This window comes from Streptomyces gobiensis (assembly GCF_021216675.1).
GTDB classification, from domain to species: domain Bacteria; phylum Actinomycetota; class Actinomycetes; order Streptomycetales; family Streptomycetaceae; genus Streptomyces; species Streptomyces gobiensis.
Window position 1 is genome coordinate 4,650,665 of the sequence record NZ_CP086120.1, and the last position, 230,686, is coordinate 4,881,350.

The 230,686-nt window shown below is 68.6% G+C and carries 203 protein-coding genes and 6 pseudogenes (1 of these 209 only partly in view); 127 read left to right on the top strand and 82 right to left on the bottom strand.

All coding sequences use genetic code 11. The features are described 5' to 3' along the window. Positions 1-341 precede the first annotated feature (341 nt). Both test1122_RS21635 and test1122_RS21640 read right to left on the bottom strand, forming a co-directional pair. Positions 342-1,622, bottom strand: a complete 1,281-nt coding sequence (locus test1122_RS21635; RefSeq protein ID WP_232270821.1) for a sensor histidine kinase — start codon at positions 1,620-1,622, stop codon at positions 342-344. A gap of 7 nt (positions 1,623-1,629) precedes the next feature. Then, the gene (locus tag test1122_RS21640; protein ID WP_232270822.1) at positions 1,630-2,283 is read right to left on the bottom strand and encodes a response regulator transcription factor; all 654 of its coding nucleotides are present in this window, start codon (positions 2,281-2,283) and stop codon (positions 1,630-1,632) included. 280 nt (positions 2,284-2,563) lie between these two features. Here test1122_RS21640 and test1122_RS21645 point away from each other — a divergent pair, with 280 nt between their 5' ends. Further along, positions 2,564-2,734 carry a hypothetical protein gene (locus test1122_RS21645; protein WP_232270823.1) on the top strand — a complete coding sequence of 57 codons (171 nt, stop codon included), beginning with the start codon at positions 2,564-2,566 and terminating at the stop codon, positions 2,732-2,734. Between the two features lie 292 nt (positions 2,735-3,026). Here the strand turns inward: test1122_RS21645 and test1122_RS21650 are convergent, their stop codons facing one another. Beyond that, entirely contained in the window at positions 3,027-3,983 is a 957-nt protein-coding gene (locus test1122_RS21650) for an IS481 family transposase (protein ID WP_232268212.1), read from the bottom strand. A 142-nt stretch (positions 3,984-4,125) separates the two neighbouring features. Between test1122_RS21650 and test1122_RS21655 the strand changes: the two genes are divergently transcribed. Next, positions 4,126-4,970 (top strand): IS5 family transposase gene (locus test1122_RS21655; protein ID WP_422396910.1). Its coding sequence is split into 2 segments (ribosomal slippage): positions 4,126-4,456 and positions 4,456-4,970, totalling 846 coding nucleotides; the frame shifts between segments, so codons are not numbered across the junction. A gap of 15 nt (positions 4,971-4,985) precedes the next feature. Here the strand turns inward: test1122_RS21655 and test1122_RS21660 are convergent. Both test1122_RS21660 and test1122_RS21665 read right to left on the bottom strand, forming a co-directional pair. Continuing rightward, the gene (locus test1122_RS21660) at positions 4,986-5,786 is read right to left on the bottom strand and encodes an inositol monophosphatase family protein (RefSeq protein WP_232270824.1); all 801 of its coding nucleotides are present in this window, start codon (positions 5,784-5,786) and stop codon (positions 4,986-4,988) included. Between the two features lie 16 nt (positions 5,787-5,802). Further along, complete coding sequence (locus tag test1122_RS21665; protein ID WP_232270825.1) at positions 5,803-6,936, bottom strand: ferrochelatase; 1,134 nt, start codon at positions 6,934-6,936, stop codon at positions 5,803-5,805. Positions 6,937-7,033: 97 nt separating this feature from the next. On the opposite strand from test1122_RS21665, the gene test1122_RS21670 reads away from it, so the two are divergent. Beyond that, positions 7,034-8,359 carry a D-arabinono-1,4-lactone oxidase gene (locus test1122_RS21670; protein ID WP_232270826.1) on the top strand — a complete coding sequence of 442 codons (1,326 nt, stop codon included), beginning with the start codon at positions 7,034-7,036 and terminating at the stop codon, positions 8,357-8,359. Between the two features lie 31 nt (positions 8,360-8,390). On the opposite strand, the gene test1122_RS21675 is transcribed toward test1122_RS21670, so the two are convergent. Next, a complete protein-coding gene (locus test1122_RS21675; protein WP_232270827.1) occupies positions 8,391-9,200 on the bottom strand; it encodes a hypothetical protein in 810 nt (269 codons plus the stop codon). Positions 9,201-9,617: 417 nt separating this feature from the next. Here test1122_RS21675 and sepH point away from each other — a divergent pair, with 417 nt between their 5' ends. Then, complete coding sequence (gene sepH, locus test1122_RS21680; protein ID WP_232270828.1) at positions 9,618-10,691, top strand: septation protein SepH; 1,074 nt, start codon at positions 9,618-9,620, stop codon at positions 10,689-10,691. A 38-nt stretch (positions 10,692-10,729) separates the two neighbouring features. Here sepH and test1122_RS21685 read toward each other — a convergent pair whose 3' ends face one another. Beyond that, positions 10,730-11,560, bottom strand: coding sequence for a sulfurtransferase (locus test1122_RS21685; RefSeq protein WP_232270829.1), 831 nt, complete (start codon positions 11,558-11,560; stop codon positions 10,730-10,732). A 163-nt stretch (positions 11,561-11,723) separates the two neighbouring features. Between test1122_RS21685 and test1122_RS21690 the strand changes: the two genes are divergently transcribed. The 5 genes from test1122_RS21690 (at position 11,724) to test1122_RS21710 (ending at position 17,540) form a co-directional block, all read left to right on the top strand. Next, positions 11,724-12,530, top strand: coding sequence for a VOC family protein (locus tag test1122_RS21690; protein WP_232270830.1), 807 nt, complete (start codon positions 11,724-11,726; stop codon positions 12,528-12,530). Between the two features lie 569 nt (positions 12,531-13,099). Beyond that, on the top strand, positions 13,100-15,658 hold the full coding sequence (locus test1122_RS21695) for a sensor histidine kinase (protein WP_232270831.1): 2,559 nt from the start codon (positions 13,100-13,102) through the stop codon (positions 15,656-15,658). A gap of 29 nt (positions 15,659-15,687) precedes the next feature. Further along, the gene (locus tag test1122_RS21700) at positions 15,688-16,371 is read left to right on the top strand and encodes a response regulator (protein WP_232270832.1); all 684 of its coding nucleotides are present in this window, start codon (positions 15,688-15,690) and stop codon (positions 16,369-16,371) included. Positions 16,372-16,409: 38 nt separating this feature from the next. Beyond that, positions 16,410-16,808: an OB-fold nucleic acid binding domain-containing protein gene (locus test1122_RS21705; RefSeq protein ID WP_232270833.1), complete on the top strand. Its 399-nt coding sequence runs from the start codon at positions 16,410-16,412 to the stop codon at positions 16,806-16,808. A gap of 3 nt (positions 16,809-16,811) precedes the next feature. Beyond that, complete coding sequence (locus test1122_RS21710) at positions 16,812-17,540, top strand: DUF3159 domain-containing protein (protein ID WP_422397029.1); 729 nt, start codon at positions 16,812-16,814, stop codon at positions 17,538-17,540. Between the two features lie 266 nt (positions 17,541-17,806). Here the strand turns inward: test1122_RS21710 and test1122_RS21715 are convergent, their stop codons facing one another. Both test1122_RS21715 and test1122_RS21720 read right to left on the bottom strand, forming a co-directional pair. Continuing rightward, positions 17,807-18,478: a potassium channel family protein gene (locus test1122_RS21715; protein ID WP_232270834.1), complete on the bottom strand. Its 672-nt coding sequence runs from the start codon at positions 18,476-18,478 to the stop codon at positions 17,807-17,809. Then, a complete protein-coding gene (locus tag test1122_RS21720; RefSeq protein ID WP_232270835.1) occupies positions 18,475-19,146 on the bottom strand; it encodes a potassium channel family protein in 672 nt (223 codons plus the stop codon). Before test1122_RS21720 ends, test1122_RS21715 begins: the two co-directional genes overlap by 4 nt. 113 nt (positions 19,147-19,259) lie before the next feature. Here test1122_RS21720 and test1122_RS21725 point away from each other — a divergent pair, with 113 nt between their 5' ends. Continuing rightward, positions 19,260-20,588: a class I SAM-dependent RNA methyltransferase gene (locus test1122_RS21725; protein WP_232270836.1), complete on the top strand. Its 1,329-nt coding sequence runs from the start codon at positions 19,260-19,262 to the stop codon at positions 20,586-20,588. Between the two features lie 570 nt (positions 20,589-21,158). On the opposite strand, the gene test1122_RS21730 is transcribed toward test1122_RS21725, so the two are convergent. The 4 genes from test1122_RS21730 to test1122_RS21745 form a co-directional block, all read right to left on the bottom strand. Continuing rightward, on the bottom strand, positions 21,159-21,743 hold the full coding sequence (locus test1122_RS21730) for a hypothetical protein (RefSeq protein ID WP_232270837.1): 585 nt from the start codon (positions 21,741-21,743) through the stop codon (positions 21,159-21,161). 187 nt (positions 21,744-21,930) lie between these two features. Then, positions 21,931-22,200 (bottom strand): hypothetical protein, encoded by a 270-nt coding sequence (locus test1122_RS21735; protein ID WP_232270838.1) that lies wholly within the window; start codon positions 22,198-22,200, stop codon positions 21,931-21,933. A gap of 132 nt (positions 22,201-22,332) precedes the next feature. Continuing rightward, on the bottom strand, positions 22,333-22,560 hold the full coding sequence (locus test1122_RS21740; RefSeq protein ID WP_232270839.1) for a hypothetical protein: 228 nt from the start codon (positions 22,558-22,560) through the stop codon (positions 22,333-22,335). 5 nt (positions 22,561-22,565) lie between these two features. Beyond that, positions 22,566-23,126 (bottom strand): DUF5994 family protein, encoded by a 561-nt coding sequence (locus tag test1122_RS21745; protein WP_232270840.1) that lies wholly within the window; start codon positions 23,124-23,126, stop codon positions 22,566-22,568. Between the two features lie 281 nt (positions 23,127-23,407). Here test1122_RS21745 and test1122_RS26935 point away from each other — a divergent pair. From test1122_RS26935 to test1122_RS21780, 7 genes and pseudogenes are all read left to right on the top strand, one after another. Next, positions 23,408-23,533: pseudogene (locus tag test1122_RS26935) on the top strand (DUF5994 family protein); the annotation flags it as partial. A gap of 501 nt (positions 23,534-24,034) precedes the next feature. Beyond that, positions 24,035-24,478, top strand: coding sequence for a MarR family winged helix-turn-helix transcriptional regulator (locus tag test1122_RS21755; RefSeq protein ID WP_232270841.1), 444 nt, complete (start codon positions 24,035-24,037; stop codon positions 24,476-24,478). 431 nt (positions 24,479-24,909) lie between these two features. Next, positions 24,910-25,470 carry a quercetin 2,3-dioxygenase gene (locus test1122_RS21760; protein ID WP_232270842.1) on the top strand — a complete coding sequence of 187 codons (561 nt, stop codon included), beginning with the start codon at positions 24,910-24,912 and terminating at the stop codon, positions 25,468-25,470. A 270-nt stretch (positions 25,471-25,740) separates the two neighbouring features. Next, on the top strand, positions 25,741-26,172 hold the full coding sequence (locus tag test1122_RS21765; RefSeq protein WP_232270843.1) for a cell division protein SepF: 432 nt from the start codon (positions 25,741-25,743) through the stop codon (positions 26,170-26,172). A 57-nt stretch (positions 26,173-26,229) separates the two neighbouring features. Beyond that, positions 26,230-27,411 carry an AAA family ATPase gene (locus tag test1122_RS21770; RefSeq protein ID WP_232270844.1) on the top strand — a complete coding sequence of 394 codons (1,182 nt, stop codon included), beginning with the start codon at positions 26,230-26,232 and terminating at the stop codon, positions 27,409-27,411. Further along, entirely contained in the window at positions 27,408-27,752 is a 345-nt protein-coding gene (locus test1122_RS21775) for a nucleotide pyrophosphohydrolase (protein WP_232270845.1), read from the top strand. The genes test1122_RS21770 and test1122_RS21775 overlap by 4 nt, the downstream gene beginning before the upstream one ends. Positions 27,753-27,862: 110 nt before the next feature. Beyond that, positions 27,863-28,306: a DUF6099 family protein gene (locus test1122_RS21780; RefSeq protein WP_232270846.1), complete on the top strand. Its 444-nt coding sequence runs from the start codon at positions 27,863-27,865 to the stop codon at positions 28,304-28,306. Here the strand turns inward: test1122_RS21780 and test1122_RS21785 are convergent. After that, positions 28,296-28,526, bottom strand: coding sequence for a hypothetical protein (locus tag test1122_RS21785; RefSeq protein ID WP_232270847.1), 231 nt, complete (start codon positions 28,524-28,526; stop codon positions 28,296-28,298). The two genes, test1122_RS21780 and test1122_RS21785, sit on opposite strands and share 11 nt — an antisense overlap. Before the next feature lie 71 nt (positions 28,527-28,597). Continuing rightward, a complete protein-coding gene (locus test1122_RS21790) occupies positions 28,598-29,410 on the bottom strand; it encodes an esterase/lipase family protein (protein ID WP_232270848.1) in 813 nt (270 codons plus the stop codon). A gap of 186 nt (positions 29,411-29,596) precedes the next feature. On the opposite strand from test1122_RS21790, the gene test1122_RS21795 reads away from it, so the two are divergent. From test1122_RS21795 to test1122_RS21820, 6 genes and pseudogenes are all read left to right on the top strand, one after another. Further along, positions 29,597-30,520: an LLM class F420-dependent oxidoreductase gene (locus test1122_RS21795; protein WP_232270849.1), complete on the top strand. Its 924-nt coding sequence runs from the start codon at positions 29,597-29,599 to the stop codon at positions 30,518-30,520. After that, the gene (gene mmuM, locus test1122_RS21800) at positions 30,517-31,416 is read left to right on the top strand and encodes a homocysteine S-methyltransferase (protein ID WP_232270850.1); all 900 of its coding nucleotides are present in this window, start codon (positions 30,517-30,519) and stop codon (positions 31,414-31,416) included. Before test1122_RS21795 ends, mmuM begins: the two co-directional genes overlap by 4 nt. A 33-nt stretch (positions 31,417-31,449) precedes the next feature. Next, positions 31,450-31,527 (top strand): annotated as a pseudogene (locus test1122_RS26870) (hypothetical protein); the annotation flags it as partial. Between the two features lie 235 nt (positions 31,528-31,762). Then, complete coding sequence (locus tag test1122_RS21810; RefSeq protein ID WP_232270852.1) at positions 31,763-32,215, top strand: hypothetical protein; 453 nt, start codon at positions 31,763-31,765, stop codon at positions 32,213-32,215. A gap of 42 nt (positions 32,216-32,257) precedes the next feature. Then, positions 32,258-32,548: a hypothetical protein gene (locus test1122_RS21815; protein WP_232270853.1), complete on the top strand. Its 291-nt coding sequence runs from the start codon at positions 32,258-32,260 to the stop codon at positions 32,546-32,548. Then, positions 32,545-32,838 (top strand): hypothetical protein, encoded by a 294-nt coding sequence (locus test1122_RS21820; protein ID WP_232270854.1) that lies wholly within the window; start codon positions 32,545-32,547, stop codon positions 32,836-32,838. Before test1122_RS21815 ends, test1122_RS21820 begins: the two co-directional genes overlap by 4 nt. Positions 32,839-33,070: 232 nt before the next feature. On the opposite strand, the gene test1122_RS21825 is transcribed toward test1122_RS21820, so the two are convergent. Continuing rightward, positions 33,071-34,642 (bottom strand): SMI1/KNR4 family protein, encoded by a 1,572-nt coding sequence (locus tag test1122_RS21825; RefSeq protein WP_232270855.1) that lies wholly within the window; start codon positions 34,640-34,642, stop codon positions 33,071-33,073. A gap of 237 nt (positions 34,643-34,879) precedes the next feature. Here test1122_RS21825 and test1122_RS21830 point away from each other — a divergent pair. The 10 genes and pseudogenes from test1122_RS21830 to test1122_RS21875 form a co-directional block, all read left to right on the top strand. Continuing rightward, positions 34,880-35,071, top strand: a pseudogene (locus test1122_RS21830) (homocysteine S-methyltransferase family protein); the annotation flags it as partial. A 33-nt stretch (positions 35,072-35,104) separates the two neighbouring features. Beyond that, complete coding sequence (locus test1122_RS21835; RefSeq protein WP_232270856.1) at positions 35,105-36,619, top strand: 3' terminal RNA ribose 2'-O-methyltransferase Hen1; 1,515 nt, start codon at positions 35,105-35,107, stop codon at positions 36,617-36,619. Beyond that, a complete protein-coding gene (locus tag test1122_RS21840) occupies positions 36,616-39,174 on the top strand; it encodes a polynucleotide kinase-phosphatase (protein WP_232270857.1) in 2,559 nt (852 codons plus the stop codon). The genes test1122_RS21835 and test1122_RS21840 overlap by 4 nt, the downstream gene beginning before the upstream one ends. Before the next feature lie 28 nt (positions 39,175-39,202). Beyond that, positions 39,203-39,370, top strand: coding sequence for a hypothetical protein (locus test1122_RS21845; RefSeq protein WP_232270858.1), 168 nt, complete (start codon positions 39,203-39,205; stop codon positions 39,368-39,370). A gap of 56 nt (positions 39,371-39,426) precedes the next feature. Further along, positions 39,427-40,650 (top strand): arginine deiminase, encoded by a 1,224-nt coding sequence (locus test1122_RS21850; protein WP_232270859.1) that lies wholly within the window; start codon positions 39,427-39,429, stop codon positions 40,648-40,650. A gap of 63 nt (positions 40,651-40,713) precedes the next feature. Beyond that, positions 40,714-41,715: an ornithine carbamoyltransferase gene (gene argF, locus test1122_RS21855; protein ID WP_232270860.1), complete on the top strand. Its 1,002-nt coding sequence runs from the start codon at positions 40,714-40,716 to the stop codon at positions 41,713-41,715. Positions 41,716-41,786: 71 nt separating this feature from the next. Further along, positions 41,787-42,962 (top strand): chromate efflux transporter, encoded by a 1,176-nt coding sequence (gene chrA / locus test1122_RS21860; RefSeq protein WP_232270861.1) that lies wholly within the window; start codon positions 41,787-41,789, stop codon positions 42,960-42,962. Between the two features lie 283 nt (positions 42,963-43,245). Further along, positions 43,246-44,073 carry an enoyl-CoA hydratase family protein gene (locus test1122_RS21865; RefSeq protein WP_232270862.1) on the top strand — a complete coding sequence of 276 codons (828 nt, stop codon included), beginning with the start codon at positions 43,246-43,248 and terminating at the stop codon, positions 44,071-44,073. Positions 44,074-44,075: 2 nt separating this feature from the next. Continuing rightward, positions 44,076-46,340, top strand: a complete 2,265-nt coding sequence (locus test1122_RS21870; RefSeq protein ID WP_232272028.1) for a bifunctional salicylyl-CoA 5-hydroxylase/oxidoreductase — start codon at positions 44,076-44,078, stop codon at positions 46,338-46,340. Positions 46,341-46,572: 232 nt separating this feature from the next. Beyond that, positions 46,573-46,998 (top strand): YchJ family protein, encoded by a 426-nt coding sequence (locus test1122_RS21875; protein WP_232270863.1) that lies wholly within the window; start codon positions 46,573-46,575, stop codon positions 46,996-46,998. An 11-nt stretch (positions 46,999-47,009) separates the two neighbouring features. Here test1122_RS21875 and test1122_RS21880 read toward each other — a convergent pair whose 3' ends face one another. The 3 genes from test1122_RS21880 to test1122_RS21890 are packed head-to-tail and all read right to left on the bottom strand — an operon-like array spanning position 47,010 to position 49,793. Next, positions 47,010-47,297 (bottom strand): DUF3099 domain-containing protein, encoded by a 288-nt coding sequence (locus tag test1122_RS21880; protein WP_232270864.1) that lies wholly within the window; start codon positions 47,295-47,297, stop codon positions 47,010-47,012. A 17-nt stretch (positions 47,298-47,314) separates the two neighbouring features. Then, the gene (locus test1122_RS21885; RefSeq protein WP_232270865.1) at positions 47,315-48,160 is read right to left on the bottom strand and encodes a PaaX family transcriptional regulator; all 846 of its coding nucleotides are present in this window, start codon (positions 48,158-48,160) and stop codon (positions 47,315-47,317) included. 4 nt (positions 48,161-48,164) lie between these two features. Further along, complete coding sequence (locus test1122_RS21890) at positions 48,165-49,793, bottom strand: AMP-binding protein (protein ID WP_232270866.1); 1,629 nt, start codon at positions 49,791-49,793, stop codon at positions 48,165-48,167. A gap of 94 nt (positions 49,794-49,887) precedes the next feature. Between test1122_RS21890 and test1122_RS21895 the strand changes: the two genes are divergently transcribed. From test1122_RS21895 to test1122_RS21905, 3 genes are all read left to right on the top strand, one after another. After that, positions 49,888-50,997 (top strand): acyl-CoA dehydrogenase family protein, encoded by a 1,110-nt coding sequence (locus tag test1122_RS21895; RefSeq protein ID WP_232270867.1) that lies wholly within the window; start codon positions 49,888-49,890, stop codon positions 50,995-50,997. Next, the gene (locus test1122_RS21900; RefSeq protein ID WP_232270868.1) at positions 50,994-51,392 is read left to right on the top strand and encodes a RidA family protein; all 399 of its coding nucleotides are present in this window, start codon (positions 50,994-50,996) and stop codon (positions 51,390-51,392) included. Before test1122_RS21895 ends, test1122_RS21900 begins: the two co-directional genes overlap by 4 nt. 482 nt (positions 51,393-51,874) lie before the next feature. Then, a complete protein-coding gene (locus test1122_RS21905) occupies positions 51,875-52,123 on the top strand; it encodes a DUF5999 family protein (RefSeq protein WP_232270869.1) in 249 nt (82 codons plus the stop codon). Positions 52,124-52,197: 74 nt separating this feature from the next. Here test1122_RS21905 and test1122_RS21910 read toward each other — a convergent pair whose 3' ends face one another. Continuing rightward, entirely contained in the window at positions 52,198-53,727 is a 1,530-nt protein-coding gene (locus test1122_RS21910) for a helix-turn-helix domain-containing protein (RefSeq protein ID WP_232270870.1), read from the bottom strand. Between the two features lie 278 nt (positions 53,728-54,005). On the opposite strand from test1122_RS21910, the gene test1122_RS21915 reads away from it, so the two are divergent. After that, positions 54,006-54,839, top strand: a complete 834-nt coding sequence (locus test1122_RS21915; RefSeq protein ID WP_232270871.1) for a metallophosphoesterase family protein — start codon at positions 54,006-54,008, stop codon at positions 54,837-54,839. Between the two features lie 48 nt (positions 54,840-54,887). Here test1122_RS21915 and test1122_RS21920 read toward each other — a convergent pair whose 3' ends face one another. The 4 genes from test1122_RS21920 to test1122_RS21935 form a co-directional block, all read right to left on the bottom strand. Beyond that, positions 54,888-56,147, bottom strand: coding sequence for a sugar ABC transporter permease (locus test1122_RS21920; RefSeq protein WP_232270872.1), 1,260 nt, complete (start codon positions 56,145-56,147; stop codon positions 54,888-54,890). Then, positions 56,144-56,947, bottom strand: a complete 804-nt coding sequence (locus tag test1122_RS21925; protein WP_232270873.1) for an ATP-binding cassette domain-containing protein — start codon at positions 56,945-56,947, stop codon at positions 56,144-56,146. The genes test1122_RS21920 and test1122_RS21925 overlap by 4 nt, the downstream gene beginning before the upstream one ends. A 33-nt stretch (positions 56,948-56,980) precedes the next feature. Further along, positions 56,981-58,087, bottom strand: coding sequence for a substrate-binding domain-containing protein (locus test1122_RS21930; protein ID WP_232270874.1), 1,107 nt, complete (start codon positions 58,085-58,087; stop codon positions 56,981-56,983). A gap of 159 nt (positions 58,088-58,246) precedes the next feature. Then, positions 58,247-60,688, bottom strand: a complete 2,442-nt coding sequence (locus tag test1122_RS21935) for a SpoIIE family protein phosphatase (RefSeq protein WP_422397034.1) — start codon at positions 60,686-60,688, stop codon at positions 58,247-58,249. A 467-nt stretch (positions 60,689-61,155) separates the two neighbouring features. On the opposite strand from test1122_RS21935, the gene acnA reads away from it, so the two are divergent. The 5 genes from acnA (at position 61,156) to test1122_RS21960 (ending at position 68,526) form a co-directional block, all read left to right on the top strand. Beyond that, on the top strand, positions 61,156-63,897 hold the full coding sequence (acnA, locus tag test1122_RS21940) for an aconitate hydratase AcnA (RefSeq protein ID WP_232270875.1): 2,742 nt from the start codon (positions 61,156-61,158) through the stop codon (positions 63,895-63,897). Positions 63,898-64,205: 308 nt separating this feature from the next. Beyond that, entirely contained in the window at positions 64,206-65,624 is a 1,419-nt protein-coding gene (gene ngcE / locus test1122_RS21945) for an N-acetylglucosamine/diacetylchitobiose ABC transporter substrate-binding protein (protein WP_232270876.1), read from the top strand. Positions 65,625-65,662: 38 nt separating this feature from the next. Next, entirely contained in the window at positions 65,663-66,736 is a 1,074-nt protein-coding gene (locus tag test1122_RS21950; RefSeq protein ID WP_232270877.1) for a carbohydrate ABC transporter permease, read from the top strand. A gap of 22 nt (positions 66,737-66,758) precedes the next feature. Then, positions 66,759-67,685 carry a carbohydrate ABC transporter permease gene (locus test1122_RS21955; protein ID WP_232270878.1) on the top strand — a complete coding sequence of 309 codons (927 nt, stop codon included), beginning with the start codon at positions 66,759-66,761 and terminating at the stop codon, positions 67,683-67,685. Between the two features lie 94 nt (positions 67,686-67,779). Continuing rightward, positions 67,780-68,526: a TetR/AcrR family transcriptional regulator gene (locus tag test1122_RS21960; protein ID WP_232270879.1), complete on the top strand. Its 747-nt coding sequence runs from the start codon at positions 67,780-67,782 to the stop codon at positions 68,524-68,526. Here the strand turns inward: test1122_RS21960 and test1122_RS21965 are convergent. From test1122_RS21965 to test1122_RS22025, 13 genes are read right to left on the bottom strand one after another with little or no spacing between them, the layout of a single operon-like run. Beyond that, positions 68,496-69,236 carry an ABC transporter ATP-binding protein gene (locus test1122_RS21965; RefSeq protein ID WP_232270880.1) on the bottom strand — a complete coding sequence of 247 codons (741 nt, stop codon included), beginning with the start codon at positions 69,234-69,236 and terminating at the stop codon, positions 68,496-68,498. The two genes, test1122_RS21960 and test1122_RS21965, sit on opposite strands and share 31 nt — an antisense overlap. Next, on the bottom strand, positions 69,206-71,023 hold the full coding sequence (locus test1122_RS21970) for a branched-chain amino acid ABC transporter ATP-binding protein/permease (RefSeq protein WP_232270881.1): 1,818 nt from the start codon (positions 71,021-71,023) through the stop codon (positions 69,206-69,208). The genes test1122_RS21965 and test1122_RS21970 overlap by 31 nt, the downstream gene beginning before the upstream one ends. Continuing rightward, positions 71,016-71,894, bottom strand: coding sequence for a branched-chain amino acid ABC transporter permease (locus test1122_RS21975; protein WP_232270882.1), 879 nt, complete (start codon positions 71,892-71,894; stop codon positions 71,016-71,018). Before test1122_RS21975 ends, test1122_RS21970 begins: the two co-directional genes overlap by 8 nt. Continuing rightward, a complete protein-coding gene (locus test1122_RS21980) occupies positions 71,891-73,144 on the bottom strand; it encodes an ABC transporter substrate-binding protein (protein ID WP_232270883.1) in 1,254 nt (417 codons plus the stop codon). Before test1122_RS21980 ends, test1122_RS21975 begins: the two co-directional genes overlap by 4 nt. A 36-nt stretch (positions 73,145-73,180) precedes the next feature. After that, the gene (locus tag test1122_RS21985) at positions 73,181-73,945 is read right to left on the bottom strand and encodes an SDR family NAD(P)-dependent oxidoreductase (protein ID WP_232270884.1); all 765 of its coding nucleotides are present in this window, start codon (positions 73,943-73,945) and stop codon (positions 73,181-73,183) included. 57 nt (positions 73,946-74,002) lie between these two features. Further along, positions 74,003-74,896, bottom strand: a complete 894-nt coding sequence (locus test1122_RS21990; protein ID WP_232270885.1) for an esterase/lipase family protein — start codon at positions 74,894-74,896, stop codon at positions 74,003-74,005. 33 nt (positions 74,897-74,929) lie between these two features. Continuing rightward, positions 74,930-75,721: an enoyl-CoA hydratase/isomerase family protein gene (locus tag test1122_RS21995; protein ID WP_232270886.1), complete on the bottom strand. Its 792-nt coding sequence runs from the start codon at positions 75,719-75,721 to the stop codon at positions 74,930-74,932. Between the two features lie 13 nt (positions 75,722-75,734). Beyond that, on the bottom strand, positions 75,735-77,459 hold the full coding sequence (locus test1122_RS22000; RefSeq protein WP_232270887.1) for a CocE/NonD family hydrolase: 1,725 nt from the start codon (positions 77,457-77,459) through the stop codon (positions 75,735-75,737). After that, positions 77,456-79,057: an AMP-binding protein gene (locus tag test1122_RS22005; protein WP_232270888.1), complete on the bottom strand. Its 1,602-nt coding sequence runs from the start codon at positions 79,055-79,057 to the stop codon at positions 77,456-77,458. The genes test1122_RS22000 and test1122_RS22005 overlap by 4 nt, the downstream gene beginning before the upstream one ends. Continuing rightward, positions 79,054-79,788: an SDR family NAD(P)-dependent oxidoreductase gene (locus tag test1122_RS22010; RefSeq protein WP_232270889.1), complete on the bottom strand. Its 735-nt coding sequence runs from the start codon at positions 79,786-79,788 to the stop codon at positions 79,054-79,056. Before test1122_RS22010 ends, test1122_RS22005 begins: the two co-directional genes overlap by 4 nt. Further along, complete coding sequence (locus test1122_RS22015) at positions 79,785-80,885, bottom strand: hydroxymethylglutaryl-CoA synthase (protein WP_232270890.1); 1,101 nt, start codon at positions 80,883-80,885, stop codon at positions 79,785-79,787. Before test1122_RS22015 ends, test1122_RS22010 begins: the two co-directional genes overlap by 4 nt. Continuing rightward, on the bottom strand, positions 80,882-81,337 hold the full coding sequence (locus test1122_RS22020) for a Zn-ribbon domain-containing OB-fold protein (protein WP_232270891.1): 456 nt from the start codon (positions 81,335-81,337) through the stop codon (positions 80,882-80,884). The genes test1122_RS22015 and test1122_RS22020 overlap by 4 nt, the downstream gene beginning before the upstream one ends. Before the next feature lie 28 nt (positions 81,338-81,365). Continuing rightward, the gene (locus test1122_RS22025) at positions 81,366-82,553 is read right to left on the bottom strand and encodes a thiolase family protein (RefSeq protein ID WP_232270892.1); all 1,188 of its coding nucleotides are present in this window, start codon (positions 82,551-82,553) and stop codon (positions 81,366-81,368) included. Positions 82,554-82,806: 253 nt separating this feature from the next. On the opposite strand from test1122_RS22025, the gene test1122_RS22030 reads away from it, so the two are divergent. From test1122_RS22030 to test1122_RS22045, 4 genes are read left to right on the top strand one after another with little or no spacing between them, the layout of a single operon-like run. Beyond that, on the top strand, positions 82,807-84,099 hold the full coding sequence (locus test1122_RS22030) for a beta-ketoacyl-[acyl-carrier-protein] synthase family protein (protein ID WP_232270893.1): 1,293 nt from the start codon (positions 82,807-82,809) through the stop codon (positions 84,097-84,099). Then, positions 84,096-85,811, top strand: a complete 1,716-nt coding sequence (locus test1122_RS22035; RefSeq protein WP_232270894.1) for a CoA-transferase — start codon at positions 84,096-84,098, stop codon at positions 85,809-85,811. The genes test1122_RS22030 and test1122_RS22035 overlap by 4 nt, the downstream gene beginning before the upstream one ends. Then, a complete protein-coding gene (locus tag test1122_RS22040; protein WP_232270895.1) occupies positions 85,808-86,857 on the top strand; it encodes a 3-oxoacyl-ACP synthase III family protein in 1,050 nt (349 codons plus the stop codon). The genes test1122_RS22035 and test1122_RS22040 overlap by 4 nt, the downstream gene beginning before the upstream one ends. Positions 86,858-86,863: 6 nt before the next feature. Beyond that, positions 86,864-87,655, top strand: coding sequence for an SDR family NAD(P)-dependent oxidoreductase (locus test1122_RS22045; RefSeq protein WP_232270896.1), 792 nt, complete (start codon positions 86,864-86,866; stop codon positions 87,653-87,655). A gap of 178 nt (positions 87,656-87,833) precedes the next feature. On the opposite strand, the gene test1122_RS22050 is transcribed toward test1122_RS22045, so the two are convergent. Next, positions 87,834-88,679 (bottom strand): alpha/beta fold hydrolase, encoded by an 846-nt coding sequence (locus tag test1122_RS22050; RefSeq protein ID WP_232270897.1) that lies wholly within the window; start codon positions 88,677-88,679, stop codon positions 87,834-87,836. 212 nt (positions 88,680-88,891) lie between these two features. On the opposite strand from test1122_RS22050, the gene test1122_RS22055 reads away from it, so the two are divergent. The 13 genes from test1122_RS22055 (at position 88,892) to test1122_RS22115 (ending at position 103,304) form a co-directional block, all read left to right on the top strand. Further along, complete coding sequence (locus test1122_RS22055; RefSeq protein ID WP_232270898.1) at positions 88,892-90,580, top strand: CocE/NonD family hydrolase; 1,689 nt, start codon at positions 88,892-88,894, stop codon at positions 90,578-90,580. 11 nt (positions 90,581-90,591) lie between these two features. Further along, on the top strand, positions 90,592-92,220 hold the full coding sequence (locus test1122_RS22060) for an AMP-binding protein (protein ID WP_232270899.1): 1,629 nt from the start codon (positions 90,592-90,594) through the stop codon (positions 92,218-92,220). Between the two features lie 14 nt (positions 92,221-92,234). After that, positions 92,235-93,032, top strand: coding sequence for an enoyl-CoA hydratase/isomerase family protein (locus tag test1122_RS22065; protein ID WP_232270900.1), 798 nt, complete (start codon positions 92,235-92,237; stop codon positions 93,030-93,032). Between the two features lie 6 nt (positions 93,033-93,038). Continuing rightward, complete coding sequence (locus test1122_RS22070) at positions 93,039-94,067, top strand: ketoacyl-ACP synthase III (protein WP_232270901.1); 1,029 nt, start codon at positions 93,039-93,041, stop codon at positions 94,065-94,067. Positions 94,068-94,136: 69 nt separating this feature from the next. Continuing rightward, positions 94,137-94,961, top strand: a complete 825-nt coding sequence (locus test1122_RS22075) for an SDR family NAD(P)-dependent oxidoreductase (RefSeq protein WP_232270902.1) — start codon at positions 94,137-94,139, stop codon at positions 94,959-94,961. A gap of 31 nt (positions 94,962-94,992) precedes the next feature. Further along, entirely contained in the window at positions 94,993-96,369 is a 1,377-nt protein-coding gene (locus test1122_RS22080) for a beta-ketoacyl-[acyl-carrier-protein] synthase family protein (protein WP_232270903.1), read from the top strand. Beyond that, positions 96,366-97,685 (top strand): beta-ketoacyl synthase N-terminal-like domain-containing protein, encoded by a 1,320-nt coding sequence (locus tag test1122_RS22085; protein ID WP_232270904.1) that lies wholly within the window; start codon positions 96,366-96,368, stop codon positions 97,683-97,685. Before test1122_RS22080 ends, test1122_RS22085 begins: the two co-directional genes overlap by 4 nt. After that, positions 97,685-99,151: an SDR family oxidoreductase gene (locus test1122_RS22090; RefSeq protein ID WP_232270905.1), complete on the top strand. Its 1,467-nt coding sequence runs from the start codon at positions 97,685-97,687 to the stop codon at positions 99,149-99,151. The genes test1122_RS22085 and test1122_RS22090 overlap by 1 nt, the downstream gene beginning before the upstream one ends. Further along, on the top strand, positions 99,148-99,927 hold the full coding sequence (locus test1122_RS22095) for an SDR family oxidoreductase (protein ID WP_232270906.1): 780 nt from the start codon (positions 99,148-99,150) through the stop codon (positions 99,925-99,927). The genes test1122_RS22090 and test1122_RS22095 overlap by 4 nt, the downstream gene beginning before the upstream one ends. After that, entirely contained in the window at positions 99,928-101,058 is a 1,131-nt protein-coding gene (locus test1122_RS22100) for a CaiB/BaiF CoA transferase family protein (RefSeq protein WP_232270907.1), read from the top strand. Then, positions 101,051-101,539: a GbsR/MarR family transcriptional regulator gene (locus tag test1122_RS22105; RefSeq protein ID WP_232270908.1), complete on the top strand. Its 489-nt coding sequence runs from the start codon at positions 101,051-101,053 to the stop codon at positions 101,537-101,539. The genes test1122_RS22100 and test1122_RS22105 overlap by 8 nt, the downstream gene beginning before the upstream one ends. A gap of 5 nt (positions 101,540-101,544) precedes the next feature. Continuing rightward, positions 101,545-102,507 carry an ABC transporter ATP-binding protein gene (locus tag test1122_RS22110; RefSeq protein ID WP_232270909.1) on the top strand — a complete coding sequence of 321 codons (963 nt, stop codon included), beginning with the start codon at positions 101,545-101,547 and terminating at the stop codon, positions 102,505-102,507. After that, positions 102,504-103,304, top strand: a complete 801-nt coding sequence (locus test1122_RS22115; RefSeq protein ID WP_232270910.1) for an ABC transporter permease — start codon at positions 102,504-102,506, stop codon at positions 103,302-103,304. Before test1122_RS22110 ends, test1122_RS22115 begins: the two co-directional genes overlap by 4 nt. Positions 103,305-103,376: 72 nt before the next feature. Here the strand turns inward: test1122_RS22115 and test1122_RS22120 are convergent, their stop codons facing one another. After that, entirely contained in the window at positions 103,377-103,988 is a 612-nt protein-coding gene (locus tag test1122_RS22120; RefSeq protein WP_232270911.1) for a response regulator, read from the bottom strand. A 616-nt stretch (positions 103,989-104,604) separates the two neighbouring features. Here test1122_RS22120 and test1122_RS22125 point away from each other — a divergent pair. The 6 genes from test1122_RS22125 (at position 104,605) to test1122_RS22150 (ending at position 113,829) form a co-directional block, all read left to right on the top strand. Then, a complete protein-coding gene (locus test1122_RS22125; RefSeq protein ID WP_232270912.1) occupies positions 104,605-105,801 on the top strand; it encodes an ROK family transcriptional regulator in 1,197 nt (398 codons plus the stop codon). A 151-nt stretch (positions 105,802-105,952) separates the two neighbouring features. Then, positions 105,953-107,059, top strand: coding sequence for a substrate-binding domain-containing protein (locus test1122_RS22130; RefSeq protein ID WP_232270913.1), 1,107 nt, complete (start codon positions 105,953-105,955; stop codon positions 107,057-107,059). Positions 107,060-107,218: 159 nt separating this feature from the next. Continuing rightward, complete coding sequence (locus tag test1122_RS22135; protein ID WP_232270914.1) at positions 107,219-107,998, top strand: ATP-binding cassette domain-containing protein; 780 nt, start codon at positions 107,219-107,221, stop codon at positions 107,996-107,998. Next, entirely contained in the window at positions 107,995-109,299 is a 1,305-nt protein-coding gene (locus test1122_RS22140) for a sugar ABC transporter permease (RefSeq protein WP_232270915.1), read from the top strand. Before test1122_RS22135 ends, test1122_RS22140 begins: the two co-directional genes overlap by 4 nt. A gap of 935 nt (positions 109,300-110,234) precedes the next feature. Next, entirely contained in the window at positions 110,235-112,166 is a 1,932-nt protein-coding gene (dxs, locus tag test1122_RS22145) for a 1-deoxy-D-xylulose-5-phosphate synthase (protein ID WP_232270916.1), read from the top strand. A 64-nt stretch (positions 112,167-112,230) separates the two neighbouring features. Further along, complete coding sequence (locus test1122_RS22150) at positions 112,231-113,829, top strand: ArnT family glycosyltransferase (protein WP_232270917.1); 1,599 nt, start codon at positions 112,231-112,233, stop codon at positions 113,827-113,829. A gap of 24 nt (positions 113,830-113,853) precedes the next feature. Here test1122_RS22150 and test1122_RS22155 read toward each other — a convergent pair whose 3' ends face one another. From test1122_RS22155 to test1122_RS22175, 5 genes are all read right to left on the bottom strand, one after another. Further along, entirely contained in the window at positions 113,854-114,234 is a 381-nt protein-coding gene (locus test1122_RS22155) for a PIN domain-containing protein (RefSeq protein WP_232270918.1), read from the bottom strand. Positions 114,235-114,238: 4 nt separating this feature from the next. Next, positions 114,239-115,282: a UDP-glucose 4-epimerase GalE gene (galE, locus tag test1122_RS22160; protein ID WP_232270919.1), complete on the bottom strand. Its 1,044-nt coding sequence runs from the start codon at positions 115,280-115,282 to the stop codon at positions 114,239-114,241. A gap of 100 nt (positions 115,283-115,382) precedes the next feature. Beyond that, on the bottom strand, positions 115,383-117,512 hold the full coding sequence (locus test1122_RS22165) for a 3-hydroxyacyl-CoA dehydrogenase NAD-binding domain-containing protein (RefSeq protein WP_232270920.1): 2,130 nt from the start codon (positions 117,510-117,512) through the stop codon (positions 115,383-115,385). Next, positions 117,509-118,729 (bottom strand): thiolase family protein, encoded by a 1,221-nt coding sequence (locus tag test1122_RS22170; RefSeq protein WP_232270921.1) that lies wholly within the window; start codon positions 118,727-118,729, stop codon positions 117,509-117,511. Before test1122_RS22170 ends, test1122_RS22165 begins: the two co-directional genes overlap by 4 nt. Before the next feature lie 611 nt (positions 118,730-119,340). Continuing rightward, positions 119,341-119,628 (bottom strand): winged helix-turn-helix domain-containing protein, encoded by a 288-nt coding sequence (locus test1122_RS22175; protein ID WP_232270922.1) that lies wholly within the window; start codon positions 119,626-119,628, stop codon positions 119,341-119,343. A 165-nt stretch (positions 119,629-119,793) separates the two neighbouring features. Here test1122_RS22175 and test1122_RS22180 point away from each other — a divergent pair, with 165 nt between their 5' ends. Next, the gene (locus test1122_RS22180) at positions 119,794-120,186 is read left to right on the top strand and encodes a hypothetical protein (RefSeq protein WP_232270923.1); all 393 of its coding nucleotides are present in this window, start codon (positions 119,794-119,796) and stop codon (positions 120,184-120,186) included. A 658-nt stretch (positions 120,187-120,844) separates the two neighbouring features. On the opposite strand, the gene test1122_RS22185 is transcribed toward test1122_RS22180, so the two are convergent. From test1122_RS22185 to test1122_RS22200, 4 genes are all read right to left on the bottom strand, one after another. Further along, complete coding sequence (locus test1122_RS22185) at positions 120,845-121,216, bottom strand: hypothetical protein (RefSeq protein ID WP_232270924.1); 372 nt, start codon at positions 121,214-121,216, stop codon at positions 120,845-120,847. 342 nt (positions 121,217-121,558) lie between these two features. Then, positions 121,559-122,830 (bottom strand): ribonuclease D, encoded by a 1,272-nt coding sequence (locus test1122_RS22190; protein WP_232270925.1) that lies wholly within the window; start codon positions 122,828-122,830, stop codon positions 121,559-121,561. A gap of 85 nt (positions 122,831-122,915) precedes the next feature. Next, complete coding sequence (locus test1122_RS22195; protein WP_232270926.1) at positions 122,916-123,578, bottom strand: response regulator transcription factor; 663 nt, start codon at positions 123,576-123,578, stop codon at positions 122,916-122,918. A gap of 187 nt (positions 123,579-123,765) precedes the next feature. Next, positions 123,766-124,407: a DUF3000 domain-containing protein gene (locus tag test1122_RS22200; protein WP_232270927.1), complete on the bottom strand. Its 642-nt coding sequence runs from the start codon at positions 124,405-124,407 to the stop codon at positions 123,766-123,768. Between the two features lie 70 nt (positions 124,408-124,477). On the opposite strand from test1122_RS22200, the gene hemE reads away from it, so the two are divergent. The 3 genes from hemE to hemQ are packed head-to-tail and all read left to right on the top strand — an operon-like array spanning position 124,478 to position 127,673. After that, positions 124,478-125,551: a uroporphyrinogen decarboxylase gene (hemE, locus tag test1122_RS22205; protein ID WP_232270928.1), complete on the top strand. Its 1,074-nt coding sequence runs from the start codon at positions 124,478-124,480 to the stop codon at positions 125,549-125,551. Positions 125,552-125,560: 9 nt separating this feature from the next. Beyond that, on the top strand, positions 125,561-126,952 hold the full coding sequence (gene hemG / locus test1122_RS22210) for a protoporphyrinogen oxidase (RefSeq protein ID WP_232270929.1): 1,392 nt from the start codon (positions 125,561-125,563) through the stop codon (positions 126,950-126,952). Positions 126,953-126,956: 4 nt separating this feature from the next. Beyond that, a complete protein-coding gene (hemQ, locus tag test1122_RS22215) occupies positions 126,957-127,673 on the top strand; it encodes a hydrogen peroxide-dependent heme synthase (protein ID WP_232270930.1) in 717 nt (238 codons plus the stop codon). A gap of 435 nt (positions 127,674-128,108) precedes the next feature. On the opposite strand, the gene test1122_RS22220 is transcribed toward hemQ, so the two are convergent. Next, positions 128,109-129,767 (bottom strand): alpha/beta hydrolase, encoded by a 1,659-nt coding sequence (locus test1122_RS22220; RefSeq protein ID WP_232270931.1) that lies wholly within the window; start codon positions 129,765-129,767, stop codon positions 128,109-128,111. Positions 129,768-129,959: 192 nt separating this feature from the next. Here test1122_RS22220 and test1122_RS22225 point away from each other — a divergent pair, with 192 nt between their 5' ends. Then, on the top strand, positions 129,960-131,594 hold the full coding sequence (locus test1122_RS22225) for a BCCT family transporter (protein WP_232270932.1): 1,635 nt from the start codon (positions 129,960-129,962) through the stop codon (positions 131,592-131,594). Between the two features lie 19 nt (positions 131,595-131,613). Here test1122_RS22225 and test1122_RS22230 read toward each other — a convergent pair whose 3' ends face one another. Both test1122_RS22230 and zapE read right to left on the bottom strand, forming a co-directional pair. Next, the gene (locus tag test1122_RS22230) at positions 131,614-132,474 is read right to left on the bottom strand and encodes a polysaccharide deacetylase family protein (protein WP_232272030.1); all 861 of its coding nucleotides are present in this window, start codon (positions 132,472-132,474) and stop codon (positions 131,614-131,616) included. 57 nt (positions 132,475-132,531) lie between these two features. Next, a complete protein-coding gene (zapE, locus tag test1122_RS22235; RefSeq protein WP_232270933.1) occupies positions 132,532-133,629 on the bottom strand; it encodes a cell division protein ZapE in 1,098 nt (365 codons plus the stop codon). Between the two features lie 566 nt (positions 133,630-134,195). Between zapE and test1122_RS22240 the strand changes: the two genes are divergently transcribed. Then, complete coding sequence (locus tag test1122_RS22240; RefSeq protein ID WP_232270934.1) at positions 134,196-134,960, top strand: pyrimidine reductase family protein; 765 nt, start codon at positions 134,196-134,198, stop codon at positions 134,958-134,960. A gap of 130 nt (positions 134,961-135,090) precedes the next feature. After that, a complete protein-coding gene (locus test1122_RS22245) occupies positions 135,091-135,564 on the top strand; it encodes an indole-3-glycerol phosphate synthase (protein WP_232270935.1) in 474 nt (157 codons plus the stop codon). On the opposite strand, the gene test1122_RS22250 is transcribed toward test1122_RS22245, so the two are convergent. Beyond that, entirely contained in the window at positions 135,533-136,252 is a 720-nt protein-coding gene (locus test1122_RS22250; RefSeq protein WP_232270936.1) for an ABC transporter ATP-binding protein, read from the bottom strand. The two genes, test1122_RS22245 and test1122_RS22250, sit on opposite strands and share 32 nt — an antisense overlap. Next, positions 136,249-137,328, bottom strand: coding sequence for an ABC transporter permease (locus test1122_RS22255; RefSeq protein WP_232270937.1), 1,080 nt, complete (start codon positions 137,326-137,328; stop codon positions 136,249-136,251). The genes test1122_RS22250 and test1122_RS22255 overlap by 4 nt, the downstream gene beginning before the upstream one ends. A 192-nt stretch (positions 137,329-137,520) precedes the next feature. On the opposite strand from test1122_RS22255, the gene test1122_RS22260 reads away from it, so the two are divergent. From test1122_RS22260 to test1122_RS22370, 23 genes are all read left to right on the top strand, one after another. Next, a complete protein-coding gene (locus tag test1122_RS22260) occupies positions 137,521-138,699 on the top strand; it encodes a sensor histidine kinase (RefSeq protein ID WP_232270938.1) in 1,179 nt (392 codons plus the stop codon). Then, the gene (locus test1122_RS22265) at positions 138,696-139,325 is read left to right on the top strand and encodes a response regulator (protein WP_232270939.1); all 630 of its coding nucleotides are present in this window, start codon (positions 138,696-138,698) and stop codon (positions 139,323-139,325) included. The genes test1122_RS22260 and test1122_RS22265 overlap by 4 nt, the downstream gene beginning before the upstream one ends. A gap of 116 nt (positions 139,326-139,441) precedes the next feature. Continuing rightward, positions 139,442-140,803, top strand: a complete 1,362-nt coding sequence (murC, locus tag test1122_RS22270; RefSeq protein WP_232272031.1) for a UDP-N-acetylmuramate--L-alanine ligase — start codon at positions 139,442-139,444, stop codon at positions 140,801-140,803. 21 nt (positions 140,804-140,824) lie between these two features. Next, the gene (gene msrB, locus test1122_RS22275) at positions 140,825-141,232 is read left to right on the top strand and encodes a peptide-methionine (R)-S-oxide reductase MsrB (protein WP_232270940.1); all 408 of its coding nucleotides are present in this window, start codon (positions 140,825-140,827) and stop codon (positions 141,230-141,232) included. Between the two features lie 755 nt (positions 141,233-141,987). Next, positions 141,988-142,779, top strand: a complete 792-nt coding sequence (locus tag test1122_RS22280; RefSeq protein ID WP_232270941.1) for a helix-turn-helix transcriptional regulator — start codon at positions 141,988-141,990, stop codon at positions 142,777-142,779. A gap of 184 nt (positions 142,780-142,963) precedes the next feature. Next, the gene (locus tag test1122_RS22285) at positions 142,964-143,857 is read left to right on the top strand and encodes a LuxR family transcriptional regulator (RefSeq protein WP_232270942.1); all 894 of its coding nucleotides are present in this window, start codon (positions 142,964-142,966) and stop codon (positions 143,855-143,857) included. Positions 143,858-143,914: 57 nt separating this feature from the next. Then, entirely contained in the window at positions 143,915-144,868 is a 954-nt protein-coding gene (locus test1122_RS22290) for an FAD-dependent oxidoreductase (protein ID WP_232270943.1), read from the top strand. A gap of 147 nt (positions 144,869-145,015) precedes the next feature. Continuing rightward, positions 145,016-146,533, top strand: coding sequence for a flavin-containing monooxygenase (locus test1122_RS22295; protein ID WP_232270944.1), 1,518 nt, complete (start codon positions 145,016-145,018; stop codon positions 146,531-146,533). Between the two features lie 15 nt (positions 146,534-146,548). After that, positions 146,549-148,150 (top strand): MFS transporter, encoded by a 1,602-nt coding sequence (locus test1122_RS22300; protein ID WP_232270945.1) that lies wholly within the window; start codon positions 146,549-146,551, stop codon positions 148,148-148,150. A gap of 61 nt (positions 148,151-148,211) precedes the next feature. Beyond that, on the top strand, positions 148,212-148,631 hold the full coding sequence (locus test1122_RS22305) for a DUF3995 domain-containing protein (RefSeq protein ID WP_232270946.1): 420 nt from the start codon (positions 148,212-148,214) through the stop codon (positions 148,629-148,631). 304 nt (positions 148,632-148,935) lie between these two features. Beyond that, positions 148,936-149,190 carry an acyl carrier protein gene (locus test1122_RS22310; RefSeq protein ID WP_232270947.1) on the top strand — a complete coding sequence of 85 codons (255 nt, stop codon included), beginning with the start codon at positions 148,936-148,938 and terminating at the stop codon, positions 149,188-149,190. Positions 149,191-149,282: 92 nt separating this feature from the next. Continuing rightward, positions 149,283-150,575, top strand: coding sequence for a beta-ketoacyl-[acyl-carrier-protein] synthase family protein (locus tag test1122_RS22315; protein ID WP_232270948.1), 1,293 nt, complete (start codon positions 149,283-149,285; stop codon positions 150,573-150,575). Next, positions 150,572-151,711 carry a beta-ketoacyl-[acyl-carrier-protein] synthase family protein gene (locus test1122_RS22320; RefSeq protein WP_277879871.1) on the top strand — a complete coding sequence of 380 codons (1,140 nt, stop codon included), beginning with the start codon at positions 150,572-150,574 and terminating at the stop codon, positions 151,709-151,711. The genes test1122_RS22315 and test1122_RS22320 overlap by 4 nt, the downstream gene beginning before the upstream one ends. After that, complete coding sequence (locus test1122_RS22325; protein WP_232270949.1) at positions 151,708-152,700, top strand: beta-ketoacyl synthase N-terminal-like domain-containing protein; 993 nt, start codon at positions 151,708-151,710, stop codon at positions 152,698-152,700. The genes test1122_RS22320 and test1122_RS22325 overlap by 4 nt, the downstream gene beginning before the upstream one ends. Next, a complete protein-coding gene (locus test1122_RS22330) occupies positions 152,697-153,533 on the top strand; it encodes an alpha/beta fold hydrolase (RefSeq protein ID WP_232270950.1) in 837 nt (278 codons plus the stop codon). Before test1122_RS22325 ends, test1122_RS22330 begins: the two co-directional genes overlap by 4 nt. Further along, positions 153,530-154,522 (top strand): acyl-CoA thioesterase, encoded by a 993-nt coding sequence (locus test1122_RS22335; protein ID WP_232270951.1) that lies wholly within the window; start codon positions 153,530-153,532, stop codon positions 154,520-154,522. The genes test1122_RS22330 and test1122_RS22335 overlap by 4 nt, the downstream gene beginning before the upstream one ends. After that, the gene (locus test1122_RS22340) at positions 154,519-155,610 is read left to right on the top strand and encodes a beta-ketoacyl synthase N-terminal-like domain-containing protein (protein WP_232270952.1); all 1,092 of its coding nucleotides are present in this window, start codon (positions 154,519-154,521) and stop codon (positions 155,608-155,610) included. The genes test1122_RS22335 and test1122_RS22340 overlap by 4 nt, the downstream gene beginning before the upstream one ends. Continuing rightward, positions 155,607-156,086 carry a 3-hydroxyacyl-ACP dehydratase FabZ family protein gene (locus test1122_RS22345; RefSeq protein WP_232270953.1) on the top strand — a complete coding sequence of 160 codons (480 nt, stop codon included), beginning with the start codon at positions 155,607-155,609 and terminating at the stop codon, positions 156,084-156,086. Before test1122_RS22340 ends, test1122_RS22345 begins: the two co-directional genes overlap by 4 nt. A gap of 34 nt (positions 156,087-156,120) precedes the next feature. Beyond that, positions 156,121-156,867, top strand: a complete 747-nt coding sequence (gene fabG, locus test1122_RS22350; protein ID WP_232270954.1) for a 3-oxoacyl-[acyl-carrier-protein] reductase — start codon at positions 156,121-156,123, stop codon at positions 156,865-156,867. 161 nt (positions 156,868-157,028) lie between these two features. Next, on the top strand, positions 157,029-157,766 hold the full coding sequence (locus test1122_RS22355) for a 2-hydroxychromene-2-carboxylate isomerase (protein ID WP_232270955.1): 738 nt from the start codon (positions 157,029-157,031) through the stop codon (positions 157,764-157,766). Between the two features lie 38 nt (positions 157,767-157,804). Further along, on the top strand, positions 157,805-158,062 hold the full coding sequence (locus test1122_RS22360; protein ID WP_232270956.1) for an acyl carrier protein: 258 nt from the start codon (positions 157,805-157,807) through the stop codon (positions 158,060-158,062). A 66-nt stretch (positions 158,063-158,128) separates the two neighbouring features. Next, complete coding sequence (locus tag test1122_RS22365) at positions 158,129-159,316, top strand: beta-ketoacyl-[acyl-carrier-protein] synthase family protein (RefSeq protein WP_232270957.1); 1,188 nt, start codon at positions 158,129-158,131, stop codon at positions 159,314-159,316. A gap of 2 nt (positions 159,317-159,318) precedes the next feature. Beyond that, positions 159,319-160,266 carry a beta-ketoacyl synthase N-terminal-like domain-containing protein gene (locus test1122_RS22370; RefSeq protein WP_232270958.1) on the top strand — a complete coding sequence of 316 codons (948 nt, stop codon included), beginning with the start codon at positions 159,319-159,321 and terminating at the stop codon, positions 160,264-160,266. Positions 160,267-160,332: 66 nt separating this feature from the next. On the opposite strand, the gene test1122_RS22375 is transcribed toward test1122_RS22370, so the two are convergent. Then, on the bottom strand, positions 160,333-161,622 hold the full coding sequence (locus test1122_RS22375; RefSeq protein WP_232270959.1) for an aminotransferase class I/II-fold pyridoxal phosphate-dependent enzyme: 1,290 nt from the start codon (positions 161,620-161,622) through the stop codon (positions 160,333-160,335). 289 nt (positions 161,623-161,911) lie between these two features. Between test1122_RS22375 and test1122_RS22380 the strand changes: the two genes are divergently transcribed. From test1122_RS22380 to test1122_RS22435, 12 genes are all read left to right on the top strand, one after another. Continuing rightward, positions 161,912-163,144: a beta-ketoacyl-[acyl-carrier-protein] synthase family protein gene (locus test1122_RS22380; RefSeq protein WP_232270960.1), complete on the top strand. Its 1,233-nt coding sequence runs from the start codon at positions 161,912-161,914 to the stop codon at positions 163,142-163,144. Continuing rightward, positions 163,141-164,322 carry a beta-ketoacyl synthase N-terminal-like domain-containing protein gene (locus tag test1122_RS22385; RefSeq protein ID WP_232270961.1) on the top strand — a complete coding sequence of 394 codons (1,182 nt, stop codon included), beginning with the start codon at positions 163,141-163,143 and terminating at the stop codon, positions 164,320-164,322. The genes test1122_RS22380 and test1122_RS22385 overlap by 4 nt, the downstream gene beginning before the upstream one ends. Positions 164,323-164,333: 11 nt before the next feature. Then, the gene (locus tag test1122_RS22390; RefSeq protein WP_232270962.1) at positions 164,334-164,588 is read left to right on the top strand and encodes an acyl carrier protein; all 255 of its coding nucleotides are present in this window, start codon (positions 164,334-164,336) and stop codon (positions 164,586-164,588) included. Beyond that, complete coding sequence (locus test1122_RS22395; protein ID WP_232270963.1) at positions 164,588-165,001, top strand: 3-hydroxyacyl-ACP dehydratase FabZ family protein; 414 nt, start codon at positions 164,588-164,590, stop codon at positions 164,999-165,001. The genes test1122_RS22390 and test1122_RS22395 overlap by 1 nt, the downstream gene beginning before the upstream one ends. Beyond that, positions 165,001-165,498 (top strand): 3-hydroxyacyl-ACP dehydratase FabZ family protein, encoded by a 498-nt coding sequence (locus test1122_RS22400; RefSeq protein ID WP_232270964.1) that lies wholly within the window; start codon positions 165,001-165,003, stop codon positions 165,496-165,498. Before test1122_RS22395 ends, test1122_RS22400 begins: the two co-directional genes overlap by 1 nt. After that, the gene (locus test1122_RS22405; RefSeq protein ID WP_232270965.1) at positions 165,495-167,189 is read left to right on the top strand and encodes a phytoene desaturase family protein; all 1,695 of its coding nucleotides are present in this window, start codon (positions 165,495-165,497) and stop codon (positions 167,187-167,189) included. The genes test1122_RS22400 and test1122_RS22405 overlap by 4 nt, the downstream gene beginning before the upstream one ends. A 91-nt stretch (positions 167,190-167,280) precedes the next feature. Continuing rightward, positions 167,281-168,702, top strand: a complete 1,422-nt coding sequence (locus test1122_RS22410; protein ID WP_232270966.1) for an FAD-dependent oxidoreductase — start codon at positions 167,281-167,283, stop codon at positions 168,700-168,702. Between the two features lies 1 nt (position 168,703). Next, positions 168,704-170,443, top strand: coding sequence for an acetyl-CoA carboxylase carboxyltransferase subunit alpha (locus test1122_RS22415; protein ID WP_232270967.1), 1,740 nt, complete (start codon positions 168,704-168,706; stop codon positions 170,441-170,443). Between the two features lie 4 nt (positions 170,444-170,447). Next, a complete protein-coding gene (locus test1122_RS22420) occupies positions 170,448-170,930 on the top strand; it encodes an acetyl-CoA carboxylase biotin carboxyl carrier protein (protein WP_232270968.1) in 483 nt (160 codons plus the stop codon). Between the two features lie 12 nt (positions 170,931-170,942). Further along, a complete protein-coding gene (locus tag test1122_RS22425; protein ID WP_232270969.1) occupies positions 170,943-172,316 on the top strand; it encodes an acetyl-CoA carboxylase biotin carboxylase subunit in 1,374 nt (457 codons plus the stop codon). Between the two features lie 293 nt (positions 172,317-172,609). After that, positions 172,610-172,966, top strand: coding sequence for a hypothetical protein (locus test1122_RS22430; protein WP_232270970.1), 357 nt, complete (start codon positions 172,610-172,612; stop codon positions 172,964-172,966). Between the two features lie 40 nt (positions 172,967-173,006). Next, complete coding sequence (locus test1122_RS22435) at positions 173,007-173,552, top strand: DUF1707 and FHA domain-containing protein (protein ID WP_232270971.1); 546 nt, start codon at positions 173,007-173,009, stop codon at positions 173,550-173,552. 24 nt (positions 173,553-173,576) lie between these two features. On the opposite strand, the gene treY is transcribed toward test1122_RS22435, so the two are convergent. Further along, positions 173,577-175,904, bottom strand: coding sequence for a malto-oligosyltrehalose synthase (gene treY, locus test1122_RS22440; protein WP_232270972.1), 2,328 nt, complete (start codon positions 175,902-175,904; stop codon positions 173,577-173,579). A 65-nt stretch (positions 175,905-175,969) separates the two neighbouring features. Beyond that, the gene (locus test1122_RS22445; RefSeq protein WP_232270973.1) at positions 175,970-176,947 is read right to left on the bottom strand and encodes a helix-turn-helix domain-containing protein; all 978 of its coding nucleotides are present in this window, start codon (positions 176,945-176,947) and stop codon (positions 175,970-175,972) included. 83 nt (positions 176,948-177,030) lie between these two features. Here test1122_RS22445 and test1122_RS22450 point away from each other — a divergent pair, with 83 nt between their 5' ends. Both test1122_RS22450 and treZ read left to right on the top strand, forming a co-directional pair. Continuing rightward, positions 177,031-177,270, top strand: a complete 240-nt coding sequence (locus test1122_RS22450) for a hypothetical protein (protein ID WP_232270974.1) — start codon at positions 177,031-177,033, stop codon at positions 177,268-177,270. A gap of 384 nt (positions 177,271-177,654) precedes the next feature. Then, positions 177,655-179,433: a malto-oligosyltrehalose trehalohydrolase gene (gene treZ / locus test1122_RS22455; RefSeq protein ID WP_232270975.1), complete on the top strand. Its 1,779-nt coding sequence runs from the start codon at positions 177,655-177,657 to the stop codon at positions 179,431-179,433. On the opposite strand, the gene glgX is transcribed toward treZ, so the two are convergent. Then, complete coding sequence (glgX, locus tag test1122_RS22460; RefSeq protein ID WP_232270976.1) at positions 179,393-181,507, bottom strand: glycogen debranching protein GlgX; 2,115 nt, start codon at positions 181,505-181,507, stop codon at positions 179,393-179,395. The genes treZ and glgX overlap by 41 nt on opposite strands. A gap of 208 nt (positions 181,508-181,715) precedes the next feature. Here glgX and test1122_RS22465 point away from each other — a divergent pair, with 208 nt between their 5' ends. The 9 genes and pseudogenes from test1122_RS22465 to test1122_RS22505 all read left to right on the top strand — a co-directional run bounded on the left by test1122_RS22465 (position 181,716) and on the right by test1122_RS22505 (position 194,361). Then, positions 181,716-182,963, top strand: a complete 1,248-nt coding sequence (locus tag test1122_RS22465) for an SAV2148 family HEPN domain-containing protein (RefSeq protein ID WP_232270977.1) — start codon at positions 181,716-181,718, stop codon at positions 182,961-182,963. Between the two features lie 179 nt (positions 182,964-183,142). Further along, positions 183,143-184,672, top strand: coding sequence for a bifunctional cytidylyltransferase/SDR family oxidoreductase (locus tag test1122_RS22470; protein ID WP_232270978.1), 1,530 nt, complete (start codon positions 183,143-183,145; stop codon positions 184,670-184,672). Further along, a complete protein-coding gene (locus test1122_RS22475) occupies positions 184,669-186,693 on the top strand; it encodes a hypothetical protein (RefSeq protein ID WP_232270979.1) in 2,025 nt (674 codons plus the stop codon). The genes test1122_RS22470 and test1122_RS22475 overlap by 4 nt, the downstream gene beginning before the upstream one ends. A gap of 99 nt (positions 186,694-186,792) precedes the next feature. Continuing rightward, complete coding sequence (locus test1122_RS22480) at positions 186,793-189,486, top strand: CDP-glycerol glycerophosphotransferase family protein (RefSeq protein WP_232270980.1); 2,694 nt, start codon at positions 186,793-186,795, stop codon at positions 189,484-189,486. 100 nt (positions 189,487-189,586) lie between these two features. Further along, positions 189,587-190,711, top strand: coding sequence for an acyltransferase family protein (locus test1122_RS22485; RefSeq protein ID WP_232270981.1), 1,125 nt, complete (start codon positions 189,587-189,589; stop codon positions 190,709-190,711). A gap of 268 nt (positions 190,712-190,979) precedes the next feature. Next, positions 190,980-191,732: a S1 family peptidase gene (locus test1122_RS22490; protein WP_232270982.1), complete on the top strand. Its 753-nt coding sequence runs from the start codon at positions 190,980-190,982 to the stop codon at positions 191,730-191,732. Between the two features lie 94 nt (positions 191,733-191,826). Then, positions 191,827-193,032: a phospholipase D-like domain-containing protein gene (locus tag test1122_RS22495; RefSeq protein WP_232270983.1), complete on the top strand. Its 1,206-nt coding sequence runs from the start codon at positions 191,827-191,829 to the stop codon at positions 193,030-193,032. Positions 193,033-193,070: 38 nt separating this feature from the next. After that, positions 193,071-193,308 (top strand): annotated as a pseudogene (locus test1122_RS22500) (IS5/IS1182 family transposase); the annotation flags it as partial. Positions 193,309-193,812: 504 nt separating this feature from the next. After that, positions 193,813-194,361 carry a poly-gamma-glutamate hydrolase family protein gene (locus test1122_RS22505; RefSeq protein ID WP_232270984.1) on the top strand — a complete coding sequence of 183 codons (549 nt, stop codon included), beginning with the start codon at positions 193,813-193,815 and terminating at the stop codon, positions 194,359-194,361. A 41-nt stretch (positions 194,362-194,402) separates the two neighbouring features. On the opposite strand, the gene test1122_RS22510 is transcribed toward test1122_RS22505, so the two are convergent. From test1122_RS22510 to test1122_RS22520, 3 genes are all read right to left on the bottom strand, one after another. Beyond that, positions 194,403-194,606 carry a DUF397 domain-containing protein gene (locus test1122_RS22510; protein ID WP_232270985.1) on the bottom strand — a complete coding sequence of 68 codons (204 nt, stop codon included), beginning with the start codon at positions 194,604-194,606 and terminating at the stop codon, positions 194,403-194,405. An 85-nt stretch (positions 194,607-194,691) separates the two neighbouring features. Then, on the bottom strand, positions 194,692-195,081 hold the full coding sequence (locus test1122_RS22515) for a Scr1 family TA system antitoxin-like transcriptional regulator (RefSeq protein WP_338423561.1): 390 nt from the start codon (positions 195,079-195,081) through the stop codon (positions 194,692-194,694). Between the two features lie 75 nt (positions 195,082-195,156). Then, a complete protein-coding gene (locus test1122_RS22520; protein ID WP_232270987.1) occupies positions 195,157-195,381 on the bottom strand; it encodes a hypothetical protein in 225 nt (74 codons plus the stop codon). Positions 195,382-196,071: 690 nt separating this feature from the next. Between test1122_RS22520 and test1122_RS22525 the strand changes: the two genes are divergently transcribed. The 4 genes from test1122_RS22525 (at position 196,072) to test1122_RS22540 (ending at position 208,775) form a co-directional block, all read left to right on the top strand. Next, positions 196,072-197,538, top strand: coding sequence for an FG-GAP repeat protein (locus test1122_RS22525; RefSeq protein ID WP_232270988.1), 1,467 nt, complete (start codon positions 196,072-196,074; stop codon positions 197,536-197,538). Positions 197,539-197,570: 32 nt separating this feature from the next. After that, positions 197,571-201,146, top strand: coding sequence for a LamG domain-containing protein (locus tag test1122_RS22530; protein ID WP_232270989.1), 3,576 nt, complete (start codon positions 197,571-197,573; stop codon positions 201,144-201,146). A gap of 175 nt (positions 201,147-201,321) precedes the next feature. Further along, positions 201,322-208,143 carry an RHS repeat-associated core domain-containing protein gene (locus test1122_RS22535; protein WP_232270990.1) on the top strand — a complete coding sequence of 2,274 codons (6,822 nt, stop codon included), beginning with the start codon at positions 201,322-201,324 and terminating at the stop codon, positions 208,141-208,143. Continuing rightward, positions 208,143-208,775, top strand: a complete 633-nt coding sequence (locus test1122_RS22540) for a hypothetical protein (protein WP_232270991.1) — start codon at positions 208,143-208,145, stop codon at positions 208,773-208,775. Before test1122_RS22535 ends, test1122_RS22540 begins: the two co-directional genes overlap by 1 nt. A 132-nt stretch (positions 208,776-208,907) precedes the next feature. Here the strand turns inward: test1122_RS22540 and test1122_RS22545 are convergent. The 7 genes and pseudogenes from test1122_RS22545 to test1122_RS22565 form a co-directional block, all read right to left on the bottom strand. Then, positions 208,908-210,133 (bottom strand): annotated as a pseudogene (locus tag test1122_RS22545) (IS30 family transposase). A 97-nt stretch (positions 210,134-210,230) separates the two neighbouring features. Beyond that, positions 210,231-210,419 (bottom strand): hypothetical protein, encoded by a 189-nt coding sequence (locus tag test1122_RS22550; protein ID WP_232270992.1) that lies wholly within the window; start codon positions 210,417-210,419, stop codon positions 210,231-210,233. An 8-nt stretch (positions 210,420-210,427) separates the two neighbouring features. After that, a pseudogene (locus test1122_RS22555) lies at positions 210,428-210,616 on the bottom strand (ISAzo13-like element transposase-related protein); the annotation flags it as partial. A 68-nt stretch (positions 210,617-210,684) separates the two neighbouring features. Continuing rightward, a complete protein-coding gene (locus test1122_RS26875) occupies positions 210,685-210,888 on the bottom strand; it encodes a molybdopterin-dependent oxidoreductase (RefSeq protein WP_422397041.1) in 204 nt (67 codons plus the stop codon). Between the two features lie 82 nt (positions 210,889-210,970). Beyond that, the gene (locus tag test1122_RS26880; protein WP_422397042.1) at positions 210,971-211,216 is read right to left on the bottom strand and encodes a molybdopterin-dependent oxidoreductase; all 246 of its coding nucleotides are present in this window, start codon (positions 211,214-211,216) and stop codon (positions 210,971-210,973) included. Next, positions 211,216-211,395 (bottom strand): hypothetical protein, encoded by a 180-nt coding sequence (locus test1122_RS26885; protein ID WP_422397043.1) that lies wholly within the window; start codon positions 211,393-211,395, stop codon positions 211,216-211,218. Before test1122_RS26885 ends, test1122_RS26880 begins: the two co-directional genes overlap by 1 nt. A 250-nt stretch (positions 211,396-211,645) precedes the next feature. Further along, positions 211,646-211,978, bottom strand: a complete 333-nt coding sequence (locus test1122_RS22565) for a putative quinol monooxygenase (protein ID WP_232270993.1) — start codon at positions 211,976-211,978, stop codon at positions 211,646-211,648. A 211-nt stretch (positions 211,979-212,189) separates the two neighbouring features. On the opposite strand from test1122_RS22565, the gene test1122_RS22570 reads away from it, so the two are divergent. Further along, complete coding sequence (locus test1122_RS22570; protein WP_232270994.1) at positions 212,190-212,726, top strand: DUF1697 domain-containing protein; 537 nt, start codon at positions 212,190-212,192, stop codon at positions 212,724-212,726. 195 nt (positions 212,727-212,921) lie between these two features. Continuing rightward, positions 212,922-214,151 carry a S8 family peptidase gene (locus test1122_RS22575; RefSeq protein WP_232270995.1) on the top strand — a complete coding sequence of 410 codons (1,230 nt, stop codon included), beginning with the start codon at positions 212,922-212,924 and terminating at the stop codon, positions 214,149-214,151. Positions 214,152-214,229: 78 nt separating this feature from the next. Here test1122_RS22575 and test1122_RS22580 read toward each other — a convergent pair whose 3' ends face one another. After that, the gene (locus tag test1122_RS22580) at positions 214,230-215,414 is read right to left on the bottom strand and encodes a DUF418 domain-containing protein (RefSeq protein WP_232270996.1); all 1,185 of its coding nucleotides are present in this window, start codon (positions 215,412-215,414) and stop codon (positions 214,230-214,232) included. A gap of 152 nt (positions 215,415-215,566) precedes the next feature. Between test1122_RS22580 and test1122_RS22585 the strand changes: the two genes are divergently transcribed. Beyond that, positions 215,567-216,073 carry a GNAT family N-acetyltransferase gene (locus tag test1122_RS22585; RefSeq protein WP_232270997.1) on the top strand — a complete coding sequence of 169 codons (507 nt, stop codon included), beginning with the start codon at positions 215,567-215,569 and terminating at the stop codon, positions 216,071-216,073. A 33-nt stretch (positions 216,074-216,106) separates the two neighbouring features. On the opposite strand, the gene test1122_RS22590 is transcribed toward test1122_RS22585, so the two are convergent. Both test1122_RS22590 and test1122_RS22595 read right to left on the bottom strand, forming a co-directional pair. Beyond that, the gene (locus test1122_RS22590; protein ID WP_232270998.1) at positions 216,107-217,105 is read right to left on the bottom strand and encodes an NAD-dependent epimerase/dehydratase family protein; all 999 of its coding nucleotides are present in this window, start codon (positions 217,103-217,105) and stop codon (positions 216,107-216,109) included. 151 nt (positions 217,106-217,256) lie between these two features. After that, entirely contained in the window at positions 217,257-217,670 is a 414-nt protein-coding gene (locus test1122_RS22595) for an ATP-binding protein (RefSeq protein ID WP_232270999.1), read from the bottom strand. Between the two features lie 332 nt (positions 217,671-218,002). On the opposite strand from test1122_RS22595, the gene test1122_RS22600 reads away from it, so the two are divergent. After that, entirely contained in the window at positions 218,003-219,457 is a 1,455-nt protein-coding gene (locus test1122_RS22600; RefSeq protein WP_232271000.1) for an NsdA family TPR-like regulatory protein, read from the top strand. A gap of 490 nt (positions 219,458-219,947) precedes the next feature. Here the strand turns inward: test1122_RS22600 and test1122_RS22605 are convergent, their stop codons facing one another. From test1122_RS22605 to test1122_RS22660, 12 genes are all read right to left on the bottom strand, one after another. Then, entirely contained in the window at positions 219,948-220,703 is a 756-nt protein-coding gene (locus tag test1122_RS22605; RefSeq protein ID WP_232271001.1) for a sirohydrochlorin chelatase, read from the bottom strand. Positions 220,704-220,718: 15 nt separating this feature from the next. Next, positions 220,719-221,600: an ABC transporter permease gene (locus test1122_RS22610; RefSeq protein ID WP_232271002.1), complete on the bottom strand. Its 882-nt coding sequence runs from the start codon at positions 221,598-221,600 to the stop codon at positions 220,719-220,721. Continuing rightward, positions 221,587-222,402, bottom strand: coding sequence for an ABC transporter ATP-binding protein (locus test1122_RS22615; protein ID WP_422397044.1), 816 nt, complete (start codon positions 222,400-222,402; stop codon positions 221,587-221,589). Before test1122_RS22615 ends, test1122_RS22610 begins: the two co-directional genes overlap by 14 nt. A 202-nt stretch (positions 222,403-222,604) precedes the next feature. After that, a complete protein-coding gene (locus test1122_RS22625) occupies positions 222,605-223,948 on the bottom strand; it encodes a sulfate adenylyltransferase subunit 1 (RefSeq protein ID WP_232271004.1) in 1,344 nt (447 codons plus the stop codon). Further along, positions 223,948-224,859, bottom strand: a complete 912-nt coding sequence (gene cysD / locus test1122_RS22630; RefSeq protein ID WP_232271005.1) for a sulfate adenylyltransferase subunit CysD — start codon at positions 224,857-224,859, stop codon at positions 223,948-223,950. The genes test1122_RS22625 and cysD overlap by 1 nt, the downstream gene beginning before the upstream one ends. Further along, positions 224,856-225,401 carry an adenylyl-sulfate kinase gene (cysC, locus tag test1122_RS22635; RefSeq protein ID WP_232271006.1) on the bottom strand — a complete coding sequence of 182 codons (546 nt, stop codon included), beginning with the start codon at positions 225,399-225,401 and terminating at the stop codon, positions 224,856-224,858. The genes cysD and cysC overlap by 4 nt, the downstream gene beginning before the upstream one ends. 32 nt (positions 225,402-225,433) lie before the next feature. Beyond that, on the bottom strand, positions 225,434-226,144 hold the full coding sequence (locus test1122_RS22640) for a phosphoadenylyl-sulfate reductase (RefSeq protein ID WP_232271007.1): 711 nt from the start codon (positions 226,142-226,144) through the stop codon (positions 225,434-225,436). Then, on the bottom strand, positions 226,141-226,323 hold the full coding sequence (locus test1122_RS22645) for a hypothetical protein (protein ID WP_232271008.1): 183 nt from the start codon (positions 226,321-226,323) through the stop codon (positions 226,141-226,143). Before test1122_RS22645 ends, test1122_RS22640 begins: the two co-directional genes overlap by 4 nt. Then, positions 226,320-228,017: a nitrite/sulfite reductase gene (locus test1122_RS22650; protein ID WP_232271009.1), complete on the bottom strand. Its 1,698-nt coding sequence runs from the start codon at positions 228,015-228,017 to the stop codon at positions 226,320-226,322. The genes test1122_RS22645 and test1122_RS22650 overlap by 4 nt, the downstream gene beginning before the upstream one ends. Before the next feature lie 144 nt (positions 228,018-228,161). Further along, positions 228,162-228,245, bottom strand: a complete 84-nt coding sequence (locus tag test1122_RS26715; protein WP_315877410.1) for a putative leader peptide — start codon at positions 228,243-228,245, stop codon at positions 228,162-228,164. 109 nt (positions 228,246-228,354) lie between these two features. Next, positions 228,355-228,930 carry a GNAT family N-acetyltransferase gene (locus tag test1122_RS22655; RefSeq protein ID WP_232271010.1) on the bottom strand — a complete coding sequence of 192 codons (576 nt, stop codon included), beginning with the start codon at positions 228,928-228,930 and terminating at the stop codon, positions 228,355-228,357. 76 nt (positions 228,931-229,006) lie between these two features. Continuing rightward, positions 229,007-229,792 (bottom strand): GntR family transcriptional regulator, encoded by a 786-nt coding sequence (locus tag test1122_RS22660; RefSeq protein ID WP_232271011.1) that lies wholly within the window; start codon positions 229,790-229,792, stop codon positions 229,007-229,009. A 128-nt stretch (positions 229,793-229,920) separates the two neighbouring features. Here test1122_RS22660 and test1122_RS22665 point away from each other — a divergent pair, with 128 nt between their 5' ends. Continuing rightward, on the top strand, positions 229,921-230,686 hold the 5' portion of the coding sequence (locus test1122_RS22665) for a (2Fe-2S)-binding protein (protein WP_232271012.1). The gene runs 95 nt beyond the window's last position; only the first 766 of its 861 coding nucleotides appear in the window; its start codon is at positions 229,921-229,923; the stop codon falls past the right edge of the window.

The window sequence follows — 230,686 nt, forward strand, 5'->3', positions numbered from 1 at the left end:
ATTTTGCCTCACATCAAGGTCTGTTACTCAATCGACACCCAACCGCACCCCTGAAGAGGTGATCGGCCGGGCTGCTGAACGGGCCAGATATGGCCCGAAGGTCGCGCTTCGCGCACGCCACCTCAGGTACTTCCCGCGATCATGACCTGCGGAAACCTGGATTTTTGGGTGATTTCCACCGAGTCTGCGATCACGGACAGTAAATGGCCAAAGAATTCGTGTGTGCGATCGATCACAATTGGCTACGGCGGGCGTCGAACCGCAACAATTCCACCCATAGCGAACCTCCTGGCTTTCGAGGATGCACTATCTCAGACGCCGACGGGAGTCGCATCACGGGCTCAGACCGGCAGCGCGACGCGCATCACCAGACCGCCCTCCTCGCGGGGCTCCGCGGTGATGGTCCCACCGTGTGCGCGCGCCACCGACCGCGCGATCGACAGCCCGAGACCGACACCCTTGTCGCTGCCGGTGCGCTCGGTGCGCAGTCGGCGGAAGGGCTCGAAAAGATTGTCGATCTCATACGCGGGCACCTGCGGCCCGGTGTTCTCGACGGTCAGCACCGCCTCCCCGGGCCGCGCGACGGTACTCACCGAGACCCAGCCTCCCTCGCGGAGGTTGTAGCGCACGGCGTTCTGTACGAGATTGAGGGCGACCCGCTCGAGCAGCACACCATTGCCCTGCACATAGGCGGGCTGCCGCACTCCGCGCAGCTCGACGCCCTTCTCCTCGGCCTCCGTGCGGCTCTGCTCCACCGCCCGGCCGGCCACCTCGGCGAGATCCACGGGCTTGCGGTCGATGATCTCGTTCTCACTGCGGGCGAGCAGCAGCAGGCCCTCCACCAGCTGCTCGCTGCGCTCGTTCGTGGCCAGCAGCGTCTTGCCGAGCTGCTGGACGTCGGGCGAGGCGGCCGGATCGGAGAGCTGGACCTCCAGCAGGGTGCGGTTGATCGCGAGTGGGGTGCGGAGCTCGTGTGAGGCATTGGCGACAAAGCGCTGCTGGGCGGTGAATGCCCTGTCCAGCCGGTCCAGCATCTCGTCGAAGGTGTCGGACAGCTCCTTGAGCTCGTCGTCCGGCCCGTCCAGCTCGATCCGGCGGTGCAGATCGGAGCCCGCGACCTGACGGGCCGTACGGGTGATACGGCCCAGCGGAGAGAGCACCCGGCCCGACATCACATAGCCGATGGCGAAGGCGGCGACCGCCAGACCCAGCAGCGCCAGCAGGGAGTGCTTCAGCAGGGACTCCAGGGCCACCCTGCGCTGATGCTGCAGACAGGCGTCCAGTGCCCGGTTGAGATCATCGCTCGTGCCGATGGTGGGAAGCTGGCAGGTCTCGCTGCTGACCTGCAGATCCAGACCGGTGATCCGGATTGGCAGCTTGCTGCCCTCCTGCAGCGCCTGCGCGGCGAGCAGATAGATGATCGTCAACAGCAGCATCCCGGCGACCAGGAACATCCCGCCGTAGAGCACGGTGAGCCTGATCCGGATGGTGGGCCGCAGCCAGAGATACGAGCGTGGGGGCTCCGGTGGGCCCCAGGTGGGCTTGGGCGGGGCACTGGGCGGTGGTGGTGGTCCGGTGCCGGTGCCGGTGCCGGACGGGGGCGGGGATGTGGGGGCAGTCATGGCGGACTCAGATCCGGTAGCCGGAGCCGGGCACGGTGACGATCACTGGAGGCTCGCCCAGCTTGCGGCGCAGCGTCATCACCGTCACCCGTACGACGTTGGTGAAGGGGTCGGTGTTCTCGTCCCAGGCCTTCTCCAGCAGCTGTTCGGCGGAGACGACGGTGCCTTCACTGCGCAGCAGCACCTCGAGGACGGCGAACTCCTTGGGCGCGAGCTGGATCTGCTGACCGTTCCGGAAAACCTCGCGGCGGTTGGGGTCGAGCTTGATCCCGGCGCGCTCCAGCACAGGCGGCAGCGCGACCGTGGTACGGCGCCCCAGGGCACGTACGCGGGCGGTCAGCTCGCTGAAGGCGAAGGGCTTGGGCAGATAGTCGTCCGCGCCGAGCTCCAGCCCTTCGACACGGTCGCTCACATCGCCCGAGGCGGTGAGCATCAGTACCCGGGTGGGCAGCTCCAGCTCGATGATCTTGCGGCAGACATCATCGCCGTGAACCAGGGGCAGATCGCGGTCGAGGACGACCACGTCGTAGTCATTGAGATCGACGCGCTCCAGGGCCGCGGCTCCGTCGTAGACGACATCGACCGCCATGGCCTCCCGGCGCAGCCCGGTGGCCACGGCATCAGCGAGCAGTTGCTCGTCCTCGACGACGAGTACGCGCACAGCGCTGTCCTTCCCTCGAATGCTGGTCGATTCGCTCTCCATCGTGCCCCGAAGTCTCATAAACCGGCTGTAAGGGTTCTGCGGCCCCGAGGATTCACACATTTTTCGTAGTGCTTGAGGTTTCTTTGAGGAATGGCGGGGGGAGGACCCCTGCACACCCTCGATCACGCCCTGTAGGCGGCATGCCACGACTAGCTGCTGACCACATCGGGGACCACGCCGTGATCGGTCCACCCCCGGCACACCCCCGTGCCACCGACCTACCACGAGGGGGCGCACCATGGACGCGTTCACCGCAGGCATTCTGCAGCGTATAAAGAGCACCGAGACCGACCTGCACCGCGCTCGTGAATCGGGCGACGACTTCCTCGCCGAGGTCGAGCAGGCCGAGCTGGAGGATCTGCGCCGTCTGGCAGCTGAGCACGGTGTGGAGGTCGGCGCCACGCGCTGATTCCCGACCCACCAACGAGGGCGCCCCCGGACCCAGGGGGCGCCCTCCCGCGTTGTGGGCACTCGGGCCGCCCGAGGGGCGGCACGGGTGGGCACAACACCGGCCCACGCAGCCGCACCGGCCAACCCCCGGGCCCCGGGGCAGAGCCCCGGTTTCCGGGAAGGGGCGGGACAGGGGAAACCCCACCCACAGCACCCCGCCCCGCCCCGGGGCGAAGCCCCGGCCGCGCGGCGGAGCCGCATGCCGGTACAAGCCGGGAAGGGCCGGACAGGGGCAACGCCCCTGCGGCGGCCTAGGTGTATTGACCCGCAGGGTTGTTGACGCGGCTGATGGGTGGCTGGCCTGCCAGTGCGGTGTGGCAGCGATGGTAGTTGTAGGTGTGCAGGAAGCCTTCGAGGCTCGCTGTTCGATCGGCGTTGCTGGTGTAGGGCCGTAGGTAGGCCCACTCGTCGAGCAGGGTGCGGTTGAAGCGTTCGACCTTGCCGTTGGTCTGTGGCCGGTAGGCGCGGGTGAGCTTGCCGACTGCGCCGAGGTCGGTCAGGGCCTGCTTCCACAGGCTGCTCTTGCGGTAGGACCAGGCGTTGTCGGTAAGGACCCGTTCGATGCGGCGGATGCCCATCCCGGCGAAATGGGCGGCGGCTCGCCGGAGGAACTCTGCGCAGGTAGCGGCTTTCTCGTCGGTGTGGACCTCGCTGTAGGCCAGGCGGGTGTGGTCGTCGACGGCGGAGTGGATGTAGTCGTAGCCGGCGCCGGTCTTGGTCAGTCGGCTGTCTTTACGGCCGTGGATCCGCCAGCCGCCGCCGTCGGGGATCCGGCCGAGTTTCTTGACGTCCACGTGGATCAGTTCGCCGGGCCGGTCGCGTTCGTAGCGGCGGATGACCTGCCCGGTGGGCCGGTCCAGGAAGGACAGCCGGTGCAGGCCGTGGCGGGCGAGGACGCGATGCACGGTGGAGGCGGGCAGGCCAAGGATCGGGCCGATGCGGGCCGGGCCGAGCTTGCGGGTCGTGCGCAGCTCACGCACCCGCGCTTCCATGGCTGGTGCTGTGCGGTGCGGGGTGGTGTGCGGGCGGCTGGAACGGTCATGCAGGCCTGGCTCCCCCTCGTTCCGCCAGCGGCGCACCCACTTGTGGGCTGTCATGCGGGAGACGCCCATCTCCGCCGCGACATGCGCGACCGGACGGCCCGAACACACACGTTCGACCAGCAGCCGCCTGCCATGAACAGTCAGTCGGGCATTACGGTGGGACACGAAGACCTCCGTGCGGTGCAGTCCTAGACAGCTCCACCACACCGGAGGTCTTCGCCATGATCAAGACCCACGAGTGTCAACAACGCTCATGATCAATACACCTAGGCCGTTTCCTTCGGATCATCTGATCGTTGGTTGATGTGTGTCGTTGACTGATGCCCAGTGGGCACGGATCGAGCCGTTGTTGCCGGACCGGACTCCGAAGCGGGGCGGACGGTGGCGTGATCACCGCCAGGTGATCGACGCGATCGCGTTCAAGTACCGCACCGGGACACCGTGGATGGACCTGCCCGAGCACTTCGGGTCGTGGAAGGGCGCCCACAACCGCCTGCGGAAGTGGGCCGCCGACGGCACCTGGGAGAAGGTCTTCACCGCCCTGCTCGCCCAGGCCGACGCCGAAGGCGACCTCGACTGGGTCGTCGCGGTCGACTCCACCATCGTCCGAGCCCACCAGCACGCCGCCGGGGCCCGTCAAAAGGGGCCCCGGCCGGCGAGCCGGACGACCATGCCCTCGGACGCTCCCGCGGCGGACTGACCACCAAGATCCACCTCGCCGCGGACAGCCACTGCCGGCCCCTGGCCTTCGTCATCACGCCTGGCCAGGCAGGTGACGCACCCGCATTCCCCGAGGTCATGGCCCGCTTACGGGTGCCCCGGCCAATCGGCCGGCCCAGGATCACGCCGGACGTGATCCTGGCCGACAAGGCCTACTCATCCCGCGCGATCCGGACCCATCTCCGTCGGCGCGGGATCCGGGCCGTGATCCCGCAGCCCGCCGACCAGGCCGCCAACCGCAAACGCCGCGGCAGCCGCGGCGGCAGACCACCAGCCTTCGACCGCGACGCCTACAAGCGGCGCAACACGGTCGAGCGCTGCATCAACAGACTCAAGCAATGGCGCGGCCTGGCCACCCGCTACGACAAGACCGCCACCATCTACCTCGCCGGACTCCACCTCGCCGCCATCTTCATCTGGTCAGCGAGATGATCCAAAAGAAACGGCCTAGCCGCGCCAGGCCCCCAGCTCGTCCAGAAGCGGCTGGAGCTCCTCGAAGACCCCCGGAGAAGCGGCGATGACCAGCCCAGGACCGGCGGGCTCCCCAGGCCGCCCCCCGGTCACGGCACCCGCCTCCCGCGCGATGAGATCACCCGCGGCGTAGTCCCAGGGATTCGTGCCGCGCTCGTAGTAGCCGTCCAGCCGACCGCCACCCACATCGCACAGGTCCAGCGCCGCAGACCCGGAGCGGCGGATGTCACGGACCCGCGGCAGCAGCTGACGGACCAGCTCAGCCTGCGCGGTGCGGAGCCGCAGTGTGTAGTTGAAGCCGGTACCGATCAGGGCCTGGTCGAGAGCCGGCGCCGGCCGGCAGCGCACCCGTTCCCCGTTACGCCAGGAGCCCTCGCCCAGGACGGCCCAGTACACCTCGGCCCGGGGCGGGCAGTGGACGACGCCGACAACCGTCTCGCCGTCCACCTCGGCGGCGATGGAGACCGCCCAGTTCGGCAGCCCGTACAGGTAATTCACCGTGCCGTCGATCGGGTCGACGACCCACCGCACCCCACTGGTGCCCGCGCTGTCCGCGCCCTCCTCGCCAAGGATCCCGTCATGGGGGCGGCGCTCGGCGAGAAAGCCGGTGATCAGCTTCTCCGCGGCGATGTCCATCTCGGTGACGACATCGACGGGGCTGGACTTGGTCGCGGCGACCCCGAGATCCGCCGGGCGGCCATCACGCAGCAGCTCACCGGCGCGCTGGGCGGCCTCCAGCGCTATATCGAGGAGTTCACCTCGGAGCTGGTCGGTCATGTCTCTCCTCAGGGCCTCAGAGGTACGGGCTGTCGGCGCCCGCGGCCGCGGGCTTGGGCGTACGGGCGGGGCAGCAGCCGATGGGGCACAGATCGTGGGAGGGGCCGAGGTTCCCCATCGCGCACCGTTCGGGCTCGGCGGCCCGCTCGACGGCGGCGCGCTCCAGCACCAGCTCCCGGATACCGGCCACAAAGCGCGGGTCCGCGCCGACAGTCGCGGACCGTACGACCGGCAGGCCCAGCTCAGCGGCCTTGGCCATGGCCTCGGTGTCGAGGTCGTAAAGGACCTCCATATGGTCCGAGACAAAGCCGATCGGGACCATCACGGCCGCGGGCGCCCCCGCGCTGTGCAGGGCCTCCAGATGGTCACAGATGTCCGGCTCCAGCCAGGGAATGTGCGGGGCGCCGCTGCGGGACTGGTAGACGAGCCGCCATGGGTGCTGGCCGCCGGTCTCCTCACGTACCGCGTCGCTGATCAGCCGCGCCACATCCAGATGCTGGGCGACATACGCGCCACCATCGCCGTGCTGCTCCACCGGCCCGGAGGTGTCGGCCGCGGCGGTCGGGATGGAGTGGGTGGTGAAGGCGAGGTGCGCGCTGTTGCGCACCTCCTGCGGCAGTCGGCCGAGCGCGGTCAGCACCCCGTCGATCATGGGGCGCAGAAAACCGGGGTGATTGAAGTAGTGCCGGAGCTTGTCGACGCGGGGCAGCTCCTGGCCCGGGGGGAGTTCGGCCTCCACGGTGGCCAGCGATTCGGCGAGGTTCTCCCGGTACTGGCGGCAGCCGGAGTACGAGGCGTACGCGCTCGTGGTCAGCACCAGAATGCGGCGGCGTCCATCGCGCACCATCTCCCGGAGGGTGTCGGTCAGATACGGGCTCCAGTTGCGGTTGCCCCAGTACACCGGCAGATCCAGGCCATGCTGGTCGAAGTCCTTGCGCAGCGCGTCCAGCAGCTCGCGGTTCTGGGCGTTGATGGGGGAGATGCCGTCAAAGAGAAAGTAGTGCTGGCCGACTTCTTCCAGCCGCTCCCGTGGGATGCCGCGACCGCGGGTCACGTTCTCCAGGAACGGCACCACATCCTCCGGCCCTTCCGGACCGCCGAAGGAGAGGAGCAGCAGGGCGTCATAGGGGTGCGGTCGCTCATCGGGCATGTCTCCGATCCTGCCATTCAACTCCGGGAGACGAATCACGGCCCGCCGTGAGTATGATCCCGCTCCAAGTGGCGGGGATGGGCAAGGGGAGGGACGTATGAATACTTCACGCGGGTCCGACAGCACCCGGCCGACCTGGCGTAACTGGGCGGGCAGCGCGACCGCGCGGCCGCTGCGGACGGTGGCGCCCTCGACCACGGACGCGCTGGCGGAGGTGGTACGGCGGGCTGCCGAGGACGGGCTGCCCGTCAAGGCGGTCGGTACGGGTCACTCCTTCACCAGCGTGGCCACCACGGACGGTGTGCTCATACGTCCGGAACGGCTCAGCGGCGTGCGGGAGATCGACCGGGTGGCCGGGACGGTGACCGTGGCCGCCGGTACCCCGCTGCTGCAGCTCAATCAGGTGCTGGCGGGCGCGGGTCTTTCGCTCACGAACATGGGCGACATCATGGAGCAGACCGTCTCCGGCGCCGCCAGCACCGGCACCCATGGCACCGGGCGCGACTCGGCCTCCATCGCGGCGCAGATCGAGGGGCTTGAGCTGGTGCTCGCCGATGGCTCGGTGCTGCGCTGCTCCCGTAAGGAGAACGCCGATGTGTTCGCCGCGGCCCGGGTCGGGCTGGGGGCGCTGGGCGTGATCAGCGAGATCACCTTCGCCATAGAGCCGGTCTTCCTGCTCAGCGCCCGCGAGGAGCCCATGCCGTACGACCGGGTCACAGCGGAGTTCGAACAGCTTGTCGCGGAGAACGAGCACTTCGAGTTCTACTGGTTCCCGCACACCGACAACTGCAATACCAAGCGCAACAACCGCTCCCTCGGCCCCGCCGTGCCGCTGCCCAGGGTGCGCGGCTGGGTCGACGATGAGCTGCTGTCCAACGGCGTCTTCCAGGCGGCCTGCTCGCTGGGGAAGGCCGTCCCGGCGACGGTCCCGGCCATCGCCAGGGTTTCCAGCCGGGCGCTGTCGGCCCGTACGTACACCGACATCCCGTACAAGGTCTTCACCAGCCCACGCCGGGTGCGGTTCCTTGAGATGGAGTACGCGGTGCCGCGTGAGGCGGCGATGGCCGCGCTGGGTGAGCTGAAGACCATGACCGAGCGCTCGGACCTGCGGATCGGGTTCCCGGTCGAGGTCCGCACCGCCCCGGCTGATGACATCGCGCTCTCCACCGCCAGCGGCCGGGAGACCGCGTACATCGCGATGCATGTCTACCGCGGCACCCCCTACCGGGCGTACTTCACCGCAGCCGAGCGGATCATGACCGCCCATGGCGGCCGTCCGCACTGGGGCAAGCTGCACAGCCGCGACGCGGAGTATCTGGCGGGGGTGTATCCGCGGTTCGGCGAGTTCGCGGCGCTGCGGGACCGGCTGGACCCGGGCCGGCTCTTCAGCAACGGGTATCTGCGGCGGGTGCTGGGCGACTGAGGGCGCCGACCGGCGCCCACCCGCTACGGCCTCACTCAGCGGCGTCCGGGGCGCCGTCCTGTGTGCCGTTCGCGCCGGAGCCACTGGTGTCAGCGCCGCCGCTGGTGTCACCGCCGCTGTCCGTACCGCTGCCGCCGTCGGATCCGCCGGAATTGTCCGGGTCCGGTGCCGAGGGTGTCGGCGTGGGTGGCGGGGTGGGAGTAGGCGTGGAGCCGCTAGTGCTGTCACTCGTTTCGGTGTCACTGGTGGCGCCGGTGTCACCAGTGCCGCTGGACCCACTGGAGCCGCTCGCCCCGTCCGTGTCGGGGGACTGCTCGGTGGCTGAGCCCGGCCGGTACTGGTCGCCGGTGCCGCCACCCGTGCCGCCGTCACCGCCCGTGGCTTGTTCCGGGGCCGGGGCCGGGGCGGGAGCTCCGCCAGCGGAGTTGTGGTGGAAGAGATTGCCGAAGGATGTCGTTCCCCCCTTGCCGCCGGACACGTTTCTGTCGGACAGCGTCTCGTACAAGGTGAGGCCTCCGACGGCGACGAGGAAGACGAGGACGGCCGGAAGCAGGGCGCGCTTCCAGTCCCGCCACTTGGCGCCGTGGGCGGTCGGCTTCGCCTGCACTGTCACGTCTTTGACCTGCTCACCGGTGCGGTGGAACAGATGCTGGAAGAGAGGCCCAGCCGTGGTGGCCACCACACTCACCACCCCGGCACCGATGAAGGTCCCGTACAGGCCGAGCTTGCCCGCGATCACGGCGGCGATCACCGCTGCCAGCGCGCTGCCCGCCACCTGCGGAACGCTGACATCGATCACCTTCTGCTTGGTCTTCTGCCTGGTCTTCTGTTCGCTGTCCATCTCCCGCCTCAGGTCGCTCAGATCGCACACTCATTCGTTCTGTGCACGATTGAGGGACACCCGGGAGAAGTGTTCAGTTGCGCTTCCGCCGCTTCTGTGAAGATCGCCACCAATGCTGCGCGCGTCTTATGTTCGTGCGGATGTTCAACTCCCTTGCCTCAGGAGAACTTGGGCGGCGCGCCGGTCTACCCACGTGGTCCTAATGGAGTAGTGTGACGAGCCCTGGCCTCGGCCCTGCCCAGCCTGCGTGGCACAGAGTGATGGAAAGCCAAGAATTCCGTCACTCAGCGTGGCTAACAGGTAACCGTGCCATAACGGCGGATGAGGGCGCAGGTCCGACACGCCGGGCAATTCGGCAAGGTTGTGGCAGGCTGCACCCGGGCAGGCCACACTCGTCTAGCGGGAGCAGCGACGCACGTGACGTCGGCAGGCACCACCCGGGAGGTCCCCATGCCCGAACTGCGTGTCGTGGCCGTCAGCAACGACGGCACACGGCTGGTGCTCAAGGCTGCCGACAGCACGGAGTACACGCTTCCCATCGATGAGCGGCTGCGTGCCGCCGTGCGCAATGACCGCGCCCGGCTCGGCCAGATCGAGATCGAGGTCGAGAGCCATCTGCGGCCCCGGGACATCCAGGCGCGTATACGGGCTGGCGCCTCCGCCGAGGAGGTCGCCCAGCTGGCGGGTATCCCGGTCGACCGGGTGCGGCGCTTCGAGGGGCCGGTGCTGGCCGAGCGGGCCTTCATGGCCGAGCGGGCCCGTAAGACCCCCGTGCGCCGCCCCGGCGAGAACACCGGGCCGCAGCTCGGCGAGGCGGTCGCGGAGCGGCTGCTGATGCGCGGCGCCGACAAGGACACCGTGCAGTGGGACTCCTGGCGCCGCGACGACGGCACCTGGGAGGTGCTGCTCGTCTATCTGGTGGCCGGTGAGCCGCACTCGGCGAGCTGGACCTACGACCCGCCGCGACGGCTTGTGCAGGCCGTTGATGACGAGGCGCGGGCGCTGATCGGCGATACCGACGACACGCCGGAGCCGAGCTTCCCGTTCGTACCGCGGATCGCGCGGCTGCCCCGGGACCGCTCGGAGCGGGCGCCGGAGGAGCCGCCTGCCGCGGAGGACCAACGCAGACCCGCGACGGACACTGAGGGCCGTGACGACCGGGACTCGCTGACCAGCCTGCTGGAGGCGGTGCCGAACTTCCGGGGCGACATGATCGTGCCGGACCAGCCGCCGCCCGCGGTGGCCGAGGAGCCGTCGGAACCGGCCGTCGCCGAGGAGCCGGAATCGGAGGAACCGCCCGCCCCGGCGGCGAGCGCGGGCTCGGCGTACGCGGATGTCCTGATGCCGCGGTCGGTCGCCGGTCACCGGGACCGGCTGACGGGCAACACCGACCGCCAGGCCGAGGCGGACGGCGTCCGCCCCGGTCGGCGGGCGGCGGTGCCGAGCTGGGACGAGATTGTCTTCGGTACGCGCCGGAAGAAGCAGGACTGAAGAGGCAGGTCTGAGGAAGCAGGGCTGAGGAGGAGGACTCAGCCCGGTTCCGGGCCCGTCGCGACCGGGCGGGCCGGATCCGCGGACCAGTGCGACCAGGAGCCGACGTAGAGCGCTGCGTCGATGTCCGCCACCGCCAGGGCGAGGACCTCGTGCGCGGCGGAGACCCCCGAGCCGCAGTAGACACCGACTTCGGCGCCCGGTTCCGCGCCGAGTGCCATGAAGCGGGCAGCGAGCTCGGCCGCCGGGCGGAAGGCACCGGAGCCGGTGACGTTCTCGCTCGTCGGGGCGGAGACCGCGCCGGGGATATGGCCGCCGATCCGGTCGATCGGCTCCACCTCGCCCCGGTACCGCTCCCCGGCCCGCGCGTCCAGCAGCACGCCACGGCGGGCCAGCGCGGCGGCGTCATCGGCGTCCAGCAAGCGCAGCGCACCAGGCTTCGGGACGAAGTCACCCTCGGCCGGAGCGGGCGTCTCGGTGCTCACCGGTCCGTTCCAGGCCGCCAGACCGCCGTCCAGGACCCGCACGTCCGGGTGCCCGGCCCAGCGCAGCAGCCACCAGGCGCGGGCGGCCGCCCAGCCCTGGCCACCGTCGTAGACCACGACAGGGCGCCCGCCCGACACCCCGGCCCGTCGCATCGCGGCACCGAAAACCCCGAGATCAGGCAGCGGATGGCGGGCGCCGTCAGTCACCGGCCCGGCCAGCTCGGAGTCCAGATCGACATAGACCGCTCCGGGCAGATGCCCGGCCTCATACGCCGGGCGGCCGGGCGGCCCGCCCAGCTCCCACCGGACATCGAGCAGCACGGGAACACTCTTCGCACGGGCCAGCTCGCTCGCGAGTTCAGATGCGGAGATGATGGGAGTCATGGGTGCATTCTCGCGTAGCACCCACGCGCATTCTCCGATCGCCGGGCGGCAATCCGGCGAGGTCGGGGACAGACCTATGCGGAGAGTGCGAGCATCTACACAGAGAGCTCACGGAAACGCACCGCACGACCGCATCGATGATGGTCCCGAGGAGACGACACAGATGACCGAGGCACTGACTCGGCACGCACCGGGCACGCCCTGCTGGGTGAGCCTGATGGTGCACAACCTGGCTACGAGCCAGGATTTCTACCGCGAGCTGTTCGGCTGGGAGTTCCATGCGGGTCCACAGCAGCTGGGACCGTACTGTCGTGCCTTGCTGAACGGGCGGGAGGTCGCCGGTCTCGGCGAGATCCACCACGCGGGGCGGCAGCTGCCGATCGCCTGGCTGCCCTATGTGGCAACGGATGGCGCGGACGAGACCTGCGCGCTGATTCACGACTGCTGCGGCACGGTCGGGGTCGGCCCGCTGGACGCCGAGGACGCCGGGCGGCTGGCGATCGCGGCGGATCCCGCAGGAGCGTCCTTCGGGATTTGGCAGGCCGCCAAACACATCGGCGCGAAGATCAGTGGTGTGCCAGGGGCCCCGGTCTGGAATGAGCTGGTCACGTACGAGTCCTCGGCCGTCGGAAAGTTCTACTCCGCGGTCTTCGGCTATGAGCTGGAGCCCATAGTCTCTACCGATATCGACTACCTCATGCTGCATCTGCACGGCAGACCGGTCGCCGGGATTCACGGGGTCGGCAACTCGGTGCCGAGGGACCGTGGCCCGCACTGGGTCACGTACTTCGCCGTGTCGGATGTGGATGCCGCGTCTCACCAGGTGACCGAACTGGGCGGCCATGTGGTGCGGGAGCCGCGTGAATCGCCGTATGGGCGGCTGACTCATGTCGTTGACCCGGAGGGCGCGTTGTTCGCGATGATCCAGATGTCGGAGGAGCTGGGCAACCGCGGCTACGCCGCCGGCTAGCGCGGTCACCCCAGCGGAGCGGTTCCCGCTGCGCTGGGGTGGGTTTCCCCAATCCCGCCCCTTCCCGGCTGCGCCGATGTGCGGCTCCGCCGCGTGGCGGGGCTTCGCCCCGGGCCCCGGGGTTTGCCCGGTGCGGGCCGGTGGCCCGGGGTTGTGCCCACCCACAGCCCCTCGCGGGGCTGCGAGTGCCCACAACATGGTGGGGGTCTGGGGGCGCCAGCCCCCGGTTTCGGGAAGGGGTGGGTAGGGGAGAACCGCCCAACCGGGGCGTATGGATGGCGTAAAGGCGCACCCTTGGCGCGTTAGAGACGCGTCAAGGGTGCGCCAACGGCTTGGGAACAGGGGTCCGCGTGGGGTATCCCATCAAGCGGATCCCCACACACCCGTCTCCCCAAGGAGCACACGATGGCCGATGTGGCCCTCGTCGCGGTCGCGATTCTGGTGTTCGCCCTGGTGGCGTTTCTCGCCTTCCGAATCGCCCGCCTCTGACTCGTCATCCATACGGAACCCTGACGTCCAGTGACGCCCGTACGGCGCTGATCACTCGTTTGAGTGGTCAAAATGGAGTCATGTCACGACGTGGAAAGCTGCGGATCTACCTCGGCGCGGCGCCCGGCGTGGGCAAGACGTACGCCATGCTCGCGGAGGCACACCGCCGCGCGGAGCGCGGTACCGATGTGGTGATCGGATTCGTGGAGCACCACGGGCGGCCCCGCACCGAAGTGATGCTGCACGGTCTGGAGCGGATTCCGCGCTGTGCGTACACCCACCGGGGCGCCGCCTTCGAGGAGATGGACGTCCACGCCGTACTGGCGCGTGCCCCCCGGGTCGCCGTCGTCGATGAGCTGGCGCACACCAATGCCCCGGGCTCTCGGCATGAGAAGCGCTGGCAGGACATCGAGGAGCTGCTGGAGGCCGGGATCGATGTGATCTCCACGGTCAATATCCAGCATCTGGAGTCGCTGGGCGATGTCGTGGAGTCCATCACCGGGGTGCGGCAGCCGGAGACCGTCCCCGATGAGGTGGTACGGCGCGCCAACCAGATCGAGCTGGTCGATATGTCCCCGCAGGCCCTGCGCCGCCGGATGGCGCACGGCAATATCTACAGCCCCGACAAGGTCGACGCCGCCTTGTCCAACTACTTCCGGCCCGGCAATCTCACCGCGCTGCGTGAGCTGGCCCTGCTGTGGACCGCTGACCGGGTCGATGAGTACCTGCAGCAGTACCGCTCCGAGCACTCCATACGGTCCACCTGGCAGGCCCGTGAGCGCATCGTCGTCGGACTCACCGGCGGGCCGGAGGGCCGCACCCTCATCCGCCGGGCCGCCCGGATGGCGGCCAAGGGCTCCGGCAGCGAGATCCTTGCCGTCTATATCGGCCGTGCCGACGGGCTGACCGCCGTCTCACCGAAGGAGCTGGCCGTCCAGCGGACCCTCGTCGAGGACCTGGGCGGCACGTACCACCACGTCATCGGCGATGACATACCCGGTGCGCTCCTCGATTTCGCACGTGGTGTGAACGCCACCCAGATCGTGCTCGGCTCCAGCCGCCGCAGGGCCTGGCAGTACATCTTCGGGCCCGGTGTCGGGACCACCGTCGCCCGGGAGTCCGGGCCGGATCTGGATGTGCATATCGTCACCCATGGTGAGGTCGCCAAGGGCCGTGGGCTGCCCGTCGTCCGTGGCTCCCGGCTTGGCCGGTCCCGGATCATGGCGGGCTGGCTCACCGCCGTGGCGGCCCCCTGGCTGCTGACCCTGCTGCTCGTCGGTCTCGATCCGCACCTGGGCTTCACCAATATCGTGCTGTTCTTCCTGGTGCTGAATGTCGCCGCCGGGCTGCTCGGCGGTCTGCTTCCGGCGCTCGCCTCGGCAACGGTCTGCTCGGCGCTGCTGAACTTCTACTTCACCGACCCGGCACACACCTGGACCGTCACCGATCCGCGCAACGCGGTCTCCATCGTCATCTTCTTCATGGTCGCGGTGGCGGTCGCCTCGGTCGTGCACATCGCCGTGCGCCGCACCCATCAGGCCGCCCGGCTGCGTGCGGAGTCCGAGATACTTTCCGTGCTCGCGGGCAGCGTGCTGCGCGGTGATGACTCGCTTGAAGCGCTTCTGGAACGGGTCCGGGAGACCTTCGCCATGGAGACGGCCGCGCTGCTGGAGCGGGAGGAGGACCACAGCGGCTGGAGCTGCGCGGCCAGCGTGAGCGGCCCCGAGGGCGGCAGGCCGCTGCTGCGCCCTGAGGATGGCGAGGTCGATATGCCCGTCGGCGACCATATGATGCTGGTCCTGGGCGGCCGGATGCTCCCCGCCGAGGACCGCCGGGTGCTCGCCGCCTTCGCCGCACAGGCCGCCGGGGTACTCGACCGGCAGCGGCTGCTCGGCGAGGCCGAACAGGCCCGCGAGCTGGCCGAGGGCAACCGCATCCGTACCGCGTTGCTCGCCGCCGTCAGCCACGACCTCCGTACGCCACTGGCCGCGATCAAGGCGGCCGTGACCTCGCTGCGGTCGGACGATGTGGCCTGGTCCGAGGAGGACGAGGCCGATCTCCTGGAGGGCATCGAGCACGGTGCCGACCGGCTCGATCATCTCGTCGGGAACCTGCTGGACATGTCCCGGCTGCAGACCGGCACCGTCACTCCGCTGATCCGGCAGATCGACCTGGACGAGGTGGTACCCAGGGCACTCGGCGGGGTGCCCGAGGGCAGCGTCACCCTCGACGTCCCGGAGAGCCTGCCCATGGTCGCCGTCGATCCGGGGCTGCTGGAGCGCACCGTTGCCAACGTTGTCGAGAACGCCGTGAAATACAGCCCGCCCGGCGAACGGGTCAAGGTCGCCGCCAGCGCGCTGCGGGACCGCGTCGAGGTGCGGGTCGCCGACCGTGGCCCGGGTGTCCCCGACAGCGACAAGGACCGGATCTTCGAGCCCTTCCAGCGCTACGGCGACGCCCCACGCGGTGCCGGTGTGGGCCTGGGCCTGGCCGTCGCCCGCGGCTTCGCCGAGGCGATGGGCGGCACCCTCGAGGCGGAGGACACCCCGGGTGGCGGGATGACCATGGTGCTCACCCTGCGCGCCGGTGCGGGTCACCAGCGGACACCGGCCGACCTGCCCGCACAGGCCATCACCTGATCACCCGACCGTCACCGAAGGGAAGCTCCATGCACCGTGTGCTCGTGGTCGATGACGAGCCGCAGATCGTCCGCGCGCTTGTGATCAACCTCAAGGCGCGGAAGTACGAGGTCGACGCCGCCCCGGACGGCGCCACCGCGCTGCAGCTCGCCGCGGCCCGCCACCCGGATGTGATCATCCTCGACCTTGGGCTGCCCGACATGGACGGGGTGGAGGTCATCAAGGGCATCCGCGGCTGGACCCGGGTGCCGATCCTGGTGCTCTCCGCCCGGCAGACCTCCGATGAGAAGGTCGAGGCGCTGGACGCGGGCGCCGATGACTACGTCACCAAGCCGTTCGGCATGGACGAGCTGCTCGCCCGGCTGCGGGCCGCCGTCCGCCGGGCCGAGCCCGCCGCCGCGGCGGATGACGCGGCGCTCGTCGAGGCCGAGGGGTTCAGCGTCGACCTGGCCGCCAAGAAGGTGCAGCGCGATGGCCAGGATGTCCGGCTGACTCCCACCGAGTGGCATCTGCTGGAGGTCCTGGTCCGCAACACCGGGCGGCTGGTCAGCCAGAAGCAGCTTCTCCAGGAGGTCTGGGGCCCCTCGTACGGCACCGAGACCAACTATCTGCGGGTCTATATGGCCCAGCTGCGCCGCAAGCTGGAGACCGACCCCTCGCAGCCCAGGCACTTCGTCACCGAGCCGGGCATGGGATACCGGTTCGAGCGCTGACGGTTGGGAGCGCGAGCGGCACCGGTACGCTGGCGGACATGACCGGTGCGATAGAACCCGAGAAAAGAGCCGGGAAACTACGGCGCTTCCTCGGCAGGCTCTCGACCCCCGAGGAGGAGCCGCGCTCCGCTGAGCCGGAGGCAGACACCGCGGCGGACGAGTACACCCGGATCTCCGACTGCGCCGACCGGCAGATCGTCAAGGTGACCGGGACGCTGCGCACCGTTACACTCCGTCCCCGGGCCGGAGTGCCCGCGCTGGAGGCCGAGCTGTTCGACGGTTCCGACGTGCTGGACGTGGTCTGGCTGGGCCGCCGCGCCATCGCGGGCATCGAACCGGGGCGCACACTGATCGCCTCGGGCCGGGTCGCGCTGAACCGTGGCCGTCCGGTGCTGTTCAACCCCAAGTACGAACTGCGACCCCTGGGACAGGAGTAGCGGGTGACCTCACTCGACAAGCCCACAGCGGAGACGTCTGAGACGCCGACCGCGGACACCGAGGTGACCAAGGCCGCCTTCCTGGAGGCGTTCGGCGGTACGCGCGGCATGGTGGAGACCACCGTGCCCGGACTCGTCTTCATCCTGACCTACACGATCAACCGGGACATCCATGTCTCGGCCATCGCCGCGCTCAGCCTCTCCGCCCTGATGGCCCTGGTACGGCTGGCCCGCCGGGACACCCTCAAGCACGCCTTCAGCGGGGTCTTCGGTGTCGCCATCGGCGCGATCTTCGCGATGGTGTCCGGTGACGCCAAGAACTTCTACCTGCCCGGCATGCTCTACACCCTCGGTCTGGCGGTCGCGTACATCGTCAGCTCGGCGGCGGGTTTCCCGCTGCTCGGGTTGATCCTTGGCCCGGTGTTCAAGGAGAACCTCTCCTGGCGCACCCGCAACCCCGGCCGTAAGAAGGCTTATACGAAGGCCAGCTACTCCTGGGGCTTCATCCTGCTCGCCAAGTCGGCGATCACCTTCCCCATCTACTTCTGGGGCGATGTCACCCAGCTCGGCTGGCTCCGGGTGGCCCTTGGCATTCCGCCCTTCTTGCTCTGCGTCTATCTGACCTGGATCTTCCTGGCGAAGGCGCCCCCGCCGATCGATGTGATCGCCGAACTGGAGGCAGAGGAGAAGGCGGCAGAGGAAGAACCCGCAGACCCCCCACACCCCGCCTAACCCATACCCCCCACCCCGTTGTGGGCACTCTCCCCCAGCTAACGCTGGGAGGGGCCCCCAGCCCCGCGAGGGGCTGTGGGTGGGCACAACACCGGCCACCGTCCCGCACCGGGCCACCCCCGGGGCCCCGGGGCGAGCCCCGGTTTCCGGGAAGGGGCGGGCTTAGGGGAACCCCCACCCCCGCTCCGGGGCGCAGCCCCGCCACGCGGCGAAGCCGCACACCGGTGCAGCCGGAAAGGGGTGGGAAGAGGGAGAAGCCCCTCCGGTCAGTCCTCCTCGCGGCGGACCGACAGCAAATCCTCCAGCTGCTCCTCCCGCGCCGGAGCGGCCACGAAGAGAAGCTCGTCGCCGGCCCCCAGCACATCGTCCGGCTTCGGCGTAAGCACCCGGCTGCCCCGGATGATGGTGACCAGCGTGGTGTCCTCGGGCCAGTCGACCGAGCCCACCTGGGTCCCGGCCAGCGCCGCCTCCGGCGGCAGCGTGAGCTCCACCAGGTTGGCGTCGCCCTGGCTGAAGCGCAGCAGCCGGACCAGGTCGCCAACGCTCACCGCCTCCTCGACCAGCGCCGACATCAGCCGGGGGGTGGAGACGGCGACATCAACGCCCCAGGCCTCGTTGAAGAGCCACTCGTTCTTGGGATTGTTGACGCGCGCGACCACCCGCGGCACCCCGTACTCGGTCTTGGCGAGCAGTGACACCACCAGATTGACCTTGTCGTCACCGGTCGCCGCGATCACCACATTGCAGCGTTGCAGCGCCGCCTCATCCAGCGAAGTGATCTCGCAGGCGTCCGCCAGCAGCCACTCGGCCTGCGGCACCCGCTCCACCGAGATGGCGCTCGGCGCCTTGTCGATGAGCAGCACCTCGTGCCCGTTCTCCAGCAGCTCGCCCGCGATCGACCGTCCGACCGCGCCCGCTCCAGCGATCGCGACCCTCACCGCTGCTCCGCCTCCTCGGGCCCGCGGTCGAAGACCGCCTCAACCTCACCGACCCGGTCGGAGCGCATCATCACATGCACAAGATCGCCTTCCTGGAGCACGGTTCGCGCGTCCGGCAGCATCGCTTCGCCCAGCCGGGTGATGAAGGCGATCCGTGACTCGGATTCCTCTTGCAGCCTGCTGACCCGGTGGCCGACCCAGGTTGGGGAGATATGCACCTCGGCGAGCTGGACCCCGCCGGTCGGGTCCAGCCACAGCGGCTCAGCCCCCGACGGCAGCAGCCGCCGCAGCATCTGGTCGGCCGTCCACCGCACGGTGGCCACGGTCGGGATACCCAGACGCTGGTAGACCTCGGCACGCCGTGGGTCGTAGATACGGGCCGCGACGTTCTCGACGCCGAACATCTCACGGGCGACCCGGGCCGCGATGATGTTGGAGTTGTCACCGCTGCTCACCGCGGCGAAGGCTCCCGCCTCCTCGATCCCGGCCTCCCGCAGGGTGTCCTGGTCGTAGCCCACGCCAGTGACCCGGCGGCCGCCGAAGCCCGAACCGAGCCGGCGGAACGCCGAGGAGTCCTGGTCGATGATCGCGACCGTATGGCCCTGGGCCTCCAGGGTTCGCGAGAGCGCGGCACCGACACGTCCACACCCCATGATGACTACGTGCACGCCCGTCCCTTCCTTCGTACAGCGGGCTGTAACAGGATCGCACGACTGAGCGCGGGCAGTAGACTGGACGGCTGCCGTCCCCGCGCACCACAAACTCCTGGAGTTACCCCACCATGCCTGAGAGCACCGCCGCATCACTGGTCGGCCAGGAGTACGAGGTCGAGGTGGGCCCGGTCGCCCATGGCGGCCACTGCATCGCCCGTACGGACGCGGGCCGAGTGCTCTTCGTCCGGCACACGCTTCCCGGCGAGCGTGTCATCGCCACGGTCACCGAGGGGCACGAGGACTCCCGTTTTCTGCGGGCCGACGCCACCCGGATCCTCCATGCCTCCAAGGACCGGATCGAGGCACCCTGCCCATTCGCCGGTCCCGGCAAGTGCGGCGGCTGCGACTGGCAGCACGCCAAGCCCGGCGCCCAGCGCCGCCTCAAGGCCGACGTACTCACCGAGCAGCTGGCCCGGCTGGCCGGAATGACCCCGGAGGACGTGCACTGGGACGGCACCGTCGAGCCCGCCCCCGGCGACAAGCTGCCGCAGGGAGAGGTGCCCGGCTGGCGGACCCGGGTGCAGTACGCCATTGACGACGAGGGCCACGCCGGGCTGCGCCGGCACCGCTCACATGAGGTCGAGCCCATCGACCACTGCCTGATCGCCGCCCCGGGCGTGACCGAGCTGGGCATCGAGAAGCGCGAGTGGCCGCAGATCGCCACCGTCGAGGCCATCGCCGCCACCGGCTCCAACGACCGCCAGGTCATCCTCACCCCCCGCCCCGGCGGCCGACTGCCGATCGTCGAGCTGGACAAGCCGGTCTCGGTGCTGCGGGTCGGCGAAAAGGACAAGGCCATCCACCGGGTGCACGGCCGTTCCTTCGTCCGGGAGCGGGCCGACGGCCGCACCTGGCGGGTCGGCGCGGGCGGCTTCTGGCAGGTCCACTCGCGCGCCGCCGAGCTGCTGGTTGACGCGGTGATGCGGGGGCTGACCCCACGTAAGGGGGAGATGGCGCTCGACCTCTACTGCGGTGTCGGCCTGTTCGCCGGGGCGCTCGCCCAGCGGGTCGGCGACCAGGGGGCGGTGCTGGGCATCGAGTCCAGCAAGCGCGCGGTCGAGGACGCCCAGCACAACCTCGCCGACCTCGACCGGGTCCGTATCGAGCACGGCAAGGTCGACCAGGTGCTGCCCCGCACCGGCATCACGGAGGCCGACATCATCGTGCTGGACCCGCCCCGCGCCGGGGCGGGTAAGCAGACGGTGCGTCACCTGGCCGGGCTCGCCCCGCGCCGTATCGCCTATGTCGCCTGCGACCCGGCGGCGCTCGCCCGCGACCTGAAGTACTTCCAGGAGGCGGGCTATGTCCCGCGCTTCCTGCGGGCCTTCGACCTCTTTCCGATGACGCATCACATGGAGTGCGTGGCCATCCTGGAGCCTGCCGCAAAGGGCGTCTGACCTGCGGTTTCTCGGGTGTGCATGATGGGCGTTGTGTGCGTTACGGGCGAAATCTTGACGCTGAAATGACGCTCGTGACGCTCATTTGACGCTCGTTCTGATGGGGCGTCAGCTAGCTTGGGGGTGCAGGTCAGGAGTCCGTAGAGGGCCCGGTGCGGCGGATGGTTTACGGGAATGTTGCCGTTGCTGGGGCAGTGGCTCATCGAGTACGGGGGCGGCAGCTGGGCGGTTTAGGGGCAGGAAGATCCTTTCGGCGTGGCTTGGTGTTTGTGGTCGGCGGCCTCCTGGGCCCTGACGTAGTCGAGCCCGCCATTGATGACAGGCTGGATGCCTCTGTCGGCGCGGCTGGGATGACCTCGGCATCCCGGGCTGTGGCAGCGGTCATGATGAGTGAGTGCTGCAGGCGAGGCGCTGGGGAGTGTGTGCGGCGAAGACCGCTCTTTCGCCCGGTGAGGCGATGGTTTGTTACGTGCATGGCCTCGGTCCGCTGCCGTGGGGGACTGACCTGTTGGGGGCAAGGGCCGCGGCCGTCGATGTTGGGGTCTGCGGCCGCTACCGGTGCCGGCGCCGTTAGGCGCTGCGGCAGGCGGGGCAGACCAAGGGGCTCCGAGGGCCATAGCGGCGGATGGGGGTGGCGCAGAGCACGCAGGGGCCAATCTCCCAGGGATGGCATCTCAGCTTGGCCGCGATAACGCGGCGCTCGTTCTCCGTCAGGCGAATCTGGACGGGGCGGCTTGCCATACGCTCGGGTGCGCCGAGGAGGTGGTCGAAGGTGTGGAGACCGGTTGCGGACGTCACATCTCGCTGCGGGCGGGGATCGCTGGAGTAAGAGCCTTCTTCCCCATAGCGGCAGGAGCTGTCGAGCTCTTCTTCGGTGAAGGTGACCGTATCCTCGTCTGTCGGACCGGTCTCTGGCGTGCTGTCGGTCTCGCCCGTGATCTCGTGCCAGCGCTGTACGTCGCTTGCCAGGGCCCACAGGTAGGAGATGCGGCGGCGGTTGTTCTGGCTGCGGATGCGCAGGAAGAGGTGCTCTCCGTCGGCGCTGGTGAGGACGAGCTCGTCGAGTGAGGTGGCCCGCTCTTGCGGGATTGACGGTGGCCAGTAGATTCGGCTCTCCAGCCTGCCTCCGTTCGCCGCCGGATACCACCCGACCACTCAACTCAGCCGGATCTCCATGGGGATCCGGCAACGACCCCGGCGTATACACACCGGGGTCGCCCTTCCGGGGCGTTGCACGTGAGAGTGCACCGACCCCAAACACAATGCTACGCCGGAGGTGCGGCATAGGTGACTCTTCCTAGCAATATCCCCTCCGGTAGCCCGCAAGCGGCCTAGCGTCGGCTCAGCCACGCTCCTCCTCGGCCTCCATGAGCCGGATTCCCTGGTGTGTCAGCGAGACCATCGCCGGCGTATTGCCTGTCGCCCAGTCGACGACGATCAGGCCCTCGCCCACCAGATACGTGCAGGCGGCAGCCAGGTCCCGTTCGGGGATCACGAGGTCATCGCGGAGCTTCGCCCCGGTGACGCCCAGAAGGCGATTGCCTTCGGTGGCTTCGTACAGAGCGTGCAGGATCTTGTCTCGGTAGATCTTCCGCTCACGCAGTGTTGCCATGACTGCCGCCTTCTCGTACTTGGCGTCGGCGCGAAAGCCCCTGAGCCGGTGCGGCCGACGCCGTGCCGCTGCCTGCCCGCGCACCGTTGGGGCCGATGCTTCAGGCCTCGTCATCCGCATACGAGGTAGGCATCATCTGCGGCCCCTGCCGTGGTGCTCGCGGTGAGTGTTGACACCAGGCGGTCCGGCGGGCCCTGGTTGCCGTCGGCGCTTCGGACGCCGACCGCCGAGCCCCGGCAGGACACGGCTGTAGCGGAAGACAGCGATCCGTTCGTCGCGCTGGGCATTGAGCCGGTGGATCAGGAGGGCTCCCAAGGTGATCACGGCGAGGATCACGGCCACGGTGATGACGGTCTCCACGGTCCTCACATCCTTTGGGCGGAGCGCTGGTGACCGATCGGGCTCCGGAGAGATGAGGGCGCGGCCCCGCCGTCCGTCTCCCATTCCTCTTCCCGGCTTCGGACGTCCGTGGCGCTGTGGGTCGCGTCCTCGTCGGCCATCAGCCCGCTGGCGGTGAAAAGGCTCCCCGGAAGGGCCGCAGCGGACATCAGTCGGGCGGCGGCGGCCGGATCGGTTTTCGGTGGGATCAGAAGGTTACAGCGGCCGATGGTGTAGGAGAGCAGAATCAGTTTGTGCGGGTCCTGCTCGTCCGTGAACCATCCCACGTGCACCGTGTGCCCGGTGACAGGCACTTTGCGGGGGATGACGGGCCAGTGGGCCGGGTTTACCGTGACGCGGGTGATACGCCCCCAGCGGCCGTCCAGTGCGTCTGCCAGAGCGGGGAGTTCGCGGGAGAGGTCGCGGGAGCAGCGCCACCACGCGCCGTCCAGCTGACCTGGTACCGCGCTCACCGGTGTCAGGGACAAGCGGGCCGGTGGTGAGGGGCCGTGCTCGCTGGTTGTCGTACGGTCGATGGTCACGGTCATGGCGCGAACCTGCCCCCGGGCTCTTCTGCGGCTGCCCGGTGTTGTTGTTCGCCGAAAACGACACCGACGTGGGAGCCGGTGTGCGAAATACTCCTGGCTTCTTCACTCTACTCCGGTTCGTGGTCCACCGGCCCCGGTGCGTGACCAGGCGCTTCTGGTACTCTGCCGGGCCGTGCCCGGCAAAGCATTGCGGACGAGCGTGCCAGCCGGCACGCGGAGCACGGGGAAGCTATCGAGAGCGCTTCGCTTCGGCAGGTCCACCGCAAAGGGGTGAACCCACCATGACCGACTCCGACACCCCGCGTCTGCCGAAGCTGCTGCCGGACGAGATCCACCAGGCTGTGAAACCCGGGACAGCTCTGCTGAGGCTGGAGACAACCGACGCCCGTGAGGGAATTCTCGACGGAGTGCGCCACGTGCGTTACGGGCGATATCCTGACGGTGGTTTGACGCACGCGACGCATGTCCGAAGCATATTCTGATGTGCTGTCAGTAGCGCAAGCGCCTGCGGACCGGGCTGTATGCCCGGTCCGCAGGCGGCCTTTGTGTGCGATGGACGACCAGGTGCCAGCCTCGTCGAAGCGCTGGCTGAGCCGCTTTTCGTGGGGTCGAGATCTTCGGTCGCGTTGCGGGTCATCGCCCAACAAGGCTGACGTCCGGCCGATCCGGAACCGACAACCAGCATGCTCCCGCGGGTACAAGGCGTGGTCGCCCACGCGCAGGGGCGAGCCGGTCAGGCTGAGACCTTCGTTATGCCGGATCTGGGCCCGGGAGGCGGTGGTGAGGCCTTCCAGTGCCCTGGGTGGGACGTGCCGCCGGGGTCTGCGGCCACGCGTATGGAGTTGATGCCGATCGTGAACAACGCTGATCGGTGGCTATCCTCGAGATTCCCCACCTTCAGAGGAGCCATGAGCGAGCCCGCACGGAACCTGCCCCAGCTGCTCGTCCAGGCCAAGCGCTGGTTCGAAGACGCCTTGCTCGCCAGCATGCAGGCTGCGGGTGAGCGACCGGTGACCGTCCCTCAGGCCGCCGTCTTCGCCACCCTTGACGAGGAGGGCACCTCGATCTCCGAACTCGCCCGCAGGGTCGGTGTCACCCGGCAGACCGCCCACCAGGCAGTGCGCAGCCTGATCGGGATGGGACTGCTGGAGCAGGTGCCCGACCCTGCCTCCGGCCGCAGCAGCCTGGTCCGCGCCACCGCCGAAGGCGCCCGCGCCCATCAGCGTGCCCTGGCCACGATCGCCGTCATCGAAGGTGTCCTTGCCGAGCGTATCGGCGCTGCCACCGCCACGGCGCTGCGCCAGGCGCTGGCAGCACCCTGGGGCGAGCCGCCCCTGGTGGAGGCGCCCTGACGCGCCGCCCTCGCGTGGTGCGGCCTCGCCGGCCGTACGGGCTTGGCGAGTCAGTCAGGAAAGTCCCGCGGTGCGAAGCGCTTCACCGGCGGGTGTGAACCCTCAGGCGGTACTGCTCGGCGGGTAGCCGCGCTGATCGCCGACTACGGCGGCGCTAGCGAAGCGGCACTGCTGGACGTGGACTTCGGCCGTGCCGGGACTGAGGGACGGGCTGCCCTTCGACCCGCCCCCGTCCTTGGCCGCCGTCGAAGCCTTCCGCCCGAACGTCCCGGAGGACACCGCTGTCCCGGTCTTCCCGTACGGGGCCTGCTGGACGCCTGAATCCGCCTTCCACGCCTGCCGTTGCCCGACGGCGGCACGTCACCGCAGGCGACTTGAATGTCAGGCAACCTGACATTATTGTTCCGGTTCCCTGCTCCCGGAGGTTTTCCATGACCATGGAGTTCGCCACCCCCTACCGCTCGCGCTCGCACATCCCCGCCGAGCCCGGCACGCCCTACTTCATCGAAAGGGGCATGGGGGACCGTGCCCACCTGATCGCCGACCTGATCACCGTCTACTGTGGCGGCGAGCAGACCGAGAACACCTTCAACTTCTTCACCTGCGACGGCGTCAAGGGCGACCTCATCCCGGCCCACACCCACGCGGAGACCTACGAGGTCTTCTACGTCACCGACGGCGCGGTACGGCTGTTCGTCGAGGACCTTCGGGGTGAGCAGTACGAAAAGCTGCTGACCAGCGGCGACTTCGGCTTCGTACCCAAGAAGTGCCCGCACGCCTACCGCATCGAGCGCCACCACAGCCGCATCGTCGGCGTGGCCGCCGGCCCCGGCGGCACGTTCGAGCGGTTCTTCGAGAACCTCGGCAGCCTCACTGACGAAATCGGCCTCCCCCACCGGCCCCGCATCCCCGGCCCGGACGAGTTCCGCGCCGCCGAGGAGAACTTCGACGTGCGCTACCTTCCCAACCATCGTTGGCTCACTGGAAACTGATGGTCCATCGCCGGGCGCCTGCCGCTCGCCGCGCACCCCGCCTCGGGCGTCCGGCTGCTGCGCGGCGTCGTCTTTTCCACCCCAGCCGACACCCGCCGGGGTCGTTTATGGCATTCGCCGCCAGGTCCGGCTGGCGGGGGAGCTGCTGGACTGGCGCCCGCGGGTCGGTCTGCGGGCGGCGATGCGCGACATGTGGGCGCTCCCGTCTGCTCAGTAGCGATACGGTGGCGATCTGCGCCGTATTCATCTGTTTTTACCTACACTTGCGGGATGCGCATATCCAGCGATGCTTCCACCGGTCCCACCGACGATCCCACCGATGAGCAGTGGGAGGGCCTGGCCGAGGTCGTCCCACTGCGCGGTGCCAATGAATGGCCGTCCTGGCCCAACCACCGGCCGCCTCCGGCCGATACCGACGGCCGGAGCAGTGAGCACGACACCGTCGAGAATCTGCGGCGGTTTATTGTTCTGCGGGTGCAGTGCTTCGCGGACGCCCGCGAGGTGGCTGAGTATCTGGTCGCACGCATCCCGGTGCTTCTCGACCTCAGCGTCGCTGATACCGATGTCGCCAAGCGCATCCTCGACTTCAGCAGCGGTGTGGTCTTCGGCCTGGGCAGCGGCATGCACCGGGTGGATACGCAGGTCTTTCTGCTGGCGCCAGCAGGTACCGAGGTCGAACAGCTCGCGATCACTCATACGTAGGAAGATCGGTCCGCTGGAACGGTTCGGCTGTTTGGTGCGCCGATACGTTCCCGGGGTATGAGCGAAACCGCTTCCGGGCACCGCCCGGTCGTGACTGAACTGCGGCTTTCCGCCTTCCGGTCCCACCGTGGCGCGCGTTTCCCGCTGACCCCCCTGACCCTGCTCGCCGGGGCGAGCGGAAGCGGTAAGTCGACCGTGCTGGAGGCGTACGAGGCATTAGCCCGGCTCGCCGCGGGGGAGAGCCTGGGCGCGGTCTTCGGCACCGCGCCGGGTGGCCCGAGCGCGTACGTTCCGCAGGGGGCACGGCCTGACTCCATGGGGCGGCGGGGCTTCCGTATCGGCTGCACCGTGGACGGCCCGGCGGGCGCCGTACGGCTCGATGTCGCCGTACAGGCCGAGCCCGAACTGCGCGTTGTCGGCGAGCGGTTGACCGGCGGCGACCGGGTTCTTTTCGCCACCGCCCTGCGCGATCCGGGGCGCCCCGTCGTACAGGCCGTCTGGCATACGGCGGGTACGACCCCGGTCACCCGGGCGCCGCTGCCCGACGACCAGCTCTGCACGGCACTGCTGCCGCTGCGGGTCGCGGGCACCACGGAGGGACAGCGGCAGGTGCTGGCCGCGGCCGAGCAGACCGTGCTGGCGCTGCGTTCGGCCTTCGCCTGTGATCCGCGCCCTGAATCCATGCGGGTGGCGGTGGCGGCCGGCGACGGGCTGCTGCGCGGCGGCTGCGACAACCTCGCCGCGGTACTGCGGCGCACACGGACCGAGTGTGCCACCCGGCATGCGGCGCTGGTGGCGGCGGTGCGTGCCGGGTGCGCGGGGGCGGCGGTGGAAGATCTGCGGGCTGAGGGGTGCTCGGGCGCCGAGGGCGGGCTGGTACGGGCGGTAGCGGACCGGGGGGCGGCCGGGCGGACCCCACTGGAGTGGCTGGGCGACGGTGAGCTGCGGTACACCGCGCTCGCCCTGGTGCTGCTGACCGGGCCCGGGGTGCTGGAGATGGATCCGGTACGCGAGGTGCTGGCCGCACGGCAGGCCCTCACGGTGCTGGCGGACGGCTTCGACCGCGGGCTGGACGGCCGCCAGGCCCAGGAGCTGCTGGCCCTGGCGGCGCGGATGTGCGAGCGCGGGCACATCCGGCTGCTGGGCACGGTCACCGACGCCGAGCGGGCCGCCGGGACGCCGGGGGCGACGGTGCTGAGGCTCGGCGGCGCGCCGGACGGTGATAAACCTGAGACATGAGTGACCTTGATGTACCGGCCCTTCAGCGGCGGCTGGCCGAGTTCGCGGCCGCCCGCGACTGGGGGCAGTACCACACACCGAAGAACCTCGCCGCCGCGCTGAGCGTGGAGGCCGGGGAGCTGGTGGAGATCTTCCAGTGGCTGACGCCCGAGCAGTCGGCGCGGATCATGGCGGATCCGGATCAGGCACGGCGTGTTGAGGACGAGGTCGCCGATGTCCTGGCGTATCTGCTCCAGTTCTGCGAGGTGCTCGGCATCGATGCGCTCGCAGCGCTGGACGCCAAGATCGACCGCAATGAGAAGCGTTTCCCCGCAAAGGGGGGCGGTCACCCTATGGAGTGAGGGAGTTATCCACTCCGGGCTGCTTATCCACAGATTACGGAAATCACCTAGCTAAACGGGCCATGGGGAGGTCACTGTAGGTAGCGACCAGTCGGGTGAGGGGGAGATGAATGGATGCGGTACGGCTCATCAGGGCTACCAGGCACGCCCTCGCGCGGTGCGAGGAGCTGTCCGACATCGTGGCCGAGTCCTGGCAGGCCCAGGCCCTCGCGGAGGCGGTCGGCTGCCGTCTCGCGCTGGCCGGGCCGCCAGAGGTACGCACGGAGGCCAGCGGGCTCTGTGAAGCCGGTGGCCGTGCCCGTGGCACACTGCGTCACCCGGCGGGGTTAGCCGTTGAGATACGGGCTGCGCGGCTGACGGAGATCCGGGACCCGTGCCGGGCACTGCGCGATCTCGGCGGGCTGCTGGGGGAGTCCGGGGCGGCTTTGGTCCAAGTGGCCGTCGTGGCAGAGGAAGAAGCACTGTACTGGCAGTGTCTGGAGGCCATCGACGCCGCCGATGAGTCCGGTGACCGGGTGGCGGCGATTCTGCGGCGGCTCGCTCTCAGGTCGTAGCTTCCCTCTCCGCGCCGCTGTCCATCTCCACCGGAGTCTCCACCGGGGTTCCCACTGGGGTCCCCACCGGGCGCCGCTCCCCGGTGGACTGGAGGTCGGCGTCGAACTGCGACAGATCGGCGTTGAGCGCGGCCATCAACTCTTCCATCTGCTCAAGCAGGCCCCTGGGGGCACCGCTGTGCTGCGGCAGGCTCGGATCCGGTCCGGCTTCCTGGGGCATGACGTCCTCCTCGGTGGCCGGTCGGTCCGGCTCCGACCTCGCCAACGATCAAGGGCCCCATCGGTCACGGCTCACACCACGCAGTCGGGCTGGAAGCCGGGGTCGGCTGGGCCACGGCGCTCCAGCGCCTCCAGTACCCACTGGGCGACCTCGGGGTGGTTGGGGGCCTGATCGTGCTCGATCGTGTTCAGCGGGCAGGTGTCCTGCAGGGTGGCATTGGTGACCCTGTTCCGCGGCCCGTCGAGGAACGCGCTGGTGTACGGGGTGACGACCTCGTCGTACTTGGTCGTGATCACGGTGTAGTGCGGACCGGGCACCGTGTCGCCACCGGAGTTGAGCTCGGCCATGAACGCGGAGTCCGCCATCTGGTCAGCGCAGGCCGGACAGACGGTGGCCCCGGTGGGGAAGGCCAGCGGATTGGTCGTGCCGTGGTTGGAGGGGACGATGCCGATCAGATCATCGACTCTCTTGTCGCCGCCGAGGAACTTGACGTAGTAGCGGGGCATCATGCCGCCCTGGCTGTGGCCGACGATGTCGGCCTTGCGGGCACCGGTGGCCTTCAGTACCCGGTCGACGAAGGGCTGGAGCTCGGCCGCCGAGTCCGCGACCGGGGCGGTCGCGTTGTCCCCGTAGTCGAGTGCGAAGACGCAGTAGCCCGCGTCGGCCAGCTGCGGGGACAGCACGGTCCAGTTCTTGACCATGTTCTCGAACGTCCCGTGGACGAGGATGACCGGTTCGGGACGGTCCTTCGTCGGCTTGCAGGACCAGTCGTTCGCGCCTGGCGGTGAGACCTCGGAGGCGCCGGCGGCCGGGGGTAGCGCGATGACGGCGGTCAGCGTGGCTACGGCCGAGGCGAGGAACAGGGAGAAGGATCTTCGGCGCATGGCACTTCCTTTGGGTCACCCTGGCCGTGGATGCCTTTGGCGAAGGATCAAGATCCAATACCCGAACCAGGGTCGGCATTGTCGAACGCTAGGGGAATGCTTCGTTCCAGTTAGAGGAGATGTCAAGAGAACGCCCTATGCGAGATGAAACACAGGAATCAGCCAGGCATTGGCAGGATGGGAGTTATGGATCTACGAATCTTCACCGAGCCCCAGCAGGGGGCCAGCTACGAGACGCTGCTCACCGTGGCCAAGGCCACCGAGGATCTGGGCTTCGACGCCTTCTTCCGTTCCGACCACTATCTGGCGATGGGCGACTCCGACGGACTTCCCGGGCCGACCGACGCCTGGATCACCCTGGCCGGGCTCGCCCGGGAGACCAGCCGGATCCGGCTGGGCACCCTGATGACCGCGGGAACCTTCCGGCTGCCCGGTGTGCTGGCCGTCCAGGTCGCCCAGGTGGACGCCATGTCCGGCGGACGCGTCGAGTTCGGGCTGGGCTCGGGCTGGTTCGAGGCCGAGCACACCGCCTATGGAATTCCCTTCCCCAAGGACAAGTTCGCCCGGCTGGAAGAGCAACTGGCGATTATCACCGGACTATGGGAAACCGAGCTCGGTGCAACATTCAGCTATGACGGCACCTATTACCAGCTCACGGACTGTCCCGCACTGCCCAAGCCAGCACAGCGGAAAATCCCCGTGCTGATCGGCGGACACGGCGCGACCCGCACCCCGCGGATCGCCGCGCGGTATGCCGATGAATTCAATATCCCATTCGCCTCCATCGAGGTCAGCGACCGGCAGTTCGGCCGGGTCCGGGCCGCCGCTGTGGAAGAGGGCCGCAAGCCAGACGATCTGGTGTACTCCAACGCGCTGGTGTTCTGCGTCGGCAAGGACGACGCTGAGGTGGCCCGGCGGGCGGCCGCCATCGGCCGGGAAGTCGATGAGCTGAAGGAGAACGGGCTCGCCGGATCCCCGGCGGAGGTGGTCGACAAGATCGGCCGCTATGCGGAGACCGGCTCTTCCCGGATCTACTTGCAGATGCTGGATCTCAGCGACCTCGATCACCTGGAGCTGATCTCCTCCCAGGTCCAGCCGCAGCTGTCATGAGCCGCCCCCCGATCCCGCTCGCCGACGCGCTCAGAGAGGGCACGCTGGTCCTCGACGGCGGACTGTCCAACCAACTGGAGGCGCAGGGCTGCGATCTGGCCGATGAGCTGTGGTCGGCCAGGCTGCTCGCCGACGCCCCCGGCCAGCTTGAGGCGGCCCACGCAGCGTATGTGCGGGCGGGCGCCCGAGTACTCATCACCAGCAGCTACCAGGCCTCCTTCGAGGGCTTCGCCCGCCGGGGGATCGGGCAGGCGGAGGCGAGCGGACTGTTCCGCAGAAGCGTGGAGCTGGCCAGGGCGGCGGGGGAGCGGGAGACCTGGGTGGCGGCCTCGGTCGGGCCGTATGGCGCGGTGCTCGCGGACGGCAGTGAGTACCGGGGGCGTTATGGGCTGAGCGTGGCCGAGCTGGAGCGGTTCCACCGGGCCCGTATCGAGGCGCTGGCCGAGGCGGAGCCGGATGTGCTCGCGCTGGAGACGGTGCCGGACATCGTGGAGGCGCAGGCGCTGCTGCGCGCGGTGGACGGCTGCGGGGTCCCGGTCTGGCTGAGCTACACCATCGCGGAAGGCCGGACCCGGGCCGGGCAGCCGCTCGCCGACGCCTTCGCGCTGGCGGCGGGCAACGACCAGGTGATCGCGGTCGGGGTGAACTGCTGCGCGGCGGCGGAGGTAGAGCACGCCATTACGGTGGCGGCGAGCCAGACCCGTAAGCCGGTGGTCGTCTACCCCAACAGCGGCGAGCGCTGGGATCCGGACCGGGCGGCCTGGCGGGGCACGCCGACCTTTGACCCGGCCCTGCTCAGCGGCTGGCGGGGGGCCGGGGCGCGGTTGATCGGCGGCTGTTGCCGGGTGGGCCCGGACTGTATCGCGGAGTTGGCCGCCGAGCTGGAAAAGCAGTAGGCGTACGGCCTGGCCCGGGCCATACTCGACGGGGTGTTTCTCACCATCACCACCACAGGCAGTGCCGGGCGGCCGGCGACCGATCTCGGATTCCTGCTGCACAAGCATCCGGGGCTGGGTGGACCGGCGGACGTGAGCAGTGATGGCGCGACAGAATCGACGCGCACGTGAGGGTGCGCCGCTTCTTCTCAGGGGACTCGGTGCGCTCGCGTCGCGTCTCGCGACGCCTCCGGATGCGTCTTAGTTCTAGCTGTAGTCTCAACTCTAGACAGGGGGCGAAAAACAGCCGCACTCGCGCTACAGTGGCCCTCACGCAGCCCAAGACGCGGCCGGAGGGAACCCAGTCATGCCGCCCAGGAAGAAGCGCGCCACACTTGCCCGCACAAACCGCCGCCCCCACGTAGACGACGCCACATGGGGCAAAGCCGACGATATCGCGGCCGCCGACGCCATCACCGTTGGCCACCTGCTCACGGTGCTGCTGAACAAGTACGCCTCCGGCGCCATCGACGTCCCCATCCCCAAGGAAGACATCCGCGCCGGCGGGCGCAGCGGACACCTCGCCGCCATCGGCGATGCCGCATGGCACCGAGCCGACCAGCGCCGCGACCGTGAGGGCATCCAGTCCATGAGCGTCCTGTGCGAGCTGCTGCTACGCGAACTCGTAGACGGTCGCGTGACCGCTGGTCTCGACGCCGCCCCCCGCAAGCGCCGCACCCGCCGCGATCAGCGAGCAGCCGAGCCCCACGAGGAAGCAGGCGGGGCCATCACCCCGTCCCTCATCGCCACGGCCGCCTGACCAATCCCGGCACGCCTCACCGAAAGGAACCCCGCGAGCGCCATGTCCACACCCGAACCCCTCCACGGCGACCCCCGCCCCCTCCCACCCCTGCGGACCGTCGGAGACCTCCGCACCGCCCTCCACCAGGGCTACGGGTTCCCCGGAGACGCCGCCGAATTCGAGGCCGAATTCGCCCGCGCCGTCGAACTCTCCGAACCCGACCTCGCCGCCGCCGCCCGCGTCGTCGCCGCCTACCGCGGACACATCTACGCCCGCCATGACCCCCACTTCGAAACCGGCATCGCCGAGGGCATCACCGCCGCCCTCGCCGCCAAGGAGACCCGCGCGTGACTGACGTCATCGCGGTAACCACCGACCTCGCCGAGCAGCAAGCCCGCCGCATTGGCCCGGCCGCTGTCGACGCCCTCAAGAACCTGCGGGCGGAACTCGAAGACAACCCCCGGCTAGGCCGGATGCGCGGCGCGACCCCGGAAGGCGTAGAGGTCTACCTGACGCACATCGAACCCCGGCCGGACATGCCGCCCCTGACCGTGACCTACGTCTACACTCCCGACCCCCCGCCGCCGACCGTCGCAATCTCCGTCGTCACGCCACACGACACCCCTGAAGACGACACCTGACCCCGCCCCGCCGTCCGTTGGTGGGGGCTGCGCACGACGGGCACCACCCCGAACCCTCCACCTGCGGCTTGCGTCGAAGCGCGTGGCCGTGCCAGCGGAAGAGGTCAGCTCGCCAGCACCCGCCGGGGTTTGGGGGCTTTCCGGCCGTTGCGGAGCCGCCGCCAGCCGCTCCCGTGCAGGAGTCGGCCCGGTTGTGTGACGACGACCGGTGTCGTCTCCGGGGCGGGGCATTTCACCCGCCAATGGACTTAAGGATGCCGGTGACGCGGAGGGCGTTCTCGGTGTTGAGGCCGAGGCGGGCCGCCCAGGCGAGGGCGTCGTCGAGGGTGGCGTCTGGGTCGGCCAGGCGGGCGGCGGCGAGGGTGGGTGGCACTTTGCCGTCGTTCAGCAGGGTGGTCCACTGGCGTCCGGTGAGGGAGAGGTAGCGGAGGTCCGTCAGGTCGGCCAGGACGGTCGGGTCGGGGACATCGGCTCCGGAGAGGTCGAGGCCGCGCAGGTGAGGGACGGTCCGCAGCGGGGTGAGGTCGGCCGGGACGGTGGTGGTCAGGTCGAGGGAGGCGAGGTGGGGGTGGCCTGCGAGCGGGGTCAGATTGCCGTCGTCGAGGGTGATGCGCAGAGATTCGACGGGCAGTTCGCGCACCGGCGTCAGGTCGGCGGTGGTGGAGCGGTTGAGGTGCAGTCGGCGGAGGCTGGGGGCGGCGGTGAGCGGGGCTAGGTCGACAAGGCCGGTGGCGTCGTTGATGTGGATTGCCTGGAGGGTGGGCGGGACCTCATCGGGGCTGTCGCCGATGATCTGCTGGGGGGCGGGATCACAGGCGGGTTCGAGCAGGGAGATGTAGCCGCCGTGCTTCTCGTACGCGCCTTGGTCAAGCAGTTCCAGGTAGTGGCCGAGGAGTGAGGTGATCGAGTCACCGACGTAGGCGGGCCCGTCGTCGTAGTCGCGGCCGGTGCAGATGATCTGGCCGGGGCGGCCGTTGCGGGCCGGGGCCGTGTCGACGGCTAGGAAGTTGCCGTCCTCGCTGGTGGCGAAGCGCAACCAGCCGGGGTGGCCTCCGCAGCGGCGGACGGTATTGGTGGGGGTAGCGTCGAAGACGACGGCGTCCCATTCCAGGTCCCAGCCGTACCAAGGCCGTTCGCCCGCGCTCCACACGGTGTGCTCAGCGACGAGGTTCTCCAGCGACAGCCAGGCGTTGCCCTGGAACAGGTAGCGGTTCTCGTAGCCAACGCCGTCGCCGTCGGCGATCGTGTAGAGCGCCCGCAGGTCGGTTGGCAGGCGGCGGCCGAGGCGGCGTTCGGCTTCGTCGATTGCGGCGGCGGTGGCGGGCGGGGGCAGTTCGTCGGAGTGTCCCAGGATCGCGGCGCGCCGCTCGAGGTAGGCGTGGAAGCGGTCCACGGCCAGCTCGGAGTCGCCCGTCGGTGCGGCGGTGCCGGGCTCTTGGTGCAGGCCGGGCTGGAGCAAGTGGTAGTCGGGTTCCAGGACCACTTGGAAACCACTGCCGATCCCTGTCACCCGGGTGATGGCGTCGTTGAAGGCGACGAGCCGGTACTCGCCGGACGGCCGGCACTGGATCTCGAGGCTGACGGGTTCCCAGCCGCGGTCTTTGCACAGTTTCTCCGCCAGTGACATGAGTTCCTCGTAGGGGTTGGGCACGCCGGCGTGCCAGTGTTCCCTCCGCGAGGTGTAGCCCCCGGTCACCGAGGTACCGCCCCGCCCTGCCAGGCCGTGCATTACTGCGTGCGTCCACCCGCTCGGGGCCTTCGCGGCGATCGCCTCAACTATCGGTCGTACCGCCTGATCCACCATGCTCTGCTCCCGTGCTGTCAACGTTGCCGCGCATCATGGCAGTGACCACTGACATTGAGACTGTGTGGCCTGGACGCGCCAGACATCGAGCAGCAAGAAGCGTGAGAACGCCTGTCGGCGTAGACGCTAAAGCCCTCAACCGCGCACAGTTGAGTGTGCTCAGTAGGACGTGACGGGCCTCGTCGTGGGCGGCGCGGCCGGTGGTCGCGGTGGGGGCGGGTGTCGGCCAGGGCGGCGAGGCCGGTGGTCGTCTACCCCAACAGTGGCGAGCGCTGGGATCCGGAGCGGGGGTCCTGGCGGGGCACGCCGACCTTTGACCCGGCTCTGCTCAGCGGCTGGCGGGTGGCCGGGGCGCGGTTGATCGGCGGCTGCTGCCGGGTGGGCCCGGACCGTATCGCGGAGTTGGCCGCCGAGCTGGAAAAGCAGTAGGCGTACGGCCTGGCCCGGGCCATACTCGGCCGGGTGTTTCTCACCATCACCACCGCAGGCAGTGCCGGGCGGCCGGCGACCGATCTCGGATTCCTGCTGCACAAGCATCCGGAGAAGGCGCAGACGTTCTCGACCTCATACGGCACCGCGCACGTCCTTTATCCGGAGGCGAGCGCACGGCGGTGCACTGCGGCGCTGCTGCTGGAGGTCGACCCGGTCGCGCTGGTCAAGCGGGGCCGGGGCAGGGGGCGTGGCGGCGCCGCCGACTCGGCGTTGGCGCAGTACGTCAACGACAGGCCGTATGCCGCTTCCTCGCTGCTGGCCGTGGCGCTGAGCGCTGTCTTCCGCACCGCGTTGCAGGGCCAGTGCGCCGCCCGCCCCGAGCTGGCGGTCCAGCCGCTGCCGCTGCGGATCGAGGTGCCCGCGCTGCCCGCGCGCGGCGGTGCGGAGATGGTACGGCGGCTCTTTGAGCCGCTGGGCTGGATGGTCGAGGCCGAACCCGTCCCGCTGGATGAGCAGTTCCCCGCGTGGGGCGACTCCCGCTATGTACGGCTGGCGCTGGACGGGGAGGCCCGGCTGGCCGACGCACTGCGGCAGCTCTACGTACTGCTGCCGGTGCTGGATGGGGCCAAGCACTACTGGGTCGCCGCCGATGAGGTCGACAAGCTGTTGCGCGCGGGCGAGGGCTGGCTGGAGAACCACCCGGAACAGAAGATCATCGTGGGTCGGTATCTGGCCCGTCGCGGCGCGCTGACCCGCCAGGCGCTGGAGCGCCTTGAGCTGGCCCGGCTTGCCGAGGCCGACGACAGCGAGGCCGAGGAGCTCGACAACGCCGTCGACGAGTTCGACGAGTTCGACGAGTTCGACGAGTCCGACCAGGCCGACGAGTCCGCCGAGGACACCGACGCCGAGGACAAGCCGGTGCCGCTCGCCGTACAGCGACGGGACGCCATTCTCAGCGCGCTGCGTGAGTCCGGCGCGGGCCGGGTGCTGGATCTGGGCTGCGGCCCGGGGCACTTGATATCGGTACTGCTCAAGAACCCGCAGTTCACGGAGGTCGTCGGCGTCGATGTGTCGATGCGCGCCCTCCAGATGGCCAGTCGGCGGCTCCGGCTGGAACGGATGGGCGAGCGCCAGGCCTCCCGTATCAAGCTGCTGCAAGGCGCACTCACCTACACCGACTCCCGGCTGCGGGGATATGACGCGGCAGTGCTCAGCGAGGTCATCGAGCATGTCGATCCGCCCCGGCTCACCGCCCTGGAGTACGCCGTGTTCGGCGCGGCCCGGCCCGCGACCGTCATCGTGACCACGCCCAACGTCGAGTACAACGTGCGTTGGGAGTCCTTGCCCGCCGGGCAGGTACGCCACGCCGACCACCGCTTCGAGTGGAACCGGGAGGAGTTCCGCACCTGGGCCGAGTCGGTCGCCGCACAGCACGGCTACACCGCTGAGCTGCGCCCCGTCGGCCCCGATGACCCAGAGGTCGGCCCACCCACCCAGCTGGCACTTTTCCGAATCGCCAACACCACGAAGGAGGCAGTCGCATGACGGCGCTCGCCGTGCCCGATCTGTCTCTTGTCGTGCTGATCGGCACCACCGGATCCGGAAAATCCACGTTCGCCCGGCGTTACTTCAAGCCGACCGAGGTCATCTCCTCGGATGTCTGCCGTGGGCTGGTCGCCGACGATGAGAACGACCAGAGCGCCACCCCCGACGCCTTTGACGTCCTGGACTACATCACCGGCAAGCGGCTAGCCGCAGGCCGGCTCACCGTGATCGATGCGACGAACGTCCAGCCCGAATCACGCCGTAAGCTGGTGCGACTGGCCCGCGAGCACGATGTGCTGCCAGTCGCGATCGTCCTCGACGTCCCCGAGCGCGTCTGTCTCGAGCGCAACGCGCAACGCCCCGATCGGGCCGGTATGCCCCCGCACGTCGTCCCGCGCCAGCGGCGCGAGCTGCGCCGTTCGCTGCGCGGTCTGGAGGGCGAGGGCTTTCGCAAGGTTCATGTCCTGCGCGGTACGGAGGAGATCGAGGCCGCCGAAATCACCCTGGAGCGGCGCTTCAACGATCTGCGGCACCTCACCGGCCCGTTCGACATCATCGGCGATATCCACGGCTGCCGCTCCGAGCTGGAGACCCTGCTCGGCGACAAGCTCGGCTATGTCATCGACCGGGACGTGGAAGGCCGCCCCATCGACGCCCGGCATCCCGAGGGCCGTACGGCTGTCTTCGTCGGCGACCTCGTCGACCGTGGCCCGGACAGCCCCGGTGTGCTGCGGCTGGTGATGGGCATGGTGGCGTCCGGTGCCGCGCTGTGTGTGCCCGGCAACCATGAGCAGAAGCTCGGCCGGTACCTCAAGGGCCGTAACGTCAAGCAGACCCATGGGCTGGCCGAGACCATCGAGCAGCTGGCCAAGGAGGACGAGGCCTTCGTCGCGGCGGTACGGGAGTTCATTGACTCGCTGGTCAGCCACTACGTACTGGACGGCGGCCAGCTGGTCGTCTGCCACGCCGGGCTGCCGGAGAAGTACCACGGCCGGACCTCGGGCCGGGTGCGTTCGCACGCACTGTACGGGGACACCACCGGCGAGACGGATGAGTTTGGCCTGCCGGTGCGCTACCCATGGGCCGAGGAGTACCGGGGCCGGGCGGCGGTCGTCTACGGCCACACCCCGACCCCGCGCGCGTCCTGGCTCAACAACACCATCTGTCTGGACACCGGCTGTGTCTTCGGCGGCACCATGACCGCGCTGCGCTGGCCGGAGCGTGAGCTCATCGACGTACCGGCCGAACAGGTCTGGTACGAGCCGGTGAAGCCGCTCACCAACGCCGCCCCCGGTGGCGCCGACGGGCGGCCGCTGGACCTCGCCGATGTGCACGGCCGCAAGATCGTCGAAACTCGGTACGCGGGCCGTATCTCGGTGAAGGAGGAGAACTCCGCGGCCGCGCTGGAGGTGATGAGCCGCTTCGCGATAGACCCGCGACTGCTCGCCTACCTCCCGCCGACCATGGCACCGTGCGCCACCTCACAGTTGGACGGCTACCTTGAGCACCCGGCCGAGGCGTTCGCCGCCTACCGGTCCGACGGCATACGCCGGGTGGTGTGCGAGGAGAAGCACATGGGCTCCCGGGCGGTGGCCCTGATCTGCCGCGATGCGGAGGCCGCACGCGAGCGCTTCAGCGCCACCGGTGGCGTCTCGGGCGCCCTGCACACCCGCACGGGGCGCCCGTTCTTCGACGACCACGAGCGCAGCGAGCAAGTGCTGGCCGGTATCCGCGCCTCCATCACCGGCGCCGGGCTCTGGGAGGAGCTGGCCACCGACTGGCTGCTGCTTGACGCGGAGCTGCTGCCCTGGTCGCTGAAGGCCACCGGACTGCTGCGCCAGCAGTACGCCGCGGTGGGCGCCGCATCCCGGGCGGTCTTCCCGGGCGCGCTGGCCGCGCTGGAGCAGGCGGCGGCGCGTGGTGTGCCGGTCGGCGAGCTGCTGGACCGGCAGCGGGACCGCGCGGCGGACGCGGCGGCGTTCACCGAGTCCTACCGCCGCTACTGCTGGCCGGTGGACGGTCTGGACGGCATCCGGTTCGCGCCGTTCCAGCTGCTGGCCGCCCAGGGCCGCAGCCTCGCGGACGTACCGCACGACCGCCAACTCGCCTGGCTGGACCGCATGGTAGAAGCCGACAGCAGCGGCCTCCTCCAGCGAACCGGCCGCCTGATCGTCGACACCGCGAACGCGGCATCGGTCGCCGAAGGCACCGACTGGTGGCTGAACCTCACCGCCGAGGGCGGCGAGGGCATGGTGGTCAAGCCCCTCCAGGCGATGGCGCGCGGCACGGACGGACGGCTGATCCAGCCGGGCATCAAGTGCCGTGGCCGGGAGTATCTGCGGATCATCTACGGTCCGGAGTACACCCGCCCGGACCAGCTGAAGCAGCTACGCTTCCGCCACCTTGGCCACAAACGCTCACTGGCCCTGCGCGAGTACGCGCTGAGTCTGGAGGCACTGGACCGGCTGGCCGCCGACGAGCCACTGTGGCGGGTCCACGAGGCAGTCTTCGCCGTCCTCGCCCTGGAGTCAGAGCCGGTCGACCCCCGTCTGTAGACCGCCTTCCAGAAACCTCCACGATGTTGTGGGCACTCGTGCTGGCCGCGGGCTGCCGCTCGCCATTTACCTCCCCGAGGCGAGTCTCGTCTACCCCACACACGACCAGTTCGGCTACGCACGCGAGCCCGACGGCACCCACCACGCGTGGCACATCCCCGCCGACCACCGCTGGGACCTGAGAAAACTCACTTGACTGTCCCCGGGCTGCCTAACCACCCCTGAGCGGTGAAAGGGGGCCAAGATAGGGGCATGGGATTCCATGTCGACTCCGAGGCCGGGCGGCTGCGCCGCGTCATCGTGCACCGCCCGGATCTGGAGCTGAAGCGGCTCACCCCCACGAATAAGGGCGACCTGCTCTTTGACGACGTCCTGTGGGTGCGGCGTGCCCGGCAGGAACATGACGCCTTCGCGGACGCGCTGCGTGACCGGGGTATCGAGGTGCATCTCTTCGGCGATCTGCTGACCGAGACCCTGGATATTCCGGTCGCCCGGGCGCTCGTCCTGGACCGGGTCTTCGATGAGAAGGAGTACGGCCCGCTCGCCACCGACCATCTGCGTGCCGCTTTCGATCAGCTGCCCACGGCTGAGCTGGCCGAGGCGCTGATCGGGGGCATGACCAAGCGGGAGTTCCTGGAGCGGCATCCCGAGCCGACCTCGGTCCGCTTCCATGTGATGGACCGCGACGACTTCCTGCTGAATCCGCTCCCCAATCACATCTTCACCCGTGACACCTCGGCGTGGATCTACGACGGCGTCGCCGTCAACGCGATGCGCTGGCCCGCCCGGCAGCGCGAGACCGTTCACTTTGAGGCGATCTACCGTCACCACCCGCTCTTCTCCGGCAATGACTTCAGGTTCTGGTCCACGGGAGAGAGCACCCATCCCTCCACCATTGAGGGCGGTGATGTGCTGGTCATCGGCGCTGGCGCGGTGCTGATCGGTATGAGCGAGCGGACCACTCCGCAGGCCGTGGAGACGCTGGCTCGTGAGCTGTTCGCGGTCGGTTCCGCCCATACGATCGTGGCGCTGGACATGCCCAAGCGGCGGTCCTTTATGCACCTCGACACCGTGATGACGATGATCGACGGAGATACGTTCACCCAGTACGCGGGCCTGGGCATGCTCCGCTCGTACACCATTGAGCCCGGCGGGGGCGAGCATGAGCTGAAGGTCACCGACCATCCGCCGGAGCATATGCACCACGCGATCGCCGCCGCCCTGGGGCTCGATGGCATCCGGGTGCTGACCGCCACCCAGGATGTGCACTCGGCCGAGCGTGAGCAGTGGGATGACGGCTGCAATGTCCTGGCCGTGGAACCGGGGGTCGTGGTCGCCTATGACCGTAATGTCACCACCAATACGCATCTGCGTAGGCAAGGCATTGAGGTACTGGAGATCCCCGGTAGTGAGCTGGGCCGGGGGCGGGGCGGGCCGCGCTGTATGAGCTGTCCGGTGGAGAGGGTGGCTGTATAGAGATGCGGTGCATCGTATATACTTCCAGCCTCTCTCTGTATGTACGCGAGCTAGGAGCCCCCTATGGCGATTGACCTCAAGGGCCGCCACTTCCTCAAGGAGCTGGACTTCACCCCCGAGGAGTTCCGCCAGCTGCTGACCCTGGCCGCCGAGCTGAAGGCCGCCAAGAAGATGGGCACCGAGCGGCAGCGGCTCAGCGGTAAGAACATCGCGCTGATCTTTGAGAAGACCTCCACCCGCACCCGCTGTGCCTTTGAGGTGGCCGCCGCCGATCAGGGCGCCAGGACCACGTATCTCGACCCGTCCGGCTCACAGATCGGCCACAAGGAGTCGGTCAGGGACACCGCCCGGGTGCTGGGCCGGATGTATGACGGCATCGAGTACCGGGGTGCTGGCCAGGAGGTCGTTGAGGAGCTTGCCGCGCACGCCGGGGTGCCGGTCTTCAACGGTCTCACCGATGAGTGGCATCCCACCCAGATGCTCGCCGATGTCCTCACCATGACCGAGCACAGCGACAAGCTCTTGGAACAGGTCGCTTACGCCTACCTGGGGGATGCCCGGTACAACATGGGCAACTCCTACCTCATCACCGGGGCTCTGCTCGGGATGGACGTCCGGATCGTCGCACCCAGGGAGCTGTGGCCGCAGGAATCCGTGATCGCCGAGGCGCGTGCCCTGGCCGAGCGCACCGGGGCCCGTGTCACCCTCACCGAGGAGGTCGCCGACGGGGTGCGCGGCGCTGACTTTGTCGCCACCGATGTCTGGGTCTCCATGGGGGAGCCCAAGGAGGTCTGGGACGAGCGCATCGCACTGCTCGCCCCCTACGCCGTGACCATGGATGTCCTGCGGGCCACCGGTAATCCGGAGGTGAAGTTCCTGCACTGCCTCCCGGCCTTCCACGATCTGGGTACGGCCGTCGGCCGGGAGATTTATGAGCGGCATGGGCTGGAATCCCTCGAAGTCACCGATGAGGTCTTCGAGTCCGCGCACTCCATCGTCTTCGACGAGGCCGAGAACCGGATGCACACCATCAAGGCGGTGCTGGTCGCCACCGTGTGCCCATAGTCATACGGGTCAGCGTCATACGGGTCAGCGGGCCGCCGAGGTCGTACGCGTACGAGAGAAGGGGCACCGCGGTGAGCGATACCGCACCTCGGGTCGGGCTCGGCACCATCGCCCGGGAGTGGGGAAGGATCGGCTGCGTCGGTTTCGGCGGGCCGCCCGCACATATCTCGCTGCTCCGCGATCTCTGTGTGGAACGCCGGAAGTGGATCAAAGCGGGGGACTTTGAGGACGGTATCGCCGCGACGAACCTCCTCCCGGGACCGGCCTCCACCCAGCTGGCCATCCTCACCGCCTGGCGGCTACGCGGGGCGCCCGGGGCGATGGTCGGTGGGGTCTGCTTCATCCTGCCGGGTCTTGTGCTCATTCTGGCCCTGGCCGCGCTCTTCCTGGCCGGGGATCCGCCCCGGTGGGTCAGCGGCGCGGCGGCGGGCGCGGGCGCGGCGGTCGCCGGGGTCGCGGCGCAGGCCGCACTCAGGCTGGGCCCGGCCAGTCGGCGACGCGCCGAGGGTCGTGCCGCGCGGCGTCGTTGGTATGTGTACGTAGCCGTCGGTGCGTTGGCCACGATTCTGACCGGGCCCTGGCTGGTCCTGATCCTGCTCGCGGTGGGGTTCTTCGAGGTGGGCGTCCGTGCTCGCGCCACGGCGGGGGATGAGGGGGAGGGGCGTCTGGGAGCCTGGCCGCTGCTCGCCGCCGCGCCGGCGGCGATGGCCACCGGCGGGCTGGGCGCGCTCAGCTGGGTGGCCTTCAAGATCGGTGCGCTGTCCTATGGCGGCGGCTTTGTGATCATCCCGCTGATGCAGTCCGACGCCGTGAACCTCTACGGCTGGATGACCGAGGGTCAGTTTCTGAACGCCGTCGCGCTGGGCCAGATCACTCCGGGGCCGATCGTCCAGACCGTCGCCGTTGTGGGCTATGCCGCCGCCGGTCTCGGCGGTGGACTCCTGGCGGCGGCCGTCGCCTTCGGGCCGTCCTTTCTGTTTGTTCTTCTCGGTGCTCGGCGCTTTGACCGGCTGCGCCGGCATCGCGCCGCGCAGTCTTTCTTTCTTGGCGCGGGCCCCGCTGTCGTCGGCGCCATCGCGGGCTCGGCGGTGCCGCTTGCGCTGGCCCTCCAGCACGCATGGCAGTTCGGGGTGCTGGCCGCCGCCGCGGTCTGGCTGCTGGCGGCGCGGCGCGGAGTGGTTCCGGCGCTGCTTGGTGCGGGCGCGGCGGGAGTGGTCGCCGCGCTCGCGGGCCTGCCCACGTCGTAGCTTCCCCAGCCCCGCCCCTTCCCGTAACTGGGGGCTTGCGCCCCCAGGCCCCCGCCTGTTGTTGGGCAATATCCCCAGGCTTCGTCCGGTCCCCCGGGCCCCCGGGAAGGGGCGGATTGGGAACCCCCACCGGGGACCGAGTGCGTGCGCGCCCAGCCCCTGAACCGTGCTGGGAGCCTGAACCCGGGGGCGAAGCCCCGCGCGGCGGAGCGGCAACGCCCGGAAGAGGTCATCGTATTGCGCACTCGTGACGACGGTAAGGAAGCGGTGATACGTTCCCCGTATGAGCCCGTTCACCGGTTCCGCTCGCCGTACCGAAGAATGGCAACACCTCAAGGTCGGCCGTGACGATGGCGTCGTCACCGTCACCCTTGACCGGCCCGACAAGCTCAACGCCCTGACCTTCCAGGCCTACGCGGACCTTCGCGACCTGCTCGCCGAGCTGTCCCGGGAGAGATCCGCCCGCGCCCTGGTACTCGGCGGCGAGGGCCGGGGCTTCTGCTCAGGCGGCGATGTCGACGAGATCATCGGCGCCACGCTGGAGATGGACACCGGCCAGCTTCTCGACTTCAACCGGATGACCGGACAGGTCGTTCGCGCGATCCGGGAGGCGCCCTTCCCCGTGGTCGCCGCCGTCCATGGCGCCGCCGCGGGCGCGGGCGCCGTGCTCGCCCTCGCCGCTGACTTCCGGGTCGCCGACCCCACCGCCCGCTTCTCCTTCCTGTTCACCAGGGTCGGACTGTCCGGCGGCGATATGGGAGCCGCGTATCTGTTGCCCCGGGTGGTGGGGCTGGGCCATGCCACCCGGATCCTGATGCTCGGCGAACCCGTCCGTGCCGTCGAGGCGGAACGTATCGGCCTGATCAGTCAGTTGGCCGACGAGGGCCAGGCCCACCGGTCGGCGGAGGCCCTCGCCCGCCGTCTCGCGGAGGGGCCCGCGCTCGCCCATGCCCAGACCAAGGCGCTGCTCACCGCCGAGCTCGACCTCCCGCTCTCCGCCGCCGTCGAACTGGACGCCGCGACCCAGGCGCTCCTGATGAACAGCGCCGACTACGCAGAATTCCACGCCGCCTTCACCGAGAAGAGGCCGCCCAAGTGGCAGGGCAGATAGCGATGCGCGTCGCCGTCATCGGCGGCGGCCCCGGCGGGCTCTACGCCGCCGCCCTCCTCAAACGGCTCGACCCCCGCCGCGACATCACCGTCTGGGAACGCAACGCCCCACAGGACACCTTCGGCTTCGGCGTCGTCCTCTCCGATGAGACGCTGGGCGGCATCGAGCACGCCGACCCAGCCGTCTACGCGGCGCTCCAGGAGGAGTTCGTCCGCTGGGACGACATCGACATCGTCCACCGTGGCCGGACGCTGACCTCCAGCGGTCATGGCTTCGCGGCGCTGAGCCGCCGACGCCTCCTCGCCGTACTGCACGACCGCTGCCGACAGCTGGGCGTGGAGCTCCGCTTCCGGACCGAGGCCCCGCCCGCCGCCGCACTCGCCGATACGCACGACCTGGTCATCGCCGCCGACGGCGTGCACAGCACCACCCGGGAGGCGCACCGCGACGCCTTCCGCCCGCACCTCACCACGCACCGCTGCCGCTATATCTGGCTCGCCGCCGACTTCGCCTTCGACGCCTTCCGTTTTGAGATCGCCGAGACCGAGCATGGTGTCCTGCAGCTCCATGGCTACCCCTACGCAACCGACGCCTCCACCGTCATCGTGGAGACGCGCGAGGAGGTGTGGCGAGCGGCGGGCCTGGACAGCTGCGATGAGAGGGAGTCCGCCGAGCGCTGCGCCAAGCTCTTCGCCGACGCACTCGGCGGACGGCCGCTGCGCGGCAACAACTCACCGTGGATCGCCTTCCGTACGGTCGTCAATGAGCGCTGGTCCCATGGCCATACCGTGCTGCTCGGCGACGCCGCACACACCGCACACTTCTCCATCGGCTCCGGCACCAAGCTCGCCGTCGAGGACGCCCTGGCGCTCGCCGCCTGCCTGCAGGAACAGCCCGATATCCGCGCCGCGCTCACCGCGTACGAGGCTGAGCGCCGTCCCGTCGTCCAGTCCACCCAGCGCGCGGCCCGGGCCAGCCTGGAGTGGTTCGAGGACCTGGCCACCTATACCGACCAGCCGCCGCACCAGTTCGCCTTCAACCTCCTCACCCGCAGCCGCCGGGTCACCCATGACAACCTCCGGCTGCGCGATGCCGCGTTTGTCTCCGCCGTGGAGCGCGAGGCGGCGGTGCCGCCCGGCACGCCCCCCATGTTCACGCCTTTCCGGCTCGGCGGCCTGACCTTGCGTAACCGCGTCGTGGTCTCCCCGATGGATATGTACTCCGCCCGGGACGGCGTCCCCGGCGACTTTCACCTTGTCCATCTCGGCGCCCGCGCGCTCGGCGGCGCCGGGCTGACCATGACGGAGATGGTCTGCGTCAGCCCGCAGGGCCGTATCACCCCCGGCTGCACGGGGCTGTGGACGGACGGACAGGAAGCCGCCTGGCGCCGTATCACCGAGTTCGTCCACGCCCAGTCGCCGACCGCCGCCATCGGCGTCCAGCTCGGTCACTCCGGCCGCAAGGGCTCCACCCGGCTGATGTGGGAGGGTATCGATCAGCCGCTCACCACGGGCAACTGGCCCGTGGTGGCCCCTTCCCCCATTCCTTACCGGGCGGGTGTCAACCAGATACCACACGCCCTGACCGCCAGAGAACTCGCCGTGGTACGCGCCCAGTTCGCCGCTTCTGCGCACCGCGCCGCCCGGGCGGGCTTCGATCTGCTCGAACTCCACTGCGCGCACGGCTATCTGCTGTCCAGCTTCCTCTCCCCGCTCACCAACCACCGCACCGACGCCTACGGGGGCGATATCACCGCCCGGCTCCGCTTCCCCCTCGAAGTCCTCGACGCCATCCGTGAAATCTGGCCGGATGACCGCGCCCTCACCGTCCGCGTCTCCGCTACCGACTGGGCCGAAGGCGGCACCACACCCGAGGACGCCCTCACCATCGCCGCCGCCTTCGCCCAGCACGGCGCTGACGCCATCGATGTCTCTACCGGCCAGGTCACTCCCGACGAGCGCCCCGACTACGGCCGCTCCTACCAGACCCCGTATGCCGACCGCATCCGTAACACCCTCGGCGTCCCCGTCATCGCGGTGGGCGCCATCTCCTCCTGGGATGACGTCAACTCCCTGATCGTCGCGGGCCGCGCCGACCTGTGCGCGCTGGCCCGCCCGCACCTCTACGATCCGCACTGGACCCTGCACGCCGCCGCCGACCAGGGCTATACGGGCCCGGCCGCGCCGTGGCCCCGGCCCTACCAGGCGGGCAGCCGCCGACCCCCGACCGGCCGCACGGACGCTCCCAAACCCCGGCTCACCCTGTGACAGGCCGCAGGGGACCCCTCGTCGGCGCGGATGTTCTCCCGGCGCCGGAGCAGGGAGGGCAGCCGCCGTGTCAGGCGGGTCATGAGTTGGGCGAGCTCCCTGCCGTGTCCGGCCGCTCCGTCATCGCGACGGTGCCATCATCGAGGCCCGCCGTCTCCCGCCGCCGGGTGCCGGAAGGCCGCGCTCGTGAGCTTGGCCACTCGGGCGAGCGGTCCGGGTGACAATGGGGGGCATGTCCTCGAGCAGCTCGCGCCCGCGTCGGCGCACGGCCGACGCCTCACCGTGCCCCTGCGGGTCATCCTCGTCGTACGGGGCGTGCTGCGGGCCGCTGCACTCCGGGCAGAGCGCGGCCGCCGACGCGAAGACGCTGATGCGCTCACGGTTCAGTGCCTTCGCCGTCCAGGACGAGGCCTATCTGCTGCGGACCTGGCATCCCGGCACCCGCCCGGCACGTATCGACTTCGACCGCGGGACGCGCTGGACGGGCCTGGACATCCTGGACACCGATGCCGGGAGCCCGTTCCACCCGACGGGGACGGTCACCTTCCGCGCCCACTACACCCACCGCGGCCGTGCGGGCACCCTGCGAGAACGCAGCCGGTTCGTCCGGTACGAGGGTGCCTGGGTCTATATGGACGGTGAGATCTCCGCGGAGTAGCCGCGGAGGCCCTACAGCCCCTCGTCTCCTGGGCGGTCGTTTCTGAGCTCTTCCTCCCACAGGAGCTCATCGAACTCGTCGATCTCGACCGGCTTGGCGGCCTCCTCGTCCCACCAGCGATCGTCAGCCTCCCGCTTGTTCGCCACGATCACCGCGATCGGCGGGATCGCCGCGGCGATCACACACATGGCGACGGCCAGGGGTACGGAGAAGAGGCGCACAAACGCCCAGGCGCTGATGAAGAGCGTCAGACAGACCGTCATCAGCGCGAAGTAGCGCCGACGCCGCCGCGTGTACATACCTCCAGCTTACGGCGCTAATCCGGGCTCAGCTGGGCTGCCGCGTACCGCGCGCCGGGTGCGTGCAGCCTGCTGTGCAGCTCCGCGAAGACCCGGGCCGAGCGCTCGCCGGGCCAGTCGTCCGGCAGCAGGGCGGGCGGCAGCCCGGGGTCGGCGTAGGGCAGCCGTCGCCAGGAGTCCAGGGCGAGGAGATAGTCGCGGTACGCCGCCTCCGGCGGGATCTTGCGGCGGCGGACCCATGAGCTCAGCACCGGCTCGTGCGCCGTCAGGAACGCGCGGTGCAGCGCCGCGATCGCCGACAGATCCCACCAGCGGGCGACGGCGTCCGCCGTGGGCTCAAAACCGGCGTGGGTGCCGCGGAAGAGATCGACATAGGAGGACAGGCCCAGTCGCTCCAGTGAGTGACGGGCCTCCGGCTCCAGATGGGATGGCGCGATCCAGATGCCCGGAGCGGCGTTACCGAAGCCGAGCCGGGACAGCCGGGAGCGCAGGATATGGCGGCGCTGGCGTTCACTCTCGGGTACGGAGAAGACCGCGAGCAGCCACTGCCTGTCCGGTACCGGGCGGTGATAGATACGCCGGTCCCCGTCTTCCAGGAGCTGCCGGGCGCCGGGGGAGGGGGCGTACCCGGCCGCCTTGCTGCCGGACCCGTGTGCGGTCAGCAGGCCGCGCCGTTTCAGCCGGGACACCGCCGACCGTACCGAGGGCGCGTCCACGCCGACCGCGGCCAGCAGCCGGATCAGCGCGGCGATCGGCACCCGGCCGTCCGGGGCCAGGTCGCGTCCGTACGCACCGTAGAAGGTGACGATCAAAGACCCGGGGGAGGGCTTGGGGGGCACGGGAGGTGCGTGCTGCTCTGCCACCCCGTCACTCTAGATCCACTTCCCGCAGCCGAAACCGCTGCAGCTTGCCGGTTGGCGTGCGCGGAAGCGATTCAGCAAAGAAGATCTCACGCGGGCGTTTATAAGAGGAAAGCTCCGAGAGAGTGAATGAGCTAAGGGTTTCAGCCATTTCACTCCCAGGGGTCGCACCATCCCGCAGCACCACATGGGCGACGACGATCTGGCCTCGCTGCTCGTCGGGGCGTCCGACCACAGCCGCCTCCAGCACATCGGGGTGACGCAGCAGCGCCTCCTCGACCTCCGGGCCCGCGATGTTGTAGCCAGCAGAAATGATCATGTCGTCCGCGCGGGCGACATAGCGGAAGTAGCCGTCCGGCTCCCGGACATATGTATCTCCGGTGATGTTCCAGCCATCGCGCACATAGTCGTGCTGGCGCTCATCCGCGAGGTAGCGGCAGCCGACCGGTCCGCGCACGGCCAGCAGCCCCGGCTGCCCGTCCGGCACCGGCGTGCCGTCCGGTCCGAGCACCCGCGCCTCGAAGCCGGGCACCGGCACCCCGGTCGTGCCCGGACGGATGGCCTCATCGGCGGCGGAGATGAAGATATGCAGCATCTCGGTGGCGCCGATGCCGTTGATCAGCCGTATACCGGTCTCCCGGTGCCATGCCTCCCAGGTGGCGGCGGGCAGATTCTCCCCGGCGGAGACACAGCGGCGCAGGGAGGAGATGTCGTACCCGCCGAGCCTGCCCAGCATTCCCCGGTAGGCGGTCGGCGCGGTGAACAGTACCGAGACCCGGTGCCGCGCGATCGCGGCCAGCATCTGCTCCGGGCCGCTCCACTGCTCCAGCAGTGCCGAAGCACCCACCCGCAGCGGGAAGATGACCAGGCCGCCGAGCCCGAAGGTGAAGCCGAGCGGTGGACTGCCCGCGAAGACATCGTCCGGGGTGGGACGCAGCACATGGGCGGCGAAGGTGTCCGCGACCGCCAGGACATCCCGGTGGAAGTGCATACAGCCCTTGGGCCGCCCGGTGGTGCCGGAGGTGAACGCGATCAGCGCGACATCGTCCGCGGCGGTCTCGACCGGGGCGTACCACTCGGGCTTGCCCTTGGCCAGCCACAGCAGATCGTCGGCCGTGTCACCGCCGAAGACGGTCACCCGCAGGCCCGGGGCCCCTGCCGCGGTCAACTCGTCCAGCGACCGTACGTCACACAGCGCGTGCCCCACCCGGGCGATCTCGCAGATGGTACGCAGCTCACCGCGCCGGTGCCCGGCCAGTACGGTCACGGCCACCGCACCCGTCTTCGTCACCGCCAGCCAGCAGGCGGCGAGCTGTGGCGAGGTGGGCCCGCGCAGCAGCACCCGGTTGCCCGGCAGCACCCCGAGATCCTCGGTGAGGACATGCGCGATGCGGTCGACCTGCCGTTGGAGCCGGCCGTACGACCAGATCTCGCCGGCACCGGTATGGACGGCGGGGCGTGCGGCACCCAGCCGCTCCACCGTGCGGTCGAGCAGTTCCACACCACAGTTGAGCCGCTCGGGGTAACGCAGTTGCGGCCCGTTGGACTGGTTGAACACCAGCTGCGGCCACTGCTCGGAGGGCGGCAGATGGTCGCGGGCGAAGGTGTCAACGTGCGCGGACGGGCTGAGCTGCATGGTGGGTTCGCCCCCTTGCGGCGTGCCGATGTGCCGTTGAGCGTAACGTGATGGTGACGGCAGTCAACGGCCCGCGATAAAGGAGGCGTTGCCGATGCCCGCGTTCGCCCTGGCGCCGGAGGAGCGTAAGTGGTGCACGGAGCTGCGCACACTGGCCGCCGAGCGGCTGCGCCCCCTGGCGGAGAACGGCACTCCTGGTGCCGTCAACCGTCCCCTGATCGCCGCACTTGGCGAACTCGGCTTGCTGGCACGGATGTTCACGGGCCGCGCCCTGGAACTGTGCCTGCTGCGTGAATCCCTCGCCTATGGCTGCACCGAGGCGGAGACCGCCCTCGCCCTCCAGGGGCTGGGCACGTATCCCATCGTCCAGTCCGGCACCGCGGAGCAGCGGTCGCGCTGGCTCCCAGCGGTGACAGCGGGCCGCGCCGTGGCCGCCTTCGCGCTGAGCGAGCCCGGCGCGGGCTCCGACGCGGCGGCCCTGGCCCTGGAGGCGCGGCCCGCCGGGGACGGCTGGCGCCTGACCGGTACCAAGACCTGGATCTCCAACGCCCCGGAGGCCGACTTCGCCTGTGTCTTCGCCCGTACGACCCAGGGCGCGGGGGCCCGTGGCATCACCGCCTTCCTCGTGCCCGCCGACCGGCCGGGGCTGACCGGCACTGGGCTGGAGATGCTTTCCCCGCACCCCATCGGCACCCTCACCTTTGACTCCGTACCGGTCACCGAGGCCGATCTGCTGGGCGAGGCCGACCGAGGTTTCGCGGTCGCCATGCGCACGCTGAACCTCTTCCGGCCCAGCGTCGGAGCCTTCGCGGTCGGGATGGCCCAGGCAGCCCTGGACGCCGCTCTCGCCCACGCCGCGCGGCGCCCCGCCTTCGGCGGCACCCTGCGCGACCTTCAGTCGGTCTCTCACCAGCTGGCCGAGATGGCCACCCGTATCGAGTCCGCCCGGCTGCTGGTCTACGCCGCCGCAGCGGGCTACGACCGGGATGACCCGGATATCGCCATGCGCTCCGCGATGGCCAAGCTGCTGGCCACCGAGACCGCCCAGTACGCCGTCGACACCGCCGTCCAGATCCATGGCGCCGCCGCCCTGCAGCGCGGCCATCTCCTCGAACACCTCTACCGCGAGGTCCGTGCTCCCCGTATCTACGAAGGGGCGACCGAGGTCCAGCGCACGATCATCGCCAAGGAGCTCTTCAGATGACCCTCGACCGCGTCAACCCCGCCGAGCTCTCCCCACCCACCGGCTTCTCCCACGCGGTCACGGCCGAAGGCTCCCGCCTGGTCTTCCTCGCCGGTCAGACGGCGCTGAACAGGGACGGGAAGATCATCGGCGACGATCTGCCCGCGCAGTTCGCACAGGCCCTCACCAACCTCCGCACCGCCCTCCACGCCAGTGGCGGCGCCCCCGAGCACCTGGCCCGGGTCACCGTCTATACGACCGATGTCGCGGCCTACCGCGCCCACACCCGCGAGCTGGGCCGCGTCTGGCGTGACCACATGGGCCGTGATTACCCGGCCATGGCGCTCATCGGCGTGGTCCGCCTCTGGGACGAGACCGCCCTGGTCGAACTGGACGGGATGGCGGTGCTGCCTTAGGCGGTGGCCGGGCGAGCTTTCCCCGAGGCCCGCCACTTCCCGGCTGTGCCGGTGTGCGGCTGCGCCGCGTGGCTTGGGTGGTTTCCCCTATACCCTCCCCCAGCTACCTCCCCCAGACTTCGTCTGGGAGGTGCCCCCAGGAGGTGCCCCCACCTTCCCGGAAACCGGGGCTTCGCCCCGGGGTCCCGGGGGTGGTCGGGTGCGGGCCGGTGGCCGGTGTTGTGCCCACCAAGCGTCGCGAGCTCCGCCCCGAGGCTGGCCGGAGCGCTGTGGCTGGTGTGGGTGGGTGGTTGCGTAGCAGGGCGGGCCTACGCCCCTCGCGGGGCTGCGAGTGCCCACAACGGGGTGGGGGTCTGGGCGAATCCCTCCGGGGGTCGGGCGGGGTTTTGTTTCGCTATATCGGCAGGAGTACATTTGTCCTGTCATAGAGACAACAACCCGACTTGTGACAGGTTGGTATCAGTTCGAACGAAGGTGGCGCGGTGTGCCAGCACCGAACTCAGTGCCCCTCGGCTCTCGCACATGACCGAGAGGCAGCCCGGGTGGTCTTTTCTCACCCGGAGCAAGGCTGGAGCCTGCTCTGCAATGGTGTGGTGATTTTTGAGGACACCGGTGAGCTGCTGCCCGACGGAACCGTCGTCCCGCCGCAGCGGCCGCCGGCCGACCGGCTCGCGTCGGCCTCCCAGTGGGAGGGAGCACCGCAACGCACCGCGTCCGGTGCCCGGCCCTGACCTGGCGGGCCAGCCAGCGGCCCCCTGTCGCGCCTGCCGCATCGCGGCGCGACAGGGCGGCACACGGATCCCGTTCAGATGTCGCGGAAGGTCTCGATCTGCGCGCCCACCGAGTTCAGCCGCTCGGCGAGGTCCTCATAGCCGCGGTTGATGACATACACATTGCGCAGCACCGAGGTGCCCTCGGCGGCCATCATCGCCAGCAGCACCACCACCGCCGGGCGTAGCGCGGGCGGGCACATCATCTCTGCCGCCCGCCACCGGGTCGGCCCCTCCACCAGTACCCGGTGCGGATCGAGGAGTTGCAGCCGGCCGCCGAGCCTGCCCAGGTCGGTCAGGTAGATGGCGCGGTTGTCGTAGACCCAGTCGTGGATCAGCGTCGAGCCGTACGCGGTCGCGGCGATGGCCGCGAAGAACGGCACATTGTCGATGTTGAGGCCGGGGAACGGCATCGGGTGGATCTTGTCGATCGGCGCTTCGAGCTTGGAGGGGCGGACCGTCAGATCAACCAGCCGGGTCCGGCCGTTGTCAGCCGGGTACTCCGCGGTCCGGTCGTGGTCGAGGCCCATTTCCTCCAGCACGGCCAGCTCGATCTCCATAAACTCCACCGGCACCCGGCGGATCGTCAGCTCCGATTGGGTGACGACCGCCGCGGCGAGCAGGCTCATCGCCTCGACCGGGTCCTCGGAGGGTGAGTAGTCGACATCGACGTCGATGTTCGCGACCCCGTGCACGGTCAGCGTGGTGGTGCCGATTCCCTCGACCTGGACGCCCAGCTGCTCCAGGAAGAAGCAAAGGTCCTGGACCATGTAGTTGGACGAGGCGTTGCGGATGACCGTTACTCCGCTGTGGCGGGCGGCGGCCAGCAGCGCGTTCTCGGTGACCGTGTCCCCGCGCTCGGTCAGCACGATCGGCCGTGTGGGTGAGATCGCGCGGTCCACAGCAGCGTGGTACGTCCCCTCGGTTGCCGTGACCTCGAGGCCGAAGCGGCGCAGTGCCTGCATATGCGGCTCGACGGTACGGGTGCCGAGGTCGCAGCCGCCCGCGTAGGGAATCCGGAAGTTGTCCATCCGGTGCAGCAGCGGGCCCAGGAACATGATGATGGACCGGGTGCGGCGGGCCGCGTCCGCGTCGATGCTGGCCAAATCGAGCTCGGCCGATGGTGTGATCTCCAGATCGGTGCCCTCGTTGATCCAGCGCGCCCGGACACCGATGGACCCGAGCACTTCCAGGATCCGGAAGACCTCCTCGATACGGGCGACTCGGCGCAGGACCGTACGGCCCGAGTTGAGCAGTGACGCACACAGCAGTGCGACACAGGCGTTCTTGCTCGTCTTGACGTCGATGCTGCCCGACAGCTGGCGTCCGCCCACCACCCGCAGATGCATCGGACCGGAGTACCCCAGCGAGACGATCTCACTGTCCAGAGCTTCACCAATACGGGCGATCATCTCAAGACTGATGTTTTGATTGCCGCGCTCAATCCGGTTGACGGCGCTCTGGCTGGTGCCGAGTGCCTCCGCGAGCTGTGATTGAGTCCAGCCGCGGTGCTGGCGAGCGTCCCTGATGAGCTGTCCGATACGTACGAGGTAGTCGTCAGTCATGAGTATGACTCTATCTCAGATATGAGATGTATCCGCATGTGAGGAGGGCGTCTAATGGGCTATTCGGGTGGTACGTGGCCAATTTCGGGGCGTGCAGGGCAAGTCGACCGCCGCGTATGCGGGGCGCACAACCCATTGCCATGCCTCTGTCCAGCGCCCCTTTCATGGTCGCTTACGCCCGCCCGGCGTCAAGTTCGGCCTGCGCTCCTCCCGGCGACCCCTGTGGCGCAAGCGGGCCGGTAAGGTCAACGACGCAGTCCGTTGGGGAAGGGGGCGCGATGTCAGCTGGCCGCGGGCGGCTGTGCGCAGTCAGTGACCTGCATGTGTCGTACAGCGAGAACCGGCCCATCGTCGAAGCGCTGCGACCGCGGTCCGATGACGACTGGCTCCTGGTCGCGGGTGACGTCGCCGACACGGTGGCTGATATCGAGTGGGCGCTCAGGGTGTTGAAGGACCGCTTCCGGACGGTGGTCTGGGTGCCGGGCAATCACGAACTCTGGACACCCCGCACCGATGTGGTGCGGCTGCGCGGGGTGGAGCGCTACCTCCATCTGGTGGAACTGTGCCGCCGCCTGGGCGTGCTGACGCCGGAGGACCCCTATCCGGTGTGGCGGGGACGGGGCGGGCCGGTCACGATCGCGCCGCTGTTCCTGCTGTACGACTACACCTTCCGGGTCGACGGGGTGCTGACCAAGCAAGAGTCGCTGCGGCGCGCGTACGAGGCGGGGGTCGTGTGCACCGACGAGCATCTGCTGCACCCCGACCCCTACGCAAGCCGGGACGACTGGTGCCGGGCCAGGGTCGCGGAGACCGAGAAGCGGCTCGCCGCGTGTGCCCCGGACGCGCCGCCGGTGCTGATCAACCACTGGCCGCTGGTGCGCGAGCCGACCCGGGTACTGCGCTTTCCCGAGTTCGCCCAGTGGTGCGGCACCGAGCTCACCGCCGACTGGCACCGGCGCTTCAACGCCGCCGCCGTGGTCTACGGCCATCTGCACATACCCCGGTCCACGGTCTACGACGGGGTGCCGTTCGAGGAGGTCTCGCTCGGCTACCCGCGCGAGTGGAGAGCCCGCGCGACCCGGCCCGAGCTTCCCCGGGTCATTCTGTCCTGAGACTGTCCTGAGGAGGACGCGACCGGCGAAGCTCACCCGGACCACGGATCAGACCAGGCCGTGGGCCCTCTGCGACCGCCGTGACAGCGAGTCGATGACCACGGCGGCGAGCAGGACACTACCGGTGATCATGAACTGTACGGCGGTCTGGATGCCCAGGAGGGCCATACCCGAGGCGATCGACTGGATGACCAGCATGCCGAGCAGCGCGGACCAGGTGGAGCCGCGCCCGCCGAAAAGGCTGGTGCCGCCGATGACGGCCGCCGCGATGGCCATCATCAGCAGCATGCCGGAGCCCGAGGTCTGGCTCGCCGAGGTGATCCGCGAGGCCAGGAACAGTCCACCGATCGCGGCCATCGTGCCGGACACCATGAATACCGAGATCCGCACCCACACCACATTGATGCCGGCGCGGCGAGCCGCCTCGACACCGCCGCCGAGGGCGAAGATCTTCCGCCCGTAGGGGGTGCGGTGCAGAAGCAAGTCCAGGCTGACAACGACCAGGAGAAAGATCAGCAGGGCGAGTGGCAGACCCTGGAACCGGTTGAGCGTGTAGGCGGCGGCAAACGCGATCACCGCGAGCACACCCGTGCGCACAGCGATCTCGCTGAGCGGCCGACAGGGCACACCGAGGGTCTTGCGGCGCAGTCCGCCCAGGCAGGAAGAGAGGAAGAAAATGGCCACGCTGACCGCGGCCAGGCCGTAAGCGGCGGCGATATCGTCGAAGTAGAGGCTGGTCAGGCGAGCGACCAGACCCTCGTCGTCCAGGTTGATGGTGCCCCGGGTGCCCAGCACGTAGAGCATCAGACCGTTCCAGCCCAGCAGCCCCGCGAGGGTGACGACGAACGCGGGTACGCCGATCCTGGCGAAGAAGAACCCGTGGACCGCTCCGACCGCCGTTCCGGAGAGCACCGCGACCATGACCGCCAGCCATTCCGCCATGCCCTGATGCACGTTCAGCACGGCGAACGCAGCCGCCGCGAGGCCGCTGACCGAGCCCACCGACAGGTCGATCTCACCGATCAGCAGGACGAAGACGACGCCGACCGCGATCAGGCCCGTGCCGACGATGTCCACACTGAGGTTGGACAGATTGCGCGGCGTGAGGAATCTGTCGTTGAGCAGCTGGAAGATGACCCAGATCACGATGAGGCCGAGGACGACCGGGACGGAGCCCAGTTCGCCGCCGCGCAGCCTGCGCAGAAACTCCCTGAGGTAGCCCCTGAAGCCCTGCTCGCGCACGAGCAGACGGGGGTCGACGGGTCTGGGCACGGCGCCGGCGCCGCCGTCTGTCCTGGTGGGATTCACGTTCTTGGATGCCCCTGTCCTGATCGCCCTTCCCCCGGGCGCTCCGCGCGTCGCGTCGCGGTGTTGTCCGCGGCGCCGGTGATGGAGGAAATGATCGCTTCCTGGGAGGTGGTCCGCACATCGAAGAATCCGTTGTTCCGGCCGAGGTACAGCACCGCGGCCCGGTCCGCGACGGCCTTGATGTTGGCCATGTTGTGGCTGATGAGCATCACCCCGAGTCCGCGTTCACGCAGCTGCTCGATGAGATCGAGAACATGGGTGGTCTGCTGGATCCCCAGGGCGGCGGTTGGCTCGTCCAGGATGACGACCTTGGGTTCGCCGAGGAGTGAGCGGGAGATCGCGACTGTCTGCCGCTGGCCTCCGGACAGAGCGGCGACGGGGCTGCGCACGTTGGGGATGCGGATCGACAGGGTGTCCAGCAACTCCCGGGTGCGGCGCTCCATCTCCACCTCGTCGAGGATCCCGAACCTGCGGATCTCACAGCCGAGGAAGAGGTTGCCGACGACATCCAGGTTTTCGCACAGCGCCAGATCCTGGTAGACGGTCGCGATGCCAAGGCTCTGGGCATCGCGGGGCCGGTTGATCTGGACGGTGCGGCCCTCCCACTCGATGACGCCCTCGTCCGCGGGGCCGACACCCGCCAGCACCTTGGCGAGGGTGGACTTGCCGGCGCCGTTGTCGCCCACGAGCGCGACGACCTCACCCGGATGGAGCTCCAGCTCGACGTCCGAGAGCGCCTGGACCACACCGAACCGCTTGGAGACTCCGCGCAACGCCACCAGGGGAGTCGTTGACCTCATCTCCTTACTCCTTCGCCGCCGGGCCGCCCGGTACTACCCGGTGAGTCCGGCCTTCTCGCAGGCGGACTTGAGCTTCGGGGGGCAGATCTGATCGATCGTGTAGAGGCCGTCCCTGACGACGGTCTCGTTGATGTTGTCGACGGTCAGCGGGATCGGGGTGATCAGGACAGCCGGAACGTCCGTGGCGGTGGCATTGCTGACCTCGTCTTCGGCGATGTCGTCGAGCTTGTCGCCACGGCCCAGCGCGATGGCCATTTCGGCGGCGGCGTGGGCCTCTGGTCTGTAGGGCTTGTAGACGCTCATGTACTGCTCGCCCGCGACGATGCGCTGCACGCCCGCGAGTTCGGCATCCTGGCCGGTGACGGGGGGCAGTGGCCGGACATTGCTGGCCTTGAGGGCGGAGATGACGCCGGAGGCGACACCGTCGTTGGCGGCGTAGACGCCGTCGATGCCGTTGGCGCCCAGGGCGGAGATGGCGCCGGTCATGTTGGTGTGGGCGTTCGACGGCTTCCACTCGGCGGTGTCATATGACTTGCCGATCTTCACCCTGCCCTGGAGGACGGAGAGTGCGCCCTTCTTGTATTCGGCCGCGTTCGGGTCGGTCGGGGCGCCGTTCATCATGACGATCTGTCCGTCGTCCGCGTTGTCACCCAGGGCCTCGAGGAGTGCCTTGCCCTGGATTCTGCCGACCCGCTCGTTGTCGAACGAGGTGTAGGCCGAGATCGGGCCCTCGGCGAGGCGGTCGTAGGAGAGGACCGGGATGTTCGCTTCGTTCGCCCTCTTGACCGAGGAGCTGATCGACCTGGAGTCGACGGGGTCGAGGATGAGGACCTTGACCCCCTTGGTGATCATGGAGGCTACCTGCCGCTGCTGAGTATCCGCGCTCTGCCTGGCGTTGGCGTACTCAACCGTGCAGCCGTCACACAACTCCTTGATCTTCTTCTCGATCAGGGGCCTGTCGAATTCCTCGTAGCGGAAGGTCTGATTTTCAGGGAGCAGCAGGCCGACGCTGAAACCGTCCGGGTCAGGGGTGGTCCCGCCCGGAGGGCCGGACTCGCCGGCCTTCCCGCAGGCGGCAAGGGTGACGGCCATGGATACCGCGGCCACAACGAGGGTGGTGCGCATCCGGCAGGCAGTCATCCGAGGGTCCTCTCTGACCCGTTTTACGAGTATTGTGGCGGTCACTCGATGCCAGGATAGATCGGATGAAGTGCGGCAGCTCACAGCCGCCGTCAGGGGGCGCCGCATGACGCCGCACCGTGATGCGGCGGGGCGGGGGTAGTCCGCTGGCGGTGCGGCTCAGGACGGGCTGGGCCCGGTGTCCGCTCGGACGGGCTCACGCGAGGGCAGGGCGACCTCACCCCACACCTGCTTGCCGCCGCTGAGCGGCACCGAACCCCAGGACGCCGACATCGCCTCGACGAGCAGGATGCCCCGGCCGCCGGTGGCCTCCCAGTCAGGAGCCGCCGGCTTGGCAGGTGCGCGCGGCGATGTGTCGCTCACCGCGACCCGTAGCCGGTCCCCGGCGAGCGTGAGTCCGAGGTGAACCTGGCCCTGGGTGTGCACCAGGGCGTTGGTTACCAGTTCGGAGACCACCAGCAGGATCGCGTCGACCTCCTCCGTCACTCCCCAGGAGCGCAGGGTGCGTGCGGTGAAGCGGCGTGCGTGCATGACGGCGTCGGGCAGTCGCCACACCGTCCAGCTGGCCCGGATCGGCTTGACCTTCATCCCGTCGTAGCGCAGGAGCAGCAGTGCTACATCGTCGTCGCGCCGGATGGCGCCGCCGAGCAGCTCATCGGCCACCCGCTCGGCGTTGGACGGATCGGCGGCGGAGAGTACGTCGCACGCGCGGCGCATGCCGTCCTCCAGATGGAGGCTCGCGGACTCGACCAGGCCGTCCGTCAGCAGGGTGAGAACCGTGCCGGGGGCCAGGCCCACCGCGGTCATGGGAAACTCCGCGTCCGCGAGCACCCCCAGCGGGGGGCCGCCCTCGATCACCACCTCCTCGGTGCTGCCGTCCGGGTGGCGCAGCAGCGGCGGCATATGTCCCGCCCGGACGAACCAGGCGTTGCCCTCCTCCATGTCCAGCGCGACATAGCAGCAGGTGGCGAACAGGTCGGTTTCCATGCCGATGAGCAGGCGATTGGCATGGGAGACGACGACGTCGGGCGGGTGGCCCTCCACGGCATAGGCCCTGATCGCCGTGCGCATCTGACCCATGATCGTCGCAGCAGCGGCGCTGTGCCCCTGTACGTCCCCGATGACCAGGGCCACATGGCCGTCGGAGAGCGGTACCACGTCGTACCAGTCGCCGCCCACTTCGAGTCCCACCGTCGCAGGCAGATAGCGGGCGACGGCCACAGCTCCGGGCAGCACCGGAAGGGTGCGGGGCAGCAGGGTGCGCTGGAGCATGGTGGCGAGCTCGTGCTCGGCGTCGGACGCACGGGTGCGGACCAGGGCCTGCCCCACCAGACCCGCGGTCGCGGCCAGCAGGGACCGTTCCTCGGGGTCGAACTTGTGCGGCTCATCCCAGCCGACCACGCACGCGCCGACCACCCGCCCGTCGGACGGGAGAGGCAGGATGGCGAGACCGCCGGGGCCGATACCGGCGAGAGCGGGTTCGAAGGCGGTGCCCGCGGGCCACAGGCTGGCATGCTCCTCGCGCAGCGCGGCCTTCAGGGTGGGCAGGGCGCGGGTCGGCACATCGGGCCATTCGGTCCGCCATTCGGCCCGCCAGGTCTCCGGCCAGGCACCCGGTTCGGGTGGGTCGAGGGCGGTGACCACCAGCCGGTCGGCCTCGAGCTCGGCGAGCGCCACCCGATCGGCTCCCAGCGGGTGGCGCAGGGCTGTGACCGCCACCCGGCTGACGTCCCGGATGGTCATCGCGGTGGCCAGGGTGGCGGACAGCCGCTGTACCCTCGACACCTCGTCCTCGCTGGGCCGCAGATGCGAGGCATCGGTGATCATGGCCAGGACCCGCTCCGGCCTGTCGAGGGCGTCGGTCAGCACCCGGAAGCGCAGCCGCAGCCAGCGCAGCTCGCCGCTGGGCCGGCGGATGCGGAACTCCAGTTCCCGGCCACTGGAGCTCGAATGGCCCGGCTCGACGATGGACATGAGCGCGGGAGTGTCGTCCGGCACGGTGTGCGCGAGCAGGGTTTCCACGCGTCCGTCAAAGTCGTCCTCGGCGATGTCGAGCAGCTCGAGCGCCCCCGTGTCCGCGTCGATCCGCCCGGTGCTCAGCACCAGGGTGAACGATCCGACGCGGACGCGGCTCAGGTCGGGGCCCAGTACGGACCGAAGCGGTGGCTGGCCGGTGGCCTGGACACCGATCACTTTCTCATCCACTTCGATCCGTACGGCGACCTGGTCGGCGTAGAGCTCCAGGAAGTTGCGCCGCTCGGCGTCGAAGCCGTCGCCGGCGTTGTCCACGACGACCAGGCAGCCCAGCTGTCTGCTGTCCACTCCCAGTGGCAGCGCGCCCAGCGAAACGCCGGCCGGCAGCGTGCCCATGCCGCTCTCGCGGTAGTCGGCGAGCTCGGCGGAGTTCAACCACAGGGGCCGGCCGGTACGGATGGCCTCGGCGGCGGGGGAGCGGCCGGAGAGGGCACATCGAGACGGCAGCTCGTACAAGGGGCCCGGTTCCCCGACCGCCTGGGTCAGAAGCAGCTCACCGGCCTCTTCGTCCCGCACATAGACGGCGGCCAGCGCCGCTCCGGCGAACACCAGGACCTGCTTCGCCACGGCCTGCAGCGCTTCGGCGGCCGATATCGACTGTCCCGACCGCCGGTCCCGCCCGCGATCTCGGGGCTCCCACCCGGGCGCCGCATTCGCCGGACGTTTCGCCATCCCATCGCCTCCGACCCGTCATCGCGCGAGGCTCTTCCAGCGTAAGCAAGAGAGCCGCAGGGTGGGGATGGTGTGCGCATCTGATCAGAGTTCCCCGAGCCGGGACCGTGCCGGGTGGGATTCGTGTATACGGGCCACGGGCCGGCGGCTGCATCCATCACGGCATGGAGGCGGACCAGGGCATGACCGGGCAGCGGCGATGTACTAGAGTTATCTCGACATCGAGATATCTGCCGAGAGGTGTATCGCCGCCGCAATTGCTTAGGTAAGCCTAACTTAGGCTCACCTTAGCGGATGGGCAAGGTCCTGTGACGGCAGGATCGCGGTGGTACGCGCGAATTCATGCATTGAAGGAGACTGTCGTGTCGGCGAACAGCTTCGACGCCCGCAGCACGCTGCAGGTGGGCGACGAGTCGTACGAGATCTTCAAGCTGGACAAGGTCGAGGGCTCCGCCCGTCTTCCGTACAGCCTGAAGGTGCTGCTGGAGAATCTGCTCCGCACGGAGGACGGCGCGAACATCACCGCCGACCACATCCGGGCGCTGGGCGGCTGGGACTCCAAGGCGCAGCCCAGCCAGGAGATCCAGTTCACGCCGGCCCGCGTGATCATGCAGGACTTCACCGGTGTGCCCTGTGTCGTCGACCTCGCCACCATGCGCGAGGCCGTCAAGGAGCTCGGCGGTGACCCGGCCCGGATCAACCCGCTCGCCCCGGCCGAGCTGGTCATCGACCACTCCGTCATCGCCGACAAGTTCGGCACCCCGGATTCCTTCGCCCAGAATGTCGAGCTGGAGTACGGCCGTAACAAGGAGCGCTACCAGTTCCTGCGCTGGGGCCAGACCGCCTTCGATGAGTTCAAGGTCGTCCCGCCCGGCACCGGCATCGTGCACCAGGTGAACATCGAGCACCTGGCCCGCACCGTCATGGTCCGTAACGGCCAGGCCTACCCCGACACCCTCGTCGGCACCGACTCGCACACCACCATGGTCAACGGCCTCGGCGTCCTCGGCTGGGGCGTCGGCGGTATCGAGGCCGAGGCCGCGATGCTCGGCCAGCCGGTCTCGATGCTCATCCCGCGCGTCGTCGGCTTCAAGCTCACCGGCTCGCTGCCCACCGGCACCACCGCCACCGACCTGGTGCTGACCATCACGGAGATGCTGCGCAAGCACGGTGTCGTCGGCAAGTTCGTGGAGTTCTACGGCGAGGGCGTCGGCTCCATCCCGCTCGCCAACCGCGCCACCATCGGCAATATGTCGCCGGAGTTCGGCTCCACCGCCGCGATCTTCCCGGTCGACGGCGAGACCATCACCTACCTCAAGCTCACCGGCCGCAGCGAGCAGCAGCTCGCTCTGGTCGAGGCGTACGCCAAGGAGCAGGGCCTGTGGCTGGACCCGTCCGCCGAGCCGGAGTTCTCCGAGTACCTTGAGCTGGACCTGTCCACCGTCGTCCCGTCGATCGCCGGGCCGAAGCGCCCGCAGGACCGTATCGTCCTCGCCGACGCCAAGCACCAGTTCACGGTTGACGTCCGCAACTACGTCAACGACGGTCCGGACGAGTACGAGGCGAGCAAGGAGTCCTTCCCGGCCTCCGACGCCCCGGCCCAGGTCGAGACCGTGCCCACCAAGAAGGTCAAGGTCACCACCCCCGACGGCACGGAGTACGAGATCGACCACGGCGCCGTCACCGTCGCCGCGATCACTTCCTGCACCAACACCTCCAACCCGTCGGTCATGGTCGGCGCCGCGCTGCTGGCCAAGAAGGCGGTGGAGAAGGGCCTGACCCGCAAGCCCTGGGTCAAGACCACCCTGGCCCCGGGCTCCAAGGTCGTCATGGACTACTACGACCGTGCCGGGCTCACCCCGTACCTCGACAAGATGGGCTTCAACCTTGTCGGTTACGGCTGCACCACCTGCATCGGCAACTCCGGCCCGCTGCCCGACGAGGTCTCCCAGGCCGTCAACGAGCACGACCTGGCCGTCACCTCGGTGCTCTCCGGCAACCGTAACTTCGAGGGCCGGATCAACCCCGACGTCAAGATGAACTACCTGGCCTCCCCGCCGCTGGTGGTGGCCTACGCCATCGCCGGTTCCATGAAGGTGGACATCACCAAGGACGCGCTGGGCACCGACCAGGAGGGCAACCCGGTCTACCTCAAGGACATCTGGCCGTCCGAGGCCGAGGTCGAGGAGGTCGTCGCCTCCGCGATCGGCCAGGAGATGTTCAACAACAGCTATCAGGACGTCTTCGCCGGTGATGCCCAGTGGCAGGCGCTGCCCATCCCGACCGGCAACACCTTCGAGTGGGACGCCGAGTCCACCTACGTCCGTAAGCCCCCGTACTTCGAGGGCATGACGATGGACCCGGCCCCGGTCGAGGACATCTCGGGCGCCCGCGTGCTGGCGAAGCTGGGCGACTCGGTCACCACCGACCACATCTCCCCGGCCGGTGCGATCAAGGCCGACACCCCCGCGGGCCAGTACCTGACCGAGCACGGTGTCCAGCGCCGTGACTTCAACAGCTACGGCTCACGCCGCGGCAACCACGAGGTCATGATCCGCGGCACCTTCGCCAACATCCGGCTGCGCAACCAGATCGCCCCCGGTGCTGGGCGGTCTTCTCTGCCAGAAGGCGGCTACACCCGCGACTTCACCCGGCCGGACGCACCGGTCTCCTTCATCTACGACGCCTCGCAGAACTACCAGGCGGCGGGCATCCCGCTGGTCATCCTGGCAGGCAAGGAGTACGGCTCCGGCTCCTCCCGCGACTGGGCGGCCAAGGGCACCCGGCTGCTCGGTGTGAAGGCCGTCATCGCCGAGTCCTACGAGCGTATCCACCGCTCGAACCTCATCGGCATGGGTGTCCTGCCGCTGCAGTTCCCGGAGGGCGCCACCGCCCAGACGCTGGGGCTGACCGGTGAGGAGACCTTCGCCATCTCCGGCGTCACCGCCCTGAACGACGGCGGTATCCCGGAGACCGTGAAGGTGTCCACCGACACCGGTGTGGAGTTCGACGCGAAGGTCCGCATCGACACCCCCGGCGAGGCCGACTACTACCGCAACGGCGGCATCCTGCAGTACGTGCTGCGCTCGCTCATCCGCAAGTAGGCACAACAAGTAGGCACAGCAAAAAGTAACGCGAGTCAGACGGCAGGGCCGCACTCCCGAGGGGAGTGCGGCCCTGCCGCATGGTCTCAACTCGGGAAAGACGGCGAGGAAAGCTGTTTTCGATCTTGCCCAGTTGGCAGCGAGTGGACTATACCTGTCGGCACCCGGGCCGTAGTGTTCATACGCCGACCCGGTCTCGACAGCACGACCCAAGCTTCAACTGACCTGCGGTGTCGGGACCTTCGCCAGTGGCGAGTTGACGGAGACCGGAACACCGCCTGAGTCCTGGAGAAGGCGAGGACTTGAGCATGGGATCCACCGATGTCAACCGTCGTGAACTGATCAAGCGGTCCGCCGCGGCTGGTCTGGCCGCTGTTCCGGCCATGGGGGCGCTGTCCGCCTGCGCAAGCAGTGGAAGCGGGGCCAGTGACAAGGTCGAAAAGGGCGAGAAGACCGATAAGAACCCGCTGGGTGTGAACAAGCAAGCCGGGCTTGAAGTAGTCATCTTCAACGGCGGCTACGGTGACCAGTACGCCCAGGACGCGCATAAGGTCTATGAGCGCAGCTACGGCGAGGTCAAGCATTCCAAGACCCAGAAAATCCGCACCAAGATGCAGCCGCGGATGGTCAAGGGGAACCCGCCGGATGTCATCAACAACTCCGGCGCCGAGAATATGGACATAGCCAGCCTGATCAAGGACGGCCAGGTGGCCGATCTCGAACCGCTGCTGGACGCACCCACGCTGGACGACCCCGCCAAGAAGGTCCGGGATGTGCTCATGCCGGGCACCATCGAGAAGGGCCAGTTCGGCGGGAAGGAGATGTACCAGCTCAACTACTCCTTCACCGTGTACGGCACCTGGTATTCGAAGACGGCGCTGGAGCGGCTTGATGTCGAATACCCCAGGACCTGGGACGAAATGCTCGCGGTCTGTGCCAAGGCGAAGAGGGAGGGCATAGCGGGCTGGACATACGCGGGCAAACATCCTTACTACTTCTCCTTCACCCTCTATCCGTTCTTCACGAAAATCGGCGGCCCCGATGTCATGAAGGACATCGACAACCTGGAACCGAACGCCTGGAAGCACGATGCGGTGAAGAAGGCCTTCGACGCCTATTACGAGCTCTACGCCAAGGGGTACATCCTCAAGGGCACCCCGGGCATTGACCACATCCAGTCGCAGACGCAGTGGACCAAGGGAAACGCGCTGTTCATCCCGAACGGATCCTGGGTGGAGAACGAGGCCAGGAAGACCACACCCAAGGACTTCCAGATGACCGTGGCACCGCCGACCAGCCTCGACACATCGGACGCCATGCCCTTTGAAACGGTCTACGCCGAGGCGAGCGAACCCTTTATGGTCCCTGCAAAGGCCAAGAACGTCGAGGGTGGCATGGAGTGGCTGCGCACCATGCTCGGCAAGGAATCCACCCAGAACTTCACCAAGCTGGTCTCCGCACTGACCTGTGTCCAGGGCGCCGCGGAGGGGATGGAGCTGCAGTCCGGCCTCGCCTCGGCCAGCGCGGTCCTGGACGCCGCTGGTGAGCACGTCATCACTCCGCGTATCCAGGACTGGTATCTGGAGCTCCACAAGGACAAGATCGGCGGCACCATCGCCGCCATGATGTCCGGTGACATCAAGCCGGAGGAGGCCGTCAAACGCTGTCAGCGCTTCGCCGATGAGACGGCCAAGGACGACTCCATCAAGAAGTACAAGCACACCTGACCCAGGTCGGTTCAACGGTGAGTACGGAGCGGGGCGGCATGGCGAACGATGTCCGGACGGTGGAGCGGAAACCCACTGACACGGCACCCAGGAAAGAAGAGGGCACACCCCTTGGTGACTACCCGCTGTACGCAGCGGCGTTCTTCCTGCCGCCCCGGCTCACTCCAGAGCGGGTGAAGAACAACCGGCGTTACCGGGCCCTCGACACATACCGGTTCATCTGCTGGTTTCTGCTGATCCCGCTGGTCATCTACGCCATCTTCGTGATCTCGCCCTTCCTCCAGGCGTTCTACTACTCGCTCACGGACTGGACGGGTTACAGCTCCGACTTCGCCTTCGTCGGCCTGGACAACTACGCTCGCCTGCTGGACGATTCCACCTTCTGGGCGTCCATGCGCAATAGCTTGCTGCTGCTTGTCGCAGCACCGGTGGTGACCCTCGGCCTCGGACTGTTCTTCGCCTTTATGCTGCAAGCCGGTGGGCGGCACAAGAAGAACGAGGCCATCTCCGGCGTACGCGGCGCGAAGTTCTACAAGGTCGTCTACTTCTTCCCGCAGGTCATTTCGGTCGCCATCATCGGCGTCGTATGGGCGGCCATGTACGACCCGATCACGGGCCCGCTCAATGGCATCCTGCGCGCGGCCGGCCTCGGTTCCCTCGCTCAGAACTGGCTGGCGGACCCCAAGCTGGCGCTGGGCAGTGTGCTGTTCGTACTCTGCTGGATGTTCATCGGCTTCTATGTGGTGCTGTTCTCCGCCGCGATGGGGTCGATCCCGAAGGACATCTACGAGGCCGCCCTGCTGGACGGCGCCAGCCGCCCGACGACCTTCTTCCGCGTCACCCTTCCGCTGATCTGGGACACCGTGCAGACCGGCTGGATCTATATGGGCATCCAGGCGCTCGACGCCTTCGCCATCGTGCACATCATGACCATCAACAAGGGGGGTCCAGGCCAATCCACCCTGGTCACACCGGTCTTTCTCTACAAGAAGGCCTTCGATGTGGGGCAGGCCGGCTACGCCACCGCGGTGGGCGTCGTGCTGCTGCTGGTCACCATGGTATTCGCAGCGATCATGATGCTGCTCAGCCGGCGTGAGCGGATTGAGTACTGAGATGAGCGGAGGGACCCAGACAATGAGCGCAACTCAGTCCGCGGAGCTAACGCACACCGCCCCGCAGACCGGTGAGCACGGGGGAACGGCACATGAGAAGGTCCCGAAAGGCCAGGGGACCGAGGGCGGTGTCCTCAATGTCTTCTCCAACGCGTTTCTGGTGCTGTGGGTGGTGATGGCCGCTGGCCCCCTGGTCTGGGTCATGGTCAACTCCCTGCGGGACTCCGGCGCCATCGAGGGCGACCCCTTCGGCTGGCCGACCTCGCTGAGCTTCGAGAACTTCACCAACGCCTGGTCCGAGGCGAACATCGGCCAGTACGCCCTGAACTCCGCGATCGTTCTGGCGGGCTCACTGCCCGGCACCATGCTCCTGGGCTCGATGGCCGCGTATGTGATCGCCCGCTACGCCTTCCCCGGGAACCGGGTCATCTATCTGCTCTTCGCGGGCGGCATGATGTTCCCGATTATCCTGGCGGTGGTACCCCTGTTCTTCGTCATGGACAACTTCGGGCTGCTGGACACCCGCCAGGGCCTGATGCTGGCCTACATCGCCTACTCGCTGCCGTTCACGACCTTCTTTATGACGGCGTTCTTCCGGACCCTGCCCGGCAGCGTGGCCGAGGCGGCGACCATTGATGGCGCGTCGCACACCCGGACGTTCTTCCAGATCATGCTGCCGATGGCCAAGCCGGGATTGATCAGCATCGGAATCTTCAACTTCCTGGGCCAGTGGAACCAGTTCTTCCTGCCGCTCGCCCTGAACTCGGAACACGAGGACCGAGCCCTGCTCACGCAGGGCCTCGCCGAACTCTCCGTCAGCCAGGGCTACGAAGGGGACTGGGGCGCCCTCTTCGCGGGCCTGTCCATCGCCATGGTGCCGATCCTGGTGGTGTACATGGTCTTCCAACGCCAGGTCCAACAGGGCCTGACAGCTGGAGCCGTCAAGTAGTCCCCTCCGCCCAGCGGGGCGCCCCGCCATGCGGCGGAGCCGCATGAGGAGCCAGGTACCCACGGTACTCATCGTGGGGGGCGGTCGGCCTTGTATGGTGGTGCTGAACAGTCATATACCGCATTCGCGGCGCTGCGGGGCGGCCGACTCGAAGACCGGGGTTCACTTCATGGCCATTGCGACCGGGGAAATCTACGCCTCGCCGTCCGGGCAGAGTACGCGGAGACGGCTTGAAGTGGTGGCCGCTGAGCTGTTCTACCGGCAGGGGTACACCAAGACCAGCGTCCGGGAGATCCTCTCCGCGCTGGGGATGACCCCAGGGGCGATGTACAACCACTTCCGCTCAAAAGAGGAACTTCTCTATTCGATCGCCTCTCGGAATCACGCCGAACTGGAGGAGCAGCTGTCCGCGGCGCTGGGACGTGGTGGCGGTGATCCGCCTGCGCAGCTCTGGGAAGCCGCGCAGGCGGTAACCGTATTCTGCACCATGTACCGCATGGAGGCGATCGTCAGTCGCTCGGAGGTGCAGCATCTGCCGGCCGCACAGGCGAATGAGATGCTGGAGAGTGAACGCCGCGTCCGGCGGGGATTTGAGCGGGTGCTGGAGAAGGGGCGGGAGAAAGAGATCTTCCGTATTTTTCTGCCGGATGGCCGGCCGGCGGATATCCCGGTTACCGCCAAGGCGATTCTCGATCTGTGTATCAACGCCGGGCTCTGGTTCCGTCCGGAAGGGCGGCTCAGCGCGGAGGACATCGCGACGCAGTACGGTGTCCTCGCGCTGCAGGCGGCCGGTGTTACGCCCGCCGAGGTTCAGTCGGTGGTCGCGAGGGTGCCCAGATAGGCCTGCCGGAGCTGGGGCCCGTCGCGCAGCTGCGCGGCGGGCCCGTCGGCGATGATCCGGCCCGCTTGCATAATGAAGGCGCGGTCGGCCAGTTCCAGGGTGCGTTCGACGACTTGGTCGACGAGAAGCAGGGTGAGTCCTTGATCGCGCAGCTCGCGCAGGGTTGCGAAGACCCTGTCGATGACGACCGGGGCCAGACCGATGGAGGGTTCGTCGATGAGGAGCATCCGGGGCTGGCCCATCAGCGCCTGACCGATCACCATCATCTGCTGTTCACCGCCGCTGAGCACCTCGGCCCGGGCGCCAAGACGTTGCGCCAGGAAGGGGAAGAGGGAGAGCACCCAGTCGAGGCGTTCGCGTTCCTCGGTGGCCGTCAACTTCCGCTGCCACAGGCCCAGGTCGAGGTTTTCGCGCACCGTGAGGCCGCGGAAGACACGGCGCCCCTCGGGGATCTGGATCAGGCCCCGGGCGCTGATCGTCTCGGCTCGGGCGCCGGTGAGGTCGGCGCCGTTGAACGCGACGGTGCCCGCGGTGGGCTTGAGCAGGCCCGAGACGGTGCTCAGCAGGGTGGACTTGCCCGCGCCGTTGGCGCCTACCAGGGCGCAGATCTCGCCCTGGTGCACGGTAAGGCTTACGTCGTGGACTACTGGGACTGGGCCGTAGCCGGAGTGCAGGCCGGTCAGTCGCAGGAGCGGAGTGGTGTTTCGCATGATCGCCCCAGATATGCGTCGAGTACCCGGTCGTCCCGGAGGGCCGTGGTGGGTTCGGCCGACACCAGGACGGCGCCGGCGTCGAGCACGGTAACCCGGTCGGCGACGTTGGTCACCAGCTCGATGTGGTGCTCGACGAGCACCACCGTGATGTCCCGGGTTCTGATCTCGCGGAGCAGCTGGTCCAGTGCCTCAAGCTCGATGTGCGAGAGGCCGGCGGCTGGTTCGTCCATGAGAAGCAGCCGGGGGTGGGCCATCAGCGCCCGGGCGATCTCCAGCAGCCGCTGCCGACCATGTGGCAGCACACCGGCCGGTACGTCCGCGTAGTCGGCCAGGCCCACAAAGGCCAGATAGCCAAGCGCCTCCTCCCGCAGGGCCCGGCTCTCGCGCCGGGCCCTGGGCAGGGCGAGGGCGTGCTCGATGCCGCTGGCCCGTTCCCGGGCGTAGGCGCCGAGCAGCACGTTCTCCACCGCGCTGAGCCCGGGGAGCAGTTGCGGGGTCTGGAAGGTACGGCCCACACCGTGCCGGGCGATGTGCTCGGTGGCGCGGCGGGTGATCTCGGTGCCGTTCAGCAGCACATGGCCGTGGTCCGGGCGCACCAGCCCGGTCATGGTGTTGAGCAGGGTGGTCTTGCCGGAGCCATTGGGGCCGACCACCGCGTGGATGGTGCCGGGGGCGGCCGTCAGCTGGATGCCGCGCAGTGCGTGGATGCCGCCGAAGGAGCGTTGAAGGTCCCTGGTGCGCAGCTCCAGACCGCCGTCCGGGTGGCTGGCCAGGGGGCGGGGCCGGGTTGCCGCTGCGGCTGGCGGAGTACGGCGCCAGGGGCCGGGCGGCAGCCTGGCGTAGAGGGTGGGCCAGTGCCTGGCCCAGGCGCCGGCGATGCCGTGCGGGGCGTAGATGATCAGCACCAGCAGGGCGACGGCGTAGATGAGCACCCGCCACTGCGCCAGCCCGCCCAGCAGCTCCGGGATGACGAAGAAGGCCAGGGTGCCGATGACCGGTCCGCTCAGCCGTCCCGCACCGCCGATGATGACGACCAGGAGGAAGAAGAGGGAGAAGTCGATGGGGAAGTCGTCGGGGGTCACGATTCCGCGTGAAGCGGCCAGCAGCGCACCGCCGAGACCAGCCAGCGCGGCGCTCAGACAGAAGGCGAAGATCTTGAGCTGGACCACCGCGGCGCCCGCTGCGCGGGCGGCATCGGGGGCGTCACGTACGCCGGTGAGCGCGCGGCCGGTCCGGGACCGGAGAAGGTTTCTGGTCAGGACGGTGAGGAGTACGGCCAGGGCGACCACCAGCCAGTAGAGTTCGCCATCGGTGAACTCGGCGCCGCCTCGCTCGGGCCGCGGGATGCCGAGGATGCCGGCAAACCCGCCCGTGAGGCCCTGCAACTCGGTCAGCAGCCCATTCACCACCATGGCGAAGGCGATGGTGACCAGCGCCAGATGCCAGGAGGACAGCCGCAGCGCGGGCAGCGCCATCAGCCCGCCCATCAGGGTGGCCGCCGCCGTCGCCAGCGGGGCGGCCGTCCAGAACGTCCAGCCGTGCTCGACGGTGAGCACGGCCGTCGTATAGGCACCGACCGCCACCAGCGCACCGTGGCCGAGCGATACCTGGCCGGTGTAGCCGAAGAGGACGTTCAGCCCCATGGCGACGATGGTGTAGATGCCGACGACCGTGGCGAGATGGATGACATAGGGGTCGTCAGTGAGCAGGGGGAGCGCGGCCACCGGTGCGAGCGCCGCCAGCAGGAAGAGGGCGCGCAGGGGGCGCAAGGCACGGTCAGACACGGTGCAGCACCCCGCTCTGTCGTAGTCCGGCGGGCCGGATCATCAGGATGACCAGGGTGACGGCGAACAGTACGGCCGTCTGCGCCCCCGGTGATACATAGCTGGCCCCCGCCGCCTCGATGAGGCCGACAATCCAGCCCGCCAGCAGCGCGCCCCGGTAGTCGCCGATTCCGCCGACAACCGCCGCGAAGAAGCCCTTGACGAGCAGCCCGAAGCCCATGGTCACCGAGGCCAGGATGAGCGGCGCCGCCAGTACGCCGGTCAGTCCCGCCAGCGCGCCGCCGAGCAGAAAGGCCCGGCGGCTCAGCCGGTCCGGGTCGATGCCGCGCAGCCGGGCGGCGTCCCGGTCGGCGGCCACGGCCCGTATCGCACAGCCCGTGCGGGTGCGGGAGTGCAGCTCCAGGGCGATGACCACGCCCAGGGCAGCCAGGATGACGGCCAGTTGATAGCTGCTGAACTGCACCCCGGCCACCGTGTGGGTGCGCAGTGACAGGGGGCCGGGGGGTGCGACCATGCGCGGCTGGTCGGTCCACAGCTTGCCGACGAGCTGGTTGAGGATGAGCGAGAAGGCCAGTGTGGTGATGACCCAGCCCACGCCATGGACGGCCCGCCGCAGTACCGGCGCCACGGCCACCCGTTCTTCGATCAGGGCGACCGTGGCCACGGTCACCGCCACGGCGATCGCGGCGAGCGGCCAGGGGAGCGCGGTGCCGACGGAGATCACCGCCATGAACATCGCACCCAGCATGATCAGGTCGCCCTGGGCGAAGTTGAGCACATGGGTCGGCCGGTAGAGCACATTGAGCCCCACCGCGACCAGCCCGTACAGGCTGCCGAAGACCAGGCCGGGCAGCAGAATGTCGTTGATCATGCCTGGCTGCCCGGCGCGAGTTCACGGAAGATCCCGCCCATCGACGCCTTGTCCTTGGCCGAGAGCAGCGTCCCGATGGCGATGCCCTCGGCGCCGATGCCGTTGTGGTCCTCCGGCGTGAAGGAGAGCTTCGACCGGGCGCCCTGGTAGCCCTTCACCTGATCGAAGGCGGTCTTGAGCTGTGCCGGGTCAAGGGTTCCCTGCTCCGTGACGATTTCGGCCAGCAGGGTCAGAAAGTCGTAGTACGGGGCCACCGCCGCGGTGAACGGCAGCTCGCCGGTGGTCGGTTCGGCCAGGATCTTCTTGGCGTACTCCACCGCGGGGCCGGTGGTCGGCGCACCGCCCCTGGGGTAGCTGAGGGAGGCGTAGGTAGTGCCGTAGAAGCGCTCCAGGAGCTTCTTGGGTATGGGGTCATACGCTTCGACGTAGTTGAGGTCATGGGAGACGATCATCGGTGCGAAGCCGGTGTTGGCCATGGCCTGCAGGGAGAGCGCCGTGGTCTGCGGCTGCCCGCTGAACAGCCCGACCGCCTCGGCACCGGACCGGTCCAGCTTCTTGATGAACGGGGTGAGGTCGGGTGCGTCCGGGCTGAACACCTGGATGGAGACGGGCTTGGCCTGGTAGGTGTCCTTCAGCATGTTCACAAAGGCCTTGCGGATGGACTCACCGAACTCCGAGTTCTCGATGAGGAGCCCGATCTTGCGTACCTCGCGTACCTCATAGAGATACCGGGCCGCGGCCGTAGCCTGGAGCCTGGTGTTGAAGACCAGCTGGTAGTGGTACGGGAAGCGAGTGCCGTCGCCGAGCGTATCGGCCCCGCCCCAGGCGGACTGGAGCACGGAGCCGCGCTTCAGCGCGGCAGCCGATGCCACGGCCTGGGAGCTGCCGGTGGGGCCCAGCACCATCTGCGGGCCACGGCGCAGCAGCCGCTGGGCGACGGTCGGCTGGGTGCCTGGCGAGCCCTCGTCGTCCTCTTCCAGCAGCTTGACGGGCTCGCCGAGCAGCCCGCCCGCTTTGTTGATCTCCTTGAGGGCCAGCCGGGCTCCGGCGTAGGCGGGTATATAGGCGGCGGCGAGCGGGCCGGTCTTCGGCTGGATCCAGCCGAGCTTGGCCTGTTCGGCGTCTCCTGGGGTGCTTCCGGAGCCGGTGCCGCCGCAGGCGGTCAGGGCCGGAAGCGCGCCCAGACCCACTCCGGCGGCCAGTCCCAGCCGGCCCGTGTGCCACAGGAGGTCGCGACGTGACAGTTCCATGGTGGTCTCTCTTCTTGCTAGAGGCGTGCTTCTGTGTCAGAGGCGTGCGCCGCCGGAGACATGGAGGGTTTCTCCGGTGATGTACGAGGCGTCGTCGGAGAGGAGGAAGGAGATCGCGCCCGCGATCTCCTCCGGCTCGGCGTACCGGCGCAGTGGGATCTGCCGGAGCATGGCCATACGCAGCGGGACGTCGTCCTTGCCCGGCTCGGCGGTCAGCCGGGTTTCGACCATTCCGGGGGCGACACAGTTGACCTGGATGCCATGCCGGGCGAGGTCCAGGGCCGCTCCGCGGGTCAGTGAGACCACGCCGCCCTTGCTCGCCACATAAGCGATCTGCTGGGTCATGCCCTTGTAGGACAGCGAAGAGACATTGACGACCGCGCCGGGCCTGCCTCGCTCGATACGTCCCTGCGCGAACCGTTTGAGGCAGAGATAGGCGCTGGTCAGATTGGTGTCCAGCGTCCGCGCCCAGGTCGCGTCGGAGAAGTCGGGCAGCGGCTCCCGGCAGACGATGCCAGCGTTGTTGACCAGCAGTTCAACTCCGCCGAACCGTGCTTCGAGGTGGTCGAACATCTCCGTCACCTGGGCGGCATCGGTGACATCCGCTGGCTCGGCGTACGCGGTGAGACCTTCCGTCCGCCACTCCGCGCAGAGCTTTTCGGCTCCGCCACCGGGCAGATCGTTCACGATGACCGTTGCGCCTTCGGCGGCGAGCCGGTGGGCCGTGGCCGCGCCAATACCGCGCGCGGCCCCGGTCACCAGCGCCACCTCTCCAGCGAAGCGGGCGGGAGCAGGAGGCATCGGAGGAATCTCCTCTGAGTGTTCGTCCATTTGTTGAGAGTCAGCAGCTGTCGAGGGTCAGCAGCGAGGCTCAAGGCCAGGGTTCGCGGGGCCGGTTCGTGCCAGGGCGTCCAGCGCCCACTGGAACATGACCCGGTCGTAGCCGATCCCGGCATGACCGCTGCGGTTGTCCGGACAGGCGTCCTGCAGCCGGACATTGGTGATCGAGGTGCTCGCGCCGTTCAGATAGCCGCTGGTGTACGGCACGACCGCCTGGTCCCAACGGGTGTTGATGGTGGTGTAGCTGACGCCGGACTCGATCTCCCGTCCGTGGTTGAGCTCGGTAAGGAACTCCGAGCCTTCGCTGAACTGGTAGCACGAGCGGCAGATCACATCTCCCAGCTCCGGTGGCAGCAGTGCGAAGAGGTTCCTGCTGCTGCCGTGATTGGGCGCCGCGAGCGCCACGAAGTTGTCGACGTCCCGCGCGCCGTCCTCGAAGCGCAGATACCACCGTGGCATCAGCCCGCCCTGGCTGTGCCCCAAGAGGTCCACTTTCGCGGCACCGGTCGCGGCCTTCACGCCGGTGACGAAGGTCTTGAGCTCCTTCGCGGAAACCTGCATCAGCGAGGTGCCGGGCAGACCGCCGCCCGACATCCCGTAGTTGAGCGCGAAGACGCAGAACCCGGCGCTGCTGAGCCGTGGGGATACATAGGACCAGTTGATCGCGGCGCGCAGGAAGAGACCGTGCACCAGCACTACGGGTTTGGGGTGCTCCGCGCTCGGTTTGCAATCCCAGTCGTTGGCTCCGGCCAGCATGGGGTCGGCGAGCTCCTTGGCCTTGGCGATGTCGTTCCGGGGGTCGGCCTGGGCCAGTGGAGCGCTCAGGATGGCGACCATGGTGAATCCGATGACGCACACCAGCCGTGGGATGAATCTGAACCGGCTGGTGAGTGGGGGGAATGGATGAGACACGTGCGGCTCTCCTTCATAGGGGGCCGGGCGGCGTCAATGCCCGGCGAACTGTGGGGGTCTCCCTTCGAGGAAGGCCCGGGGGCCTTCCGACGCGTCCTTGATCTCGGTGTGTGAGCGCACATGGAAGATGTCCTGAAGACGCAGGCCATACAGCACCGGCTGTCCCCAGGCCGCCTCCCGCAGCTCCTTGTAGTAACCGATGGATTTGGTCGGCCCGCTGGCCAGCCGGGCCGCCAGCCCGCTCAGCTCCGCGCTGAACCGCTCAGCGGGCACCACCTGGTGCACCAGACCGGTACGCTCCGCCTCCGCGGCGCCGACCAGCCGGCCGGTCAGGAACATCTCAGTGGCCCGGGCCGGTCCCACGACCCTGGGCAGCATGACCGCGTTCCCGAGATGACCGACCTGGACCAGACAGCTGCCGATCTTCGCCCGGTCGGAGGCCAGGCGGTAGTCGGCCGCGCAGGCGATCTCGGTGCCCGCTCCGGCCGCGGCGCCGTCGATCCCGGCGATCACCGGCTTGGGGCAGGTCACGATGGCTTCGCAGATCCGTAGATAGTGCCCGTCACCGGTGACCGCGTCGGCCGGTGTGTTCGTCCGTACGCCGTCCAGGAACTCCGAGACCGCCGCCAGGTCGTCGCCCGCGCAGAACGCCCCGCCGGACCCGGTGATCACCACACAGCGCACCGCCGGATCGGCCGCCGCCCGGACCAGCGCGGCGAGTAGCTGTTCGGAGAGCTCGCGGTCGAGGGCGTTGCGCTGGCCCGGCCGGTTGAGGGTCAGCGTCGCCACGCCGTCCCGTAGCTCGCGGTGGAGCACATCCGTCATGCGGTCCTGCCTTTCAGGCGTGGGTCCGGGTCTGGGGCTGGGTCTGGGCTGGTAGCACGGTGAGTTCAAGCCGTGAGGGCCGCTCCGTTCCGTGGTGGATGGTCTGCTCGGCGACCGCTGGGTCGCTCTCCTCTCCGATCGGGCCGTCGGTGTTGAGGTTCCGGTCGAACTGGGGGAAGTTGCTGCTGGTCACATGGGCCTGTAGCCGGTGTCCGGGGGCGAGCCGCCAGGCGGTGTGCCCCAGGTCGATGTCGAGCTCGTACACCCTCCCGGGCCGCAGCGGCCGTTCACTGCCCACGCCCTCGCGATACCGGGCCCGCAGGATGCCGTCGCAGATGAGCACCGCGCGGCCGTCCGGGAAGACATCGATGAGCTTGGCGGCGAAGTCGGTGTCCGGCGCGCTGCTTTCGGCGTACAGCCGCAGCCGTGCCGGGCCTACCAGATCGAGGGCCACCGGCAGCACATCAGAGGTGTAGCTGAGGACATCTGAGCGCTGCTCCAGATGGTTCTGCGCCAGCGGACCGGGCACCAGATCGCCCAGGTTGAGCAGCCGCCCGCCATGGCTCGGCACGGGGTCGGCCGGGTCGTAGCGATAGCGGGCGGGCGGCTCCTCCCGCTCCGGCGGCTGGCTGGAGAGCGTGCCGCCGTCCCGGAGATACCACTGCTGGGGCTGGACCTCAGGCGGCGGCCAGCTCGACGCCGTACGCCACTCTCCAGCACCCATCAGGAAGTACTGCACTGGCGGCGTATCCCGCTCGATGCCCCGCACATAGCGGTCGAAGAACGCCAGATGCCGCTGCGCGAGCCCGCCGTAGCGCGCGCCCGAGATCAGCCCGAAGTTCAGCTCGCCCTGTACGGGGAGCAGCGAGCCCAGATGCGCCCAGGGGCCCATGACGAGATGGTTGCTGCTGGAGCGGGCCGTCATATCCTGATAGAGCCCGATGGTGGCCGCACTGTAGACGTCGTACCAGCCGCTCACCGACAGGGTGGGCACCCGCACCGCGTCGAGCCGGCAGGCCGGTTTCATCTCGGCCTTGCCGGACAGCACATCGCGCAGCGGCAGGGGGAAGTCCGGAAGATGCAGGATGTCCGCCAGCGGCAGCTGCTCCATCGCACGCCGGGGACTGTGCGCGTACTCCGCGATCGCCGCCACGGTCTGCTGCGCCGGTGGTTTACCGGCCGTAAAGCGGCGTTGCAGCCAGTCGGCGGCCATCATCACCAGCCAGCCGACCAGATGGTCGAGGCGGATCGCGCCACCGCTGGCCTGGTCGTCATAGCCGCCGACCGTGCACATCGCCGGGGCGATGGCGCGCAGATGCGGGGGCTGTCGCATGGCGCCGACCCACTGCACGATCCCGAGATATGACGGCCCCACCATGCCGACGTTGCCGTCGCACCAGGGCTGGGCGGCGGTCCATTCGACGGTGTCGTAGGTGTCCAGGGCCTCTTGGTCCCACATGATGGGCTGCCAGGTTCCCCCGGAGGAGAAACGGCCCCGGGTGTCCTGGAGGACCACCGCGTAGCCAGCGGCCACCGCGTCCGCGGCGGGCAGCACATCCAGGGCTGTGATCCGGCGTTTGTCATAGGGGGCGCGATAGATCAGCGCGGGGGCGGGACGGTTACCGGCGGGCCGCCAGACGTCCGCGCGCAGGATGGCCCCGTCGCGCATGGGAGTGTCCACATCGCGTTCGATGGTCTCCCTGCGTACGCCCTGCTGAGGGACTTCGGGGGTGCTCATGAGCGACGGCTCCTCTCCGGCGTTTCGTCGAGGGTTTCGCGTTTGATCTCGATCCCGGCGCTGTGCCGGTCCCATGTCCCGGCGACGGCGCCCTCCTCGCGCAGCAGGTGCTTGCGCACCTTGGCGGTGGGGGTCTTGGGCAGTTCGTCGAGCACCCGGATATAGCGGGGCACCATGAAATGGGCCATCCGTGGGATCAGGAACCCGACCAGTTCACCGGGGTCGATGACGGTGCCGGGTACGGGCGAGACGACCAGCAGCACCTCGTCCTCGCCGTGCTCGCTCGGCACGGCCACCGCGGCGGCCTCCCGCACCGAGGGGTGGGCCACCGCCTCGGTCTCGACCTCAAAGGAGGAGATGTTCTCGCCGCGCCGGCGGATCGCGTCCTTCATCCGGTCGATGAAGAAGACATTGCCCTCGCTGTCCTGCCGTACCGCGTCCCCGGTGTGGAACCAGCCGTTACGCCAGGACTCGGCGGTCGCCTCCGGCATCGCGTGGTAGCCGTGGCACAGGGCCCAGGGACGGTCGGTGCGCACGATCAGCTCGCCCACCTCGCCCGGGCCGACCTCCCGGTCATGCGCGTCAACCACCCGCAGCTGGACGCCGGGGCGGGGCCGGCCGCAGACACCGGCCGCCTTGGGGTTGCGTTCGGAGATGACCGGGCAGGACACCTCGGTCATGTTGTACATCGTGTAGACATCGATGCCGAAGCGGTCGGTGAGCGCCCCGGTGTCATCACCCAGCGGGACCAGCCAGACCCATCTCAGCGGATGATCGGTATCCCCCGCCGACCCGGGCTGTTTGAGCAGAAAGGTCGCCATGACGCCGAGCAGCGTGCAGCTGGTGATCTGGTGAGTGCGGATGACGTCCCAGAACTCCTCGGTGGTGAAGGAGTCCACGACCGTCACCGAGCCGCCGAACAGCAGCATCGCGTACACCCCGATGGTTCCGCCCACATGGAAGAGCGGAAGCTGGACGAGATAGCGCTCCCCTTCGCTGATCCGGTCGGCGAAGGCGGCGACGGCGGTTGAGTAGTGGTGGACATAGCTCAGCAGCACGCCCTTGGAGGGGCCGGTCGTGCCGGAGGTGTAGATGATCCCCAAGGCATCCCAGGGCGCTGCTTCGACCGGCTTGAAGTTGCCTGGTGTGGCCTTGAGTTCGGCCGGGTGGAGAACGGTGGGGCGCACTCCGCGCAGTTCGGCATCGGCCAGTCGGGGGGTCAGCTGAGGGTGCGCGATCACCACCGAGGCACCGGAGTTGGTCAGCACATGCTCCAGAAGCCCGCCCCGGTAGGCGGTGTTGACCGGCGTGTAGGTGGCTCCCGCGAGGTTGGTGCCGAACCAGGCCAGCAGTGCCTCCGGGCCGTTCGGCAGCCAGGACACCACCCGGTCACCGGGCCGCACTCCATGGGCGGCCAGCGCGGCCGCGGCGGCCACCGCGCGCTGATAGGTCTCCCGGTACGTCCAGTAGTTGCCATCGGCGAACTGGGCGAACACCCGGTCCGGATGCGCCGTTGCCCGGGCGGCGAGCAGCCCGCCCACCGTGCAGGACTCCGGACCGGGCACCCGGGGATCGTCCGGCGCCAGTATCTCGATCATGACCGCACCCATCCGCCGTCCACGAACAGACACTGGCCGGTGATGTAGCTCGCTTCCGTGGACGCCAGCCAGCTGACGGCCGCGGCCACCTCCTCCGGTGTGCCCAGGCGCCTGATCGGCTGCGTGCGGACATGCCTCGCGCCGATCTCCACCAGATCTTTCGCCTGTTCCAGCATGGGTGTGTCGATAAAGCCCGGGCATACGGCGTTGGCGCGTACCCCGGCCCGGCCCAGCTCGACCGCGAGCGAACGGGTGAGCGTGGCCAGGCCCCCCTTGGAGACGTCGTAGGCGACCTGTCCGGAGATGCCCATCATCGCTACCGAGCAGAGATTGACCACCGCGCCCTCGTTCCGCGCCAGCAGCGGTGCGGCGCGCTGGGCCAGGAAGAAGGGCGCGCTGAGATTGACCGCCAGCACCCGGTTCCAGATCTTCGGGGTGTGTTCCGCCAGCGGCCCCCGGTAGCCGATCCCGGCGTTGTTCACCAGGATGTCGAGCCCGCCCAGCTCCTTTTCGACCCGGTCCACCACCCCGCTGGCCTTGTCGTGGTCGGCGACATTGGCCGCCACGGCCAGCCCGCCGACCTCGCCCGCGGTACGTTCGGCCGCTTCCTGATCGATGTCATTGACGGCGACGGTCGCGCCCTCGGCCGCCAGCCGCCCGGCGATGGCCGCGCCGATGCCCCGGCCCGCGCCGGTGACCAGTGCCGTACGACCCTTGCACAGCTCGCTCATTCGTAGCTCCCCACCAGTCGTTCCAGACCTTGGAAATGGCGTTCATAGCGGGCGGCCGTCGCGTAGCTCAGCTGCCGCTGAACGGTGAGCGCTCCGGCGAGCCCCGTGCCGGTGGCCGGGCGCCGCACGGTCAGCAGCAGCGCGTCGCTGCCCGCGCCGCAGCCGTACGAGACCACCGCGAGCCGGTCCCCGGGGTCGGCCAGCTCCAGCGCCCGGGCCAGCCCGATCAGCGGCGCCGCCGCCCCCACATCGCCGATGCCCTGCGCGACCACACAGGCTGTGGCCCGCTCCTTGGGCAGTCCGAGCCGCTGGGCGAGCCGGGCGGGGGTGACCGCGTCCGGCTGTGGGCCGATGAGGAAGCGGAGCTGTTCCGGTGTGCTGTCCAGTCCCTCCCAGGCGCTGGTGCAGTGGGCCATCAGCCCGATCCCGGTGGCCGTCATCACCGTGCCGCCGGTGCGGATATGGCGCTCTCCGTCGGCGCGGAAGCCGTCATTGGTGTCGGAGGTCGCCGACGCGGTGGCGTCCACTGTGGCCAGCGCCGCCTCGCGGGTGATGACCACGGCGGCGGCCCCCGAACCGGCGGTGTACTCCTGCGGATCACCGGGCGCGATATGCGGCCCCAGGGTGTCCGCGCCCACAGCCAGGGCCGAGGGGGCCAGGCCCGCCCGTACCCAGGCCAGCGCACACAGCAGCGCGGCCGTCCCGGACTTGCCGGAGAACTGCACATCGGTGGCGAAGGTGGACGGTGGCAGCCCCGCCATGTCCACCAGCAGCGCCGCGCTGGCCTTGGTCAGATACGGCCCGGTCTGCGAGCCGAAGAACACCGCACCTGGCGGAGCGCAGTCGGCGCTGTCCAGGGCGAGCCGGGCGGCCTCGGCCGCCAGCGTCACCGCGTCACCGTCCGGGTCGCATACGCTGCGGTGGGTCAGCCCCTGACGGTGTACGACCTCCAGTGGCTGGTTGCCCCACACCTGGTGGATCTCCTCGACCGCCAGCCGCCCGGTGGGCAGCGCGACGCCGATCCCGGAGATGCCCGCGTCGGCTGTACTGGCTGAACTGGCTGTACTGGCTGTGGCGTCGGATACACGGCCGTTCATATCGCCCTCCGGGGCCGGAACTTGTAGCCGTACTGGTAGGGGCCGGATGCCTCCCGGCGCCATTTGCGGACGACCAGCTCGACCGCCATCCCTTCGGTCACCTCGACATCGACATGGCCCTCTCCCTCGACATCGACATCGACGAGCTCGGTGAGCACGGCGGGACCGTTCTCCAGCGCCACGATCGCGAACGGCCGGCTGCGGCGCCCGGTGTGGCCGATCAGCGGGGTGTGGTCTTCGGCGATGCTCACCACCCGGCCGTATGGCGCCATCGCCGTCTCGGTGAGGGCCCTGGAGTGGCACTGGGGGCAGACCCGCCGTCCGGGGAAGAAGGTGAGTTCGCAGGGGTCACATCGGTTGCCGGTCAGCCGGTAGCGGCCGGAGCGAGAGCGCCATGCCTTGGCCGGGGTCGCGGTCGCGATCCGGTAGCGCGGTTCGGTGGGGGACCACATCGTGCGTTCACTCCTCGCGATACGGGGGTCAGCGGGCGCGGCGCAGTACCGCGACGGCGCTGGTGGCGTTGGAGCCGCCCATGGACTGGCAGACCGCGATGTCCACATCGGCCACCTGGCGGTTGCCGCCACGGCCGCGCAGCTGTACCGCCGACTCCACGGCGACGCTGATACCCGTCGCCCCGGTGGGATGGCCGAAGCCGATCCGGCCGCCATCGGTGTTGGCGGGGCAGCGGCCCTGCAGCGCGGTCTCCCCGTCGGCCACCGCCGCGGCGGCCTTGCCCGGCGGAAAGATCCCCAGGCCCTCCAGATGCAGCGGTCCCATCACGCTGAAGCAGTCGTGCACTTGGGCCACGTCAATGTGGTGCGGCTCGACTCCCGCCTGGGCGTAGGCGTCCCTGGCGGCCGCCGTGGTGGGCACCGCCTCGGCGATATCGGCTCCAGCGGCACCGGGGTGGCCGAACTTGGCGGCGAGCACATTGGGGGCGGTGGCCTGGGCGATGCCCGCGATCTCGACCGGCTGGCAGTCGCTGGGGGCGTCCCCGGCCCGCATCAGCAGAACAGCCGAGGACCCGTCACAGGCCCGTCCGCAGCTGGCCCGGGTGATCGGGGTGGACACCATCGGGCTGCTCAGCACCCCGGCTACCGTGAGATCCGGGCGCCCGTAGTCGATGGCTTTCCTGTTGCGCTGGGCGTACCAGCGGTCCTGCACGACCCACTGGGCTATCGCCTCATGCGACGCCCCGTACTTGCGTACATAGCGGTCGTGCATCAGCGCCATGATGTCCACATAGTCAAACCCGGCCGGTGCCTCGTACTCGGCATCCGGGTAGTGCAGCATCGAGTCGGCCGTGGAGGTGCTGTCGGACACCTTCTCCACACCGATCACCAGCACGGCCCTGGACAGTCCGGAGGCCACCGCCGCCACTCCGTTGCGCAGCGCCACCGTGCCTCCCGCACAAGCCGCGCCGACCTGGCTGAACGGGGCCGGGGCAAGGCCGAGTTCATCGGCGGCGATGGCGCCCAGATTCTGCTGCTCGCAGGTTTCCGGCAGCGACACCGAGACAAACCCGCCGCTCACCTCCCCGGGAGCGACCCCGGCGTCCCCGAGCGCCGCGTACGCCGACTCGACCACCAGATCCTTCCAGTCGCGCGCGGCGAAGAAGCCATGGCGGGTGATCCCGGCACCGGCGATGACAACTCCCGTTCCACTCATGTGTCCCGCCTCACTGAAATGAATGAATGTTTATTCAAGCTGGTGGCTGGAGAACCGACTGTCAAGAGAGCGCGCATGACGTTTCTGTGGCCGTTCCGGGGACCGGCTGGCGGTACCGGAGGTCCCGCAGCCGTGCCCTGATGGGTACTTGCCGCACCTGGCTGAACTGGCCGCGAAGAGATGTGCTGTTGAGGAGCCCGGAACGTAGGACAGCGAGCACCCAGCGAGCATCGATCGTGCCAGAGGAGGCCTCATGTCGCGCACCGACCGCGTGGCCGGTACCGCGTTCGAGGGCGTGGTCATCACCGGCCTCGGCTTCGTACTGCCAGGCGCTGATACACCCGAGCAGGTGTGGCGTCACTTACGCGAGGGCGAGTCCCAGTTGAGCACCCTGCCGCCGGTCATCTCGGGGCGGACGGGAATCCAGAGCGGAGGACGGCTGACGGACTTCAACCACACGCCGTATCTGCCGGACCTGCCGGACAACTTCGCCAAGCGGTACAGCCGCGAGATCCTTATCGTCCTGTCGGCGGTACAGAACGCCTTCCGGGACGCCGGGTTCGAGGGCGGCGACGCCCTCGAACCCGCACGCACCGGCGTCGTCGCCTCCAGCGCCAGAGGACCGGTCGAATGGTGGTCCCAGACCGCCTCCGGCATGGTCTACGAACCCGGCTGCCCCCCGGTGTCGTCGGCCCAGGGCGTCTTCGCCTCGCTCGCCGGGACCCCGGCGTCGCTCAGCGCTATCCGGCTGGACGCCCAGGGACTTGTCTCCACGATCAGCAACGCGTGCGTCGGCGGACACCAGGCGCTCGGCATCGCCGCCCAGGAGATCCAGCGCGGAGCGGCCGATGTGATGTTCGTCGTCGGCCATGAGCTGCCCATCGTCCCGGAGGTACTCCAGGTCTACTCGGCCCCCGGCACCGGCGTGCTGTCCCGGGACACCAACCCCAAGCGCGCCATCAAGCCCTATGACATCAACCGGGACGGCTTCGCACTCGGCGAGGGCGCCGTCGTCGCCGTACTCGAGCGGAGCACTCACGCCACGGCCCGCCGGGCCCGGGCCTACGCGACGCTCCGCGCGTGCCACAGCGTCAGCGAGGCCGCGCACGCCACGCGGATGGATCTGTCGGGACGCAGCACCGCCCAGTTGATGACGCAGACCATGGACGCCATGGGCTCCAGTGTCGGGGAGCTGGACTACATCTGCGGCCATGGAACGGCGACCCGCTACAACGACCTGGCCGAGAGCCGTGCGCTGAGCCACGTCTATGGACCCCACCGGAGCGACTGGCCGCCGCTGGGCTCCATCAAGCCCGTATTCGGCCATCTGCTGGGCGCCGCCGGACTGCTGAACTGCGCGGCGCTCGCGCTGATGCTCCATGAGCGCTGTCTGGCCCCGACGATCAACTGCGAGGCCATGGAGTCGGAGTGCGACCACGACCATGTCACCGAGGGCGCGCGCCCCGCCGAGCTGCGGCTGGCGATGTCGCTGGCCTTCGCCATCGGCAGTCAGAGCTCGGCGCTGGTGCTGGAGGCCGCGGCATGACGGCCGACCGGTTTCTCAGCGATCCCGACGAGCTGTGCCGACGGCATCTGACGCCCGGTATGCGGGTGCATATCGCCTCCACGATGTCCCGGCCGGGCGCGCTCACCCTGGCGCTCGCCCGGGTCTTCGGCGGCGTCGGCAGGTTCGAGATCAGCGTGAACGCCCTGCACGCCGGGGTGCACGCGCTGACCATGGCCGGTGTGATCGAGCGCGCGGTCATCGCCTTCGCCGGTGACACCGTGCCCACGTCCCGGCCCAATCGGCTGTACGCCGGGCTGCCCGCCGGTGATCCGTTCCCGGTGGAGGAGTGGAGCCTGCTGTCCCTGCTGCAACGGCTGATGGCCGGGGCCACGGGTGCCCCGGCGGCGCTCAGCACCTCGCTGATCGGTTCCTCCCTGCCCCAGGGACATCCACCGCTGGAGACCGTGCCGTCAGGCGGCGCAGAGTCGGGTGCCGGGGAAGCGGGTGCCGGGGAGGGAACGCTGCCCGCCGCTGTGCTCCCCGCACTGCGTCCGGATGTGACGCTGCTTCACGCACACTGCGCGGACAGGAGGGGAAACCTGTATCTCGCCGGGCCGGTGGGGGAGGGCTGGTGGGGTGCGATGGCCGCCCGGCGCGGGGTGCTGGCCACGGTGGAACGGGTGTGCGACGGGCCACCGGCCGGTGCGGTCTGCTCCATCCCGGCCGAACGGGTGCTGGCGGTGGCCCCCTGCCCGTTCGGCGCGCACCCGCAGGGCCTGACCCCGATGCCCAGCGCCGGCGTGGCGGGCTATCTGGACGACTATGCGTTTCTGGCCGATCTCGCCGACGCCTGTGCGCGCCAGGAGGACACCGAGCGGTGGTTCCAGCGCTGGGTGACCGGGACCGGCGGTCACACCGGGTATCTGGCCCAGTTGGGCGAGGCCCGGCTGGCCGGGCTCACGGCGGAGCTGCGGTGTCCGCAGGGCGTTGCCGTAACTGCTCCGCCCGCGCCACCGAGCGAACGTGAGCACCACATCGTGATGGCGGCCAGGACGATCGCCCGCACGGTTGTCCAGCAGGGCTACGGCTCGGTGCTGGCCGGTATCGGCATCTCCCACCTGGCCAGCTGGCTGGCCGCCCGGACCCTGCACGGCGACGGAGTTGAGCTTCAGGTGGTGAATGAGCTCGGGATGGTCGACTTCACCCCGGAGGCCGGGGACAGCTTCCTCTTCTCCCAGCGGCATGTGCTCCGCTGCCGGGAGCATGCCGGTACCTGGGAGGTCCTTGGTGGCCTGGTCGCGGGGGGCGGCGGCCGTACGCTCGGGGTGCTGTCGGCCGCTCAGATCGACCAGCAGGGCCGGATCAACACCAGCCGTACCGCCCGGGGCGGTTTCCTGGTGGGCTCGGGCGGCGCCAACGATGTGGCCAGCCATCTGGATACGGTCGTTGTGGCACCCGCCTCCCCCCGGCGCTACCCCGAGGCCGTCGGCTTCATCACCAGCCCCGGCCACCATGTGAGCCGTGTGGTAGCCGAGTTCGGCTCCTTCGAACGTACGGGGGGTACGGGCCCCTTCACGCTCACCACCTGGTCTCCGTATTCCGTACCGGAGGCCGCCGGCCCTGCCGAGACCGTACGGGACCGCACGGCGTGGAAGGCCGATATCGCCGACCCGCTGCTGCGTGAACCGCCGCCGACGGACGAGGAACTGGCCGCGCTGCGTTCAATCGACCCCGAAGGGATCTACCGGTGACCATTTCCTCCGCCCCCACCCGGGACGGCTTCACACCACCGCGCCCGTCCACGGTTCCGATGGTGCTCGACGGGATCGGCCACGACTTCCCCGGAGAACCCGTCGGCAACGACCACTTCACCCGGATACCGGAGCTGGGCGTCGATGACGCCTGGATCCAGCGTCACACCGGAGTCTCCGCCCGGCACTGGCCGCCGGACGGTGAACGGCATGTGGACATGGCCGAACGGGCCGCCCGCCGGGCCCTCGACGACGCCGGTCTGGAGCCGGGGGACATCGACGTCATCCTGGGCACCAGCGCCACCTCACGGCCACGGGTCAATCCCACCAGCCCCGGAAACAACTACATGGATGTGGCCCTTCCGGTACAGCACCGGCTGGCGGCCCGGCAGGCCATGTGCCTGGATGTGATGGGAGTCGCCTGCGCGGGCTTTCTGCACGCCAGCGCGGTCGCCCAGGGTCTGATCAGCACCGCGGGCCACCGGAATGTCCTCGTCGTCTGCGCCGAGAACCCCAAGCCCATCCTGAACTTCTCCTACCGCAACTCCGTCCTGTTCGGCGGCGGCGCGGCGGCGGGCGTCTGGCGGGCCGACGACAGCGGCACCGGTCCGGGCGGCATGCACGCCGTGACCCTGCACTCCGACGCCACCCACTATGACGCCTTCGACATCGATGAGCAGGACAAGATGGTGATGAAGGGCAAGGTCGTCAGCGACATCGCGCCCGGAGTGCTGACCGAAGCGACCCACCGGGCGCTCCGCCGGGCTGGCCTCGGGCTGGCCGACATCGACTGGATCATCCCGCACCAGGGGAACATCAACCTCATCAACGATGTACGGGACAGCCTCGGGCTGGGGGACGACAAGCGCCTGCTGCTCAACATCGAGCGTCGAGGGAACACTTCAAGCGTCAGCGTGCCCGGCTGCCTTTCCGAGTACGTACACAACGGCACCATCGACCGGGGTGACCGGGTGCTGACGATGGCCATCGGCCGGGGCTTCAGCTGGGGCGCGATGGTCTTCAGCTACGGCCGCCCCCGGCGGTGAGAGCGTATGAACCCGACGGGTCAGGCGCTTGTCGTCGGCGGCAGCCGGGGAATTGGCGCAGCCATCGCATCGGCTCTCGCCACCGAGGGCTGGCCGACGACCATCGCGGCACGCGACAGTGCACAGCTGGAGCGCTGCCGGCTTCAGGCCGCCGAGCGCGGGCTGAAGTTGTCCACCGCGCGGGTGGATGTGACCTCACAGGAGAGCGTCGAACGGCTCTTCGGTGAGCTGACACCCCGAGGCGAGCTGGGCGTCTGTGTGATGGCGGCGGGCCGGAATCTGTCCCGGCGGCTGCTGCGGCCGCCCCGGGACGCGGCGGAGGAGTGGTCGGCACATGATGTGGGCGAGTGGCGCGACATGGTCGACCTCAGTCTGACCGGCACCTTCCTGGTCGGTCGTGCGGCCGCCCTCAGCATGGCCCGGACCGGAACCCGGGGGGTGCTCATCCCCATTGTGAGCAGCACATGGCAGGGGTCGTGGGGCCAGTCCGCGTACACGGCGGCGAAGGCGGGTGTGGTGTCTTTGACCCGGAGCTGGGCGCTGGAGCTCGGCGAGTTCGGGATCCGCGCGGTCGCGATCGCACCCGGGGTGGTGGATGGGGCGGCGCTGCGGGAGAAGTGTGCGCGTAACCCCGCTCACGCGCGGTACATGGAACGGCTGCGGCAGCAGGTGCCGTTGCGCCGGTTCGCCGCCGAGCAGGAGGTCGCCGCTGCCGCGGTGCACGTGGCGGCCAACCAGTACCTGACGGGCACGGTCCTGGAGGTAGCCGGCGGCGGCTTCCCACCCCGCATCCACTAGCCCACGTGCTTGTTCCCCAACCCCGCCCCTTCCCGAAATTCGTCCTCAATCTCCCCCAGACTTCGTCTGGGAGGTGCCCCCAGGACGGGCTCGATTTTCGAGCCCGTCCGGCGATTGAGGACCCGGGGGACCGGGGCGGAGCCCCCGGTTTCGGGAAGGGGCGGGGTTGGGGAATGCTCTAGCCAGGCCCACCACGCGCGGGGACGTGGTCACGCAGGAACGCCAGCAGCACCTCGTTGAAGTGCTGCGCGTTGTCCTGGTTCGCATTGTGCCCCGCCTCCGGAATCACCTCGTAGCGGCAGTACGGCTCCCGCTCAGCCCACCGCGGCGCTTCCGCGGCGACGACGCCGACCTGATCCTGGCCGCCATGCGTCAGCAGCAGCGGGCAGTCGATACGCCGCTCCGGATCCTTGCGCAGGCCCCGCGCGACCGCCCGCCACACCCGGCCGAACTCCCGCTTGCTCAGCTCCCCGCCGGCCCGCTCGGCGTACCGCTGGACATCTTCCCGTACCGCGGTGCCCTTGGCGGCCTGCCGGACACGCAGCCGATTGGGGTAGACAGCGAAGATCATGGGGGAGAGCCGCAGTGCCATCCGGTTCGTACGGCTCAGCGGATAGGTCAGGCTGGTCGCGCCGATGATGACCATCGCGCGGACCCGCTCCGGATATTCGTACCAGAACTCCTGCGCCACATAGCCGCCGAAGGACTGGCCGAGCAGCACCACCTTGTTGTCGGCGTTCTCGGTGTGCCCGATGCGGTCGAGCAGGGTCAGGAGCTCTTGGGCGAGGGCGGGCATATTGTAGTCGCGCCTGCGTCCTATGGGTTTTGACTGGCCGTGGCCGCGCAGGTCCACGGTCAGGACCTGGTACCCCTCCTGAGCGAGGGCGGGTACCTGCTCGTCGAACATGTGATGATCCATGGACGCGCCGTGCAGGCAGACGACGAGCGGGCCGCTGGGCGGCCCCGCCAGCCAGTAGTGCACAGGGGTCCCGGACAGTTCGAGCGTACGTGTCTCCGATGCCATGACGTTCACCGCCGAGCGGTTGGGGGTGTGGGCACATCGCTCGGTTCCCCTCCTATCGAATCTTCAGGGTTATCGCAACCGATGTAGGTACCAGCGGTCCCCGTTCGGGCTGAGAGCCGGTACCCGGCGGCCGATGTGGGAGGGACCCTCCGCTCCCTAGCGTGGCCGGTGAACGGACTTTCCCGTGCCGATCCCCCTTCCGGAGGTGCGCCTTGACGACCGGCTTCGTCATCGACCGCGATGTGGAGATACCGATGCGGGACGGTGTGGTGCTGCGGGCCGATGTCTGGCGTGCCCCCGGTGAGCTACGGCCGGTGATCCTGTTCCGCACCCCGTACGACAAGTCAGCGATGAAGCTGGAGCCGCTGTCCCCGGAGCGGTGTGTCCGCCACGGCTATGCCGCGGTGGTGCAGGACACCCGGGGGCGGTTCGCCTCCGATGGCGAGTGGCACACCCGGATGTGGGAGACCGAGGGGCTGGACACCTACGACACGGTCGAATGGGTGGCCGGACAGGAGTGGTGTGACGGCCAGGTCGGGATGACCGGCCCCTCCTATCTCGGGATTGTGCAGTGGCTCGGTGCGATGCGGCGGCCGCCGCATCTGAAGGCGATAGCGCCCGCCATGGCCACCTCCGCGGAATATGACCGGCAGGCGACCGGCGGCGCGCTGCGGCTGTCGCATATCGTCGGCTGGCTCGGCTTTATGGCCGTGGACTGGATGCAGCGTCAGCTCGCGGCGGGTCAGGTGAGCGACTTCTCGGCCATCGCCCGGTTCCTCAAGTCCCCGCATGAGCAGCTGCGGCTGCTTCCGCTGGAGCGCATCCTGGACACACCGGGCTGCCCGGTGTCGATGACCGAGGTGCTGGACGGCGGCCTGGAGTCCGCGCCGCACATCCGTACCCAGGACACCGACCTCCCCACGCTGTCGCTCACCGGCTGGTTCGATGTCTTCAGCTCGCCGACGATCGCGCTCTTCGGTGAAGTGGCGGAGCGCGAGCCCGGCCGGCATCAGCTGATCGTCGGCCCGTGGACGCACTCGGCGGTGCTGCCGCAGTACCAGGGCGAGCTGAACTTCGGGCTGGGGGCCGCCAGCGAGTACGCGCAGACGGCCGACGAGCTGCTGGCCTTCTTCGGCACCCATCTCAAGGGCGCGTCGTCCGCCGGGGAACCAGCCGGAGAACCGGAAGCGCCGGTGCGCTACTTCATGATGGGGGCCAACGAGTGGCGCACCGCGCGTTCCTGGCCGCCCGCCTCCGCGTCCCCGCAGCTCTGGTATCTGCGCGAGGGCGGCCGGCTCGCCATGGACCCGCCGCAGGACGATGAGCCGGCCGATACCTATATCTACGATCCACACGATCCCGCACCCAGCCACGGCGGCCGGCTGCTCAACCTCGGTGAGCTGGTGGGCGGGCCGCTCAACCAGCGTCACCTCGAAGAACGTGCCGACACCCTGGTCTTCACCGGTCCGATCCTCGATGAACCGGTGGAGACGGCAGGGCACATCACGGCCTCGCTGTCGTTCGCGAGCAGCGCCCTGGACACGGATCTGGTGGTCAAGCTCACCGATGTGTTCCCGGACGGCCGGTCGGTCCTGGTCTGCGACGGCGCGCTGCGCACCCGGTACCGGGAGGGCTTTGACGCTGAGAAGCTGCTGACCCCGTCGGTGGCCGAGTCCTGCACCGTTGACCTCGGCCACACCGCGTGGCGGTTTGCAGCCGGTCACCGGATACGTCTGCTGGTCACCAGCAGCAACTTCCCGCATCTTGACCGCAATCTGAACACCGGCCGCCCCGTCGGCAAGAGCACCGAAGCGGTACTGGCCCAGCAGTCCGTCTTCCATGACGCCGCCCGGCAGTCACGGCTGGAGCTGCCCGTACTGACTCCATTGGCGGACCGGTGAGGAGGCGGCAGATGTCCCAGATCCCCCTCCCGGAGCTGCTGGCCACCCGGGCCGCACAGCACCCGGACCGGACCTTCGCGGTGTTCGAGGACGGCGAACGGTGGACCTGTGCCGAGGCCTGGCAGGCCGCCCAGTCGGCGGGCGCGGCGCTGCAGGGCCTGGGCGTGGCCCGGGGCGACACCGTGCTGTGCTGGCTGCCCAATGGCCGGGACCAGCTGCGGACCTGGTTCGGCACCAACACCGCCGGCGGGGTGTATGTGCCGGTCAACACCGCCTACCGGGGGCGGCTGCTGGAACGCGTCATCCATGACTCCGGCGCCCGGACGCTGGTGACCTGCCGTGCGCTGGCGGACAAGCTGACCGGGATGGACCTTGGCCGGGTCGAGCACCTTCTGCTGGTCGACGATGAGGACGGCGCCGCGAGCGGACCGCTGGACGCACGCCCCGAGGAACTGGCCCCGCTGGCCGTGCCGCTGGAGCCATGGGACACCCAGGCGATCATCTACACCTCCGGGACCACCGGGCCGTCCAAGGGCGTGCTGTGCAGCTACGCCCATCTGCACACCAGTGCCACGGCGGCGTTCCGCTCCTGGCTGACCAGCGATGACCGCTATCTCGTCAATCTGCCGCTGTTCCACGCCGCAGGCGTGGTCGGCACGCTGGGCATGCTGGAGCTGGGCGGATCCATCGCCGTCGTATCGCACTTCGAGACGGCCTCCTTCTGGCAGCGGGTGCGGGAGCTGGGCGTCACCGGCTGCACACTGCTGGGCGTGATGGCGACCTTCCTCGCCCGTCAGCCCCCGTCACCCGCCGACACCACCCATCCACTGCGCGCGGCATATGTCGTGCCGCTGACCGAATCAGCGCGTGAACTCTCCACCAGATTCGGGGTCGAGGTCCGCACCATGTTCAATATGACCGAGCTGTCCTGCCCGGTCATCTCCGGCCCCGTCCTCGATGAGCCACAGCGGTGGCCGGGCAGCTGCGGACGGCCGCGCCCGGGCATCGAGGCCCGCGTCGTCGACCCGTTCGACCGCGAGGTCGCTGCGGGAACCGTCGGCGAACTGGTGCTGCGCCCGGACGCACCCTGGGTGTTCAGCCACGCCTACCACGCGATGCCGGAGGCCACCGCAGCCGCGTGGCGCAACGGCTGGTTCCACACCGGCGACGCCTTCCGTCAGGACGCGGACGGCGAGCTGTACTTTGTGGACCGGCTCAAGGACGCCATCCGCCGACGTGGCGAGAACATTTCCTCCTTCGAGGTCGAGGAGGAGCTACGGGCCCATCCCGCCATCCGCGACGCGGCAGTCGTCGGGGTACCCGGCGAGCACGGTGAACAGGAAGTCCTGGCCGTGGTCTGCCCCGCGTCCGGCGACCGCTGCGACCCGGCTGAGCTGCTGGAGTTCCTGCGGCCCCGGATGGCCCACTTCATGCTGCCCCGCTTCATCCGTGTGCTCCCGGAGCTGCCCATGACACCCACCAACAAGGTGCGCAAGGACGTGTTGCGCACGGCGGGGATCACGGCCGACACCTGGGACCGCGAAGCCGCCGGCATCAAGGTCCGGCGCGATCCCGTCCCGACTCCCTCAACTCCATCTACTCCGTCGACACCATCACGAGCACAGAACGGACGGCTATGAGCCCAGTGGGAACCATGACCACCGACATCCTCCGGGAGACGCTCGCTGATGGCGTCGCCACCCTTACGCTCAACCGGCCGGACCGGCGCAACGGGCTGGACCGTGAACTGGGCCTGCGGCTGCTGGAAAGTGTGCTGCGGGCGGTGGAGAGCCCCGCGGTGCGGGCCATCGTGCTGACCGGCGAGGGCCGCGCCTTCTGCGCCGGTGACGATATCTCCGGCCTGGGCGAACTGGTCTCCGGGCGACGGGAGAACACGCCCTCCGTGCAGGAGACCGGTGACGCTTACTACCTCCGTATCTGTGAAGCGCTGGTGCAGGCGCCAAAACCGGTCATCGCCGGAATCAACGGCGCCGCCGTCGGCGCCGGCGCCGAGATCGCCTGCGCCGCCGACTACCGGCTGGCGACCTCCAGCGCACGGATCGGCAGCGGTCTGATCAAACTCGGCCAGCTGGGCAACACCGTGATGATGTCCCGGGTCGTGGGACCGGCCCGGGCCACCGAGATCTTCCTCACCGGAAGGCTGCTCGACGCCGCGGAGGCCGAGCACATCGGGCTCTTCGACCGTGTGGTGTCCGCTGACGCGTTCCCCAGGGAACTGACCGCCTTCGCGGAGCACATGGCCCATGGGCCGACCAAGACCATCGGCCTCTTCAAGGAACTGCGCGAACGGACCTGGAGCCAGCCGGCGGAGTACGGCCTGCGGCTTCAGGACCTGTACCACACGCGTTGCTGCGGCGGCGAGGTGGAGGACGGACTGGAAGGCCCACGGGCCTACCTCGAACACCGGGCGCCCAAGTTCACCGGGCGGTGAGGAGACATGACCGATATGGCTGGCGCGATCGGCAGGACCAGCAGGACCAGCAAGGGCGGCAACTGGGTGGGCTCGGGCATCCGCTTAACGGGTGTCGGGCACTACTTTCCCGAGCATGTCGCACACAACTCGCCCGAGGAGATCGGGGCTGAGGAGCGTTTCAACGCGATCGACCAGCATGTGGTCGGCAAGCTGAACGTCAAGTCCCGGCATCTGTCCAGCGAGCGGGAGACCATTGGTTATATGGCCGTACGCGCGGCTGAGCACGCGCTGGCGGCGGCCGGGCGCTCCCCGGAAGAGGTCGACCTCGTTATCCTCACCAACTGGACCGACCGGCAGTGGGTGCCGGAGGTCGGGCCGACCGTAGCGTTTGAGCTGGGCGCCCAGCGGGCCCTCGGTTTCGATCTGTGCGGCGCCTGCACCGGCTTTGTGCACGGTGTGCAGACCGCGTCGGCGCTGATGTCGTCCCTTGAACCCTGGCGGCTGGCGGTCGTCGTCTGCTCCGAACAGTTCTCCCGGCGCACCCGGCCCGGCAGCAAGGGCGAGCTGGTCGCCGGTGACGCGGCCGGCGCGGTGGTGGTCGAGCGGGGCGAGCCGGACAGTGCGCCGGAGGGCGCGCCCGGACTGATCGACTCGGTGCTGTTCAGCGACGGAGAGCACGCACAGACCATTTTCGCGCGCAGGCCCAGCGGCTGGATCACCAGCCAGCCGGAGCTGGTCGACCGGGCGATCGAGGGCAATGTACGGGTCACCGAGCTGCTCCTGGAACGCAATGGGCTGGAGATCGGCGATGTCGACTGGGTGCTGCCGCACCCCGCCACCGACCCCATCCACCGTGCGGTGCGCGACAAGGTCGGCATCGACGCGGACCGCTTCGTGGTCACGATCGAAGAGCGCGCCAACACCTCCAGCGCGTCCATTCCGATCGCCCTGTCGGAGCTGCTGGCCAGCGGCCGTACCCGGCCCGGACAGCTGTATCTCACCCCGGCGATCGGCTCCGGATTCTTTGAGGGCGCACTGCTCTTCCGGCTGTAACCGCCGCTGATGGTCCAGCGGCGGCAGCCGTAACCCCGACCGTCACTTTACCGAGAGGTGGATAAGGCGTTGAACGCGTCAAAGGCACAACAACTTCTGCACGGGCAGACGGCGCTGGTGACCGGTGCGAGCAGCGGCATCGGCCGGGAGACCGCCCGGGTGCTGGCCCGGCAGGGCGCCGCGGTCGGCCTGCTCAGCCGGGACAAGGCGGCCCTGGACACCCTTCAGGAAGAAATCACCGCCGACGGCGGCCGGGCCCAGGTGGTGCCCGCCGATCTCGCGGACAGCGAGGCCCTGCGGGCCGCCGTGGCGGGCTGCGAAGAAGCACTGGGCCCGGTGGATCTCCTGGTCAGCAACGCCGGGCACGGCATGAACCAGGTCTTCCTCTGCGATCAGACGGAGGAGAACTGGCAGCGGACCATCGACATCAATCTCACCGGAGCCTTCCGGATCTGCCGGCAGGTGGTGCCCGGCATGATGGAACGCCAGTCGGGCTCCATCGTCTTTCTGTCCTCCGTCGCGGGCAAGCGCGGCATCCCCGCGAACACCGCCTACTGCGCATCGAAGTTCGGCCTGCGCGGCCTGACCGAGTCCCTGGCCTGGGAGATGGGACCGTTCGGCGTCCGCGTCAACGCCGTCTGCCCCGGTCTGACCAACTCCCCCGGCCTCAATGAGGAGGAGCGCTACGGCGGCGACTTCGTGGCCAGCCTGGCCCGCCATCACGGGCCGGAAAACCTCACCTGGAAACGCTATGTGGACCGGGCGGTACGCAACACCGCACTGCGCCGGGTCCTGGAGTCCGAGGAAGTGGCCATGCTGACGCTGTTTCTGCTGTCGGACCTCTCGACCGGTATCACCGGGCAGGCGATCGGAATTGACGGCGGGGCCCTGTGAGGGGCCCGAGCGGAGAGCGAGTGATGTCGTGGTGAGTGTGGCGGCCGGCTGGCGCGATGTGCTGGTGACCGGAATGGGCTTCTGCCTCCCGGGCCCGGACGGCACCGTGTGCCGGACCAGCGACGATTTATGGCGGACGGTGTCGACCGGACGTTCCAACCTGGACAACGACGGGTTCTTCTACGGCCATGTCCCGCTGACCGAGGAGGAGTTCAGCCGGGCAGTGCCGGAGCTGCCCGCCCGGTTCCTCAAGAACTACGCCAGCATCCACCTCTACGGTCTGCTGGCCCTGGTCGAGGCCTGCGACGATGCCGCACTGGACTGGCGCGGCACGGAGCTGGCGGACGCCGCGGTCCTCACCGGACGGGTGGGGGTGGACAACTCCTTTGACACCTATCTCGACTGCGTGCGGGCCAGCCCCGACGCGCTGACCCCACAGGAGGCACGCAGCCTCTTTATGCGGCTCGCCGTCTCGGTGACCGCCACCGATGTGGCCACGGTGCAGGCCTCGCTGCTGCGCAGCGGCGGACCCAACTACACCCTGTCCTGCGGCTGTGCCTCCACCGCGGCGCTGCTGGGGGTGGCGGCCAACCAGATCGCCAGCGGCGAGGTGGATATCGCCGTGGTGACCGGTGTCGACGCCTTCAACCTGGACCGGGTGGAGCACTTCGAGGAGCTGCGTGCCGTCGCCGAGCGCAGCAGCGAGCGGCCGTCCTTCCAGTCCCCGCCCACCCAGCTGCGCTTCGACCGGCCGATGCGCCCGTACGATGAACGCGCCGATGGCTTCAACATCGGTGAGGGCGCGGCCACGCTGATTCTGGAGAGCCGCGAGCACGCCGAGCGGCGCGGCCGCCGTGCCTACGGCCAGATCCTGGGCCAGTCCACCATGCGGGGCGCGGTGGCCAGCGCCATCACCGCCAATGAGGACGGCGACGCGCTGGTCAGGGCCGCCCGCAACTGTCTGCGGGCCAGGGACAGCCACGCCCGGATCGCCCCCGCCGAAGTCCCCGTCGTCAATGGCGGCGCCCAGGGCGATCCGCTCTTCAACACCATGGAGTTCAACGCGATCCGGTCCCTCTACGGGCTCCATGGCACGGACAGCGTGGGCCCGCTGGTCAGCACCCAGGAAGCCTGCTTCGGGCACAACGCGGCACCGCTGGGCAACGTCGGCGCCGCCGCGACCCTGCTCATGATGCGCAACGGGCAGGTCTGCCCCACCGCGAACTGCGAGAAGGTCTCCGAGGACTGCCCGTTCGACCTGGTGACAGGCGCCCAGCCGCGGCCGCTCGACTTCGACCTGGCGCTGAGCTTCAACTACCAGATGGGCGGCGTCTCCAGCGCCCTGCTGCTGACCCCGGCAGAACGGGCCGTGGGGGCAACCGCCCCGTCAGGAGGGCAACGGCCGTGATCGCTGACCCGAGCACAGACCCGGTTCTGCTCGCCGGTACCGGCGCCGTACTGCCTGGGCTGCCCGGGCCGGACGGGCTGGGCGGTCCCTGTGTGGACGCCGGGGCCCTCTGGGAGGTGTTCCGCACCGGGACCACCTGTCTGTCCCGCTTCGACCACCCCGGGATACCGCTGCGCATCGCGGGCCAGGTACGGAACTGGGATCCTGCGACGGCCCTCGGGGTGCCCGAACGTATTGCCGCCCGGATGGCCCGGGTCACCGCCCTGTCCATCGGCGCGGTCCGCAGTGCCCTCGACGACGCGGGGCTGACCCCCGAGGACCTCAACGATGACCGTACGGTCCTGGTGATCGCCTCGATGCAGTTCGCGTTCCAGGAAGCCGGGCGGTACTTCGCGGCCTATGAGCGCGGCGGCCCCGCCGCGCTCGGCATGGACTACTGGCTCACCGGCACCCCCGGCAGCGTCGCCAGCGGCATCTGCTCGGTGCTGGGCATCAGGGCACAGACCCTGAACATCACCGGAGGCTGCAACTGTTCGCTGCGCGCCATGGAGGTCGCCACGACCTTGCTGCACGCCGGAACCGTCGACCGGGCCGTGGTCGTCGGCGCGGACGCCACCCTGGACCGGATTTTTCTGGCCAGCACCGTCCACGAGGGCAAACGCGGCTTCCGGGCGTCCACCCTCTCCGCCGATCCCGGCGCGGTACGCCCGCATGACCAGGAGCAGGACGGCAACGCCCCCGGCGAGGGCGCCCTGGCCGTGGTGCTGGAGTCGGGCCGTCCCGGCACCGGCGGCACCGGCAGCACCGGCGATGGGGTACGGGTACCGCTGCGGCTGCGCTTCCGCTCCTCCCGTAACAACGGAATCAACCCGGTGGACTCCGGCACCTCCGACAACTTCGTCGCCGATGTTCAGGACCTGCTCACCTGGGCCGGGATCGGCATGGACCGGCTGGCCTTCATCAATGGCTTCGCCGAGGGCACCCGCAATATCGAAGATCTCTTCTGCGACACCGTCGAGGGACTGCGCAAGGCCATGGACTACGGCGGCATCCTCCGGCTGACCAACCAGGAGGCGGCCTTTGGGCATATCTCCGGCTGCGCCGGACTCCTGAAGTTCGTGTCCTCGGCGCTGATGTTCCGGCACGGCACGGTCGGACCCGTCGTCGGATGCCGCACGCCCTACGCCCGGCTCGACGCCAGCCCCGTACTGGCCCACGACACCGTCCCGGTCGATGACCGCTACGCCTTGCTGATCAGCTCGGGCGCCGGTGGGGACGCGACCTCATTGCTGATCGAGTATCTGGAGGCACAGTGATGGCATACGGCTCCACCGCGGTCCTGCTGGGACCGCGCGATACGGCCTGTGAGGTGCTGCGCGAGACCTTCGACGGGGCCGGTGTGAAGATCGTCGATGACACCGGGGCTCAGGACACCGTGGACCCCGATATCTGCTGTGCCCTGCTCACCGGCACCGCCGTACTCGGCGGCGCCGCACCGGCACCGGCGCTGGACCGGCCGCGGATCGCGGAGCTCGCCCAGCGGATGGCGGACCGTGGCTCGGGCCGGATGATTCTGGTCATCGACGGCGCGGGCGGTGTGCATACCGGTACCCCGGACGATGAGGCGGCCTCCCGCGCCGCTGACCTCGCCTGGTGGCGGCAGCTGGCCGCCCGGGTATCGGCGTCCGGGGTGATCGCCAACCAGATACGGGTCGGGGTGGCGCCCTTCCTCGGCCATCGGGCCGGGCCGGAACAGACCGCCGCCGTGCTGCACCATCTGCCGCTGCGCCGGGCCACGCACCCGGCTGACCTGGCCGCCGCCGTGCTGTATCTGGCGTCCGAGGACTGCGCGTACACCGTCGGTGAGACGGTTCCCGTCGACGGCGGTATGGGGCTGACCCTGATCCCGCCGTTACGTACTCCCCGTAAACCCGCCGTGTCCAGGGCCCCCGCCGAGCAGTCGGCCGGCACCGGACCGGGCGGTGCGGCCGGGCTGTTCGACCTCACCGGACGGCACTGTCTGGTGGTGGGCGCGAGCAGTGGCATCGGCCGGGAAACCGCCCTGGAACTGGCCCGCAGGGGAGCCGATGTGACGGTGATGGCCCGCCGGGAGCGCAAGCTTCACGAGGTCGCCGACCAGATCACCGCGCTGGGCCGCCGTGCCCATGTCGTACAGCAGGATGTGTCCCGCCTGGCGGAGCTGGAGCCCGCACTGGAGCGGAGCTGGCAGACCGGCGGCCGTATCGACGCCATGGTCTACGCCACCGGACTGTTCGCGGTCGAGGAACCGGGCCCGGACCAGCGGGCCGAACTGCGGGAACGCTCCCTGGACATCAACTACCGCGGCTACGCCACCCTCACCGACGCGCTGGTGCGGCGGTGGGCCGCGGACGGACTGGGCGGCGCGGTCGTCGGAGTCTGCTCGGTTGGCTCAGAGGTGGTCCCGATCCCGCATATGGAGAGCTACGGGGCGAGCAAGGCGGCCATGGCCCAGTACACCCGCTGTGTGGCCGCTACCGCTGGACGCCATGGCATCCGGGCCAACTGTGTAGCGCCCGGCATCGTGGAGACACCGATGGCCGAGTGGGTCTCGGAGGATTTCCGGCAGGCCTGGCTGGCGCGTATCCCGGCCGGGCGGGTGGGGGAGCCACAGGATGTGGCCGCGCTGGCGGCCTATCTGGTGGGGGACAGCGCCGGGTATGTCACGGGTGCGCTGCTGCATGTTGACGGCGGCTACGCCCTCGGTGGGCTGCCGCCGCTGGCCCGGGGCGGCGCGGGATGAGCGGCGCGGCACCGGCTGTCAGCGGTGTGGCGCTGGTGACCGGCGCCTCCTCGGGGATCGGCGCGGCCACCGCGAGCGCGCTGGCTGCGGCGGGCGCTCATGTGGTGCTGGTCGCGCGCCGGGCCGAAGCTCTGGCGGCGGTGGCCAGCGAGGTGCGTGACCATGGCGGCCGGGCGAGTGTGCTGGCCGCGGATCTGGCCGCGCACGGAGAGCCGGAGCGGGTTGTCGCGGAGACGGTGGAGCGGTTCGGGCCGCCGACCGTGCTGGTCAACAGCGCGGGTGTGGTGCGGCTCGGTGTCGTACACGAACTGACCCCCAGGCACTGGGAGCTGATGCTCCGGCTCAATCTGACCGTGCCCTATCTGCTGACCCATGAGGTGTTGCCGTATATGCGCAAGCGCTCCACGGGGACGATCGTCCATATCGGTTCGGCCGTAACACAGGAGCCGATCAGTCACACCGCTGGCTACGCGGCCAGCAAACAGGGGCTCAATGTCCTCAGCGAGCTGGTGGCACTGGAGAACCGGGATCACGGCATCCGCTCGGTGGCCATCTGCCCCGGCTGGGTGCACACCGGAATGTCCCCGGTCCCGGCTGAGCTGGGCGCGGCCACCGGGGAACTGCTCACCCCCGGCGATGTGGCCGATGCCGTGCTGTGGACGGTGACCCGGCCGCCCCGGGTGAGCGTCGGGCCGGTGATCCATCTCGCCCCGACCAGCGGGCGGGCCGGCACCCGCGCGTCGATTACCCGGCTCACCGGTACGGAGGTCCGCTAGATGGCCAGGCCGGGACCGCTGGCCGGGGTGCGCGTGGTCGAACTGGCGGCGCATGGACCGACGCCGTTCTGCGGGATGCTGCTGGCCGATCTGGGCGCCGATGTCGTACGGGTCGTCCACCCCAAGCCCCCGAGCGCCGACTGGGATCTGCCGACGGACGGTCAGGCGGTGCTCGACCGGGGCAAGCGCTCGCTGCCCGTGGATCTCAAGGATCCGGACGGCGCCGCGCTGGTGCTCGCCCTGGCCGGGCGGACCGATGTGTTCCTTGAGGGGTTCCGGCCCGGGGTCGCCGAGCGGCTGGGCATCGGCCCCGACCGGTGTCTGGCCCGTAACCCCCGGCTGGTCTACGGCCGGATGACGGGCTGGGGACAGACCGGGCCACTGGCGCAGACGGCAGGGCATGACATCACCTATCTCGCGGTGACGGGGGTGCTGGACGCCATCGGCCGGGCGGACGGGCCGCCGCAGATTCCGCTGAACCTCCTCGGCGACTTCGGCGGCGGCGCCATGTATCTGGCCGTGGGCGTGCTGGCGGCGCTGTCCCAGGTCGCGCGTACCGGCCGGGGCCAGACCGTGGACGCCGCCATCGTGGACGGCGTCAGCCATCTGAGCACCATGGTGTTCGGCATGCTGGCCGCTGGTGAGTGGAGCGGCCAACGCGGCGGCAATCTGCTGGACTCCGGCTGCCCGTTCTACAACGTGTATCCGACCGCCGATGGCCGCCATATGGCCGTGGGGGCGCTGGAGCCCAAGTTCTACCGGGAGTTCGTCCGGCTGCTGGGCGTCTGGGAGATGGTGCCCGGTCATCGGGAGCCCTCCGTGTGGGACGAGCTGTACCGGATCTTCGCGGGGGTCTTCCGCACCCGCACCCAGCGGGAGTGGTGTGAGGTGTTCGACGGCACGGAAGCCTGTGTCAGCCCGGTGCTCTCGCTGACCGAAGCCCGCCACCATCCGCAGCTGGCCGCACGGCATACGCTCACCGAGATCGGCGGCGTTCCACAGCCGGCGCCCGCCCCCCGGTTCTCGGCCACCCCGACCGCTGTGCCCCCGCCAGCGGAGACCGGTACCGACCGGAGCGAGGAGATCCTCGCCGAATGGGGTGTGAGGCGGTCCGGCAGCCGTGATGCCTGACAGCGAGCTCGACGCCTTCGTAGAAGATGTCGCGGGCCACTTCGCGGCGGACGGCCTGCCGTTGGGCGCGGGGCGGATCATCGGGTATCTGCTCGTATGCGAACCAGCGGAGCGCACCGCGGGCCAGCTCGCCTCGGAGCTCAAGGCCAGCGCGGGGTCGGTGTCCACCAATCTGCGCCGGCTGCTGGACACCGGCCTGGTGCGGCGGCGGACCCGGGCCGGACAGCGCAGCGCCGTCTACCGCCTGAACCGCGACTGCTGGCTGGCCCTGATGCGCCGGGAGGCCGAACGGCTGAGCACCTTCCGGATTCTGGCGGAGAAGGGTCTGGCCGCGCTCGGGGAGGAGCGGGATACCGAACGGGGCGGCCGACTGCGCGAGGCGTATGAGCTGTACCGGAGGCTGGAAGAGGACCTGGCGTCGATGTGGGAGCGCTGGGACGTACGGGGACACGAATCGAAGGTCACAAGGCGAGCAGAGTGAGCGGAGTGAGCACAGTGAGCGGATACGTGATCCAGTGCGGCGGGCTGACCAAGAGGTTCGGTTCCTTAACCGCCTTGGACCGGCTGGACTTGGAGATTCCGGCCGGGATGGTCTTCGGGTATCTCGGCCCCAACGGGGCGGGCAAGACCACCACACTCCGGATGGTCATGGGCCTGTCGAAACCCAGCGAGGGCAAGGTCAGGGTCCTGGGCGCCGATCCGTGGGCCCCCCGGCAGCGCGCCGTTCGGGACCGGATCGGCTATCTCCCGGGCGAACTGCGGATGGACGACCGGCTGACGGCGATGGGTCAGCTCACCCACTGGGCCAGGATGAGAGAGACCCCCGTGGACCCGGCGTACCGGGACGCGCTGATCGAGCGGCTGGGACTGAACCCCACCCGTCCGGTGCGCACCCTGTCCACCGGCAACCGGCGCAAGGTGGGGCTGGTGGGGGCCTTTATGTCCCGGCCGGAACTGCTGGTCCTGGACGAACCGACCAGCGGTCTGGATCCCTTGGTACAGCGGGAGTTCATCCGGATGGTGCAGGAGGTACGGGAGGACGGGCGGACCGTGCTGCTGTCCTCACACATTCTCTCCGAAGTCGAGCGGCTCGCCGAGCGGGTGGCGGTACTGAGAGCGGGGGAGCTGGTCATGGAGGGATCGGTGGATGAACTGCGGGGCACGGCCCGGCAGCGGCTGGAGGCCACCTTCAAGGACACGCCGCCCACCGCGGAGCTGGCGGAGCTGGCGGGCGTGCTGGACGTCGAGGCCGAGGGCAGCACGCTGCGGTGCACCGTACAGGAGCCGATCGCACCGGTGCTGGAGATCCTCGCCCGGCATGGGGCGTTGACGCTGGTGGCACCCCAGCCGGAGATCGAGGATGTCTTCCTTCGGCTCTACGGCTCCGAGCCGGACGCGGCGCAGGACGGGAAGGCGAACACGGCGGGCAACGGGGAGGTGGCGTCATGAGCGCGCGCGGTGAGGTGGTGGTGTACACCGCTCGACGGCTGAGGCGGGGTGCGCTGATCTGGGCGGCCGTGCTGGCGGCGCTGGTCGCGACGACGGTCTCCACCTGGACGGGCTTTCGGGACTCGCAGACCGATACGGTCACCGCGGACCTGCCGGACTCGATGAAGAAGGCCTTCGGCATCACCGATCTGACGGATCCGGCCGGGTTCATGGACTCCAACCTCTTCTCGCTGCTGCTGCCGCTGCTGCTGATCTGTGTCGCCGTGTCCTGGACGAACTCGCTCACCACGGCGGATGAGGACGCGGGGCGGCTGGAGATGGAACTCGCACAGCCCGTCACCCGGACGATGGTGCTGCTGCGCCGGTTCGCCACCGCGGTGGCGTTGCAGATCGCACTGGGGGTGGCCGTCCTTGTGGTGCTGCTGCCGTCGATGGCCGGGCTTGACCTGGATGTGCCGATGGGCCGGGTGGTCGCCGCCACAGGAGCGGTCGTCCTGCTGGGCGTGGTGCATGGCGCCGTGCTGTACGCGGCCGCCGGGCTGGGGGCGCAGCGCGGCACGGCGCTCGGCCTGGCCGCGGGAGTCGCGGTATTCGGTTATGTGGCCCATGCGCTGTTGCCGCTCAGCGATGCGCTGGAGTCGGTGCGGGTGATATCTCCCTGGCAGTGGCTGCTGGGTGATGGCCCGGTACAGGAAGGTGTGCCGGTGGCCGGGACCGCGGTATCGCTGGCGGTTGTCGCGCTGCTGATTACCGTGGGTACGGTGGCCGCTAACCGCCGGGATATCCGCGGGGCGTGACTGCGCTGCTGTTGCGGGGTGGTCAGCCCCGCAACAGCAGGCCATCCGTACATCTGGCCGGAGGGTCGGAGATCAGGCCGGTGGAACGGTCTCGCAGCGAAAAAGCTCCCGGCGGTTCCGTATGCCCACCTTGTGCAAAATGTTGCTGACGTGATTCTTCACCGTCTGGCCAGCCAGCGCTAATTCCTGAGCAATCTCGGCATTCGTATAGCGCCGGAGCAGCAGCGCCAGTATCTGCTCTTCCCGAACGGTGAGTGGCGTCAGCGGGGCCAGTGTCTGACGGGCCGGTTCGCCCCGCCTTCCGTCCTCGCCGAACAGCCACACCCGCTGCCCTCGTGCTGTCTGCCGGATCGCGTCCACCAGCTCGGGTATCGATGCGCTCTTGTGTACAAAGCTGTCGGCTCCGGAGGTCAGAATGGCGGCGACCTCTTTGGAGGAGCTACAGCCGGAGAACACCATGACCCGCGGCCGGAGGGGGAGTGAGTGGACGTGCCGGCACAGGGTGGCGCCCTGCCGCGTGTCCCCGAACTGTAATTCGGTGACGATGACGCTGGGGCGCTTTTGTTGAATTTCAGACAGTGCTTGATTTGCCGTGGCGACGGCACTGACGACGGGCATCTGAAGGCGGGACTCAACCAACGTACTGAGCGCCAAGCGCATGGAGGGATGGCTGTCTACGATCATTACTCCCATGCTCGAATTCCCCTCTGGTGGTGCATGGCCAGGCCAGATTTTTCGGGCTGACGGTCTTTGGGTTCTGGATGATATCCAAGAGATTCTGACCGGGCAGTGCGGACCGCTTTTTCTCGGCAAGGTGAGCGTGCTGTGCCGTGGCGGGCGGCGGGGGAGTCCACTGCTCCGTTGCCGGGCCATGAAAGAGCAGGTGGAGCCGGTACTTCAGGGTGTTCGGCGGGTTACAGCGCGTGAGTCCGGCGACGGGATGTGTGACCTGTCCCACAGGTGTGTGACTTCCTGGTCTGTACCCGTCACGCCTCAGGGGTTACCTATGGGGAATATTGTCCGTTATCGACGGTTGTCTGATGCCAGTTGACCGCTTCGCGATTGATTTATTCATTGGCTGATTCTCGACTGCCTGCGGCGGGTCACCCCTCAGCCGGTGGGGCTTCCTCCGTCGGATGAGCCACATATGAGCACCCACCCCGCTCAAGGTCTTGACGGGAATGAAGCGCACGGGATCCCCTTAGAGTTCACATGTTGGAAACAGGCCGTTGCCCCACTGCTGTGGCACGGTTGACGGGCGGTCGGCGCGCCGCACCGTCGAGGTGGGAGTGGATCAGTAGTGGAGACACCGGGCTCGCAGTCCTCGCTGCACCGGGCCAATCTGGAGCGGGTCGTACGGGCCGTACGGATGGCGGGGTCGCTGACGCAGGCGGAGATCGCCCGGACGACCGGGCTCTCCGCCGCTACCGTCTCCAACATCGTCCGGGAGCTCAAGGACAGCGGCACGGTCGACGTCACCCCCACCTCCGCCGGAGGCCGCCGGGCGCGCAGCGTCTCGCTCTCCGGGGACGCGGGCATCGTCGTGGGCGTCGACTTCGGTCACTCCCATCTGCGGGTCGCCATCGGAAACCTGGCGCACAAGGTGCTCGCCGAGGAGGCCGAGCCGATCGATGTGGACGCCTCCGCCGCCCAGGGCTTCGACCGGGCGGAGCAGCTGGTCGAGCGGCTGATCAGCGCGACCGGCGTCCGGCGGGAGAAGGTCATCGGCGTGGGTCTCGGCGTCCCCGGGCCGATCGATGTGGAGACCGGGGTACTCGGTTCCACCGCGATCCTGCCGGGCTGGACCGGCACCAATCCCCGCGATGAGCTCACCGCCCGGCTCGGTGTGCCCGTCCATGTGGACAACGACGCGAACCTCGGCGCCCTCGGTGAGCTGGTCTGGGGCAGCGGCCGTGGCGTCGCCGATCTGGCGTACATCAAGGTCGCGAGCGGTGTTGGCGCGGGTCTGGTGATGGGCGGTCAGATCTACCGCGGCCCCGGTGGCACCGCCGGTGAGATCGGGCATATCACCCTGGATGAGTCCGGCCCGGTGTGCCGCTGCGGCAACCGCGGCTGTCTGGAGACCTTTACCGCCGCACGCTATGTGCTGCCCCTGCTGACGCCCAGCCACGGCCCGGACCTCACCATGCCCCAGGTGGTGGCACTCGCCCGCGAAGGTGACCCGGGGTGCCGCCGGGTGGTGGCCGATATCGGGAGGCACATCGGCAGCGGCGTCGCCAACCTCTGCAATCTCCTGAACCCGAGCCGGGTTGTCCTCGGCGGCGATCTCGCGGAGGCCGGTGAGCTGGTACTCGACCCGATCCGGGACTCCGTGACGCGCTACGCCATCCCCAGCGCCGCCCGGCAGCTGTCCGTGGTGCCCGGCGCACTGGGCGGGCGCGCGGAGGTCCTGGGCGCGCTCGCGCTCGTCCTCAACGAGATGGGTGACGCTCCCCTGCTGGAGGCGGCACAGGACACGGTTCCCGCGTCCGTCTGACGCCTGTGTCTGGCCACGCTGCGTTCAGGTTGTTCACGCATGGCATCGTTGCCTTCCCGTTAATGATTTACTTCTTGACGGCAACCTGCCCTGGGGGTTGACTTCACGCCACCTCGGCCGCGATGACGCGGCCTCGTCAGGGAGGTACCGAATGAACGCGACGCTGCGTCGTGCCGCCGTTGCTCTGACCGCCACCGCCATGGCCGTCTCGCTCGCCGCCTGTGGCAGTGCCAAGGAAGCGAATGGAAAGCAGGGTTCGGGCGAGAAGAAGAAGGACGGTCCGCTCACCATCGGCCTGCTGCTGCCGGAGGACCAGACCGCCCGCTATGAGAACTTCGACAAGCCCCTCATAGAGGCGAAGATCAAGGAGCTGTGCTCCGACTGCGAGGTGACCTATGTCAACGCCAAGCAGGACGCCTCCGTCCAGCAGCAGCAGATGGACTCAATGATCACGAAGAAGGTCGACGTGATCATCCTGGACGCGGTGGACGCCAAGTCCGTCTCGGGATCGGTCAGGAAGGCGGACAGTGCCGGCATCCCCGTCGTCGCCTATGACCGGCTCGCCGAGGGCCCGATCTCCGCCTACACCTCCTTCGACAACGAAGAGGTCGGCAAGGTCCAGGGCCAGGCCCTGCTCGACGCGATCGGCGACAAGGCCGATGACGGCCAGATCGTCATGATGAACGGCTCACCGACCGACCCCAACGCGGCGATGTTCAAGAAGGGCGCGAAGTCCGTCCTCAACGGCAAGGTGAAGGTGGGCAAGTCCTACGACACCACCAAGTGGGAGCCCAGCGAGGCCCACAAGAACATGAACGGCGCCATCTCGGCGATCGGCAAGAAGAACATCGTCGGTGTCTACTCGGCCAATGACGGCATGGCGGGCGGCATCATCACCGCGCTCAAGGGCGCGGGCTTCGACAAGCTCCCGCCGGTCACCGGGCAGGACGCCGAGCTGGCCGGTGTCCAGCGCATCGTCGCCGGTGAGCAGCACATGAGCGTCTACAAGCCGTACAAGCCCGAGGCTGACGCGGCGGCGGAGATGGCCATCGCGCTGGCCCGTGGCGAGGAGCTCAAGGCCGAGACCACGGTGGACAGCCCGACCACCAAGGGTGTCCCCGCGACCCTCATCGCCCCCATCTCGCTGACCGTGGACAACATCGAGAAGACGGTGCTCAAGGACGGCCTCTACGAGCTGAAGCAGATCTGCACGCCGAAGTACGAAGCCGCTTGTGCGAAGGCGGGCCTGACCGGCTGAGCAATGCCGCGGGGCTGCTGTTCCCCCACCCCACGCGGCTCAGAGCCGCGTGGGGGTTCCGGCCCCGGCCCCACAAGGGCCCTCGTGACTCGCAGTCGGAGGGGAAACGTTCCTCTCCACGATCGCGGGACATCCCCGCACAGATCGGAGTTGGCCATCGTGCCGAACGAACCCGTGCTCGCGTTGCGCGGAGTCTCCAAGCGCTTCGGCGCCGTACAGGCGCTCACCGAAGTCGAGTTGGAGGTCCACGCCGGTGAGGTGGTCGCCCTCGTCGGCGACAACGGCGCCGGGAAGTCCACCCTCGTCAAGGCGATCGCCGGAGTCGGCCCCGCCGACGAGGGAGTCCTGGCGTGGGAGGGCGAGCCTGTCCAGATCGCCCGCCCGCATGACGCCCAGGAGCTGGGCATCGCGACCGTTTACCAGGATCTCGCGCTGTGCGACAACCTCGATGTGGTCGGCAACCTCTTCCTCGGCCGCGAGATCATGCGCTCCGGCATCCTCGACGAGGTCGAGATGGAGCGCCGCAGCCGTGAGCTGCTGGACACCCTCTCGATCCGTATCCCCAGCGTCCGTATCCCGGTGGCCTCGCTCTCCGGCGGCCAGCGGCAAGTCGTCGCCATCGCCCGGTCAATGCTCGGCGAGCCCAAGCTGGTCATCCTCGACGAGCCCACCGCCGCCCTCGGCGTCGAACAGACCGCGCAGGTCCTCGATCTGGTGGAGCGGCTGCGGGAACGCGGCCTCGCCGTGATCCTCATCAGCCACAACATGGCCGACGTCAAGGCGGTCGCCGACCAGGTGGCGGTCCTCCGGCTGGGCCGTAACAACGGCGTCTTCGAGGTCGCGAACACCTCACAGGAAGAGATCATCTCCGCCATCACCGGCGCCACGGACAACGCCGTGACCCGCCGCAAGGCGCGCACCGCGGAGGGAAAGCAGTGACTACCGACCTCTCCAAGTCCCCCGGGGACAGCCCCGGACCCGGCGTCCCCGCGAACGGCAATGGCGCCGCCCCGGCCGGGGTCACCCCCGTCGATCCCAGGCTGCTCGTACGTGAGCAGGGCTTCATGGGCTATCTCACCGAGTTCAAGCGCAAGATGCGCAGCGGTGAACTCGGCTCGGTCCCCGTCGTCATCGGGCTGATCGTCATCTGGGCGATCTTCCAGTCGCTCGACTCGAACTTCCTGTCCGCGCAGAACCTCAGCAACCTCTCCGTCTATGTCGTCGGCACCGGGCTGATCTCCGTCGGTATCGTCTTCGTGCTGCTGCTCGGCGAGATCGATCTGTCGGTCGGCTCGGTCAGCGGTCTGGCGGGCGCTGTCTTCGCCGTGCTCGCCGTCAACCACGGTGTGGCCGAGTGGCTCGCCCTGCTCCTCGCGCTGGTCACCGGCGCGTTGGCCGGTGCGGTCCACGGCTTCTTCTTCGCCCGTATCGGCGTCCCCGCCTTCGTGGTCACCCTGGCCGGGCTGCTCGCCTGGAACGGTCTGATGCTGCAGGTGCTCGACACCAGCGGCACCATCAACCTCGATGACGACGGTCTGGTCACCACCATGACCAGCTACTACTTCACCGATGTGGCCGCCGCCTACGGTCTCGCGCTGGTCGCGGTCCTCACCTTCTTCGCCGCGCAGTTCCTGGACAGCCGCCGCCGGGACGCGGCCGGTGTGCCCTCGCGCCCGCTGAGCGAGATCCTCGCCCGTACGGGCGTACTGGCGGTCCTCGCCTTCGTCACCGCGTACACGCTCAACCAGTACAAGGGGCTGCCGCTCGCACTGCTGATCTTCCTGGTGGTGCTGGTCGCTTTTGACCTGCTGCTGCGCCGTACATCGTACGGCCGCAAGGTGTTCGCGCTGGGCGGCAATACGGAGGCCGCCCGCCGCGCCGGTATCAACGTCGCGGCGGTCCGTATCTCCGTCTTCTCCCTCGCGGGCACCATGGCCGCCTTCGGCGGCCTGATGATCGCCTCCCGGATCGCGGCGGCGAACCAGGGCGCGGGGTCCGGCAACCTCCTGATGGAGGCCATCGCCGCCGCCGTCATCGGCGGCACCAGCCTCTTCGGTGGCCGCGGCAAGGTGTGGTCCGCGCTGCTCGGCATGCTGGTGATCGGTTCGATCGCCAACGGTCTGGCGCTGGTGGGCAGCCCTGCGCATGTCCAGTACATGATTACGGGTGGGGTGCTGCTGGCGGCGGTCGTCATCGACTCGGTCTCCCGCCGGACCCAGAGGACGGCGGGCCGCACGTAGTCCCCACGACCCCGGGGATATCCCCCCGGCGCGGGCCTCGCGGGCGTGGTCCGTCACGGGACCACGCCCGGCCCCGAGGTGGGTTTCCCCTGTCCACCCCTGCCCGGCTGCACCGCGATATGCGGCTCCGCCGCGTGGCGTGGCTTCACCCCCGGCTGCGGGGTGCCGTGGGTGGGGTTCCCCGGTCCCGCCCCTTCCCGGCTGTGCCGATGTGCGGCTCCGCCGCGTGGCGGGGCTTCGCCCGGGCGCGGGGTGCCGGGGTGGGTTTCCCCAATTCCCGCCCCTTCCCGGCTGTACTGATATGCGGCTCCGCCGCGTGGCGGGGCTCCGCCCGGCTCCGGGGTGCCGTGGGTGGGCTTCCCCAAATTCCCGCCCCTTCCCGGAAACCGGGGCTCGCGCCCCGGGCCCCCGGGGTGGCCGGTGCGGGCCGGTGGTCGGGTGTTGTGCCCACCAAGCGTCGCGAGCTCCGTTGCGGGGTGGGCCGGAGCGTCGTGGCTGGTGTGGGTGGGTGGTTGCGTAGCAGGGCGGGCCCACGCCCCTCGCGGGGCTGGGGGCACCTCCCTGGGGGCACCTCCCAGCGGTAGCTGGGGGAGAGTGCCCACAACATTCGTGGGCCCGGGGCCCACAACACCTCGGGGGTCTGGGGGCGGCAGCCCCCAGTTTCGGGAAGGGGCCGGGTTAGGGGAACTCCTACCGACGGACGGAGTCCGGCGCAGGGGGCCGAAGCCCTCGAGGCGCCCCCGGCGCCGAGAGGTGCGAGGCCCCCGTTAAGGAAGGGGGGCGGAGCTGCTCGGGGGCTGTGCGACTTGTACGCCCGGCGTGTGCTCCGTCCGCGTGACAGATATCGCACCCTCCGGACACCAGCACTCCAGGCTGAACATTAGACTCAGCAGATCGGTTCAGGCCCGTACCAGCTCGACAGCAAGGAGGCTCGGGTGGCTTTGCTGACCCGCATCACGGGACCGCGCGATCTTGACCGGCTCAGCCCGGAACAGCTGGACCAGCTGGCAAGAGAGATCCGGGCCTTCCTCGTCGATGCCGTCGCCAAGACCGGCGGACACCTCGGACCGAATCTGGGTGTGGTCGAGCTGACCATCGCCCTGCACCGGGTCTTCGACTCGCCCAGGGACAAGGTGCTCTTCGACACCGGCCATCAGAGCTACGTCCACAAGCTGCTCACCGGCCGCCGGGACTTCTCCCGGCTGCGCGCCAAGGGCGGACTCTCCGGGTATCCGTCCCGGGCCGAGTCCGAGCACGACGTCATTGAGAACAGCCACGCCTCCACCGTGCTGGGCTGGGCCGACGGCATCGCCAAGGCCAATGAGCTGCGCGGCACCGGTGACCACGTGGTCGCGGTCATCGGCGATGGCGCGCTCACCGGCGGTATGGCCTGGGAGGCGCTGAACAATATCGCCGCGGCCAAGGACCGCCCGCTGGTCATCGTCGTCAATGACAATGAGCGCTCCTACGCGCCCACCATCGGCGGACTGGCGAATCACCTCGCCACGCTCCGTACCACCGACGGCTACGAGCGCTTCCTCGCCCGCGGCAAGGAGATGCTCAACAAGACCCCGGTGGTCGGCAAGCCGCTCTACGAGACCCTGCACGGCGCCAAGAAGGGGCTGAAGGACTTCATCGCCCCGCAGGGTCTCTTCGAGGATCTGGGTCTCAAATACGTCGGCCCGATCGACGGTCATGACACCGCCGCCGTCGAGTCGGCGCTGCAGCGGGCCAAGCGCTTCGGCGGGCCGGTCATCGTGCACTGCCTCACCGAGAAGGGCCGGGGCTATCAGCCCGCCCGCCAGGACGAGGCCGACCAGTTCCACGCCGTGCCCGTCATCCATCCCGACACCGGGCTTCCGGTGTCTTCCTCGGGCGCCGACTGGACCTCCGTATTCGGCGAGGAGATGGTCAGGCTCGGCCGGGAGCGCGAGGACATCGTCGCCATCACCGCGGCGATGATGCGGCCGACCGGGCTGCACAAGTTCGCCGAGGCGTTCCCCGACCGGGTCTATGACGTGGGGATCGCCGAGCAGCATGGGGCGGTGTCAGCCGCGGGCCTGGCCACCGGCGGGGTGCACCCGGTCTTCGCCGTCTACGCCACGTTCCTGAACCGTGCCTTCGACCAGGTGCTGATGGATGTCGCCCTGCACAGGTGCGGGGTCACCTTCGTCCTCGACCGGGCGGGCGTCACCGGCTCCGACGGCGCCTCCCACAACGGCATGTGGGATATGTCGATCCTCCAGGTCGTCCCCGGGCTGCGGCTCGCCGCGCCGCGCGACGCCGACCAGCTCCGCGCCCAGCTGCGGGAGGCCGTCGAGGTGGATGACGCGCCGACGGTGGTGCGTTACTCCAAGGGCGCGGTCGGCCCGGCCGTCCCAGCGGTCGGCAGGGTCGGCGGCATGGATGTCCTGCGGGAGCCCACCGCGGACCGTCCCGATGTGCTGCTGGTCTCGGTCGGCGCGCTCGCCCCCATGTGTCTGGAGATCGCCGACCTGCTGGACAAGCAGGGCATTTCCACCACTGTGGTGGACCCGCGCTGGGTCAAGCCCGTCGATGAAGCGCTCGCCCCGCTCGCCGACCGGCACCAGGTCGTGGTCACGGTCGAGGACAACAGCCGAGCGGGCGGCGTTGGCTCCGCCGTCGCCCAGGCGCTGCGCGACGCGGGCGTCGACATCCCGCTGCGCGACTTCGGTATTCCGCCCCGCTTCCTTGACCACGCCTCCCGTAAGGAGGTGCTGGCCGAGATCGGGCTGACCGCGCCGGACATCGCCCGCCAGGTCACCGGCCTGGTCGCCAAGATCGACGGTCGCTATGCGAACGCCGGGCACGCTGCCGCCACCGAGCGGGAGACGGCCCGAGACTGACATCACCTCCGGCCCCGTACGCGTCCTTCCGGGAGCGGGTACGGGGCCGGATAGGTTGGGGCCCATGCCGACCGCTGAGCCGCCGCCGGGCAGGCCCTCACCCCTCCGCGCCGCTGATCCGCAGTCACGGGCGCGGGTGCCCCGGCCACGGCAGGCTGTCGAAGCGACCTGGGCGCAGCGGTACATACGTCCCGTATCCGATTCCCTGCGCGGTGTCCTCGCCGTCCGGCAGTCCTGGCGGTACTGGCTGCGGCTGCTGCGGCTGCTGCTGGTGCTGGCGGCGGTGACCCGGATTCCCTCCTTCCAGCGGCCGTTGTGGAATCCGGACGAGGGATTCCTCGCCACCCAGGCCCGGATGCTCGCCAGTGGCGGGACGCTCTACGAGACGGTCGTCGACCGCAAACCGCCCTTGCTGCCCTGGCTGTATCAGGGTGCCTTCGCGGTCTTCGGAGATCAGTCGCTGTGGCCGGTCAAGGTGCTGGCGGTGCTCGCCGTGGCGGTGACCGCCTTGCTGCTGGCCTCGATCGCCCGACGCCGCTGGGGCGATCGCGCCGGGCTGACGGCGGGCGTGCTCTACGTACTGGCGTCGGTCGGCCTCAATCCGGAGGACGGGCAGGCGGCGAGCTTTGAGATCTTTATGCTGCCCTGCACCGCGGCGGCGATGTGGTGCTGTGACCGCCGCCGCTGGACCGCGGCCGGACTCGCGGTCGCGGGTGCGGTCCTGGTCAAACAGACCGGCGGTGCGGTGCTGCTGCCCGTGCTCTTTCTGCTGTGGCGCACCGTGCCGGGTGGCTGGCAGCGGCGGCGGGCGGTGATCCAGGCCGGGACCGGTTTCGTGGCGCCGCTGCTGGCGGTCGCGCTGGGCGTCGGGGTGACGCGGTGTCTGTTCTGGACGGTCACCGGCTCCGGATCGTATGCCACGTTCAGCGGGTCCGAGCTCCATATGCTGGGCCGTGCGCTGGGCAACACCGCGATCTTCGCGGCGGGTTGTGCGGGGCTGCTGGCGCCACTGGTCACCGTACTGCGCCGCCGCCTCGCCCACCGCCGGGTTCTCACCCCGGATCTGTGGCTCTGGCTGGCAGCCTCCGCGGTGGCCGTGGTGGCCGGATTCCACTTCTTCGGCCACTACTACCTTCAGCTGCTGCCGCCGCTGGCCCTGCTGGGCACCGGCGCGCTCCAGCTGCTCGCCGCCGACTGGCTGCGTACGGCCGCCATCTGCTCGGCGGTGACCTGCACCCTCTTTGTGGGCTGGGGCAGCAACGCGGGCCGTGGCGAGCTCCATCATGCGGAGCGGCTGGCGAGCGCCGTGCAGCTGCGCACCGAGCCGGACGACGAGGTGTTCTTCTGGGGCATGCACCCGGAGACCTACTGGCTCGCCGACCGGGCACCGGCCTCGCGTTATCTGACGGCCGGACTGCTGACCAATTTCAGCGGCGGCCGCAACGGGCCCATGGTGGGGGAGCGCTTCGGCGTGAAGGGCTCCTGGCCGACGCTCATGGGGGAGCTGACCGCCAGCCCGCCCAAGCTGATTGTCGATGACTCCCGGGGCAAGCCCTACCAGCCCGCCCGGATGCCCCGGCTCCGGGGCTTCCTCAAGGCGCGCTACGAACGGGTCGCCGTGGTGGACGGCGCGGTCATCTACGCCCGCGTGGACCGCCCGTAGCGGCCTGCGACTAGCGGCCTGCGACTAGGGGCCTGCGACCGTCCGTGCCCCGGCCACCTCGGCGCCCAGCTCCCGTACCCGGTGGCGCAGCTCCCGGTCGGCGGTCACCACAAGGCAGCGGCGGCCCCGCCCCTCCTCCTCGGCGAGCCGGACGATCCGGTCGTCACCGCTGCCCGGGGCGGCCACCACCCGTACCGCGTCAGTGGACTCCACTCCACGGGCGGCGCCCTCCACCACCAGCACGATCTCCACCGGGCCCGGCCAGTCGGCGAGCCCCGCCGTGGCATAGCCGGCCAGCCGGTCCCGTAGCCGCTCGGTGGCGCCCCGCCGGTCGCGCCACCAGCCGTCGGGTACGGACCCGACGACATTGGCGGCGTCGACGACGATCAGGGGCAGTGCTTCCATGTGCTCAGCTTGGCACGACCGCTGCCGAGGCCTCCGGGTGGTGCAGGCACCAGCCCTCCCAGGCGGAGGTGACCATGGCGCGCACATCATGTCGGGCGGTCCAGCCCAGCTCATCGGCGATCGCGTCAGCGGCGGCGACGACCCGCGCGGGATCGCCGGGGCGGCGTGGGGTGACCGTGGCGGCGATCTCCGTGTGGCCGGTGACCTCGGCGATCAGGTCGACCATCTCCCGGACGGAGACACCCTCCCCACGGCCGATGTTCAGGGTGAGATCCCGCGCCGTGCCACTGGCGGCAGCGCTGGCATCGGTGGCAGCGGCGGCATCGGCAGACTGGGCGGCGAGGGCGCGGGCGGCGACCAGATGGGCGTCGGCAAGGTCCTCCACATGAATGTAGTCACGGACGCAGGTGCCGTCCGGCGTGGGGTAGTCATCGCCGAAGATCTGCGGGGCCTGGCCCACGGTGAGCTTTTCAAAGACCATCGGGACGAGATTGAACACCCCGGTGTCGGCGAGCTCGGGCGTCGCCGCACCCGCGACATTGAAGTAGCGCAGACAGGCGGTGGAGATGCCGTGCGCCCGGCCGGCCGCCCGGGCCATCCACTCGCCGACCAGCTTGGTCTCGCCATAGGGGCTCATCGGCACACAGGGAGTGTCCTCGGTGACGAGGTCCACATCCGGCATCCCGTAGACGGCGGCCGAGGAGGAGAACACCAACTGCCGTACGCCGCCCGCGGCGATGGCCTCCAGCAGCACCTGGAGACCCTGGACGTTCTCCTTGTAGTAGTGCAGCGGCAGTTCAACGGACTCACCGACCTGCTTCTTCGCCGCCAGATGTACGACGCCGGTGACGGCGTGCCCGGCGATCGTACGGTCCAGCAGCGCCCGGTCGAGGGTGGAGCCGAGGACGAACGGCACCTGCTCCGGCACCCGGTTCCGGTCCCCGGTCGACAGATCGTCAAGGACGACGACCCGTTCGCCGGCCTGCGTCATGGCACGCACGACATGGGCTCCGATATAACCGGCACCGCCAGTGATGAGGTAGGTCATTCCGGCATCTTATGCACCAATGCTCAGGGACAGCACAGCGCCCGTCCGCAGAGGCTGCGGACGGGCGCTGTGTGGTGCCAGGGAAGCGGCGTAGCGGGGACTACTCCGGCACGCTGGCCACACCCGGGGCCAGGAACTTCTTGCCGGTGACCCGCTCGCTGACGCCCTCACGGTCCAGGTACGGCGTGATGCCGCCCAGGTGGAAGGGCCAGCCGGCGCCGGTGATGAGGCACAGGTCGATGTCCTGGGCCTCGGCCACCACACCCTCGCGGAGCATCAGGTCGATCTCCTCGGCGATGGCGTTCAGCGCCCGGTCACGGACCTGCTCCTCGGTAAGCGGGCTGTCGCCCACCTGGAAGAGCGCGGCGACCTCGGGGTCCAGCTCCGGCTTCCCGGAGTCATGGACGTACAGGTTGCGCTTGCCCGCCTCGACGATCCGGCCCAGGTTCTCGGAGACCGCGAAGCGGTCCGGGAAGGCGGCGTGCAGGGTGCCCGCGACATGGTGGGCGACCGCGGGGCCGACCAGTTCCAGCAGGACGATCGGCGACATCGGCAGGCCCAGCGGGGCCAGCGCCCGATCCGCGACCTCGACCGGGGTGCCCTCGTCGATGGAGCCCAGGACCTCACCCATGAAGCGGGTGAGGATCCGGTTCACCACGAACGCCGGGGCGTCCTTGACCAGGACCGCGGTCTTCTTCAGCTTCTTGGCGACGGCGAAGGCCGTGGCCAGCGAGGCCTCATCGGTCTTCTCGGCCCGGACGATCTCCAGCAGCGGAAGGACCGCGACCGGGTTGAAGAAGTGGAAGCCCACCACGCGCTCGGGGTGCTTGAGCTTCGAGGCCATCTCCGTGATGGAGAGGGACGAGGTGTTGGTGGCCAGGATGGCGTGCTCGGGCACGACCGCCTCGACCTCGGCAAAGACCTTCTGCTTGACGCCCATCTCCTCGAAGACCGCTTCGATCACGAAGTCGGCGTCCGCGAAGGCGGTGGACTTGTCCAGGGAGCCGGTGACCAGCGCCTTGAGACGGTTGGCCTTGTCCTGGTTGACGCGGCCCTTGAGCAGCAGCATGTCGATCTGCTCATGGACATAGCCGACGCCCTTGTCCACCCGCTCCTGGTCGATGTCGGTCAGCACGACCGGCACCTCCAGGCGGCGGGCGAAGAGCAGCGCGAGCTGCGAGGCCATCAGGCCCGCGCCCACAACACCGACCTTGGTCACCGGGCGGGCCAGGCTCTTGTCGGGGGCACCGGCCGGACGCTTGGCGCGCTTCTGCACCAGGTTGAAGGCGTAGATGCCGCTGCGCAGCTCGTCGCCCATGATGAGGTCCGCGAGGGCCTGGTCCTCGGCGTCGAAGCCCTGGCGCAGATCGCCGTTCTTGGCCGCGGAGATGATGTCCAGCGCGCGGTAGGCGGCCGGGGCCGCGCCGTGCACCTTGCTGTCGGCGATCTCCTTGCCCTTGGCCACGGCCTGGTCCCAGGCCTCGCCGCGGTCGATCTCGGGACGTACGACGTCCAGCTCGCCGCGCAGCACGGACGCGGTCCACAGCAGGGACTGCTCCAGGAAGTCGGCGCCCTCGAAGAGGGCGTCGGCGATGCCCAGGTCGTAGACCTGGGGACCCTTGAGCTGCTTGTTCTGGTTGAGCGAGTTCTCGATGATGACCGAGATCGCGCGCTCCGGGCCGATGAGGTTCGGCAGCAGGGCGCAGCCGCCCCAGCCGGGCACCAGGCCGAGGAAGACCTCGGGGAGCGAGAAGGCCGGGATGGCCTTGGAGACGGTGCGGTACGTGCAGTGCAGGCCGACCTCAACACCGCCGCCCATCGCCGCGCCGTTGTAGTACGCGAAGGTGGGGACGGCCAGCGAGGCCAGCCGCTTGAAGACGTCGTGGCCGCCCTTGCCGATGGCGAGCGCGTCCTCGTGCCGCTTCAGCAGCTCAACGCCCTTGAGGTCGGCGCCGACGGCGAAGATGAACGGCTTGCCGGTGATGCCGACACCGACGATCTCGTCCTTGGCCGCCTCGCCCTCGACCTGGTCGATCGCGGCGTTGAGGTTGGCCAGCGACTGCGGGCCGAAGGTGGTCGGCTTGGTGTGGTCGAAGCCGTTGTCCAGCGTGATGAGCGCGAATCGGCCTGCCCTGGCGGGGAGGTCGAGATGGCGTACATGCGCCTGGGTGACGACCTCGTCGGGGAAGAGCTCCGCGGCGCCCTTCAACAGCTCTGCGGTGCTGGTCACTTGTTGCCTCCGTCGAAGTGCGGGTTCTCCCAGATCACAGTTCCGCCCATACCGAAGCCCACACACATGGTGGTCAGGCCGTAGCGGACATGCGGCTGCTCCTCGAACTGGCGGGCCAGCTGGGTCATCAGACGGACACCGGAGGAGGCCAGCGGGTGGCCGTAGGCGATCGCGCCGCCGTACTGGTTGACGCGGGGGTCGTCATCGGCGATGCCGTAGTGGTCGAGCAGGGCCAGTACCTGGACGGCGAAGGCCTCGTTGATCTCGAACAGCCCGATGTCACCGATGGCCAGCCCGGCCTTGGCGAGCGCCTTCTCGGTCGAGGGGACCGGGCCGATACCCATGACCTCGGGCTCGACACCCGCGAAGGCGTACGACACCAGGCGCATCTTGACCGGCAGGCCCAGTTCCTGGGCGGCATCCTCGGCGGCGATCAGCGAGGCGGTGGCGCCGTCGTTGAGCCCGGCGGCGTTGCCCGGGGTGACCCGGCCGTGCGCCCGGAAGGGGGTCTTGAGACCCGCGAGGCTCTCCAGGGTGGTACCCGGGCGCATCGGCTCATCGGCGGTGGCCAGGCCCCAGCCGGTCTCACCGCCCTCCGGGTTGGTGCGGCGGACAGAGATCGGCACCAGGTCCGGCTGAATCTTGCCGTCCGCGTACGCCTTGGCGGCCTTCTCCTGGCTGCGCAGCGCGTACTCGTCGGCCCGTGCCTTGGTCAGCTGCGGGAAGCGGTCGTGCAGATTCTCCGCCGTCATGCCCATGAACATGGCGGACTCGTCGACCAGCTTCTCCGATACGAAGCGCGGGTTGGGGTCGACGCCCTCACCCATGGGGTGGCGCCCCATGTGCTCGACACCGCCCGCGACGACGACGTCGTACGCACCGAAGGCGACGGACCCGGCGGTGGTGGTCACGGCGGTCATCGCACCCGCGCACATGCGGTCGATGGAGTAGCCGGGAACGGTCTGCGGCAGCCCGGCGAGAAGGCCCGCGGTGCGGCCGAGGGTCAGACCCTGGTCGCCGATCTGGGTGGTCGCGGCGATGGCGACCTCATCGATGCGCTCCGGCGGCAGGTCCGGGTTACGGCGCAGCAGCTCACGGATGCACTTGACGACCAGGTCGTCGGCGCGGGTCTCGTGGTAGATGCCCTTTGGGCCCGCCTTGCCGAACGGGGTGCGGACGCCGTCGACGAAGACGACGTCCCTAGCGGTACGAGGCACGTTGGCTCTCCTCCAGGGTGCGGTGGTACGCCGTGCGGCGCGCTTCCCGGCCTCCATGCTACTTGCCGGTAACCATGTGGCAAGACTCCACCCGCCGAGACCCATGCGGTCCACGTCACCTTTTTTGATGGCGGCCACCTTCCCTAACGGCGGCCTCGCATTGTTCGGCCCCAGGGGGCCTCACAAGCTTCGGCCTCCCCCTAGCCCTGGCGGGCTGGGAGGTGCCCCCACCGCCGGACTCCGTCCGTCGGTTGTGGGGGTTGGGCGCCGCTGTGGGGTGCGGGTGAGAAGTCCCCTAATCCCGCCCCTTCCCGAAATTGGGGCTCTGCCCCAACCCCCACAGTGTTGGGGCGGTCGTACGCCCCTCGGGGAGAGCCCCAGGATGATGGGGACACCTCCCAGCGGCTGGGAGAGGTGCGCCGGAACGGGTGTGTCTGCGCGTGTTCCTCCGTTATGCGCCTATTACTGACGGGGGGACGCGAGGTGGAGGTACCGCCCCCGCACGCCGCACATGGGTGATGAGCATGAAAGCGCCCTGCCGTATCAGCGGGGCCGCTGAGCTTGTCCGGGGGCGCGCGGCAGCAATGGCGCCCCACGTTGCCCGATCTTGCCTATCCCTGACTGTCGTCGCCCCGGTCGCCTGGGGTGTCGTCATTGGTGGGTAGTTCGAGCGCGACATAGGTGCCACGGTGCGGGATGGTGAACACCCATCCCTCTTCGCGGAGGTACCGGACCGCACGGCGGACCGTATCTCTGGCGACTCCATAGCGCTGGATGAGCGTGACCTCAGAGGGGATCGCTCGACCGGGGCGCAGTGTCCCACGCTCAATGTCCGTAATGATCTCCGCCGCAATCTGACGGTACGGCGGGATATACGAGTCGTAATCGATCTCACCCATGCATCGACGGTAAGCATTCGAACACGAAGCCGCACGGGGGCAGACCTAGGTAGACGTGGGTATAGGAGTCAGATACCGTCAATGGCTCAACGGCCACAAAGAAACCCCGGCGGATGCGCGAACACCCCCGGGGCCATGGCCAACAACTGTGTAGGAGCTGCTGACATGACCAACCGTATCTTGCATACGGTCGAGCGGGCATTGAGCCCCGTACTGCTCGCCATCCTGGCGGTAGTGCTTCCGGCAAAGGGCAAACGGCGCTTTACCCCGCCCCCGGACATGGCCCGCCCGGAAGCCATGCCCCAGCGACAGAGCGTGGCGCCCCTGCCCCGCCACAAGAGCCCGTACGCGAAAGACGCGGCGGCTGACGCGGCCGGAAAGGCGCCGCTCCTCACCTCCACCCCCGCACGCCCCTACTGCCCCGCGTCCTTCTGGCAGGATGTCCCCGTCTCAGAACAAGCGATCCAGCGGGCACGCCGTTCCGCCCTCGTAGCCGCTTACTACTGGGGCATCGACCTCGACCGCCGCAACATCCACGCGATGGGCGGTGCACGATGACTGCCTCCCACTGCGGAGCCCGCCCCCCGGCATGTGCCGGAGCTGACGCCTGTGTGCTCCCCACCGGCCACGACGGCTGGCATCATCAAAATGCAGCCGGACATTCCTGGTTCGGCACGGAGGAACTGGCCGAAGCGCTCAGCGTCGACCTTGCTGCCCATGCTCTGCGGCGACTCTTCAGTACCCCGGACGAGCCGGAAGCCGAGCACGGAAAGACAAAAGACTCCGCGCCGACCAGAGCGACTGATTCCGACAGCGGCCACCTGGTCGCCCCCTGTTCCGCCCACCGGCCCGGACTGAGCTCCGGAACTTCGGCCGGTAGGTGCCGTGTTCCGTGCATCCTTGGTCACGGCCACCAGGGCCTGCACCGGGACACGTACGGGCTCCGCTGGGTCGACCGCGACGCCCGGCTGACGGACGCCCTCGCCTCCGCCGCCCCCACCACCCGCGACCCGTACCGCTCCCATGAGTGCCGGATCGGGACCCACCGGCAGTGCACGGAAGCGGAGCAACGCACAAGCGTCGTTGAGGGCGTGCTCTACGAACCGTGCCGCTGCCAGTGCCACTGGCACACCGCGCACACCACGCCCCGCAGTGAGGAGGGGACGCGATGACGTGGCCGGGATGCGGCTGGACGCTCGCCAACCCGGCCGTGCGGTCAAGCACTGATCCAGTCCCGGGTGCACACGTTGTACGAGCCGTAGTCGACGCACATGCGCCACTTGCTGATGCCGGTCGCCTTGTAGTTCTTGCCGCAGCCGTCTTTTGATCCATTGGGGTCGTGCAGCGTGTAGCCGATACCGCCACGCACGTACTGTGCGAAGGGCCTCTGTCCGTCGGCGTTGGTGTCGCAGACCTTGATGGTGCGGTGTGTGGATGACACGCTGCCGTATCCGCAGGCCTCTGCGCTGAACCAGCCGCAGCCGGTGTACCAGTCGTAGTACGTGTAGTGGGCCTGGGCCGGGATGGCTCCGGCGAGAACGGTGGCTGCTGCAGCCGCGACGGTGAAGGCGATAGACCGTTTACGCATGGCGTTTCCCCCTGACTGGACGCTGTGGTGATGGGGAAAGTAGCGAGACTCTCGGGCGGAGGACACAATTCCGGCAAAGCGAACAGATGTCGTAGCCGCGGTGGCGCCCGATCAGCGGCCGCGACCCAGACCAACGTGAAGCGAACTCCCCTCGTCGTAAGGCCAGACGCGGGGTGCCGGTGCGGTAGGTGGCTGCGGAAGCCCCGTCCCCATGCCAAGAGGCAGCGTAGGGACGGGGCTGGCGGGCGTCAGTTGCCCTTGGGTGGGAGGGCAAAGCTTGTGAGGCCCCCTGGGGCCTGGGGGCACCACCCAGCGGTAGCTGGGGGAAACGCGAGGTCGCCGTCAAGAAGGTGTGGCGGCTGCGGTGAGGGCGGTGAGGAGGAGGGGGAGGGTCTGTTCGATTTGCCATTCGCGGGCGCCGTAGCCGCGCAGGGCCGTGGCGACGATGGTTTCCGAGGGGTCGGCCGGGGGTTCCCAGCACAGTCGGCGAACCGTGTCCGGGGCGATCAGGTTCTCCTGGGGCAGGCGCAGCTTCTCCGCGTGCGCGGTCACCGCGGCGCGGGCGGCGGCGAGCCGGGCGGCGGCGGCCGGGTCCTTGTCGGCCCAGGAACGTGGCGGTGGCGGGCCGTTCAGGGGCTGGCCGGGCTGCGGCAGCTCGGAGTCCGGCAGCGCCCGGGCCCGGTCCACCGCGGCCTGCCACTGTTCGAGCTGGCGGCGGCCCATCCGGTGGCCGTAGCCGGACAGCGCGGTGAGCGCGCGGACATCTCCCGGCAGGGCCAGCGCCGCCTCGACGATCGCGGCGTCCGTCAGCACCTTGCCCGGTGACACATCGCGCCGCTGGGCCACCTGGTCCCGGGTGGTCCACAGCTCCCGTACGACCGCCATCTGACGGCGGCGGCGTACCTTGTGCATGCCCGAGGTGCGGCGCCAGGGGTCCTTGCGCGGCGGGGGCGGGGGAGCGGCGGCGATCGCCGCGAACTCCTCGCGGGCCCAGTCCAGCTTGCCCTGCCGGTCCAGCTCCTCCTCCAGCGCGTCCCGCAGATCGACGAGCAGCTCGACATCGAGCGCGGCGTAGCGCAGCCACGGCTCGGGCAGCGGACGGGTGGACCAGTCGACCGCGGAGTGGCCCTTCTCCAGGGCGTAACCCAGGACGTTCTCCACCATGGGGCCGAGACCGACCCGGGGGAAGCCCGCCAGCCGTCCGGCGAGCTCGGTGTCGAAGAGGCGCCCCGGCACCATGCCTATCTCGCGCAGACAGGGCAGATCCTGGGTCGCGGCGTGCAGCACCCACTCGGTGCCGTCGAGCATGGCGCCCAACCCGGACAGGTCGGGGCAGCCGACCGGGTCGACGAGGGCGGTCCCCGCGCCCGCGCGGCGCAGCTGGACCAGATAAGCGCGCTGCCCGTAGCGGTAGCCGGAGGCACGCTCGGCATCGACGGCGACCGGCCCGGTCCCGGCGGCGAAGGCCGCCACGACCTCGGCGAGGGCGTCGCCGGTCGCGGTCACGGCAGGAATGCCCTCACGCGGCTCCAGCAGGGGGACCGGCGCCGGCCCGGGGTCCGGGGACGGGGCCTGAGCTGTGGTGCTTGCTGCGGTCTCTTGAGCGTCGGTCACCAGTCAAGGGTATCTGTGTGCACGCAGTGCTGAGCGCCCGCGGACGGAACGTTACGTCGACGGGCGCGGCACTGCTGTAAAGCGGTCAGTGGATGATGCCGGTGCGCAGCGCGACCGCGACCATACCGGCACGGTCGCCGGTGCCCAGCTTGCGGGCGATCCGGGCGAGGTGGCTTTTGACGGTGAGGGCGGACAGCCCCATGGAGACGCCGATGGCCTTGTTCGACTGACCTTCGGCCACCAGTCGCAGCACTTCGACCTCCCGGCCGGAGAGCTCACGGTGGCCGCCGGGGTGTCCGGGAGCGCCCGGCGGGCGGCGGTGCATTCGGGCCGCGGTGGCACCGATGGCGGCGCCGCCGTGGCGGGTGGGCATGGCGAGGTTGTTACGGGTGCCGGTGACGACATAGCCCTTGACGCCGCCGGCGAGGGCGTTGCGTACGGCGCCGATGTCATCGGCGGCGGAGAGCGCGAGGCCGTTCGGCCAGCCCGCCGCCCGGGTCTCGGACAGCAGGGTGAGGCCGGAGCCGTCGGGAAGGTGGACATCGGCCACGCAGATGTCGCGTGGATTGCCAATTCGGGGGCGGGCCTCCGCGATCGACGACGCCTCGATCACGTCCCGTACACCGAGCGCCCACAGGTGGCGGGTCACGGTGGAACGGACTCGGGGGTCGGCAACGACGACCATGGCCGTCGGCTTGTTCGGGCGGTAGGCGACCAGGCTTGTGGGGTGCTCGAGGAGAACGGACACCGGGCCTCCTGGGGAGAGGAGAGGGGACGGCAGCCGACTGTCGGGGTAAGTCGGGAGGACCCCTGTGGAAGGGTCACAAACTCTTTCGGCAGCAACCGGATGCCGCTTTAGAGGAAGATCACGAACGAGTGAGAATAAATTTCTCAATTCGGACATGAGGGCGAGTCTGGCTGAACAACTGCCCTGCTCAGAGCGGCTGTGGCCCTCGGCGCTGCGGCAGCGGTACGACCCCCGTGTCATCCCCGCTCTCCGGTGGCAGCCCCGCGCACTGGCACAGCAGATCGCACCACGCCACCAGATGCGCGGCGACATCCGGAACCCCCAGCTGGGCGAGCGGAGTCCAGGAGGCCCGGATCTCGATCTCCGCCTGCGGGGCACGCTCGGCGAGCCCGCCGAAGTAGTGCGAACCCGCCCGCGTCACGGTGCCGCTGGGCTGGCCGTAGGACACCCCGCGGGCGTCCAGCGCACCGGTCAGCCAGGACCAGGTCACCTCGGGAAGCAGCGGATCGGCCGCCATCTCCGGTTCCAGCTCCGCCCGGGCCAGCGTCACAATCCGGAAGGTGCCCTGCCAGCTCTCCTGCCCGTCCGGGTCGTAGAGAAGGACAAAGCGGCCGTCGGCCAGCTCGGTGCCCGCTGCGTCCTCCGCTTCGACCGACGCCTCCAGCGCGTGCGCGAAGGGCGCCAGCCGTTTGGGTGCGGGCATGGGCTCGATACGGACCTCACGCCGCGGCCGTGCCCCGCCCAGGGCGGCCACGCTCTGCTGAAACGGAAGAGGGATGGCGTCGCCGCCGTCGGGGCCTTCCGCCGTCTGTGCTCGCGCCGCTGCCATGGGCGGAAGAGTAGGCGGAAGGACCGCCCCAGGCCGGTAGGGACACCCGGTGCGTGCGAGACTTCAAGGCGTGAGTGCCGATGACCGCCCCACGGGCCCGCCCAGCAAGACGTATGACTCCGCCTTTCTGAAGGCATGCCGCCGCGAACCGGTGCCGCATACGCCGGTGTGGTTCATGCGGCAGGCTGGCCGCTCCCTGCCCGAGTACCGCAAGGTGCGTGAGGGCATCGCGATGCTGGACTCATGTATGCGCCCGGAGTTGGTCACCGAGATCACGCTGCAGCCGGTCCGCCGGCACAAGGTGGACGCGGCGATCTACTTCAGCGACATCGTCGTGCCGCTCAAGGCCATCGGAATCGACCTCGACATCAAGCCCGGCGTCGGCCCCGTTGTCGCCCGCCCCATCCGCTCGCACGCCGATCTGGAGCAGCTGCGCCCGCTCGACCCGGACGATGTGCGATACGTGACCGAGGCCATCGGCATGCTCACCCAGGAGCTGGGCGCGACTCCGCTCATCGGATTCGCCGGGGCGCCCTTCACCCTCGCCAGTTATCTGGTGGAGGGCGGGCCCTCCCGTAACCATGAGAACACCAAAGCGATGATGTACGGCGCTCCCGAGCTGTGGGCCGAGCTGCTGGACCGGCTCGCGGATATCACCGCCGCCTTCCTCAAGGTGCAGATCGAGGCGGGCGCCAGCGCCGTACAGCTCTTTGACTCCTGGGTCGGCGCCCTCGCCCCCGAGGACTACCGCCAGCGGGTGCTGCCCGCCTCCGCCAAGGTCTTTGACGCGGTGGCCGCTTACGGCGTGCCGCGTATCCACTTCGGTGTTGGCACCGGCGAGCTGCTGGGCCTGATGAGCGAGGCGGGCGCGGATGTGGTCGGTGCCGACTGGCGGGTGCCGCTGGACGAGGCCGCCCGCCGGATCGGACCCGGCAAGGCGGTCCAGGGCAATCTCGACCCCGCTGTGCTCTTCGCGCCACGCGAGGCCGTCGAGACCCAGGCCCGCCGGGTGCTGGACGCCGCCCACCGGCTGCCGGACACCGCCGGCCACATCTTCAACCTGGGCCATGGCGTCCTGCCGGACACCGACCCCGACGCGCTCACCCGGCTTGTCTCCTATGTGCACGACCAGACGGCCCGCTGAGACCCGGTGATGCGCGCGATCGTTATCGGCGGCGGTATCTCCGGACTCGCCGCCGCCCACCGGCTGCTGGACGCCGGGGCACGGGTCACCGTGCTGGAGGCCTCGGACCGGGTCGGCGGCAAGCTGTACGCGGGGGAGATCGCGGGCAGCGCGGTGGATCTGGGCGCCGAGTCCATGCTCGCCCGGCGGCCGGAGGCGGTGGAGCTGGCCCGGGCGGTCGGGCTGGGCGACGCCCTGCAGCCGTCGGCCGTCGCGGGCGGGGCGATCTGGACCCGGGGCGAGATCCGGCCCATGCCCAGGGGCCATGTGATGGGCGTGCCCGGCGACCCGGTCGCCCTCGGCGGAGTGATCTCGCCGGACGGCCTGGCGCGTATCGCGGAGGACGCCGAACGGCCGCGCAGCGAGCTGGGCGAGGATGTCGCCGTCGGCGCCTATGTCGCCGACCGGCTGGGCCGCGAGGTCGTCGACCGGCTGGTTGAGCCCCTGCTGGGCGGGGTGTACGCGGGGGACGCCTACCGGATCTCCATGCGGGCCGCGGTGCCGCAGCTGTACGAGGCCGCCCGGAACGAACGCTCCTTGCTCGCCGCGGTGCGGGAGATTCAGCGGCGGGCCCGGGAAGCTGAGCAGACCGGCCCCGTCTTCATGGGGATCGAGGGCGGCGTCGGACGGCTGCCGCTGGCCGTCGCCGACGCCGTACGTGCCGCCGGTGGCGAGATCCTGCTCAGCACGGAAGCGCGGGATCTGCGGCGCACCGAGGGCGGCTGGGAGGTCACCGCCGGGGGCCGGGTGATCGAGGCGGACGCGGTGGTCGTCGCCCTTCCCGCCCTCGCCGCCGCGCGGCTGCTGGCACATGAGGTACCGGGGGCGGCGGCCGAGCTGGCCCGTGTCGAGTACGCCTCCATGGCGCTGTGCACCCTGGCCTTCCGCCGCGCCGATATGCGGCACATCCCGGAGGGCAGCGGCTTTCTTGTGCCGCCCGTCGACGGACACACCATCAAGGCCGCCACCTTCGCCAGCAACAAGTGGGGCTGGATCGCCGCCCAGGATCCGGAGCTCTTTGTGCTCCGCACCTCCATCGGACGGTTCGAGGAGGAAGCGGACCTGGCCCGCGCGGACCACGAGCTGGTCGAGCTCTCCCTGCGCGATCTGCGCGAGGCCATCGGCCTGACCGCCCGGCCGGTCGCCAGCCAGGTCACCCGCTGGCACCGCGGACTGCCGCAGTATCCGGTCGGCCACCTCGACCGGGTGGCCCGGATCCGGACCTCGGTAGGCAGGCTCCCCGGTCTCGCGGTGTGCGGCGCGGTGTACGACGGGGTGGGCATCCCGGCCTGTATCGCCAGCGCCCACCGGGCCGCCGGGCAGACCCTCGTGCGTATGGGCGAAACGAGAGAGCGAGAATAGAGCCATGACTGCTGCACCGGAGAAGAACCCGAACGCGGGCAAGAAGGCCAAGGACCTCAATGAGGTCATCCGCTACACCCTGTGGTCGGTCTTCCGGCTGCGCGATGTCCTCCCCGACGACCGCTCCGGCTACGCGGACGAGGTCGAGGAACTGTTCGCACAGCTCGACGCGAAGGACGTCACCGTGCGCGGCACCTACGATGTCTCCGGGCTGCGTGCCGACGCCGATGTCATGATCTGGTGGCACGCGGAGACCGCGGACGCGCTGCAGGAGGCGTACAACCTCTTCCGCCGCACCAAGCTGGGCCGGGCGCTGGAGCCGGTCTGGTCGAACATGGCGCTGCACCGCCCCGCCGAGTTCAACAAGTCGCACATCCCGGCCTTCCTGGCCGATGAGACCCCGCGCGACTACATCAGCGTCTACCCCTTTGTGCGCAGTTACGACTGGTACCTCCTCCCGGATGAGGACCGCCGCCGGATGCTCGCCGACCACGGCAAGATGGCGCGTGGCTACCCGGATGTGCGCGCCAACACCGTCGCCTCGTTCTCGCTCGGCGACTATGAGTGGATCCTCGCCTTCGAGGCGGACGAGCTCTACCGCATCGTCGACCTCATGCGGCATCTGCGTGCCTCCGAGGCCCGGATGCACGTCCGCGAAGAGGTGCCCTTCTATACGGGCCGCCGCAAGCCCGTAGCCGACCTGATCGCCAGCCTGGCCTGACGGTTCCTTCCCCTAACCCTCCCCCAGCTACCGCTGGGAGGTGCCCCCACCTTCCCGAAACTGGTGGCTGCCGCCCCCAGACCCCCGAGGTGTTGTGGGCACTCGGGCCGCCCGAGGGGCGGCACGGGTGGGCACAACACCGGCCCACCCAGCCGCACTGGCAAACCCCGGGGCCCGGGGGCGAAGCCCACGTTTCCGGGAAGGGGCGGGATACGGGGAACCTCCACCCACGGCACCCCGCAGCCCGGGCGAAGTCCCGCCACGCGGCGGAGCCGCATAGCGGTACAGCCGGGAAGAGTGGGATTCGGGGAAACCCGCCCGCGGCACCCCCGCAGCCGGGGTGAAGCCCCGCCACGCGGCGGAGCCGCATATGGGTGCAGCCGGGAAGGGGGCACCCCCGGCGCCCGGAAGCCGGGGGAGCCCCACCGCGGCGGGCTACCGCCTCACGTGGGGGCGGATGACCCCGAGGTGGGCGGGCATGCCCGGGAGGGCGCGCCGCTCGGGGGCGCCGTATTCCGGCTCCGGCTCGGGCCGTGCCGAGCAGGACGCGTCGGACGAAGGCACCTCCCCGTCCAGCAGGTACTTCTCCAGGTGCCGGTTCACACAGGGGTTGGGCCCGCCGCTCAGCCCATGCGTGCCCGCGCCCCGCTCGGTGACGAGTACCGAGTCCGGCAGCCGCCGCCGTACCTCCAGCGCGCCCTCATACGGGGTGGCGGCGTCCCCGGTGGCCGCCAGCAGCAGCACCGGCGGCAGCGCGCCCGGCTCGGCGCCCACCTCCAGCGGCGTGGAGTGCTTGCCCTGCCAGTACGCACAGGGCAAGTTCATCCAGGCGTTCTCCCATGTCTCGAACGGCGCCTTCCGGGCGATCTCGGTGTTGTCGCGGTCCCAGCGCTCCCACTCACGCGGCCAGGGCGCGTCGGCGCACTCGGTGGTGGTGTAGACGGCGGCGCTGTTCTCGGCGCTGGCGGCGACGCCCGGATGGTGCCGGGCCGCCTCGATCAGCGGTTTGCGGTTGCCCTTGCGGAACTCGGCCAGCGCGTACGCGCGCGGTGCCCAGAGCTCATCGGTGTAACCGGTACCGAGATACGTCTCCAGGAGCTCACGTGGTCCGATCTCGCCCCCTGCGGGCTTCCGCTCCAGCGTGTCGCGTACCGCGTCGTAGTTCTTCTGCACCGCGTCCGCCGTACGGCCCAGACCGTAGACATCGTGGTGGCGGGCGACCCAGGTCTTCCAGTCCGTCCAGCGGTCCTCGAAGGCGAGTGACTGATTGAGGTTGGCCTGGTACCAGATCTGCTGGGGATCCGGATTGACGATGCTGTCGAGCACCAGACGGCGCACATGGGTGGGGAAAAGGGTGGCGTAGACGGAGCCGATGTATGTGCCGTAGGAGACGCCCAGATAGTTGAGCTGGCGCTGGCCCAGTGCCGCACGCAGGACATCCAGATCGCGGGCGTTGTTGGGCGTGGTGAAGTGGTCCAGCCGCTTCCCCTGGCGCTTCGCGCAGCCGGCCGCGTAGGCCTTGGCTTCCTTGTTCTTGCGCTGCTTGAACTGCTCGGAGGGATTGCGCGGGGACTCCTGCGGGGTCTTCCAGTACTCCGCTGGATCCGTGCAGGAGATGGGGCCGGAGCGGCCGACGCCCCGTGGTGCGAAGCCGATGAAGTCATAGGACTCATTGAGCTTCTTCCAGGTGCCGCCCAGGAACAGTGAGTAGAGCGGGAAGTTCATACCGTTGCCGCCGGGGCCGCCGGGGTTGTAGACGAGCGGACCCTGCCGCTTGGCCTTGGGGCCGGTGGCGGCCCGCCTGCTGACGGTGAGTTTGATCGAGTCGCCATCCGGGTTGGCGTAGTCGACCGGCACGGTGACCGTGCCGCAGCGTACGGAACGAGGCAGCCGTTCGACTGAGGGGCACCTGCCCCAGTTGATCCCGGCTGCGGCCGCCCGTTCGGCGGCGACGGCGGCGCCACGTGCCTCGGCTGTATCGCCCTGTGCCGGTCCCGTTGGCCGCAGCGGCAGGGGCGCTCCGGCGGCCGGAGCGACGGCGGCCGCCGTCAGGACGAGGGCGCCAAGGGTTCCGTACGCCGCGGTTGCTCTCACTGGCCTCACTCGTTCCCTTCGTGTTATGTGACAAGAACGATATTCAGAGTGGTATGTGATGAAGTAAAGGATCCGAAGGCGGGTCCGTGTTCAAACCGCTCGATACGGCGATGCCGTTGCGCTGTGTGCTGCGCACCATCGAAGGTCGCGCTACCGTCCGCCCCGGAATTCCCCCACTTGAGGGATGTGTTGATGCTCGAATTTCTGAACAGGCTGCAGCGCAAGCTGGGACTCAGGACCGACTCCGTCATCTTCTTCGCCTCCGCCGCGCTCACACTGGTGTTCGTGGTGGTGACCATCGCGCTGACGGATCAGGTCGACAGCGTCTTCCGTTCGGCATCCGGCTGGCTCAAGAGCAACCTCGGCTGGTTCTACATTCTCGGCGTCACCACATTCCTGATCTTCTTGATCTGGATCGCGCTGAGCCGCTACGGGCATGTGCGCCTCGGCGGTCAGGATGAGCGCCCCGCCTACAGCAACCGGGCCTGGTTCACGATGCTGTTCGCCGCGGGAATCGGCACGATCCTGATGTTCTGGGGTGTCGCGGAGCCGATCAGCCACTTCGCCGAGCCACCACGGGCGACCGTGCAGCCGGAAACAGTGGAGGCCGCGCAAATGGCGATGGGGTACTCGCTGTACCACTTCGGCCTGCACACCTGGACCATCTTCTGCCTGCCCGCGCTGGCCTTCGCCTACTTTGTGTACCGGCGCGGACTGCCGTTCCGGGTGAGCTCCATCCTGCACCCGCTCCTCGGCAACCGGATCTATGGCCCCATCGGCAAGATCGTCGATACTACGGCGGTGATGGGCACGCTCTTCGGCGTCGCGGTCTCCATCGGTCTGGGCACCATGCAGATCAACAGCGGTCTGGCCAAGCTCTTCGATGTCCCGGAGAACAAGCTCGTCCAGGTGCTGATCATCACCGTGGTCACCATCATCGCCACCGCCTCGGTGGTGGCCGGTCTCGACAAGGGCATCAAACGGCTGTCCAGCCTCAATATCGGGATGGCGGTCGGCCTGCTGATCTTTGTGTTCCTGACCGGCTCAACGCTCTTTCTGGCGCGGGGCATCATTGAGACGGCCGGTACCTATCTCAGCTGGCTCGTCCCGCTGTCCTTCTGGAATGACACCTTCGGCGACACCGGCTGGCAGGGCAACTGGACCGTCTTCTACTGGGCCTGGACGATTACGTGGTCACCCTTCGTCGGCATCTTTATCGCCCGTATCTCCAAGGGGCGCACGATCCGGGAGTTTGTGCTCGGCGTCCTCGCACTGCCCACGGCCTTCACGCTCATCTGGTTCAGCGTCTTCGGGCTGTCCGCCATCAATCTGCAGATGGAGGGCAGGGCCGACCTGGTCACCGAGGTCGTCACCGAGCGGGATATCCCCGGGGCGCTCTTCGCCTTCCTGGAGAACTATCCGCTCACCACCTTTGTCGCGGCTCTCTCGGTGCTCATTGTGGTCATCTTCTTCACCACGTCCTCGGACTCGGCGTCCCTGGTGGTGGACATGCTCTGTGTCGGTGAGCAGGAGCAGGCCAGCCCCACCCGTCAGCGGGTGTTCTGGGCGGTCACCGAGGGTGTGGTCGCGGGCACGCTGATCGCGGCGACCGGGGCTGGCGGCCTCACCGCGCTGGAACAGGTCATCACCGTCGTCGGGCTGCCGTTCTTCATCATCGCGTTTCTGATGATGTACTCGCTGGTCCGCGCGCTGCGCACCGACTTCCCGGAGCTGAGCGGGCCGCCCGCGGCACCGCGGCGGACGAAGGCCCCACTGCTCAAGGCGGATTCCATGGGCGGGGCCGGGGACTCTGTCGGCGCGGGCTGAGGGCGCTGGTGAGGCCCTGTCAGCCGACCGAGGTGGCGATGAGGTCGGAGACCTTGACAAAGCGGTAGCCGCGCTCGCGCAGCTCGGGCACGATCCGCTTGACCGCTTCCGCGGTGGCCGGGGCCGCGCTGAGGGTGCAGTGCATGAGCACCACCGAGCCCGGCCGCACCTCGTCCAGCACCTGCTCCACGACACTGTCCGCGTCGCTGTTGAAGGGATCGCCGCTCATCACATCCCACTGCACGGCGGTCACATGCGTCGGTGCGATGGCCCGCAGCGCGCGGTCGTCGTAACACCCGCCGGGGAAGCGGAAGTACGGCAGCGGATCCGCCACCCCGGCCTTACGGAGCGCCTCGAAGCCCTTTTCCACCTCCGCCCTCTGCTGGCCCGGGTCCAGCGTCGGCAGTCCGTAGCAGGAGCCGGTGAAGGCGTGGTGGGAGTAGGAGTGGTTGGCGACCTCGAAGAGCGGGCTGCGGCTGATCGCACGGGCCTGGTACGAATAGGTACGGGCCCACATACCGGTAATAAAGATGGTCGCGGGTACCTTCTCCCTGCGCAGCGTGGCGATCAGACCGGGATTGTCAAAGCGCTCCCCGCCCGCCGCACGGCCGCCCTGATCGGCGGTCATATCGGCGTCGAAGGTGAGCGCGACGGTCTTGTCCCGCTTGTTGCGCGGTCCATGGGAGAAGACGGCGGTGCGTCCGCTGGCGGAGGCGGGCAGCGTGACGGGCTCCGCGGGTCCCTGGGCGGCGGAGGGGGAAACCACCGGGCCGGACGTATCGGCGCTGTCCGAGTCCCCCGTGCTGCCGCAGGAGGCGGTAGCGGTGGCGGTGAGGGCAATGGCGGTGAGAGCGATGACAGCTCTCCGTAGCGAGATGATCACACTCAGAATGTAATAGTGATGATCACACCGCGCGCGCTGACTACGCCTGTCGGTTTACGGCCGGACGAGCTCCTTGGCGTCGCGAGCCAGGGCGGTGAGCCGGGAGATCGCGCGGAAGTACTTCTTGCGGTACCCGCCCTTCAGCATCTCCTCGCTGAACAGCTCATCGAAGGGCTTTCCCGAGGCGAGCACGGGAACCTCCCGGTCGTAGAGCCGGTCAGCGAGCACCACCAGGCGCAGCGCGGTCGACTGGTCCGGCACGGGCGTCACATCGGTCAGGCAGACCGCGCTGACCCCGTCGCACAGCGCCCCGTAGCGGCTCGGGTGGACCTTCGACAGATGCTCCAGCAGGGACGGGAAGTCATCCAGGCTGGCGCCGGGGGTGTGGTGCGCGGCCTGGGTGACCTGGTCGTCGCTGTACGGGGCCGGGGCCTCGGGCAGTCCGCGGTGACGGTAATCCTCGCCGTCGATACGCAGCGGGCGGAAGTGGGCGGACAGCCCCTGGATCTCGCGGAGGAAGTCGGCGGCGGCGAAGCGGCCCTCTCCCAGCTTGCCGGGGAGGGTGTTGGAGGTGGCGGCCAGGGCGACGCCAGCCTCGACGAGCCTGCTGAGCAGGGAGGAGACCAGGACCGTGTCCCCCGGGTCGTCCAGCTCGAACTCATCGATGCACAGCAGCCGATGGTCGCTGAGGGTGCGTACGGTCTGCTGGAAACCGAGCGCGCCGACGAGGTTTGTCAGCTCGACGAACGTGCCGAACGCCTTGTGCTCGGGGGGCGCCGGGGTGGCGTGCCACAGGGAGGCGAGGAGGTGCGTCTTGCCGACGCCATAGCCGCCGTCCAGGTAGACCCCGCGCGGGCCGGTCGCGGTGGGCTTGGCCTCCCGCCGGAACCAGCGCTTACGCCCGCCGCCCGCTGCCGGGGCGCCACCGAGCCCGTCCGCGAAACCACTCAGGACGCCGACCGCCTCGGCCTGGCTGTGCTGGTTCGGGTCCGGGATATACGTCTCGAAGCGGACCGCGTCAAAGCGCGGCGGCGGCACCATCTCCGCGACGAGCTGCTCGGCGGGCACATACGGCTCACGCTCGCACAGCGAGACGGGTGACTCATGCTCGGCTTCGGCGGCGGAACGCGGGGCAGCGGGGGAGGTCGGCACGCCTACAACTCTACGGGGCCCCGCTCGCCACCCTGCTGTGGGCACCCGGCCGCCGGACTGTCCCCGGCCCCGCCCCTTCCCGAAAACTGGGGGCTTCGCCCCCAGACCCCCACCCCCGTTGTGGGCACTCGCAGCCCCCGCGAGGGGCTGTGGGTGGGCACAACCCGGCCACCGGCCCGCACCCGGCCACCCCCGGGGCCCCGGGGCTACGCCCCGGTTTCCGGGAAGGGGCGGGATACGGGGAAGCCCACCCCGGCACCCCCGCAGCCGGGTGGAGCCCCGCCGCGCGGCGGAGCCGCATGCCGGTGCAGCCGGGAAGGGGCGGGATACGGGGACACCCACCCAGGGCGCCCTCGCAGCCGGGTGGAGCCCCGCCGCGCGGCGGAGCCGCATATCGGTGCAGCCGGGAAGGGGCGGGATACGGGGAAGCCCACCACCGGCACCCCCGCAGCCGGGGGCGGAGCCCCGCCACGCGGCGGAGGCGCATGCCGGTACAGCCGGGAGGGGGCGGAAACCTCCGCCCCGGGGCAGCGCCCCGGTCCGGGGGGCGTGCCAGACTGCCGCGTATGCGACGCTTGTTCCCCTGTTCTCCCGAGACCGCCGTCGACCACGAGTGGACCCTCGACCAGCTAGCCGAGGCCTACGCCTACCCCGAGGCCGCCGCCCCAGGCGGCTGGCTGCGCGGCAACATGGTCGCCTCGCTGGACGGCGCCGCCCACCACGAGGGGCGTTCGCAGCCGCTGTCCGGCAAGGCGGATATGCGGATCTTCGGCGTACTGCGCGGCCTCGCGGACGCGGTGATCGTCGGTGCGCAGACAGTACGCCAGGAGGGATACCGGCCCGCGAAGGCGCGGGAGGCCTTCGCCGCCCGCCGGGCAGCCGCCGGGCAGCCGCCCGCTCCGGCGATCGCGGTGGTGAGCGCCAGCCTGGAGCTGGACTTCAGCGCTCCGCTGTTCAGCGAGCCGTTGACGCCGACACTGCTGGTCACGGGCGCGGCAGCGCCGCTGGACCGGGTGACCGAGGCCCGTAAGGCCGGTGCCGAGGTGATCGTCGCGGGGGAGGGCGTGGGCGTGGACCCCGCCCGGGTGCCCGCGGCGCTGGCGGAGCGGGGCTTCACCCGGCTGCTCACCGAGGGCGGGCCCCGGCTGCTGGGCCAGTTCGCCGCGGCCCAGGTGCTGGATGAGCTCTGTCTGACCGTGGCGCCCCGGATCACCTCCGGAGCCGCCGCGCGGATTATGAACGGCCCCGCGCTTGAGGTACCCGTGGATCTGTCGCTGGAGTCCGTGCTCGAGGAGGCCGGGTTTCTGTTCACGCGTTACCGTCGGATCTGACTATCGGCGGAATATGTCATTCCGCTTGCCTCCGGTCGGGCAGACTGAAGAGTGCACACCCCGTGCGGTCACGGGGCAGGATGGTTTCTGTTCGGGCTCTCACGAGCCGCGGAGAAGAAGGGCACCCGCTGTGTTCACGACCGTACTGATGATCGAGAAGCCGCTGGTGCCCACCGATGTGGAGCTTGTGACCACCCTGCATGGCGACGAGCCGGTCTCGTTCGTGGTCCTGATGCAGCCGCGTGGCCGTCAGGACCGGCTGCTGCGAGCACTGGACGATGTGGCGCTGGGCCAGCTGGAGGAGGCCGTCCACGAGGCCGATGAGCCGGAGGCCGAAGAGGCCCTGCCGCCCGCCCGGCTCGGCCTGGAGCACTCGCTCAAATCCCTGCGCGACGCCGGGGCGCAGGCCGTCGGGCAGATCGTGGAGAAGCACCCGCTCAGCCTGCTCACCTCCATCGTCGAGCAGACAGAGGCGGACGAGGTCATCGTGCTGACCGCGCCGCATCTGGTCGAGGAGTTCTTCCACCGCGACTGGGCCTCCCGGGCCCGGCACAAGGTGGGGGTGCCGGTGCTCAAGCTGTTCGCGCACTCCGAGTCCGACTGAGGCTGAGACTGAGGCGTCCGTCGGCCATCGCCAGCACCCGGTCCGCCCGCCCCAGCACCCCGTGATCATGAGTGACCAGCACGGTCGCGGTGCCATGCTGCCGGGTGACCTCCACCAGCAAGTCCACGATCTGGTCACCTCGTTCCTGGTCCAGTGCTGCGGTCGGCTCGTCCACCAGCAGCACCGCCGGGCCCCCGAACAGCGCCCGGGCGATGTTCACCCGCTGCCGCTCGCCGCCGGACAGCTGATGTGGGCGCCGGTGCTGCTTGTTGCCGGACAGCCCCACGGAATCCAGCAGCTCCGCCGCGCGCCGCCGGTCCACGGCCTTCCGCCCGCCCCGTACATGGGCCGTCACCAGCAGCTGCTCCTGGGCGGTCAGCGAAGCCAGCAGATTGGGCTGCTGGAAGATGATGCCGACACTGTCCCGGCGCAGCGCGGTGCGCTCCCGTTCGGACAGTTCTCCGGTGTCCCGGCCATCGATGAGCACCCGCCCCGAGTCCGGCCGCAGCAGTGTCGCCGCCACCGCGAGCAGCGAGGACTTGCCGGAGCCGGACGGCCCGGCCACCGCCGCCAGTTCACCGGCCGCCACCCGCAGGGACACCGCGTCCAGCGCGGTCAGCCGCCGGTCACCATCGGGGTAGGTGAGCCGGATATTGTCCAGGCACAGGGCTGGGCTCATCGTGGTCATCGGTTCGCTCCCAGCGCGATCAGCGGGTCAACGGAGGTAATACGGCGTACGGCCAGCGCGGCACCGACGAGCCCCAGCAGCACTATGGCCGCCACCGGCATGGCCACGGTCTCCGCTCCCAGCGCGAACGGCACACTCCGGGCCGCGAAGACTCCACCGAGCATCCCGAGGCCCGCCCCGAGCAGGGCGCCCGCGCTCAGTATCGCCAGCGCCTGGGCCAGCGCGTCCCGCACCAGATACGTACTGCTCGCACCCACTGCCTTGAGCACCGCGATGTCCGGCCTGCGCTGCACCGTCCACACGGTGAAGAAGGCGCCGGTCACCAGGGCGCTCACCGTGAAGAGAAAGCCCTGGATGAGCTGGAGGCTGCCCTGCTCGGCGACGAAGGCCGCGATCCCGTCCAGCGCGTCGGCACGGGAGACGGTCCTGGTGGACTGCCGCTTGTCCACGGCCGCCGTATCGGCGGCGGTGCCGCCGTCTTCGCTGAGGGCGAGCACGGTGGGCTGCCGCTGCCCGCTGACCCGCTCCCAGGTGGGCAGGTCCGTCCATACGGTGGGAGCGTGCCCGTAAGCGCGGTCCTCGGTGATGCCGGACACCGTCAGCTCCTGGGTACCCAGCCGCACCTTCCCCCCGACCGTGAGCCCGTACTCCTCGGCCACCGCCCGGCTCACCGCCGACTGGCCGCGCTCGGGGGCCGTCCCGGAGCGCAGCGGCGGCAGCAGCGACCGGTCCCCGCCGAACAGGCTCACCGAGCCCGCCGCCCGCTCCCCGGTCACCCGGGTCATGGCGACCCCCAGCGGCTCGGCGGCCGCCACACCCGGCGCCTCGCCCCACGCCTTGGCCTGCTCCGGGGTGATGCTGCTGTTGGTGAACGACACCTGCGGGTCGGCACCGGCCGGGGCACCGAACACGATGGCGTCCACCGGGAGGTCGGCGACCGCCGAGGAGGCATCGCGGGCCAGCCCGCCGGTGAGACCGTAGAGAAACACCACCAGCGTGGTGAGCAAGGTGACTACCGACCCCATCAGGGCGAATCGCCCCTTGGCGAAGCGGATGTCACGGAGAGCGACGAACAACGGGGGTCTCCCTGGGTCGGAGCGACGGGTACCACCACCGTGCTCGGTCGGCGGGCCGCTGCCATCAAGGACACGTACGGTCCTGTGCTCCCGCGTCCGACGTACCCGGAAATCCATCGAACGGTTGATGCCGGGACCGGCCGGGGCGCGGCCGGGGCGCCCGTACCCTCGGAAGCTGTGAGCACCCCAGGCATGCCTTCGACCCCCGCGGTGCGGCTGCTGCGCGCCGGGCTGCACGGCGCGTTCTATGTGCTGCTGGTCATCGCGCTCGCCCCGGCGCCCGGCCGGCTGCTGTTGCCGGCGATCCTGCTCGGCGTGGTGTACGCGCTGGGGGTCCTCGATGAGCACCGGCGGGCGCCACGGGCGCGGGTCCTGGTCTGGCTCGGCGCCGTCAGCCTGTTGTGGCTGGCGCTGCTGGCACTCGACCACAACTTCAGCTATCTGGCCTTCCCGCTCTTCTTCCTCTTCCTCCATATGCTGCGGCCCCGCTGGGCGCTGCCCGCCGTCGCCCTGGCGACCACCGCCGTCATCGCCGCGCAGGCCACCGGCGCCGGCGGGCTGACCATGGCCAAGGTCATCGGCCCCACCGCCGGAGCGGCCGTCGCCGTCCTCACCGCCTACGGCTATGCCGCGCTCTACCGGGAGAGCCGGGAGCGGCAGCGGCTCATCGACGACCTGATGCGCACCCGCGACCAGCTCGCCGCCTCGCAGCGCGAAGCGGGCAAGCTCGCCGAGCGGCAGCGGCTGGCCCGGGAGATCCACGACACCCTCGCCCAGGGCCTGTCCAGCATCGTGCTGCTCAGCCGGGCTGCGGAGTCCGCCCTGCCGGACCGGGCGGACACCGCTACGGCCCGGATACGGATCCGGGAGACGGGGCGTACCGCCGCCGACAACCTCGCCGAGGCCCGCCGCTTCGTTCAGGCGCTCACCCCGCCCGCCCTGGCCGACGCCCCGCTGCCCGAGGCGCTGCGCCGCCTCACCCAGCGCCATGGCACCGACACCGGCGGCGGGACCGAGATCTCCTTCCAGCTGGACGGCGAGCCCTGCCCGCTGCCCGTCGAGGCCGAGGTGGCGCTGCTCCGTCTCACCCAGGAGGCGCTGGCCAATGTCGCCCGGCACGCACAGGCCCGGCACGCCGCCGTAACGCTGTCCTTCCTGGACCGGGAGGTCGCCCTGGACATCTACGACGACGGAATCGGCTTCACCCCCGGCGAGAGCCCGCAGGGCGGCCGGCCGACCTTCGGTCTGCACGGTATGCGGGAGCGGATCGCCGAGCTGGGCGGCACCCTGACGGTGGAGTCGGCGCCCGGTGAGGGCACGGCGGTGGCGGCGGCGCTGCCGGTGACGGCGCCCCTGGCGGTCGCCTCATGACCCGGGTACTGCTCGTCGACGACCATCCGGTGGTGCGGCGCGGGCTGCGCGCGATGGTCGACGATCTGCCCGGTCTGGAGGCTGTCGGCGAAGCAGGCGACGGCGCCGGGGCGCTGGCCTTTCTCCACACCGGGCCCCGCCCCGACGTCGTTCTGATGGACCTCCAGATGGGCACCGGCATGCATGGTGTCGAGGCCACCCGCCGTATCACCGCCCTGCCCGACCCACCAGCGGTGCTGATCCTCACGACCTACAGCACCGATGCCGACATCCTCGCCGCCGTGGAAGCCGGGGCCACCGGCTATCTCCTCAAGGACGCACCGCCCGAGGAGGTCGCCGCCGCCGTTCACGCGGCGGCCCGTGGTGAGACCGTGCTGGCACCGACCGTCGCCGCCCGGCTGCTGGGCCGGGTCCGCGCGGGCCGCCCGGCGCTCTCCCCGCGCGAGTCGCAGATCTTGCAGCTTCTCGCCGAGGGGCTGGCCAACAAGCAGATCTCCCGCCGCCTCTTCATCAGTGAGGCGACGGTCAAGACACATCTGGTCCATATCTACGACAAGCTCGACGTCGACAGCCGGACCGCCGCGATCGCGGCGGGGCTGGCCGCTGGCCTGATCCGCCCGGTGTGATGCCAGCCCGGTGTGATGCCACCGGGCGCGTGGCCGAGGTGAGAGAATCGGATCCCGGTCCGGAGACGCAGCTAACCGAGGGAGACCCGTACATGACATCGGCTGAGCCGTTCGGCATGGACAAGCCGCACTTCATCGGCATCGGCGGAGCCGGAATGTCAGGGATCGCGAAGATCCTCGCCCAGCGTGGTGTGCTGGCTGTGGGCAGTGACACCAAGGAGTCCGCCACCGCGGAGGCGCTGCGTGCCCTCGGCGCGGTCGTGCACATCGGGCACGCCGCCGAGCATCTGGCTCCCGATGTCACCAGCGTCGTCATCTCCAGCGCCATCCGTGCGGACAACCCCGAGCTGGCCGCCGCCACCCAGCGCGGCATCCCCGTCCTGCACCGCTCCGAGGCGCTCGCCGCGCTGATGCAGGGACGCCGCCCGATCGCCATCGCGGGCACCCACGGCAAGACGACCACCACCTCGATGCTCGCGGTCAGCCTGCGCACCCTCGGTCTGGACCCCTCCTACGCCATCGGCGGCGACCTGGACGCCCCCGGCTCCAACGCCCACCATGGCGCCGGCGAGATCTTCGTCGCTGAGGCGGATGAAAGCGACCGCAGCTTCCACCAGTACGCCCCCGAGGTCGCGGTCATCCTCAATGTGGAGCTGGACCACCATGCCAACTACGCCTCGATGGAGGAGATCTACGACTCCTTCGAGACCTTCGTCGGCAAAATCCGCCCCGGCGGCACCCTGGTCATCTCCGCCGACCAGGCCGGTGCCCGCGAGCTGACCCGCCGTCTGGACGGGGTGCGGACCGTCACCTACGGCGAGTCGGCGGACGCCGACATCCGGATCCTCGCCGTGAAGCCGCAGGGCCTGACCAGCAAGGTCGCCATCCTGCTGGACGGTGAGGAGCTCACCTTCACCGTCTCGGTCCCCGGCAAGCACTACGCCTACAACGCCGTCGCCGCCCTCGCCGCGGGCATCGCCGCCGGCGTCCCGGCGGGTGAACTGGCCCCCGCGCTGGCCTCGTACACCGGCGTCAAGCGCCGCCTTCAGCTCATCGGCGAGGCGGCCGGTGTCCAGGTCATCGACTCCTACGCCCACCACCCCACCGAGATGACCGCCGATCTGGAGGCCATCCGGGGGGCGGCCCCCGACAGCCGGGTCCTGGTCGTCTTCCAGCCGCACCTGTTCAGCCGAACCCAGGAGCTGGGCACCGAGATGGGCGAGGCCCTGGCGCTGGCCCACGCCTCGGTCGTCCTCGACATCTACCCGGCCCGTGAGGACCCGGTCCCCGGCGTCACCAGCGAACTCATCATTGACGCGGCCCGCGCGCACCGGGCCGATGTCACCGCTGTGCACCGCGGTGACGATGTCCCCGAGGCCATCGCCAAAATGGCCAGGTCCGGTGATCTCGTTCTCACCATGGGCGCGGGCGATGTCACCGAGCTCGGCCCGAAGATCCTGGACCGGCTGGCGCACTGAGGAGCACTGAGGGGACCGCTGATGTCGTACGAGGTCGACAAGCCGGATGAGCAGTGGCGCGCGGAGCTCACGGACGCCGAATACCGCGTCCTGCGGCAGGGCGGCACGGAGCCGGCCTTCACCGGCGAGTACACCGACACCAAGACCACCGGTGTCTACAGCTGCCGCGCCTGCGGCGCCGAACTCTTCCGCTCGGACACGAAGTTCGACTCGCACTGCGGCTGGCCGAGCTTCTACGATCCGGCCGACTCCTCGGCCGTCGAGCTGATCGACGACTTCTCCTTCGGTATGACCCGTACCGAGGTGCGCTGCGCGCGCTGCGGTTCACATCTGGGCCATGTCTTCACGGGCGAGGGCTACCCGGTCCCGACCGATCAGCGGTACTGCATCAACTCCATCTCCCTGCGTCTGGTCCCGGAGCAGAGCTGAACCCGGCGCGCCGCCCGTGTCCCCGGCAGGGAGCCGGCTCCTGTGCGGGCACGAGTTCTTGTGATGTTCATGCTGTAGATGGCCGGTGATGGAGGAGGCGCAGGAGGACTGTGACTCCGTGTGCTCCTTCTGTCAGCTACCTGCCGTCACATGTCCCGAGGATGGCGTCCCGTTGTACGTTGCTGCGGCGGCCACATAGCAGGCGGGGACGCAGCCATCGGCGGGAGCGCGAGCGTGCGTGCAGAGGAGATCGCAGAACGGCGCGTTGTCTGCGGTTATCTGGAGTCCAATCCTCCGGTAGATGCCGGATCGGTCGGTCGCCGTTCGCCGTCCCCGCCTGATTCTTGTTGGCGGCACATCGTGGTGCCGCTTCCCGGTTTGATTCGGCAGGGTCCGGCTTCAGGAAGGCGGTATTCCTCATGAATGCAGTAGTAACAAGGTGCCAGTCACGGGGAGAGCCGAGACAATCCATGATTGTTGAATGGCGTATTATCACTCAAGTCAATAAGGGGAATCCATCGCTGCCAGAACAGTCAAGACGCCCAGGTCACGGCTGCAAGCCTGAGGTGTCTATTGATACTTGAACAGTTTCACTGTTGACCGGCTCTATGGGCTCGTGTAGTTTTCCGGACAGTTGTTTGGCTGAATCTTGCTAAGCGGAACCTTCTTGGGCTCGCAGCAACGTCGTAGACGCGCCCGGGGGGCATGGTGCGACCCACTGGGTCGACTGGTGATCACGGGGGGCAGGACTAGTGATGCCGAGCGATTCCCACCATATGACCGCTCCGGTTGGCGATGCTGACGCGGGAGTGGACGGGATTGAGAATGCTCTTCTGTTAGCGAGTGACATCGTGGAGCAGACGATGTCACTGAATCATGAGCGGCGCGAGCTGCGGGCCTCTGGTGGCTGGGTCGATGAGACGGCCGTCGTGGAAAGTCTCACCAAGTTGCTCCAGCAGGCCAGGTATACCGTGAATATGGCCGTCTCCAGCGAGGGGGCGGAGTGTTTCACCAGCACAGTCCCCGCCCTTCTCAACTTCCTCGCGGTCAAGGGTGATCGGATCGTTGTCCGGTTGCTCAGCGGCCCCACGCTGATTCAGGGGGAGGGGCTTGACCCCTTATTTAACGCCACCGGATGTGAAGTCCGAGTGGCCGGCGAAGATGTGCGAGACGTCCTCATCGTGGACGGCTGGACGGCCCTTGTGCGATCTGATCAGCCAGGAGAAGGGGCGCTTCTCATCAAGGACCTTGCGACGGTAAGGGCCTTCGATCTGCTGCTCGCCGGAGCGTGGGCGGGAAGCCGGAAGATCGCCGACTATCGCCGGCTGAGTGAACTCCTCCACCAGGAGGCATGGCGAGAGGTGATGGAGCGGCTCCGTTCCGGGGAAACCGACGAACGTGCCGCCGAGGCGCTCAATATGTCGGTCAGGACCTACCGTCGACGAGTCGCCGATATCATGCGTGAACTCGGAGTGACATCAAGGTTTCAGGCAGGATTAAGGGCGGTAGAACTTGGCCTCCTTCCGGAGGTACCCCCGATAGGCTGAGTAAGTCTCAACGAAAGTGAGGCAAGTGAGCTGCCTATGAGAGGCTATTCACTCAGTCGGGGAGTCGGGGCGACAGTGTGTTAGATCATCAACGGGGTAAGTTTTGTCAGAGGAATGTGTTCAGATATCTCCGGTCAGCGGACATCAGGCAGAGTTGACCACAGATTTACAGTCCGAGGGCTATATGGAGCGGTCTCTGCGGGAGATCCGTTCCCTTCTTGACTCGACTATCGCACTGCATCGTCAGCGTGCGGCGCGAGAGACACGGACCGCGGTCATCCGTACCGACCCCGACCGGATCGGGGAGGCGTCAGCCCGCCTGATACAGCAAGCCGAAACTTCGATCAGTCTGGCGATGTCCAGTGAGGTCGGCGGCGCGGAAGAAATCTTCGCTGCGCTCCACTCCCATCTGCCCGTACACGGCGGCAGGATGCATGTTCGTCTACTGTGCCCGTCGTCCATGCAGGACATGGTGCTCGCCCAGCGGTACAGCAAAGAGGGCAAGGCTCTCTTCGACGTACAGGTGGCACGTGTCTCGATGCTGCACGCGGCGATCATCGATGGAAAGGTGGGACTGGTCTGCACGGGGTCCTTTGACGGACGCCGCGCCTCGGTCATCCAGTCCTCTGTGGTGATACACGGAATGCACACCCTCTTCGACGAAGCGTGGAAGAACGCACAAGTCCTGGCCGACCAGGAAGTATCCGGGAACCTGCGACGTCAGATGTATACGCGTCAGGTGCTTGAATCGCTCAGCTCAGGGGACACTGACGAAGTCGCGGCGCGCAAGCTGGACATGTCCGTGCGCACGTACCGCCGCTATGTGGCGGAGATACTGCGTGAACTCGGGGCGCGGACCCGCTTCGAGGCGGGTGCCCTCGCCGCGCAGCTGCGGAAGTCCTCCGCCACGACCATTGCGCCTGCGGGAACCCCGATGACCGGAGGCCGCGTCCAGGTGGCTTCCGGAACGGACGGCTTCTTGGTTGCCGAAGGGGAGCGCAGGGTGAGGCGTGACAGCTATGTGCCGACCGCGGCCGGGTGCGCGGGACGGAGGGGCAGCCACCGAGGGGCAGGTTGATGACAGCGGGCCGCAGGCTGAAGAGTGTTCGCGCGGGCTGTCGCTAGCCTCGGCGCCATGACAAAGGAAGTCTTGGTAGTCGGAGCCGGAGTGATCGGGCTGACCTCGGCGGTCTGTATCGCGGAAGCAGGTCACCAGGTCCGTGTGTGGGCGGAATCCCTGCCGGAAGAATCTACTTCCGCGGCAGCCAGTGGGCTGTGGATTCCTGGATTCGCGGAAAGGGAAGCCGGATGGAGCTTGGCGACGTACAGCGAGTTCGCCAAGCTCTCCCAGAATTCGTTGGAAACGGGAGTCCACCAGGAGCGCGGTCTCGCGGTCACGGATATGTGGAACGAACCGCAGCCGTGGCTGGCGGAGATGCCAGAGGTCAAGGTCTGTTCGCCTGACGAACTGCCCGAGGGCATGGGGCTGGGCTGGTGGTCAACAGTGCCGCTGGTGGACCTCCCCACCTATCTGCGCTATCTGACGGGCCGTCTCGCCGCGGCGGGGGTACAGATCGAGCGCAAGAGGATCAGCAAGCTCGGCGAGGCGACGGACGTCTCGCCCGTGGTTGTCAACTGCACGGGGGTCGGCGCACGTGAGCTGGCGGGCGATGAGGGGGTCACCCCCGTTCGCGGCCAGCATGTGGTCGTGCGTAACCCCGGCATCGACTACTGGTACATGGAGGGAGTCGACACCCCGGAGTGGACCGCCTTCTTCCCGCACCACGACAAGGTGCTGCTGGGCGGTGTCTACCAGCCGGGCAACTGGAATCTGGAACCCGACATGGCCGACGCCCGGGGCATCCTCGAACGCTGTGCGCGCTTTGAACCGAAGCTGAAGGACGTCGAGGTCATCGGCCACACCGTCGGTCTCCGGGTCGGCCGGGAACAGGCCCGGCTGGAGGAGGAAGCGGTCGGCGCCTCGCGGATCATCCATTGTTACGGGCACGGCCCCTTTGGCGTCAGCCAGTCCTGGGGCTCAGCGCGTGATGTCGAGCGCTTGGTCTCCCAGACGCCCGACGCCACCTAACAAAGCCCTACTAGCAGCGATTCCTTCGCGACACCCGTCCCCGCTCGGGGTCCGCGCGCCAGCGCCCGGGCGTACCGGCCCACGCCCCAGTGCTGCGCGGCCACTTCCCGTTCCACACAGTCATAGCCGACGAACGGAGCGCTAACCATGACAAGCGATGCCGGGGGCTCAAAGGGCCTCAAGGTCGTCATCATCGGCACCGGCCTCGGGGGAGTCGGCGTGGCCGTCCACCTCAAGAAGGCCGGGGTGGACAACCTCGTGATCCTGGAGAAGGGACACGATGTCGGCGGCGTCTGGCGCGACAACACCTATCCGGGTGCCGCGTGCGACGTCCCCTCGACGCTCTACTCATACTCCTTCGAGAAGGGCACGCGGTGGACACACCGCTACTCGGGTCAAGCAGAGATCCAGCGGTACATCCGCTCAGTCGCGGAGAAGTACGGTCTGATACCCCATATGAAGTTCAACGCCACGGTCGTAGGGGCCAGCTTCCGGGAGGAGACCGGAGACTGGTCGGTGGTCACCGAACAGGGCGAGGAAATCATCGCCGATGTGGTCATCCCCGCCGTCGGCACCCTGGCCCGCCCCCGCCTGCCCTCCATACCCGGGCGCGACAGCTTCGAGGGCCGGTCGTGGCACTCCTCTCGCTGGAACCACGATGTCTCGCTGGAAGGCAAGCGTGTCGCGGTGATCGGTACGGGCGCCAGCGCCCTGCAGTTCGTCCCGCACGTACAAGAGCAAGCCGCGAGTATGACGCTCTTCCAACGGTCCGCGCCGTACATCATGCCGTACCACAACTTCAGCTACGAGGAGCGGCGACACCGCTACAAGCGCGTGCGGATTCTTCAGGACCTTGATCGCTTCATGTTCTGGTACTTGATGGAAATCGGCCAGCAGTTCCTCACCAAGTGGCCGAAGATGCGGCCACTTGTGAAATTCATGAGTCTGGGTCACCTCAAGAAGCAGGTGCGCGATCCGGAGCTGCGCGAGAAGCTCACCCCGGACGATGAATTCGGCTGCAAGCGGGTTCTGTTCAGCAGTAAGTTCTATCCCGCGCTCACCCAGCCCAATGTCGAGGTGGTGACGGAGGGCATCGAGGAGATCACACCTCGGGGCATCCGCACTGTGGACGGTGTGGAGAACGAGTTCGACGTGATCATCTACGGCACCGGCTTCAAGACCTTCGACATCTTCGGACATATGAAGATCACGGGCCTGGACAACCGGCTGCTGTCCGAGCAGTGGAAGGAGGGAGCCCACGCGTATCTCGGCATGGCGGTGCCCAACTTCCCGAATATGTTCATCGTCTACGGGCCCAATACCGACCTCGGCAGTGGTTCGGTGATGTACATGCTGGAGAGCCAGTTCCCGTATATCAGGCAGGCCGTGGAGCGGATCAGGGACCTTCCCGAGGGGAGCTACTTGTCCGTCCGCCCAGACGTGTGGCGGAAGTTCGACGAGGAGATCCAGAGCAAGCTGAGCAGATCGGTCTGGGTGTCCGGCTGCAGTAACTGGTACCGCAACGAGCACGGACGCGTGGTCACCAACTGGCCAGAACGCTCCTGGCGCTTCCGCCGACGGGCCAGGATCTTTGAGCTCGACAAGTACCGGACCGACACGGCAGTCCGGTCCGAGGAATCGCTGGCTTCCCCTAAGAGCTCGTAGAAGGAGAGACCCCTCATGGAGTTGAGTTCTCCCGCGCAGACAGTGCGGAAGGCCGGAGCGCGCGAGTGGCTGGGCTTGGCGGTGCTGGCGCTGCCGACCATCCTGCTGTCACTCGACGTCACCGTGCTCTACCTTGCTATGCCGCACTTCAGCGCGGACCTGAACCCGTCGAGCAACCAGATCCTGTGGATCATCGACATCTATGGGTTCCTGATTGCCGGCTTCCTGATCACCATGGGGTCGCTCGGTGACCGGGTGGGTCGCCGGAGGCTGCTGATGATCGGTGCGGTGGGCTTCACCGCCGCGTCGGTGCTCGCCGCGTATTCCACCAGCGCCGAGATGCTGATCGCGGCCCGCGCGCTGATGGGCGTCTCGGGTGCGTCCCTGATGCCGTCGACACTGTCGTTGATCAGCAATATGTTTCTGGAGGCCAAGCAGCGCGCGACGGCGATCGCCATCTGGGCCGCCTGCTTCTCCTCCGGAATCGCCATCGGGCCCGTCGTCGGCGGGCTGCTGCTGGAGTGGTTCTGGTGGGGCTCGGTCTTCCTGCTGGCGGTACCGGTCATGGTCATCCTGCTGGTGACCGCGCCCTTCCTGCTGCCGGAGTTCCGGGGTACGGAGTCCCAGCACCGCATCGACCTGGTCAGCGTGGTGCTCTCGCTGGGTGCCGTGATCCCGGTTATCTGGGGCGTCAAGGAGCTGGCGGAAGACGGCATGGCCGGGGCCCCTGTCGTCGCCATCGTGGCGGGGCTTCTGCTGGGCCTGCTGTTCGTCCTGCGGCAGCGTAACCTCGCCGAACCGCTGCTGGATCTGGGCCTGTTCGCCAACCGGGCGTTCAGTGCGGCGCTCACTGTGCTGCTGATCGGTGTGGGAGTGGTGGGCGGCGTCTATCTGCTCGTCTCGCAGTACCTCCAGCTCATCGAGGCGTTGTCGCCGCTCAAGGCGGGTCTGTGGATGCTGCCTTCGGCGGGTGCGATGATCGTGACCGCCGGCGTCGCCCCCGAGCTGATCCGCTGGATCCGCCCCGGCTATCTGCTCGGCACCGGGCTGGTTGTCTCCGCCGTGGGGTACTTCATCCTGAGCCAGGTCGAGCCCTCCGACAGCATGCCCACGCTGGTTACCGGCATGGTCGTGATGTTCGCCGGTCTGGGACCCGTCTTCGCGCTCGGCACCGACCTGGTGGTCGGCGCGGCCCCGGCCGAGAAATCCGGTTCGGCTGCCGCCATGTCGGAGACCAGCATGGAGTTCGGGATCTCACTGGGCATCGCCATCCTCGGCAGCATCGGCGCGGCGGTCTTCCGCAATGACATGAAGGGCGGCGTGCCCGATGGGATACCCGCCGAGGCCGCACACGTGGCCGGTGACACCCTGCCCGGCGCGGTGGAGGTGGCCAAACAACTCCCCCCGGAGCAGGCCGGGAATCTGACCGGCTCTGCCTTTGACGCGTTCACCAACGGACTGGCCGCGACCGCCCTGGTCTGCGGCGCCACCGTTCTGTTCCTCGCCCTGATGAGCTTCCTGCTGCTGCGCGGGGTCCGCACCGCGGCGCAGATCGAGTCGGCGGCTCAGGCCGAGGCGGCGGGCACGGCGGACGAGGCGGAGCTGGCCGCGCGATAGTGGTGCAGGGCAGACGTCCTCCACCACAGAACCCTGCATAGACAAGATCATGGAGTACCAAGTGACCAATGCCGCGGCTCTTCTTCTCGCTGTCCTGCTCGCCTTCATCGGCGTGCTTCACCTCTGCTGGGCCATCGGGATCTACTGGCCGTTCTCGTCCAAGGAGGAGCTGACGCGCAAGGTCCTGTCGGACTCTGAGGACGTGCCGTCCGAGCCGCTTACGGCCGTGGTGGGCGTGGTGCTGATCGGCGCTGGATACCTCGCGCTCGCGGCGCGCTGGGATGGGCTGCGCTTTGTTCCCGACTGGATGTATGTGTGGGGTATGTGGGGGCTGGTCGCGGTCTTGGCCCTGCGGGGCGCCGTCGAACCGTTCACCGCCTCCAAGGGGAACCCGGACTACACGCGGCTGAATCGGCGTGCCTACGGTCCGCTGTGCTGCGTTCTGGCTCTGCTGGGGGTCGCGGTCGCGGTCTCCGCCTGACCGCGACCGGTTCAACGCCGCCTTCGACGGCGGCAGCTGAGAGCCGCCCAGCCCGTGTATGCGGGCTGGGCGGCTCTTTCATTTCTGTGTGTTCGCAAAACGATACGTGGTGACGTAGCCACCGCCGACGGCTCCCGAAAGGCCGCAGGTGGCATTCTCTTGCAGCCTGGTGGCACTTTCCTGCCCAAGCGGCCGACTTTTGTGCGTCCCGGCCATGGAGTTAGGCACTCTTGTCATGTGTCTTCGTTGGCCGTGCAGCAGCGCGAGCTAATCCCAGAGTAAACGGCAAGTGGAGCTAATACCTATGACTTCGGCTATCGACGAGCGTTTCGGCAAGATTAAGGAAATCGTCTGCGAGATCCTGGAACTGGAGGAGGACGAGGTCACTCCCGACGGTCTCTTCAAGGAGGAGTACGGGGCCGACTCACTCCGCGCCATCGAGATCCTGGCGGCCCTGGAGAAGGAGTTCGGCGTGGTCATCGATCAGGCCGAGCTGTCCCGCATGGTGAACCTGCTCGGCGTCGCCGAGGTCGTCGGGGAAGCCGCGGGCCAGAAGTAGTCCCGCTGCATGGGTGTTGTCGGTACCGGGCGTTCTTGTGGCACGTATATGCCACAAGAATCAGCCCGGTCGATTCGGGAATGAGCAGGTCGATGACTTCTGAACAGGCCGGGCTGGCGCTCAATGCGGACAGACGTGTCGTCATGACTGGATTCGGCGTGTTCTCCAGCATCGGAATCGGTGTGGAGAACTTCGCAGCCGGGCTTCGGGCGGGACTGAACGGCGCCAAGCCAATCACCGCTTTCGATGCTGAAGGATTCGCATACGCCAACGGGTGCGAGATCCTGGACTTCGAGCCGGAGCGCTGGATACGCAACCTCCCGGTTGAGTCTCTTGGCAGGGCAAGCCAGTTCTCGGTGGCCGCCGCGCGTATGGCGGTCGAGGATGCCGGGCTGGACAGTGCCGAGCTGCGTGGCCGCCGTGCGCTGGTTTCGCTCGGTACCACCGACGGTGAGTCGTATGACCTGGACCGCCTTGTGGCTACCGAGATCGAAAACGGTCCTGAGGGCATGGACCCGGCCATCGCGGGCCGGGTGCGGGCCAGCAGACTGTCGGTCGCCGCCGCACAGGAGCTGGAGCTCACCGATGTTGAGGCCGTGACCATTCCGACCGCCTGCGCGGCGGGAAACTACGCCATCGGCTACGGCTTTGACGCGGTGCGCTCCGGCGAGGTGGACGTGGCGCTCTGCGGCGGCGCCGACGCCATGTGCCGTAAGACGTTCGCCGGCTTCTACCGGCTGGGCACCATCGCGCCGGATGTCTGCCGCCCCTTCGATGCAGACCGCAAGGGCATCCTCACCGGGGAGGGCGCGGGCGTTCTGGTCCTGGAGACCCTGGAGTCCGCGCTGCGGCGTGGCGCCCGTATCTACGCCGAGGTGCTGGGATACGGCCTCAACTGCGATGGATACCACCAGGTCGCGCCCAAGCAGGACAGCGTGGCGCGCTGTATCTCCCTGGCCCTGGAGAACGCCAGGGTCAAGCCCGAGGAGGTGGACTTCATCTCCGCCCATGGCACCGGGACCAAGGCCAACGACATCACGGAGTCCACCGCGATCCGCGATGTCTACGGGGACAACCCGCCACGCACCGTGTCGATCAAGTCCATGCTTGGCCACACCATGGGCGCCGCGAGCGCGCTCGCGGCCATCGCCTGTGCGCTGTCGATCCGCCATGGCTTTATCCCGCCGACCATCAACCACCGCACGACGGATCCGGACTGCAAGATCGACTGCGTTCCCAACCACGCCGTCGCCGCATCGCCGCGCATCGTCCAGAACAACGGCCTCGCCTTCGGCGGGAACAACGCCGTAGTCATCCTCGGCCGCTGCGAAGAGGACGACATCGACGGCACAGCCGCCAAGGACAACGAGGAGGGGAAGACGTGAGCGCACGATGGCCCATCATCGGAGTGGGCGCCCTGTCGAGTGTGGGCGGCACCGCCGATGAGATGTTCGGCAATCTCTGCGCCGGCCGAAGCGGACGCGCTGTGCTGCGCGGCTTCCATCAGGACTGGTACACGGCGCGTGAGCTGTACGAAGTCGACGACCGTGCGGACGGGGCCGATCGGCCGCTGCGGGCAACCGGCTTCCTCGTGGACGCCATCGCACAGGCGCTGGACGACGCCGGCCTTTCCCAGGACCTGGGGGACACCCCGGTGCTGGTCGGCACCGGGCTGCGGGAGCTGCGCTCCGTGGAGCTGTGGCGCCGCGATGGAGCCATCGTCACGGCGGCTGATCTGCACTTTGGAACAGCGCTGCGGGACCGGTTCGGTGCTGTGAGCACATACACCTTCTCCAACGCCTGCTCGGCGTCGCTCTACGCGCTCTCGCTCGCCACCGACATGCTCGCGGCGGGAGCCGCGGACACGGTGGTCGTGGCGGGAACCGACGCCATCACCGAGAGTATGTTCGGCATTTCCGACCGGGTGCAGTCGGTGCCTCCGGATGCCCTCCGGCCGTTCGACGTCGACCGTAAGGGCACGATACTGGGCGAGGGCGCGGCGGCGATCGTGCTGCGCCGGGAGCAGCGCGACCGCACGTCGGTTCGCGGCTGGGTACGCGGCGTCGGCGTCAACTGTGACGCCTCACACCCGACGGCACCCGATCCCACGCGGGTCGCCGACGCCATGCGCGAGGCCCATCTGCGCGCCGACGTCACCCCCGCGGACATCGATCTGGTGATGCTGCACGGGACCGGCACGCCCGCCAACGACCTGGGCGAGGCCCAGGCGCTGCGGGAGGTCTACGGGAATGACGTCAAGGTCCCGCTGATGACGGCGATCAAGGCGATGACCGGCCATACCTCCGGCGCCTCCGGGCTGCATGGACTGATCACCGCACTCCAGTGCGCGCACACCGGACGGGTCGTACCGACCGTGCCGCTGGACGACCCGATGGCGGAGATCGCGGAGTTCCGGGTGGTGAGCGGCGGGGCTGCGGCTGAGGCCGTCTCGCTCGCCCAGGTCAACGCCTTCGGCTTCGGTGGGATCAACGCGGTGGCAGTCGTGGAAGGTGTGTCATGACACAACGGACCCGTACAACGGACGCCCTGGGCGGGAGTGACACGGTCCTCATCACCGGTCTGGGCCTCGCTCTGCCCGGCGTGGACTTCCCAGCCGGGATCGCGGAGCGGGGAGAGAACACCCCGGTCGATCCGGCGGCGCGAATCGGCAAGAAGGGCCTGCGCTACAAGGACCGGGCCACCCAGCTCGGGCTGGTCGCGGCACACGACGCCCTGCGCGACGCGGGCCTGATGGAAGGCGAGGGCAGGGGCGCCACGGTGGATGTGCCGCCGCAATCCGTAGGGGTGGTGGCAAGCTCCAACTACGGCAACCTCGACACCGTCTGCGACGTCGTTCAGACGATCGCGGAGGACGGCAGCAGCAGACTGCTCAGCCCCGTCATGACGCCCAATCTGTCCAGCAATGTCATCGCGTCCGAGGTCGCCCTCAGGTTCGCCCTGCGCGGGCCCAACCTGACCGTCTGCAACGGCCCGACCTCCGGTCTGGACGCTGTGCGGTGGGCGGTGACGTGGCTCGCGGCCGGCCGCGCCCGTTACGCACTGGTGCTCGGCTCGGAGCCGGACAACCCGGTGGTGCGCGGCCTGGCCGGAAGCGGGCCCGTGGTGGACGGAGCCGTGGCTCTGGTGCTTGAGCACACGTCCAGCGCCACCGAGCGCGGGGCCGCGCCACTCGCGGAACTAGGCCCGTATGCGCGCGCGGCCGATGTGCCCGGCGTGGTAACCGCGCTCGGCGTGGAGGGGAAAACGCTGGTCAGCTGGTACGGACCCGAAGGGGCGTCCGCCGATGACGTATTGGCCGGAACCGAACGGATCGATCTGTCACCGGACTGGGGTGTCACCTCAGGCGTACTGGGCGTGCTGCAGTGCGCTGCCGCCATCGGGCAGTTCGCGGCAGGACGGACCGGCTCAGTGCTCGCGGTCGCGGGCGGGCCCGGCGACGACGCGTCCGCGGGAGTCCTGCTTCGCTCGCCCACCCGGGTACCTCGGTGACGGCCCTCGGCCAGAGCGCCGCCGCACGGACCTCCCCGCTGCTGCTGCGTCACGACGCGCCGTACGGGCCCAACACCGCCCCCCGGGCGCTGCTGTTGCACGGTATGGCGAACAACGCCGCGATCTGGGACTCCCTCCGCGCCGCCATGCCCGAGCTGGTCTGCTCGGTGGCAGACCTGCCCTGGCGCGGCGGCGGAGTGCCGGACTGGAGCCATGAGCGGGACCCGGGTCACTGGGTCCGTGAGGCGCTGGACCGCACTGTCCACGACACCGGCCGAGTGGACGTGGTCATCGCCCACTCCTACTCGGCGACCCTGCTGCTCGACCAGCTCACCCGCGAGGAGGGCACCGCCGAGCACTATGGGCTGCGCGGCGTCGTCTTCGTCGCGCCTTTCTACCGCGCCAGTCCCGGGGAGTTCGACTGGGACACCGTGGCAGGTCTCGTCGACAAGATCCTGCTGACGATGGAAGAAGGCATCCGGGTGGTCGCCGGCGGCCGGGGCAACGCTGACCTGCACGGTTCCATGGCTCGACGCGTGTGCGAGCGGATCGGGCCCTACGGCTGGACGCGATTCTTCGATCAGTATCTGAGCACACCCTGGATCCCCACCAGCCGAATCCACGTCCCGGCGCTGGTCCTCTCCGGCACCCGGGACACGGTCACCCCCACGACGGAGAGCGCCGCCCTGGCCCGGGGTCTGCCGCTGGGTAGGTACGCACCCGTACCTGGCTGCGGGCACTTTCCCATGGTCGAGGCCACTGGGACGTTCACCGGTGAACTCGCCGCTTTTGTCCACCAGTTCATCCGTATACGAATGGAGAGCGCACGATGACCGCCACCGCAGTGCAGAAACTGCTCACCGAGGCGACGACGGTGACCCACACACCGGGCTATGAGGGTGCCAACATCGGCACCATCATCGGCTTCAAACATGTCAGCTATCTGATCGAGAAGTCTGTTATCGACCACTTCCGCCGGTGCGGCCTGCCGGTCGGCGCGCTGTATGAGCAGCAGGGCCTCGGGTTTGACACCGTGCATATCGAGAGCCGACTGAGCACCGCGTTGATCGTGGACGACGAGGCGTCGATCGAGGTGAAGCCCGTCACCACGGAGGACGCCGCCGAGCTGGCGTTCAAGGTGTCGATCACCGTTGACCGCGACGGCGAGCGGAAGAAGGCCGTCACCTCCAAGGTGCGAGCGGTGCTGCGCTACGACGAGAACGACACGCGCATGCTGCGCCGCCTGCCGGTGCCCGAGGGCCTGGAGAGGTTCGTCACCAAGCGCATAGGCAACGCCGAGCCGGGCGAGCCCGTTGTCCCGGGCACGGGCGACGAGCTGGTCTCCGGCGGCTCCACCGAGAACGATCCGGTCCTCGACCAGCTCACCGCGGGACACAACGCCTACGCCTGGAAGTTCCGCATCCCCTACCCCTTTGTGCACTTCTTCGAGCGACTGCAGGCCACGGGCTACCTACGGCTGATGGAGGAAGCCAAGCACCGCTTCGTCGACGCGCGCGGCATTTCGATCCGGGCCCTGCTGGAAGAGAGCAACTGGATCCCGGCGGTGACCCAGTCGAGCCTGACGCTGCTGGACGAGGCCCGGCTGGAGGAAGACCTGTACGTCGTCTACCGCGTTGACAGCGTCTTCAAGAACCTGATGTACACCTCCCGGCTCGACTACTACGTGGTCCGTGACGGCCGTCTGCTGAAGACGGCCACCGGTTCCATCACCCATGGATACGGCGTGGTGGAGAACGGCAAGGAAGGCCGGCTCGTGGAGTGGGACGACCGTGTGGCCAAGGCGATCAGCGGGGCGTCATGAGCGGCTTCGTCATATCGACATGGTCCGCGGTCTCGCCGTTCGGCATCGGTCGCGCCAGCTTCGAGCGTGGCCTGACCCAGCAGGCGTCAACGGCTGCCGAGCCCGGTGGCGAGGACGAGTGGGGCCCGCTTCCCGCGGGGACGTACCTTCCGGTGCCTGGCTTCTCGGCTCGGGAAGTCCTCGGCAAGAAGGGCACCCGGTCGATGGACCGGGTGTCCGCGCTCGCCGTCACCACCATCAGAGAGCTGTTGGAGGAGAACGCGCACAGCAGCGCGGTGGCGACCGGAGAGCGGGCCGCGCTGGTGCTTGGCACCACCACCGGAAGCGTGAAGTCCATGATGGACATCACCCGCGACACCCTGATTCACGAGAAGCCGTTCTATATCGACGCGGCGCGCATCCCCAACGCCATCATGAACAGCGCGGCGGCGCAGTGCGCGATCTGGCACCAGATCAAGGGCCCGAACACCACTGTCGCCGGCGGCCGCGTCGCCCCGCTGCTCGCCCTGCGCTATTCGCTGCGGTTGCTGGCCGCCGAGCGGGCCAAGGCCGCGCTGTGCGGTGGTGCTGAGGAACTCTCCGCCCCCCGGGCCTGGCTGGAGCACCACGGCCGCTCAGCGGCGGAACCGGCGGCCCCGCTGGGAGAGGGGTGCGCGCTGCTGCTGGTGGAGCCCGCCGCGGAGGCCCAGGGCTCCGCGCTCGCCGATGTGCTGGCAGTGGAGACCGGCATCCACACCGGCGCCGACCTGCGTCATTCGCTGATCGAATGTCTGCGGCGCGCGGTCGCCCGCACGGGCGTGACGCTGGACGACGTCTGGGCCGTGTCTTCTGTGCCGGGCGAAGGACCGCTGGGCGACGCCGAACGGGCCGCCGTCGACGACGTCTTCGGCTCGCCGAAGATCCAGCGTATTCAGGGCGCGCGGCTGTGGGGCGACGCGGGCGCGGCCACCGCCGCGTTCCAGACGGTGTCCGTGCTCTCCTCCGCCCAGGCCAGTGCCGAGGCGGCGGGCCGGGTCGCCGTGGTGGTGTCCGTCGACCGCGATGGCGTACTCGGGTGCGCCCTGCTCAGGATGAGGGCTCGATCGTGATCGGTTCCACGGGTGTCCGCAGGAGTCTGCCGCACCGATATCCCATGCTGCTGGTGGACTCCGTGCGCGAAGTCGTGCCCGGGAAACGGCTGGTCGCCATCAAGGCGGTGACACTCAACGAGCCCTGGTACTCCCGGCTGCCGCATGACACGGCGGATGAGGACCTCGCCTACCCGCCTGTGCTGCTGCTGGAGTCGTGGGGACAGGCGGCGGGCCTGCTGGCGGGCGCGGAGAATCCGGGTCCCGGGTCGCAGGAGGGCAGTGTGATGCTCTTCGGCGGCGCTTCCCGTGTCGAGTACCGGCGTCCAGTCCTGCCGGGCGAGGTCCTGGAGCACCACATCCGGCTGGGCCGGCGGTTCGAGGACGCGGTAACCGTCGAGGGCGAGACCCGCAGCGGGGCCGAGACCGTGCTCACCGTCGGCCAGGGACTGATGGCCTTCCGGCCCGCCAGCGCGCTGCGGCCGGACACCAACTGACGAACTCCAACTGACGACAGGGGGACAGCAACTCATGCCCGAAACCACAGCCAAGGTGGCGCTGGTCAGTGGCGGAACGCGTGGCATCGGCAGAGCCACCACGCTCCGGCTGGCCGAGGACGGATATGACATCGCTTTCTGCTACGCGGCAAACGCCGACGCGGCGGCCGGACTGGAGAAGGAGATCGCCGCTCTCGGCCGGCGTGTCTTCTCCCTGCGCGCGGATGTCACCGACACCAGCGCCGTACAGGAACTGGTCAGGCGTACCGAGGAGACCATCGGGCCGGTCGACGCCGTTGTCACCTCGGCCGGGATCACCCGGGACAACCCGCTGCTGCTGATGAAGGACGAGGACTGGCACGCGGTCATCGACGTCAACCTCAGCGGGACATACAACATCTGCCGTGCCGTCGTCTTCGCGATGATGAAGCGCAAGTCCGGCGTGATCGTCAACCTCTCCTCGGTGGCCGGCGTCTACGGCAACGCCACCCAGAGCAACTACGCCGCGTCCAAGGCGGGCATCATCGGCTTCACCCGGTCGCTGGCCAAGGAGGTCGGCCCCTACGGCATCCGGGCCAATGTCGTCGCCCCCGGCTTCATCAGCACCGATATGACGGCCGAGCTCAGCGAGAAGGTCATCGAGCAGGCGCTGAACCAGATACCGCTGCGCCGCGTCGGCACCGCCGACGAGGTCGCCGAGCTGGTCTCCTTCCTGGTCTCCGACCGCGCCGCCTACGTCACCGGATCCGTCTTCCACGTCGACGGCGGCATTCATCTGTGACCTGGCCGATCCGCCCCCCCGCCTGAAGAAGGGGCTTACAACCTGAGGCTTGCGGTCCAGCCCGAACCGGTCCCTTGCGGGACAGCCGAAAGGAATGACCACACACCAGGGAAGCGATTCCCCCACCGGCTGAAGCCGGTGGTCCCCTCACTAGGAGACTCATGGCTGACAAGGCCACGGCCAAGCCGGGCAAGGGGCCCCGCTGGTACTTCTCGCTCCGCAGCCCCTACTCCTGGATGGCCTATCGCGACCTCACCGAGCGGTATCCCGATGTCGCCGACGCCATCGAGTGGATTCCGTTCTGGGAGCCTGACGAGCAGACCGCCAAGCTGCTCGCGGAGGCCCAGGTCGAGTTGCCCATCGTTCCGATGTCCCGGGCGAAGAACTTCTACATCCTCCAGGACACCGCCCGGCTGTCCAAGGCCCGTGGCTGGACGATGAGCTGGCCCATCGACCGGGACCCCAACTGGGAGGTCTCCCACCTCGGGTATCTGGTGGCCGCGGACGCCGGGCAGGGCCGCGCGTTCATCGACCGGGTCTACAAGGCCCGCTGGGAGCAGAACCGGGACATCTGCGACCGCGAGGTCATCGGTGACATCGGCGCCGAGCTCGGCCTGGACGCCGAGCGGGTGGCGAACGCCTCCGACGACGCCGAGCTGCGCCGACGCGGCGTCGCGGCGCTGACGCGCTCCTACAAGGACGGCCTGTTCGGTGTGCCCTTCTTCGTGCACCGGCGCGACAAGTACTTCGGCGTCGACCGCCTCCGCGCGTACGTCGCCAGCATGCGGGGCGAGGAGGCGCCCGCGGGCGACCGCCAGTCCTGGCTCGACGACCTCATCGAACTGCCCGAGCTCGTCACACCGGGAGGCGACGCGGGGCACGCGGGCGGCTGTGGCTGATCCGGCACCCGCTCACGACAACGAACAGGAGTACCGCCATGCCAACTGCAAACCCCATAGACGAGGACGCGCTGCGCGACCTCATTGCCGATGTGCTGGACCTTGAGCCGAGCGTGATCACCGACGACGCGCACTTCATCGAAGACCTCGGCGTGGACTCGCTGCTCGCGCTGGAGCTCGCGGTGACGATGGAACGGCATTTCGAGATCAAGATCGAGTCAACGGAGATCGCCGATGTCGTGCGGATGCGTGATGTCGTCGCGCTGCTCAGCCGGAAGCTGGCGAGCGCGGTCTGAGCGGCCATACAGGCCGCGCCGCCGCCTTCCCGCAGCGCTGCGACTGCCGCAGGCGAGAGGAACATGATGAGTGAAGTTGTCGTGACCGGCCTGGGCGCGTTATCCGGTGCGGGCAGTGGCGTTGACGCCTTCTGGCGCGCCATGTGGGAGGCCGATCGCCCGCCGGAGCAGCCCACGGCCCAACTGGGGGCGGGGCGCACGGTGCCGCCGCCGTTGTGCCAGTCCGTGCCGGACGGCGCGCTCCATGAGGCAGCGTCTGTATACGAGGGACTGCCGCTGGGGCGGGCCAGCCAGGCCGCGATCCAGGTGGCGGATATGGCCGTGCGAGATGTCAAGACGCAGTCGGCGGCCCCGGGACGGCTTGGGGTCATCATGGCCAGCGGGGTGTCCGACGCAGGTCTGCTGGAGGAGTGGCGGGCGGGCACCCGGACACCCCCTGACCCATGGGTGCCCAGCTTTCCGGCCGCCGCCGCGATCGCCGACCGCTATGGCGCCGAGGTGGCCGCCACCAGTCCTTCCAACGCCTGTGCGGGCGGCTCCTACGCGATTGCGATGGGAGCTGACCTGATCCGCGCGGGTGAGGCGGACATCGTGATCGCGGGCGCCGTGGAGATGTACTCCCGGGTGATCGCGGCGAGCTTCACCCGGCTCGGCGCGCTGGACCCGGACGGTGTACGTCCGTTCCACCGAGCCCGCAAGGGGACGGGGATGGGCGAGGGTGCCGCCGCCCTCGTCCTGGAGTCGGCCGAGCACGCCGCTCAACGCGGTGCCAGGGTCCGGGGCCGGCTGCTCAGCTCCGGGTGGACCTGCGACGCCTACCACCCCACCGCCCCCAATCCGGACGGCGAGCAGATCGCGCGGGCGGTGCGCGAAGCCCTGCGCGGCGCCGCTGTGCACGCCGGCGACATCTCCCTTGTCGTCCCGCACGCGACCGGCACCGAGCTCAATGACGCCACCGAGGCGCGGGTCCTGCACGACGTGTTCGGTCCGCGCGCCGCTCAGCTGCCCCTGTACAGCCTCAAGGCCCTCATCGGTCACACCGGTAGCGCGTCAGGAGCGCTGTCCGCCGTTGCCGCGCTGCTCATGCTGGAGCATCGGCGGGTGCCGCGCAACGTGCCCATCGACGACCAGGACCCGGAGTGCGCCGTGCTGCTGTCCACCGAGCCCGTCACCCCCAAGGGCCGCCTGGCGTTGGTCAACGCCTTCGGGTTCGGCGGGCACAACATCTCCCTGCTGTTCGAAGGAGTACGTTGATCATGACTGCGCCGACCGCATCGGCGGCGGACCTGGTGGTGTCGGGCATCGGAACCGCGCTCCCGCCTCCGGACGGCGACGGAGGTGAGGAGTGGTTCGACTACCGCACGGAACTGGGACCCCGGGGCTACAAGTACGTGCCCCGCGCCACTCAGCTGCTGCTCGCCGCCGCCAAACGGGCACTGGCCGAGGCCCGGTGGACACCCGAAGGGGGCAGTGCGGAGGACTGCGGTGTGGCGCTGGCGTCCAACAACTGCGCGTCCCGGCTGCACGCCACCATCGACCGCACCGTGCTCACCCGTGGCGTCGAGGTGCTGCGTCCCGCGACGGTGCCGTTCTTCTCGGTGAACCTCTTCCTCAGCAGGCTGGCGATCGAGCATGGCCTCCGGGGATTCAGCCTCGCCCTGCACTCGCCGCGCATCGCCGGCCTGGAGGCCATCGAGGCAGGGGCGCGTGCGGTACGGCTCGGCCGAGCGCGCTGGCTGGTGCTCGGCGTCACGGAGGACCCACTGGATGAGGCCGAGCCGCGTTCCGCCGACTCCGAGGACGGTGCCGCCGTGCTGATCGCGGAGCCCGTGAAGCGTGCGGAGGCGCGGCAGGCCCATGTCTACGGGCGCTGTGCCGTCCGTTCGCTCTTCCTGCCGCCATCGGCGCTCACGTCCGATGGGGCCGCCGCACGGCGGCTGGTGCTCGCGGCGCTACGGGCGGTGGGCGCCGGCGCACCGGCCGAGATGCCGGTACGGCTGGTGGGGGACGACTCCCCGGTCTCGGACGCGGTGGCGGCGGCGCTGGGAGCCCGGACCGAACGGCGGCACGCGGGGCCCGGGGCACTGGCTCCCCTGCTTGAGGTGACCTCGGAGCTGCGCGCAGGAGCGGGACGGGAGAGGGTCATCGCGACCGCGGCGGCCACCGGCAACGTGGCCATCGCCAGGGTCACGGCAACCGCATAGCCATCCTCCGGGTACAGCAGCTGGGGGGCACCGCGCCGCGGTGCCCCCCAGCTGCTGTACCCGGGATCAGAGGCCGAACTTCGAGCGGAATTCACGCATGAGTGAGATGAAGCCGTCGATATGTTCGTCCGTGTGAGTCGCGTTGAGGATGAGACGCATGGTGGCGTGGTTTTTCCGTGCTGCTGGGAAGAGATAGACGGGAATCCGGTAACCGCGCTCCAGGAAGGCTTCCTTGATGGCGTTTCCGACGGGTTCGGGGCCCACGTCGATGGAAGTCATGATTGAGGGGGTTGGATTGAGTTCGAAGCCCTCGTCGATGAGCCGCTGACGGAAATATGCGACGCGGGCCAGGTAATTGTCAATGATCTCCGGCTCCTGCTGGGTGAGCAGGCGCATCACATATGCCGCCGTGGCCGCGGTCGGCGGCTGCACTTGTGCGGTGAAGACCGACGCCATATTGAGCGCCTCCATCGAGTACATGGCGTCACGGGGGCCGACGATAAGTCCACCCTCCAGACCCACGGACTTCTTGAGGGAGATCATGATGAACGTGGCACGGTACATTCCCGCGTACTCTTTCGCGAACGGGCGGTGCTGTGCGCCGTACACCAGGAAGCCGTTGGCGTCGTCCACGAAGCTCAGTGCGCCGTACTTCTCACAGACATCGACGAGGTCGTGCATGGGTGCCACGGAGCCGTCGATCGAGTAGACGCTCTCGAAGACGACGACGACCCGTTTGCCCCGCAGTCGCTGGAGGACCTGTTCCAGGTGCTCGGGGTTGTTGTGCTTGAAGGAGAAGAGCCGTCGACCGTACTCGAGCTTCTCTGCGGCCTTCCACAGGCTCCAGTGGTTGTCGCGGTCGAACACGAAGACCACATCGGTCAGGTCGATCCGCATGTCGTCGGACCAGGCTTGCTTGTTCGACATCGCATGGATGAAGCCGATGTTGGCCAGCATGCCCGTCGCGTAGCCGATCGCTCGCTCCTTGCCCAGGATGCGGCAGAGCTCGGCCTCCATATCGATGTGCGGACGCGTCACGCCCTGGCTGATCCGGGCGCCGCCGGTGGCCAGCCCGTAGCGGCGAGCCGCATCGGTGAAGGTGTCCATTACATCCGGCCTGCTGTGCAGGTTCAGGAAGTTGACAGGCGCGAAGTTCACCAGCTGCCTGCCCTGCATCGTCACCTCGGGGACGCCGGACATGCCCTCGCTGAAAGGCACCCCGATGCCAAACTGGCGTAGGCCCTCGGCAAACTGGTCGAAGTGCCACTGAGGAGCGCCGCTGGACGACGCGGTCTCTTCCGCCTTTTCGGCGGCGGGAATGGGAGCAGCTGCCTGCTCTCGTGCATCTAGCGTCATCTGATTTCCTCCTGATCGCTGTGGGAATCTAGCAGTGCGAGCAGCGCGATTTTCCGGACACCTGGTGTGTTGGCAAGTTGCTGTAACACGGGGGCGTGCCACCTGTCTTTGTGTCTTCCGGAGAGTGGCGTTCTGTGTGTGAGCCCAAGCGGTTGTGGCAGGTCCTTGTCCGCGGGCGGAAATGCGGACCGCAGCTGTCTTAACCTCATCGATGACCGGGATCTTCGCCGGGTTACCAGCTCTGGCCACGGACCGGGGCACTGTCCACTGACGACGACTGGGAGAAGCCGTGCCTGAGTTCACCGAGGCTTACGGTTCACGGCGGGTCGTACTGACCGGCCTGGGCGCCGTATCGAGTATCGGCATCGGTGCCGAGCGCTTCCTGGCAGGGCTACGCCAGGGGCGCAGCGGTGCCAAGCCGATCGGTGCCTACGACACCACGGGATTCGAATACGCCAACGGTTGCGAGGTCGTGGACTTCGACCCCGGCCGGTACCTGACCACCCTGGACCCCCGTACGCTGGGCCGCGCCACCCAGTTCTCCGTGGCAGCCGCCCGGATGGCCGTCCAGGATGCGGGCCTGTCTGACAACGAACTCTCCTCGCGTGCCTGCATGGTCTCGGTGGGCACCACTGACGGTGAGTCGCGCGACCTTGACCACCTGGTCGAGCATGAGCTTGAGCAGGGGCCTGAGAGCATGGACCCCGCCGTGGCCGGCCGCGTGCCGGTCGCCAACCTCTCCACCGCGGTCGCTCGCGAGTTCCGCCTCACCAAGGCCGAGACCATCACGGTGCCGACGGCCTGTGCCGCGGGTAACTACGCCATCGGCTACGGCCTGGACGCCATCCGCCTTGGCGAGGCCGACATCGTGCTGGGCGGCGGCGCTGACGCCATGTGCCGCAAGACCTTTGCCGGCTTCTACCGGCTGGGCACCATCGCCCCGGAGGTCTGCGCACCCTTCGACATCGACCGCAAGGGCATCCTCACCGGCGAGGGCGCGGGCATCCTCGTCCTGGAGAGCCTGGAATCCGCACTGGCGCGCGGGGCCCGTATCTATGCCGAGGTGCTCGGCTACGGACTGAACTGCGACGCCTACCACCAGGTAGCGCCCTACCAGGACAGCGTCGCGGACTGTATGCGCCTCGCCCTTCGCGATGCCGGTGTGAAGCCCGAGGAGGTCGGCTTCATCTCCGCGCACGGCACCGGCACCCAGGCCAATGATGTCACCGAGGCGCGGGCGATCCGGTCGGTGTTCGCCACCCCGCCGCGCACGGTGTCGATGAAGTCGATGCTCGGTCACTCGATGGGCGCGGCCAGCGCGCTCGCCGCCATCGGGTGCGCGCTGGCCATCCGTGAAGGGTTCATTCCCCCGACCATCAACCATGTCGAGACGGACCCCGACGTCGCCCTGGACTGTGTGCCCAACCAGGCGGTGCCGGCTGAGCTGCGCATCGTCCAGAACAACGGGCTCGCCTTCGGCGGCAACAACTCCGTCGTGATCTTTGGCAGGTATGACTCGTGACCAAGCGACCCACCAGGCCGCGTCCAGTGATCGTGGACTGGTCGGCCATCTCTCCATTCGGCATCGGACGGGAGGCGTTCCTCGCGGGAATGTCCTCCGGCGGCGCCACCGACTGCGTGCCCGCCGAGGACGGCGCGATCCCCCGTACGCGGGCCCGGATGGCCGGGCAGTTCGAAACTCGAACGGCGCTGGGCCGCAAGGGAACCCGCTCCATGGACCGGCTGACCGCACTCACGGTTGCCACCGCCGGACAGCTCGTGGAGCGCTGCGCTGACCTGACGGGGAGTCCCGGCCAGGACGGTGGGGCGCCGGCCGATGTGCTGCCGGGACGAGCACTGGTCCTGGGCACCACAACCGGCAGTGCGCAGTCCATGATGGACTTCACCCGCAGCTCACTGACCGGTGACCGGCCCTACCATGTCGACCCGGCCCGGTTCCCCAACACGGTGATGAACTGCGCCGCTGGCCAGGCCGCTATCTGGCACCGGCTCAAGGGCCCGAACGTCACGGTTGGAGGCGGACGCGCCGCCGGGCTGCTCGCGCTGAACTACGCCCGCAGACTGCAGGCGACCGGCCGTGCCTCCTCCGTGCTGTGCGGCGCGGCCGAGGAATACTCCCCGGCCCGGGCCTGGCTCCAGCACCACACCGGGGATGCGGGCGGCGCGGATTCCGTGCTGGGCGAAGGCTGCGCGATGCTGCGCGTCGAGCCGTCCGAGCAGGCCCCCGACAGCGCCTTCGCTGATGTACTCGCCCTGGAATTCGGCGTCTTCGACGGCGTGAACCAGGTCGCGGCGGTGCTGCGCCAATGCCTCCACACGGCGCTGGGCAACGCCGACGTCACGCCCGCCGAGCTGTGGCGCGTGGCGACCAGCGGGGCGCCTGGCGCGCTCGGCTCCGGCGAACACGCGGCGCTCGACGCCCTGCTGGCGGACTCCGCAGCCGACCGCGTCAGCTGTGCGGACTTCCTCGGTGACACGGCCGCGGTGGCCGCCGCCTTCCAGGTGGTCTCGGTCCTGGCCATGGCGGAGACGGAGCCCGCCGACGCGCCGCGCACCGCCCTGATCACCTCGGTCGACAGGGACGGTGTGGCCGGCTGCGCCGTGCTCTCCCTGCGCCCCACGCCATCGGGCGGGTACGGCCCGTCCACCCCGCCCATCGCAGCAACGACACAACAGTGAGGACCAGTCATATGCCCCTCTTGACCGAGCTTGACAAGGAAGAGCTGCGCGCCGTGGTCGCCGACGCGCTTGATGTCCCGGTGGAGGAGGTGACCGACACCGCCAGCTTCGTCGACGACCTTGGGGTCGACTCGCTGCTGACGCTCGAGGTGATGGTGTCGATCGAGCAGACCTACGGCGTCAAGCTGGAGGAGGGCGAGCTACAGACCATGACCACGTTCGAGCACGCCTGGAAGCTGATGCAGAGCAAGCAGCGGGACGCCTGATGGGGGGCGAGCACGCGGCCCGCTCCCTGGCCGGCGAGGTCACGATGGTCCGGGCAGGGACACCGGACGAAGCCCCGCCGCATGCTGAGGCGACGATCGGCATCAGCGCGGATGAGCCCGTATTCGACGGGCACTACCCAGGCTTTCCGATTCTGCCCGGCGTGTGCCTCATCGAGTGCGTACACCGGGCCGCGCTGGGCGCGTTTCCCGCCTTCCTCGACGAGAAGGCCCGGCCACGCCTGGCCGCCGTCGAGTCGGCGCGGTTTCTCGACCCCGTCTACCCGGGCGAGCTGGTCGCCATGGAGCTGAGCTGGAAGGCGGTACGGGACGACTGGCAGTGCCGTGCCGTGGTCCGCAATCCGCGTGGAGACAGCGCCCGGGTCCGGCTGCGGTACACCGTGGCGGACGCCTGATGCTCGGCATACCGGAGATCGAAGGGCTCATCCCGCACCGGGCCGGCATGCTGCTGGTGGACCGGATCCTCGAACTGGAGCCCGGGGCACATGTCATCGCGCGTAAGGCCGCCAGTTACGGCGAGCCCTGGTTCCGGGCTCGTGACGCCTACGGGACGGCCGGTGAGCAGGGCTTGGCCTGGCCGCACGCCGTGCTGATGGAGTCGTTCAACCAGGCGTGCGCGGTGCTGGTGATGGCGACCTGGAAAGGCGACGGCACCGACGTCCTGGACGCCGGTGTGCCGATGCTCGGTACGTACACCGACCTCTCCTTCGGCGCCCCCGTCCTCCCGGGCGATCAGGTGACACACCACGTCCGGGTGCTCCGGCAGCTTGACGAAACCATGATTCTGACCGGCGAGTCACGGGTGGAGGGCACGGCGGTGCTGTCCGCCGGACACGGACTGGTCATCCGCCGCCCGGCCGACGCGCTGGAGAGAGAGGACATACCGACGTGACCGAGCAGCAGCCACAGACACCCCGGGAGTGGGACGTCGTCGTCGTGGGCGCGGGTCTCGGCGGCCTCACCTGCGCCGCCTATCTGGCGGCGGCGGGGCGCCGGGTGCTGCTCCTGGAACAGCACGATATCGCCGGGGGCAACAGCCATGTCTTCCGCAGGCGGCGGAAGTTCGAGTTCGACGTCGGGGTGCACTACATCGGGGACTGCGGAGCGGACGGCATCGTTCCGGCGATCCTCGGCGGCTTGGGCGTCCGCGACCGGGTCGGCTTCCGGGAGATGGACCCGGACTGCTTCGACAAGGTCCTGCTCCCCGGCCTTTCGGTGGAGGTCCCCGCGAGCTGGGGCGAGTACCGTGCCCGGCTGCGCAAGGCACTCCCGGACGACGCCGAGGGGCTGGACACCTTCACCTCCATCATCGAGGCGATGGGCGAGGAGCAGCGCGCCACGCTGCTGGCGCCTCCGGGGAAGTCCGTCCCGGACATCGTCGCCATGACGCCGACGGTGCAGTCATGGGGCAGGAGGACGCTCGCCGAACTCTTCGACCACTGCGGGCTTTCCTCCGCGGCGCGCACCGTGCTCGCTGCCCAGTCGCCCAACTACGGCATGGGACCTGAGCAGGCGACGGTCTCCATGCACGCCATCGTCACCGATCACTACGTCCGCGGGGCGTACTTCCCCGAAGGTGGCGGTCAGATGCTCGCCGCCACGCTGGTTGAGGTGCTGGAGGCCAACGGCGGTGTGCTGCGCACCCGGAGCACCGTACAGCGGGTGCTCGTGGAGGATCGCGCGGTCCGTGGCGTGGTGCTCACCGACGGCACTGAGTACCACGCTCCTCTCGTGGTCTCCAACGCCGACTTCCGTCGCACGCTGCTCGACCTCGTAGGCGAGGAACATCTGAGCAAGCCGATGGCGAGGAGAACGCGTGAAGCGGAGATGGGCCTCCCGTTCGCGACGCTGTACCTGGCGCTCGACCGGGAGCTGGAGGGCATCAACGAGGCCAATATGTGGTGGTACGACACTGATGACATCGATGCCTACTACCAGCGGTTGGCCGAGGGCCGGCAGCCCGACGACGTGCCGTTCCTCTTCATCTCGTTCGGTTCCCTCAAGGATCCGGGCTCGGCCCATATGTGCCCGCCAGGGCACAGCAACTTCCAGCTGATGACGCTGTGCCCGCCGGCCTATGAGCCATGGGGCGTGACCTCCGGACCCACGGACGGGATCAAGTACCGCAGGCTGAAGGCGTACAAGGCGGAGAAGGAACGCTTCACCGAGGCGATGCTCACCGCCGCCGAACGGGTCCTCGGCCCCTTCCGTGACCACATAGTCCACTGTGAGCTGGCGACCCCGCTCACCCAGGAGCGCTACACACGGTCCACCGGCGGCACACCGTTCGGTGTCGCGCGCTGGGGGCGTGGCGGAACCCGGCCGGACACCGGGACCGGCATCCGCGGTCTGCATGTCGTCGGCCAGAGCACGCGCTACGGCAGCGGCATCACCGGCGTCATGGTCGGCGGCCTCGCCTGTGCCGGAACGATTCTGGAGCGCCAGCTGATGTATCAGGTCCACGCCGGCGAAGTCGTCGGAGATCCGTCATTGCTGCCCGAACGTCCAGCACGCTGGGACCCTTTGGCGATCTCACGCGGAACCGCGCGACGGTCCGCCCGCGGTCTCGCTCGTATCGACTGAGGCACCGTCCGTTCGACTGAGGCACCGTCCGTGGTCCGCACCGTGCGGCACCGACCGGCAATACCGTCCGAGTACGGAAAGGAATGAGGTTATGGCCGAGCCCCTCGGCGGTCACGCGGTCGTGGTCGGCGCCAGCATATCGGGCCTGCTCACGGCTCAGGTGCTCACCAGACACTATGAGCGGGTCACCCTGGTCGAACGGGACGCGCTGCCTGACGGGCCGCAGTTCCGCAAGGGCGTCCCCCAGGCCAGGCATCCGCACGCACTGCTCGCCAAGGGACGGCAGATTCTCGCGGAGATGTTCTTCGGAATCCACCAGCAGTTCCTGGACGCCGGAGCCATTGAGGTGGAATGGCCGACCGATCTGCTCCAGCACGGTGAAGCGGGCTGGGAGTACCGAGGCCCTCGCGGTGCGGGCCTGACCACCATCTCCGCCACCCGCTCGCTGATCGACTGGGTCGTACGGCGTAACGTCCTCGCCGCCGCGGGGGTCTCCGTGCTGACCCGGCATGAAGCAGTCGGACTTGTCTCCGATGATGGCGCACGGTCCGTCTCGGGCTTGCGGGTGCGCCAGCGTGGTTCCGCGACAGCCGGAGTCAGGGAGCTGGCGGCCGACCTCGTGGTGGATGCCAGCGGCCGCGACTCCAAGGCCGTGCGGTGGCTGGAGCAGCTGGGCACCGAGCCGCCCGCGGAGACCCGGATCAACCCGCGCCAGGGCTATGCGACGGCCGTCTTCCGGCGCGAGCGGGGCAGCCTGGACGACTGGCGGACACTTGTCTGTCTGCCCTACCCGGGAAGGCCGCGTGGCTGTGTGATGGTGCCGGTCGAGGGGGACCGTTGGATTGCCACGGTGACCGGCTGTGGCGGCGACTACCCGCCCACCGAACTGGACGGCTATCTCGACTTCGCCCGCAGCCTTGAGGGCGGCGTGCTCCATGAGGCGGTCGCCGGCGCTGAGCTGCTGGAGCCGATACGCGGCTACCGGGACATGGCCAACATCCTGTGGCACTACGAGCGCCTGCCCCGGCAGCCGGAGCGGTTCCTGGTGATCGGTGACGCGGCGTGCGCCTTCAACCCCGTGTACGCGCAGGGCATGACCGTGGCGGCGCTCGCCGCCGACACCCTGCGCGACTGCCTGCAGAGGTATGCGAGGCGTGGCACCACCGCCGGGCTGAGCCGCCATTTCCAGCGCCGGCTCGCTGCCACGGTCAAGGCCCCCTGGCAGATGGCCACCGGTCAGGACCTCGCCTTCCCCGGCACCGCGGGGCGACCGGGGCTGACGGACCGGATGATGCAGCCCTACCTCAGCCGTGTGATGCGCGCCAGCGCCGCCGGGCCGCCTGCCGCCTACCAGGTCAACCGGGTGATGCACATGATCGATTCCGCCTCCGCGCTGTTCCGGCCCGCCATGGTCAGGGCAGCGCTGACTCCAGGCCAGAGCGGATCCGCTGCCCCGGTGCCGGCTGCCGGGCCCAATCCCGTATCCCCTCCGCACGCCCGTCCGGAGAGCTGAGATGAGCATGCACAAAGATCCCGGTACCGTCGCCGTGTCCCCGCGGACACTCGCCGAGCGCCTTGACGATGTACCGGCGAGCACCTGGACCTCCTGCCCGCAGTGCCAACTGCCGCTGTACGGACCGAAGCTGGAGCGCATGCTGCGGGTGTGCCCGGGCTGCGGCCACCACCTGAGACTCAGCGCGGTGCAACGACTGGACGCGATCACCGACGTGGGCACCTTCGCCGAGCTGGACGGCGGTCTGCGCTCCAGCGACCCACTCGCCTTCCATGACAGCACGCCCTACCCCGCCCGGCTGGAGCGGATGCGGGAGCGCACCGGTCGGCCTGACGCCGCGCTCTACGGTACGGCCGCCATCGGCGGCCGCCGGGTGGCGCTCTGCCTGCTGGACTTCGCCTTCATGGGCGGCAGCATGGGCTCCGTCGTGGGTGAGAAGGTCGCCCGGGCTGCGGAGCTGGCGGCGGAAGAGGGGATGCCGCTGGTCACCTGCTCCAGCTCCGGTGGCGCGCGGATGCAGGAGGGCATCTTGTCCCTGCTCCAGATGGCCAAGACCACCGCGGCACTGCGCCGGCTCTCCACCGCCGGCCAGCCGCACATCTCGGTGCTCACCGACCCCGTATACGGCGGAGTCAGCGCGTCGTTCGCATCGTACGCGGACGTCATCCTGGCCGAACCCGGGGTACGGGCCGGCTTCGCGGGGCCCCGCGTCATCGAGCAGACCATCCGGCAGAAGCTTCCCGACGGCTTTCAGACCGCCGGCTTCCTGCTGCGCAACGGGCACATCGACGCGATCGTGCCGCGAGCCGAACTGCACGGTGTGCTCGCCCGGATCGTCGACTTCCACGCAGCACCCCGCGTCCGGAACCCCGCCCCGGCCACCGCGGAGGATGACGCCGGCCGGCGGGACGGCGGAGAACCACCGAAGGGTCCGGAAGGGCCGGTTGACGCCTGGCAGGCCGTCCAGCTCGCCCGTCACCCGGACCGGCCACGTGCCGACGAGTACATCGAGGCCGTCTTCGATGACTTCGTCGAGTTGCGCGGCGACCGGATGACCGAGGACGACCCCGCCATCCTCGGCGGGCTGGCGCGCCTGGACGGCATCGCCACTGTCGTCATCGCACACCGCAAGGGCCGGGGCACCGCCGAAGCCGTCGCCTGCAACTTCGGTATGCCGCACCCCTCCGGCTACCGCAAGGCGCGGCGCCTGATGGAGTACGCGGAGCGCACGGGCGTACCGCTGGTGACCCTCGTCGACACACCCGGTGCCTACCCCGGAATCCGGGCGGAGGAGGGCAACCAGTCGGCCGCCATCGCCGACAACCTCGCCGTGCTCTCCCAACTGCGCGTCCCGGTGGTGTCCGCGATCACCGGCGAGGGCGGCAGCGGGGGCGCGCTCGCCCTGTGCGTGTCGGATCACCTGATGATGCTCCAGCATGCGACGCTCTCGGTGATCAGCCCGGAGGGGTGCGCCTCCATCTTGTTCAACGACGCGGGCCAGGCGCCCCGGGCTGCGAACGCCCTCCGCCTCACCGCCCGCGACCTGATGCGCCTGGGCGTCGCCGATGAAGTGGTGCCCGAACCGGCGGGCGGTGCCCATACCGACCCTGAGGGCGCGTCGCGGCGGCTGCGTCGCGCCCTCAGGCACCAGCTCGGCCGGCTGGCCGACGCCTCTATGGACGAATGCCTTCAGCAGCGTTACCTGCGGCTGCGCGCCGTGGGAAGCATGGTCGAAAGGTGAGCCGATGACAGAGAACGACTACCAGAGCAAGGTGGACCACGACCAGTTGGTCGAGACAACGGCACGCCTGACTCAGCTGCTCAGCGGGACGGGGGTGTCGCAGCTGAAGGTGTCCGTGGGCTCCTACACATGGGATATCACGACCACCTCGCCCACTGCCCCGGCGGCAGCCGAGCCGGTGGCCGGGAGCCAGGGGGGCTCCGCCTCCGCGATCGAGGCTGCCGTGCCGGAGCCCCCAGGGCATCCGGTCACCGCACCCGTCGTCGGGGTTTTCTACCGGTCTCCGTCCCCCAACGCCGCGCCCTTCGTCACCGAGGGACAGGAGGTCGCCGCAGGAGACCAGTTGGCGATCGTGGAGGCGATGAAGATGATGAACTCGGTCGTCGCTCCCTGCGCAGGCGTGGTCCGCGAGATCCACTGCGCCGACACGGACATCGTCGAGTACGGTGCGCGACTGTTCACCCTCGACCCGACCGACCCGGCCTGAGGGGGCGCCGGAGTGCCGTTTCGTAAAGTACTGGTCGCCAACCGCGGGGAAATCGCCGTACGGATCGTCCGCGCCTGCCGCGATCTGGGAATCCCGACCGCCGTCGCGCACTCGGACGTGGACGCCGACTCACTGGCCGTCCGGCTGGCCGATGACGCCATATGTGTGGGACCCGGACCCGCTGCGCGCAGCTACCTCAATGTGCCCGCGCTGCTGTACGCCTGCGCCAAGACGGGCGCTGACGCCATCCACCCCGGCTACGGTTTCCTCTCCGAGGACGCCGACTTCGCTGAGGCGTGCCGCTCAGTCGGCGTCACCTTCATCGGCCCCGCACCCCAGGCGATCCGTCTCATGGGCGACAAGATCGGCGCGCGCAGCGCGATGGCGGCGGCCGGGGTGCCCGTCTTCCCCGGCTCACCCGGCCCCGTGACCGATGCGCGAAGCGCCGCCGACTTCGCTGGGGCCGTCGGCTACCCCGTGGTGCTCAAGGCGGCGGCGGGCGGCGGCGGACGCGGGCTGCGCCAGGTGAACGCGGCGGCGGAGATGGCCACCGCACTGCCTCAGCTGCGCGACACCGCTCGCTCGCTGTTCTTCGACGAGCGTGTCTATCTGGAGAAGTTCGTGCCCGCCGCCCGCCATGTCGAGGTGCAGATCCTCGCTGACGGCAGCGGCAACGTTGTCCACCTCGGGGAGCGGGACTGCTCGATCCAGCGGCGGCATCAGAAGCTGGCCGAGGAGTCGCCGTCCACCCAGCTCAGCGCGGCCATGCGCGCCGAGCTGTGCGAGGCGGCCGTGCGCGGTGCCGCTTCGATCGGTTACCAGGGCGCGGGCACCATGGAGTTTCTGCTGGACCAAGAGGGCGACTTTGCCTTCCTGGAGATGAACACCCGTGTGCAGGTGGAGCATCCGGTGACCGAGCTGCGCACCGGCGTGGATATTGTGCGCTGGTCGATTCTGCTGGCCGCCGGGGAGAAGCTGGACTTCGACCAGACGGGCATCGCCTGCACCGGACATGCCCTGGAATGCCGGATCAACACCGAGGACCCGGCCAGGCAGTGGCAGGGATCCAGCGGTCGGCTGGACGCATTTCAGCCGCCGAACGGCAGTTGGGTCCGCGTGGATACGCACGGCTTCCCGGGCTACTTCATACCGCCGCACTATGACTCGCTGCTGGCGAAGGTGATCGTGGTGGGTGCGACGCGGGACGAGACCCTGGTGCGGATGCGGCGGGCGCTGGCTGAGTTCGAGGTGACCGGCGTACGCACCACCCTGCCGTTCCACCGGCAGCTCATGGATCACCCGGAGTTCGTCGCGGGGACCCACCGGCTGGACTTTGTTGACCGGTTCCTGACGCCCGAGGGCGTTCTCCGCGTCAGTGACGGCTAGCGAGAGCCGACCGTCGTTCCGGATGAAAGCGGTTCCGGATAGACGCCGTGCGCGGGCGAGGGCAGCGATCAGCCCGCTGAATGCCACGGTGACGCGTGTGCTCGATGAACTGTGTGACACCGTCCCGGCGCGCGGGACGCGACCTCACCCTCGCCGAGAAACCCGTTGCACTGCCGCAGGGCAGCCCCGCGGGGCACCTCCGTGCGGGGTCCTCTTCTTCGCACCAACGTTTCTGCTGAGTCGAACATACGGAAACTCGCCCGTATCGGCGGAGAGTTCATCACGATGACCCCATGGAGGAACAGGAATTCCTGGATGCGGCACGGCGCTTCGCGGTGCGCCTGGCCGAACTGTCCCAGCGCTTCGACGCCGAGACATACGAAGTGCTCCTGAAGATCCTGCGCGGTGTCAACGCGGCTTTCGCCCAGCGGGGCACCGGCGTCGACGTCGGCTTTACGGATCGGGAGCGGGAACTCTTCACGCCTGAGGTGGCCTGGGAGGTGGCCCGGTTGATGGAGCTGCTGTCCACGCCGGGCAGTGGAGTCAGAGTGGACCTTGGGCCGTCCTTGAACACCGGTCAGCCCGACTGGCGCGAGCACGACCGCCGGGAGGTCGAGGGAATCGCCCGGGCGAGCGGCCTGGAGCCCTGACCTGGACAGGGCTGGTGTGGACCGGCAACAATCCCTGTTTATGACATCTCTCGAGTTCAGTGCTCACCCCCCGCGGGTCTCTGACGCGGACCGGGAGCGCGCACTCGATGTGCTGCGTGAGAGCGCTGTACAGGGGCGGGTGTCCCAGCACACCTTTATGCGCCGGATGGAGCTGATCCTGCACGCCCGGCAGCCGGACGAGCTCAACGCGGTGCTCCACGATCTGCGTCCCTCGGAGCCGTCTCCGGGCCTTGTGCTGCGCACGGTGGGCAGAGTGTCGGCGTTTCAGCTGCGGCTGCGCCGGGCCTGGCGTTCGGAGCGGCTGCCGCAGTTGCTGCTGCCAGGTCCGGGCCCGTATCCGCTCTCCATCGGCCGTGCGCCCGGGTCGATGCTGCGGCTCAACGACCACACGGTTTCCCGGGCGCATGCCCAGCTCCGGCATACGGGGGGTGGCTGGTCGCTGCGTGATCTGGGGTCGTCCAACGGCACCTGGGTCAACGGCAGCCGGGTGACCGGGTCGGTGCCGGTGCGGCCCGGTGACCAGGTGCGGTTCGGTCAGGTCGCGTTCCGGCTTACGGCGCCGTGAGGTACGTAGCTCGAGGGACGTAGCTCACTCCCGTACGAGCAGGGCCACCGGGCCGGCGCTGAACAACTCGCTCAGCGCGCAGCGGCCTTCGGCGGCCCGTCCGGTGAGCCGGTCACGCCAGCGCCCGGCGGGCAGGGGCAGCGCGGTGGCGTCCCAGCCGCCCGTCTGAGCCAGCCGCCGGGACAGCCGGGTGACGGCGGTGATGACGGCATCGGAGCGGACGAAGGCCACGCAGTGTGCGGCGGCCGTGCCCTCGGCGGGCAGCGGTGTGTAGGTGGCCTCGTCCAGGAACCACTCGGGGTGCTCCCGGCGCAGCCGCAGCGCGGCCACCGTCAGCCGGAGCTTGTCCCGGACTTCCCCGGTGCCGTTCTCGAGCCCGTCGGGGAAGAAGCGGGCCGGGCGCCGGTTGTCGGGGTCGACCAGGGCCCGGTACGGGCCCTCGGTGCCCTGGTAGAGGTCGGGGATGCCGGGCATGGTGAGGTGCAGCAGCGCCATGCCGAGCGAGTTGGCCTGGATGTACGGGTCGAGCTCCGCGGCGAATCCGGCGACCGTATGGCGAAGCGGGCCACAGGGCCCGGCGTCGACAAAGCGCTCAACCTCCGCCTCGTAGGTGCCGTCCCGCTCGACCCAGCCGGTGCGCAGCCCGGCCTCCCGCACGGACTTGAGCAACGCCGCGAGCAGTCGCTCGCGGTCGGGGGTGCCCAGACCGAAGGCCGTCTGCCAGGCCAGCCAGGCCGTGTGCCGGTCCGGGGCGCGGACCCCGCCCAGCTCCCTCAGCAGCTCCGCCCAGCGGTCCGGGCACTCGCTGAGCACCGCGATGGCCGCCCGGACCTCCGCGCTGCGCTTGGTGTCATGGGTGGACAGCACGGTTCCGGTGGTCGGCCAGTCCCGCTGGATACGGGTGCAGTACGTATGGAACTCCTCCGGCGACACCGCCGAGCGTCCCGGATTGCTGCCCACTTCGGCGGCCGACAGCAGCGGGATATAGCGGTAGAAGGCGGTGTCCTCCACGGACTTGGCGCGCAGCGCGGAGGAGACCTGGGCGAAGCGGGCGGCGAACTCCCCGTCCTCCCGCAGGGCCAGCTCGCAGACGATGTCCACGGTCTCCGCGTGCTCGGCCACCAAGAACGCCTGCCGGGCACCCTGGGCGGCGGCCGCCAGCAGCGCCGTGTCCGTCTCGCTGGGCGGGGTGTAGGTACGGTAGACCGGCAGCCGCACCAGCAGTTCCCGGATCGCCGCGTCCAGCGCCCAGTCCGGGTGGTCGCGCAGCCGTAGCTCGGCGGAGGTGTCGCAGATACGCCGAGCGGTGCGCACCAGCCGCGCCACCTCAGCGGCCAGCTCATGGGTGACAACCCGGTACGCCGCGTGCCGTACCGTGGCGGCCCAGTCACCGCCCCGGTCGGGCGGTGCGGCGGTGAAGTCCTGGTAGAGATGGGTGAGTTCGGAGAGCCCCGCCGGGTCGACAAACAACCCGTCGATATGCCGCAGCGCGTCATAGCCGGTGGTCCCGGCGACCGGCCAGGCGGCGGGCAGCCGCTCTTCGGCGCTGAGGATCTTCTCGACGACCGTCCAGGCGCCGCCGGACTCCTCATGCAGCCGCAGCAGATAGCCGCCCGGGTCCGCGAGCCCATCCGGATGGTCGATCCGCAGTCCGTCGATGACCCCCTCGCGCAGCAGTGCCAGGGTCCGCTCATGGCTGGTCGCGAACACCTCCGGGTCCTCGGCCCGGATGCCGACCAGCTCCGAGATGGTGAAGAAGCGCCGGTAGTTGAGGTCGGTGCGGGCCAGCCGCCACCAGGCGAGCCGATAGTGCTGTGCGTCCAGCAGTTCGGGCAGCGGCAGATCTTCCGTGCCCGCCCGCAACGGGAAGCGATGCTCGGCATAGCGCAGTTCCCCGTCCGCCACGGTGATGGCGTCCAGCTCCTGACCGAGCCGCCTGCCCAGTACCGGGAGCAGTATCCGGCCGCCCCCTGCCGCCCAGTCGATATCGAACCAGCGGGCGTACGGCGACTCGGGGCCCTCCTTGAGCACCTGCCACAGCGGCTCATTGAGCGACGCGGGCGCGGGTACCGCCATATGGTTCGGCACGATGTCCAGTACCAGCCCGAGCCCATGTTCTCGCGCGATCCGCGCCAGCGCCCGCAGCCCTTGCTCACCGCCAAGTTCGGCCCGGATCCGGGTGTGGTCGGTGACGTTGTAGCCATGCGCCGACCCGGGAACCGCTTCCAGCACAGGGGACAGCTGGAGATGCGAGACCCCGAGTGAGGCGAGATACGGCACCTCGGTCGCGGCGGCGGCGAAGGGGTAATCCGGCTGGAGCTGCAGCCGGTAGGTCGCGGTCGGGACCGGCATAGGGCGCAATTCTGGCACGGGCACCCTCGAATTCTAATAGTGAATGCCATCCTTCTTACGCAAAGTCACTCACTCCGCTCCAGCGAACACGGTCCGCGGAAGGTACGCCGGTAGGCGTGCGGCGTGGTACCCAGCCGCCGCAGAAAGTGGTGACGCAGCGTCCCGGCGTTGCCGAAGCCCGCGCGGGCCGCGATGGCGTCGACCGTCAAGTCCGTGTCTTCCAGCAGATGCTGGGAGCGCAGCAGCCGCTGACCCAGCATCCACTGGTACGGCGTCGTGCCGGTCTCCTGCTGGAAGCGGCGGGCGAAGGTACGCGGTGACATATGGGCCCGGGCCGCGAGCTGGTCAACGGTGATCTCCTCATCCAGATGTTCCGCCATCCAGCCCAGTGAACCGCCGATCGCGTCATCACCCCGTTCAGCCGGGACCGGACGCTCGATGTACTGCGCCTGTCCGCCTTCCCGGTGTGGTGGTACGACCATACGGCGAGCGATCGCGTTCGCCACCTTGCTGCCCTGCTCCTGGCGCACCAGATGCAGACAGGCGTCGATACCGGCCGCCGTACCGGCTGACGTGATCACTGACTCGTCGTCCACGTACAGCACGTCCGGTTCAATCGCCGCCTTGGGGTACCGCTGGGCCAGCAGGTCCGTATAGCGCCAGTGCGTGGTGCAGCGCCGCCCGTCCAGCAGCCCCGCCGCGCCCAGTACGAACGCCCCTGAGCACACGCTGAGCACCCACGCCCCGCGGTCCACGGCTGCTCGCAGCGCGTCCAGCAGCTCCGCGGGGAAGCCACGGTCGGCGTAGTCGTTTCCCGCCGGGACCGCGATCAGATCCGCTTCCGCGAGCCGCTCCATCCCATGCGGGGTGCTGATGGTGAAACCCGGCGTGACCCGGATGGGCCCGGGCTCGGCGGCGACCAGGGCGAAGTCATAGACGGGCAGCCCTTGGTCGCTGCGGTCGATCCCGAAGACCTCGGCGGCTACGCCGAGTTCAAAGGCGTTGACGCCGTGGGTGAGTGCGACGGCCACATTCTTCAGCATGAGACCCCAGTATGGCAGTAATTCGATGTCCGTCGACAGTCCTGCCACTGCCGCCGTGTGCGGCGAACGGCCAGGGTGGAGGCATGAACAACGACCTCGGCACATTCCTCCAGAACGCCATCAGCATCGCCGTCCTGAGCCTCGCCTTCCTCCCCGCGGTCGTCGGAGCTGTCCGCGACCGCCGTATCGATATCCAGCTGCGCGACGCGGAGGAGGGCCGTGACCGGCGCACGGGTGTCCTGGTCACCTTCGATCTCGCATACGGACCGCACGAGGACAGAGTCGCCCGCGCCAACCGCGCCCCCGCCGGTCGGCGGGGTTAGATCATCCCGCCGTCTGACGCCCCCGAACCGCCGCCCGCCCTACGCTCATTGAGCGGCACACAACGCCATCCCCCGCAGCGTCTGGCCAGGAACGGGCTACAGCCCCTTCCTGGCCAGCGCCATTCCGACTGCGGCGGTGCTCTCCCCGTTGTGGGCACTCGCAGCCCCGCGAGGGGCTGTGGGTGGGCACAACACCCGACCACCGGCCCGCACCGGGCCACCCCCGGGGCCCCGGGGCCAAGCCCCGGTTTCCGGGAAGGGGTGGGATACGGGGACACCCACCCACAGCACCCCGCCCCCGGGGCGAAGCCCCGCCGCGCGGCGGAGCCGCATATCGACACGGTGGCCTGGCGCGGGGGCCGGTCTGGCCAGACCATGGTGACCATGCTGTTTGAGGTGTGGGCCCCCCAAGCCAAGCAGGTCTCGCTCCAGCTGCACAGCCGGGACGCCCAGGAGCAACCGCGCCCCATGGAACGCGACCCAGCCCGCACGGGCTGGTGGCACACGACCGCCCCCGCCGAACCCGGCACCCGCTACGGCTTCGCCCTGGACGGCGGCCCCGCGCTGCCCGACCCCCGCTCCCGGCGCCAGCCGGACGGGCCGGACGGGCTGAGCGCGGTCGTCGACCACGGCGCGTACACCTGGCGGCACCCCTGGACCGGCCGAGGACTGCCCGGCGCGGTGCTGTACGAGCTGCACATCGGCACCTTCACCCAGGACGGCACCTTCGACGCCGCCGCGCAGCGGCTGGGCCACCTGGCCCGGCTGGGCGTCACCCATGTGGAGCTGATGCCGGTCTGCCCCTTCCCGGGCCGCCACGGCTGGGGCTACGACGGCGTCGCACTCTGGGCCGTACATGAGCCGTACGGCGGCCCCGACGGCCTGAAGCGCTTCGTGGACACGGCCCACGGCCACGGTCTCGGCGTCGTGCTGGACGTGGTGCACAACCACCTCGGGCCCTCCGGCAACCACCTCCCCGCCTACGGTCCGTACTTCACCGAGCGGCACCACACCCCCTGGGGCGCCGCGATCAACCTCGACGCTCCCGGAGCGGACGAGGTCCGTGCGTATCTCATCGGCAGCGCCCTCGCCTTCCTGCGTGACTACCGGCTGGACGGCCTCCGGCTCGACGCCGTGCACGCGCTCGCCGACACCTGCGCCACGCACTTCCTGGCCGAGCTCTCCGCGGCGGCCGACGCGCTCAGTGCCGAGCTGCACCGCCCGCTCTTCCTGATCGCCGAGTCCGACCAGAACGACCCCCGCACCATCGCCCCGCGCGAAAACCACGGCCTCGGTCTGCACGCCCAGTGGAATGACGACCTTCACCACGCCTTGCACACCGCTCTTACGGGTGAATCTCATGGCTACTACGCCGACTTCGCCCGCGCCCCGATGGCCGCCCTCGCCAAGACGCTCACGAGCGCCTTTCTCCACGACGGCGGCTACTCCTCCTTCCGCGGCCGCCGCCATGGCCGCCCACTGGACCGGACGGCCACCCCCGCCCACCGCCTCCTGGCCTATGCCCAGACCCACGACCAGATCGGCAACCGCGCCCAGGGCGACCGGCTCGCCGCGACCGTCACGCCCGGACAGGCCGCCTGCGCCGCCGCGCTGGTGCTCTGCGGCCCGTACACCCCGATGCTCTTCATGGGTGAGGAGTGGGGCGCCCGCACCCCCTGGCAGTACTTCACCGACCATCCCGACCCCGAGCTCGCCGAAGCCGTACGGGCGGGCCGCCGCCGGGAGTTCGCCGCCCACGGCTGGTCGGCGTCCGACATCCCCGACCCTCAGGACCCGGCCACCCGGGAGCGCTCCTGTCTGGACTGGACCGAGCCGGAGCGGGAGCCGCACACCTGGCTGCTGGACTGGCACCGCCGCCTGATCGCGCTACGCCACGCCCATGTTCCGCTTGACCTGCGGCTCAGCGAGGTTTCCGTCGACTACGACGAGGCGGCCCGCTGGCTCACGCTGCGCCATGGCCCGCTGCTGGTCGCGGTGAATCTCGGCCCCGGGGAGGCACGTATCCCGGCGCTGCGGCACGGCCGGCCGCTCGCCGCCACCTTCCGCCCCGACGGCTCCCGGCTGCCCGCGTACTGCGCGGCGGTGCTGCGGCTCACGGAGGTCAGGCCGGCCGCTGGAGAACCGTCAGGCTCCGGTCGGTGAGGGTCAGCCGGTCACCGGCCGCCACCTTCGGCCCGGGCCAGGGCGGGTGGCCACCCTCCAGGGCGGTGTCGACGACGGTGTGCCACTGGCGGCCGTGGTCGATCGGCACCACAAACTGGCGGGGCGCGTCCTGCGCGTTGAACAGCAGCAGGAAGGAGTCATCGCAGATGCGCTCCCCACGCTGTCCCGGCTCCGAGATGGCGCTGCCGTTGAGGAAGACGGTCAGCGCGCGGGCCTGCGCCTTCTGCCAGTCGTACTGGGTCATCTCTTCACCCTCCGGGGTGAACCAGGCGATGTCCGAGAGCTCGTCATGGGTGCCCTCGACCGGGCGTCCATGGAAGAAGCGGCGGCGCCGGAAGACGGGGTGGTCGCGTCTGAGCCAGACCATGGCCCGTACGAACTCGCACAGCGGATGCTCCTCGCCCGGCTCCGGCCAGCGCACCCAGGAGGTCTCGCTGTCCTGGCAGTACGCGTTGTTGTTGCCACCCTGGGTGCGGGCGAACTCATCGCCGTGGCTGAGCATGGGCACGCCCTGGGAGAGCATGAGGGTGGCGATCAGATTACGGGTCTGGCGGTCACGCAGCGCGAGTACGTCAGGGTCATCGGTCTTGCCTTCGACGCCGCAGTTCCACGAGCGGTTGTAGCTCTCGCCATCCCGGTTGTTCTCGCCGTTGGCGTCATTGCGCTTGGCGTTGTACGAGACCAGATCGTGCAGGGTAAAGCCGTCATGACAGGTGATGAAGTTGATCGAGGCCAGGGGCCGCCGTCCATCGTCCTGGTAGAGGTCCGAGGAGCCGGTCAGCCGGGAGGCGAACTCCGCCAGGGTGCGTGGCTCCCCGCGCCACAGATCCCGCACGGTGTCCCGGTAGCGGCCGTTCCACTCGGTCCACAGCGGCGGGAAGTTCCCCACCTGATAGCCGCCCTCACCGACATCCCAGGGCTCCGCGATCAGCTTCACCTGGCTGACCACCGGGTCCTGCTGCACCAGGTCAAAGAACGACGACAGCCGGTCCACCTCGTGGAACTGCCGGGCCAGCGTGGCGGCCAGATCGAAGCGGAAGCCGTCCACATGCATCTCGGTGACCCAGTAGCGCAGCGAGTCCATGATCAGTTGCAGTACATGGGGGCTGCGCATCAGCAGGGAGTTCCCGGTACCGGTCGTATCCATGTAGTAGCGCAGGTCGTCCGCCAGCCGGTAGTAGGAAGCGTTGTCCAGACCCCGGAAGGACAGCGTCGGACCGAGGTGATTTCCCTCCGCCGTGTGGTTGTAGACGACGTCCAGGATCACCTCGATGCCCGCCTTGTGGAGAGCGCGTACCGCCTGTTTGAACTCCAGCACCTGCTGACCACGGTCGCCCCAGGAGGCGTACGAGTTGTGCGGGGCGAAATAACCGATGGTGTTGTAGCCCCAGTAGTTGGCCAGCCCCGCGTCCGCCAGCCGGTGGTCGGTGACGAACTGGTGAACGGGCATCAGCTCCAGGGCGGTGACGCCGAGCCTGGTCAGATGTTCGATGATCGCCGGGTGGCCGAGTGCGGCGTAGGTGCCGCGAAGCTCCTCCGGCAGCTCGGGGTGGAGCATGGTGAGGCCCTTCACATGGGCCTCATAGATGACCGTACGGTGGTAGTCGGTACGCGGCGGGCGGTCATCACCCCAGTCGAAGTACGGATTGATGACAACGGAGGACATGGTGTGCGGCGCGGAGTCCAGATCATTACGCCGTTCGGGGTGGCCGAAGTGGTAGCCGTACACCGCCTCGTCCCAGTCGATACGGCCGCTGACCGCCTTGGCATAGGGGTCAAGCAGGAGCTTCGCGCTGTTGTAGCGGTATCCCAGCTCCGGCGCGTGCGGTCCGTGCACCCGGAAGCCATAGCGCTGTCCCGGCATCACCCCGGGCAGATAGGCGTGCCGGACGAAGGCGTCCGACTCGCGCAGCTCGATGGCCGTCTCCGAACCGTCCTCATGCAGCAGACACAGCTCGACGCGCTCGGCCATCTCGGAGAAGACGGCGAAGTTCGTCCCGGCGCCGTCATAGGTGGCGCCAAGCGGATACGCCTGTCCCGGCCAGACCTGCATAGGGTCTCTTTCTGTCGAGGTCTCCTCACGTCTTGCTGATCCTTCCGCACGAACACCCCGATCGGGGTGCTCCATGGCCTATCTTCCCCCGGACGGACCGGATTGAGCGACGGTCAACGGAAGTTGATAGGGGATACTGCTGCAGTGCTCCCAGACGCCGCAGTAGGCTTCCTTGATCGAACAGCGGGGGTCGGAAGGCGGTGCACAGGTGAGTTCGGGAGGGCTTGAACTCCCGCCAGGTGACGGGGGCGAGGGCAGCGCCACCGAGGCACCCGACGTACCGCACGGCACGGTGTCGCTGGCCCGGCCGATGGAGATCGGAGCGGATCTGGAGTGGGGCGCGGAGGTCTGGGCCGAGGTGCGGACCCGGGCACAGCGCGCCGGGCGTGCCTACATCTGGCTGAACCTCGTCGAGCAGCGGCTTCGCGCTGTTGTCGCCGGGGTGCTCCGCCCGATCTATGAGCCGGTGCACGGCGAGGAGTGGGTCATCGCCGCCGCCGGCCCGGCCGGCCAGGAGTGGGTGCAGCGCGCGGTGGCCATCCGGGAGGTGAGCCGCCGCAAGGGCTACGTTCTCGACCCGGCCGATGACAATCTGCTGTCCTTCCTCACGCTGCCCCAGCTGCGTGAGCTGATGGTCCAGCACTGGCCCTGCTACGAGCCGTACTTCAGCGAGCGGCGTGAGCTTGAGCTCGCGCTGGACGAGCTGGAGGTAGCCCGTAGCGCGGTCTCCCGTAACCGGGCGCTCTCCCCGGCCGTACTGGCCCAGGCCGAACGCACCTCGGCACGGCTGCTGGAGATGCTGGGCTCCGGCAGCAGCGCACCCTCGGCCGGGCGGCTGCCGGTGGACGCGGTCGAGGAACTGGTCGGCGAGCGCTTCGCGGATGTGGTGGGCGTGCACCCGGACCGGGTGCGGCTGCAGCGGCAGCTGCCCGCCGAAGACCTGTTCGGCGGTGCGCGGCGCATTGACGCCATCGGGATAGGCCTGAACCTGCTGGTGCAGAACTACTCCGGGCGGCGGCTGGCCCGGCTGGCCGACGCGGGCTGCCGGGTACGGCTGCTCTTTCTCAACCCGGCCAGCAGCGCGGTCAAGCGACGCGAGCGTGAGCTCGGCCTGAAGCGGGGCGAGCTCAGCCGTTCGGTGGAGATGAACATCCTCCATATGCGCCGGGTGCGCGCCCGAGTACGGGACAGCGGCGCCTTCCAGATCCATGTCTTCGACGAGACTCCGCGCTTCACCGCGTATCTGGTCGACGGCGACGGCGCCGACGGGCTCGCGGTCGTACAGCCGTATCTGCGCCGCGCCCGTGGCATGGAAGGACCGGTCTTCGTCCTGCGCGGCGGCAGCCGGAATCTGGTCCAGGGCGGCGGCGCGGCGGCGGAAGGGGAGCACGGGCTCTTCGAGACCTACCGTGAGGAGTTCGAGTCCGTCTGGACCGACTCCCGCCCGGTCTCCTGACGCACGGCCAAGAGGCGGCTTGGTGTCCCGCTCTTCCCCATTGATTCCGGAATAGTCCATTCCAGGATTACAGTTCGATAACTGGGCACAACTGTTCACCTGTCTCGGTGGTCACCGTTCTGCGGGAGTTCACTTTTCAGTCCCGTAGGCCTCATGACCACACACGCGGAGGAGCAGCAGTGCCCATAGACAGCAACGCGAGACGTACCGCGGCAGTACGTACCACGGCCGTCGTTCTCGCGGGCGGGACAGGCCAGCGGGTCGGCCTGTCCATCCCCAAGCAGCTGTTGAAGATCGCCGGGAAGACGGTGCTTGAACACACCCTCACCGTCTTCGAGCAGGCCGAGGGCATCGACGATGTGATCGTGCTGATGGCGCCGGGCTATGTGGCCGACGTGGAGAAGATCATCACCAAGGCGGGGCTGGCCAAGGTCAGCCGGGTCATCGAAGGCGGCACCTCCCGCAATGAGACCACCGAACGCGCGATAGCGGCGCTCGGCGAGAACCTGGCGGAGGGGGAGGACGCCAATGTCCTCTTCCACGACGCCGTACGCCCCCTGCTCTCCCAGCGTGTGATCAGCGACTGCGTCGCTGCCCTGGACCGCTACCAGGCCGTGGATGTGGCCATCCCCTCCGCCGACACGATCATCGTGACCCGTACGCACGGCGAAGACGGGGAGTTCATCACGGAGGTGCCCGACCGCTCCCGGCTGCGTCGCGGCCAGACACCTCAGGCGTTCAAGCTGTCCACCATCCGGCGGGCGTACGAGGTCGCCAGCGCTGACCCGAACTTCCAGGCCACCGACGACTGCTCGGTGGTGCTGAAGTACCTGCCGGATGTGCCGATCCATGTGGTGGCCGGCGACGAGTACAACATGAAGGTCACCCAGCCTGTCGACGTCTTCATCACGGACAAGCTCTTCCAGCTCGCCTCCACCGCCACGGTGGAACAGGCCGACGAGGACGCGTACCGCAAGCTGCTCAAGGGGAAGACGATGGTCGTCTTCGGCGGCTCGTACGGCATCGGCGCCGATATCGCCGGCCTGGCGCGGGAATACGGGGCCCATGTCTATGCGCTGGGCCGCTCCACCACCGGCACCCATGTGGAGAACCCGGAGCATATCGACGACGCGCTGTCGAATGCCTATGCCGAGACCGGACGCATCGACTACGTGGTCAACACGGCCGGGGTCCTCCGTATCGGCAAGCTCGCCGAGACCGGCAACAGCACCCTGGAGGAAGCGCTCCGGGTCAACTATCTGGCCCCGGTGCAGATAGCCCGCGCCGCGTACAAGTACCTGGCCGAGACCCAGGGCCAGCTGCTGCTGTACACCTCCAGCAGCTACACCCGGGGCCGTGCCGAGTACAGCCTCTACTCCTCCACCAAGGCCGCCGTCGTCAATCTCACCCAGGCACTCGCTGATGAGTGGGCCGCCGACGGCGTCCGGGTCAACTGCGTCAACCCGGAGCGTACGGCCACACCCATGCGGACCAAGGCGTTCGGGAAGGAGCCCGAGAGCTCGCTGCTGTCCTCCGAAGCGGTCGCCCGGACCTCGCTCGATGTACTGCTGTCCGCCATGACCGGGCATGTGATCGATGTTCGCCAGCAGGACCCGACCCGGGGGACCGCCGCCGCGTCCGGCTTCGAGCAGGCCCTCGCCGCCGTACTGGACCGCAGTGAGAACGACGAGAGCGCGGGTGTGGCGTGATCAAAACGGCAATACGACTGGCCCGGGTGGGGTCCGTCCCGGAGCTCATCGCCGCCCTGGGGATGCTGCTCAGCTACCCTCTGCTGCTGGCGGCGGCCTTCCTCCCCGACCTTGGCCTCTTCGCGGGGCTCTGCGCGGTCAGCTATCTCTGCGACCACTACCTTCACCACCGCGGCAGCTATCTGCTCAGCCGGTTGTCCAAGGTGCGCGCGGGCCTCTCCCTGCGCTTCCTCGTGCGGCAGCTCCTGCTGGTCCTGCTGCTGTCCCGGATGGATCTGGCCGAGGACACGGTGGCCTTCACCGCCATCGCCTGCTTCATCGTCTTCTACGGTCTCCAGGCACCGCACACCGCGCTGCTCACCCTGCTGCGCACCCGGCGCCGACTGCCCGTCATCACCCGCAATATCAACCTGTCCGACCTGCGGATCACCGATGCACCGCCGAACTGGCTGTTCCGGCGGGCAGCGGAGAAGATGCAGCACCTGGATCTGCCGGCGGTCATCGGCGTGCTGCTCGCCGCCCAGACCGGAGAGACCAGGCACGGGTACGTGGGGATGGGCGTCACGCTTGTGCTGGCTGTGGTGTACACGGTCATCGCACTGGGGTGGACCCGGAAGGGAATCCTGCCGCCGAGGGAGGACGCGGTACTGCGGTGGTTCGACGACTGGCTGCGTGCCTACCGGCCGACGACCGTGCTCTACTTCTCCGGCTCTCCCGAGTCCACCTACCAGGTCAACATGTGGCTGGAAACCCTCCAGGAGCTGGACGGCCGAACGCTGGTCATTCTGCGCGAGCGCCATACGCTCGCCGACCTCGCCTCCACCTCGGTCCCGGTCGCCTGTGTCCCGTCCGCGGTGCATCTGATGAACATGGATCTGTCGATGGTCCGGGTCGCGCTCTACCCGGCCAACGTCGGCAAGAACATCCACCTGCTGCGGGTGCCGACGATGAAGCATGTCTTCATCGGCCACGGCGACAGCGACAAGATCGCCAGCGTCAACCCGTACAGCAAGGTGTACGACGAGGTGTGGACGGCGGGGAAGGCCGGCCGGGACCGCTACGCACTGGCTGATGTCGGTGTGCGGGACGATTCCATCGTGGAAGTCGGACGCCCGCAACTGGCCTCGATCCTCTCCCCGAACGGTGTGGGCACCGGCCGCATCCCGACCGTGCTCTACGCCCCGACCTGGGAGGGTTGGACCGACGACCCGGGCAACACCTCGCTGATCCTGGCCGGGGAGAACATCGTCCGCCGACTGGTCGAGGCCGAGAGCCCGGTGCGGGTGCTGTACAAGCCCCACCCCTTCACCGGCACCCGCTCCGCGGCGGCCAAGTCCGCCCACCGCCGGATCGTGGCACTGCTGGAGCGGGCCAACGCCGGACGGTCCGCGGAGCCGCGTTGGGCGGCGGAAGCGGCGGACCACGAGGAGGACCAGACCGCAGCCCGCGCCGAGCTGGCCCGTATCGAGACCCGGCTGGAGAAGCTGAGCACCACATCCGCCGATGAGACCGTCGACGAGGCGCAGATGGCCCGGGACGCGGTCGTCGACCCGGCCCGGGAGGCCGAGGCGGCTCAGCTGCGGGGCGAGTGGGACGACGCCTACTGGCGCTCACTCGGGTGGTGGGAACACAAGGTCATCACCGGAGCCCGGCCCCGGCTGTACGACTGCTTCAACCAGTCGGACGGCATGGTCTCGGACATCTCCAGCGTCGTCTCGGACTTTATCGCGAGCGGAAAGCCCTACGCGGTGGCCGACTCCGCCGGGCTCGGTGCGCAGGAATTCAAGCGGCAGAACACGGCCGTGCGCGCGGCCGTGATCCTCTCCAACGACGCGAGTGAACTCGACGACCTGCTCGAGGCGATCGCGGAGCCGACAGCGGACTCACTGGCAGCGGATCGCTCGGAGCTGAAGTCCTACCTGCTCGGCCCGGACGAACCGGCTTCCATTGTCCGCTTCAACGAGGCGGTACACGCTCTGGCGGAGAAGGCCGAGCGCCGGAACCTGCAGCACGCCGTGTAGTCCCCCGCACACGTTGAGTTCCCCCGCCGCCGTAAGAAAGGCCCGTCGTCAGTGGCTCCCCGACCTGAGGACATATTTCCCCCTGCACTTCGCCGACTCATGAGGTTCTTCCCCGAGGGAACGGCCGAAGAGCGCGCAGAACTCATCGCCGGAGCGAAAGAGATCCGGCGGACCAAGCAGAAGGCCCTTCGCAAGCTCCCCCCGGTCGAACGGGTCAAGTGGTACCTGGCCGCCGAGGAGCGGACCGATGAGCTGACCAAGGTGCTGCGCTTCGAGCGCGCCAACTCCTTCTCCTTCCACGTCAAGGGAGTGCGCCGGGCAAGACTGCACATCCCCGGCCTGGACACCGGCTCCCTGCCGGACGAGGTGGCTGTCCTCGCGCGCCGAGAGATGCCGATCCACAGCAGAATCACCGAGATGGTGTGGCGCGAAGGACAGCTGGTGGTGCGCGGCTACTCCTACCTCACCAACGTCCCCCCGACCGAGAAGCGGCGTCCTTTCCGGATGGCCGTGCTTCGTCGGGCGGGTTCCAAGCGTGTGGTCCCGGTGAAGATGCGCACCTTCCGGGAGCCGCAGGCCACCGAGGACTCCAAGCAGGGTCTGCACTGCTACGACTGGTCCGGCTTCGAGATAACGATCAACCCCCGGCTGCTCAAGTCCGGCGGAAAATGGCTGCCCGGCAAGTGGACGACGGGCATCACGATGCCCGGCCCCGGCGGGCTGTACGCCGGGCGTATCGACAAGGGCGAGATCGGCACCGGCGGCCACGCCCAAGCGCATGTTCTCGAGGACGGCGTACGCCTGGTCGCGAGCTTCCCCGAGGGTCGGCTCCAGCTGACCGTGGATCTGGTCCCGTCCGAGGTCGAGAGCTGGAAGGTGGCGGACGAGTCACTTCAGCTCGCGCTGCATACCCCGGCAGCCGCCGGCTCCACCGCCAAGCCCGCCGGGCTGCGGGTGGAGCGGGTGAAGGACGACTTCTTCCGGGAGTATCCGGTGGAGGAGCGGGACGGCCGCTCCGTGGTCAGCGTGCCGTGCGCAGACCTGTCCGTCGCGGAGTCGGAGACCGAAGAAACGACGGACTTCCGTGCAGTCATCTTGCTCTCCGGCGGGAAGGAGCGCCGGGCCACCGTCGCTGACGGCCTGCTCACCGGAGCACACCCCATGTCCGGCGGCCGTGAGATCGCCGTGTCGACCGATGGCGGCGGTCAGCTCAAGCTCCAAGACCGGATGCGTCAGCCCGTCGTGGACCGGATGGAGTGGAACGACTGCGAACTCTTCCTGGAGGGCTCCTACACCGGGCCGGGCGAGGACAAGCTGCTCGTTCTCCGGCACGGCCGGACCTTCGAGGAGAAGCTGCTCCCTGTCGACATCACCGAAGGCCGGTTCACCGCCCGGATCCGCCCTGAGGGGATGGAGCTGTACGGGACGAAGCTGCCGCTTCGCGAGGGGCGTTGGTATCTCGCTCTCCGTTCCCGTAGCGCCCGTGGAACCGAGCAGGACGCGCCGGTGAAGCTCAGGGCCGATCTGCTGGGACAGCTGCCCCTGACACACCCAGGGGCAAAGCGAATCTACAGCGTTGACCGGCGATTCTTCGACCGGATCTTCCTGTCCTCGGGGTCGACGCTCAGCGCGGAGGAGCGAGGCACCTACCGGCAGCGGCTGCTCAAGCGCGTTCACGCTCCACAGCAGCGGAATCTTCCCCTCAAGGAGCAGGTGATCTACAACAGCTACCACGGTCGCCAGTTCTCGGACTCCCCGAAGGCTATCTACGAAGAGCTCGTTCGCCGCGGGACGGACGTGGAGCATGTGTGGGCGATCGGGGATCAGCGGGCGGAAGTACCGGACGGTGTTCGGGTGGTGGAGTGGCACAGCGCCGAGTGGTACGCGGAAATGTCGCGGAGCCGGTACGTCGTCACCAACGTCATGCTGAACAGCTTCTTCAAGCGGCGGGAGGGCCAGCACGTCATCCAGACCTGGCACGGTACGCCGCTGAAGAAGATGGGCGCCCATATCCGCGGTACCACCAAGTCCAACCCCGCTTATATCGAGACCCTGCCACGGCGCTCCAATGAATGGGAGATGATGGTCTCCCCCAACGCCTTCACCACCCCGATCATGCAGGGTGCGTTCGGGTTCGAGAATGAGATTCTTGAGTGCGGATATCCGCGCAATGACATCTTCCATCGGGAGGACAAGGAGCAGCTCGCCGAAAAGGTGCGGGAGAGGCTGGGCATCCCTGAGGGGAAGAAGGTCCTGCTCTACGTGCCGACCTGGCGGGATGACGTCCGCATTGGCACCGGAAAGAACTTCAAGCTCGACCTTCGGGTTGATCTCGCTGCAGCCGAGAAGGCATTGGGTGATGATCACGTACTGCTGTTCCGCAAGCACCCCAAGATCGTGGACAACATCACCGGTGCGGGTGAGGGGTTTGTGTGGGACGTATCGGAGTATCCCGAGATTGAACATCTCTACCTCATCGCCGATGTGCTGATCACAGACTACTCGTCGGCGATGTTTGATTACGCTCACTCGGGTCGGCCGATGCTCTTCTTCACCTACGACTTGGAGCACTACCGGGACAACCTGCGAGGCTTCTACTTCGACTTCACCTCCCGGGCCCCCGGGCCACTCATCAAGACCTCGGATGAGCTGATCGAGGCCGTCAGGGATATCGACTCCCTGGTGGAGAAGTATCGTGACCAGTACGCCGAGTTCACCCAGGACTTCTGCGAACCGTCGGACGGCCTGGCCGCCGAGCGAGTGGTTGATTGGATATTGAAAGAGCGCGAGTAAAGACAGGAATGCGCTGCAAGACGAACAACCGACTTGACAAGGCCTCAGGCCGCTTGAATTCACACGGGTAAGGAACGAGATTACAGTGCCAAAGGCGCTTATGAGACGCATCGGAAACCGGGCGCGCTCAAAGAAGTCGCGGGATCCGCACTGGGACAATATCCGATACATATCCGGAACGCTGATCATCTTCGGCCACCTAGTGGAGAAGATGAGCGAGCATGATGGGCTGCGCTGGCTGTACGTAGCCAGCTGGGCCATACGTGTGCCGGTGTTCGCCATGGTCGCCGGCTACTTCAGCAGCGCCGGGCCGCTGGACTTCCGTGAGGTGCGGCGGCTAGTAGAGTCGATCGCGGTGCCGTACATCCTCATCGGTCTGCTGCACACACTCCAGAAGTGGTATCTCTACGGAGAATGGACTATCTACCACGCCAATCCGGCGTGGGCCACCTGGTTCCTTCTCTCCCTCATCCTCTGGCGGATGGCGCTGCCGTATCTCGCTGCGCTGCGCTGGCCCCTGCTGCTGTCGGTGGGCGCTGCGCTGGCGGTCGGTTATCTCGACAGGTTCGGCTCGACCTTTTCCGCCGCGCGCACCGTCACCTTTCTCCCCTTCTTCCTCCTCGGCTGGCAGCTGCGGCAGGGGCTGGCCGAGAAGTTGCTGTACGCCCGCTGGAGCCGGAACGCCGCCGTCGGCGTCCTGTTCCTGACCTTCGTCCTGGGCTGGGTCGTCCGGCATGACGTCACCAACGACTGGCTGTGGATGCGGGGCCCCTACGGGGATGATCTGCCGGGCGGCATGGAGTGGGCCTGGGTGGTCCGCGCCTGTCTGCTGGCGGTCGGTATGGTCGCCGGGCTGAGCTTCATCCGGCTGATGCCCAAGTGCCGTATTCCGCTGGTCACCTATCTCGGCGCCGGGGGCATGTACATCTACCTCCTCCATCCACTCGTCGTGCGCCCCTTCAAACTCAACGGCGGCGTCGACTGGGTGGGCCCGTGGTACGAACAGCTGGCGTTGATCCCGCTCGCGGTGCTGATTTCGGCGGTGCTGGCCTCAGCCCCGGTACGCAAGCTCACCTGGCCGGTGATTCAGCCGCGGCTGCCCTGGCTCTTCGCCCCCGCACCGCAGCCCACGGCGACCAGGCAGCCGCCACCGCCACGGCGGCCGGCAGACCCGGATCAGACGGCGGCATCGGTGGAACGCGACCGGGTCCCGTCCGTCGGCTGACCCTCCCGCCTTACGCATCAGCCACGCCTGCGGCCGGTCGTGCTCAACCGGGAAGTTGATGGTCGTGCTTCTGCAGGATTATCAGCGGCTCGGCCGCTGCGGCCTGTTCGTCCTGAGTAGTTCAAGCACCCGTTAGCCAATAACTGACCCTTGTGGGGCTGAAGTTGCTGGTGGTGTAATGTACATGCCAAAACGCGCGGGGGCGAGGCTCCCCTGCGCCTTCTTCAGGGGGGAAAGAGTGCGACTCGGAATCACTCGCTTGGGAACCGTGGCGGCGGCACTGCTGCTGCCGTTCTTCTTTGTGTCGGCATCGAATCAGGCCCATGAAACCGCCTCGGATCCGGACATCGAGCTCGCCCGGGCAGGCGGCATGGCGCCACAGATCTACAACGGTGGCACATACGCCGACAACCGAGGTCTGGCCGCGGTACTTCTCGACGGCGACCTCCAGTGCTCCGGTGCGATTGTGCACGACCGCTGGGTGCTCACCGCCAAGCACTGCATCATGTACGACACGAACAACAACGGCCTACCCGATACAAAGTACGCGACCAGCCGCATCAAGGTGCGGGTGAAGAGCGACAGGTGGGACACGGGCGGAGGAGTGGTCGGCCTTGAATTCTCCAAGGTGCGATCACGAAAGGACGTCGCCATGCTGAAGCTCAACCGGTCGGCAAACGCAGAGACGGTCCGCCTTGCATCGGCTCACCCCAAGCTCTCTGCGACCACCTACCTCTTCGGCTGGGGACACGATTCGAACTACTACGTGAAGCGAGGGACTGAGAAGGTCACATCGAATTCAGCCACAGACGCGTACGGCGGCCCGGCAATTCAGACCTCTACAATCGATGGAAGTCCCTGCTTTGGCGACTCAGGGGGTCCTTTGTTTAAGCTGGTCGACGGAAATAGGTACCAGGTCGGAATCCTGTCGACTGTGAGCAGTGGCTGCACCGGAACAGGCTATTACGCCAGCGTTCCGGAGAGTAAGGCATGGATTCAAGACGTCATAGCCCGGTTCTGAATTCACCGAGACGAGAGCATTGCCACCTCTGCGGCACCGCAGAGGTGGCAATGCCGACTCAGGGTATAACGGGCCACCACGTGTCATGTCTGTGATGCTGGACAAGAGGGGGATCATCATTCGCGCACCGCGGTCGATCCGTAGTAGTCGCACCATCCGAAGCAGATGGCATGCGGCAAGGACAACGCTCAGGCTGACTGTAGCCGCTCTTCTGGGGGCTCTTCTGCTGCCCAGCGTTTCGCCCACTTCTGCTGCGGCGGACACAGCTCCGATCAGCACCGGCGCCGTGTTCAACAACCCGAAAGGATCCACTACAGAAAAGAACGCGGTAAAAAGTCACATCATCAATGCGATAAACAACACCCAGAGCGGCCGAATGATACGCGCGGCTCTTTACGCTCTCAAAGATCAAGACTACACCAGCGCGCTGATATCGGCTCATCGGCGCGGCGTGACCGTTCGGGTTGTCCTGGATTCAAAATTCAAATCCTCGTCAGCCACTCAGAGTCTGATATCCGCACTCGGCACCAATAAATTCAGCGGATCATGGGTACACGTATGCACGGACGGTGCGGCCTGTATTGCGACCGGTCGAAGCAGTATGATCAACCATAACAAGTTCTTCACCTTCTCCCGGGTGGGGGACGCGGGTGTGGCAGAAGATGTTGTCATCCAGACATCCGCGAATCAGACTTCCCTCAACACCGAGAAATACTGGAACAATGCCTACACAGTCGTAGGGAACACAGCTCTCTATTACGCATACAGAACATATTTCAAGGACCTCGCGGCCATGGTGAAGGATGATGATTACTTCACCAGTGGAAAGGTGGGGACCGAGAAGTATTACTTCTTCCCACAGAAGAGCGGGGACATTGTGGTGGGTGTGCTCAACAATGTCTCGTGTGCCGGGGGGTCCACGGTGCGGGTAGCCACATTGGCGCTGCACAGGGACGAGGTGGCCCTGAAGCTGAGATCGCTGGCGGACCAGGGATGCTCGGTGCGGATCGTCTTCAACGAGAGTAACGACGTCGACAAGCTCTCCGGGCACAGGAACATCGCGCTTCGTCAGCTCAGGACCGCGGACGGGTACCTCGTTCACTCAAAGTACTTGCTGATCGAAGGCGACTACGCCGGCCATCCAGGGACGAAGTGGACCTTCACCGGGTCTCACAACCTGGACTACTCGTCTCTGCGTGACAACGACGAAGCGATGCTCCGCCTTGAGGGCGAGGCGCCACACGACGCGTATCGAGAGAACTTCGAGTCCATGTTCGCCCTGGCATCGCCGGTGTCATAGCAGTCACACCATCGCCACGGTCCGGACCCCAGCCTCGCGGGGCCCGGACCTGTTGCGCTGAAAGGGGGAGCCGGACGGGCCCCTCGCCGGTCGGCCGGGGCCGGGCAGGCTCGAAGCACCACCTGATCACCGACGGGCACGGCACCCCGCTGGCGGTAATCCTCACCGGCGGGGCCGCCCCGCCGTCGGCCTGACTCGCTATTCGCCGACCGCGGCTACGACCACGACATCTACCGGTGCAAGCTCAGCGAGCGCGGAATCGTCCCCCGGCATGCTGGGCCACATCGTTGAGGTCGCCGTGGCCGCTCGGCAGTGCCCGCCGTCCTCGCGCGGTCTGCGTGAGTCCATGGCCGACCGGCGATAATCGCCGACGCGGCACGGCCCGTCCCAGGGCGCGGCGACGTCAGCAGTCCGAGCGTTGCGTATCTGTGATCACTTGGAGTGCAACCGCCTCCCGCCGTGGCGGGTCGATGGATGCGTTGAATGCACATCGGACTTGAGGAGCGCGTGGATGACTGCCATCGGGAGAAGGGCGGTTCTGGGCGCCGCCGCGTCCCTGGCCGCCGGGGCGGGCCTGCTGGTTGACGGAGCCGGGCGTCGTGCGTCTGCGGCCACGGACAAGTATCCGTCCAACACCGCTCTGTACGCCGATGCGGAGCTCGTCGAGGGGCAGGACTACGGACTGCGGTTCCGCCGCCATGCGGATACCGGGGTGAGCCTTGCGGATGTGTACGGATTTCCCAAGACGTCGATTCTGGCCCCGCATGGCGGCGGATCGAGATGGGGACCTCAGAGTTGTGTCTGGCCATCGCCGGATACCATCCGGAGACGTTTGACGCGGACAGCGATGTCTACGACTACTGGATGTTCGAGGGTCTGCGGGCATCCAACAACCGTGAGTTGCATGTGACGTCGACGCACTGCGACGACCCGGCCGCCCGTGCGCTGGCGGGCGGCAGCCGGAACGCGCTGACATTGCACGGTTGTACCGCCGCTCAGGCCGGCGCCCCGTCGACCGAGCCGCAGGCGGTTGTGGTCGGCGGCCTCAACGAGACGTTCAAGGCACACCTGATGAACCGGTTCCGCGCTGCGGGTTTCTATGTACTCGACGGCTCGGACAACCCCGCACTCGCCGGCGTACATCCGGACAACATCGCCAACCGCACACTGCTCGGTGCCGGGGCCCAGCTTGAGCTGACGACTGAGCTACGCGCCGCGATGTTCGAGGTGAACACTAGGGCCGGGCGCCGGAAGTCCACGACGGGCGTCTTCTGGGCCTTCGTCTGGGCAGCGAGGGACGCGATTCAGCTGCTGGAGCAGCAGCAGTAGCCAGCATCGTGGGGTGAGCGGAAAGTTTGGCCGCGGAGCGCCTATCTGCTTCTGCGGAGCTGGTCCAGGTCGCCTCGGCGGGCGGTGGTGATGAGGGCAGCGAGTGCGGTGGGGGTGGTGGTGAGGATTTCGCCGGGGCGATCGGTCTCGCGGAGATGCGGGGTTCCATGTGCGTGGAGGCCGAGTTGGAGGCAGGCGTTGCCTCCACCGCCGCAGAACGGTTCCTGCCAATCAATCTCGGACATGGGTTTGCCTTTCAGAGCGTGCGGGCGATGTTGTGGATGAAGTCTCGGGAGGCTCTCTCGTTGAGCGATGCCTTTTCCATTCCGTTCAGGAGCTGAACGGTAGTTGGTGAGCTGCATCTCTGCGTCGATGAAGATGGAGCCGTATGACGTATCCAGTTGAACCGTGTCGAGCTGGGAGACAGCTCCCTGTGCGTAGAGAACGGTCTGCCCGGCACCGGGAAGCCGCCTGCGTGAAGGGCACCATGCGCGGGGTGATGTGATCGCGCTCGCTCATCTCCAGTAGGTGGTGGAGCTGGGCACCGGCGTTCTCGGGGCCCCCGAACTGCATACGCAGCGCTGCCTCGTGGACGAGTGCTTCGTAGGCAGGAGGGGGCTCACGATCGAGGAGGGAGCTGCGCTTGAGCCGGTGGGCGACGCGGATGTCGATCTCGTGCTGCGGGAGCTTCGGGATCACGATGTGCGCGGTGCGGGGCACCCGCCCGTCAGCGGGAATCCCTTGACGGGTCCGGCGGTTGAGCAGCCCGTGGACAGCGGGCGGGTGGGCCTGTGGTCAAGGCCCCCTCGCCCGCTGTCCAGGAGCTGTTTGCGTTCGGCGTGATTGGACTCCCAGGATATGCCGGGTGCCGGAGCGTCCGGGCACGAGGAAATAGCTGATCCCGGCCTGCTCCAGGGCGTCGGCCACCAAGCCGAGGTTATGGGCTGACGCATCGCCGGCGGTGAACTTGTCGACGACCCGGCCGTAGAACGTCCTGCCGTCGACGACGATCTCCCGCATGCACTGTCCGACTCCAGCAGGGCCCGGCGACGCTGGGCGATCCGCTCGGCTCGTTTCCGCTCGGCATCCTCCCCCTGGCGATGCGGCGGTGTTCCGCACGTCTGTCTCTCACCGGAGCGGGGAGCAGGCGCTCCCCGATGGCCTTAATCCGCGACCGCATCTACGTATTACACCTTTCCGGCATCTGTGACTCTTCCGACGTTCCCTCGTAGGTAATGCGAACGGTGCGAACTGGTGTCCGTTATACGCGGCACGGCTGCCGGGTGTTCACGAAGGTGTAGGCGCCAGGCCTCGAGTGCTATCGAGGGTGCTGCCACCGGCGGGCTGCCAAGGGTGGGAGTGCTTCCTGCCTTGTCGCCCTGGCTGGTCAGTGCTGGCTGTGGCCTCCGTGCCTGGCGGTGTGGCAGGTGAAGGGTAAAAGGGACATAATTGCCATCATTGGGCAATATCCGCCAGAGGGTTGCTTCCGGAATCAGCTTAGTGATCGATCGTCATACTTTTGTGATCACGCATCACATCGCATGTCCGACATGGGTCTTTGTCTCGACGTCGTCCCTACATAAATACTCAGCCACGATGAACAGGTGTGAGTCTGGAGGAGATTGGGTGCCCAAGTGGAAACTGAGACGGCCAGGAGCCGTGTCTAGGGCCAGCGTGTCGTTGGCGTTGTGCGCCTTGTCCCTTGGTGTGGTGAGCGGTCCCAGCACCGCGAACGCGGCCTCTGGCTGTGATGGTGGGACAGAGTCGGACTTCAACGGTGACGGGATCCGGGACATCGCTATCGCGGACCCAGAGGCGATCGTTTCCGGTCAGGCTGAGGCCGGTCTGGTAAGGATCGTCTACGGAGGCGGCAAGGGCACAGACGAGATCCATCAGGACTCCCCGGGAGTCCCCGGAATACCCGAGAAGGGCGACCGCTTCGCCTACGCACTGGCCGCGACCGACTGGAACCAGGACGGCTGCGGCGACTTGGTGGTGGGCAACCCCTACGAGGGCATTGGGGACGAGGACGACTCTGGCTCCGTGCAGATCATCTATGGCGCGCCCGGCGGCCTCGGCGCCGGCGCATCGGCGTTGGACCTTCATCAGGGCAAGGGTTCGGGGAGTATCGCCTCCGCTGCTCCCGAAGCCGATGACTGGTTCGGCTACTCGCTGGCGGCGGGGAAGACCACATCGGGAGAGCCTTACCTGATCATTGGCGTGCCGGGTGAGGATTTGGGGAGCATCCAGGATGCTGGCGGCATCCACTACCTGCGCGGCAGCGTCAACGTAGCGGTGAATCAGGACTCGCCCGGAGTGGCCGGGATCGTAGAGCCGAACGACCGGTTCGGGTACGCGGTGGCCGCTTCCCCGAACCACATCGCGATCGGCGCTCCGGGAGAGGGCATCGGGGCCGAGGAGTTCTCCGGTGCGACCCAGCTTCTCAGCCACAAGGCGAACTCCGATGGGATTCCGACCCCCTTGAAGGGGACTGACCAAGACACCTCGGGAATCAATGGTTTGGCAGAAGCAGGGGACCAGTACGGTGCCTCGCTGTCGGTGGTCCCGTACCGTCCCTCGGGCGTTGCGTCTGCTTCTCACTCGCTGGTTGCCATTGGCGTGCCGGGTGAGGGCATCGAGACCGGCGAGAACGCCGGTCGGGTTGTTGTGTTGGAGATCACTGCCTCCGGCACGGTGCAGCAGGTCAATGACATCCACGCGAACATCGCAGGCGTAGCTGGGCTGGCGGAGGGCGGCGACCACTTCGGCCAGCACGTCACGGCGGTGAATACCGCACCCGGCTCGGTCGGCACGGCCAACACCCTGCTACTGGCCGTGGGCATACCGGGAGAGGATCTCGGAACGGTCCAGGACACAGGCTCGGCGCAGGTCTTTTCGTTGCTGGGCGCGCCGGGCGACAGCGATGTGTGGATCGAGAAGGGGATGCGCGGGCTGCCTGGCGAATACGGACCGCATGAGTATGTGGGTACCAGCCTGTTGGCGACTCCGGGGCAGTTGTATGTGGCGGTGCCGTATGGGGCCGCCGATGACCACGGAGTGTATGGGCTGCCGTGGCAGAACGTGATATCCGACGGCAATGAGGCCGTGACGTCCTGGAAGCCGGGCGAAGGTGGGCTGCCCACCACCAGGATCGCCTTCGGCGCTGCGGTCCGGTGAGGCACACGATGAACAGACGGAGTACTGCAGACGTGTCTGAATACATACGTCGTGCCAAGACCCTGCGTGCAGCGGCGGTTGTCGCTACAGCGTTGGGCGTGCTCGCGGCGGGAATGACCGTGCTGCCCGAGCGGAATGCGACTGCGGCACCGGTGGCGGTTACTGAGGACGCGCCGAACCCGACGACACAGCCAACCGAGGAGCAGGCCCAGGCGGCAGCGCGCAAGAGCGGCAAACAGGTCGAGGTGACCGGGCTGCGGCAGGAGCGGCGTGACGTCTTCGCCAACCCGGACGGTTCGTTCACGGCGCGCGAGTACACCGAACCGGTGCGCACGGTGCGGAACGGTAAGTGGACGAAGGTGGACGACACCCTGGTGCAGCGTGCCGACGGCATGTGGGCTCCGAGGGCCGCCACGGTCGAGCTGGAATTCTCCAGTGGCGGTGTCGGACCGTTCGCCCGGATGCGCAAGGCGGGGAGGGAGTTCTCCCTCACCTGGCCGGATGGGAAGCTGCCGAAGCCGCGCATCGAGGAGAACAAGGCCGTCTACGAGGAGGTGCTGCCAGGGGTCGACCTGGTGGCGCGTGCGGAGGCCGACGGTCTTGCCCATCTGCTGGTGGTCAAAACCTCCGAGGCCGCCAAGAATCCGAAGCTGAGCCGGATCGAACTGGCTCTGGGCACCGATGGGCTGAACGTCGAGGAGAGCGAGTCGGGTGCGCTGCGTGCGGTGGACTCCGCAGTAGGCGGGACGGTCTTCGAGGCAGGGCGTCCCGTGATGTGGGACTCCGCAGCCGTGTCGGAGCAGCCCACGGACTCTGGCGCGAAAACTGCTTCGTTCCGAACTGCCGGACGTGAGCCGGAGCTTGACGGCCCGGGTGGCGGAGGCAAAACTGCGGTGGTTGGCCTCGAGGTGACAGGGAAGAAGCTGACTCTCGTCCCCGACCAGCAGCTGCTCACCGGAGCGGAGACGGTCTTCCCGGTTGTGATCGACCCGATCCAGAAGACTACGTCCCGGTCGGCGTGGACGGGTGTGATGTCGGGCTTCCCGAACGAGCAGGACTGGAAGTACTCGGGCAGCGCGGGTGTGGGCCTCTGCCCGACCGACTACAACCCGGTGTCCTGCAACGGTGTCGGGGTGCGGCGGACGCTGTACACGATGCCGGTGTCCTTCTACAAGAACAAGCAGATCCTCAAGGCCACGTTCTCGGCACGGGTTTCTCATGTGTATTGGTCCGATGCCCGGGCCGAGCCGATCCGGCTGTACCGGATCGGTGGCAAGAACTACACGGTCACTTCATCGAGCGACTGGTCGAACACCAAGGATGACTGGGTCGACTATCTGGGCACAGTGAACAAGGAAATCCAGCCGACTTCCTGTTCCAGTCAGGCCAATCTGCACTTCGAGGGCGGTGAGCTGACCGATGAGGTACAGATTGCCGCGAATGGTGGCTGGTCGTCGTTGTCATTGGGGCTGCGGGCCGCCGATGAGTCCCGGTTCGGCGAGTGGAAGCGGATCTGCGGCAACACGTATCTGTCGGTGACGTACAACAATCCGCCGAAGCAGGTTGATTACAAGCTGATGTCGTCCAACCCGGGCGGCAAGTGCGTCTGGGGCGCCGACCGGCCGTATGCCGACGAACCGCCGCAACTGCGCGCCGAAGCACGCGATCCTGATCACACCTCGTCCCACACGGACAAGGTGAAGATGCAGTTCAAGGTGCAGTGGACGGACAGCTCTGGCACCGCACAGTCCTACACCTCCAACACCAGCTACAAGGCACCAAATCCGGGCACAGTGTTCACTCACACGGTGAAGTCGACGATTCCGCAGAACACCGTTATCTACTGGAGCGCACGCGCCTATGACGGCTACGCCTGGGGTGACTGGAGCTATGCGGGCACACCGCAGCGCTGCGAGTTCATCTACGACAGCACGCGTCCGGGGGACCCAGAGGTGGGTTCCGAGGAGTATCCGGACGACGGGGTGTGGCACGACGGTGTCGGAACGGTGGGAACGTTCACGTTCGCGCCGAACACTGACGACGCCGTAGCGGATGACGACGTGGCCGAGTACCGCTACGCCTTCGACGGCGAGACGCCCAGGACAGTGGCCGCCGACTCGGCGGGCGGGCCCTCGTCCGTCACCTGGACACCCATGTCGGCAGGACGCCACTGGGTGACCGTGGAGGCGTTTGACAACGCGAAGAATTCCAGCGTCCCGGCGCAATATGAGTTTTTGGTGACCGACGGCCGCCCAGTGACCGGCCAGTGGAACCTCGCTGACCTTCCGGGCAGCACGGACGCCCATGACGAGTCCGGCAGCTTCCCGGCGGAGCCTGGTTCCGGGGTGACATTCGGAGTGACCGGTCCCGGCGGCAACGCGGACGACGCAACGCGTCTGGACGGTAGCGACAGCGCGTATCTGGATGCCGGAGCCCCAGTCGTCGACACCGACGACAGCTTCAGTGTCAGCGCCTGGGTGCGGCCGGCCTCCCTGGACCGGGACATGGCCGTAGTCAGCCAGGACGGTTCGGGCGAGCCCGGGTTCTTCCTTGGTTATGACGCTTCCATCGGCAGCTGGGCGTTCTCGGTTCCGGTGAGCGATGTGACCACGCTCGGCCACTGGAAGACGGCTGCCGGTGTAACACCGGTCAAGGACCAATGGATGCTGCTCACCGGCGTCTACGACGCATACGCTTCCGGTGGCCCGGAGCTGCGCATCTACGTCAATGACCAGCTGAAGGGTACGGCCAAGCGGCGAACCCACTGGACCGCGTACGGCGGGCTGCAGATCGGCCGGGCGTTGGCCAAGAGCGGCTATCGGGACCACTTCCACGGTGATCTCGCCGAGGTGCGGGCCTTCGACCGGGTGCTGCCCGCCGCGCAGGTGGCTGAGCTGATGACGGTGAAGCCCGAACGCACCGGCTACTGGCCGCTGGACGAGGCGGCTGACGGTGCGTCGGCCAACGTCCAGACCGGCGGAGAGCCGCTCGGTCTGTCCGGTAACGCATCCATCTACCAGCCGGCCGATCCGCTGTTCGACGAGGCGGCACTGGTCGGCGACGGTCATCTGGAGCTCGACGGCCTGGGCGACTATGCGTCCACCGCCTCCCCCGCGGTCGGCGGTGCTTCCAGCTTCACGGTGGCCGTGCGTGCACAGCTGACCGCACTGGATCCGGAGAAGTCCCAGACCGTGATCTCCCTGCCAGGGGCCACGGCGGACCGGTTCGCGGTGCGTTACCAGGCCTCCACCGGGCAGTGGGAGCTGACGGTGGCCGAGGAGGACGCGTCCGGGGCGTCGGTGAAGACCGTCGCAGACGACCAGCAGCTGCCTGACACCGCAGGTTCGGGGCAGCACTTGGCGGTCGTCTACGACGCCTTCGCCAATGAGCTGCGGCTCTATGTCGAGGGCCAGCTCGCCGCTTCGGCGCGTACCTCGGATGACACGTTGTGGAAGGCGACCGGCGGCCTGCAGGTGGGAAGGTCGGCCATGGACGGTGGCAGTGAGTACTTCGCGGGTGCCCTGGATGAGGTCCGGGCGTACACAGGTGCCGCTGATATGACCGCCGTCCAGCGGATGGCGCAGCTGACGTCGCAGCCGAACATGTGAGACCGGGCGGTGGGGTTTCCGGGACTCGCCGTGTCCCGGGGCCCCACCGCCATATCCCAGGGCCTTGCCGAACCCCTTCGATGGCTTGGCCCCATGGCAATCGGGAGAAATCTTGAAGTCCTTCAGAGGACGATTGTTGAACCGGCGAATACGTCACCGAATGGTGCGCTCGGTCGTGTCCGGTCTGAGCCTCGCCTTGCTGGCCGGAACGATAGGAGCCGCCCCGCCTGAGCATGACGGCAAGGACCGGCCAGGCGTCCAAGACCTTGGCGATCCGGCTAACGGTAAGAAAAGCAAGACCAAACCACGGGGACCGGACCCGGCGAAGAAGGCCGCGGTCAAGACACTGGCCAAGGTGTCTTGGCCCACAGCCGGCAGCGCCACCCTAAGGGTGGGTGGCAATTTCGGCAGCCGCAACGTGCCGAAGAGTCAGTTCGCGCCGGGCGGCGTGCAGGAAGCGGCCACGGTCGGCAAGCTCCCGGTGAGGGTTGTCGCTGCGGACGGGGTGAAGAAGCCCAAGAAGTCCAAGAAGAGCGATGGGGCCGCCGCGCCAAGCAAGGTTCGTGTCTCCTCGCTGGGCCGCCAGCGTGCCGAGAAGCTGGCCAGCGCCGCACTGCTGCGCGTGCAGCGAGCCGACAGCATCGAGCGCTCGGGCAAGGTCAAGCTCTCGGTGAACTACGGTAAGTTCGCCGAGGCCTACGGCGGTGACTACGGTTCCCGGCTGCGGCTTGTCGAGTTTCCGGCCTGTGCCACCCGCGCCACCCCGGGCAGCAAGGACTGCCCTGAGCTCCCCAAGCCGCTGGCCTCGGTGAACGACACCACGGCCAAGACACTCACCGCAGAGGTCAATGCCGCCCCGGCTCGGTCCGGCGTGTCGACGCAGACAAGCACGGAAACAACTCTGGTCGGTGTCACAGCGGGCGACTCTTCCGCGCAGGGCGACTACAAAGCCACCAAGCTCTCCCCATCCGCGAGCTGGAACGTCGCCGATTCCTCGGGTGGCTTCTCCTGGAACTATCCGCTCCGGACCGTTCCCACGCCCGGCGGCCAGACGCCCTCCCTCGGACTGAGCTACTCCTCACAGTCGGTGGACGGTCGTACCTCGGCCACCAACAATCAGGGATCCTGGATCGGTGAGGGTTTCTCCTCCGAACCCGGCTACATCGAGCGGCGCTACAAGGCCTGTTCGGACGACGGGCACGAGGATTCCGCCGAGCAGTGCTGGGCGTTCGACAACGCCACCATCATGCTTGACGGCGCCTCGGGCGAGCTGATCAAGGACGATGACACCGGCGAGTGGCATCTGGCTGGCGAGAATGGCGCCAAGATCAAGAAACTCACCGGCGCCACCAACGGCGACGACAACGGTGAGCACTGGCGGGTCACTACGACCGACGGCACCGAGTATTACTTCGGTTTGAACCGCCGTCCCGGCTGGGCCAGCGGGGACGAGCAGACGAACTCGACTTGGACCGCACCGGTCTTCGGTGACGACTCCGGCGAGCCGTGCTACAACTCCACGTTCGCCGACGCCTGGTGCCAGCAGGCGTGGCGGTGGAACCTGGACTACGTCAAGGACCCCCACGGCAACGTGATGTCCTACCTGTACGGCAAGGAGACCAACCACTACGCCCTGAACGGGAAGACCGACGTCAACGGCACCCCGTACATCCGCGGCGGCTACCTCAAGCGCATCGACTACGGACAGCGTGACGGCAAGGTCTTCACCTCCAAGGCGTCGGCCCGGGTCGTCTTCAACACCGCCGAGCGGTGTCTGCCGACAGCCGACTTCGACTGCGCCCCGGAGAAGTTCAGCGAGGACAACGCCAGCCACTGGCCGGACACCCCGGTGGACCGCTATTGCAAGGCAGGTACGAAGTGCGATGCCAGCCAGGTAACGGCCACCTTCTGGACTCGTAAGCGGCTGACCGGTGTTACCACGCAGATGCGCACCGGAACCTCGTCCTACGCGGATGTGGACGCTTGGACCTTCACCCATCTGTTCACCGACAACGGTGATGACTCCAAGACCCTGTGGCTGTCCAAGATCGACCACGAGGGCAAGGTGGGCGGCAGCGCCAAGCTGCCATCGCTGGAGCTGCAGGGCATCCAGCTCATCAACCGGGTCGACAAGGACGGCGACAACATCGCCCCCTTCCACCGCTTCCGGCTCGCCGCGGTGCTAACCGAGACTGGTGCCCAGCTCGACGTCAACTACGCCGCGACCGAGTGTACGGCCGACGCGCTCCCCAAGCCGGGTGAGTCGACCAAGCGCTGCTACCCGGTCCAGTGGGTCCCGCCCGGCAGCATCGACCCGATCACCGACTGGTTCCACAAGTACGTCGTCGCCGAAATCATCGAGACCGACCGCACCGGTGGCGGCGAGGACCTGGTCACCCGATACGACTACCAGGGCGGCGCGGGCTGGCGGCACGGTGAGCCGGACGGCATCACCGACGAGGAGTTCCTGACCTGGGACCAGTGGCAGGGATACGGCAAGGTCTCCGTCACCAGCGGCAACGGCCAGACCATGTCAACCCGGGTCGACTACACCTACCTACAGGGCATGGACGGTGACAAGGACCCCGTGGGTGGCACTCGCTCGGCGACGGTCACCGACTCCACCGGCGTCACGTACACCGACCACAAGGAGTACACCGGCTTCGAGGTGGAAGCTGCCACCTACGACGGCTCCGAGATCTCTTCCAAGGTGATCACCGAGCCATGGAAGCGCGACACAGCCACTCAGACCAAGCCGTGGAAGACGACCAAGGCAACCATCGTCAAGCCGAAGACCACCCGCGGTTACACCAAGCTGGCGGACGGCACCTGGCGGAAGACAAAGTCCACCTCGTACTACGACACGTCCAACGACACCGGACGACCCGTCAAAGTAGAGGACTTGGGTGACCTGTCCACCACCAAGGACGACAAATGCACTCGGCTGTGGTACGTGGAGAACACGGCCAAGAACATGATGGAACTGCCGTCCCGCAGCGAGGCCGTGTCAGTGGATTGTGCCACCACGCCGGACCGCACCACTCAGGTGATCGCGGACGAGCGCACCGCCTACGACGGCGGGGCCTTCGGTGACGCCCCCACCAAGGGCGACCCCACGAAGACCGAGCGGCTGAAGTCCCACGATGGCACGACCGGCACCTACCAGGTGACCGGCACTACCAGCTACGATGCCTTCGGACGCCCGACCTCGCAGAAGGATCCGGTCGGTGCTACTACGACCACCGAGTACACCGATGCCAATGGTCTGATCTCGCAGACGAAGGTCACGAACGCCCTCGGGCACGTCGTTACCACCGACTACGCCCCGGCTTGGGGTCAGTCGGCCGGTCAGACCGACCCTAACGGGAAGCGCACCGATCTCGCCTACGACCCACTGGGTCGGCTGACTTCGGTGTGGATGCCGGACAGGGCCAAGTCCCAGACTCCGAGCATCAAGTACTCCTACACCGTTCGCCGGGATCTGCCGGTCGCCGTCAAGATCGAGAAGCTGGAGATCAGCGGCTCGTACGGGGCGGAGTACCAGCTCTACGACGGTCTGCTGCGTCCGCGGCAGAAACAGACGGAGGGCCCCGGCGGCACCCGGATGGTGGCCGATACTTTCTACGACGGCACCGGCAAGATCAGGAAAACCAACACCGACTACAACGCCACCGGCGCGCCATCCGATCAGCTGCTGATCGTCGCCAACGGCGAGGTTGGTGCTCAGCACCTGTACCAGTACGACGGACTTGGCCGCCCGACGGCCGAGATCTTCGCGGTCGCCGGTGTGGAGCAGTGGCGCACCACCATCGAACACGACGGCGACCGCACGCATGTCGACCCGCCGAAGGGCGGTGTGCCAACCACCACCATCACCGACGCCACCGGTCAGGTCACCGAGCTGCGTCACTACCACGGAGACGCGCCTACACCAGACGGACCGACAGGCCCGGGCACCGGGTATGACGCCACCAAATACAGGTACACCCCCGGCGGCGAGCTCGCGAAGGTTACCGACGCCCAGGACAATGTCTGGGAGTTCGAATACGACGTGATGGGCCGTAAGGTCAAAAGCGTCGACCCGGACACCGGCACCACCACGACTGCGTACGACGCGGCCGATCAGCCGGTGTCGACCACGGATGCGCGAGGTAAGAAGACCTCCCAGGTCTACGACGACCTCGGCCGGGTCACCAGCACATGGGAGGGTGAGCCTTCCACCGGCATCAAGCTGACCGAAACCCGCTATGACCGTAGTGGCTGGCTCGGTGAGGCCTGGGCCTCACTTCGCTATGTCAACGGCGGCAGCGAATATTACGCGACCGTCCATCAGTCGATGGACAACTTCTACCGCCCGCTGAAGACGGCCTACTCGGTGCCCAGCTCCGAGGGCGCTCTTGCAGGTACCTACACCTTCACTACGAGCTACAACCGGGACGGCACCGTCCAGGGAACAGGCATGCCCGCCGCCGGTAACCTCCCGGCAGAAGGCATCGTCTTTGGCTACGACGAACTGCAGCGCCCGACTTCCATGTCGGGCGATACGTCCTACGTCACCGACACCGTCTACTCCAACACCAGTCTGCTGCAGCAGCTGGAGTTGTCCACCGGCAGTGGTGAGAAGCAGTGGCAGACCTTCCGCTATGAAAAGGGCACCGAACGGCTGACCCGCTCCACAGTGGACCAGTCATCGGCCACCGACCCGCTGAAGGACAGCCACTACTCCTACGACCAGGCCGGTAACGTCCTGTCCATCGCGGACGCCGCAGGCGGATCGCCCGACGTCCAGTGTTTCGCCTACGACACCAGAAAGCGCCTCTCCGAGGCCTGGACCCCGCTGGCGAACGCGGAGACCGCAGCCGGCTCTGGTTCAGTCGGGGGGCAGCTCGGCGGCAGTACCCCGTCGGCATGTGACGCCGCTCCAGGAGCCCAAGCTCTAGGCGGCCCTGCGCCGTACTGGAAGTCGTACACGGTCGACGCCCTCGGTAACCGGACGAAGGAGGTCGTCCACGACACTGGTCTGGAGTCGGCCAAGGACATCACTCGCACCTACACCTACGGTGAGGGTGATGCCGGTCCGCATGCCGTCACCACGGTTGTGGAAAACACCCCGACCGGCGACCGCCAGTCCACCTACAACTATGACGCTAGTGGCAGTACCACAGAGCGGGTCTTGGGCGGCGACACCCAAACTCTGGAGTGGAATGCCGAGGGCAAGCTGAACAAGACCACCGAGGCCGATGGCAAAGAGACGACTTACGTCTACGACGCCGGGGGCAACCGGGTGGTGCGCCGGGACGAAACCGCTACGACGGTCTACCTCCCCGGTATGGAACTGAACCTGGTTAAGGGGTCGTCGGCAGTCGAAGCCACCCGTTACTACACGTATGCGGGAGATACCATCGCCATCCGTACGGATGACGGCAAGGTGTCGTTCCTGGCCTCCGACAATCAGGACACCGCCCAGCTGGCAACCGACGCCACTACTGGCGCGACCTCCCAACGCCGCTTCGACCCCTATGGGCTCGACCGCGGCGAGGCAACCGGCGTCTGGCCGGGGGAGAAGGGATTTGTCGGCGGCACAATCGACACCCAGACTGGGCTCACTCATATCGGGGCCCGTGAATACGACCCAGATCTGGGCCGGTTCATTTCAGTCGACCCGATCATTCACTACGACTCGCCGCAACAGATCAGCGGCTATGCCTACGCCAACAACAGCCCCGTCACACTGTCCGACCCGACCGGACTGGACGCGCAGTGCCAGGGCCCCAACACGATGCTTCTCGCCAAGTGCAGCAGCGGTGGCGCCATGGGAAACAGCTTCGGAGGCACCGTTGGAGGCGGGACTGCACCGCCTCAGAAGCAGGCTGTAACTGAATCCGAAAAGGAACTGGCAGGCGCGCAGAAGAAACTCGCCACGACAAAGAAGCAAGTCAAGAAGGCTGCCCAGAAAATTGTCCAAATCGCCATGGACATCATGGGTATCCCCGCAGCCATGGATTGTATATCCAGCGGTGACCTAGCCTCTTGCGGTGAGACCGCACTGAACGTCGCGGGCACCTTTGTCGGTGGCCTGGCGGGCAAGATTCTCGCCAAGTACGGCGTGCCCTGGAAATGGGCGGATGGTGCCAAGCTGGTCAAGCGGGTCTGGGGCCTGCTCGGTGACCTGGTCGGCGGCGCCAGGGACATGTGGAAGCAATCCAAGGCGGTCAACAAGGCCAAGAACAAACTTGCGGCTGCCAAGGAACAAGTAAGGAAGGTCACAGGCAAGGCAAACTGTCCCACCAAGCACAGCTTCCTGCCCGGCACCACCGTTCTTCTGGCCGATGGAACCAGTAAGCCGATTGAGGATGTCGAACTTGGCGACGAGGTCACCGTCACCGACCCGGAAACCGGCGAGACCACGACCCGCGAGATTGTCGGCACCATCGTCACGGAGGACGATAAGGACTTCGTCGACCTCACTGTCGCCACTGACGAAGGCTCCGCAGCACTGATCTCCACGACCACTCACCCGTTCTGGGTAGAGTCCGAGGACGAGTGGGTTGATGCGGGGCATCTCCGGTCGGGGATGCTCCTGCGCACGGACGAAGGCGAGACCGTCGAGGTCCAGGGCCTTCGCTACTTCGAGAAGCGCCAGCGCACGCATGACCTGACCGTGAGCGGCATCCACACGTACTATGTACTCGCGGGCGACACGCCGGTACTCGTTCACAACAGCAACTGCGCACCCGCATCGAAATACGATGACATCACCAAACCCAAGGCCCGCATGAAGAATGTGCGGACGGACGTCGGCCCCACGGAATTTGCAAAGAATCTTGAGGTCAACGGATGGGCCCGCGTCGAAAGGGGGCCGAACATCGAATATCAGAAGGATGGAGCACGGTACTTCCTGCGAGGCAAGGCCAAGACCGTCGAAGGGTGGACGGCGGACTACTACAGGCCGGGATCGAAGAAGCCCGACATCAAGATCAGGCTGGGGGAGGACTGATGCCGAGCGAGGGTTCGCTCACGCCGGACCGCGACGGGTATCTTGACATCCGCTCCCGTAGTGCGGTGACCTTCGATCTTGATGCCAGGTTCCCTGACCGGGTCTTCAGAGAGCGTGCGGGAGACTCGTTGTTCTGTGAGTTCGACGCGGTTCTCGCTCCAGAAATCTGGCCGGCGCTCTGCACGATGGCCCGGTGGCACGGAGACGACTACATCGAACTGCTGGTTCTCGAGCCGGACTGTGACGATTTCTATCTCCCCGAGGGGCTGGGATACCCGGCGGTGTCTCTGTCCATCGAGGTCGGTGAGGACGACTACTGGGCCGCGATCGGCTTCGATCCGGACGGCGACGCCCTGGGGTCGATCGCGATCTCGGCGAATGTCGTCGCGCTGACCGGAGCATCCGGAAAGTGGGGGTGCTGGGGTGAAAGGGATCCCGAGGTGGCGGTATTCCAGGGGTTCCCCGACGCAGCTGCGCGCAGTGAATGGTGTGCACGGTTCGGGCCCTTCCTGGACGTGTCAGGCGCGTTGGAGTCGTATCTTCCGATGGCTTTCGGCGGGCGGCCCGTTCCGGACGGCTACGCCGCAGCACTGAGCGCCAACTACGGCCCTTCGAGTGGTATACAGTCGTAACGTTACGAAGGCCCCGTCAGATCTGGGGCAGATAGCTCCCAAGAGAAGTTCTTGGAGGCAAACGCAGATGCAAAGCTGAAGCCCCGCCAGGCTCGGCGGATTCCAGGGTCGTTGCAACACGTGGTGAGTTGATCAAGCCGCGAGCAGCTTAGCGAGGCGCTCGGCTGGGGTTTCCCAGCCGAGCGTTTTGCGTGGGCGACTGTTGAGTTCGGCGGCGACGGCGGCCAGTTGCTCGGGGTTGTGGACGGACAGGTCGGTGCCCTTGGGGAAGTACTGCCGCAGCAGGCCATTGGTGTTCTCGTTCGATCCGCGCTGCCAGGGGCTGGCTGGGTCGCAGAAGTAGACCGGATGTCCGTGGCGACGGTGAAGGCGTGGTGGGCGGCCATCTCGGAGCCTTGATCCCAGGTCAGGGACTTGGTCAGGTGTCGCGGCAGGGTCTGGACTGTGGTCTGCAGGGCCGTGCTGACGTCTTCGGCGCCACGGCCCTGGGGCAGGTGGACGAGCATGACGTAACGGGTGGCCCGCTCGACCAGGGTGCCGATGGCGGAGGCGCCGTCCTTGCCGATGATCAGGTCGCCTTCCCAGTGTCCGGGCACGGCCCGGTCGTCCGCTTCGGCAGGCCGCTGGCTGATCATGACCATGGGGTGGGAGAAGCGCGGCTGCCGGGCAGCGGCCTGGCGGTGGGGCCTGCGCCGGGCCCGTCCCGTGCGCAGAGCTCTGGCCAGCTCCCGGCGCAGTTCCCCGCGGCCCTGAACGTAGAGGGCCTGATAGATCGTCTCGTGGACCACGTGCATCTCCGGCCGGTCGGGGAACCGTCTGCGAAGAGCGTGACAGATCTGTTCCGGGCTCCACCGCATCGCCAGGTGAGCCTGGATGAAGTCCCGCAGCTCGGTGTCCTGGCCGATCTTGCTCGGCTTGGGCCGGGGCCGGCGGGCATCGGCCCGGCGCTGAGCGGCGTGGGGACGGTAGGCCCATCGCGTGCGGTCACCGCGCAGGGGTGTGCCGTTGCGGCGTATCTCCCGGCTGACCGTGGACGGACTGCGGCCAAGCTCGGCGGCGATTGCACGGAAGGACGCCTTCTCCCGCAGCCGGTCGGCTATGTGGATGCGCTCGTCTTCCCGCAGGCACCTCGTCGGCGAAGGCTCGGGCTCCTGCTCCACCAGAGCAGGAGCCCGCCGCCGCTTCGGGTCCATCCGGCCGTTTCGCCATTCGCGGCCGGTCCGCTCATGGACGCCGACGCGTCGGCTTGCCTCTCGGTTGGTCAGCCCCATCTGCACGAGCCGGAAGTATTCCTCCCGCTCGGCTCGGAGCTTCACAGGCCCCTGAGCCTTACGAACCTTACGGATCTCGAAGTCCATCGCACCCCTTGAGCTGGGGTGTTGCGACGACCACTAGAACCGAAGCTCATCCTGGCGGGGCTTCTGTGTGGGGTGACGGCAGTAGTTGACGGCAACGTCAGCGGACGAGGGCCGTTGCAGGAGGCGGTTCGTTGCCGTCGACGGCCCTTGTCTTGACATGCATCTGACTGTCGGCGAGTGCGGTGCTGAGGGTGTTGATGGCGTCTTGTTGGAGGCGGAGTCGGACGTGGGCGTAGACGGTGGCGGTGACGCCGATGTGGGCGTGGCCGAGGAGTTCCTTGATCACGACAAGTTCGACGCCCGGCCGGTGTTCGCGGCGACGTCGTAGATGCCGTAGGGCACCGCCTTGCCCAGCTCGTGGTCGGGGAAGTCGTGGGTGTCGACCCGTACCGGCTCGCCTCTGGGCTCCCATTCACGGCCGCTATTTTTGAAGGGGCCGACAAGTTCCTTCTTCTTCGTGTCCACACTGATCACCGGCTCCCCGTTGAGTCAGCGGCGTACTTCCCTGTACTGGGTGGGCTGGAACCGAAGAGCCGGTAGAAGTCGGTGTCTCACGGGGAGTTCAGCGGCTCGGCGGACACCTCGATATGGCTGACCCACTTGATTGAGGCGATCCCCACCCAGGAAGGCACAACCACCCGCACCGGAAAGCCGTGGTCGTAAGGGAGCGGTTTGCTGTTCATCTCATATGCGAGCGGTACATCGTCGAGCGCCTTGCTGACCGGCAGCGGCCGCCGGACCCGGCCGTAGTCCACCCCCGGTCACATAGGGGTCATCCAGCCCACGCGGCATCACATCGACAGCGTGGCCGGTGCTGCCAGCCCGGCGCGCAGCACGTCAGCGAGCGGCACCCCGCGGCACCCCGCGCCACCGCGCGCCACCGCGCGACGCTGATGCCGCCGAGCCGCCAAGGGGTGCCGGAGACGTGTCTCCCTGCTGGGTGGTGTAGAAGCTACGGCCGTTACCCGTGCACTCCAGAAACACGGTACGGGTGACCGAGGGCAGGGCCCGCAGTTCGTCGTATCGGAATCGGACAGCCATGTCGAAACCGGGCGCACCCCTGATGCCCGAGCCCCAGATCATCAGCTGCCACTTCGCGGCTTCCAGGTGGGCGTCACGGTGTGATTGCGTACGAAGAAACGGTCGGTGGGTGTGAGCAGCCCGGTGCCATGCAGAGCGGCCCAGTTGGTCTCGACGCTGGTGCCGTGGCGGGCGAACAGCTCAGGCGGCAACGGCTTGACGATGCCGGGCCCCTCAGCCACCCAGGCGGCCGGGCCGGGCCCCGGGCGCGGTGACCGCCCCGGTAGCGGCGAACAACTTGAGCAGATCCCGTCGCGTGACTGTGCTCATCTTGGGTGCCAAGATTCCTGCTTCCTCTGAGCTGGACAGTCCGGGACATCCGATCCTTGGATCGATGACTCGCGCTGACTCGCCCCCGGACCCAGGGGCAGCAGGAATAAGACATGGCCAGACGTCACTCCTTGTTCCTGGCTGCGGGTACGCCGCGGCGCGTTACTCCTGCCCCGGCACAGTGAACTCGCCCAGGAGGGACCAGTCATCCTGCGGGATCGACATGTTCACGATCCGGGGCGTCCGGGCCAGGTAGGGCGGCAGGGTCTTCTGCGCGGTCTTGAAGTGCTCGGACTGCACGTGTGCTGCCCCGGCCTCGTCGTCGCGGAATGCCTCGACCAGGACGTACTCCGTCGGGTCCGCGATGTTCCGGGACCAGTCGAACCACAGGCAGCCCGGCTCACCGCGCGAGGCGGCGGTGAAGTCGGCGGCGATCTCCGGCCACCGGTCAGCGTGCTCGGGGCGGATGTTGAACTTGGCGGTGATGAAGATCATCAGACTCCCTTACGAGGCTGCTTCGGCGGTTCCGTGGACGAAAGCCACCCTATGCGGGGCACGCGCGGAGTCTCGCAGCAGCACTCAAAAGGCCGGACAGAACCATCCGCACCATCAGGGTGCCCGTTAATGGGCGGCCACGCCCGCCCATTGACGGGTGTATGTGCCGAATCCGAAAATGTGACGGTGTCTTCACCCTTAGGCTCTCCCTGTGGCGGGATACGTGGCGCTGTTGCGCGGGGTCAATGTCGGCGGGCACAGGAAGGTGCCGATGGCCGAATTGCGGGAGCTGATGGCGGGGCTGGGGTGGGAGGGAATCCGTACGCATCTGCAGAGCGGGAACGCTGTCTTCAGCGCCGAGGGGCGCAGTACGGAGGAGCTGGCGGCGGAGTTGGAGCGGGCTGTTGGCCGGCACTTCGGGTTTGAGGTTGGCTGTCTTGTGCGGACGGGTGAGGAGCTGCGCGGTGCGATGGAGCGTTGTCCTTTTCCGGCGGCGGAGCTGGATCCAGCCAAATTGCTGGTGCTGTTTCTGAGCGAGCCACTGGATCCCGTACGGCTGGCTCCGGTTGACCCGGCGGCATACGCGCCGGATGAGTTTCAGCTGGTGAGGCGGGAGATTTTCTGCTGGTTCCCGGGCGGTATGGGCCGTAGCAAGCTGCCGGGTGCGCTGGCCGGGGCTGCCAAGGGGCTCACGGTCACCGGACGCAACTGGCGTACGGTCAGTACCCTTGCTGAGCTGGTGAATTAGCTGCCCGGCCCTCCTGGGCCCCCTGGGATGACGCGGTGGCGTTGCGTATGTCACACGCGCCGTGGGGGTTGAGCTGAGCGCGTCAATCCGACAGAGTTTCGACTCAATCGAACGCGGTTTCTTGCGCGTTCGAGTGCTGCGTTATGGCGCAGTGTTCAGCCCCCCACACGACCACCACGAGGAGGACCCCTCGTCATGGCACAACACCAGCGTGGAAAGCGCCGTCGGCTGATCCTGGCTATATCCGCCGCGGCCGCGGTAACGGCAGGAGCGACGCTCCTGACACTTCCGGCCGGCGCGTCTCCCGCCGAGTCTCCCGCCGAGGGCACCATCTACGGCGCGGACGCCACGGACGCCGTCAAGGGCAGCTATATCGTACTGCTCAAGGACGGAAAGGACGGCGTGCAGGCGGCGTCCGACGGTAAGGGCCTCGCCAAGAAGTACGGCGGCGAAGTCAAGAAGACCTACAAGTCAGCTGTCAACGGCTTCTCGGCCAGCAGCCTGAGCGAGACCGAGGCCAAGCGGCTCGCGGCCGACCCGGCCGTCGACAAGGTCGTCCAGAATCAGCGCTTCAGCATTGACGCCACCCAGGAGAATCCGCCGTCCTGGGGCCTGGACCGAATCGACCAGGAAGAGACCAAGGGCAATGACGCCTACACCTACACGGACAGCGCGGGGGAGGGAGTGACCGCGTATGTCATCGACACCGGCGTCCGGATCAGCCACTCGGACTTCGAAGGCCGTGCCGAGTACGGCTTTGACGCCGTCGACGGGGATGAGGAGGCCGATGACGGCAACGGTCACGGTACCCATGTCGCGGGAACCATCGCCGGTGCTGAGCACGGTGTCGCCAAGAAGGCCAGGGTTGTCGCCGTCCGCGTCCTGGACGACGACGGCTCCGGCACCACCGAGGGCGTCATCGCGGGCATCGACTGGGTGACCGAGAACGCCGACGGTTCGTCAGTCGCCAATATGTCCCTGGGCGGCGGCGCGGACGAGGCACTGGACGCGGCCGTCCGCAAGTCCATCGAGGCGGGCATCACCTACGGCGTCGCCGCTGGCAATGAGTCCACCGACGCCGGCCAGGGCTCTCCGGCCCGGATCAAGGAGGCGATCACCGTCGCCTCCAGCACCGACACCGACGAGCAGTCGGACTTCTCCAACTACGGGGGTGTCATCGATCTCTACGCGCCGGGCTCGGACATCACCTCCACCTGGATCGGTGACGACAAGGCCACCAAGACCATCTCCGGTACCTCGATGGCGGCCCCGCATGTGGCCGGCGCCGCGGTGCTCTACCTGGCCGAGAACCCCGGGGCCGCTCCCGCGGACGTCGAGTCGGCCCTGACCGGCTCCGCCACCCCGGACGCCATCGGCAACGCGACTGACGGCACCCCGAACCTGCTGCTGAGGGTCGGCGAGTAAGGGGGCGCAGCTCCCGTAATCGACAGCCCGCCCGCCGTACTCACCCCCATGGGGTACGGCGGGCGGCGCGTATGTGGGTCAGGGCGCGGTACGGCGAACCCCTCGATAGGAGAAGGCCCGCAGCGCCCACTCGACGGGCCCGTACCGATGCCGCCGCAGCCAGTACGCGCTGAGCAGCATCTGGCTTACGAAGATGACCACCGCGATGCCCAGCACGGTCAGCGGGGAGAGGCTGCCGACCAGCCCGGCGCCAATCCCGGTGAAGATCAGTACGCAGATCAGCGACTGAGCCAGATAGTTGGTGAGCGCCATCCGCCCGGCCGGAGCGAGCGCGTTCATGAGCTTCGTCCCGCGTGTGGTCTCAAACAGCCGCAGCACCGTGGCGGCATACGCGGCGGCCAGGAACGGCGCGGTGAGCGAGGTGATGGCGACGCCGGTGAGGCTGTGCGGTCCGCCCAGCGCGGTCAACAGCACAGCGCCGGTGAGGCCGATGGGGAAGCCCGCGTACTGCACGCGGCTCAGCAGCCGGGTGTGCGCGGGTATATGGGCCATCACGCGGTGGCGCCCGGCGACCAGCCCGAGCAGGAACATCGCCAGCGCCGTCGGTGCCTGCTGGAAGAGCAGCCCCGCCGCCATCCGCGGCAGCATCTCGAAACGCCCGGCTATGACCGAGCCGAGCCCGCCGGAGAACGCCTCCGTGGTCGCCCGGCCATCGGCGAGCGCGGCGGATTCATCGACCGCCGTGAGCCCGGCGACCGCCATCGAGGTGAACAGCAGCACGACCCAGCCGACCAGCACCGCGGCGGTGATGAGCGCTGTGCGGGTACGGACGCCCCGCAGCGCGTAGAGCAGCAGCCCCAGCAGAGCGTAGGTGGTGAGGATGTCGCCCTGAAAGAGCAGTACGGCGTGCAGCGCGCCCAGCAGGAACAGCCCGGCCAGCCGCCGGAAGTGGCGTGGCCGGAAGGCGGCACCGGCCCGGTCGGCGGAGGCCGTCTGCAGGGTGAAGCTATAGCCGAAGAGGAAGGAGAAGAGGAGATAGAACTTCATCTCGAACAGCAGCGTCACCACTGCGCGAACGCCATGGTCGAGCGGAGAGTCGAAGGCGGGGTCGGTCACGCCGTGGAAGGCGTAGCCCGAGGCGAAATAGGCGATATTGACGATGAGAATGCCGAAGAGCGCGAAGCCGCGCAGCCCGTCCACATTCCGCATCCGGGGCGGGGTGGACGTGGTCGCGGGGCGGAGCTCGGCGGGATGAGTGCTCATGCTCCTGACGTTAGAGAAGGGCGGCATCGCACGGAATCGGGCTAACCCCCCGGGCGGGGTGGTGCTGAGTGCATCCCGGAGCGGATAAGGCGCACTTCGGACCGTGGCGCTCGCTGAGCGACCGAGTAGCGTGAGCGAGGAGTAAGAGAAGTATGAACAACCCACAGGTATTAGTGCAGGAAGCCACGGATGCACAGCGGTCGGTGATCGAGCGGTTGGCGCAGCTGGAGCGCCACGATCTGTCGGCCTTCCGGGGCTATACCCCGGACGCCGATGGCGTGTTCGCCTTTGACAGGCTTCCGAACTTCTTCAGCGAGCCGGACCGCCATGCGTATCTGATCCACTACGGGGAAACGCTCGCCGGTTTCGCCCTCACCCGTGGGCTGTCCGATGGCGGGACCTCGGTCTACGCCTTCTTTGTCGTGCGGGCACTGCGCCGGCGGTCGGTTGGCCACCGGGCCGCGCTCGAGCTGCTGCGGCTGCGTCCTGGCCGCTGGGGGATCGCCTTCCAGGAGGAGAACGCGGGCGCCGCCCGCTTCTGGCGGCAGGTCGCCACCGCCGCCGTCGGCACGGCCTGGCAGGAGGAGCTGCGGCCAGGGCCCGCCGGCATGGCGCCGGACACCTGGCTGCTGCTGGACACCCAGGGGGAAACGCGATGAAGCCCACGCTGATGCGCCATGGCGTCGGCCTCGTCACCGTGCTCGCGGCCACCCGAGAACCCTGGCTTCTGCCTCCGGGGGCAGCCCGACCGGTGGGAGGCCGGAGCGGTGTGGCTCCCAGCCGGGGTTCCGGCACAGCCAGGCCCAGGTGTCGGAGACCGTCTCTGCGACCGGGCGGCAGCGCAGTCCGGCGGCGAGCGCCTTGGAGACATCGGTCTGGTGGATCGCTGCGTGGAGCTCGCCCGGCGGCAGCCAGATCGGCAGCTGGGTCCAGGGCTCGAGCCCGGCCGCCAGAATCCTTTCCGGCTCGATCCACCGCAGCTCAGCGCCGGAACCGGTCACCTGGACGCAGAGGTCCAGCAGCTCACCCATCGTGGTGTGCCCGGGTGGGCTGACCATGTTGTACGGGCCGCCGAGTCCGCGCTCGGCGGCGTCCAGGGTCCAGCTCGCCAGATCGCGGGCGTCGATGTACTGCAGCTCCAGCCCGTACGGCCCAGGGGCCAGCACCGGGCCGCCGCCCTGGGCGATCCGGCGCAGCCACCAGGGCAGCCGTCCGATGTTCTCGTACGGTCCGAGGATCAGCCCGGCCCGTACGAACAGCGCCCGCTCCCCGAAGACCTCTTCGGCGGCCAGCTCGCCGCCCCGCTTGTCCTGCGCGTACTCCGTGGCCCCAGCGTCCGCCGACGCCGCCACCAGTGGCGCGCCCTCATCAGAACCGGCCGCGGACGGCCAGGCGTACACGGACCCGCTGGAGATGTACGCATAGTGCCCCACCCGCCCCGCCAGCAGCCGCGCGGCATCCCGTACGGCCCGGGGCGCGCCCGTCCATGTATCGACGACGGCATCCCAGGCGCCGCTTTCCAGCGCGGCGAGCTCAGCCTCCGCATCGCGGTCGCCGGTACGGACCTGGGCACCCGCCGGGGGCTGCCGGGTCCCCCGGTTGAAAAGGGTCACCCGCCACCCCCGCGCCACCGCTTCCTCGGCCACGGCCCGCCCGACAAAGTCCGTTCCACCCAGCACCAGAAGTCTCATGCGGCAACTGTCCCCGCTCCCTGGCCCGTTCGGAACGGGTGCTCACCCTCAGCGGAATCGCCGAGAGCGTAAGCCTCACAGGGGCGACGTTTCCGGCTGTGGAGGCCAGTGGGCCGACCGTGGGGCCGAGCACGCCGAGGGTGTTCCGTGGCTAGAGCGTGGCGTGGCCCTCGGCGGTCATCGGCAGCCTGGCCCATACCGTCTTGCCAATGCCTCCCGGGCCTTCCCGCGAGCCCCACTTGGTGCTGAGCATTTCCACGATGCGCAGGCCGCGACCGCCCTCGTCCGTGTCGTCGTCGGTCTCGTTCAGCCGTGGGGGCTCCGGGTGGGCGTCGGACACCTCGATCACGAGTTCTCCGGCCTCGCGGGTGACCGTCACCTCGAAGAACCGGCCCCGCACATGACCGTGGCACACGGCGTTGGCGGCGAGTTCGTTCGTGATGAGGACGGCGTCGCTCACCGTCTGCGACCCACAGCACCAGCTGTGCAGGGTCTGGGTGACTTCGGCCCGTACGTCTGGGACTGAACCGCGCACCGAGGTGTAGCGCATTGACCATCGGTGCACCGTGCATCACCTGGTCCTCATCGTGCATGGATCTTGGAGATCGTGCGTTGGGTCGAGCTGTGAACGAGCTTGTTTATGCGAAGTTATGCAACTCCATCAATCTTCGGCGCCGAGCACGCCACTTGTCGTCCCTCCTGTCCGGGGACGATTCGTCCCCGGACAGGTGTTGGCTTGGGGGCGCTGACCACTGCTTCTCCTGCTCGCGATCCCATGTCGCGGTCCCCGTCACGCTCCGTGGCAGGTCCCCGGTGAGCTCCCCTCCGCGCGGGTACAGCGCTAATGTGACGCATAGATCAAGACTGGTGCCGTCACAGTCCTTGAGGGGAGGCGTCTTGGCCTCATCCCACAGCACGCCGGGCGTAGCGGCCCGGGCCGCTACGCTGCGGGCTGAACTCATCGAACGAGGCTGTACGACAGCGCATATCGCGCAGGCGATCGCGGCGGAGTGCGGTATCCGCCCCCGGGCCGCGTACCGCTACGCTCGGGGTTACTCGGGTCAGCAAGCGGCCGATGTCTACAACGCCCGCTATGGGACAGCGCTTTCCCCGGCCTCGATGACGAAGAAGAGAATCAGCGAGTACGAGATCTGGCCCCTGCCTGGAGTGTCCAGGCGCCCGAGCCGGACCGTCCTGACGCGGCTGGCCGAGATTTACGGGACCACGGTGGACCAGCTCATCGACCATCACGATGTGCGGGCGCTGCCACCAGAAGACGCGCGAGGTCTCCTGGCGACGGCTTCGGCCTCGGGCTCTCCCGAAGGAGGCGACACCACGAAGCGCCGTACCGCGTTGAAAGCTCTGGGGCTGGCCGCCGGGAGCAGCGGGCTGAATGTCTCACCCGGCGAGGCAATGGCCTTCACCCGTGAACTGGAGCGGACCGACCTCGGCCCGGACACTCTTGAGCATCTGGATGTGCAGCTCCACCACCTGGGCAGTATGTACGCTGCCTCCCCGCCGGCCGAGATCTGGCAGGCGGCCGCGTTGCTGCGTCGGCACACGGCCGAACTGCTCTCCAGACGCCACACCTTGACCGAGGGCCGGGAACTGGCCCGTTGCGCGGGGATGCAGTCGGTGGTCCTGGCCTGGGCGGCGCACGACATGGGCAGGGTCGGCGTCGCCGAGGCGTACTGCGTCGACGCCCACGCCCACGGACGTCAGGCCGGGGTGCCCGAGGTATGCGCCTGGGCCGATGACGCCCGCGCCACTATCGCTCTCTACGACGACCGCCCGCAGCAGGCGCTGGCGGCCGCCCAACGCGGCTTCGCCGCAGCGCCGGTGGACTCACCGGCCGCCGCCCGGCTCGCCGCCCAGATCTCCCGGGCCTGCGCCAAGGTCGGCGACGGGGTCCGCTTCGAGGAGGCGAACCGGGTGGCCCGCCAGTACGCTGACCGGCTCCCCGCCCATGGCGCCGGACTCTTCGGCGCCGACGCCGTACGCCTCTCCTCCTACGACGCCTCCAGCCATCTCTGGCTCGGCGACCCCGCCCGTGCCCACCGAGCCGCTGAGCAGGCCACCGCCCAGTACCGGGAAGTGCCGCACGGGAAACAGTCCCCGACCAGGATGGCCATCGCCCAGATCGACCTGGGTGCGGCCCGCGCCGCGCTCGGGGAGATCGACGGAGCGATCGAGAGCGGCCGGGCAGCGGTGCGGTGCGAGCGGCTTGTGGGTTCCATCGCCACCCGGGCCACCGAACTGTGCGCGGCACTGATGCGGATGGCCCCGGACACCGCCGAGGTACGTGACTTCGCCCAGGAGGTACGTACCGCGAGACCGCCGCTCAGCCGTTAGGCGGTACCAGTCCATCGCGTACGTCGAGCACGGTCATCCCCAGGGCGCGCGCCGCCACCTCATCGGCGTCCTCCACCGCCAGACAGCGGATCCGGGTCTCACCGAGCCGTGACGCCTGACGGTCGGTGGTAGCGGGCTTGACCGTGGTGAGCCCTTGCCGACGAGTTCATCCCGCAGCCAGCGCCTTCGCCTTCGAGGAACTGCGGGAATTACTGCTGACCCCCAGGGGGACCTGCCGCGCCATCGATGCCTACCCCGCCGACACGGGCACGGTGTCCCACTCCGATAACCGCCTTCATCGCCAACCCAGGACCCCTCATCTCCCACAAGGACGTGTCTCGATGGGGCGAGCACGCGGCGGCGCTTTCTCCGTACGCACTTTCGTGGGAGGCCACTTCTCTTTGGAGGCTCCGCTACGGCACCGAGCGGCTACGGGGAAGCGCGGGGTTCAGCTGGTTGAGAGCGTGGTCGTCTGGCGCCCGCTGTGAGCCTACGCCGCGAAGGCGGCGAACTCGCGGGAGCGGGCCTCGTCGTAGCGGTGCAGCAGCAGCCGGGCCAGCTCGGGGGCGTCGCCCAGGACCGGGGCGAGGAGGTCGGCGCCCGACTCCCGGGCGTCGGCGGCGATACGGTCCGGGAGGAAGCCCGGGGCGATGACGTAGGGGGCGACGGCCACCCGGTGGATGCCGTCCGCGCGCAGGGCGCGGACGGCATCCACCGTGCGGGGCAGGGATGCGGAGGCGAACGCAGGCCGCACGGCGCACCAACCAGTGGTACGCCGCCACTCCCGCGCGATTTCAGCGATCACTGCGATCGCCTCCGGGTCTGAGGAGCCCGCCGAGGCCAGCACGACCCCGGTGGAGGGGATGTCGCCGGTGCGGAGACCGGCTTCGGACAGGCGTCGGGTCAGGGCAGCGGTCAGCAAACCGTGCGGGCCCAGTACGTCGGCCTGGGTGATGCGGAGGTGGGGGAGGCGGGCGGCTGTCTCATGCAGTACCGATGGGATGTCGGACTTGGCGTGGAAGGCCCGGGTGAGGAGAAGGGGGAGGGCCACTACGTCGCGGATGCCGTCGGCGTGCAGGCGGGACAGGACCTGGGGGACGGATGGCGCGTTGAAGTCCAGGTAGCCCACCTCGACCCGCAGCCCCGGCCGCAGCGCACGGAGCCGCGCGCACAGCGCGGTCACCGTGGCCGCGTGGCGGGGATCGCGGCTGCCGTGGGCGACGAGGAGGAGGGTGGGGGCGCGCATGGTGGCGGATTCCGTTCAGGTGCCTGCGCCGGTGAGGCCGCGGCTGTGCAGGACGCGGCGCTCCAGCGGGGTGAACAGGGCGGATTCGACGAGGACGCCGACCGCGAGGATGAGGGCGACGGCGGCGAGTACCTGGCTCATGGACTGGGCGGCGTTGCCCTCGGCGAGCATCCGGCCGATGCCGGGCAGGGGAGTGGCGGTGATCAGCTCGGCGGTCATCAGGGCACGCCAGCCAAAGGTCCAGCCCTGGCGGAGGGCGGAGATGAGGCTGGGCAGGGCCGCGGGGAGCAGGACATGCAGGGCGCCGCGTGAGCCGGTGGCGCCCATGGAGTGGCCCGCGCGCAGCAGGAGGGGCGGGACCTGGTCGATTCCGGCGGCCACACCTACCGCGATGGAAGGGACGGCGCCGAGGAGGACGACGGCGTAGACCGCTCCCTCGGAGGGGCCGAGGGCGATGATGGCGATGGGGACGAGCGCGGCGGCGGGCAGCGACTGGATGGACGAGAGGATCGGGCCGAAGAGGGTGCGCAGCGCGCTGAGCCGGGTGAGCAGTACGCCCAGGGGGATGCCGATGGCGGCCGAGGCGCCGAAGCCGATGAGGCAGCGCAGAATGCTGTGTCCGAGGGCAGGCAGCAGAGTGCCGTCGGAGGAGGCGGCGGCCAGTTCGGCCCCCACCGCGGCGGGGGCGGGGAGCGTGCCGGACCACTGGAGGGTGTGGGCGAGCTGCCACAGGGCGAGCACCACGGCGATGGCGAGCAGCGGTGGGGCGGCCTTGGCGAGCATCCGCCGCCCGGCGTCCTTGGCGGGGGCCTGGGTCTCCAGCGCGTCGAGGCCGGAGGCCATCTCCTGTGAGTCGTCCGCCGCCTGTGGGGTGTCCTTGGCGTCAGTGGCGGGCATGTCGGACGATCTCCTCGTGCAGATGGCCGGTGATCTCCCGGGCGAGGGTGGTGACCGCGGTGTCCTCGATCCGGCGCGGGTAGGGGATGTCCACGTCCCACTCGTGGGCGATCCGGCCGGGGCGGGAGGAGAGCAGCACCACTCGCTGGCCGAGGCGGACGGCCTCACGGACGTTGTGGGTGACGAACAGAACGGTCAGGCCGCGCTCCCGCCAGACCCGGGTGAGCTCGTCGTGCAGCAGGTCACGGGTGATGGCGTCCAGCGCGGCGAACGGCTCGTCCATCAGCAGGACCTCGCTGCCCTGGGCCAGCGAACGGGCCAGGGCGACGCGCTGCCGCATACCGCCGGAGAGCTGGTGCACCCGCTTGCCGTAGGCGTCCGGCAGCCGCACCAGATGCAGCAGCTCTTCGGCCTCTGCGCGCCGCTGGGCCTTGGGCACTCCGGCGAGCTTGAGGGCCAGCTCGACATTGCGGCCCGCGCTCAGCCACGGGAACAGCGCATGGTCCTGGAACATCAGCGCCGGGCGGCCGAAGGGCACCCGGGCGGTGCCCGAGGTGGGCTGGTCAAGACCGGCGACCAGGTTGAGCAGGGTGGACTTGCCGCAGCCGGAGGCCCCGAGCAGGCACACGAACTCCCCGGGCGCGGCGTCCAGCTGGATGTCGTCCAGGACGAGCTGCTGGGCGCCGGGGCGGCCGAACACCTTGGAGACATGGTCGAGCTGCACCGCGTAGGGGCGCTCATTGGTCTCGGTGGCGGCGGCAGCGGAGGTTGCCGGGGCGGGGGTGGCGAGTTCAGTGGGCACGGAGGCTGTCCTCTCGTCTTCGCCACCCTGGCCGGGCGGCTATGGCAGGTGAGATCGGACGTGCGGTCGGGCGTACGGGGCGGGGTCGGAGGCGGGCATCAGTGGCGGCATCGCGCCACTCCGCCCTGGCCGCTGCCGAGGGCCCCGCTTCCGATGCGGCCACCGGTCTGGTCGAAGGTGGAGAACACTTCGGTCGCCATGGTCAGAAGTCCCAGCCGTCATCGTCCGGGGTGGACTTCGGGGCGTCCTCGGCCGTTTCGGCGAAGGCGTCTCCGGCCATACCGGCCGTGAGGGTGGTGCCGTCGGCGGGGTCGATGAGGAGGAACGATCCGGTGCGGCGGGAGTCGGCGTAGGCGTCGACCGGCAGCGGCTCGGCGGTACGGATCACGACCCGGCCGATGTCATTGGCCGCCAGCTCACCGGGGGCCGGGTGCTGGGAGAGGTCGTCCAGGGTCAGCCGGGAGGGGATGTCCTTGACGATCGCCTTCACCGTGCGGGTGGTGTGCTTGAGCAGCACCCGCTCGCCGACCTTCAGCGGCCGGTCGTGCAGATGGCAGACCGTGGCGGTGAGGTCCTGGCTGCAGGTCACCGTGGCGTCGGTGGGGGCGATCAGGTCACCCCGGGAGATGTCCAGGTCGTCCGCGAGCCGCACGGTGACGGACTGGGGCGCCCAGGCCACGTCCACGGACTGGCCGAGTGCGTCGATGGCCTCGATGGTGCTCGTACGGCCCGAGGGCAGCACGGTGACCGGGTCGCCCACGCGCAGGATGCCGGAGGCGATCTGGCCCGCGTAGCCACGGTAGTCGGGGTGCTCGGCCGTCTGCGGACGGATCACGTACTGGACCGGGAAGCGGGCCACGTCCTCGGCCGGGTCATGGGTGACCGGGACGGTCTCCAGGTGCTCCAGGACGGTGGGGCCGCCGTACCAGTCCATGGTGGCCGAGGGGGTCACGACGTTGTCGCCCGCGAGTGCGGAGATCGGGATCGTGGTGATCTCCGGGACGCCGAGGGAGGCGGCGTAGCCGGTGAACTCCTCGGCGATGGCCGCGAAGACGGGCTCGGCGTAGTCGACCAGGTCCATCTTGTTGACGGCCAGGACGACGTGCGGGACGCGCAGCAGGGCGGCCACGGCGGCATGGCGGCGGGTCTGCTCCACCACACCGTTGCGGGCGTCGACCAGCACGACGGCCAGCTCGGCGGTGGAGGCGCCGGTGACCATGTTGCGGGTGTACTGCACATGCCCGGGAGTGTCGGCCAGGATGAACCGCCGCTTGGGCGTGGCGAAGTAGCGGTAGGCGACATCGATGGTGATGCCCTGCTCCCGCTCCGCCCGCAGCCCGTCGGTCAGCAGCGCCAGGTCCGGGGCCTCCTGGCCCCGGCTGCGGGAGGCGTGCTCGACCGCCTCCAGCTGGTCGGCCAGCACCGACTTGGAGTCATGCAGCAGCCGCCCCACCAGCGTGGACTTGCCGTCGTCGACGGATCCCGCGGTCGCGAAGCGCAGCAGGGAGGTGGCCGAGGCCTCGATCAGATCGGTGGTGGTGCTCATCAGAAGTACCCCTCGCGCTTACGGTCTTCCATCGCGGCCTCGGAGAGCTTGTCGTCGGCCCGGGTCGCGCCGCGCTCGGTGAGCCGGGAAGCGGCGATCTCGGCGATGACCTTCTCAATGGTGTCGGCGTCGGAATCCACGGCGCCGGTGCAGGACATATCGCCGACCGTGCGGTAGCGCACCAGGCGGGTCTCCACGGTCTCGCCGTCCTTGGGGCCGCCCCACTCGCCCGGCGCCAGCCACATGCCGCTGCGGGCGAAGACCTCGCGCTCATGGGCGTAGTAGATCTCCGGGAGCTCGATCTTCTCCCGGGCGATGTACTGCCACACATCCAGCTCGGTCCAGTTGGACAGCGGGAAGACCCGCACATGCTCGCCGGGGGAGTGGCGGCCGTTGTAGAGCTGCCACAGCTCCGGCCGCTGACGGCGCGGGTCCCAGACACCGAACTCATCACGCAGGGAGAAGACCCGCTCCTTCGCGCGGGCCTTCTCCTCGTCCCGGCGGCCGCCGCCGAAGACCGCGTCAAAACGGTTCTTGTCGATGGCGTCCAGCAGCGGCACCGTCTGCAGCGGATTGCGGGTGCCGTCCGGGCGCTCGCGCAGCTGGCCGCTGTCGATGAACTCCTGCACCGACGCCACATGCAGCCGAAGGCCGTGCTCGGCGACCGTGCGGTCCCGGTAGTCGATGACCTCCGGGAAGTTGTGCCCGGTGTCCACATGCAGCAGAGCGAACGGCACCGGCGCCGGGGCGAACGCCTTCAGCGCCAGATGCAGCATGACGATGGAGTCCTTGCCGCCCGAGAAGAGAATGACGGGACGCTCGAACTCGCCCGCCACCTCACGGAAGATATGCACCGCCTCGGACTCCAGCGCGTCCAGGTGCGTCAGCGCGTAGGGATTGTCCTCCGTCACGCCAGTCCCCTCTCGATCAGCAGCGTGTGCAGCGCCGTCGCGGATTCCTCGACGGTCTGCACATGGGCGTGGATCCGCAGATCCGGGTCTTCCGGAGCCTCATACGGGTCGTCCACACCGGTCAGCCCGGCGATCTCCCCGGCCGCCTGCTTGGCGTAGAGCCCCTTCACATCGCGTACGGAGCACACCTCCACCGGAGTGGCGATATGCACCTCAAGGAAGCCGGTGCCCTCCACCTGATGGCGCTTACGGACCGCCTCCCGGCTGTCCGCGTAGGGCGCGATCACCGGCACGAGCACCTTCACCCCGTGGGAGGCGAGCAGTTCGGCCACGAAGCCGATCCGCTGGACGTTCGTATGCCGGTCCTCGCGGGAAAATCCGAGCCCGGCCGAGAGGAACTCGCGGATCTCATCACCGTCCAGCACCTCCACCCGGTGCCCCTCGCCGCGCAGCCGGTCCGCCAGCGCGGTGGCGATGGTCGTCTTGCCCGCGCTCGGCAGACCGGTGAGCCACACCGTGGCACCCGTCTGAGCCACGCTCATCTCCCGCTCCCTACGTATCTCTTCGCCGCTCATCAGCCGTGCAGCCCGCACTCGGTCTTGTTCTGTCCGGCCCAGCGCCCGGCCCGTGCGTCCTCGCCGTCCTGTACGCGCCGGGTGCAGGGGGCGCAGCCCACGGAGGCGTAGCCGTCCATCAGCAGCGGGTTGGTGAGCACACCGTGCTCGGTCACATAGGCGTCCACATCGTCCTGCGTCCAGCGGGCGATGGGGGAGATCTTGACCTTCTGCCGCTTCTCGTCCCAGCCGACGACCGGGGTGTTCGCCCGGGTCGGTGACTCATCGCGGCGCAGCCCGGTCGCCCAGGCGTCATAGCCGGTCAGGCCCTCTTCGAGGGGCTTGACCTTGCGTAGCGCGCAGCACAGGTCCGGGTCACGGTCATGCAGCTTCGGCCCGTACTGGGCGTCCTGCTCGGCGACCGTCTGGCGTGGGGTGAGCGTGATGAGGTTGACGTCCATCACGGCCGCCACCGCGTCCCGGGTGCCGATGGTCTCCGGGAAGTGGTAGCCGGTGTCCAGGAACACCACATCCACGCCCGGGAACGCCTGGGACGCCAGATGCGCCACGACCGCGTCCTCCATGGAGGAGGTGACGCAGAAACGCTCGCCGAACGTTTCTGCGGCCCAGCGCAGGATCTCCAGCGCGGGTGCCTCCTCCAGCTCCCGTCCGGCCCGCTCGGCGAGCTCTCGCAGCCCGACCGCGGTGCTGCTGGTACTGGTGCTGGTCATGCCGTGCCCCCTTCGCTGTTGTCGGCGCGCTGGAATCCACTGGCCAGCAGGCCGAGGAACTTCAGCCGGAAGGCGCGGTTGCAGGCCGCGCACTCCCAAGAGCCATGCCCTTCCTCGGACGGGCGCAGATCCTCGTCACCGCAGTACGGGCAGTAGAACGGCGCGGCTCGCTCGCTCACTTGAGGGCCCCCTCATCGGCCCGGGCCGCCCACTGGGCGAACCGCTCGCCGTCCGCGCGCTGCTCCTGGAAGTTCCGCAGGACGCGCTCGATGTAGTCGGGCAGCTCGGCCGAGGTGACCTTGAGGCCGCGGACCTTACGGCCGAAGCCGGGCTCCAGGCCGAGCGAGCCGCCCAGGTGCACCTGGAAGCCCTCGACCTGGTTGCCGTCCTTGTCGACGACCAGCTGTCCCTTGAGACCGATGTCCGCGATCTGGATACGCGCGCAGGAGTTCGGGCAGCCGTTGACATTGATGGTGATGGGCTCATGGAAGTCCGGGAGACGGCGCTCCAGCTCATCGATGAGTGACTGGCCACGGCCCTTGGTTTCCACGATGGCCAGCTTGCAGAACTCGATGCCGGTGCAGGCCATCGTGCCGCGCCTGAACGGCGATGGCTTGGTGGTCAGATCCAGCGACTCCAGGCCCTCGGTGAGCGAGGCGACCTGCTCCTCGGTGACATCGAGGATGAGCATCTTCTGCTCAACGGTCGTACGGACCCGGCCGGAACCATGTGCCTCGGCCAGCTCGGCGATCTTGGTCAGGGTGGCGCCGTCGACCCGGCCGACGCGCGGTGCGAAGCCGACGTAGTAGCGGCCGTCCTTCTGCTGGTGGACACCGACGTGGTCACGCCACTCCTGGACGGGCTTGTCGGGCGCGGGGCCGTCGATCAGCTTGCGTCCCAGGTACTCGTCCTCCAGCACCTGGCGGAACTTCTCCGCGCCCCAGTCGGCGACCAGGAACTTGATCCGGGCACGGGTACGCAGCCGGCGGTAGCCGTAGTCGCGGAAGATCGAGACAACGCCTTCGTACGCGTCGGCGACCTCCTCCAGCGGCACCCAGGCGCCCAGCCGGACACCGATCTTGGGGTTGGTGGAGAGCCCGCCGCCGACCCAGAGGTCGAAGCCGGGGCCATGCTCGGGGTGGTTGACGCCGACGAAGGCGATGTCGTTGATCTCGTGCGCGACATCGAGCAGCGGGGAGCCGGAGACGGCCGACTTGAACTTCCGGGGCAGGTTGGAGAAGTCCTTGTTGCCGACGATCCGGCGGTGGATCTCCTCGATCGCCGGGGTGCCGTCGATGATCTCGTCGGCGGCGATACCGGCGACCGGCGAGCCGAGGATGACGCGCGGGGTGTCACCGCAGGCCTCGGTCGTCGACAGACCGACGCCCTCCAGACGGCGCCAGATCTCCGGCATGTCCTCGATCCGGATCCAGTGGTACTGGACGTTCTGCCGGTCGGTGATGTCGGCGGTGCCGCGCGCGAACTCCTGGGAGATCTCACCGATCACCCGGAGCTGTTCGGTGGTCAGCCGCCCGCCGTCGATCCGGACGCGCAGCATGAAGTACTCATCGTCCAGCTCTTCCGGCTCCAGAATCGCTGTCTTGCCGCCGTCGATCCCGGGCTTGCGCTGGGTGTACAGACCCCACCAGCGCATCCGTCCGCGCAGATCGGCGCCATCGATGGAGTCGAAGCCACGGTGTGCGTAGATCGTCTCAATGCGTGTCCGCACATTGAGACCGTCGTCGTCCTTCTTGGTCTGCTCATTGGGGTTGAGCGGAGTGAAGTGGCCCTTGGCCCACTGGCCTTCGCCGCGGTGGCGGCCGGCCTTGCGACGGGTCGGGGCGGCAGCGGCTGGCTTGGGGGTGTCGGCCATGGCGGTGTGTCCTTCGGACTGACGGTAAGCGGCTCTACCTGCGTAGTCCGGGCATAGAGCTACCGGTGGCGCAGGTGGGAAGGATGGGGTGTCTCGCTCGCCCGCAACGGTGGGGGCGGCGCGGAGTGCGGCGGTGCTGGACTGTCAGCGCGCCGGACACATGGCGCTGGACATGCGGCCGAGGTCGACGTGCCGCCGACTCACCAAGGCAATTCCAGCTCGAGACATGACGGAAGCGTGGCACGCTTCTTTAGACTCAGTCCACCGTTATCCAAGATATGGACACCATCGTCCCGCATCGCGGGACGATGTGGTGTCGGTCACAGTGGTGGTCGCCTCACCGGTGCGCGCCAGGCCAGGGTCCGGGGACCGGAGTCTCAGGCTCCTCTTCAACCTTGGTGTCGAAGAGCCGGAAGCCCCGCCGCTCATAGTTGTCCAGTGCGTGGGGCCCGTCCTTGCTACAGGTGTGCACCCACACCCGGGTGGTCGGCTCCCGTCCCGGCCAGCGCTCGGCCAGGTCCCAGGCGCGTGCCGTCCCATAAGAGAGGAGGCGGCCACCGATCCGCCGCCCCCGGAAGGCGGCGATCAGTCCAAAGTAGCTGATCTCCACAACGCCCTCCGGCTGCGGATCCAGCTCAATGAACCCGGCGGGAGTATCCCGCTCGTACGCTACCCAGGTCTCCGCCCCGGGCCGCTCCAGAAACTCCTGCCACTGTGCGTACGTCCAGCTCAGCCGGTCCGTCCAGGTCACGTCGCCGCCCACGGCGGTATAGAGAAACCGGCTGAACTCCGGGCTGGGCACCTCCGCCCGGGCAATCCGGATTCCGGAATCACCGTCCGGTCCGTGGACGGGTCGGAGGTCTGTGGGGGAGGTCTGCTCCAGCGACCAGGTGGTGACGGTGACGGTGTGCATGCGGTGATCCCATCACAGGGCGGTTGCGGCCGTGCACTCGGTTCCGGGCGCCGGGAGGGTCAGGGTGCCGGGAGGATCAGTGCGACAAGTGGGCGCGGAGTACGCGTTCGGCCGCGGTGGCGTCCCCCGCGCAGAGCGCGTCGATCAGCGCGACATGCTCCGACGCCGCAGCCAGCAAATCACTGGCCCGCCCCACCGGACGCTGCGCCCGGCGCCGCAGGTCCTCGGCGACCAGGACCAGCTGCCGGTTGCCGGTCAGCTCCAGTAGACCGGCGTGAAAAGCGCGGTCCGCGTCCGCGTAACCCGCGCGGTCACCCCGCGCGGCACGCGTGACGGTGAGGTCGGCCAGCGGACGCAGCGCTTGCCAGCGCTCGGCCGGCAGCACACGCGCCAGCCGGAGCACCGTGGGGACTTCCAGCAGGGCCCGCACCTCACCCAGCTCGGCCAGCTCGCGGTCGCTGTGCTCGGCGACCCGGAAGCCACGGTTCGGCATGGTCTGGACCGCGCCTTCGCTGGCCAGCTGCTGCATGGCCTCGCGGACCGGGGTCGGGGAGACACCGAAGCGCTCGGCGAGGCTGGGCGCGGAGTAGACCTCGCCGGGGCGGAGCTCGCCACAGAGCAGCGACTCCCGGAGCGCGCTGAGCACCTGGGCCCGCACGGAGTGCCGTCGTGGGAGCTGCTGTGGGGCGGGGGGCTCGCAGTGGGTGTGCTCGCCCCTGGCGGCTTCGGCCCCGGCTTGCCCGGAGCGCGCTGCAGGTATGGGCGGTACGGCCGGTATCCGGCGTATGGAGCGCTGCCGCTGCGCGGGGACAGCCGCGTCCAGACCTGCCCGTATGGCCGACTCTGCTCGGGTCTGTTCCATCTGCCCGCTCCTGTCCCCGCCGTGTGTCCGAAGAGCACGATAAGCCGAGAGTGCGCGAGATCAAACCTCCATGTCATCGGGTAAGGTAAGGCTAACCTGCTAACGATCGTGGAATCGGGAACCGCCGTATGGCCGTCACCACCCTCGCTCCAGCTCCCGCCGCCCCCGCCGCGGAGTCCCCTCTCGCCGCCGCGTACGCCCGGCTGGCCGAGGTCGTGCCCGGGCTGCGGATCAGCGAGGTACGCGACGGGTACGAGCTTCCCCGGGGTGGCGGCTGGGTCGCCACGGACGAGCTGGCGGCCGGTGGCCCGGCCCTGGACGCATATCTCGCCTGGGACAACGCGCAGGTGCTCCACGACTACGGCCAGCAGGCCCGGCCCGATGTCATCGCCTCCTTCGGGCTGCACCGCTATGCCTGGCCCGCCACCCTGCTCATCACCATCCCCTGGTTTCTGTACCGCCGGGTGCCGCGCTTCCCGGCGGACACGGTCGCGTTCCACCGTGCCAGCGGCCGGATGGCGGTACGCACCGGCGCCTTCGCCTGCCTGCCCGACGACCGGGCCGCCGGACTGCCGGGGGCGTGGGTCGTCGCGGATGAGGAGGCGCTGCGGGCCGAGGTACGGGCGGCCGTAGCCGAGCATCTCGGGCCCGTTCTGGATGGCTTCCGGCCACGGATGCGGCGCGGACCGCGCGCGCTGTGGGGCGTGGCGACGGACGAGATCGTGGAAGGGCTCTGGTACGTCGGACAGCTGCTCGGCGAGGAGCAGCGCGCATTGGGCGAGGTCCAGCGACTGCTTCCGGGCGCCACACCCCCGTACGCCCGTGGCGCCGCCTTCCGGGAACTGGCCGGTCCTGGCGGTGAGCGTTTGCCCACGCGCGACCGCGCGAGTTGCT

Excerpts from the sequence above, each read along its gene's own strand:
- test1122_RS21635 (WP_232270821.1), bottom strand. The coding sequence starts at position 1,622 with ATGACTGCCCCCACATCCCCGCCCCCGTCCGGCACCGGCACCGGCACC.
- test1122_RS21645 (WP_232270823.1), top strand. The coding sequence starts at position 2,564 with ATGGACGCGTTCACCGCAGGCATTCTGCAGCGTATAAAGAGCACCGAG.
- test1122_RS21660 (WP_232270824.1), bottom strand. The coding sequence starts at position 5,786 with ATGACCGACCAGCTCCGAGGTGAACTCCTCGATATAGCGCTGGAGGCC.
- test1122_RS21665 (WP_232270825.1), bottom strand. The coding sequence starts at position 6,936 with ATGCCCGATGAGCGACCGCACCCCTATGACGCCCTGCTGCTCCTCTCC.
- test1122_RS21670 (WP_232270826.1), top strand. The coding sequence starts at position 7,034 with ATGAATACTTCACGCGGGTCCGACAGCACCCGGCCGACCTGGCGTAAC.
- test1122_RS21675 (WP_232270827.1), bottom strand. The coding sequence starts at position 9,200 with ATGGACAGCGAACAGAAGACCAGGCAGAAGACCAAGCAGAAGGTGATC.
- test1122_RS21685 (WP_232270829.1), bottom strand. The coding sequence starts at position 11,560 with ATGACTCCCATCATCTCCGCATCTGAACTCGCGAGCGAGCTGGCCCGT.
- test1122_RS21690 (WP_232270830.1), top strand. The coding sequence starts at position 11,724 with ATGACCGAGGCACTGACTCGGCACGCACCGGGCACGCCCTGCTGGGTG.
- test1122_RS21695 (WP_232270831.1), top strand. The coding sequence starts at position 13,100 with ATGTCACGACGTGGAAAGCTGCGGATCTACCTCGGCGCGGCGCCCGGC.
- test1122_RS21700 (WP_232270832.1), top strand. The coding sequence starts at position 15,688 with ATGCACCGTGTGCTCGTGGTCGATGACGAGCCGCAGATCGTCCGCGCG.
- test1122_RS21705 (WP_232270833.1), top strand. The coding sequence starts at position 16,410 with ATGACCGGTGCGATAGAACCCGAGAAAAGAGCCGGGAAACTACGGCGC.
- test1122_RS21725 (WP_232270836.1), top strand. The coding sequence starts at position 19,260 with ATGCCTGAGAGCACCGCCGCATCACTGGTCGGCCAGGAGTACGAGGTC.
- test1122_RS21735 (WP_232270838.1), bottom strand. The coding sequence starts at position 22,200 with ATGGCAACACTGCGTGAGCGGAAGATCTACCGAGACAAGATCCTGCAC.
- test1122_RS21745 (WP_232270840.1), bottom strand. The coding sequence starts at position 23,126 with ATGACCGTGACCATCGACCGTACGACAACCAGCGAGCACGGCCCCTCA.
- test1122_RS21755 (WP_232270841.1), top strand. The coding sequence starts at position 24,035 with ATGAGCGAGCCCGCACGGAACCTGCCCCAGCTGCTCGTCCAGGCCAAG.
- test1122_RS21760 (WP_232270842.1), top strand. The coding sequence starts at position 24,910 with ATGACCATGGAGTTCGCCACCCCCTACCGCTCGCGCTCGCACATCCCC.
- test1122_RS21765 (WP_232270843.1), top strand. The coding sequence starts at position 25,741 with ATGCGCATATCCAGCGATGCTTCCACCGGTCCCACCGACGATCCCACC.
- test1122_RS21770 (WP_232270844.1), top strand. The coding sequence starts at position 26,230 with ATGAGCGAAACCGCTTCCGGGCACCGCCCGGTCGTGACTGAACTGCGG.
- test1122_RS21775 (WP_232270845.1), top strand. The coding sequence starts at position 27,408 with ATGAGTGACCTTGATGTACCGGCCCTTCAGCGGCGGCTGGCCGAGTTC.
- test1122_RS21780 (WP_232270846.1), top strand. The coding sequence starts at position 27,863 with ATGGATGCGGTACGGCTCATCAGGGCTACCAGGCACGCCCTCGCGCGG.
- test1122_RS21785 (WP_232270847.1), bottom strand. The coding sequence starts at position 28,526 with ATGCCCCAGGAAGCCGGACCGGATCCGAGCCTGCCGCAGCACAGCGGT.
- test1122_RS21790 (WP_232270848.1), bottom strand. The coding sequence starts at position 29,410 with ATGCGCCGAAGATCCTTCTCCCTGTTCCTCGCCTCGGCCGTAGCCACG.
- test1122_RS21795 (WP_232270849.1), top strand. The coding sequence starts at position 29,597 with ATGGATCTACGAATCTTCACCGAGCCCCAGCAGGGGGCCAGCTACGAG.
- mmuM (WP_232270850.1), top strand. The coding sequence starts at position 30,517 with ATGAGCCGCCCCCCGATCCCGCTCGCCGACGCGCTCAGAGAGGGCACG.
- test1122_RS21810 (WP_232270852.1), top strand. The coding sequence starts at position 31,763 with ATGCCGCCCAGGAAGAAGCGCGCCACACTTGCCCGCACAAACCGCCGC.
- test1122_RS21815 (WP_232270853.1), top strand. The coding sequence starts at position 32,258 with ATGTCCACACCCGAACCCCTCCACGGCGACCCCCGCCCCCTCCCACCC.
- test1122_RS21825 (WP_232270855.1), bottom strand. The coding sequence starts at position 34,642 with ATGGTGGATCAGGCGGTACGACCGATAGTTGAGGCGATCGCCGCGAAG.
- test1122_RS21840 (WP_232270857.1), top strand. The coding sequence starts at position 36,616 with ATGACGGCGCTCGCCGTGCCCGATCTGTCTCTTGTCGTGCTGATCGGC.
- test1122_RS21850 (WP_232270859.1), top strand. The coding sequence starts at position 39,427 with ATGGGATTCCATGTCGACTCCGAGGCCGGGCGGCTGCGCCGCGTCATC.
- argF (WP_232270860.1), top strand. The coding sequence starts at position 40,714 with ATGGCGATTGACCTCAAGGGCCGCCACTTCCTCAAGGAGCTGGACTTC.
- test1122_RS21865 (WP_232270862.1), top strand. The coding sequence starts at position 43,246 with ATGAGCCCGTTCACCGGTTCCGCTCGCCGTACCGAAGAATGGCAACAC.
- test1122_RS21870 (WP_232272028.1), top strand. The coding sequence starts at position 44,076 with ATGCGCGTCGCCGTCATCGGCGGCGGCCCCGGCGGGCTCTACGCCGCC.
- test1122_RS21875 (WP_232270863.1), top strand. The coding sequence starts at position 46,573 with ATGTCCTCGAGCAGCTCGCGCCCGCGTCGGCGCACGGCCGACGCCTCA.
- test1122_RS21880 (WP_232270864.1), bottom strand. The coding sequence starts at position 47,297 with ATGTACACGCGGCGGCGTCGGCGCTACTTCGCGCTGATGACGGTCTGT.
- test1122_RS21890 (WP_232270866.1), bottom strand. The coding sequence starts at position 49,793 with ATGCAGCTCAGCCCGTCCGCGCACGTTGACACCTTCGCCCGCGACCAT.
- test1122_RS21895 (WP_232270867.1), top strand. The coding sequence starts at position 49,888 with ATGCCCGCGTTCGCCCTGGCGCCGGAGGAGCGTAAGTGGTGCACGGAG.
- test1122_RS21900 (WP_232270868.1), top strand. The coding sequence starts at position 50,994 with ATGACCCTCGACCGCGTCAACCCCGCCGAGCTCTCCCCACCCACCGGC.
- test1122_RS21910 (WP_232270870.1), bottom strand. The coding sequence starts at position 53,727 with ATGACTGACGACTACCTCGTACGTATCGGACAGCTCATCAGGGACGCT.
- test1122_RS21915 (WP_232270871.1), top strand. The coding sequence starts at position 54,006 with ATGTCAGCTGGCCGCGGGCGGCTGTGCGCAGTCAGTGACCTGCATGTG.
- test1122_RS21925 (WP_232270873.1), bottom strand. The coding sequence starts at position 56,947 with ATGAGGTCAACGACTCCCCTGGTGGCGTTGCGCGGAGTCTCCAAGCGG.
- test1122_RS21930 (WP_232270874.1), bottom strand. The coding sequence starts at position 58,087 with ATGACTGCCTGCCGGATGCGCACCACCCTCGTTGTGGCCGCGGTATCC.
- ngcE (WP_232270876.1), top strand. The coding sequence starts at position 64,206 with ATGGGATCCACCGATGTCAACCGTCGTGAACTGATCAAGCGGTCCGCC.
- test1122_RS21950 (WP_232270877.1), top strand. The coding sequence starts at position 65,663 with ATGGCGAACGATGTCCGGACGGTGGAGCGGAAACCCACTGACACGGCA.
- test1122_RS21955 (WP_232270878.1), top strand. The coding sequence starts at position 66,759 with ATGAGCGCAACTCAGTCCGCGGAGCTAACGCACACCGCCCCGCAGACC.
- test1122_RS21960 (WP_232270879.1), top strand. The coding sequence starts at position 67,780 with ATGGTGGTGCTGAACAGTCATATACCGCATTCGCGGCGCTGCGGGGCG.
- test1122_RS21965 (WP_232270880.1), bottom strand. The coding sequence starts at position 69,236 with ATGCGAAACACCACTCCGCTCCTGCGACTGACCGGCCTGCACTCCGGC.
- test1122_RS21975 (WP_232270882.1), bottom strand. The coding sequence starts at position 71,894 with ATGATCAACGACATTCTGCTGCCCGGCCTGGTCTTCGGCAGCCTGTAC.
- test1122_RS21980 (WP_232270883.1), bottom strand. The coding sequence starts at position 73,144 with ATGGAACTGTCACGTCGCGACCTCCTGTGGCACACGGGCCGGCTGGGA.
- test1122_RS21985 (WP_232270884.1), bottom strand. The coding sequence starts at position 73,945 with ATGCCTCCTGCTCCCGCCCGCTTCGCTGGAGAGGTGGCGCTGGTGACC.
- test1122_RS21995 (WP_232270886.1), bottom strand. The coding sequence starts at position 75,721 with ATGACGGATGTGCTCCACCGCGAGCTACGGGACGGCGTGGCGACGCTG.
- test1122_RS22000 (WP_232270887.1), bottom strand. The coding sequence starts at position 77,459 with ATGAGCACCCCCGAAGTCCCTCAGCAGGGCGTACGCAGGGAGACCATC.
- test1122_RS22005 (WP_232270888.1), bottom strand. The coding sequence starts at position 79,057 with ATGATCGAGATACTGGCGCCGGACGATCCCCGGGTGCCCGGTCCGGAG.
- test1122_RS22010 (WP_232270889.1), bottom strand. The coding sequence starts at position 79,788 with ATGAGCGAGCTGTGCAAGGGTCGTACGGCACTGGTCACCGGCGCGGGC.
- test1122_RS22015 (WP_232270890.1), bottom strand. The coding sequence starts at position 80,885 with ATGAACGGCCGTGTATCCGACGCCACAGCCAGTACAGCCAGTTCAGCC.
- test1122_RS22020 (WP_232270891.1), bottom strand. The coding sequence starts at position 81,337 with ATGTGGTCCCCCACCGAACCGCGCTACCGGATCGCGACCGCGACCCCG.
- test1122_RS22025 (WP_232270892.1), bottom strand. The coding sequence starts at position 82,553 with ATGAGTGGAACGGGAGTTGTCATCGCCGGTGCCGGGATCACCCGCCAT.
- test1122_RS22030 (WP_232270893.1), top strand. The coding sequence starts at position 82,807 with ATGTCGCGCACCGACCGCGTGGCCGGTACCGCGTTCGAGGGCGTGGTC.
- test1122_RS22035 (WP_232270894.1), top strand. The coding sequence starts at position 84,096 with ATGACGGCCGACCGGTTTCTCAGCGATCCCGACGAGCTGTGCCGACGG.
- test1122_RS22045 (WP_232270896.1), top strand. The coding sequence starts at position 86,864 with ATGAACCCGACGGGTCAGGCGCTTGTCGTCGGCGGCAGCCGGGGAATT.
- test1122_RS22050 (WP_232270897.1), bottom strand. The coding sequence starts at position 88,679 with ATGGCATCGGAGACACGTACGCTCGAACTGTCCGGGACCCCTGTGCAC.
- test1122_RS22060 (WP_232270899.1), top strand. The coding sequence starts at position 90,592 with ATGTCCCAGATCCCCCTCCCGGAGCTGCTGGCCACCCGGGCCGCACAG.
- test1122_RS22065 (WP_232270900.1), top strand. The coding sequence starts at position 92,235 with ATGACCACCGACATCCTCCGGGAGACGCTCGCTGATGGCGTCGCCACC.
- test1122_RS22070 (WP_232270901.1), top strand. The coding sequence starts at position 93,039 with ATGACCGATATGGCTGGCGCGATCGGCAGGACCAGCAGGACCAGCAAG.
- test1122_RS22090 (WP_232270905.1), top strand. The coding sequence starts at position 97,685 with ATGGCATACGGCTCCACCGCGGTCCTGCTGGGACCGCGCGATACGGCC.
- test1122_RS22095 (WP_232270906.1), top strand. The coding sequence starts at position 99,148 with ATGAGCGGCGCGGCACCGGCTGTCAGCGGTGTGGCGCTGGTGACCGGC.
- test1122_RS22100 (WP_232270907.1), top strand. The coding sequence starts at position 99,928 with ATGGCCAGGCCGGGACCGCTGGCCGGGGTGCGCGTGGTCGAACTGGCG.
- test1122_RS22105 (WP_232270908.1), top strand. The coding sequence starts at position 101,051 with ATGCCTGACAGCGAGCTCGACGCCTTCGTAGAAGATGTCGCGGGCCAC.
- test1122_RS22115 (WP_232270910.1), top strand. The coding sequence starts at position 102,504 with ATGAGCGCGCGCGGTGAGGTGGTGGTGTACACCGCTCGACGGCTGAGG.
- test1122_RS22120 (WP_232270911.1), bottom strand. The coding sequence starts at position 103,988 with ATGATCGTAGACAGCCATCCCTCCATGCGCTTGGCGCTCAGTACGTTG.
- test1122_RS22130 (WP_232270913.1), top strand. The coding sequence starts at position 105,953 with ATGAACGCGACGCTGCGTCGTGCCGCCGTTGCTCTGACCGCCACCGCC.
- test1122_RS22150 (WP_232270917.1), top strand. The coding sequence starts at position 112,231 with ATGCCGACCGCTGAGCCGCCGCCGGGCAGGCCCTCACCCCTCCGCGCC.
- test1122_RS22155 (WP_232270918.1), bottom strand. The coding sequence starts at position 114,234 with ATGGAAGCACTGCCCCTGATCGTCGTCGACGCCGCCAATGTCGTCGGG.
- galE (WP_232270919.1), bottom strand. The coding sequence starts at position 115,282 with ATGACCTACCTCATCACTGGCGGTGCCGGTTATATCGGAGCCCATGTC.
- test1122_RS22175 (WP_232270922.1), bottom strand. The coding sequence starts at position 119,628 with ATGGGTGAGATCGATTACGACTCGTATATCCCGCCGTACCGTCAGATT.
- test1122_RS22180 (WP_232270923.1), top strand. The coding sequence starts at position 119,794 with ATGACCAACCGTATCTTGCATACGGTCGAGCGGGCATTGAGCCCCGTA.
- test1122_RS22185 (WP_232270924.1), bottom strand. The coding sequence starts at position 121,216 with ATGCGTAAACGGTCTATCGCCTTCACCGTCGCGGCTGCAGCAGCCACC.
- test1122_RS22200 (WP_232270927.1), bottom strand. The coding sequence starts at position 124,407 with ATGGCAGCGGCGCGAGCACAGACGGCGGAAGGCCCCGACGGCGGCGAC.
- hemG (WP_232270929.1), top strand. The coding sequence starts at position 125,561 with ATGCGCGCGATCGTTATCGGCGGCGGTATCTCCGGACTCGCCGCCGCC.
- hemQ (WP_232270930.1), top strand. The coding sequence starts at position 126,957 with ATGACTGCTGCACCGGAGAAGAACCCGAACGCGGGCAAGAAGGCCAAG.
- test1122_RS22225 (WP_232270932.1), top strand. The coding sequence starts at position 129,960 with ATGCTCGAATTTCTGAACAGGCTGCAGCGCAAGCTGGGACTCAGGACC.
- test1122_RS22240 (WP_232270934.1), top strand. The coding sequence starts at position 134,196 with ATGCGACGCTTGTTCCCCTGTTCTCCCGAGACCGCCGTCGACCACGAG.
- test1122_RS22250 (WP_232270936.1), bottom strand. The coding sequence starts at position 136,252 with ATGACCACGATGAGCCCAGCCCTGTGCCTGGACAATATCCGGCTCACC.
- test1122_RS22260 (WP_232270938.1), top strand. The coding sequence starts at position 137,521 with ATGCCTTCGACCCCCGCGGTGCGGCTGCTGCGCGCCGGGCTGCACGGC.
- test1122_RS22265 (WP_232270939.1), top strand. The coding sequence starts at position 138,696 with ATGACCCGGGTACTGCTCGTCGACGACCATCCGGTGGTGCGGCGCGGG.
- murC (WP_232272031.1), top strand. The coding sequence starts at position 139,442 with ATGGACAAGCCGCACTTCATCGGCATCGGCGGAGCCGGAATGTCAGGG.
- msrB (WP_232270940.1), top strand. The coding sequence starts at position 140,825 with ATGTCGTACGAGGTCGACAAGCCGGATGAGCAGTGGCGCGCGGAGCTC.
- test1122_RS22280 (WP_232270941.1), top strand. The coding sequence starts at position 141,988 with ATGCCGAGCGATTCCCACCATATGACCGCTCCGGTTGGCGATGCTGAC.
- test1122_RS22285 (WP_232270942.1), top strand. The coding sequence starts at position 142,964 with ATGGAGCGGTCTCTGCGGGAGATCCGTTCCCTTCTTGACTCGACTATC.
- test1122_RS22290 (WP_232270943.1), top strand. The coding sequence starts at position 143,915 with ATGACAAAGGAAGTCTTGGTAGTCGGAGCCGGAGTGATCGGGCTGACC.
- test1122_RS22295 (WP_232270944.1), top strand. The coding sequence starts at position 145,016 with ATGACAAGCGATGCCGGGGGCTCAAAGGGCCTCAAGGTCGTCATCATC.
- test1122_RS22300 (WP_232270945.1), top strand. The coding sequence starts at position 146,549 with ATGGAGTTGAGTTCTCCCGCGCAGACAGTGCGGAAGGCCGGAGCGCGC.
- test1122_RS22310 (WP_232270947.1), top strand. The coding sequence starts at position 148,936 with ATGACTTCGGCTATCGACGAGCGTTTCGGCAAGATTAAGGAAATCGTC.
- test1122_RS22315 (WP_232270948.1), top strand. The coding sequence starts at position 149,283 with ATGACTTCTGAACAGGCCGGGCTGGCGCTCAATGCGGACAGACGTGTC.
- test1122_RS22325 (WP_232270949.1), top strand. The coding sequence starts at position 151,708 with ATGACACAACGGACCCGTACAACGGACGCCCTGGGCGGGAGTGACACG.
- test1122_RS22335 (WP_232270951.1), top strand. The coding sequence starts at position 153,530 with ATGACCGCCACCGCAGTGCAGAAACTGCTCACCGAGGCGACGACGGTG.
- test1122_RS22340 (WP_232270952.1), top strand. The coding sequence starts at position 154,519 with ATGAGCGGCTTCGTCATATCGACATGGTCCGCGGTCTCGCCGTTCGGC.
- fabG (WP_232270954.1), top strand. The coding sequence starts at position 156,121 with ATGCCCGAAACCACAGCCAAGGTGGCGCTGGTCAGTGGCGGAACGCGT.
- test1122_RS22355 (WP_232270955.1), top strand. The coding sequence starts at position 157,029 with ATGGCTGACAAGGCCACGGCCAAGCCGGGCAAGGGGCCCCGCTGGTAC.
- test1122_RS22360 (WP_232270956.1), top strand. The coding sequence starts at position 157,805 with ATGCCAACTGCAAACCCCATAGACGAGGACGCGCTGCGCGACCTCATT.
- test1122_RS22365 (WP_232270957.1), top strand. The coding sequence starts at position 158,129 with ATGAGTGAAGTTGTCGTGACCGGCCTGGGCGCGTTATCCGGTGCGGGC.
- test1122_RS22370 (WP_232270958.1), top strand. The coding sequence starts at position 159,319 with ATGACTGCGCCGACCGCATCGGCGGCGGACCTGGTGGTGTCGGGCATC.
- test1122_RS22375 (WP_232270959.1), bottom strand. The coding sequence starts at position 161,622 with ATGACGCTAGATGCACGAGAGCAGGCAGCTGCTCCCATTCCCGCCGCC.
- test1122_RS22390 (WP_232270962.1), top strand. The coding sequence starts at position 164,334 with ATGCCCCTCTTGACCGAGCTTGACAAGGAAGAGCTGCGCGCCGTGGTC.
- test1122_RS22395 (WP_232270963.1), top strand. The coding sequence starts at position 164,588 with ATGGGGGGCGAGCACGCGGCCCGCTCCCTGGCCGGCGAGGTCACGATG.
- test1122_RS22400 (WP_232270964.1), top strand. The coding sequence starts at position 165,001 with ATGCTCGGCATACCGGAGATCGAAGGGCTCATCCCGCACCGGGCCGGC.
- test1122_RS22410 (WP_232270966.1), top strand. The coding sequence starts at position 167,281 with ATGGCCGAGCCCCTCGGCGGTCACGCGGTCGTGGTCGGCGCCAGCATA.
- test1122_RS22415 (WP_232270967.1), top strand. The coding sequence starts at position 168,704 with ATGAGCATGCACAAAGATCCCGGTACCGTCGCCGTGTCCCCGCGGACA.
- test1122_RS22420 (WP_232270968.1), top strand. The coding sequence starts at position 170,448 with ATGACAGAGAACGACTACCAGAGCAAGGTGGACCACGACCAGTTGGTC.
- test1122_RS22430 (WP_232270970.1), top strand. The coding sequence starts at position 172,610 with ATGGAGGAACAGGAATTCCTGGATGCGGCACGGCGCTTCGCGGTGCGC.
- test1122_RS22435 (WP_232270971.1), top strand. The coding sequence starts at position 173,007 with ATGACATCTCTCGAGTTCAGTGCTCACCCCCCGCGGGTCTCTGACGCG.
- treY (WP_232270972.1), bottom strand. The coding sequence starts at position 175,904 with ATGCCGGTCCCGACCGCGACCTACCGGCTGCAGCTCCAGCCGGATTAC.
- test1122_RS22445 (WP_232270973.1), bottom strand. The coding sequence starts at position 176,947 with ATGCTGAAGAATGTGGCCGTCGCACTCACCCACGGCGTCAACGCCTTT.
- test1122_RS22450 (WP_232270974.1), top strand. The coding sequence starts at position 177,031 with ATGAACAACGACCTCGGCACATTCCTCCAGAACGCCATCAGCATCGCC.
- treZ (WP_232270975.1), top strand. The coding sequence starts at position 177,655 with ATGCTGTTTGAGGTGTGGGCCCCCCAAGCCAAGCAGGTCTCGCTCCAG.
- glgX (WP_232270976.1), bottom strand. The coding sequence starts at position 181,507 with ATGCAGGTCTGGCCGGGACAGGCGTATCCGCTTGGCGCCACCTATGAC.
- test1122_RS22480 (WP_232270980.1), top strand. The coding sequence starts at position 186,793 with ATGAGGTTCTTCCCCGAGGGAACGGCCGAAGAGCGCGCAGAACTCATC.
- test1122_RS22485 (WP_232270981.1), top strand. The coding sequence starts at position 189,587 with ATGAGACGCATCGGAAACCGGGCGCGCTCAAAGAAGTCGCGGGATCCG.
- test1122_RS22495 (WP_232270983.1), top strand. The coding sequence starts at position 191,827 with ATGCTGGACAAGAGGGGGATCATCATTCGCGCACCGCGGTCGATCCGT.
- test1122_RS22505 (WP_232270984.1), top strand. The coding sequence starts at position 193,813 with ATGGGGACCTCAGAGTTGTGTCTGGCCATCGCCGGATACCATCCGGAG.
- test1122_RS22510 (WP_232270985.1), bottom strand. The coding sequence starts at position 194,606 with ATGTCCGAGATTGATTGGCAGGAACCGTTCTGCGGCGGTGGAGGCAAC.
- test1122_RS22520 (WP_232270987.1), bottom strand. The coding sequence starts at position 195,381 with ATGCGGGAGATCGTCGTCGACGGCAGGACGTTCTACGGCCGGGTCGTC.
- test1122_RS22540 (WP_232270991.1), top strand. The coding sequence starts at position 208,143 with ATGCCGAGCGAGGGTTCGCTCACGCCGGACCGCGACGGGTATCTTGAC.
- test1122_RS26880 (WP_422397042.1), bottom strand. The coding sequence starts at position 211,216 with ATGATCTGGGGCTCGGGCATCAGGGGTGCGCCCGGTTTCGACATGGCT.
- test1122_RS22565 (WP_232270993.1), bottom strand. The coding sequence starts at position 211,978 with ATGATCTTCATCACCGCCAAGTTCAACATCCGCCCCGAGCACGCTGAC.
- test1122_RS22575 (WP_232270995.1), top strand. The coding sequence starts at position 212,922 with ATGGCACAACACCAGCGTGGAAAGCGCCGTCGGCTGATCCTGGCTATA.
- test1122_RS22580 (WP_232270996.1), bottom strand. The coding sequence starts at position 215,414 with ATGAGCACTCATCCCGCCGAGCTCCGCCCCGCGACCACGTCCACCCCG.
- test1122_RS22585 (WP_232270997.1), top strand. The coding sequence starts at position 215,567 with ATGAACAACCCACAGGTATTAGTGCAGGAAGCCACGGATGCACAGCGG.
- test1122_RS22590 (WP_232270998.1), bottom strand. The coding sequence starts at position 217,105 with ATGAGACTTCTGGTGCTGGGTGGAACGGACTTTGTCGGGCGGGCCGTG.
- test1122_RS22605 (WP_232271001.1), bottom strand. The coding sequence starts at position 220,703 with ATGCGCGCCCCCACCCTCCTCCTCGTCGCCCACGGCAGCCGCGATCCC.
- test1122_RS22610 (WP_232271002.1), bottom strand. The coding sequence starts at position 221,600 with ATGCCCGCCACTGACGCCAAGGACACCCCACAGGCGGCGGACGACTCA.
- test1122_RS22625 (WP_232271004.1), bottom strand. The coding sequence starts at position 223,948 with ATGAGCACCACCACCGATCTGATCGAGGCCTCGGCCACCTCCCTGCTG.
- cysC (WP_232271006.1), bottom strand. The coding sequence starts at position 225,401 with ATGAGCGTGGCTCAGACGGGTGCCACGGTGTGGCTCACCGGTCTGCCG.
- test1122_RS22640 (WP_232271007.1), bottom strand. The coding sequence starts at position 226,144 with ATGACCAGCACCAGTACCAGCAGCACCGCGGTCGGGCTGCGAGAGCTC.
- test1122_RS22650 (WP_232271009.1), bottom strand. The coding sequence starts at position 228,017 with ATGGCCGACACCCCCAAGCCAGCCGCTGCCGCCCCGACCCGTCGCAAG.
- test1122_RS26715 (WP_315877410.1), bottom strand. The coding sequence starts at position 228,245 with ATGTCTCGAGCTGGAATTGCCTTGGTGAGTCGGCGGCACGTCGACCTC.
- test1122_RS22655 (WP_232271010.1), bottom strand. The coding sequence starts at position 228,930 with ATGCACACCGTCACCGTCACCACCTGGTCGCTGGAGCAGACCTCCCCC.
- test1122_RS22660 (WP_232271011.1), bottom strand. The coding sequence starts at position 229,792 with ATGGAACAGACCCGAGCAGAGTCGGCCATACGGGCAGGTCTGGACGCG.